The organism is Sphingomonas alpina (assembly GCF_014490665.1).
Classification (GTDB): Bacteria; Pseudomonadota; Alphaproteobacteria; order Sphingomonadales; family Sphingomonadaceae; genus Sphingomonas; species Sphingomonas alpina.
Genome location: NZ_CP061038.1, coordinates 2,812,238 through 3,042,923, shown reverse-complemented (window position 1 = coordinate 3,042,923; position 230,686 = coordinate 2,812,238). Strand labels below are relative to the sequence as shown.

At 63.7% G+C, this 230,686-nt stretch carries 204 protein-coding genes, 1 tRNA gene, 7 pseudogenes and 1 riboswitch; of the genes and pseudogenes, 114 read left to right on the top strand and 98 right to left on the bottom strand.

Going from position 1 to position 230,686, the window contains the following annotated elements; translation table 11 throughout:
* Positions 1-71 precede the first annotated feature (71 nt).
* The 4 genes from H3Z74_RS14045 to H3Z74_RS14030 are packed head-to-tail and all read left to right on the top strand — an operon-like array spanning position 72 to position 4,868.
* The gene (locus tag H3Z74_RS14045) at positions 72-1,535 is read left to right on the top strand and encodes an efflux transporter outer membrane subunit (protein ID WP_187760259.1); all 1,464 of its coding nucleotides are present in this window, start codon (positions 72-74) and stop codon (positions 1,533-1,535) included.
* Between the two features lie 3 nt (positions 1,536-1,538).
* Positions 1,539-2,945, top strand: coding sequence for an efflux RND transporter periplasmic adaptor subunit (locus H3Z74_RS14040; protein WP_187760258.1), 1,407 nt, complete (start codon positions 1,539-1,541; stop codon positions 2,943-2,945).
* Positions 2,935-3,660 carry an ABC transporter ATP-binding protein gene (locus H3Z74_RS14035; RefSeq protein ID WP_187764327.1) on the top strand — a complete coding sequence of 242 codons (726 nt, stop codon included), beginning with the start codon at positions 2,935-2,937 and terminating at the stop codon, positions 3,658-3,660. Before H3Z74_RS14040 ends, H3Z74_RS14035 begins: the two co-directional genes overlap by 11 nt.
* On the top strand, positions 3,660-4,868 hold the full coding sequence (locus H3Z74_RS14030; RefSeq protein ID WP_187760257.1) for an ABC transporter permease: 1,209 nt from the start codon (positions 3,660-3,662) through the stop codon (positions 4,866-4,868). Before H3Z74_RS14035 ends, H3Z74_RS14030 begins: the two co-directional genes overlap by 1 nt.
* Here the strand turns inward: H3Z74_RS14030 and H3Z74_RS14025 are convergent.
* Genes H3Z74_RS14025 through H3Z74_RS14005 form a run of 5 tightly spaced genes read right to left on the bottom strand, consistent with a single transcriptional unit; the run spans position 4,837 to position 10,147 of the window.
* Complete coding sequence (locus H3Z74_RS14025; protein ID WP_187760256.1) at positions 4,837-5,445, bottom strand: nucleotidyltransferase family protein; 609 nt, start codon at positions 5,443-5,445, stop codon at positions 4,837-4,839. The genes H3Z74_RS14030 and H3Z74_RS14025 overlap by 32 nt on opposite strands.
* A 19-nt stretch (positions 5,446-5,464) precedes the next feature.
* Positions 5,465-6,388, bottom strand: a complete 924-nt coding sequence (locus H3Z74_RS14020; RefSeq protein WP_187760255.1) for an XdhC family protein — start codon at positions 6,386-6,388, stop codon at positions 5,465-5,467.
* Positions 6,389-6,444: 56 nt separating this feature from the next.
* Positions 6,445-8,652 carry a xanthine dehydrogenase family protein molybdopterin-binding subunit gene (locus H3Z74_RS14015; RefSeq protein ID WP_187760254.1) on the bottom strand — a complete coding sequence of 736 codons (2,208 nt, stop codon included), beginning with the start codon at positions 8,650-8,652 and terminating at the stop codon, positions 6,445-6,447.
* Positions 8,649-9,641: an FAD binding domain-containing protein gene (locus tag H3Z74_RS14010; RefSeq protein WP_187760253.1), complete on the bottom strand. Its 993-nt coding sequence runs from the start codon at positions 9,639-9,641 to the stop codon at positions 8,649-8,651. Before H3Z74_RS14010 ends, H3Z74_RS14015 begins: the two co-directional genes overlap by 4 nt.
* Positions 9,638-10,147 carry a 2Fe-2S iron-sulfur cluster-binding protein gene (locus tag H3Z74_RS14005; RefSeq protein WP_187760252.1) on the bottom strand — a complete coding sequence of 170 codons (510 nt, stop codon included), beginning with the start codon at positions 10,145-10,147 and terminating at the stop codon, positions 9,638-9,640. The genes H3Z74_RS14010 and H3Z74_RS14005 overlap by 4 nt, the downstream gene beginning before the upstream one ends.
* A gap of 129 nt (positions 10,148-10,276) precedes the next feature.
* Between H3Z74_RS14005 and H3Z74_RS14000 the strand changes: the two genes are divergently transcribed.
* From H3Z74_RS14000 to H3Z74_RS13985, 4 genes are all read left to right on the top strand, one after another.
* Complete coding sequence (locus tag H3Z74_RS14000; RefSeq protein WP_390901760.1) at positions 10,277-11,323, top strand: glycerophosphodiester phosphodiesterase; 1,047 nt, start codon at positions 10,277-10,279, stop codon at positions 11,321-11,323.
* Positions 11,324-11,331: 8 nt separating this feature from the next.
* Positions 11,332-11,631, top strand: coding sequence for a hypothetical protein (locus tag H3Z74_RS13995; protein ID WP_187760251.1), 300 nt, complete (start codon positions 11,332-11,334; stop codon positions 11,629-11,631).
* Positions 11,632-11,654: 23 nt separating this feature from the next.
* On the top strand, positions 11,655-12,272 hold the full coding sequence (locus H3Z74_RS13990) for a DUF1287 domain-containing protein (protein WP_187760250.1): 618 nt from the start codon (positions 11,655-11,657) through the stop codon (positions 12,270-12,272).
* Between the two features lie 98 nt (positions 12,273-12,370).
* A complete protein-coding gene (locus H3Z74_RS13985; protein ID WP_187760249.1) occupies positions 12,371-12,706 on the top strand; it encodes a hypothetical protein in 336 nt (111 codons plus the stop codon).
* A 6-nt stretch (positions 12,707-12,712) separates the two neighbouring features.
* Here H3Z74_RS13985 and H3Z74_RS13980 read toward each other — a convergent pair whose 3' ends face one another.
* Positions 12,713-13,432 carry an esterase/lipase family protein gene (locus H3Z74_RS13980; protein ID WP_187760248.1) on the bottom strand — a complete coding sequence of 240 codons (720 nt, stop codon included), beginning with the start codon at positions 13,430-13,432 and terminating at the stop codon, positions 12,713-12,715.
* A gap of 89 nt (positions 13,433-13,521) precedes the next feature.
* Between H3Z74_RS13980 and phhA the strand changes: the two genes are divergently transcribed.
* Positions 13,522-14,394, top strand: coding sequence for a phenylalanine 4-monooxygenase (gene phhA, locus H3Z74_RS13975; RefSeq protein WP_187760247.1), 873 nt, complete (start codon positions 13,522-13,524; stop codon positions 14,392-14,394).
* Positions 14,391-14,837: a RidA family protein gene (locus H3Z74_RS13970; RefSeq protein ID WP_187760246.1), complete on the top strand. Its 447-nt coding sequence runs from the start codon at positions 14,391-14,393 to the stop codon at positions 14,835-14,837. The genes phhA and H3Z74_RS13970 overlap by 4 nt, the downstream gene beginning before the upstream one ends.
* 369 nt (positions 14,838-15,206) lie before the next feature.
* Here the strand turns inward: H3Z74_RS13970 and H3Z74_RS13965 are convergent, their stop codons facing one another.
* The 4 genes from H3Z74_RS13965 to H3Z74_RS13950 all read right to left on the bottom strand — a co-directional run bounded on the left by H3Z74_RS13965 (position 15,207) and on the right by H3Z74_RS13950 (position 19,728).
* Positions 15,207-16,181, bottom strand: coding sequence for a 50S ribosomal protein L11 methyltransferase (locus tag H3Z74_RS13965; RefSeq protein WP_187760245.1), 975 nt, complete (start codon positions 16,179-16,181; stop codon positions 15,207-15,209).
* Entirely contained in the window at positions 16,171-16,872 is a 702-nt protein-coding gene (locus tag H3Z74_RS13960) for an SDR family NAD(P)-dependent oxidoreductase (RefSeq protein WP_187760244.1), read from the bottom strand. The genes H3Z74_RS13965 and H3Z74_RS13960 overlap by 11 nt, the downstream gene beginning before the upstream one ends.
* 122 nt (positions 16,873-16,994) lie before the next feature.
* Entirely contained in the window at positions 16,995-18,368 is a 1,374-nt protein-coding gene (locus H3Z74_RS13955) for a methyl-accepting chemotaxis protein (RefSeq protein WP_187760243.1), read from the bottom strand.
* A gap of 16 nt (positions 18,369-18,384) precedes the next feature.
* Positions 18,385-19,728, bottom strand: a complete 1,344-nt coding sequence (locus tag H3Z74_RS13950) for a methyl-accepting chemotaxis protein (RefSeq protein WP_187764325.1) — start codon at positions 19,726-19,728, stop codon at positions 18,385-18,387.
* Positions 19,729-19,912: 184 nt separating this feature from the next.
* Between H3Z74_RS13950 and sdhC the strand changes: the two genes are divergently transcribed.
* From sdhC to H3Z74_RS13840, 22 genes are all read left to right on the top strand, one after another.
* A complete protein-coding gene (sdhC, locus tag H3Z74_RS13945; protein WP_187760242.1) occupies positions 19,913-20,323 on the top strand; it encodes a succinate dehydrogenase, cytochrome b556 subunit in 411 nt (136 codons plus the stop codon).
* A gap of 1 nt (position 20,324) precedes the next feature.
* A complete protein-coding gene (gene sdhD, locus H3Z74_RS13940; RefSeq protein ID WP_187760241.1) occupies positions 20,325-20,711 on the top strand; it encodes a succinate dehydrogenase, hydrophobic membrane anchor protein in 387 nt (128 codons plus the stop codon).
* Complete coding sequence (gene sdhA / locus H3Z74_RS13935; RefSeq protein WP_187760240.1) at positions 20,711-22,516, top strand: succinate dehydrogenase flavoprotein subunit; 1,806 nt, start codon at positions 20,711-20,713, stop codon at positions 22,514-22,516. Before sdhD ends, sdhA begins: the two co-directional genes overlap by 1 nt.
* 40 nt (positions 22,517-22,556) lie before the next feature.
* Complete coding sequence (locus tag H3Z74_RS13930) at positions 22,557-23,117, top strand: hypothetical protein (RefSeq protein ID WP_229726578.1); 561 nt, start codon at positions 22,557-22,559, stop codon at positions 23,115-23,117.
* A 26-nt stretch (positions 23,118-23,143) separates the two neighbouring features.
* Positions 23,144-23,560: a hypothetical protein gene (locus H3Z74_RS13925; protein ID WP_187760238.1), complete on the top strand. Its 417-nt coding sequence runs from the start codon at positions 23,144-23,146 to the stop codon at positions 23,558-23,560.
* A 35-nt stretch (positions 23,561-23,595) separates the two neighbouring features.
* Positions 23,596-24,024 carry a hypothetical protein gene (locus H3Z74_RS13920; RefSeq protein ID WP_187760237.1) on the top strand — a complete coding sequence of 143 codons (429 nt, stop codon included), beginning with the start codon at positions 23,596-23,598 and terminating at the stop codon, positions 24,022-24,024.
* 44 nt (positions 24,025-24,068) lie between these two features.
* Positions 24,069-24,566 (top strand): hypothetical protein, encoded by a 498-nt coding sequence (locus H3Z74_RS13915; protein WP_187760236.1) that lies wholly within the window; start codon positions 24,069-24,071, stop codon positions 24,564-24,566.
* A gap of 116 nt (positions 24,567-24,682) precedes the next feature.
* The gene (locus tag H3Z74_RS13910; protein ID WP_187760235.1) at positions 24,683-25,483 is read left to right on the top strand and encodes a glycoside hydrolase; all 801 of its coding nucleotides are present in this window, start codon (positions 24,683-24,685) and stop codon (positions 25,481-25,483) included.
* Positions 25,484-25,593: 110 nt separating this feature from the next.
* Entirely contained in the window at positions 25,594-26,589 is a 996-nt protein-coding gene (locus H3Z74_RS13905) for a C13 family peptidase (protein WP_187760234.1), read from the top strand.
* Positions 26,590-26,689: 100 nt separating this feature from the next.
* Complete coding sequence (locus H3Z74_RS13900) at positions 26,690-28,516, top strand: DUF885 domain-containing protein (protein ID WP_187760233.1); 1,827 nt, start codon at positions 26,690-26,692, stop codon at positions 28,514-28,516.
* Positions 28,517-28,635: 119 nt separating this feature from the next.
* Positions 28,636-30,033: a cell envelope integrity protein CreD gene (gene creD / locus H3Z74_RS13895; protein ID WP_187760232.1), complete on the top strand. Its 1,398-nt coding sequence runs from the start codon at positions 28,636-28,638 to the stop codon at positions 30,031-30,033.
* A gap of 343 nt (positions 30,034-30,376) precedes the next feature.
* Positions 30,377-31,162, top strand: coding sequence for a succinate dehydrogenase iron-sulfur subunit (locus H3Z74_RS13890; protein WP_187760231.1), 786 nt, complete (start codon positions 30,377-30,379; stop codon positions 31,160-31,162).
* 9 nt (positions 31,163-31,171) lie between these two features.
* Positions 31,172-31,642, top strand: coding sequence for a PaaI family thioesterase (locus H3Z74_RS13885; RefSeq protein WP_187760230.1), 471 nt, complete (start codon positions 31,172-31,174; stop codon positions 31,640-31,642).
* A complete protein-coding gene (gene zapE / locus H3Z74_RS13880; protein WP_187760229.1) occupies positions 31,639-32,757 on the top strand; it encodes a cell division protein ZapE in 1,119 nt (372 codons plus the stop codon). Before H3Z74_RS13885 ends, zapE begins: the two co-directional genes overlap by 4 nt.
* 572 nt (positions 32,758-33,329) lie before the next feature.
* Positions 33,330-34,292 carry a malate dehydrogenase gene (gene mdh, locus H3Z74_RS13875; protein ID WP_187760228.1) on the top strand — a complete coding sequence of 321 codons (963 nt, stop codon included), beginning with the start codon at positions 33,330-33,332 and terminating at the stop codon, positions 34,290-34,292.
* Between the two features lie 60 nt (positions 34,293-34,352).
* On the top strand, positions 34,353-34,649 hold the full coding sequence (locus H3Z74_RS13870) for a GIY-YIG nuclease family protein (protein ID WP_187760227.1): 297 nt from the start codon (positions 34,353-34,355) through the stop codon (positions 34,647-34,649).
* Positions 34,650-34,705: 56 nt separating this feature from the next.
* Entirely contained in the window at positions 34,706-35,590 is an 885-nt protein-coding gene (sucD, locus tag H3Z74_RS13865; protein WP_187760226.1) for a succinate--CoA ligase subunit alpha, read from the top strand.
* Between the two features lie 68 nt (positions 35,591-35,658).
* Entirely contained in the window at positions 35,659-38,592 is a 2,934-nt protein-coding gene (locus tag H3Z74_RS13860; protein WP_187760225.1) for a 2-oxoglutarate dehydrogenase E1 component, read from the top strand.
* Between the two features lie 76 nt (positions 38,593-38,668).
* Positions 38,669-39,889 carry a 2-oxoglutarate dehydrogenase complex dihydrolipoyllysine-residue succinyltransferase gene (odhB, locus tag H3Z74_RS13855; RefSeq protein ID WP_187760224.1) on the top strand — a complete coding sequence of 407 codons (1,221 nt, stop codon included), beginning with the start codon at positions 38,669-38,671 and terminating at the stop codon, positions 39,887-39,889.
* Between the two features lie 136 nt (positions 39,890-40,025).
* Complete coding sequence (lpdA, locus tag H3Z74_RS13850) at positions 40,026-41,417, top strand: dihydrolipoyl dehydrogenase (protein WP_187760223.1); 1,392 nt, start codon at positions 40,026-40,028, stop codon at positions 41,415-41,417.
* 566 nt (positions 41,418-41,983) lie between these two features.
* Positions 41,984-43,669: a type I secretion system permease/ATPase gene (locus H3Z74_RS13845; protein ID WP_187760222.1), complete on the top strand. Its 1,686-nt coding sequence runs from the start codon at positions 41,984-41,986 to the stop codon at positions 43,667-43,669.
* Positions 43,666-45,000, top strand: a complete 1,335-nt coding sequence (locus H3Z74_RS13840; protein WP_187760221.1) for an HlyD family type I secretion periplasmic adaptor subunit — start codon at positions 43,666-43,668, stop codon at positions 44,998-45,000. The genes H3Z74_RS13845 and H3Z74_RS13840 overlap by 4 nt, the downstream gene beginning before the upstream one ends.
* A 36-nt stretch (positions 45,001-45,036) precedes the next feature.
* Here H3Z74_RS13840 and H3Z74_RS13835 read toward each other — a convergent pair whose 3' ends face one another.
* Complete coding sequence (locus H3Z74_RS13835) at positions 45,037-45,942, bottom strand: LysR family transcriptional regulator (RefSeq protein ID WP_187760220.1); 906 nt, start codon at positions 45,940-45,942, stop codon at positions 45,037-45,039.
* A gap of 120 nt (positions 45,943-46,062) precedes the next feature.
* Between H3Z74_RS13835 and H3Z74_RS13830 the strand changes: the two genes are divergently transcribed.
* Complete coding sequence (locus H3Z74_RS13830) at positions 46,063-46,392, top strand: UrcA family protein (RefSeq protein WP_187760219.1); 330 nt, start codon at positions 46,063-46,065, stop codon at positions 46,390-46,392.
* Positions 46,393-46,652: 260 nt separating this feature from the next.
* On the opposite strand, the gene H3Z74_RS13825 is transcribed toward H3Z74_RS13830, so the two are convergent.
* The gene (locus tag H3Z74_RS13825) at positions 46,653-47,501 is read right to left on the bottom strand and encodes an N-formylglutamate amidohydrolase (protein WP_187760218.1); all 849 of its coding nucleotides are present in this window, start codon (positions 47,499-47,501) and stop codon (positions 46,653-46,655) included.
* 120 nt (positions 47,502-47,621) lie between these two features.
* Between H3Z74_RS13825 and cpdR the strand changes: the two genes are divergently transcribed.
* From cpdR to H3Z74_RS13810, 3 genes are all read left to right on the top strand, one after another.
* Complete coding sequence (gene cpdR, locus H3Z74_RS13820; RefSeq protein WP_034161550.1) at positions 47,622-47,999, top strand: cell cycle two-component system response regulator CpdR; 378 nt, start codon at positions 47,622-47,624, stop codon at positions 47,997-47,999.
* A gap of 46 nt (positions 48,000-48,045) precedes the next feature.
* Positions 48,046-48,120: transfer RNA gene (locus tag H3Z74_RS13815), tRNA-Val, on the top strand.
* Positions 48,121-48,381: 261 nt separating this feature from the next.
* Entirely contained in the window at positions 48,382-48,990 is a 609-nt protein-coding gene (locus H3Z74_RS13810) for a TetR/AcrR family transcriptional regulator (protein ID WP_229726577.1), read from the top strand.
* Positions 48,991-49,063: 73 nt separating this feature from the next.
* Here the strand turns inward: H3Z74_RS13810 and H3Z74_RS13805 are convergent, their stop codons facing one another.
* Complete coding sequence (locus H3Z74_RS13805) at positions 49,064-49,234, bottom strand: hypothetical protein (RefSeq protein WP_187760217.1); 171 nt, start codon at positions 49,232-49,234, stop codon at positions 49,064-49,066.
* A gap of 160 nt (positions 49,235-49,394) precedes the next feature.
* Between H3Z74_RS13805 and H3Z74_RS13800 the strand changes: the two genes are divergently transcribed.
* On the top strand, positions 49,395-51,998 hold the full coding sequence (locus tag H3Z74_RS13800) for a TonB-dependent receptor (RefSeq protein ID WP_187760216.1): 2,604 nt from the start codon (positions 49,395-49,397) through the stop codon (positions 51,996-51,998).
* Positions 51,998-52,774: a hypothetical protein gene (locus tag H3Z74_RS13795; RefSeq protein WP_229726576.1), complete on the top strand. Its 777-nt coding sequence runs from the start codon at positions 51,998-52,000 to the stop codon at positions 52,772-52,774. The genes H3Z74_RS13800 and H3Z74_RS13795 overlap by 1 nt, the downstream gene beginning before the upstream one ends.
* 5 nt (positions 52,775-52,779) lie before the next feature.
* On the opposite strand, the gene H3Z74_RS13790 is transcribed toward H3Z74_RS13795, so the two are convergent.
* Positions 52,780-53,181 carry an Lrp/AsnC ligand binding domain-containing protein gene (locus H3Z74_RS13790; RefSeq protein ID WP_229726575.1) on the bottom strand — a complete coding sequence of 134 codons (402 nt, stop codon included), beginning with the start codon at positions 53,179-53,181 and terminating at the stop codon, positions 52,780-52,782.
* Between the two features lie 213 nt (positions 53,182-53,394).
* On the opposite strand from H3Z74_RS13790, the gene putA reads away from it, so the two are divergent.
* Positions 53,395-56,511, top strand: coding sequence for a bifunctional proline dehydrogenase/L-glutamate gamma-semialdehyde dehydrogenase PutA (putA, locus tag H3Z74_RS13785; protein WP_187760215.1), 3,117 nt, complete (start codon positions 53,395-53,397; stop codon positions 56,509-56,511).
* Between the two features lie 162 nt (positions 56,512-56,673).
* Here putA and H3Z74_RS13780 read toward each other — a convergent pair whose 3' ends face one another.
* Complete coding sequence (locus tag H3Z74_RS13780) at positions 56,674-56,820, bottom strand: hypothetical protein (RefSeq protein WP_187760214.1); 147 nt, start codon at positions 56,818-56,820, stop codon at positions 56,674-56,676.
* Between the two features lie 112 nt (positions 56,821-56,932).
* Positions 56,933-57,141, top strand: a riboswitch (cobalamin riboswitch).
* 135 nt (positions 57,142-57,276) lie between these two features.
* Here H3Z74_RS13780 and H3Z74_RS13775 point away from each other — a divergent pair.
* Genes H3Z74_RS13775 through H3Z74_RS13760 form a run of 4 tightly spaced genes read left to right on the top strand, consistent with a single transcriptional unit; the run spans position 57,277 to position 61,839 of the window.
* Positions 57,277-59,196, top strand: a complete 1,920-nt coding sequence (locus tag H3Z74_RS13775; RefSeq protein ID WP_229726574.1) for a TonB-dependent receptor plug domain-containing protein — start codon at positions 57,277-57,279, stop codon at positions 59,194-59,196.
* Positions 59,196-60,116 carry an ABC transporter substrate-binding protein gene (locus tag H3Z74_RS13770; RefSeq protein WP_187760213.1) on the top strand — a complete coding sequence of 307 codons (921 nt, stop codon included), beginning with the start codon at positions 59,196-59,198 and terminating at the stop codon, positions 60,114-60,116. Before H3Z74_RS13775 ends, H3Z74_RS13770 begins: the two co-directional genes overlap by 1 nt.
* Positions 60,113-61,078, top strand: a complete 966-nt coding sequence (locus tag H3Z74_RS13765; protein ID WP_187760212.1) for a FecCD family ABC transporter permease — start codon at positions 60,113-60,115, stop codon at positions 61,076-61,078. Before H3Z74_RS13770 ends, H3Z74_RS13765 begins: the two co-directional genes overlap by 4 nt.
* Positions 61,069-61,839, top strand: coding sequence for an ABC transporter ATP-binding protein (locus H3Z74_RS13760; protein WP_187760211.1), 771 nt, complete (start codon positions 61,069-61,071; stop codon positions 61,837-61,839). Before H3Z74_RS13765 ends, H3Z74_RS13760 begins: the two co-directional genes overlap by 10 nt.
* Positions 61,840-62,097: 258 nt before the next feature.
* Here the strand turns inward: H3Z74_RS13760 and H3Z74_RS13755 are convergent, their stop codons facing one another.
* The gene (locus tag H3Z74_RS13755) at positions 62,098-62,964 is read right to left on the bottom strand and encodes a LysR family transcriptional regulator (protein WP_187760210.1); all 867 of its coding nucleotides are present in this window, start codon (positions 62,962-62,964) and stop codon (positions 62,098-62,100) included.
* A 126-nt stretch (positions 62,965-63,090) separates the two neighbouring features.
* On the opposite strand from H3Z74_RS13755, the gene H3Z74_RS13750 reads away from it, so the two are divergent.
* Positions 63,091-64,587, top strand: coding sequence for a CoA-acylating methylmalonate-semialdehyde dehydrogenase (locus H3Z74_RS13750; protein ID WP_187760209.1), 1,497 nt, complete (start codon positions 63,091-63,093; stop codon positions 64,585-64,587).
* Positions 64,588-64,730: 143 nt separating this feature from the next.
* On the opposite strand, the pseudogene H3Z74_RS13745 reads toward H3Z74_RS13750, so the two are convergent.
* From H3Z74_RS13745 to H3Z74_RS13730, 4 genes and pseudogenes are all read right to left on the bottom strand, one after another.
* Positions 64,731-64,901: pseudogene (locus H3Z74_RS13745) on the bottom strand (transposase); the annotation flags it as partial.
* Between the two features lie 49 nt (positions 64,902-64,950).
* Positions 64,951-65,763 (bottom strand): sterol desaturase family protein, encoded by an 813-nt coding sequence (locus H3Z74_RS13740; protein WP_187760208.1) that lies wholly within the window; start codon positions 65,761-65,763, stop codon positions 64,951-64,953.
* A gap of 110 nt (positions 65,764-65,873) precedes the next feature.
* Positions 65,874-66,929: an AraC family transcriptional regulator gene (locus H3Z74_RS13735; RefSeq protein ID WP_187760207.1), complete on the bottom strand. Its 1,056-nt coding sequence runs from the start codon at positions 66,927-66,929 to the stop codon at positions 65,874-65,876.
* A 138-nt stretch (positions 66,930-67,067) separates the two neighbouring features.
* Positions 67,068-67,868 (bottom strand): sterol desaturase family protein, encoded by an 801-nt coding sequence (locus H3Z74_RS13730; RefSeq protein WP_187760206.1) that lies wholly within the window; start codon positions 67,866-67,868, stop codon positions 67,068-67,070.
* A gap of 482 nt (positions 67,869-68,350) precedes the next feature.
* Between H3Z74_RS13730 and H3Z74_RS13725 the strand changes: the two genes are divergently transcribed.
* The 11 genes from H3Z74_RS13725 to alr all read left to right on the top strand — a co-directional run bounded on the left by H3Z74_RS13725 (position 68,351) and on the right by alr (position 79,686).
* The gene (locus H3Z74_RS13725; protein WP_187760205.1) at positions 68,351-68,854 is read left to right on the top strand and encodes a hypothetical protein; all 504 of its coding nucleotides are present in this window, start codon (positions 68,351-68,353) and stop codon (positions 68,852-68,854) included.
* Positions 68,854-69,336 carry a hypothetical protein gene (locus H3Z74_RS13720; RefSeq protein ID WP_187760204.1) on the top strand — a complete coding sequence of 161 codons (483 nt, stop codon included), beginning with the start codon at positions 68,854-68,856 and terminating at the stop codon, positions 69,334-69,336. The genes H3Z74_RS13725 and H3Z74_RS13720 overlap by 1 nt, the downstream gene beginning before the upstream one ends.
* 94 nt (positions 69,337-69,430) lie before the next feature.
* Positions 69,431-70,435: a polysaccharide deacetylase family protein gene (locus H3Z74_RS13715; protein ID WP_187760203.1), complete on the top strand. Its 1,005-nt coding sequence runs from the start codon at positions 69,431-69,433 to the stop codon at positions 70,433-70,435.
* Between the two features lie 7 nt (positions 70,436-70,442).
* The gene (locus tag H3Z74_RS13710) at positions 70,443-71,588 is read left to right on the top strand and encodes an acyl-CoA dehydrogenase family protein (RefSeq protein ID WP_187760202.1); all 1,146 of its coding nucleotides are present in this window, start codon (positions 70,443-70,445) and stop codon (positions 71,586-71,588) included.
* A complete protein-coding gene (locus H3Z74_RS13705; protein ID WP_187760201.1) occupies positions 71,585-73,342 on the top strand; it encodes an alpha/beta fold hydrolase in 1,758 nt (585 codons plus the stop codon). Before H3Z74_RS13710 ends, H3Z74_RS13705 begins: the two co-directional genes overlap by 4 nt.
* A gap of 23 nt (positions 73,343-73,365) precedes the next feature.
* On the top strand, positions 73,366-74,448 hold the full coding sequence (locus tag H3Z74_RS13700) for an enoyl-CoA hydratase/isomerase family protein (RefSeq protein ID WP_187764321.1): 1,083 nt from the start codon (positions 73,366-73,368) through the stop codon (positions 74,446-74,448).
* A gap of 4 nt (positions 74,449-74,452) precedes the next feature.
* The gene (locus H3Z74_RS13695) at positions 74,453-75,229 is read left to right on the top strand and encodes an enoyl-CoA hydratase (protein WP_187760200.1); all 777 of its coding nucleotides are present in this window, start codon (positions 74,453-74,455) and stop codon (positions 75,227-75,229) included.
* A gap of 131 nt (positions 75,230-75,360) precedes the next feature.
* On the top strand, positions 75,361-76,242 hold the full coding sequence (gene mmsB / locus H3Z74_RS13690) for a 3-hydroxyisobutyrate dehydrogenase (RefSeq protein WP_187760199.1): 882 nt from the start codon (positions 75,361-75,363) through the stop codon (positions 76,240-76,242).
* A gap of 88 nt (positions 76,243-76,330) precedes the next feature.
* Entirely contained in the window at positions 76,331-76,885 is a 555-nt protein-coding gene (locus H3Z74_RS13685; protein WP_229726573.1) for a DUF1579 domain-containing protein, read from the top strand.
* Between the two features lie 108 nt (positions 76,886-76,993).
* The gene (locus tag H3Z74_RS13680; RefSeq protein ID WP_390901758.1) at positions 76,994-78,616 is read left to right on the top strand and encodes an MFS transporter; all 1,623 of its coding nucleotides are present in this window, start codon (positions 76,994-76,996) and stop codon (positions 78,614-78,616) included.
* A 32-nt stretch (positions 78,617-78,648) separates the two neighbouring features.
* A complete protein-coding gene (gene alr / locus H3Z74_RS13675; RefSeq protein WP_187760198.1) occupies positions 78,649-79,686 on the top strand; it encodes an alanine racemase in 1,038 nt (345 codons plus the stop codon).
* On the opposite strand, the gene H3Z74_RS13670 is transcribed toward alr, so the two are convergent.
* The 4 genes from H3Z74_RS13670 to H3Z74_RS13655 form a co-directional block, all read right to left on the bottom strand.
* Positions 79,679-80,650 (bottom strand): 2OG-Fe(II) oxygenase, encoded by a 972-nt coding sequence (locus H3Z74_RS13670; protein WP_187760197.1) that lies wholly within the window; start codon positions 80,648-80,650, stop codon positions 79,679-79,681. The two genes, alr and H3Z74_RS13670, sit on opposite strands and share 8 nt — an antisense overlap.
* Positions 80,651-80,744: 94 nt before the next feature.
* Complete coding sequence (locus tag H3Z74_RS13665) at positions 80,745-83,963, bottom strand: TonB-dependent receptor domain-containing protein (RefSeq protein WP_187760196.1); 3,219 nt, start codon at positions 83,961-83,963, stop codon at positions 80,745-80,747.
* Between the two features lie 174 nt (positions 83,964-84,137).
* On the bottom strand, positions 84,138-85,310 hold the full coding sequence (locus H3Z74_RS13660) for an acetyl-CoA C-acetyltransferase (protein WP_187760195.1): 1,173 nt from the start codon (positions 85,308-85,310) through the stop codon (positions 84,138-84,140).
* 50 nt (positions 85,311-85,360) lie between these two features.
* A complete protein-coding gene (locus H3Z74_RS13655) occupies positions 85,361-86,389 on the bottom strand; it encodes an alpha/beta fold hydrolase (RefSeq protein WP_229726572.1) in 1,029 nt (342 codons plus the stop codon).
* An 82-nt stretch (positions 86,390-86,471) separates the two neighbouring features.
* Here H3Z74_RS13655 and phaR point away from each other — a divergent pair, with 82 nt between their 5' ends.
* Positions 86,472-87,053 (top strand): polyhydroxyalkanoate synthesis repressor PhaR, encoded by a 582-nt coding sequence (gene phaR / locus H3Z74_RS13650; protein WP_187760194.1) that lies wholly within the window; start codon positions 86,472-86,474, stop codon positions 87,051-87,053.
* Positions 87,054-87,060: 7 nt separating this feature from the next.
* Positions 87,061-87,264: a hypothetical protein gene (locus H3Z74_RS13645; RefSeq protein WP_187760193.1), complete on the top strand. Its 204-nt coding sequence runs from the start codon at positions 87,061-87,063 to the stop codon at positions 87,262-87,264.
* On the opposite strand, the gene H3Z74_RS13640 is transcribed toward H3Z74_RS13645, so the two are convergent.
* The 5 genes from H3Z74_RS13640 to H3Z74_RS13620 all read right to left on the bottom strand — a co-directional run bounded on the left by H3Z74_RS13640 (position 87,242) and on the right by H3Z74_RS13620 (position 93,615).
* Complete coding sequence (locus H3Z74_RS13640; RefSeq protein ID WP_187760192.1) at positions 87,242-88,738, bottom strand: hypothetical protein; 1,497 nt, start codon at positions 88,736-88,738, stop codon at positions 87,242-87,244. The two genes, H3Z74_RS13645 and H3Z74_RS13640, sit on opposite strands and share 23 nt — an antisense overlap.
* 2 nt (positions 88,739-88,740) lie before the next feature.
* Positions 88,741-89,898 (bottom strand): aspartyl protease family protein, encoded by a 1,158-nt coding sequence (locus H3Z74_RS13635; protein ID WP_187760191.1) that lies wholly within the window; start codon positions 89,896-89,898, stop codon positions 88,741-88,743.
* A 65-nt stretch (positions 89,899-89,963) separates the two neighbouring features.
* Positions 89,964-91,490: a CpaF family protein gene (locus H3Z74_RS13630; protein WP_187760190.1), complete on the bottom strand. Its 1,527-nt coding sequence runs from the start codon at positions 91,488-91,490 to the stop codon at positions 89,964-89,966.
* Positions 91,491-91,549: 59 nt separating this feature from the next.
* Complete coding sequence (locus tag H3Z74_RS13625) at positions 91,550-92,554, bottom strand: phosphatase PAP2 family protein (RefSeq protein WP_187760189.1); 1,005 nt, start codon at positions 92,552-92,554, stop codon at positions 91,550-91,552.
* A 299-nt stretch (positions 92,555-92,853) separates the two neighbouring features.
* Positions 92,854-93,615: a helix-turn-helix transcriptional regulator gene (locus H3Z74_RS13620; protein ID WP_187760188.1), complete on the bottom strand. Its 762-nt coding sequence runs from the start codon at positions 93,613-93,615 to the stop codon at positions 92,854-92,856.
* 55 nt (positions 93,616-93,670) lie between these two features.
* On the opposite strand from H3Z74_RS13620, the gene H3Z74_RS13615 reads away from it, so the two are divergent.
* On the top strand, positions 93,671-94,126 hold the full coding sequence (locus H3Z74_RS13615) for a DUF6265 family protein (RefSeq protein ID WP_187760187.1): 456 nt from the start codon (positions 93,671-93,673) through the stop codon (positions 94,124-94,126).
* A 108-nt stretch (positions 94,127-94,234) separates the two neighbouring features.
* Here the strand turns inward: H3Z74_RS13615 and H3Z74_RS13610 are convergent, their stop codons facing one another.
* The 5 genes from H3Z74_RS13610 to H3Z74_RS13590 all read right to left on the bottom strand — a co-directional run bounded on the left by H3Z74_RS13610 (position 94,235) and on the right by H3Z74_RS13590 (position 99,211).
* Complete coding sequence (locus tag H3Z74_RS13610; RefSeq protein WP_187760186.1) at positions 94,235-94,486, bottom strand: ATP synthase F1 subunit epsilon; 252 nt, start codon at positions 94,484-94,486, stop codon at positions 94,235-94,237.
* A 131-nt stretch (positions 94,487-94,617) separates the two neighbouring features.
* Positions 94,618-96,147, bottom strand: coding sequence for a F0F1 ATP synthase subunit beta (gene atpD, locus H3Z74_RS13605; RefSeq protein ID WP_229726571.1), 1,530 nt, complete (start codon positions 96,145-96,147; stop codon positions 94,618-94,620).
* A 21-nt stretch (positions 96,148-96,168) separates the two neighbouring features.
* A complete protein-coding gene (locus H3Z74_RS13600) occupies positions 96,169-97,050 on the bottom strand; it encodes a F0F1 ATP synthase subunit gamma (RefSeq protein WP_187760185.1) in 882 nt (293 codons plus the stop codon).
* A 73-nt stretch (positions 97,051-97,123) separates the two neighbouring features.
* The gene (atpA, locus tag H3Z74_RS13595; protein WP_187760184.1) at positions 97,124-98,653 is read right to left on the bottom strand and encodes a F0F1 ATP synthase subunit alpha; all 1,530 of its coding nucleotides are present in this window, start codon (positions 98,651-98,653) and stop codon (positions 97,124-97,126) included.
* Positions 98,654-98,656: 3 nt separating this feature from the next.
* Positions 98,657-99,211, bottom strand: a complete 555-nt coding sequence (locus H3Z74_RS13590; RefSeq protein ID WP_187760183.1) for a F0F1 ATP synthase subunit delta — start codon at positions 99,209-99,211, stop codon at positions 98,657-98,659.
* 367 nt (positions 99,212-99,578) lie between these two features.
* On the opposite strand from H3Z74_RS13590, the gene H3Z74_RS13585 reads away from it, so the two are divergent.
* From H3Z74_RS13585 to H3Z74_RS13535, 11 genes are all read left to right on the top strand, one after another.
* Positions 99,579-101,258: a methyl-accepting chemotaxis protein gene (locus H3Z74_RS13585; protein WP_229726570.1), complete on the top strand. Its 1,680-nt coding sequence runs from the start codon at positions 99,579-99,581 to the stop codon at positions 101,256-101,258.
* 163 nt (positions 101,259-101,421) lie between these two features.
* On the top strand, positions 101,422-102,099 hold the full coding sequence (locus H3Z74_RS13580) for a dienelactone hydrolase family protein (RefSeq protein WP_187760181.1): 678 nt from the start codon (positions 101,422-101,424) through the stop codon (positions 102,097-102,099).
* Positions 102,099-103,004: an alpha/beta hydrolase gene (locus H3Z74_RS13575; RefSeq protein WP_187760180.1), complete on the top strand. Its 906-nt coding sequence runs from the start codon at positions 102,099-102,101 to the stop codon at positions 103,002-103,004. Before H3Z74_RS13580 ends, H3Z74_RS13575 begins: the two co-directional genes overlap by 1 nt.
* Before the next feature lie 18 nt (positions 103,005-103,022).
* Positions 103,023-103,886: a hypothetical protein gene (locus tag H3Z74_RS13570; protein ID WP_187760179.1), complete on the top strand. Its 864-nt coding sequence runs from the start codon at positions 103,023-103,025 to the stop codon at positions 103,884-103,886.
* A 29-nt stretch (positions 103,887-103,915) separates the two neighbouring features.
* A complete protein-coding gene (locus H3Z74_RS13565; protein ID WP_187760178.1) occupies positions 103,916-105,073 on the top strand; it encodes a serine hydrolase domain-containing protein in 1,158 nt (385 codons plus the stop codon).
* A 118-nt stretch (positions 105,074-105,191) separates the two neighbouring features.
* Positions 105,192-105,479, top strand: a complete 288-nt coding sequence (locus H3Z74_RS13560; protein ID WP_187760177.1) for a hypothetical protein — start codon at positions 105,192-105,194, stop codon at positions 105,477-105,479.
* Positions 105,479-105,760 (top strand): hypothetical protein, encoded by a 282-nt coding sequence (locus H3Z74_RS13555; RefSeq protein WP_187760176.1) that lies wholly within the window; start codon positions 105,479-105,481, stop codon positions 105,758-105,760. Before H3Z74_RS13560 ends, H3Z74_RS13555 begins: the two co-directional genes overlap by 1 nt.
* Positions 105,761-105,875: 115 nt before the next feature.
* Complete coding sequence (locus H3Z74_RS13550; protein WP_187760175.1) at positions 105,876-107,138, top strand: alkaline phosphatase family protein; 1,263 nt, start codon at positions 105,876-105,878, stop codon at positions 107,136-107,138.
* A gap of 393 nt (positions 107,139-107,531) precedes the next feature.
* Complete coding sequence (gene ada / locus H3Z74_RS13545) at positions 107,532-108,566, top strand: bifunctional DNA-binding transcriptional regulator/O6-methylguanine-DNA methyltransferase Ada (RefSeq protein ID WP_187760174.1); 1,035 nt, start codon at positions 107,532-107,534, stop codon at positions 108,564-108,566.
* Positions 108,566-109,033, top strand: a complete 468-nt coding sequence (locus tag H3Z74_RS13540) for a DUF1203 domain-containing protein (protein ID WP_187760173.1) — start codon at positions 108,566-108,568, stop codon at positions 109,031-109,033. The genes ada and H3Z74_RS13540 overlap by 1 nt, the downstream gene beginning before the upstream one ends.
* 60 nt (positions 109,034-109,093) lie before the next feature.
* A complete protein-coding gene (locus H3Z74_RS13535) occupies positions 109,094-110,002 on the top strand; it encodes a CPBP family intramembrane glutamic endopeptidase (protein WP_187760172.1) in 909 nt (302 codons plus the stop codon).
* Here H3Z74_RS13535 and H3Z74_RS13530 read toward each other — a convergent pair.
* From H3Z74_RS13530 to H3Z74_RS13520, 3 genes are all read right to left on the bottom strand, one after another.
* Positions 109,978-111,489, bottom strand: a complete 1,512-nt coding sequence (locus H3Z74_RS13530; protein ID WP_187760171.1) for a S1C family serine protease — start codon at positions 111,487-111,489, stop codon at positions 109,978-109,980. The genes H3Z74_RS13535 and H3Z74_RS13530 overlap by 25 nt on opposite strands.
* Before the next feature lie 80 nt (positions 111,490-111,569).
* Positions 111,570-113,117: a hypothetical protein gene (locus tag H3Z74_RS13525; protein WP_187760170.1), complete on the bottom strand. Its 1,548-nt coding sequence runs from the start codon at positions 113,115-113,117 to the stop codon at positions 111,570-111,572.
* Between the two features lie 82 nt (positions 113,118-113,199).
* Positions 113,200-115,371, bottom strand: coding sequence for a primosomal protein N' (locus tag H3Z74_RS13520; RefSeq protein ID WP_187760169.1), 2,172 nt, complete (start codon positions 115,369-115,371; stop codon positions 113,200-113,202).
* A gap of 77 nt (positions 115,372-115,448) precedes the next feature.
* On the opposite strand from H3Z74_RS13520, the gene H3Z74_RS13515 reads away from it, so the two are divergent.
* From H3Z74_RS13515 to H3Z74_RS13505, 3 genes are read left to right on the top strand one after another with little or no spacing between them, the layout of a single operon-like run.
* Complete coding sequence (locus tag H3Z74_RS13515) at positions 115,449-115,931, top strand: homogentisate 1,2-dioxygenase (protein ID WP_187760168.1); 483 nt, start codon at positions 115,449-115,451, stop codon at positions 115,929-115,931.
* Complete coding sequence (locus H3Z74_RS13510) at positions 115,932-116,822, top strand: tyrosine recombinase XerC (protein ID WP_229726569.1); 891 nt, start codon at positions 115,932-115,934, stop codon at positions 116,820-116,822.
* Between the two features lie 45 nt (positions 116,823-116,867).
* Positions 116,868-117,392, top strand: coding sequence for a GAF domain-containing protein (locus H3Z74_RS13505; protein ID WP_187760167.1), 525 nt, complete (start codon positions 116,868-116,870; stop codon positions 117,390-117,392).
* A gap of 6 nt (positions 117,393-117,398) precedes the next feature.
* On the opposite strand, the gene H3Z74_RS13500 is transcribed toward H3Z74_RS13505, so the two are convergent.
* The 4 genes and pseudogenes from H3Z74_RS13500 to rsmI all read right to left on the bottom strand — a co-directional run bounded on the left by H3Z74_RS13500 (position 117,399) and on the right by rsmI (position 120,303).
* On the bottom strand, positions 117,399-117,998 hold the full coding sequence (locus tag H3Z74_RS13500) for a DedA family protein (protein ID WP_187760166.1): 600 nt from the start codon (positions 117,996-117,998) through the stop codon (positions 117,399-117,401).
* Between the two features lie 112 nt (positions 117,999-118,110).
* Positions 118,111-119,068: pseudogene (gshB, locus tag H3Z74_RS13495) on the bottom strand (glutathione synthase).
* A 51-nt stretch (positions 119,069-119,119) separates the two neighbouring features.
* The gene (locus H3Z74_RS13490; protein ID WP_187760165.1) at positions 119,120-119,473 is read right to left on the bottom strand and encodes a YraN family protein; all 354 of its coding nucleotides are present in this window, start codon (positions 119,471-119,473) and stop codon (positions 119,120-119,122) included.
* A complete protein-coding gene (rsmI, locus tag H3Z74_RS13485; RefSeq protein ID WP_187760164.1) occupies positions 119,470-120,303 on the bottom strand; it encodes a 16S rRNA (cytidine(1402)-2'-O)-methyltransferase in 834 nt (277 codons plus the stop codon). The genes H3Z74_RS13490 and rsmI overlap by 4 nt, the downstream gene beginning before the upstream one ends.
* Before the next feature lie 11 nt (positions 120,304-120,314).
* On the opposite strand from rsmI, the gene H3Z74_RS13480 reads away from it, so the two are divergent.
* Positions 120,315-121,511: a penicillin-binding protein activator gene (locus tag H3Z74_RS13480; protein WP_187760163.1), complete on the top strand. Its 1,197-nt coding sequence runs from the start codon at positions 120,315-120,317 to the stop codon at positions 121,509-121,511.
* A 46-nt stretch (positions 121,512-121,557) separates the two neighbouring features.
* On the opposite strand, the gene hemW is transcribed toward H3Z74_RS13480, so the two are convergent.
* Positions 121,558-122,718: a radical SAM family heme chaperone HemW gene (hemW, locus tag H3Z74_RS13475; protein ID WP_187760162.1), complete on the bottom strand. Its 1,161-nt coding sequence runs from the start codon at positions 122,716-122,718 to the stop codon at positions 121,558-121,560.
* Between the two features lie 39 nt (positions 122,719-122,757).
* Between hemW and H3Z74_RS13470 the strand changes: the two genes are divergently transcribed.
* Complete coding sequence (locus H3Z74_RS13470) at positions 122,758-123,300, top strand: CAP domain-containing protein (protein WP_187760161.1); 543 nt, start codon at positions 122,758-122,760, stop codon at positions 123,298-123,300.
* A 268-nt stretch (positions 123,301-123,568) separates the two neighbouring features.
* Here H3Z74_RS13470 and H3Z74_RS13465 read toward each other — a convergent pair whose 3' ends face one another.
* The 4 genes from H3Z74_RS13465 to H3Z74_RS13450 all read right to left on the bottom strand — a co-directional run bounded on the left by H3Z74_RS13465 (position 123,569) and on the right by H3Z74_RS13450 (position 125,760).
* A complete protein-coding gene (locus H3Z74_RS13465; protein WP_187760160.1) occupies positions 123,569-123,964 on the bottom strand; it encodes a VOC family protein in 396 nt (131 codons plus the stop codon).
* A 42-nt stretch (positions 123,965-124,006) separates the two neighbouring features.
* A complete protein-coding gene (locus H3Z74_RS13460; protein WP_187760159.1) occupies positions 124,007-124,444 on the bottom strand; it encodes a DUF3617 domain-containing protein in 438 nt (145 codons plus the stop codon).
* A gap of 69 nt (positions 124,445-124,513) precedes the next feature.
* The gene (locus H3Z74_RS13455) at positions 124,514-125,323 is read right to left on the bottom strand and encodes a ferredoxin--NADP reductase (RefSeq protein WP_187764315.1); all 810 of its coding nucleotides are present in this window, start codon (positions 125,321-125,323) and stop codon (positions 124,514-124,516) included.
* A 2-nt stretch (positions 125,324-125,325) separates the two neighbouring features.
* Positions 125,326-125,760, bottom strand: a complete 435-nt coding sequence (locus H3Z74_RS13450; protein WP_187760158.1) for a hypothetical protein — start codon at positions 125,758-125,760, stop codon at positions 125,326-125,328.
* 161 nt (positions 125,761-125,921) lie between these two features.
* Here H3Z74_RS13450 and uvrB point away from each other — a divergent pair, with 161 nt between their 5' ends.
* Positions 125,922-128,120, top strand: a complete 2,199-nt coding sequence (gene uvrB, locus H3Z74_RS13445) for an excinuclease ABC subunit UvrB (protein WP_187760157.1) — start codon at positions 125,922-125,924, stop codon at positions 128,118-128,120.
* 34 nt (positions 128,121-128,154) lie between these two features.
* Here the strand turns inward: uvrB and H3Z74_RS13440 are convergent, their stop codons facing one another.
* Together H3Z74_RS13440 and H3Z74_RS13435 are read right to left on the bottom strand one after the other, a co-directional pair.
* Positions 128,155-128,541 (bottom strand): PRC-barrel domain-containing protein, encoded by a 387-nt coding sequence (locus H3Z74_RS13440; RefSeq protein ID WP_187760156.1) that lies wholly within the window; start codon positions 128,539-128,541, stop codon positions 128,155-128,157.
* Positions 128,542-128,592: 51 nt separating this feature from the next.
* Positions 128,593-129,867 carry an MFS transporter gene (locus H3Z74_RS13435; RefSeq protein WP_187760155.1) on the bottom strand — a complete coding sequence of 425 codons (1,275 nt, stop codon included), beginning with the start codon at positions 129,865-129,867 and terminating at the stop codon, positions 128,593-128,595.
* Positions 129,868-129,972: 105 nt separating this feature from the next.
* Between H3Z74_RS13435 and H3Z74_RS13430 the strand changes: the two genes are divergently transcribed.
* The 5 genes from H3Z74_RS13430 to H3Z74_RS13410 all read left to right on the top strand — a co-directional run bounded on the left by H3Z74_RS13430 (position 129,973) and on the right by H3Z74_RS13410 (position 133,605).
* Positions 129,973-130,497, top strand: coding sequence for a hypothetical protein (locus H3Z74_RS13430; RefSeq protein WP_187760154.1), 525 nt, complete (start codon positions 129,973-129,975; stop codon positions 130,495-130,497).
* A 49-nt stretch (positions 130,498-130,546) separates the two neighbouring features.
* Complete coding sequence (locus H3Z74_RS13425; protein ID WP_187760153.1) at positions 130,547-130,696, top strand: hypothetical protein; 150 nt, start codon at positions 130,547-130,549, stop codon at positions 130,694-130,696.
* A gap of 435 nt (positions 130,697-131,131) precedes the next feature.
* Positions 131,132-131,542, top strand: coding sequence for a hypothetical protein (locus H3Z74_RS13420; RefSeq protein ID WP_187760152.1), 411 nt, complete (start codon positions 131,132-131,134; stop codon positions 131,540-131,542).
* A gap of 93 nt (positions 131,543-131,635) precedes the next feature.
* A complete protein-coding gene (locus tag H3Z74_RS13415) occupies positions 131,636-133,219 on the top strand; it encodes an amidase (protein WP_187764314.1) in 1,584 nt (527 codons plus the stop codon).
* A gap of 89 nt (positions 133,220-133,308) precedes the next feature.
* Positions 133,309-133,605 (top strand): hypothetical protein, encoded by a 297-nt coding sequence (locus H3Z74_RS13410; protein ID WP_187760151.1) that lies wholly within the window; start codon positions 133,309-133,311, stop codon positions 133,603-133,605.
* A gap of 7 nt (positions 133,606-133,612) precedes the next feature.
* Here H3Z74_RS13410 and H3Z74_RS13405 read toward each other — a convergent pair whose 3' ends face one another.
* Positions 133,613-134,068: a DUF2721 domain-containing protein gene (locus tag H3Z74_RS13405; RefSeq protein ID WP_187760150.1), complete on the bottom strand. Its 456-nt coding sequence runs from the start codon at positions 134,066-134,068 to the stop codon at positions 133,613-133,615.
* Between the two features lie 79 nt (positions 134,069-134,147).
* Between H3Z74_RS13405 and H3Z74_RS13400 the strand changes: the two genes are divergently transcribed.
* Complete coding sequence (locus tag H3Z74_RS13400; protein ID WP_187760149.1) at positions 134,148-135,272, top strand: GNAT family N-acetyltransferase; 1,125 nt, start codon at positions 134,148-134,150, stop codon at positions 135,270-135,272.
* Positions 135,273-135,275: 3 nt separating this feature from the next.
* Here H3Z74_RS13400 and H3Z74_RS13395 read toward each other — a convergent pair whose 3' ends face one another.
* Both H3Z74_RS13395 and H3Z74_RS13390 read right to left on the bottom strand, forming a co-directional pair.
* The gene (locus H3Z74_RS13395) at positions 135,276-138,866 is read right to left on the bottom strand and encodes an ABC transporter permease/M1 family aminopeptidase (protein ID WP_187760148.1); all 3,591 of its coding nucleotides are present in this window, start codon (positions 138,864-138,866) and stop codon (positions 135,276-135,278) included.
* A 13-nt stretch (positions 138,867-138,879) separates the two neighbouring features.
* Complete coding sequence (locus H3Z74_RS13390; RefSeq protein WP_187760147.1) at positions 138,880-139,773, bottom strand: ABC transporter ATP-binding protein; 894 nt, start codon at positions 139,771-139,773, stop codon at positions 138,880-138,882.
* A gap of 172 nt (positions 139,774-139,945) precedes the next feature.
* Here H3Z74_RS13390 and H3Z74_RS13385 point away from each other — a divergent pair, with 172 nt between their 5' ends.
* Both H3Z74_RS13385 and H3Z74_RS13380 read left to right on the top strand, forming a co-directional pair.
* The gene (locus H3Z74_RS13385) at positions 139,946-141,301 is read left to right on the top strand and encodes a methyl-accepting chemotaxis protein (RefSeq protein WP_187760146.1); all 1,356 of its coding nucleotides are present in this window, start codon (positions 139,946-139,948) and stop codon (positions 141,299-141,301) included.
* 473 nt (positions 141,302-141,774) lie between these two features.
* Complete coding sequence (locus H3Z74_RS13380) at positions 141,775-143,241, top strand: tetratricopeptide repeat protein (protein ID WP_187760145.1); 1,467 nt, start codon at positions 141,775-141,777, stop codon at positions 143,239-143,241.
* Positions 143,242-143,385: 144 nt separating this feature from the next.
* Here H3Z74_RS13380 and H3Z74_RS13375 read toward each other — a convergent pair whose 3' ends face one another.
* Both H3Z74_RS13375 and H3Z74_RS13370 read right to left on the bottom strand, forming a co-directional pair.
* Positions 143,386-145,344: a DUF2207 domain-containing protein gene (locus H3Z74_RS13375; RefSeq protein ID WP_229726567.1), complete on the bottom strand. Its 1,959-nt coding sequence runs from the start codon at positions 145,342-145,344 to the stop codon at positions 143,386-143,388.
* 5 nt (positions 145,345-145,349) lie between these two features.
* Positions 145,350-145,919, bottom strand: a complete 570-nt coding sequence (locus tag H3Z74_RS13370) for a LemA family protein (protein ID WP_229726566.1) — start codon at positions 145,917-145,919, stop codon at positions 145,350-145,352.
* A gap of 284 nt (positions 145,920-146,203) precedes the next feature.
* Between H3Z74_RS13370 and H3Z74_RS13365 the strand changes: the two genes are divergently transcribed.
* Both H3Z74_RS13365 and H3Z74_RS13360 read left to right on the top strand, forming a co-directional pair.
* Entirely contained in the window at positions 146,204-146,833 is a 630-nt protein-coding gene (locus H3Z74_RS13365) for a hypothetical protein (protein WP_187760143.1), read from the top strand.
* Positions 146,834-146,924: 91 nt separating this feature from the next.
* Positions 146,925-147,571: pseudogene (locus H3Z74_RS13360) on the top strand (DsbA family oxidoreductase).
* A 1,788-nt stretch (positions 147,572-149,359) separates the two neighbouring features.
* Here H3Z74_RS13360 and H3Z74_RS13345 read toward each other — a convergent pair.
* The 4 genes from H3Z74_RS13345 to trmB form a co-directional block, all read right to left on the bottom strand.
* The gene (locus H3Z74_RS13345) at positions 149,360-150,886 is read right to left on the bottom strand and encodes a hypothetical protein (RefSeq protein WP_187760139.1); all 1,527 of its coding nucleotides are present in this window, start codon (positions 150,884-150,886) and stop codon (positions 149,360-149,362) included.
* 102 nt (positions 150,887-150,988) lie between these two features.
* Positions 150,989-152,281, bottom strand: a complete 1,293-nt coding sequence (locus H3Z74_RS24640; protein ID WP_187760138.1) for a hypothetical protein — start codon at positions 152,279-152,281, stop codon at positions 150,989-150,991.
* A gap of 132 nt (positions 152,282-152,413) precedes the next feature.
* A complete protein-coding gene (locus H3Z74_RS24635; RefSeq protein ID WP_187760137.1) occupies positions 152,414-153,595 on the bottom strand; it encodes a hypothetical protein in 1,182 nt (393 codons plus the stop codon).
* A gap of 680 nt (positions 153,596-154,275) precedes the next feature.
* Entirely contained in the window at positions 154,276-154,956 is a 681-nt protein-coding gene (gene trmB / locus H3Z74_RS13330) for a tRNA (guanine(46)-N(7))-methyltransferase TrmB (RefSeq protein WP_187760136.1), read from the bottom strand.
* Positions 154,957-155,166: 210 nt separating this feature from the next.
* Here trmB and H3Z74_RS13325 point away from each other — a divergent pair, with 210 nt between their 5' ends.
* Positions 155,167-155,352, top strand: a complete 186-nt coding sequence (locus H3Z74_RS13325; RefSeq protein WP_187760135.1) for a hypothetical protein — start codon at positions 155,167-155,169, stop codon at positions 155,350-155,352.
* A 46-nt stretch (positions 155,353-155,398) separates the two neighbouring features.
* Here the strand turns inward: H3Z74_RS13325 and metK are convergent, their stop codons facing one another.
* Positions 155,399-156,616, bottom strand: a complete 1,218-nt coding sequence (gene metK / locus H3Z74_RS13320; RefSeq protein ID WP_187760134.1) for a methionine adenosyltransferase — start codon at positions 156,614-156,616, stop codon at positions 155,399-155,401.
* 69 nt (positions 156,617-156,685) lie between these two features.
* Entirely contained in the window at positions 156,686-158,302 is a 1,617-nt protein-coding gene (gene lnt, locus H3Z74_RS13315) for an apolipoprotein N-acyltransferase (protein ID WP_187760133.1), read from the bottom strand.
* 123 nt (positions 158,303-158,425) lie between these two features.
* Between lnt and H3Z74_RS13310 the strand changes: the two genes are divergently transcribed.
* Positions 158,426-158,845 (top strand): VOC family protein, encoded by a 420-nt coding sequence (locus tag H3Z74_RS13310; protein ID WP_187760132.1) that lies wholly within the window; start codon positions 158,426-158,428, stop codon positions 158,843-158,845.
* Positions 158,846-158,855: 10 nt separating this feature from the next.
* A complete protein-coding gene (locus H3Z74_RS13305) occupies positions 158,856-159,158 on the top strand; it encodes a polyhydroxyalkanoic acid system family protein (protein WP_187760131.1) in 303 nt (100 codons plus the stop codon).
* Positions 159,159-159,166: 8 nt separating this feature from the next.
* Here the strand turns inward: H3Z74_RS13305 and H3Z74_RS13300 are convergent, their stop codons facing one another.
* The 11 genes and pseudogenes from H3Z74_RS13300 to H3Z74_RS13250 form a co-directional block, all read right to left on the bottom strand.
* Entirely contained in the window at positions 159,167-159,529 is a 363-nt protein-coding gene (locus H3Z74_RS13300; RefSeq protein ID WP_187760130.1) for a VOC family protein, read from the bottom strand.
* A gap of 28 nt (positions 159,530-159,557) precedes the next feature.
* On the bottom strand, positions 159,558-159,971 hold the full coding sequence (locus H3Z74_RS13295) for a hypothetical protein (RefSeq protein ID WP_187760129.1): 414 nt from the start codon (positions 159,969-159,971) through the stop codon (positions 159,558-159,560).
* The gene (locus tag H3Z74_RS13290) at positions 159,968-160,462 is read right to left on the bottom strand and encodes an SRPBCC family protein (RefSeq protein WP_187760128.1); all 495 of its coding nucleotides are present in this window, start codon (positions 160,460-160,462) and stop codon (positions 159,968-159,970) included. Before H3Z74_RS13290 ends, H3Z74_RS13295 begins: the two co-directional genes overlap by 4 nt.
* Positions 160,459-160,818, bottom strand: coding sequence for an ArsR/SmtB family transcription factor (locus H3Z74_RS13285; protein WP_187760127.1), 360 nt, complete (start codon positions 160,816-160,818; stop codon positions 160,459-160,461). Before H3Z74_RS13285 ends, H3Z74_RS13290 begins: the two co-directional genes overlap by 4 nt.
* A gap of 100 nt (positions 160,819-160,918) precedes the next feature.
* On the bottom strand, positions 160,919-161,410 hold the full coding sequence (locus tag H3Z74_RS13280) for a helix-turn-helix domain-containing protein (protein WP_187760126.1): 492 nt from the start codon (positions 161,408-161,410) through the stop codon (positions 160,919-160,921).
* A gap of 270 nt (positions 161,411-161,680) precedes the next feature.
* Positions 161,681-163,009 (bottom strand): PQQ-dependent sugar dehydrogenase, encoded by a 1,329-nt coding sequence (locus H3Z74_RS13275; RefSeq protein WP_187760125.1) that lies wholly within the window; start codon positions 163,007-163,009, stop codon positions 161,681-161,683.
* Positions 163,010-163,564: 555 nt separating this feature from the next.
* The gene (locus H3Z74_RS13270) at positions 163,565-166,387 is read right to left on the bottom strand and encodes a TonB-dependent receptor (RefSeq protein WP_187764312.1); all 2,823 of its coding nucleotides are present in this window, start codon (positions 166,385-166,387) and stop codon (positions 163,565-163,567) included.
* A 173-nt stretch (positions 166,388-166,560) separates the two neighbouring features.
* Positions 166,561-167,916: a glycoside hydrolase family 27 protein gene (locus tag H3Z74_RS13265; protein WP_390901757.1), complete on the bottom strand. Its 1,356-nt coding sequence runs from the start codon at positions 167,914-167,916 to the stop codon at positions 166,561-166,563.
* Between the two features lie 11 nt (positions 167,917-167,927).
* A pseudogene (locus H3Z74_RS13260) lies at positions 167,928-168,953 on the bottom strand (glycoside hydrolase family 43 protein); the annotation flags it as partial.
* Between the two features lie 4 nt (positions 168,954-168,957).
* Positions 168,958-169,975 (bottom strand): annotated as a pseudogene (locus tag H3Z74_RS13255) (arabinan endo-1,5-alpha-L-arabinosidase).
* Positions 169,972-171,546 (bottom strand): alpha-N-arabinofuranosidase, encoded by a 1,575-nt coding sequence (locus H3Z74_RS13250; protein WP_187760122.1) that lies wholly within the window; start codon positions 171,544-171,546, stop codon positions 169,972-169,974. The pseudogene H3Z74_RS13255 and the gene H3Z74_RS13250 overlap by 4 nt, the downstream one beginning before the upstream one ends.
* Positions 171,547-171,939: 393 nt before the next feature.
* Between H3Z74_RS13250 and H3Z74_RS13245 the strand changes: the two genes are divergently transcribed.
* Positions 171,940-172,704 (top strand): FadR/GntR family transcriptional regulator, encoded by a 765-nt coding sequence (locus tag H3Z74_RS13245; protein ID WP_187760121.1) that lies wholly within the window; start codon positions 171,940-171,942, stop codon positions 172,702-172,704.
* Positions 172,705-172,984: 280 nt separating this feature from the next.
* Here the strand turns inward: H3Z74_RS13245 and katG are convergent, their stop codons facing one another.
* The 13 genes from katG to H3Z74_RS13180 all read right to left on the bottom strand — a co-directional run bounded on the left by katG (position 172,985) and on the right by H3Z74_RS13180 (position 184,673).
* On the bottom strand, positions 172,985-175,213 hold the full coding sequence (gene katG / locus H3Z74_RS13240) for a catalase/peroxidase HPI (protein WP_187760120.1): 2,229 nt from the start codon (positions 175,211-175,213) through the stop codon (positions 172,985-172,987).
* A gap of 134 nt (positions 175,214-175,347) precedes the next feature.
* The gene (locus tag H3Z74_RS13235; RefSeq protein WP_187760119.1) at positions 175,348-176,265 is read right to left on the bottom strand and encodes a hemolysin family protein; all 918 of its coding nucleotides are present in this window, start codon (positions 176,263-176,265) and stop codon (positions 175,348-175,350) included.
* Positions 176,266-176,274: 9 nt separating this feature from the next.
* Positions 176,275-176,787 (bottom strand): rRNA maturation RNase YbeY, encoded by a 513-nt coding sequence (gene ybeY / locus H3Z74_RS13230; RefSeq protein ID WP_187760118.1) that lies wholly within the window; start codon positions 176,785-176,787, stop codon positions 176,275-176,277.
* Positions 176,780-177,778: a PhoH family protein gene (locus tag H3Z74_RS13225; protein WP_187760117.1), complete on the bottom strand. Its 999-nt coding sequence runs from the start codon at positions 177,776-177,778 to the stop codon at positions 176,780-176,782. The genes ybeY and H3Z74_RS13225 overlap by 8 nt, the downstream gene beginning before the upstream one ends.
* 234 nt (positions 177,779-178,012) lie before the next feature.
* Positions 178,013-179,299, bottom strand: a complete 1,287-nt coding sequence (gene miaB / locus H3Z74_RS13220; protein WP_229727080.1) for a tRNA (N6-isopentenyl adenosine(37)-C2)-methylthiotransferase MiaB — start codon at positions 179,297-179,299, stop codon at positions 178,013-178,015.
* Positions 179,300-179,425: 126 nt separating this feature from the next.
* Positions 179,426-180,313, bottom strand: a complete 888-nt coding sequence (locus tag H3Z74_RS13215; RefSeq protein WP_229726563.1) for a lysophospholipid acyltransferase family protein — start codon at positions 180,311-180,313, stop codon at positions 179,426-179,428.
* A gap of 3 nt (positions 180,314-180,316) precedes the next feature.
* Entirely contained in the window at positions 180,317-180,739 is a 423-nt protein-coding gene (locus H3Z74_RS13210; RefSeq protein ID WP_187760115.1) for a Fur family transcriptional regulator, read from the bottom strand.
* 97 nt (positions 180,740-180,836) lie between these two features.
* Positions 180,837-181,253, bottom strand: coding sequence for a Ros/MucR family transcriptional regulator (locus H3Z74_RS13205; RefSeq protein ID WP_187760114.1), 417 nt, complete (start codon positions 181,251-181,253; stop codon positions 180,837-180,839).
* Positions 181,254-181,362: 109 nt separating this feature from the next.
* Positions 181,363-181,839 (bottom strand): GNAT family N-acetyltransferase, encoded by a 477-nt coding sequence (locus H3Z74_RS13200; protein ID WP_187760113.1) that lies wholly within the window; start codon positions 181,837-181,839, stop codon positions 181,363-181,365.
* Complete coding sequence (gene tsaB / locus H3Z74_RS13195) at positions 181,836-182,465, bottom strand: tRNA (adenosine(37)-N6)-threonylcarbamoyltransferase complex dimerization subunit type 1 TsaB (RefSeq protein ID WP_187760112.1); 630 nt, start codon at positions 182,463-182,465, stop codon at positions 181,836-181,838. Before tsaB ends, H3Z74_RS13200 begins: the two co-directional genes overlap by 4 nt.
* Before the next feature lie 36 nt (positions 182,466-182,501).
* Positions 182,502-183,092, bottom strand: a complete 591-nt coding sequence (locus H3Z74_RS13190; protein WP_187760111.1) for a malonic semialdehyde reductase — start codon at positions 183,090-183,092, stop codon at positions 182,502-182,504.
* 50 nt (positions 183,093-183,142) lie between these two features.
* Complete coding sequence (locus H3Z74_RS13185; protein WP_187760110.1) at positions 183,143-183,718, bottom strand: NifU family protein; 576 nt, start codon at positions 183,716-183,718, stop codon at positions 183,143-183,145.
* A 91-nt stretch (positions 183,719-183,809) separates the two neighbouring features.
* Positions 183,810-184,673: an aspartyl/asparaginyl beta-hydroxylase domain-containing protein gene (locus H3Z74_RS13180; protein WP_229726562.1), complete on the bottom strand. Its 864-nt coding sequence runs from the start codon at positions 184,671-184,673 to the stop codon at positions 183,810-183,812.
* Positions 184,674-184,876: 203 nt separating this feature from the next.
* Between H3Z74_RS13180 and H3Z74_RS13175 the strand changes: the two genes are divergently transcribed.
* Complete coding sequence (locus tag H3Z74_RS13175; protein ID WP_187760109.1) at positions 184,877-187,852, top strand: M16 family metallopeptidase; 2,976 nt, start codon at positions 184,877-184,879, stop codon at positions 187,850-187,852.
* A 39-nt stretch (positions 187,853-187,891) separates the two neighbouring features.
* Here the strand turns inward: H3Z74_RS13175 and H3Z74_RS13170 are convergent, their stop codons facing one another.
* The 3 genes and pseudogenes from H3Z74_RS13170 to H3Z74_RS13160 all read right to left on the bottom strand — a co-directional run bounded on the left by H3Z74_RS13170 (position 187,892) and on the right by H3Z74_RS13160 (position 192,488).
* Positions 187,892-189,682: an AMP-dependent synthetase/ligase gene (locus H3Z74_RS13170; protein ID WP_187760108.1), complete on the bottom strand. Its 1,791-nt coding sequence runs from the start codon at positions 189,680-189,682 to the stop codon at positions 187,892-187,894.
* A 53-nt stretch (positions 189,683-189,735) separates the two neighbouring features.
* Positions 189,736-191,404: pseudogene (ggt, locus tag H3Z74_RS13165) on the bottom strand (gamma-glutamyltransferase).
* A gap of 46 nt (positions 191,405-191,450) precedes the next feature.
* Positions 191,451-192,488, bottom strand: a complete 1,038-nt coding sequence (locus H3Z74_RS13160) for a quinone-dependent dihydroorotate dehydrogenase (protein ID WP_187760107.1) — start codon at positions 192,486-192,488, stop codon at positions 191,451-191,453.
* 241 nt (positions 192,489-192,729) lie between these two features.
* Here H3Z74_RS13160 and H3Z74_RS13155 point away from each other — a divergent pair, with 241 nt between their 5' ends.
* From H3Z74_RS13155 to H3Z74_RS13115, 9 genes and pseudogenes are all read left to right on the top strand, one after another.
* Positions 192,730-193,587, top strand: coding sequence for a helix-turn-helix domain-containing protein (locus H3Z74_RS13155; RefSeq protein ID WP_187760106.1), 858 nt, complete (start codon positions 192,730-192,732; stop codon positions 193,585-193,587).
* Between the two features lie 102 nt (positions 193,588-193,689).
* Entirely contained in the window at positions 193,690-194,160 is a 471-nt protein-coding gene (locus H3Z74_RS13150) for an SUF system Fe-S cluster assembly regulator (RefSeq protein WP_187760105.1), read from the top strand.
* A 1-nt stretch (position 194,161) separates the two neighbouring features.
* Positions 194,162-195,652, top strand: a complete 1,491-nt coding sequence (gene sufB / locus H3Z74_RS13145) for a Fe-S cluster assembly protein SufB (RefSeq protein ID WP_390901755.1) — start codon at positions 194,162-194,164, stop codon at positions 195,650-195,652.
* Positions 195,653-195,768: 116 nt separating this feature from the next.
* A complete protein-coding gene (locus H3Z74_RS13140; RefSeq protein WP_229726561.1) occupies positions 195,769-196,158 on the top strand; it encodes an endonuclease domain-containing protein in 390 nt (129 codons plus the stop codon).
* A gap of 7 nt (positions 196,159-196,165) precedes the next feature.
* Positions 196,166-196,909, top strand: coding sequence for a Fe-S cluster assembly ATPase SufC (sufC, locus tag H3Z74_RS13135; protein WP_187760104.1), 744 nt, complete (start codon positions 196,166-196,168; stop codon positions 196,907-196,909).
* Between the two features lie 151 nt (positions 196,910-197,060).
* On the top strand, positions 197,061-197,810 hold the full coding sequence (locus H3Z74_RS13130; RefSeq protein ID WP_187760103.1) for a SufD family Fe-S cluster assembly protein: 750 nt from the start codon (positions 197,061-197,063) through the stop codon (positions 197,808-197,810).
* Positions 197,811-197,944: 134 nt separating this feature from the next.
* A pseudogene (locus tag H3Z74_RS13125) lies at positions 197,945-199,158 on the top strand (cysteine desulfurase).
* Complete coding sequence (locus H3Z74_RS13120) at positions 199,155-199,619, top strand: SUF system Fe-S cluster assembly protein (protein WP_187760102.1); 465 nt, start codon at positions 199,155-199,157, stop codon at positions 199,617-199,619. Before H3Z74_RS13125 ends, H3Z74_RS13120 begins: the two are co-directional and overlap by 4 nt.
* Positions 199,620-199,696: 77 nt before the next feature.
* The gene (locus H3Z74_RS13115) at positions 199,697-200,053 is read left to right on the top strand and encodes a HesB/IscA family protein (RefSeq protein ID WP_187760101.1); all 357 of its coding nucleotides are present in this window, start codon (positions 199,697-199,699) and stop codon (positions 200,051-200,053) included.
* Positions 200,054-200,505: 452 nt separating this feature from the next.
* Here the strand turns inward: H3Z74_RS13115 and H3Z74_RS13110 are convergent, their stop codons facing one another.
* The 7 genes from H3Z74_RS13110 to H3Z74_RS13080 all read right to left on the bottom strand — a co-directional run bounded on the left by H3Z74_RS13110 (position 200,506) and on the right by H3Z74_RS13080 (position 207,228).
* Positions 200,506-201,279 (bottom strand): SDR family oxidoreductase, encoded by a 774-nt coding sequence (locus H3Z74_RS13110; RefSeq protein WP_187760100.1) that lies wholly within the window; start codon positions 201,277-201,279, stop codon positions 200,506-200,508.
* A gap of 33 nt (positions 201,280-201,312) precedes the next feature.
* Positions 201,313-201,774: a GNAT family N-acetyltransferase gene (locus H3Z74_RS13105; RefSeq protein ID WP_187760099.1), complete on the bottom strand. Its 462-nt coding sequence runs from the start codon at positions 201,772-201,774 to the stop codon at positions 201,313-201,315.
* Between the two features lie 118 nt (positions 201,775-201,892).
* Positions 201,893-203,821 (bottom strand): acetyl/propionyl/methylcrotonyl-CoA carboxylase subunit alpha, encoded by a 1,929-nt coding sequence (locus H3Z74_RS13100; protein ID WP_187760098.1) that lies wholly within the window; start codon positions 203,819-203,821, stop codon positions 201,893-201,895.
* An 8-nt stretch (positions 203,822-203,829) separates the two neighbouring features.
* Entirely contained in the window at positions 203,830-204,549 is a 720-nt protein-coding gene (locus tag H3Z74_RS13095; RefSeq protein WP_229726560.1) for a CPBP family intramembrane glutamic endopeptidase, BDIM_20840 family, read from the bottom strand.
* Positions 204,550-204,577: 28 nt separating this feature from the next.
* A complete protein-coding gene (locus H3Z74_RS13090; RefSeq protein ID WP_187760097.1) occupies positions 204,578-205,063 on the bottom strand; it encodes a nuclear transport factor 2 family protein in 486 nt (161 codons plus the stop codon).
* A gap of 32 nt (positions 205,064-205,095) precedes the next feature.
* On the bottom strand, positions 205,096-205,578 hold the full coding sequence (locus H3Z74_RS13085) for a nuclear transport factor 2 family protein (protein WP_187760096.1): 483 nt from the start codon (positions 205,576-205,578) through the stop codon (positions 205,096-205,098).
* Positions 205,579-205,626: 48 nt separating this feature from the next.
* Positions 205,627-207,228, bottom strand: a complete 1,602-nt coding sequence (locus H3Z74_RS13080) for a carboxyl transferase domain-containing protein (RefSeq protein WP_187760095.1) — start codon at positions 207,226-207,228, stop codon at positions 205,627-205,629.
* A 167-nt stretch (positions 207,229-207,395) separates the two neighbouring features.
* Between H3Z74_RS13080 and H3Z74_RS13075 the strand changes: the two genes are divergently transcribed.
* The gene (locus H3Z74_RS13075; RefSeq protein WP_187760094.1) at positions 207,396-209,462 is read left to right on the top strand and encodes a M13 family metallopeptidase; all 2,067 of its coding nucleotides are present in this window, start codon (positions 207,396-207,398) and stop codon (positions 209,460-209,462) included.
* A gap of 48 nt (positions 209,463-209,510) precedes the next feature.
* Here the strand turns inward: H3Z74_RS13075 and H3Z74_RS24630 are convergent, their stop codons facing one another.
* Both H3Z74_RS24630 and H3Z74_RS13065 read right to left on the bottom strand, forming a co-directional pair.
* Positions 209,511-210,137, bottom strand: coding sequence for a TonB-dependent receptor domain-containing protein (locus tag H3Z74_RS24630; protein ID WP_268234787.1), 627 nt, complete (start codon positions 210,135-210,137; stop codon positions 209,511-209,513).
* 62 nt (positions 210,138-210,199) lie between these two features.
* Positions 210,200-211,888, bottom strand: a complete 1,689-nt coding sequence (locus tag H3Z74_RS13065) for a TonB-dependent receptor plug domain-containing protein (protein WP_187760092.1) — start codon at positions 211,886-211,888, stop codon at positions 210,200-210,202.
* A gap of 222 nt (positions 211,889-212,110) precedes the next feature.
* On the opposite strand from H3Z74_RS13065, the gene H3Z74_RS13060 reads away from it, so the two are divergent.
* Complete coding sequence (locus tag H3Z74_RS13060) at positions 212,111-213,013, top strand: MurR/RpiR family transcriptional regulator (protein ID WP_229726559.1); 903 nt, start codon at positions 212,111-212,113, stop codon at positions 213,011-213,013.
* A 161-nt stretch (positions 213,014-213,174) separates the two neighbouring features.
* Here H3Z74_RS13060 and H3Z74_RS13055 read toward each other — a convergent pair whose 3' ends face one another.
* Positions 213,175-214,617: an amino acid permease gene (locus H3Z74_RS13055; RefSeq protein ID WP_187760091.1), complete on the bottom strand. Its 1,443-nt coding sequence runs from the start codon at positions 214,615-214,617 to the stop codon at positions 213,175-213,177.
* Positions 214,618-214,822: 205 nt separating this feature from the next.
* Here H3Z74_RS13055 and dgcN point away from each other — a divergent pair, with 205 nt between their 5' ends.
* The 5 genes from dgcN to H3Z74_RS13030 all read left to right on the top strand — a co-directional run bounded on the left by dgcN (position 214,823) and on the right by H3Z74_RS13030 (position 221,019).
* On the top strand, positions 214,823-215,833 hold the full coding sequence (gene dgcN, locus H3Z74_RS13050) for an N-acetyltransferase DgcN (RefSeq protein ID WP_187760090.1): 1,011 nt from the start codon (positions 214,823-214,825) through the stop codon (positions 215,831-215,833).
* 50 nt (positions 215,834-215,883) lie between these two features.
* Positions 215,884-216,897 carry a dipeptide epimerase gene (locus H3Z74_RS13045; protein WP_187760089.1) on the top strand — a complete coding sequence of 338 codons (1,014 nt, stop codon included), beginning with the start codon at positions 215,884-215,886 and terminating at the stop codon, positions 216,895-216,897.
* A gap of 41 nt (positions 216,898-216,938) precedes the next feature.
* Positions 216,939-218,333 carry a serine hydrolase domain-containing protein gene (locus tag H3Z74_RS13040; RefSeq protein WP_187760088.1) on the top strand — a complete coding sequence of 465 codons (1,395 nt, stop codon included), beginning with the start codon at positions 216,939-216,941 and terminating at the stop codon, positions 218,331-218,333.
* 93 nt (positions 218,334-218,426) lie between these two features.
* Positions 218,427-219,920 carry an N-acyl-D-amino-acid deacylase family protein gene (locus H3Z74_RS13035; RefSeq protein WP_229726558.1) on the top strand — a complete coding sequence of 498 codons (1,494 nt, stop codon included), beginning with the start codon at positions 218,427-218,429 and terminating at the stop codon, positions 219,918-219,920.
* 427 nt (positions 219,921-220,347) lie between these two features.
* The gene (locus tag H3Z74_RS13030) at positions 220,348-221,019 is read left to right on the top strand and encodes an HAD-IA family hydrolase (protein WP_229726557.1); all 672 of its coding nucleotides are present in this window, start codon (positions 220,348-220,350) and stop codon (positions 221,017-221,019) included.
* Positions 221,020-221,025: 6 nt separating this feature from the next.
* Here H3Z74_RS13030 and H3Z74_RS13025 read toward each other — a convergent pair whose 3' ends face one another.
* Positions 221,026-222,363 (bottom strand): MFS transporter, encoded by a 1,338-nt coding sequence (locus H3Z74_RS13025; protein ID WP_187760086.1) that lies wholly within the window; start codon positions 222,361-222,363, stop codon positions 221,026-221,028.
* 130 nt (positions 222,364-222,493) lie between these two features.
* Here H3Z74_RS13025 and cyoA point away from each other — a divergent pair, with 130 nt between their 5' ends.
* Genes cyoA through H3Z74_RS12990 form a run of 7 tightly spaced genes read left to right on the top strand, consistent with a single transcriptional unit; the run spans position 222,494 to position 229,126 of the window.
* Positions 222,494-223,564, top strand: a complete 1,071-nt coding sequence (gene cyoA / locus H3Z74_RS13020; protein WP_187760085.1) for a ubiquinol oxidase subunit II — start codon at positions 222,494-222,496, stop codon at positions 223,562-223,564.
* A 12-nt stretch (positions 223,565-223,576) separates the two neighbouring features.
* Positions 223,577-225,586 carry a cytochrome o ubiquinol oxidase subunit I gene (cyoB, locus tag H3Z74_RS13015; RefSeq protein WP_187760084.1) on the top strand — a complete coding sequence of 670 codons (2,010 nt, stop codon included), beginning with the start codon at positions 223,577-223,579 and terminating at the stop codon, positions 225,584-225,586.
* Positions 225,583-226,209, top strand: coding sequence for a cytochrome o ubiquinol oxidase subunit III (gene cyoC / locus H3Z74_RS13010; RefSeq protein ID WP_187760083.1), 627 nt, complete (start codon positions 225,583-225,585; stop codon positions 226,207-226,209). Before cyoB ends, cyoC begins: the two co-directional genes overlap by 4 nt.
* On the top strand, positions 226,206-226,583 hold the full coding sequence (gene cyoD, locus H3Z74_RS13005) for a cytochrome o ubiquinol oxidase subunit IV (RefSeq protein ID WP_187760082.1): 378 nt from the start codon (positions 226,206-226,208) through the stop codon (positions 226,581-226,583). Before cyoC ends, cyoD begins: the two co-directional genes overlap by 4 nt.
* A complete protein-coding gene (locus H3Z74_RS13000) occupies positions 226,583-227,296 on the top strand; it encodes an SURF1 family protein (RefSeq protein ID WP_187760081.1) in 714 nt (237 codons plus the stop codon). Before cyoD ends, H3Z74_RS13000 begins: the two co-directional genes overlap by 1 nt.
* Positions 227,293-228,588, top strand: coding sequence for an ATP-binding protein (locus tag H3Z74_RS12995; protein ID WP_187760080.1), 1,296 nt, complete (start codon positions 227,293-227,295; stop codon positions 228,586-228,588). Before H3Z74_RS13000 ends, H3Z74_RS12995 begins: the two co-directional genes overlap by 4 nt.
* Before the next feature lie 4 nt (positions 228,589-228,592).
* On the top strand, positions 228,593-229,126 hold the full coding sequence (locus H3Z74_RS12990; protein WP_187760079.1) for a response regulator transcription factor: 534 nt from the start codon (positions 228,593-228,595) through the stop codon (positions 229,124-229,126).
* Here the strand turns inward: H3Z74_RS12990 and H3Z74_RS12985 are convergent, their stop codons facing one another.
* Entirely contained in the window at positions 229,127-229,927 is an 801-nt protein-coding gene (locus tag H3Z74_RS12985) for an NRDE family protein (RefSeq protein WP_187760078.1), read from the bottom strand.
* Between the two features lie 113 nt (positions 229,928-230,040).
* Here H3Z74_RS12985 and H3Z74_RS12980 point away from each other — a divergent pair, with 113 nt between their 5' ends.
* On the top strand, positions 230,041-230,625 hold the full coding sequence (locus H3Z74_RS12980; protein WP_187760077.1) for a TetR/AcrR family transcriptional regulator: 585 nt from the start codon (positions 230,041-230,043) through the stop codon (positions 230,623-230,625).
* The last annotated feature ends 61 nt before the right edge of the window (positions 230,626-230,686 follow it).

Genomic DNA, 230,686 nt, shown 5'->3' with positions numbered 1-230,686 from the left:
CACTCGCGCAAGCGACAAATTGCGACAATAAATCGATGGACCAAAGGCAACACGGCGACCATTTGAACATCATGCTTGGTTCGCGCATCTCTTTGCTGCTCGTCATCGCCCTGCCGCTTCAGGCGTGCGCGGTCGGCCCGAACTATACGCCGCCGGCCAGTGCCTCGCTTGGCGTGCCGGATGCCTATTCGACCCCGGCCCCGGCGGGTACTCCGCCCGATATCGCGACCTGGTGGACCAACCTCAACGATCCGCTGCTCAACTCGATCGTCGAACGGGCGCGGCGCGACAATCTCGACATTGCCCAGGCCGTGGCGCGGTTGCGCCAGGCGCGGGAATCGCTGGTTCAGTCACGCGCCAGCTTGCTGCCCAGCGTCGACGCATCGGCGGGTTATTCGCGCAACTTCAATCTGAAGGGGCAGAGTTTCGGCAATGTGACCAATGCCGGGATCGTCAACCAGAACTATTCCATCTCCGGCGACGTGTCGTATCAGGCCGATATCTTCGGCGGGGTACGGCGCTCGGTCGAAGCATCGCGTGGCGCCTATGAGGCGAGCGGTTTCGATCTCGCCTCGGTGCAAACCTCGATCGCCTCCGAGGTGGCGCGCAATTATGTCCTGGCGCGCGCCGCTCAGGCCAGCCTCGCCATCGCGCGCGGCTCGCTGACCATCCAGGACGACAATCTCGAAATTGCCGGTTTCCGCGTTCAGGCCGGGCTGGTTTCCTCGCTCGACAGCGAACAGGCGCGTGCGCAGCGCGCGCAGACCGCCGCGCAGATCCCGTCGCTCGAACAGAATTTCCAGCAGGCCGCCAACCGGCTCGGTGTCCTGACCGGCCAGGCGCCGGGCGCGCTTAAGGCTGAGCTTGCCGCCGTCGCGCCGATCCCTGCCGGCCCGTCCGCCGTGCCGGTCGGGGTGCCCGCCGACATCATCCGCCAGCGCCCCGATGTCCGCTCGGCGGAGCGCAATCTCGCCGCCGCGACCGCTCGGATCGGCGTGGCCGAGGCGCAGCTCTATCCCGCGCTCAGCATCGGCGGCAGCATCAGCACCAATGCCGGCCTGCTCGGCTCGCTTGCCGATGTCATCACCGGCCGGTTGTTCGCCAACGTCGCCCAGACGATCTTCGACGGCGGGCGCAATCGCTCAGTGGTGCGTGCCAACAAGGCTGCTGCCGATGGCGCTTTCGCGGCCTATAAATCGACCGTTCTGACCGCGCTGGAGGATGTCGAGAACGCGCTGACCGCGCTCGACACCGCGAAGGCGCGCCAGCGCGAATTCGCGATCCAGCTCGACGCGTCGAACAACGCCGCGATCCTCGCGCGCAGCCAATATCGTGCCGGCCTGACGGACATCACCACGCTCAACACGTCGGAAAGCTCGCTGCTCTCTGCGCAGAACGGCCTGGCGGGCGCAAAGGCCGACCAGGCCCAGGCGCTGGTGCAGCTCTATCTCGCGCTGGGTGGCGGCTGGAATAGCGCCGAAACCCCGCAAGCCCCGCCGGCCACGGCCCGGCAAGCCGACAAGACGCAGGAATAAGCCATGGCCGACACCAATCTCGATGATTTTCTCGGCGTGAAGCAGCAGCCGGCGTGGCGCCGCTACCTGAAATGGGTGCTGATCGCGGTCGGCGTGGTGCTGCTCGGCTTGCTGCTCAAGAGCTGGCTGGCTGGGACGGCGCCGGTCGAATACACGACCGAGAAGGCCGCGCAGGGCTCGTTCCAGGTCACCGTCTCGGCGACCGGCAAACTTGCCCCGACCAATCAGGTCCAGGTCGGCTCGGAACTGTCGGGACTGGTCACCAAGGTGGTGGTCGACGTCAATGATCGGGTCGTGATCGGGCAGCCGCTGGCGCTGGTCGATCCCTCGCGCTTCCAGGATACGGTCAACCAGAGCAAGGCGGCGCTTGCCGCCAATGTCGCCGCCGTCGCGCAGGCCCAGGCGACGCTTGCCCAGTCGGGCGCGCAGCTCCAGCGGCTGCAGGAAGTCAGCCGGTTGTCGGGTGGCCGCGTTCCGGCCAAGACCGAGATGGAACAGGCGATCGCCGATCGCTCGCGCGCCGTGGCGAACCTCCGCGCAGCCCAGGCCAATGTGCAATCGGCCCAGGCGACCCTGTCGTCCAACGCGACTCAGCTGGTGAAGACCGTGATCCGCTCGCCGGTCAATGGCGTGGTGCTCGCGCGCCAGATCGAGCCGGGCCAGACCGTCGCCGCATCATTCAGCACGCCGACCCTGTTCGTCATTGCCGAAGATCTGTCGCAGATGAAGCTCGAGGTCGCGATCGACGAGGCTGATGTCGGATCGGTCAAGCAGGGCCAGAAGGCCAGCTTCACCGTCGATGCCTTTCCCGGGCAGACCTTTCCCGCCGACATCACGCGCGTCGATCTCGGCTCCAATCTGAGCGCGCAGACCACCACCACGACCGCCAGCACGACCACCGCACAGGTCGTCTCCTATGGCGCGACGCTCACCGTGGCGAACCCCAAGCTCGAACTCCGCCCGGGCATGACGGCGACCGCCGATATCGTGACGACGGCCAAGAGCAATGTCCTGCTCGTTCCCAATGCCGCGCTGCGCTTCAAGCCGGATACCGCCGGACCGACCGCTGCCGCCAGCGGTGGTATCGCTGGCGCGCTTGTCCCGACCCGGCCGCGCCGCGGCGGCCGTGGCGGCGGCGGGGGTGGTGAACGTACCGCGACGATCGGTCGCGGCGGGCACCAGACAGTCTATATCAAGGACACGGACGGCACACCTAAGGCGGTCGACATCACCACTGGTGAGACCAACGGCTCGGTCACCGAAGTGACTGGCGGCGACCTGAAGCCGGGCATGGAAGTGATCACCGGCCAGCTCGCATCGGGCGACAAGGCATCCTCGGGTGGCGGTCAGCGCCGACGCTCGGGCGGTGGGGGTGGCGCTGGCGGCGGCGGGCAGCGCAGTGGCCAGTAACACCGAACCGCTGATCCGGCTGCGCGGCGTCACCAAGACCTATGGCGAGGGCGCGACCGCGTTCCAGGCGCTGAAGGGCATCGACCTCGACATCCAGGCAGGCGATTTCGTCGCAGTGATGGGCGCGTCGGGATCGGGCAAGTCGACGACGATGAATATCCTTGGCTGCCTCGACGTGCCGACCGGCGGGACGTTCGAGTTTCGCGGCCATCATGTCGAAACGCTCGGTCGCGACCAGCGTGCATTGCTGCGCCGCAAATATCTCGGCTTCGTGTTCCAGGGCTTCAACCTGCTCGCGCGCACCACCGCGCTCGAGAATGTCGAGCTTCCCTTGCTCTATCGCGGTGACCCCAAGAAGCAGCGTCACGATGCGGCGATGGCCGCGCTCGACAAAGTCGGGCTGGCGCAATGGTGGGACCATACGCCGGCGGAACTGTCCGGCGGTCAGCAGCAACGTGTTGCCATCGCGCGTGCGATCGTCACTTCGCCTGATGTACTGCTCGCCGACGAGCCGACCGGCAACCTTGATTCCGAACGCTCGGTCGAGATCATGGAACTGCTCAGCGACCTCAACCGAGAGAACGGCATCACCGTGCTGATGGTCACCCACGAACCCGACATGGCCGCCTTTGCCCGCACCGTGGTGCATTTCAAGGATGGCCTGGTCGAACGCATCGAGGCGCAGCACCATCAGGGCGAGAAAGTGACGATCTGATGCTCGGCACCACCTTCCTCCTCGCGATCCGCTCGATCCTGCGCCACAAGCTGCGCTCGATCCTGACTGCACTCGGCATCATCATCGGTGTTGCGGCGGTCGTGACCATGGTCACGCTCGGCCAGGCGACGACTGCAGCGGTGCAGAAACAGATCTCCGCACTTGGCACCAACATCCTGCAAATCCGCCCCGGCCAGGGTTTTGGGCGCGGCGGCGGCGGGCCGCGGCCGCCCGATTTCAAGCAGGAGGATGTCGACGCGATCTCCCGTCAGATTGCCGGCGTCAGTGCGGTCGCGCCGCAGGCTCAGTCGACTGCCACCGCGATCTATGAAGGCGCCAACTGGTCGACCACGATCAACGGCACCACCGAAGCCTATTTCCAGGTCCAGCCCTGGCCGCTGACCGCCGGGCGCAGCTTCACCCGGGCTGAGGAGCAGGCGGGCAAGGCAGTGTGCATCATCGGCAATACCGTGCGCACCAACCTGTTCCGCGGTGGCGCCGCGGTCGGCGAGCGGATCCGTCTCGGCGGCATCTCGTGCGACGTGATCGGCATCCTTTCGACGCGCGGCCAGGCCGGCTTCGGCGGTGACCAGGACGATGTCGTGATCATGCCGATCAAGGCAGTGCAGCGCCGCTTCACCGGGAACCGCGATATCCGGCTGATGCTGGTCGGGGTCGATCAGGCCTATTCGAGTGCAGTGGTGCAGTCCTCGATCACGGATCTGCTGCGCGAACGGCGCAACATCACCGGCAGCAAGGATGACGACTTCAACATCTTCGACACCAAGCAGATTTCCGACACGCTGACCGGCACCACGACCTTGCTGACCAGCATCGTGACCGCAGTCGCGGCGATCAGCCTGATCGTCGGCGGTATCGGCATCATGAACATCATGCTGGTGTCGGTGACCGAGCGGACGCGCGAGATCGGCATCCGTCTCGCCATCGGTGCGGTGGCGAACGAGGTGCTGCTGCAATTCCTGGTCGAGGCGGTCGCGCTATCGATGCTCGGCGGCGTGATCGGGCTGGTCATCGCGCAGATCGCGGTGGTCTCGCTCGCGCCGGTGATGAAGGTCGACTATATCTTCGTGCCGCAGATCAACCTGATCGCTTTCGGCATTTCGGCGGTGATCGGCGTGGTGTTCGGCTATTTCCCGGCGCGGCGTGCGGCGAGCCTCAATCCGATTGATGCGCTCCGTCACGAATAGGGCGGACGAGCGCTCGCAGCCGTTCCAGGTCTTCGGGCGTGTCGATATCGATCAGCTCGTTGACCGGCGCGACGACATGCTTGCCGGCGCGGACCATCTCGCGCGCGCCGTAATCGCCCTGCAGCGCCAGCAGTGCCTCGCACTGGTCGATGCCGAACACCGCCGGCGGGCGCGGATGCCGACCGTCGCTCGATGCGACCACCGAGTCGGGACCATCGGCCGTATCGAGCAGGCTATGGATCAGGGAGGCTGTGACGCGCGGCATGTCGGCCAGCGCGAACAGCACGGCATCGGGATCAAGCTCGCGCGCCGCAGCGACGCCGAGGCGGATCGAACTCGACAAATTGCCCTTCGGCGTATCGTTGGGGACGACGCGATAGCCCCGCGCGGCGAAGTCGAGCCGGGTGTTGCTGGTAACCGCAATGCGGCCAAGAAACGGCACGCCCTCCAGTGCGGTCACGACATGAAAGGCCAGCGGCTTATGCAGGAACTCCTGCTCCAGCTTGTCCGTGTCGCCGAACCGTATCGACCGGCCGGCAGCGAGCAGGATCAGGACAGTGCGGTCGACGCGGATCATCAAGCTCTCCTATCGGGGGTCAACGCCGCGGTGCGTTGAAGGCTCCGACCATCGCGGCGGCGATCGACAGCGCGATCTCGGCCGGTCCGATCGCGCCGATATCCAGCCCGACCGGCGCATCGATGCGGTCGAGGTCCGCATCGCTCAACCCAGCAATCGCCAGCCGTTCGCGCCGTGCCGCATGGCTGCGTCGCGACCCGAGCGCGCCGACATAGGCGGCCCTGGTCGCCAGCGCCGCGGTCAGCGCCGGGTCGTCGATCTTGGTGTCATGGCTGAGCGTCACCACCGCGGTCGATGGTCCAGGCGCATAGGCGGCCACCGCCTCGTCCGGCCAGCGATCGTCGAGTATGACGCCCGGGAAACGCTCCGCGGTCAGGAAGCGGGCGCGCGGGTCGATCACCACCGTTTCGATGCCGAGTTCGCGCGCAAGACCGGCCAGCGCCTGGGCGATCTGCACCGCCCCGACAATCAGCAGGCGGCGCGGCGGATCGTAACGATTGACGAACGCCGCGCCCTCGATCTCACGCAACGAACTCGTTCCACTGTCGAGATCGGTGGCGACGTTGAGTGCCTGGCCCGCGTCGCGCGCTTCGGCGATGCGGTCGAACAGCTCCGGGTCGAACCCCGCGGCCGACACCGGCTGCACCATCACCGCGATCTGGCCGCCGCACGGCAGGCCGACTTCCCATGCGGCCGCATCCTCGACGCCGTATTGCTTCACCACGAACGGCGCGCCCGCGATCACATCGGCGGCGGTGGCGAGGATATCGCTCTCGACACAGCCACCCGACACCGAACCCTCGAACCGACCATCGGCATGGACGAGCATATGGCTGCCTTTGGGGCGCGGTGCCGAGCCCCAGGTCGAGACCACCGTGGCAAGCGCCATCGGCGCGCCTTTCCAGGCGGTAGCGGCGGCAAGGACGGTATCGTTATCGGCCATCAATCACTCGTTTCTGTTGCGCGCATGCCGTTGTTTGTGGGTGAGCGAGCAATGATTCAAACCGGCGGCAATCCGGCTAATATCTTGTCCAATGTCATCGGAAACTCACGCACGCGAACACCACAGGCATTGTAGATCGCATTGGTCACCGCCGCGCCTGCGCCGGAGATGGTCAGCTCGCCCAGTCCCTTCACGCCGATCGGATTGGCATGATGGTCGATGTCTTCGATGAAATGCACATCGAGATGGGGTACGTCGGCATGTACCGGCACATGATATTCGCCAAGGTCGTGGTTGACGAACTGGCCATGCCGCTTGTCGAGCACGGCATGCTCCATCAGCGCATAGCCGATGCCCCAGATCATCCCGCCGATCGCCTGGCTGCGCGCGGTCTTGGCGTTGAGGATACGGCCGGCCTCGAACACGCCGAGCATGCGCCGCACGCGGACTTCGCCGGTCACCGCATTGACCCCGACCTCGGCGAACTGCGCCCCATGCGCGGCCTGGCTGAATGTGCGCGCATTGCTGCCCTGGCTGATCTTGCCGATGGCAATGATCGGGGCGTCGCCGACCAGTTCTTCCAGTGGTACGCGGCGATTGCCGGCGATGGCATGGCCATCCTTCAGCGTCATGTCCTCAGGCCTGGCCTTCATGCGGCTGGCGAGTTCGGCAACAATGTCCTCGCACGCCAGCGCGACCGACGATCCGGCACTTGCCGCACCGAACGATCCGCCCGACCCGGAGCCCGGCGGCAAGTCCGTGTCGCCGAGCCGGACATCGACACAATGCATCGGCAGGCCCAGTGATTCACCGGCAATCTGCGACAGGATCGTGTAGGTGCCCGTGCCGATATCGGTCATGTCGGTCTCGACCGTCGCGCGGCCATTGGTGCCGAGCGTGACGCGGGCTTCGGAATCGACCAGCAGGTTGATGCGCACAGCCGCCGCCACGCCCATGCCGACCAGCCATTCGCCGTCGCGCACCGACCCCGGTATCGCTTCGCGCCGCGCCCAGCCGAAGCGCCTCGCGCCCTCGTCGAGACACTCGACCAGCCGCCGTGTCGAATAGGGCGCGCCGGTGGTCGGATCGACCTCGGGCTCGTTGAGTTTGCGGAAGTCGATTGGATCGCGGCCGAGCTGCTCCGCCATCTCGTCGATCGCGGTTTCCAGCGCGAGCATGCCGACGGCTTCGCCTGGCGCGCGCACCGCGCCGGCCTGGACCATGTCGAGCGTCACGATCTTGTGACTGAAGTGCCGTACCGCCGCCGCGTAAAGCGCGATCGTGCCGAGTGCGACCGGCTCCATGAAGCCGCCATCCGGTCCCTGGCTGACCACGCTGTCGTGGCCGATCGCGGTGAGGCGGCCATCGGCATTGGCGGCAAGACGGATGCGCTGATGCGTGTCCGTGCGCCGATAGACGTTGTGGAACAGTTGCGCGCGCGCCATCGCGATCTTGACCGGCCGGTCGAGCCGCTGCGACGCGATCGCCGCCATCACAGCCTCCGGACCCAGCAGCTTGCCGCCGAATCCGCCGCCGATATAGGGCGAGACGATCCGCACCGCCGTCGCATCGATGCCCAGCGACCGGGCAAGAACCGCTTTTGCGACATTGAGGATCTGCAGGCTCGAATAGAGCGTCAGCTTGCCGTCGTCCCAGGTTGCGATCGATGCATGCGGCTCCATCGCGGCATGGACCTGGTTGGGCGTGGTGTAGACCTGATCCACTGTGACGTCGGCGGTGGTCATGGCGGCATCGATGTCACCCTTGGCCACATCCTGCAGGCGCGAGCTCTTTGGCGGACCGCTTGCGTTGGCGATATCGGCCATCATGTCGAACCGGCCTTGCTCGGCCACGATGTCGACGCGCACCGCACGGGCGGCGGCGCGAGCGGCTTCGAAACTCGTCGCGATCGCTGCGCCGAGCACCTGGTCGAAATGATCGATTGCGGCATTGCCGTTCGCTGCCGGTCCGAAGCTGGCGGCCTGGCGTGGGATGCGGGGGTCATCGACGATGATGTCGAGGACGCCGGGCATGGCGCGCGCTGCATCGGTGTCGAAGCCGATGACCTTGCCCTTGGCGACCGGCGTGGTGATCAGATAGCCATAAGCGACTTCGGTGCCCAGTTGATGCTCATAGCCATAGGTCGCGGCGCCCATCACCTTGAGCACGCCCTCGACGCGGTTAAGACCCTTGCCGAGCACGCCCTGAACCCCGCGGTCCATCGCCAGGCCGGCATGATCGGCATCCATCCTGAATTCGGTCATCGCGCTGCTCCGGGGCCATCCGTGAGATCGCGCAGGCAGGCGATCAGCAGGCGACGAGTGAGGGGAATCTTGAAATCATTCGATCCGAAACCTCTCGCATCGGTGAGCAACGCAGCTGCAGCCGCCTCGAATGCCGCCGTGGAAGGAGGCTCGCCGACCAGCGCGGCTTCAACCGCAGCGTCGCGCCACGGCATCGGCCCAAGCCCGCCAAAGGCGAGCGCGGCCGAGGCGATCCTGCCGTTCTCGACCGATACCACGCCAGCCACCGACACCAGCGCAAAAGCATAGGATGCCCGGTCGCGCACTTTGCGATAAAGCTGCGCGCCCTTGGGTGGCGGCGGCAGCTCGACATGAGTGATCAGCTCGCCCGGCTCGAGCAGCGTCTCGATCTGCGGCGTGTCGCCCGGCAGCCGATACAGGTCGCCGATCGCGATGCGGCGGCGGTCCCCATCCGGTTTCAATGTGACGATCATCGCGTCGAGCGCGCGCATCGCCACCGCCATGTCGCTTGGATGAGTCGCGATGCACTGGTCGCTCGTGCCGAGGATCGCGAGAATCCGGTTGAAGCCGCCGATCGCCGAACAGCCCGAACCCGGCGCGCGCTTGTTGCACGCCATTGCCGTATCGTAGAAATAGGAACAGCGCGTCCGCTGCAGCAGATTGCCGCCGGTCGTCGCCTTGTTGCGCAACTGTCCCGACGCTCCGGCGAGCAAGGCGCGGCTCAGCACCGGATAGCCCTGGATGATGCGCCGGTCCGCGGCGAGATCGCTGTTCGGCACCAGCGCGCCGATCGACAGGCCGCCATCGGCCGTCTCCGCGATGCCGGCCAGGTCGAGCCGCGAGATGTCGACCAGCCGCTCGGGCGTCTCGATCTGAAGCTTCATCAGGTCGAGCAAATTGGTCCCGCCCGCGATGAACCGAGCGCCGGTGGCGAAGGCGGCGACTGCCGCTTCGGGGCTATCTGCGCGTGAATAATCGAACGTCTTCATGCGCCGGCCTTCGCAACGTCGCGGATCGCATCGACGATATTGGGATAGGCGGAACAGCGGCACAGATTGCCGCTCATCCGTTCCGATATCTCGGCATCGGTCAGCGCGATATCGGTCAGGTCGCCGCTGACATGGCCGGTGACATGGCTGGGCCAGCCCATTTTGACCTCGTCGAGCATCGCCACCGCGGAACAGATCTGCCCCGGCGTGCAATAGCCGCACTGGAAACCGTCATGCTGCACAAAAGCGGCCTGCATCGGATGCAGGTCATCCGCGCTGCCCAGCCCTTCTATCGTCAATATGTCATCATCCTGATGCATGACCGCCAGCGTGAGACAGGAATTGATCCGCCGGCCGTTGACGATCACCGTGCACGCCCCGCACTGGCCATGGTCGCAGCCCTTTTTGGTGCCGGTCAGGCCGAGATGTTCGCGCAACAGGTCGAGCAGCGAGGCCCGGATATCGGGCTCGGCTTCACGCGCCTTGCCATTGATGGTGAAGTGCATGGGAATCGCGCCCTGTTGGAAGCTGGGTTGGAAATTTGGGTAACGCCGTTGATGAAATCGGTATCCGATATGGGAAGCGCAATGACATTATTTACCACCGCCGCAGTTACTCGTTTCGTCGCGTCCGCGATGGTCGTGCTGGCCATGGGCGTCACGACGATGCAGGATAAGGCCATGGCCAAGGATCGCAGCGCGCCCATCGTCATCGCACATCGCGGCGCGAGCGGGTTGCGTCCCGAGCACACGATCGCTTCCTACACGCTGGCGATCGCGCAGGGCGCGGATTTCATTGAGCCCGACCTGGTGCTGACCAGGGACAATGTCTTTGTCGCCCGGCATGAGAATGACATTACCGGCACGACCGATGTCGCGGCGCATCCCGAATTCGTCGATCGCAAGAGGACCAAGGTGATCGACGGCGAAAGCCATAGCGGGTGGTTCACCGAAGATTTCACGCTCGCCGAGCTGAAGACATTGCGGGCAAAGGAGCGGCTGCCGCAGCTGCGCCCGGATAATGCCAAATTTGATGGTCAGTTCGAGGTTCCGACTCTGGCCGAGATCATCGCGCTGGCCAAGGCGCAGTCAAAGACCAGCGGCCGGACGATCGGCATTTATCCCGAAACCAAGCATCCAAGCTATTTCGCATCGATCGGCCTGCCGATGGAGGAAAAGCTCGCCGCCGAGCTGAAGGCGGCCGGCTGGAGCAGCGCCGATGCGCCGGTGTTCATTCAGTCGTTCGAAGTCGACAATCTCAAGCGGCTGCACAAACTGACCGGCATCCGGCTGATCCAACTGATGGAGGCCGCCGGCGGCCCGGTCGACAAGGCGGTGGCGAGCTATGCGGAAATGGCGACGCCGGCCGGGCTGAAAGCGGTTGCTGCCTATGCCTATGGCATCGGTCCGTCCAAGGCGATGATCCGCAACGGCGACGCCGCGCCCAGCAGTTTGATCGCGGATGCGCATCGGGCGGGGCTGCGTGTCCATCCCTGGACCTTCCGTGCGGAGAATTTCTTCCTGCCACCGAGCCTGAAGGACGGTGTCAATCCTGTAACACATGGCCGTCTTTCGGACGAAATCGCGGTATATATCAAGGATGGTGTCGACGGGTTCTTCACGGATTTCCCGCAAATCGGCGCCGAAACGCGCGATGCGAGCAAGCATCCGCGTCAACCATGAGGCAGACAATGCGCAAGCTGATGATCGCATCCATCGCCCTGCTTCCGCTCCTTTCGGGCGGGTGCGTCCGCACTGTGGCGAGCGTCGTCACCGCGCCGGTCAAGGTCGCGGGCAAAGCGGTCGACTGGTCGACCACCAGCCAGAGCGAAGCCGACCGCAATTATGGTCGCAAGATGCGCAAGCAGGAAGAACGCGAAGGCCGCGAGCGGCAAAAGGCGGAGAAGGCGTGCCGCAAGGATCCGAATGCGTGCCAGCCTTATGATGGCTATCGTGCCGGAGAGTCGCCGCGTGACGACGAACCGCGCTGACTCGACCGACCTTTCCCCGCGCGATGATTGAGCTCGATCGCCGCGTCGTGCTGCTGGGCCTGTCGGCCTGTGCTGCATGGCCGCTTCAGGCGCAGGCACAGGCGCAGGCGGCGCGCAGGGCTGCAGCGACGCTGATCGGCGCGGCGCGGCGTCAGGTCGGCGTCACGCTGGCCTATGACCCCGCCTATACCGCGTTGGCGTTTCCCAATGGCGACGTGTCGCGCGCGAAGGGCGTCTGCACCGACGTGCTGATCCGCGCCTATCGCGACGCTTTCGGTATCGACCTGCAGGCGCTGGTCAATGCCGATATGCGCGCGCATTTCAGCGCTTATCCGAAACGCTGGGGCCTGCGCGGGCCGGATCGCAACATCGACCATCGCCGGGTGCCCAATCTGCAGATCTTCATGGCGCGCAAGGGCGCACAGCTGCCGCTGGCCGCCACCTCGGCCGGCTGGCGTCCGGGCGACATCTTCACCAGTCTCATCGGCGACCGGCTGCCGCATATCGGCATCGTCTCCGACCGGCGCGGACCGAGCGGCAATTGGGCAGTGATTCACAATATCGGCGGCGGTGCGCGCGAGGAAGATGGGTTGCTCGCGCACAAGCTGACCGGGCGCTACCGGCTGATGCTCGACGGCTGAGCATTGTCGCGCGGTAGGCGACGCCGTCATTCAGGTGCTGGATTCAACCATTTTGTTCTGCTATTGTTCTGGTCATCGGATCAGGTGGAGCAGGGATTATGGCGCATGATGCTGCGGCATTTGAAGGCGATTGGCGGCTTGTGGAAGAAGACGAGCCAGTGGATCAGGCGGACGATCAGCATTGGACGCTACGCGCGGGCAAGGTCTTCCGACGCGCCTTGCCGGCCGGTACTTATGAAGTGGTTTGCGGGGAGCTCGTACTGACCATGGCGGCCGCAGCACCGCATGTGGCACGCTTCCGTATTCCGGACGGGCTGCCTGCCCGAAACGACAACTCGACCAATCCGCTGGCGCGGCCGAGCCAGTTGTCGGGATATATCAGCTACCCGGCAATCGACTTCACCGTGAAATGCGTGCTGATGCGCGCGGCCTAGACAGTCTCATTTTGCGCCGCCCAGCACATCGGCGATCAGGCGCAGGACTTCGGGGCGCAGTTGCACCCCCAGATGGCTCGCGCGGATCTCGATGTTGCGACACTGCGGGTCGTTGTCGATATGGCAGATCATGCCGTTGACCAGTCCGTCGCTGCGGCTCCAGATCGCGGTCGAAGGGACGGGCAGGGGCTGTACCACCTCGGCGGCCTGTTTTGCGACCCGCTCGCTGTCGATGCGGTCGCCGGTCAGCAGCTCGAAGGCGAGCCAGACATTGGTGGCGCGGGGCGAGCCGGCAAAGGGCGCGCTGATCGTGATCACTTCGCGCACCAGGCCGGGTAGCCGGTGCGCCGCGAATCGCGACATGACGCCGCCCAGGCTGATCCCGATCAGCGTGACCGGTTCGCCGGTTTCGGCGTGGAGCGCGCGGATGCGCTCAAGCAGCTTCTCGCCATCTGCCCCGACCGCTCGCGCGCCGATATTGCGGCCCAGACCCCAGCGTTCGGCGCGGTAGCCGAGGCGATTGAGATAGCGTCGCATGACGAAATTGGAGCGATCGGAATTGAACAGCCCGGGCAGTAGCAGCACTGGCCGGCCGTCCCCCCTCGGTGCCTCATCGAGCATCCGCCCGGATCGGAGCAGCGAGATGACGGCCCAGGCTGCGCGCGGCACTTCTGCCGCCCAGAGCAATTTCGACGGCGGGCCGGGAGTGACCCCGCGATCGCTCATCGCACCATCCACCGGGTAAAAATCTTCGTCCAGCGTATTGGCATGCGCACCCATTTCCTGCGGCGTTCGGGCTGTGATAAGCGATTTGCATGACAGAGGATACGCATGTGCTGGACGCGCCGCCCGAAGGCGCGGCAGGCGACTGGACGATACCACAGGACTGGGCGCACTACTCTGCGGAGGAACATGCGACCTGGGATATCTTGTTCGAACGGCAGGCGAAATTGCTGCCGGGACGGGCGTCCAACGCCTATCTGCGCGGGCTGGATGTGCTCAAATTGTCCAAGCCCGGCATTCCCGATTTCGAGGAATTGTCCGAACGGCTGATGAAGCTGACCGGGTGGCAGGTGATTGCCGTGCCCGGACTGGTGCCCGATGATGTGTTCTTCGATCACATGGCGAACCGCCGGTTCGTTGCAGGCAATTTCATCCGCCGGCCCGACCAGCTCGATTATCTGCAGGAGCCCGATGTCTTCCACGACGTGTTCGGTCATGTGCCGATGCTCGCCGACCCGGTGTTTGCCGATTATCTTGAGGCCTATGGCCAGGGCGGGCAGCGCGCGCTGGGGCTCGATGCACTCAAATATCTCGGGCGGCTTTATTGGTACACGGTCGAATTCGGCCTGATCGCCGAGCCCGAGGGCCTGCGCATCTATGGGTCGGGCATCGTGTCGAGCTTTGCCGAAAGCCGCTTCGCGCTCGATGATCCGAGCCCCAACCGGATCGCCTTCGATCTCGCCCGAGTGATGCGGACCGAATATCGGATCGACGATTTCCAGCAGAATTACTTCGTCATCCCCAGCTTCGATGAACTGCTTCGGCTAACCGTGGAAACGGACTTCGCGCCGCTCTATGAAACGCTCAAGGCGCTGCCGGATATTCCGGTCGCGGCGATCGATCCCGCGGATGTGGTGATCACGCACGGCACGCAGGACTATGCCAACGCAAAGGCAGCCGCATGAAGCGAGCTATCCTCCTGGCCTGTGCACTGGCCATCCCGGCCGCTGCATCCGCACAGGAAATGTCCAACCCCTCGACCGTAGCACCGCCAATCGGGCGCTATTCGCATCTGGCGGTGGTGCCGTCCGGGCCGGACATGCTCTATGTCGCCGGACAGGTCGGCAACGCTCCCGATGGCAGCATCCCCGCCGATGCCGAGGCGCAATATGAACGCGCGCTGCGCAATGTCGTCGCGATCCTGGCGAGCCAGGGGGCGACCCCGCACAATCTGGTCAAGCTCAATGTCTATCTGGTCAAGCCGATCGCCTATGAACGCTCGGCAGCGATTCGCGCCGCGGTGCTCGGCGATGCGGTACCGCCATCGACGCTGGTTTATGTCGTCCGGCTCGCCCGACCGGACTTGCTCGTCGAGGTCGACGCGATCGCAGTGAGGCCTGAGCGCTAGATTTGAGCTGATCCGCCGAGTGGCGATTCAACAAAGCTGCGGGATGCGGCAATGTGACGGTCGGACGAGAGTCGTTCAGGTGCCCTTGTCCCGCTCTTTCTCATGGCCGCCCGTTCTTTCACATGGATGCGAAGCGTCTGACGCAAGCTCCTGTTTCGATCAAAACGGCTCCTGTTATGGCTCCTGTTCCGTCCTGTTTTTCAATAACAGGAGCGGCCCCATCAAGCTGTTGAAAACAATCCGATAATCGGGCTTTCGACTCAGCAGTAACAGGAGCAAAAAAATAGTGCCGAAAAACAGGAGATAACAGGACGTAACAGGGGCCGGACACCGACGGCTTTGGTCGAAAACACGCTAAGGTTCGTCAGGCTACCAATTGCCGAACCCGGGCGTTTCGCCCGCGCCGCCGGGGCCGAGCCGCGTGACGCGATCATGGCCGTGGCGTACCCGCTTGCGTAGGCGCAGCGCCGGCCAGTCGCCGGTGTCGATCCGGCCCGCAAGCCTTAATCCTTGTCGGCGATAGGCGCGCAGCACGGCATCGGCCTGGTTCTTGAGCAAGCCCGCCAGAACCAGCGTGCCACCCTCCGCCAGCGCCATGCCGATGCTCGGAGCGAGCGCGATCAGCGGGCCGGCCAGGATATTGGCGACGATCAGGTCATAGGGCGCCCGGCCGATCAGCAATGGATGTTCGAGCCCCGGCGCGACGGCGAGCGCGAGCTCGCGAGGACCGTTTCCGAGCGCTATTCCATTGAGCCCGGCATTCTCCGCCGTCACATCGATCGACGCAGCGTCGATATCCGACGCGGTGGCATAAGCGCCGGGCCACAGATGCATCGCGGCGAAGGCCAGCAATCCGGTGCCGGTGCCGATATCGACCAGGTTGCGCGCGCGTTCGCCCCGCACGCGCATCGCATCGAGCGTCAACAGGCAGCCAGTGGTCGTCTCGTGCTGGCCGGTACCGAAGGCGCGACTCGCTTCGATGCGGAAGGGGCGCGCGCCGGCCGGAATAGCGCCCTTGTTGGCGTCGGTGTGGACGTAGAAGCGGCCGGCATGAACCGGTTCGATACCCGACTGGCTGAGCGTGATCCAATCGGCATCGGGCACGCGCTCGGCGGTCGTCTTGGTCTTGGCCGAACTTGGCGCTAGCGCACGCACCGCGGCGATCGCGGCCTTGTCCGGCCTGCCCTCGAAATAGGCGTCCAGCCGCCAGCGCAGCGGGTCGTCGGCGACTTCCTCACTGGTCATCAGCACCGGTGCCGGATCGATGCCGAAATCGTCGGCCGCGTCGATCGCCTCGGCCTCCGCGCGGGTACAGGGCAGGGTGAGTTTCCAGCTATCGGACATAGCTTGCCCCGTTCACGTCGAGGACCGATCCTGTCATCGACGCGGGCGCTTCAAGCGCGAGGAATTTCGCTGCCGCTGCGACCTCGTCGGGCTCCGCGACACGGCCGAGCGGGATGTCGGCGAGCAGCTTCTCCCCGCCCCGGCTCGACAGATAGTCGCCGGCCATGCCGGTCATGGTGAAGCCCGGGCACACCGCAAAGGCGAGAATACCCTGCGCTGCATAGCCGCGCGCGATCGATTTGGTCATCGCCACCATGCCTGCCTTGGATGCGGCATAGTGCCAATGCTCGGGCGAATCCCCGCGATAGGCGGCGCGGCTGGCGATGTTGACGATTCGCCCGTCGGACCTGCGCTCCTGCCAGTGAAGGATGGCGAGGCGGCACAGCTCGGCCGAGGCGGTGAGGTTGACGCGCATCGTCCGCTCCCAGTCTGCGGTCCATTCCTCATCCGGGCGATCGATCGGATTGGCTTCGAAGATGCCGGCATTGTTGATCAGGACGTCGATGCGACCGTCGAGCCGGTCGAGCGCAGCCGCCCAGAGCTGGTGCGGTGCTGCGGGATCGGCGAAATCCGCCGGAATGCCGCTGGCGGTGCCATGGCCGATCAGGTTGATATCCGGGCCGGTCAGCGCAGTCGCGATGGCCGCACCGATTCCCCGGCTGCTGCCGGTGAGGAGGATGTTGGTGGTCATCCGGGCGACATAGCCGTGCAGGCCATGGACGTCACCCCGGGACGCGATTCCTGCTCGTCACCGCTTTCCCCGGCAAAGGCCGGGGAAGCGCTCATTTCGAGTCGGTGCGTCGATCGCCTATCCTAGGCCGCGACGCTGGCGGAAAAGCTGTCCGCCGCGCCGCGCAGGGTCTCGAGGCGTTCATTGACCTCACTGAAGTCGCGTTCGAGCGTGTCGATCTCGCTGGCGACATTTTCGGTGTCTTCGCGGATCATGGCGATGGTGTTGGACATGGAATCCGCGGCGAGCGCGGTTTCATCGACCGCCGCAGTGATCGCGGTGACGGTCTGCGCCTGTGCTTCCATCGCGAAGCGGATGCGGTTGGCGCTTTCCTGCACTTCGGCGACAGTCGCCTTGATCGAGGCGTTGGTGTCGACCGTTGTGCGGGTGGCCGACTGGATCGCGGCGATCTTGGCGGCGATATCGTCGGTGGCGCGGGCGGTCTGGCTCGCCAGCGATTTCACTTCCTGCGCAACGACTGCGAAACCGCGACCGGCATCGCCGGCACGCGCCGCCTCGATCGTCGCGTTCAGGGCGAGCAAATTGGTCTGGCCGGCAATGTCGCGGATCAGGCCGAGGATCGATTCAATCGACTTGGCGTGATCGGACAGGGTTTCCGACATGCCGACCGCATCGCTGGCCTGGGTCGACGCGCGGGCCGCGATATCGGTGGCGGCCTCGACTTCGCGGCGCGCGTCTTCGATCGCCCGGATCAGGCCGGCGGCGGTCTGTGCCGCTTCTCTCATCGCGACTGCCGACTGTTCGGCAGCGGAAGCGACCTCGGAAGTCTTGCCGAGCATGCCACGCGCAGAGGAGGATGCGCCCTTGGCCTGAACGCGGATGCGTGTGCCGAGCGTCGCGGTGCCGGCGATCGACTGGCCGATGCTTTCGCTGAACTGGGCAGATCGTTCGCGGCGTTCGTCGCGTGCGCGTTCCGCGTCGCGCGAGCCGAGATGCGTCGTCATCACATCGGCTTCCACCAGCGCGAGGCGCTGGATGATGTCGGCGAGATGTTGTGCGCGTGCCGTGTCGCCGTTCAGTCGTTCGGCGATGATGCCCAGCGTCTGGCTGTGCGCAAAGCTGAGCGATGACAGCAGGGCGGGCAAGGGTACATTGGATTCATAGGATTCGCTGGCATGGCCGAAGGCGAGCGTCATCCATTGTTCGCCGAACGGGTCGGCATATTTGATCTTGGTATAGCGCGTGCTTCGCGCAATGCGCTTGGCCAGCAGATCGCCCGACAGATATGGCCTGATATGCGCTGTCGAAGGCAGCGACATGTAGTGGCTCCAAAAGGCGCGCGCGATCTTCTCTTCCGACCCCGCGATCAGGGTCGAGATTTCCGCGCTGGCGGCGGCGATCGCCTTGTCCCAGTCATAATCGCCGACGCGCTCGGCCGCACTGCGCGCGCCGCCGCTCCAGCCGCCTAAAGTCGCGCCGTTTGCTTGTACCACCACGTCGTCCTCCCAATGCTCATGCAGCGACTTTGGCGATGAACTCGCCTGCGCTGTTCTTGAGTGTCCCCAGTCTTGCTTCGAGCGAATCGAAGCCCTTGCCGACACGGTCGATCTCCGATGCGACGGTTTCGGTATCTTCGCGGATCGCGGCGATGGTATTCGACATCGAATCCGCGGCGAGCGCGGTTTCATCGACCGCCGCGGTGATCGCGGTCACGGTCTGCGCCTGCGCCTCCATCGCGGAGCGGATGCGGTTGGCGCTTTCCTGCACCTCGGCGACAGTTGCCTTGATCGATGCATTTGTATCGACGGTCGAACGCGTGGCCGACTGTATCGCGGCGATCTTGGCGGCGATATCGTCGGTCGCGCGGGCGGTCTGGTTGGCGAGGCTCTTCACTTCCTGCGCAACGACCGCGAAGCCGCGGCCGGCATCGCCGGCGCGAGCCGCCTCGATCGTCGCGTTCAGCGCGAGCAAGTTGGTCTGCCCGGCAATGTCACGGATCAGGCCGAGGATGGATTCGATCGACTTGGCGTGATCGGACAGGGTTTCCGACATGCCGACCGCCGTGCTCGCCTGGGTCGAGGCGCGGGTGGCAATCTCGCGCGCTGCCTCGACTTCGGTGCGGGCGTCTTCGATTGCCCGGATCAGTCCAGCGGCGGTATGGGCGGCTTCGCGCATCGCGACCGCAGATTGCTCGGCAGCGGCGGCGACTTCAGAGGTTTTGCCGAGCATGCCGCGTGCGGAGTTGGAGGTGCTGACCGACTGGCCGCGCAGCACGCCCGATTCCTGCGTTGCGCTCTCGACCATCCGGGCGATGCCGTCGCGGAATTCGGTTGCGAGGCGATCGCGCGCGGTCTGGGCACTATGTTCGCGATAGCCATTGTAGATCGCGACCGTGATTTCGCCCTCGAGCGCGGAAAGGCGCATCAGCGTGTCGATCAGTACCGGCAACTTCACATCGGCATGATCGACTCGCTTGGTAAGGATGTTGAGCGCGGCGCGGTCGCTGGCGTTGATCATCGACAGCAAGGCCAGCGGCGACACATCATTGGTATAGGCGGCGGCGACCGAGCGCTCGACCGATTCGACCCAGGCACGACCCTTGGTGTCCATGAAGCGGTTGCGCAGGAAGACGCAGCCGACCTCGATCATCTTGTCGGTTTCGTGTGGCGCCCAGATGCGTTCGTCGGCGAAGCAACGAAGCCATTGTTGCCAATAAGCCTCGGATACAGCCCGGATATCGGGTTCGAGCACAGCCCAGGCGTCGCGGCTCGCGCTGGCGAGCGATCCGTCGAAATCGAACACGCGCAGGCGCGCGGTCAGATCGATTTTCGCGGCGATCGTGCCGGGGGCAGGCAGGTCGTTGGCGTCCAAGTGCGAAACTCCGTCTGGGCGACCCGGATATGGTCCCGTGGTTCTGTGTCTTTGGGCTAACCCGATTTGGTTAAGAGGCAGTTAGGACACGGATGTGAGAGGCGTTCCGTCTTGCATCGCGGCATAGGCGGACTAATAGGTCCAGCATTGCCTGACGAAGGACTTGCTCTTGGCCACCAAACCGCCCGTCGCCCGCCCGCTCAGCCCACATGTGTGGCATGTGCGCTGGCCGATCACGATGACCGTGTCGATCGTGCACCGTGCCACCGGCGATGGCATGGCAACCGTCGGCACCGGGGCGTTCGTGTGGTGGCTCGCGGCACTCGCCGGCGGCAAGGACAGCTATGCGACCTTTCTGCATGTCTTCACCCAGTTCTGGGGCGGGGCGATCGGCTATGTCGTGGGAATCGGCCTGACGCTGTCGTTCTTCCAGCACATGGCAACCGGCATCCGCCATTTCCTGCTCGATACCGGCGCCGGATATGAATTGAAGAGCAACAGGATCGGCGCCTGGCTGACGGTGATCGGATCGGTCACGCTGACCGCCGCCTTCTGGCTCTATCTGCTGGGGGGCAAATAAGATGGGCAACGGCACCAATCTCGGCCGCGTCCGCGGTCTCGGCAGCGCAAAGCATGGTGCGCATCACTGGTGGCATCAGCGGCTGACGGCGGCGGCGAATCTGGTGCTGATGCTGTGGTTCATGATCGCGATCGCGCAACTGCCGGCTTATGATTATGCGACGGTGCGCAACTGGGTTTCATCGGCCTGGGTGGCGATCCCGCTGATCCTGCTGGTTGCTTCGGTCTTCTATCACTTCCGGCTCGGGCTGCAGGTTCTGATCGAGGATTATATCCATGACGAACTGCAGGTCGTGCTGATGATCGTGCTCAACTTCTTCACCGTCGGCACCGCCGCGGTGGCCATCTTCTCGATCCTCCGGATCGCCTTTACCGGGACGCCTGCATAATGGCCGAAGCAGCCTATAAGATCATCGACCACACCTATGATGCCGTGGTCGTGGGCGCGGGCGGTTCGGGCCTGCGTGCGACAATGGGCATCGCCGAGGCGGGCCTGAAGACCGCATGCATCACCAAGGTGTTTCCGACGCGCAGTCACACCGTTGCGGCGCAGGGCGGTATCGCCGCGTCGCTCGGCAATATGGGGCCGGATCACTGGACCTGGCACATGTTCGACACCGTCAAGGGGTCGGACTGGCTCGGCGACCAGGATGCGATCGAATATATGGTGCGTGAGGCGCCAGCCGCGGTCTACGAACTCGAACATGCCGGCGTGCCGTTCAGCCGCACCGATGAAGGCAAGATCTATCAGCGCCCGTTCGGGGGCATGATGCAGAATATGGGCGAAGGTCCTCCCGCGCAGCGCACCTGCGCTGCCGCCGACCGCACCGGCCATGCCATGCTCCACGCGCTCTATCAGCAGAGCCTGAAGTATGACGCCGATTTCTACATCGAATATTTCGCGCTCGACCTGATCATGGAAAATGGCGTGTGCCGTGGTGTGATCGCCTTGTGCATGGACGATGGGTCGATCCACCGCTTCCGCTCGCACTCGGTCGTGCTGGCGACGGGCGGCTATGGTCGCACCTATTTCTCCGCGACGTCGGCGCATACCTGCACCGGCGACGGCGGTGGCATGGTGCTGCGTGCGGGGCTCCCGCTGCAGGACATGGAGTTCGTTCAGTTCCACCCGACCGGCATCTACGGCGCCGGCGTGCTGATCACCGAGGGCGCGCGCGGCGAGGGCGGGTATCTGACCAATAGCGAAGGCGAGCGTTTCATGGAGCGCTATGCTCCCTCGGCCAAGGATCTCGCGTCGCGCGACGTGGTGTCACGCTCGATGGCGATGGAAATCCGCGAAGGCCGCGGTGTCGGCAAGGAGAAGGATCATATCTATCTCCATCTCGACCATATCGATCCCAAGGTGCTGCACGAACGACTGCCCGGCATCACCGAAACCGGCAAGATCTTCGCCGGCGTCGACCTGACGCGCCAGCCCCTGCCGGTCACACCGACCGTGCATTACAATATGGGCGGTATCCCGACCAATTATCACGGCGAGGTCGTCCAGCTGAAGGATGGCAATCCGGACACCGTCGTCCCGGGCCTGTTCGCAGTCGGTGAGGCCGCGTGCGTCTCGGTGCACGGCGCGAACCGACTGGGCTCCAACTCGCTGATCGATCTGGTGGTGTTCGGCCGCGCGACAGGCCTGCGCCTCAAGGAAACTCTCAAGCCCGGCACGTCGCACAATCCGCTGCCCAAGGGATCGGAGGAGCTGGCGCTCGGCCGGCTCGACCATTTCCGGAACGCCAAGGGCGGGTCGCCGACCGCCGAGGTGCGGCTCGAAATGCAGCGGACGATGCAGAAGCATTGCGCGGTGTTCCGCTCCGATGAGTTGCTCAACGAAGGCAAGACGCAGATCGCCAAGACCTATCAACGGATGGCGGATGTCGATGTGAAGGACCGCTCGCTGATCTGGAATACCGATCTGGTCGAGACGCTCGAGCTCGACAATCTGATTGCCCAGGCAGTGGTGACGATGGACTCCGCGGCCAATCGCAAGGAAAGCCGTGGTGCACACGTCAACGAGGACTTCCCGGACCGCGACGACGCGAACTGGATGAAGCACACCACTGCGACATTCGACGGCTGGGGCGGCAAAGGCGGTGCGACGACGCTCGGCTTCCGCCCGGTGCATGATTACACGCTCACCGACGACATCGACTATATCAAGCCGAAGAAGCGGGTTTACTGAGGGCTCCGAACGGCCCTTACGGGGCCGTGGAGAATCGTAGATGGAGTATCCTATGCGTCTCGGTGGGAACATGGTGCTGGCGGTGGTGATGCTGGCTGGGCTGTGTGGGGCCGCATCGCTGCACGCCATGGCGCATGCTTCCGGGGTGGACGATACCGTTTCCGATGCCGAGATGCTGAGCAGTGCGATCGCCGCCTGCAAGTCCGATAATTTTGACGGCTTCTTCGAATTGTTCACGCAGAATGATGCGGTACGCAAGGCGCATCTGGCACCGCAGATCGAGGTCCGAGCCCTGCAGCAACCGGGCAAGCTGATGCGCAGCATCATTGGGCGCGACTATCGTGATTACCGGATCGCGATGCAGGATTATCAGTATGTCGATGCGGCGGCGCCCGCCGGACAGGACAGCCGTCAACAGATGCAGATCAAACCGCGCTTGCTGAGCGGCAAGACCTGGCAGGTCGATTATATAAAGGTCGAATATGACGGCAAGGGCGAGGGCGACGATCCGGGCGCACTTGTTCGGACCATCGGCAAGCCGGGTGCCTATATCTTCGAATTCAGCAATGGATGCTGGCAGCTCACCCGCGACCTGCGTTGAGTCCGGTTCTGCGCGTGACATGTCCGATGCGTAAAATCCGCTTCGCCATGACCGCGATCCTCATTGCACTGGCCGGTGCCGTTCCCGCAGCGTCTGCCGCGGTCTGTCCGTCACAGAATTTTCCGGCCTTTCTCGATACCTTCATGAACGATGTCGCTACGCAACGGGCCTTCACCGCGCGTCCGCTGCGGAGCATCGTGATCGATGCCATGGCCGAGCCCGAGCCGAAACCGGTGACGCGCATGATCGCCGTGCCGGTATTTCCGGTCATGCCCAATGCGCGAAAACAGGCCGATGCCGGTTTGCGGCGGAGCGTGTCGAACCAAGCTGAGGGCGAAGTCGAGGTGACGCTGGCCGGCAGGGATAGCGATTATCAGATGCGCTACACCTTTCGAAAGGCTGATTGCTGGCAGCTCTATCGCATCGAGGACGACTCGCTTTAAAGTGCCGCATTACTCAGTGGCAGGGGTTTTGAGTTATGCGTCAATGGATCATCGTCGGATCGGCCGCAGCGATCATGCTGGTTGCGGGTAATCCTGCGGCTGCACGCAAGGCGGCAGCGGCACAAACCGTCAGCAGTTTGCTGAAGGGCGCGTCCGAGCAAGGTGGGCCGTCCTATGCCACTTTCCGCAAGGTTGCGATCGGCGAGGGCTGGGTTCCGGCGCCGCAACCCGATTGTACCAAGGAGGTCTATGGCCTGGACGGTCCGTTGCCCGGCAAGGCGAACATTTGCGACGCGCTGCCCGAGATTGAGAGCTGCAGCAGCAACGGGCTGTGCCTGATGATCTTCAAGCACAAGGTCGACAAGCGATCGCTGTCCGTCACCACCTATGGCGATTATAACTCATGGGATACGCCCGGCGAGGAGGGCGCGCTGTATGTGCAGGGCGGCGACATCGGGCGGTAACGTCCGGTGTCTGGATTTGGACGGATGGATGGAGTGGGCGTAAGATGAGCACGAAACTGGGCGCTGCCATCGCGGTGGCCACAATGATGGTCGGCGGACCGATTTTCGCCAGGGGCGGGACAGCGCCCGATCTGGCCGGCTATGCCGGCAAATATCCCTATGACAAGGTGAAGGGCGTCAGCTTCCTCGGCCATCCCCAGGTGCGTGCGGCGATCGAGGCCGCCGTTCCCGCGGGCGATATTCGCGATGATGTGCTGGCCGGCAAAGGAGTCACCGTCCCGATCCTGAAAACGCAGGGCAGGCTTTTCTCCCGCACCTTCGATCCGGCCAGCGGCGGCGATGTGAACTGGGCGATTCTGATGATCGCCGACGGGAGCAAGGCGGCGGTCTGCTATTCGACCGGCATCGAGAAGGATGTACGCGGCGCGGATTGGTATCTCGACGGCAAGATCGCATTCACTTTGTATGAGATGTGCCCTTCGACGGCCGCCGAGGTCGAAAGTGCCGTGGGCAACTGGCCGATCGGGCCGATCCCGGGGTGAGCCGGTCGATGATGCGGGCCAGATGGGCACTGGCATGGACCCTCGGGCTCTTCCTAATGGCCCTTGCGGCGCCGGGATGCGCTGTCTCGCCATCAGCCGAGCCGCCCGTTATCACCGTGCCGCCGGCGGTGCTTGCGCTCGATCCGTTCTATGTCCGCTATCTCGATGCCGGCGGCATCCCGATCATCTCCTCGGCAAAGGTGCCCGATGACGCACTATTGAAGGCGCACGACATCGTCGTTGCGATGCTCGCGGCGCGGCCCGATCTCAACCGTGCTTTGATCGTGCGCGGGCAGCGGGTCGCCGTGATGGCGGCGGACGAGGGGACGGTCGATATTCCCGAGCAGCGCGGCTGGAAAAAGCCGCCGCGCGACGATCCGCGGCTGACCTTTTGCGAAGCGAAACATTATGACGAACGCATCGGTCGACTAAGCGATCGCGATTACTGGAATGGCCGCGCGCGGGGCATGGCCGGCATCCTGACCACCGGCACGGTCGAGAATCTGCTGGGGTGGAAAAGCTCGCGCTATTACGGCGAGAACATCTTCGTCCATGAATTCTCGCACAACATCCTCGATGCGATCCGCGCCGCCGATCCTATTCTCTACGCAAGAGTCGAGGCTGCCTATGCCGCGGCGCTGAAACAGGGGCTGTGGAAGGGCGAATATACTGCGGTCAATGTTGACGAATATTGGGCCGAAGGGACGCAGTTCTGGTTCAATTCGAACATGGTGGCGACATTCGACGGGCGGGTCGTGCTGTCCGATGCCGACCTTGCCGCCTATGATCCGGCCCTGAACAAGGTGTTGGCTGCGGCTTACGGCACCAACCATCATCTGACGGCGGACAGCTTCTATCTCTCGGCAGCACGGGTGCCGCCCGGGCCACTTCCCAAATTCACCGCAGAGATTTGTTGAGCGGCATATGCCGGGATTTTTTCTTCTGTACCGCATGGAATAAAAATCAGCGCAGTCCGTTGACATGGGGCTGGCGCACACTGACATTCCTGCTTCAAGCGGAGGTGTGCATGGGGCGTGTTGCCGGTATTGCGAAATGGCTTCTCGGTGCGAGCATCGCCCTTGCTGCCGCATCCGTTCCGGCGCAGCAGTCCTACCGCCCGCCCGAACATACTCAGCCGCCGCCCTTCTATTCCGCCATCACTGCCGAACAGGCGGCCTACCTCGCCGATCTCGGCCTGTCGTCCGAGCGCGATCGCACGGCGAAATGGCAGCTTGCCGAACATCGCCGCATCGACCGCGCGCTTGCCGGCCTGCAGCCGCAACGCAAGGGTGTGGTGGACGCCTATATCGTCAGCGTAGCGCTCGACAGCGACCCGGTATTCGGACGCGAGGCGCGCGAAGCCGGCAAGGTTCTGTCGCGACGCTACGACGCGGCGGGGCGTACGATCGTGCTGGCCGGTAGCGACGGCAGTGCGGAGAGCAATTTGCCGCGCGGTGCGCCCGACACGCTCGCTCTGGTCCTGGCGCGGGTCGCCGAACTGATCGACACCAAGGAAGACGTGCTTATTCTCTACACGACGAGCCATGGCGGGCCGATGGGCATTGTCTATAACGACGCCGATTCGGGTTACGGCATGGTGTCGCCGCAAAGGCTGTGGAGCCTGCTCGGCGCGCTCGGGATCGAACGGCGGATGATCCTGGTCAGCGCCTGTTATTCGGGGATTTTCATCCCCCTGTTGTCGACCGACGACAGTGTGGTGATGACCGCTGCGTCGGCGGATCGCACCTCGTTCGGATGCCAGGCGGACAGCGACTGGACCTTTTACGGCGATGCGTTGATCAATCACGCCCTGCGCAAGGCGCAACCGATCGCTATCGCTGCAGAGGAAGCAGCGCGCCTGGTCGGTGAGTGGGAGGCGAGGGGCAAGGTAACCCCCTCCTTGCCGCAGGTGTCGATCGGCGCCAGGGCGGGGGTGTGGCTCGCTGCACTCGACCGCCGCACACCGGCGATGGCCACCACCCCGATAGGCAAACCCGCCGTCTCGCTGCTTGATCAGCCGTAAGATACCGATCGCGGCGCGACCGGTCCGGCTTGATCTGATGCTTGTCGCAGGCGGTTTAGCGACATAAGACAGTGCATCATCTTATCCAGAGGAAACCGCCTTGCGTTTCAAACTGCTGACTGCCGCTCTGCTCTGCGCTTCTGCCGCCACGCCGGCTCTGTCTCAGGCGTTGCCGCCGCCCGCTTCGGTCGCCGGCGACAGTGCGGAAGACGCAAAGCTCAAGCAGCTATTCTACGATAGTGACGAGGCATCGTTGAAGCGCAATCCGATCTCGGCCATTTTCCGCGGCGACCTGCGCTATGCCGACCGGCTCGGCGACTATCTGTCCGACGCCTATCTCGATGGCGAGCGCAAGGCGGGCGAGGCCGATCTTCGCTCGCTTGGTGCAATCGATCGCAGCAAGCTCACTCATGTCGATCAGATCGCCTATGACGTGTTCCGCAATTCGACCGAGATCAGCCTGCGCGGTTATAGCCCCGAGATCGTCGCGCTGACGATCGTCCGGCCGATCGATCATTTCAGCGGATTCCAGACCTTCTATCCCGATTTCGCATCGGGCCAGGGCGCGGCGCCGTTCAAGACGGTTGCGGACTATGACAACAGCCTGAAGCGCAGCACGCAATATGCCGCCTTGCTCGACCAAGCGATCGAGCGGTTTCGCCAGGGCATGAAGACCGGGGTCGTCCAGCCCAAGCTGACCGTGCGCAACATGATCGAGCAGTTCGACAACATCATCACGCAAGGGGTCGAGACATCGGCATTCTACGGTCCGGTCAAGAGCTTCCCGGCGGGCATTTCGGTCGCCGACCAGACGCGGCTGCGTGCCGCCTATGCGGCGCAGATCCGCGACGTCCTGCTGCCCGCACACAAGCGGATGCGCGATTTCCTCGCCAATACCTATCTCGCCGCGGCGCGAGACAGTGTGGGCCTGTCGGGTATGCCCGGCGGCGACAAGCTTTATGCCTATCTGATCGAATCCAGTACCACGCTGCCGCTCAAGGCCGAAGAGGTGCACCAGCTTGGCCTGTCGGAAGTCGCGCGCATCCTGAAGGCGATGGAGGTGCAGAAGGCGGCGGTCGGCTTCAAGGGCACACTGCCTGAATTCTTCACCTTCCTGCGCACCGATGCGCAGTTCGCGCCCAAATCGGCTGAGCAGCTGCGCGACGGCTATCGCGCAATCGGCAAGCGCATCGAGGCGCGGATCCAGGAGCAGTTCTCGCTCCTGCCCAAGACCCCGCTCGAGATTCGTCCGGTCCCGGCGTACAAGGAAAAGACCGAGGCAGGCGGCTCCTACCAGAGCGGCACGCCGGATGGCACGCGGCCGGGCGTGTTCTATTACAACACCTATGATCTGCCCTCGCGCTATATGTGGGAGATGGAGACGCTCTATCTGCATGAGGCGGAGCCGGGGCATCATTTCCAGATCAGTCTCGCTCAGGAAAACGCCGCACTGCCGGCGTTCATGCGCTTCGGCGGCAACACCGCCTATGCCGAAGGCTGGGGCCTGTATGCCGAGACGCTTTGGCCTGAACTCGGGATGGAAACCGATCCCTATCAGCGCATGGGCGGTCTGAACGATGAGATGCTCCGGGCAATGCGCCTGGTCGTCGATACCGGCATCCACGCCAAGGGATGGACCCGTGAGCAGGCGATCGATTATATGCTCGCCAACTCACCGATGGCGCGAACCGATGCGACTGCCGAGGTCGAGCGCTACATCGCCATTCCGGGGCAGGCGCTGGCCTACAAGATCGGCCAGCTGACCATCAGCCGGACCAAGGCGAAGGCCAAGGCGGCGCTTGGCGACAAATTCGATCCACGCGCTTTCCATGCGCAGGTGCTGGACACCGGCGCGCTGCCGATGCCGGTGCTGGAAAAGAAGATCGACGCCTGGATCGCGGCAACGGGTGGCAAGACGGCGCGGTAACACGGGCGCTGTAATCGGGCCGGTCTGCACATATTCTGCACAAAGGTTTCACTTGATCAACTTTGGCCGCCGGCCATGCCGCATCCTATCGCGGACCTCTCTAACAGAGGGAGTTGATCATGTCGGATGATGTCGTCGCTGAACGCCCGCCCGGGCGTAAATTGCTGTTCGCGATTCTGGTCGGGGCGCTGCTCGCGATCCCGCTCTTCGCGATTTACCTGCTCGTCTATGATCGCCAGTCGCAGTCCGAGACCGCGCGGTCATCGATCGCCGAGGGGTGGGGCGGACCGCAGACAATCGCCGGGCCGGTGCTGATCATTCCCTATAGCGAGCAGGTCAGCGAGACCGTCACCGAGGGCGGCAAACAGGTCGTGAAGACCAACACGGTGTGGCGCGAACTGACCGTCTCGCCGAGCGCCGTGGACATCAAGTCGGACCTGAAGCCCGAACGTCGCCATCGTTCGATCTATGATGCTGTCGTCTATGAAGCGCGCAACACCGGCACTGCGAAGTTCGCATTGCCCGCCGACCTGCAGCGTTTCGGCGTCACGATCGATCAACTTGCGCTTGACCGTGCCGAGTTGCGCTTCGGCCTGCGCGATGCGCGCGGCCTGTTCGGTCCGCCGCCCTCGGTGGTGGTGGACGGCCGCCGCCTGCCGCTTCAGCCGGGCAACGGCCCATCCGAAACCAGCGGTTCCGGCTTCTTCACCTGGCTCGACGCGGCGGCGCTGCGCGAACGGACGATCGCGGTCAGCTTCGACTATGCCTTTCGCGGCAATGGCTGGCTCGCTTTGCTGCCGCAGGCCGGCGACACGCGCTGGACGGTCAGTTCGAAATGGCCGCACCCAAGTTTCACTGGCGGATTCCTGCCGATCGCGCCCAGCGTCAAGGACGATGGTTTCACGGCGACCTGGCGCGTCGGCAATCTCGCTTTGGGCAGTGCGCTCGTTTCTACCGAACGCGCCAAGCCGGATGCGGTCAAGGAGCCCTATGAGCGCGGCACTGCCTCGCTGCGCCAGGCGGCGGGGGACTATGAAGCTCGCGTCGATCTGGTCACGCCGGTCGATCTCTACAGCCAGGTCAATCGCAGCGTGAAATACGGGTTCCTGTTCATCGGCTTTACCTTCATCGCCTTTCTGATGTTCGACGTGATCGGTGGCGTGCGTGTCTCTACGGTCGAATATCTGCTGGTCGGCGTCGGGCTGGTGCTGTTCTTCGTCATGCTGCTGGCCTTTGCCGAAGTGGTCGGCTTCTCGCCCGCTTATGTCCTGGCGGCAGGGGCGATCATCGGCCTGCTCACCGCCTATTCCTCGGCGGTGCTCGGCAGCTGGCGGCGCGGCGTGTATATCGCCGGCCTGCTCACCGCACTCTATGGAGTGCTCTATATCCTGCTCAGCCTGGAGGCCTATTCGCTGGTCATCGGATCGCTCTTGCTCTTCGCAGCGCTGGCGGCAGTGATGTACCTCACCCGTGGGCTCGATTGGGGCGGGGTCCGCATCGCACAGATGAAGATCTAGCCCGGACTCAAGCCGGGAGTAGCGCCGGCCCGTTCCTCCGCCCGGTACCCGATAATCTCGGGAGCCGGACGGGAGAGCGGGCCGCTGCGCCAGATCGAGAAGCCGCCCGTGCTGATCAACGGCACGGCGCGGTCATGAGTTTCACGCGCGCTCCGTCGTGGATTTCCCGGGTTTGGCGTCGATCCGCAATTCTTCTATCTCTTCACAAACAAAAGCGCATGGCTGCACAGGCCGCATGCCGCACGGCCGTCTAAGCATTTGCGGCACCCCCCGCCTTGTGTATCGGCTTGGCGACATCGCGCGGCGGGACCGCGCAGCAAGACTGTACGGGGACGTTGTACCGATGGCTGAGTTTTCCCTGCCGAAGAACAGCAAGATCAAGAAGAACGGCAAGGTCCACAAGGCGCCTGCCGAGGCGAAGAAGATCAAGAATTTCAAGGTCTATCGCTACGATCCGGACGCCGGCGAGAATCCGCGCTACGATACGTTCGAGATCGACCTCGACAGCTGCGGTCCGATGGTGCTCGACGCGCTGATCAAGATGAAGTCCGAGCAGGACAGTTCGCTGACCTTCCGCCGCTCGTGCCGTGAAGGCATTTGCGGATCCTGCTCGATGAACATCGACGGCAAGAACGGCCTCGCCTGCACCACCGCGATCGAGGATGTGAAGGGCGATGTAACGATCACGCCGCTGCCGCACATGGAAGTGATCAAGGACCTGGTCCCTGACTTCACGCATTTCTACGCGCAATATGCCTCGATCAAGCCATGGCTGCAGACCGTCACCCCGCCGCCCTCGGGCAAGGAGCGGCTGCAGTCGCCGGCGGACCGCGAGAAGCTCGACGGGCTGTACGAATGCATCCTGTGCGCCTGCTGCTCGACCTCGTGCCCGAGCTATTGGTGGAACAGCGACAAGTTCCTGGGCCCGGCGATCCTGTTGCAGGCCTATCGCTGGCTCGCCGACAGCCGCGACGAAATGACCGGCGAGCGACTCGATGAGCTCGAGGATCCGTTCCGCCTGTATCGCTGCCACACGATCATGAACTGCGCGAATGTCTGCCCCAAGGGTCTGAACCCGGCCAAGGCGATCGCCGAGATCAAGAAGATGGAAGTCGAGCGGGTTCTTTAAGGCATCCGCGTGACCGAACCGGCCAACCCATTCTTCAGCTACGAGGACGATCCCGACGCACCCGGCTGGAAACGCTGGCAGTTTCGCGATCCGACCCGGTTCAATGCGTTTATCGAGCCGTTGCTCGTGCGGGTCGATGACGGGCTGGCGCGAGTGCGCATGATGCCGCGCCACGACCATTCGAACATGCGCGACCAGGTGCATGGCGGCGCGCTGCTCGGGTTCATGGATGTTGCGCTGTTCGCGGCGAGTCGCGGGTTCGGGGTGCTGAGCGCGGGCGGCGCGGTGACGCTCGACCTGTCGGCGCAGTTCATCGGCGGCGGACGCATCGGCGTCCCGCTCGAGGCGCATATCGAGCTGTTGCGGGAAACCGGCCGGATGCTGTTCCTGCGTGGCCTGGTGGTGCAGGAGGGTGAACCGACCATTGCGAGCTTCAGCGGCACGCTGCGTAAATCGACTCCGCCAGCCAGCCTCAAATGAGCAAGGTCATTGCCGCGTATCAGGCGCTGGTGGCGGCCGGCGAATTGAAGGCCGATCCGGAACAGGCCGAGGCCGCGCGCCGGCTCGATCGTCTCGCAGCCGAGCTTGAGGCGACCCCGAAACGCGGCAGCATCTTGTGGCGCACCCTCGGCAAGAAGCCGGAGGCGCCGCGTGGCATCTATCTCTGGGGTGGAGTCGGGCGCGGCAAATCGATGCTGATGGACCTGTTCTTCCATACGCTCGACATTCGCCGCAAGCGCCGGGTGCATTTCCAGGAATTCATGCTCGAAGTGCATCAGCGTCTCGGCGTCGAACGGGCGAAGGAGAAGGGCGACCCGGTCCTTCCCGTCGCAGCGGCGATTGCGGAGGAGACCCGGCTGCTCGCGTTCGACGAAATGATCGTCAACAACAGCCCCGATGCGATGATCCTGTCGCGGCTGTTCACTGAATTGCTCGCGCGCGGCGTGACGGTGGTGACGACGTCGAACCGCGTACCGACCGACCTCTACAAGGACGGGCTCAACCGCGAGCATTTTCTGCCTTTCATCGAGCTGATCCAGACCAGGCTCGATGTGCTCGCGCTCAACGGGCCGGTGGATTATCGCCGCGACCGGCTCGGGGTGCAGGAAACCTGGCTGGTGCCCAATGGGCCCGAGGCAACGGCGCAGCTTTCCGCGGCCTTTTTCCGCCTGACCGATTATCCGCCCGAGGATCGCGCGCATGTGCCGGCGGAGGAGCTGGCGGTGCAGGGCGGGCGTACGCTGCATGTGCCGAAAAGCCTGAAGGGCGTTGCCGTCTTCGCCTTCAAGAAATTGTGCGGTGAGGCGCGGGGGGCGGCGGACTATCTCGCGGTGGCGCGGAAATTCCACACCGTGATCCTGGTCGGCATTCCCAAGCTCGGCCCCGAGAACCGCAATGAGGCGGCGCGCTTCGTTGCGCTGATCGACGCGCTGTATGAGCATAAGGTCAAGTTGCTCGCCGCGGCCGATGCCGAGCCGGATCAGCTATATGAAAAGGGCGATGGCCGTTTCGAGTTCGACCGCACGGTCAGCCGGCTCGAAGAAATGCGCTCCGAGGAGTATCTGGCGGAAGGGCATGGCACGTCCGGGCGCTAGGCCCGGAAAAGCTTGCCTGATGCTCGATTGCCGCCCGATGCCGGTCTGTGCTGGCTGTTCTGCCGGAAAACTCTTTTTGCTGGCTGTTAAGTTGGATCCAGGGCCCTCATTTCGGTATTGTTTTCAAATGCTTTTGCCGTGCTGGCTGTTATCGAATAACAGCCAGCATAACAGCCAGGTATCAGCCAGCAGAACAGCCAGGAACAGCCAGTGATGCTGGCTGTTTTTGCCTGAACAGCCAGCGCGCAATTTGCCGGGCGTCCTCAATCAAAACCAACGATGTCAAAGAGCGGGGCAGCGCGCGAATGCCGGTCGAGCAGTGCCCTGTCCGGCAGCATTGCCATAAGTGTGCCCGGACATTGAATCGGCGCATGATGTGGTATTGCCCGGGCACACATTCGAGGTTGTGGTGCTTCGGTTAGAGGCAGGCCGAAGAGTTATTGCAATTGCGAATGATTTGCATCAAGCTGGTGTAATCCTGTACCTTTAGCGGTTGCCCCAGCGTAAAAACGGGCCTAAGGCCCGTCGCGTTCGCCGCCCGCGCGGCTTAATTTATCCGAAAAGGACGAAGGATGGCCCGCAAGAAGATAGCGCTGATCGGCGCCGGCAACATCGGCGGCACGCTCGCCCATCTCGCGGCCCTGAAGGGCCTTGGCGATATCGTCCTGTTCGACGTGGTCGAGGGCGTCCCTCAGGGCAAGGCGCTCGACCTGTCGCAGTGCGGCCCGGTCGAAGGCTTTGACGCGACGATTACCGGTTCGAATAATTATGCCGATATCGCCGGCGCGGACGTGATCATCGTCACCGCCGGTGTCGCGCGCAAGCCGGGCATGAGCCGTGACGACCTGCTCGGCATCAACCTGAAGGTGATGAAGGCCGTTGGCGAGGGCATCGCCAAGAACGCGCCGAACGCGTTCGTCATCTGCATCACCAATCCGCTCGACGCGATGGTGTGGGCGCTGCGCGAATTCTCCGGGCTGCCGCATCACATGGTCGTCGGCATGGCCGGCGTGCTCGACAGCTCGCGCTTCAGCCATTTCCTCGCCGATGAATTCAAGGTCTCGGTCAAGGACGTCACCTCGTTCGTGCTCGGCGGGCATGGCGACACGATGGTCCCGGTCATTTCCTATTCGACCGTCTCCGGCATCCCGGTTCCCGACCTGATCAAGATGGGCCTGTCGACTCAGGAAAAGATCGACGCGATCGTGCAGCGCACCCGTTCGGGCGGCGGCGAGATCGTCGCGCTGCTCAAGACCGGCTCGGCCTATTACGCCCCCGCGACCAGCGGCATCGCGATGGCCGAAGCCTATCTCAACGACCAGAAGCGCCTTCTGCCGGCAGCGGTCTATGTGCAGGGCGAATATGGCGTGAACGATCTTTACGTCGGCGTGCCGGTGGTGATCGGTGCGGGCGGCGTCGAGAAGATTGTCGAGATCGCGCTGGATGACGAAGCGAAGAAGAACCTCGCCGTGTCGGTCGATGCGGTCAAGGAATTGCTGGTCGCGTGCAAGGCGATCGATGGGTCGCTGAACTGAGTTGAATAAACCACGCTGTTCCCCGGCGAAGGCCGGGGCCCAGTTGGGAGAACCCCTGCGATGGATAAGCTGGGCTTCGTCTATATCATGGCAAGCCAACGCAACGGCACAATCTATCTGGGCGTAACCAGTGATCTTCCACGACGGGTGTGGGAACATCGCAACGGCATCGTCGAAGGGTTCACGAAGCAATACGAGTGTCATCTGCTGGTCTGGTTCGAGGCCTATGACACGATCGAAGAGGCACGGCAGCGCGAGCTGCGCATGAAAGAGTGGAAGCGGGCTTGGAAGGTGCGGGAAATCGAAGGGCTCAATCCCGACTGGGATGATCTGTTCGAGACGCTGTCGCCGATCTGAGAGGCTTTCCCAACTGGGCCCCGGCCTTCGCCGGGGAACAAGAGGAAGAAAAACGGATGAGCATCCTCGTCGACAAGAACACCAAGGTCATCACTCAGGGGATGACCGGCAAGACCGGCAGCTTCCACACCGAAGCGGCGCTGGCGTACGGCACGCAGATGGTCGGCGGCGTCACGCCGGGCAAGGGCGGCACGACGCATCTCGGCCTGCCGAATTTCAACACCGTGCATGAGGCCGTCGCCGCGACCGGCGCGACCGCCAGCGTGATCTATGTTCCACCCCCCTTCGCCGCGGATTCGATCCTTGAGGCGATCGACGCCGAAGTGCCGCTGATCGTGTGCATCACCGAGGGTGTTCCGGTGCTCGACATGGTCAAGGTCAAGCGTTCGCTCTCCGGCTCGAAATCGCGGCTGATCGGCCCGAACTGCCCCGGCGTGCTGACCCCGAACCAGTGCAAGATCGGCATCATGCCCGGCAGCATCTTCAAGCAGGGCTCGGTCGGCGTTGTAAGCCGCTCCGGCACGCTTACCTATGAGGCTGTGTTCCAGACCACCAATGCAGGCCTTGGCCAGACCACCGCTGTCGGTATCGGCGGCGATCCGGTCAACGGCACGAACTTCATCGACGTGCTCGAGCTGTTCCTGGCCGACGAGGCGACCAAGTCGATCATCATGATCGGCGAAATCGGCGGCGCGGCGGAAGAAGAAGCAGCGCAGTTCCTGCGCGACGAAGCGAAGCGCGGCCGCAAGAAGCCGATGGCCGGCTTCATCGCGGGCCGCACGGCGCCTCCGGGCCGCCGCATGGGTCATGCCGGGGCGATCGTCTCGGGCGGTCAGGGCGGCGCGGAAGACAAGATTGCGGCGATGGAAGCCGCCGGCATCCGGGTGGCGGACAGCCCCTCGGAGCTCGGCACGACCTTGCTTGCGGTACTGAACGGTTAACCTACCCCCGCCGGATGGCGGGCCAATGAGCATTCTCACCTCCCCGGGGATGCGCCGAGGAACAGCCAATGGGCTATGAAGGCCAGGATTTCAGCGAGATCGCGGGCGGCGTGAGCCCCGCGTTCATCGAAACGCTGTACGCGCGCTACAAGACGTCACCCGACAGCGTCGAGCCGTCATGGCGTGCCTGGTTCGAAGGGCTCGAAGGGTCGGCACAGGGGCCTAGCTGGGAACAGGCCAACTGGCCGCTGAGCACGACCGACGATCTGACCGCGGCGCTCGATCCGACTCAGATGGAGCCGGCGCCCAAGCCTGTAAAGGGCGCCGCGCCCAAGCCCGTCGCTGCCCCGGAAGCCACCCCGCAGGTCGATGTCACGCGCGCCGCCGCCGATGCGATCCGCGCGATGATGCTGGTGCGCACCTATCGCGTACGCGGCCATCTTGCCGCCAATCTCGACCCGCTCGGCCTGTCCAAGCGCGAGTTGCCGGCCGATCTGACGCCGGAATATCATGGCTTTTCCGGCGCCGATCTCGACAAGCCGGTCTATATGGGCGGCACGCTCGGCCTGGAATGGGCGACGGTGCGTGAACTCGTCAGTACCTTGCGTGCCAATTATTGCGGCAATGTCGGCCTCGAATATATGCACATCTCCGATGTGGATGAGCGCCGCTTCCTGCAGGACCGCATGGAAGGCAAGGACAAGGCGATCGAGTTCAGCCCGCTCGGCAAGAAGGCGATCCTCAACAAGGTGATCGAGGCCGAGCAGTGGGAGAAATTCCTCGGCCGCAAATATGTCGGGACCAAGCGTTTCGGCCTCGACGGCGGCGAGAGCATGATCCCTGCGCTCGAATCGATCATCAAATATGGCGGTCAGCTCGGTGTGCGCGAGATCGTCTATGGCATGGCGCATCGCGGCCGGCTGAATGTGCTGACCAACGTGATGGCCAAGCCGTTCCGCGTGATCTTCCATGAATTCGGCGGCGGCTCGGACAATCCCGATGACGTGGCCGGATCGGGCGACGTCAAATACCATCTCGGTACCAGCACCGATCGTGAGTTCGACGGGATCAGCGTGCATATGTCGCTGGTTGCCAATCCCTCGCACCTTGAGGCGGCGGACCCGGTCGTGCTCGGCAAGACGCGTGCGATCCAGACCATCGCCGACGATCTGAAAGAGCATACCGGCTCGCTGCCCGTGCTGATCCATGGCGACGCGGCATTCGCGGGGCAGGGGATCGTATGGGAATGCCTCGGCTTCTCCGGCATCCGCGGCTATAATACCGGCGGCTGCATCCACTTCGTCATCAACAACCAGATCGGCTTCACGACGAGCCCGCAGTTCGCGCGCTCCTCGCCCTATCCGTCGGATGTCGCGAAGGGCGTCCAGGCGCCGATCTTCCACGTCAATGGCGACGATCCCGAGGCGGTGACCTTCGCCTGCAAGATGGCGATCGAGTTCCGCCAGAAGTTCCGCCGCGACATCGTCATCGACATGTGGTGCTATCGCCGCTTCGGCCACAATGAAGGTGACGAGCCGAGCTTCACCCAGCCGCTGATGTACGACCAGATCCGCCAGCATCCGCCGGTCAGCGAGATCTACGGCGCCAAGCTGATCGAGCAGAAGGTGATCGATCGCGCCTGGATCGACGACAATATCAAGCAGTTCACGACTCTGCTCGAAGGCGAGTTCGAGGCAGGCGCGAGCTACAAGCCGAACAAGGCCGACTGGTTCGCCGGGCGCTGGTCCGGGCTGCACGCGCCGGCCGATGCGGAGAGCGCACGGCGCAATCTCGAAACCGGGATCGAACCCAAATTGTTCGACTCTCTCGGTCGTACGCTGACCACGGTTCCGGAAGGGCTGACGATCCACAAGACGCTGGGCCGCGTGATCGACGCCAAGCGCGAGATGTTCAAATCGGGCGCCAATTTCGACTGGGCGACAGGCGAGGCTTTGGCATACGGCTCGCTGCTGTCGGAGGGGTATGGCGTCCGCCTGTCGGGCCAGGATTCGGGCCGCGGCACGTTCAGCCAGCGCCATGCCGTCTGGGTCGACCAGAAGGACGAGCATAAATATCTGCCGCTCGCGCAGATCGAGCATGGCCGGGTCGAGATCCTCGATTCGCCCTTGAGCGAATATGGCGTGCTTGGTTTCGAATATGGCTATGCGCTGGCCGATCCGAAGACGCTGGTTCTGTGGGAGGCGCAGTTCGGCGACTTCATGAACGGCGCGCAGATCATGATCGATCAGTTCATCGCCGCCGGCGAAGCCAAATGGCTGCGCGCCAATGGCCTGGTGATGCTGTTGCCGCATGGTTATGAAGGACAGGGCCCCGAGCATAGCTCGGCACGGCCCGAGCGGTTCCTGCAGCTGTGCGCACAGGACAATATGCAAGTCGCGAACTGCACCACGCCGGCCAATTATTTCCACCTGCTACGCCGGCAGATGCACCGCTCGTTCCGCAAACCGCTGATCGTCTTCACGCCGAAATCGCTGCTGCGCCACAAGATGGCAGTGTCCAAGGCATCGGACTTCCAGGGCGAGACTCACTTCAAGCGCATCCTGTCCGACCCGTCGGCCCCGGCCGATGCGGACGTGAAGCGGCTTGTGCTGTGCACCGGCAAGGTCGCTTACGACCTGATCGAGGCGCGCGATGCGGCGGGCGACAAGAACACCGCGATCGTGCGGCTGGAACAGCTTTATCCCTTCCCCGGCGAGCCGCTGGTCAAGCGTTTCAAGGCGCTGGCCAATCTCGAGGAGGTGGTGTGGGCGCAGGAAGAGCCGAAGAATAACGGCGCCTGGTTCTTCGTCGAGCCGTTCATCGAGGAATGCCTCGGCCGGGCCGGTGGCAAGCTGCAGCGCGCGCGCTATGCCGGTCGCGCCGCTGCCGCGTCGCCTGCAACGGGCCTGATGAAGCGCCACCAGATGGAACAGGCCGCGCTCGTCGCCGATGCGCTCGGTCACAATGTCCGCGAAGAGATTCGGCGGACACGAAAGAACTAACCTTGTGTTCCCGCGAAGGCGGGAACCCAGACTGGGCTCCCGCCTTCGCGGGAGCACAAAAAGGCGGAAGTAGAATATGGCAACCGAAGTCACAGTCCCGGTCCTGGGCGAATCGATCACTGAAGCCACGCTCGGCGAATGGCTCAAGCAGCCCGGCGACGCGGTCGCGGTGGATGAGCCGATCGCGAGCCTCGAAACCGACAAGGTATCGGTCGAAGTGCCGTCGCCGGTCGCCGGCGTGATGGGCGCGCATGCGGTCCAGGTCGGCGATACGGTACAGGTCGGCGCGATGATCGCGACGATCGAGAGTGGTGCGGGCGCGCCCGCTCAGGCGGCTGCGCCGCAGCCTGCCGTCACTGAATCACCCAAGGCGGCCGAGCCGGCCCCGGCATCGGACGATGGCCCCGCTGCCCTCTCGCCGTCGGTGCGCCGCGCGGTGCTCGAACACGGCGTCGATCCGGCGACCGTCAAGGGCACCGGCAAGGATGGCCGCATCACCAAGGACGATGTGATTGCCGCCGCCGCGACGCCGGCTGCGGCACCCGTCGTGGCACCGACCGCACCGGTCGCGTCGCCCTCCGTCGCGCAATCGACTGGCCGCAAGGAAGAGCGCGTGCGCATGACGCGCCTGCGCCAGACGATCGCCAAGCGGCTGAAGGAAGCGCAGAATACCGCCGCGATGCTGACGACGTTCAACGACGTCGACATGACCGCGGTGATCGAAGCGCGGACCAAGTACAAGGATCTGTTCGAGAAGAAGCACGGCGTGCGGCTCGGCTTCATGGGCTTCTTCGTGAAGGCCGCGTGCATGGCGCTGAAGGACATTCCATCGGTCAACGCGTCGATCGACGGCGAGGATATCGTCTATCACGATTATGCCGATATCTCGGTCGCGGTGTCGTCGCCGGGCGGCCTGGTCGTGCCGGTGATCCGCGATGCCGATCAGCTGAGCGTCGCTGCGGTGGAAAAGACGATCGGCGATTTCGGCAAGCGCGCCAAGGACGGCACGCTCAAGATGGACGAGATGAAGGGCGGCACCTTCACCATCTCCAATGGCGGTGTGTTCGGCTCGCTGATGTCGACCCCGATCATCAACCCGCCGCAAAGCGCCGTGCTCGGCTTGCACCGCATCGAGGACCGTGCCGTGGTGGTCGATGGCCAGATCGTCATCCGCCCGATGATGTATCTCGCGCTGAGCTACGACCACCGCCTGATCGACGGCCGCGAGGCGGTGACCTTCCTCGTCGCGCTGAAGAACGCGATCGAAGATCCGACGCGCATACTGATCGACCTTTAAATTACGTCTCCCCCGGCGCTAAAATCTTATTGGGGCCGGGGCCCAGTCGGGAAGGCGGACGTGACGAAGCACATCGCTCTCCCCATATGTCTCCCGACTGGGCCCCGGCCTGCGCCGGGGAAGCGAGAGAAGAACAATGGCTGACTATGATTTCGACGTCCTGGTAATCGGCTCCGGCCCCGGCGGTTACGTCGCGGCGATCCGTGCGGCACAGCTTGGCCTGCGCACGGCGTGCGTGGAGAGCCGCGAGACGCTGGGCGGCACCTGCCTCAATGTCGGCTGTATTCCGTCCAAGGCGATGCTCCACGCGTCGGAATATTTCGATGCGGCGTCGAACGGCACCTTCGCCAAGCTCGGCATCAAGGTCACGCCCGAGCTCGATCTTGAGGCGATGCACGGCCAGCGCCTCGATGCGGTCAAGCAGCTGACCGGCGGCATCGCTTTCCTGTTCAAGAAGAACAAGGTCGAATGGCTCAAGGGCCGGGGCAGCTTCGTCGATGCGCATACGGTCCAGGTTGGTGACAAGACTTTCACCGCCAAGGACATCATCATCGCCACCGGTTCCAGCGTTACCCCGTTGCCCGGCGTGGAGATCGACCAGAAGGTCGTGGTCGACAGCACCGGCGCGCTCGAACTGGCCAAGGTGCCCGAGCATCTGGTCGTGATCGGCGGCGGCGTGATCGGCCTCGAACTGGGCAGCGTTTGGCGCCGTCTCGGCGCGAAGGTAACCTGCGTCGAATTCCTCGACCAGATCCTGCCCGGTTTCGATGGCGAGATCCGCAAGGAATCGAACAAGATCTTCAAGAAGCAAGGGATCGAATTCAAGCTGTCGACCAAGGTCACCGGCGTCACCGTCAAGGGCGACAAGGCGACACTGACGCTTGAACCCGCCGCTGGCGGTGAGGCGACGACGCTGGAGGCGGATTGCGTGCTCGTCTCGATCGGCCGCCGCCCCAATACCGATGGCCTGGCGCTCGACAAGGCCGGGCTCGCCACCAATCAGCGCGGCCAGATCGAGATCGGCCATCGCTTCGAAACCAGCGTGCCCGGCATCTGGGCGATCGGCGATGTCGTTCCCGGTCCGATGCTTGCGCACAAGGCGGAGGATGAGGGCATCGCGGTCGCGGAGAATATCGCCGGGCTCACCGGTATCGTGAACCATGATGTGATCCCCAGCGTCGTCTACACCTGGCCCGAAATCGCCGGCGTCGGTCTCACCGAAGAGGCGGCGAAGGAAAAGGGCGAGGTCAAGGTCGGCAAGTTCCCGATGGCCGGCAACAGCCGCGCCAAGACCAATCACGAGCCCGACGGCTTTGTGAAGATCATCGCCGACGCCAAGAGCGACCGTGTGCTCGGCGTATGGTGCATCGCGGTTCCTGCCGGCACGATGATCGCCCAGGCCGCGCAGGCAATGGAATTCGGCGCGACCAGCGAGGACATCGCCTATACCTGCCATGCCCATCCGACGCACAGCGAGGCGATCAAGGAAGCGGCGATGGCGGTAAGGGGCAAGGCGATCCATATCTGACGCCTGCCAGGGATCGTCCTTGGCGTACCGAAACTGATCGGATCCGGTACGCTGCGGCAAATCCCGCACCCGAGCGGTTTCGAGTTGAACGGATCCGGCCGGTTGCGATTCAATAGAGCTGCGTGATGCGGCATGATGACGGTTGGACGAGGCGCCGTCAGGCACTCTGGTCCCGCTCTTTCACATGGCCGCGAAGCGTTGGACGATTCCCGTCCCCTGTTTTGATCAAAACGGCCCCTGTTATTGCCCCTGTTCCGCACCGTTTTCATAACCGGGCCGGGCCAGTCATGCTGCTGAAAATAAACGCGTAATCCGATGGTCGAATCCAACATAACAGGGGCGGAAAAATACAATGCCGAAAACAGGGGTTAACAGGGGATAACAGGGGCGAAAGGCCCACGGCCTGGTCGATCACTTCGGATCGAAAACGCTCTTCGACGGCCGATCGATACTTGAGCTGATCTGTAGAGAACGGCGTTTGCGCAAGCACGGTCTTGTCGTTATGCGGTCGTTTCGACGTCCAAGCCACAGAGCTGGGGCGTTTTTGTGTGTGCGGCGGGCCATTCATGCAACGCATTTTCAGTCTGCCCTATGTTCGTCGCCCGATCGGTATTGCGCTGGGGTCGAGCCTTGCGATCAACCTGCTGACGCTGATCACCCCGCTTTACCTGACACAATTGTACGACCGGGTGATTCCGTCTCGCAGCGGCACGACGCTTATCGCCATCACGCTCATCACATTGGTCGCGATCGTGCTGACGTCGCTGCTGGAGATGCTGCGCGGCCTGGTGTTCGCCCGGGCGGGTATGGGGCTCTATGCGGAAATGGAAGCGGACGTGCTTGCCGTGTCGCGCAAGACGGCATTGGCGGGCGCGCCGGGCCGGCGTGCCCGGGCGTTCGAGGACCTGGAGCAGGTGCGCGGGTTCGTCACCGGCCCGGTCCCGGGGGCATTATTTGATCTGTTGTTCGTGCCCCTGTTCGTCATTGTGCTGTTCGCGGTGCATTTCTGGATCGGTGTCGCAAGTCTCGGGTGCGCGATCGCCCTGGCGATCACGGCCTGGGCGAGCCGGCGCACCATGGCGCGAACTGCCGATGAAATCGTCATGCGGCAACGCCAAGCCGGAGATGCGCTCGAGGCGCATCTGGCGTCGGCGGAAAGTGCGACGGCGATGGGCTATGCCGGCCGTGCCGAAAGCCGTGCCGCACAACTCAACCGGCTGTCGCTGACGGCGCAGATCTCGAGCACGGTATCGACCAGCGGAGTCGCATCGGTGTCGCGCGGCATCCGTTCGGCGAGCCAGATCCTGATCCTCGCCATCGCCGCCTGGCTGGCAGTCAATGGCGAGATCAGCGGCGGCTCGATCGTCGCTTGCTCGATCGTCTTTTCGAAAGCCCTGGCGCCGATCGATCAGATCCTCGGTGCATGGCGCCAGGTTTTCACCGCGCGCAGCGCGTGGAGCCGGTTGGCCAAGATCGAAGGTGAGGGCGATGTCCGCGATACGCTGCGCCTGCCGCCGCCACGCGGCGCAGTGGCGTTCGAAAACGTGATCGCGACCTCGCCGGGTGGAACGGTGCCGATTCTGAAAGGGGTGTCGTTCGGGATCAATGCCGGACAGTCGGTCGGGATCGTCGGTCCGTCCGGCTCGGGAAAATCGACGCTGGCCAGGGTAATGGTCGGCGCCTGGATGGCAGCGCGTGGGACGGTGCGGATCGACGGCGCGGACATCGCGCAATATGATGCCGAGGAGCTGGGAAAACATATCGGCTATCTGTCGCAGAATGTGACGTTGCTCCCCGGCACGATCGCCGACAATATCGGGCGGTTGAACGAGCGGGACGATGCCGCGATCATCGCGGCCGCTCGCGCAGCCAATGCCCACGATCTGATCCTGGGCCTGCCGCAAGGCTATGATACGCCGGTATCAGGACCCGGCTTCGGCCTTTCGGGCGGTCAGCGTCAGCGCATCGGCCTGGCGCGCGCGCTGTATGGTGATCCGATGCTGGTTGTACTCGATGAGCCTGAAACCGGTCTCGACGGCGAAGGCCAGATGGCGTTGTCGCAGGCGGTCGCCGCCGTGCGTCGCCGCGGTGCGACCCTGGCGGTGATCGCGCACCGGCCGTCACTGGTCCATACGCTCGATCTGTTGCTGGTGATGAATGCGGGCACGATCGCCAAGTTCGGCGCGATGGCTGAGGTGTTGCCGCAATTGTTGCCGCAGAATCAGAAACCCGGTCAGATCGTGCGGACATGACGGACCTCCCGGTTCCCCGCAGCGCCGATCACCGGCAGGCACTCGCTGAAACGCTGTCGCAGCCGATTGCGCGCGTGACGAAGTTGCTGACGATCGGCCTGGGCATCACGATCACGCTGATCTTCGCCTGGTCGGCGCTGGTGCCGATCGCCAGCGGCGTTGTTGCCGAAGGGCGGATCGGGATCGAGAACAAGCGCAAGACCGTGCAGCATCTCGATGGCGGAATCGTCAAGGAGATCGACGTCAAGGAGGGCGCGCAGGTCAAGGCCGGGCAATTGCTGTTCCGGCTCGACGATGGCGACGCCCGGCTCGCGGTACAGGTGTTGCAGGCACAGTTCGATTCGCTGCTCGCCGAGCGCGCGGCGCGGGAAGCCGAACTGACAGGAGCCAGCGTGATTGCCTTTCCGCCGGAATTGCTGGCGCGCATGTCCGAGCCATCGGTCAGGTCGGCGATCGCGACGCAGCGGGCGGCCTTTACCGCGCGGCGGGCAGGGCGGGGCGGACAACAAACCGGGATCGATCAGCGGGTCGTGCAACTCGGCCAGGATGCGCGGGGCTCGTCGGCGCAATCGACTGCCAATGCCGAGCAGCTCGAACTGCTCGACCGCGAGATCCGCGATACCCAGGCGCTTGTCGACAAGGGCTATGCCACGCGACCCCGGCTGCTGGCGCTGCAGCGTGCCGCGGCGCAGTTGCGTGGCCAGCTGGAAGCGGCGAATTCGCAAACCGCGCGGTCGCGGGCACAGATCAGCGAAGCGCGGATCGCGCGCAGCCAGGTCGAACGCGAGGGCGGCGTGACGGCGGCCGATGCGCTGCGCTCGGTGCAATCGGAACTCGTCCAGTTGACCGAGAAGCTGTCGGCGGCGCGCGAGGTCCTGGCACGCAAACGAATCCTCGCGCCGGTCGACGGTCTGGTCGTCGGGCTTGCCGTAACCACGGTCGGCGGCGTCATCCGACCGGGCGAAGCGCTGCTCGATATTGTGCCGGTGTCGCAGCGGTTGATCGTCGAGGCGCAGATCACGCCCAACCACGCCGATGATGTGCGGAGCGGCCAGCGTGCGTTCGTCCGGCTTGAGGCGGGCGGATTTCAGGCCGCGCCAGTGCTCGAGGGTGTGGTGCGTACGATCTCGGCCGACGCGCTGGTCGATCAGCGGACCGGGGCGCGCTATTTCAGCGCTACCGTCGAGATTCTCTCGGCGAAAAATGTGCCGGAGCGGCTGCTCAAACCCGGATTGCCCGCCGCGGTGCTCGTTCGTACCGGTCAGCGCACCCTGATCGGCTATTTCATGGAGCCGATCTCCGTCGCGTCTTTCGGGGCGATGCGCGAATAGCGCCTGCAGCGCCGCTTCCTGAAAGTGTGCGGCTCGCTAGGGGCGGCTCGCCGCCAGGCGTTCCCGATCGAGCTGCGTCAGCCGTTCGGCGAGAAAATCGAGCACCACGCGGACGCGCGGTGTGTGCCGCAGCCGCTCATGTGTCAGCAGCCACAGGCCATGCGTGTCGTCGCGCAGTGGTGGCAGGCACTGGAGCAAGTCCGGGTCATGGTCCGCCACCAGGCAGGGCAGGACGGCCAGGCCGAAGCCCGATCGTACCGCGGCGAGCAATCCCGCCGCCGAGCTATGGTGCATCGCGACCGCCGCTTCCAGGTCGTTGGCCTGCAGCCATTCGCGGTACAGGCGCCACAGACCCGCTTCTCCGCCCCCGATCAGCGGATGGCCGATCAGCTGGCTGCGCCGCGTCGGGCGTCCATGCTCGGCTGCATAGGCGCGGCTGCAATAGAGCGTCCATACATCGTCGCACAGGCGTCGTCCGACCAGCCCGGCGCCACTCGGGCGGATCGCGGTGCGAAGCGCCACATCTGCCGCTCCTGCGGCCAGGTCGCGCGCTTCTTCGCTGGTATCGAGGTCGATGCGGATCGCCGGATACGCCTGATGCAGGTCTCGCAGGATCGGTGCGAGAATGGTTACCGCGAAGATTTCCTGCGTGGTTACGCGCACCGTGCCGCTGATTTCGCGCTGCTGCGATGCAGCAGTGTCGGTCATCGACTGGACCGCGCGTTCGACCTTGCGGGCATGTGCGACGAGGTCCGCGCCGGCCTCCGTCAGGCGATATCCGGCCGGGCTGCGCTCGAACAAGGTAACGGCTAGTGCGCCCTCCAGCGCAGATATGCGTCGTGCCACCGTCGTCTGGCTGACTCGCAATGCCCGGCCGGCAGACAGCGTGCTGCCCGAATCGGCCACTGCCAGGAAATGCCGTACGTCATTCCAGTCGATCATGAGCCTGTTCTGCACTTTTGCATAACGGCAGTGCAACATCGTTGTTCGTCAAACGTGATGTGGCGGGCGTATAAAGATCTTGCACCGGTGCCGAAGACCTCATCGTTTCGGAGAATGGACATGAAGATTCTTATCACGCTGGCGGCCATGGCCGCCGGGACTTTCGTCGCGCCCGCTTTCGCTCAGGATGCCGAGCTTGGCGCCAGCCCGCAGGTCGTGAGCTATGCCGATCTCGACCTGGGCACCGCCCGCGGTGTCAGGGCGCTGGATCGCCGGATCGACCGGGCGGTTCGCCAGGCTTGTGGCTGGGCATCGGACTTCGACCTTGCGGGCCAGAACGATCTGCGCCGTTGCCGCAAGGAAACGATTGCCCAGATCGCTGCGCGACGGTCGCTGGCAATCGATGGCGCGCGCCAGCCGCAACTCGCGCTCAACGATGGTCGTCACTGAACCGGATATCCCGTGTCGTCCTACGGATGACGCGGGATATTCAGGCCGACGCGACCGCAAATACTCCTCCCATCGCGTTATGTTTTATTGCCGTCAAAAACCCCTTGAACCCCCAAAACCCCTTACCTATATCTGCTTCACGAGGCTCGTGTCCCCCCTTTCGCGTAGCCTCGCGATACACCCTCGGGTGTATCTCCTCCCTGAACCTTGGCCACCTCGGGCGTATGCCCGGGGTGGTTTTTTTATGTCGCTGGAACGGGTTATTCCGCGGCGAGCGTTGCCGGTATGGCGAGCGCCTCGTCGGCGAGCGCGTCGATCATCCGGCGCAACAGTTGCGCGGTTTGCGATAATCCGCTTCCAGGCCCGTCGAGTGCCTCATCGAGATAGAGTGCGCGGTCGAACTCGATCTGCACGGCGTGAATGCCCTTTCCGGGGGCCGCGTGACGATCGAGAATATGTCCTCCGGCATAGGGCGTGTTGACTGCCCCGGTCATGCCCGCCGCCATTGCTTCGGCCTCAAGCCGATGGACGAAACGCGCTGCCGCCGATCGCCCGAACCGGTCGCCGAACACGATTCCGGTGCCCGACTCGAGCGGCGGCATCGAGTGTATGTCGAGGAGCACCGCCACTCCGAAACGCGCCCGGGCCGTCACCAGCAGCCGGGCGAGCAGGTCATGGTAGGGCCGGTGATCGCCCGCGATCCGGCCCATCACTTCTTCGCTGTCCAGCTTGCGCTGCCAGATTTCGCCCGTGCTGGCCAGACGACGGGGGATCAGCCCGAGGCCGCCGCGCAGTTTGGCCGATTGCATGCCCATGGCGCGTCGGTCGGCGCCGCCATCGATATGCGGATCGCGCTCGTCTTCACCGCGATTGAGGTCGATCCAGGCCCGCGCGTGGCGCTGTACCAGCATCGTTTCGTCGCCGCGTGCCGCAAGCGCCACTGCATCGATATGCCGGTCCTCAAGTGGCCGCAGCCCGGCCAGCGGAACGCGGATCGCAGCGCGCAACGCCAGCGGATAGTCGCGCCCGGCATGCGGTACGGACAGGATTATGGGACTGGCCGGCTCAAGCGAACCGTAGAGATCGAAAGACGGGGCGGCGATGGCCATCGCCGTTACCGTAGAGGCGGGGCTTTCGGACCGCAATCCACGTCGCGGGCTGGAAATTCTTAAGGGCTTTGCGCTAAGAAGGATCTTCCGAAATCGGGTGGGTAATCGAGTGGGACCGAAATGATCAGGATTCTGCTGGCCGAGGACGACCGGGTGATGCGCGAGTATCTGACGCGTGCGCTCGAACGGTCGGGCTATGCCGTCAGCGCGGTGGATCGCGGCACCGCGGCAATTCCTTTGCTTGAGAATGAGCATTTCGACCTGTTGCTGACCGACATCGTCATGCCGGAGATGGACGGCATCGAACTCGCGCAGCGTGCGGGTGAGATGGTCCCCGATCTGCGCGTTATGTTCATCACTGGCTTTGCCGCTGTCACGCTCAAGGCGGGCAAGCAGATGCCGCAGGCGCGCGTCTTGTCCAAACCGTTCCATCTGCGCGACCTCGTCCTGGAGGTCGACCGGATGTTCGAGAAAGAAAGCGCCACCGGCGGCCTTTGAACGCTTGCGCGGGGCGAAAAGCCTCGCTAGAGCGCGCAACTCGCGTGGGCGTGTAGCTCAGTGGTAGAGCACTGTGTTGACATCGCAGGGGTCGCAAGTTCAATCCTTGCCACGCCCACCATTTCCTCCTGAACGACCGCGCGATACCCCCGCGCACCGATGGTCGTCAGGCCGACCGCCGGATAAATCGTTGGTCCCCCCGCTTCCCGTCAGCCAGGTTCCCAATCGGCCGTGTCCCCAATCGGCCGGGTCCCCAATCGGGATGTTGCGCTATTGTGGCTCTCATATGAACATTTGTGAAAGTCGGGGCGATCCCTTAACCTGATCGTAAGACTTGGGCAGGGGTGCTGCCCGTGAGACGGATTTTGGGGAGGATGCGAGTTTGGGTAGGGGTGACACGCCGGTACGCGAGAAGCGGCGGAAACGTCATTCGGACGAGGCGCGCAACGAAGGGCTGACTGCCGCCCGCGAACTGCTGCTCAGCGAGGGACCCGCAGCGGTCACGCTGGCCGGGGTCGGCAAGAAGATCGGCATGTCGCATACCAATGTGATCCATCATTTCGGATCGGCAGCCGGGTTGCAGACTGCGTTGATGGGATCGATGATCCGAGATCTGGCCGGGGCGCTCGACGATGCGGTGAGCCATTTGCGGACCGACGCGGCGGCGCCGAGCATCCTGATCGACCAGGTCTGGACCGCATTCGACGAAGGCGGTGCAGGTCAGCTTGCGGCGTGGCTCGTGCTGACGCGCGAGGTCGATCATCTCGAACCGATCCGTCAGGCGGTGCTCGATCTGGTTGCAGCGGTGAAGGAGAAATATGCCAGCGATCCGGAAGCCGATGAACGTATCCGGTCGATCGTGCTGCTGATCGCGATCGCCGCCTTCGGCGATGCAGTGATCGGACCGCATCTGCGCGGCATGCTTGATCAGGATTCGGATGCCGGTCGCAAGCTGATGTCGCGCCTGCTCCCCGTTCTGGTCATGGGCTAGGGGGCGGACTGGCTTCCCGGATTTGGGGCTCGACCAGCATCGCTGACGCTTCCCATGCGACAGGTCGGGCCGTTCACACTCCCCGCGTGGCGACTATGTCATGCCGGCCCTCGGCACCGTCGGTATCGCGTATCTCGAAGAGAATCTCGCCACCACAGGACCGCACGTCGATGTCGCGGCCCAGACCCGGGTTGACGCTACCTTCAGCCTGATGCGGCTTTGGGCGATCGATATTCTGCTCCATACAGGCGTAGATCGGCACGGAATTGCTGCCGGAGGAAGTCGCCGCCGGAGGGGCGTCCGCATCCAGTCGGATGCCGAATTGTCCTTATTATGTAACCTTTCTTTCCTCATAGTGTCGCCGAGCGACGCTAGCGCCCCCTCAACTCGATGGGGATACGCAGATGAATCGCAGGATTTTCGCCACCGCAATCGCTTTTGCGATTTCCGGAACCTCCGCCGGTCAGGCCGATGCGCAGGATGCGCCGATGGTTGATCAGGCCGATGAAGATATCGTCGTCACCGGACAGCGCGCGCAACAGGAGCGCGCGATTGATCTGAAGCGCCATGCGATCGGCATATTGGATGTCGCCGCCGCCGACGAGATCGGTCGCCTGCCCGACCGCAACGTCGCCGAGGTGGTCGAGCATTTGCCTGGTGTTGGGGTGACCTATGATCAGGGCGAGGGTCGTTATGTGGCGATCCGCGGCGTTCCGTCAGCGCTCAACAACTACACGCTGAACGGTATCGAGATCGGCAATCCCGACGGCACCACCCGCTCGCTACCGCTCGACATCGTGTCCGGCCAGCTACTCAACCGGGTCGAGGTGGCCAAGGTCAAGACCGCCGATATGGACGGGCAGGGAGTTGGTGGCGCGATCAATCTCGTTACCCAGACGGCGTTCGACTTCAAGGACCGCTTCTCGATCGCGGGCAGCGCCAAGGCGGGCTATCAGGAGATCAACAAGAAGGTGCCGGTGCAGGGCGATCTCAGCATCGCGACACGCTTCGGCGCTGATGAGCAGTTCGGCCTGGTGCTCGGCGCGAGCTATTCCAACCGTGATTTTGTCAGCGAAGGCTTTTATCCCGACAATTGGAAGCCGGTGGCAGGCGCTGCGCGCGGCGCCGTGCCGGACAACATCAAATATACCGAATATCAGCTTGATCGCCGCCGCCTTGGGGCGAGTGGTTCGTTCGACTGGCATCCCAGCGATACGCAAACTTTCTTCATTCGCGGCGTTTACAGCAAGTTCATCGAGGATGAGGTGCGCGGCCGCTATCGGCTCGATTTCACGCTGACGCCCTACAGCTTCAACGCCGATGGCCTGACCGGCACGACTCCGGGCGTGGCCAGCGCCGCGACCGGCGCCGCCGGCTCCGGCCCGGAGCGGCGCGAGGATCTGCGGCTCGATTACAAGGCGAAGACCGTGCTGACCGGCATGATCGGTGGATCGACCGAACTCGGTGCGCTCAAGCTCGATTATGTCGGCGCGCGCAGCCGCAACGAGGTGCTTGACCAGTTTCCGATCTGGCAGTTCCGCTGCAACACCGGCCCGGTCAATTTCAACTTTACCAATGAAATCTATTCGGCCACGCCGGTCACCGAATGCACCCCGGCACAGATGCAGTTTCGGCAATATACCTATTCGCACCAAAAGGGTGTCGAGACGATCTGGCAGGGCAAGTTCGACGCTACCTATGATCTGGGCGGAGAGGATTTCGTCAAGGCGGGCGTGAAATATCGCGGCACCAATCGCGAATTCGATGCCAATAACGATGTCTATGATCGCGGCAGCAATCTCGCGACGCGCTTCACGCTTGGCCAGTTCAATCTCGGCGGCGGCAACGTCTATGTCTATCCCGACGGATCGAACCTCGATCACGGCTATCTCAACAGCCCGACGATCGATCCGGTGGCGATGCAGGCGTTCACCAACGCCAATCTGGCGAGCCCCTATTTCGTTTATAACAGCGCGACATCGCTGGCCAATGCGACGCTCAGCGACTTCTCATTGTCGGAGGATGTCAGCGCCGCCTATGCGATGGCCAACTGGACGCGCGGCGCGGTGACTGTGACGCCGGGGTTGCGCTTCGAACATACCAGGCTGGACATTACCGGCTTCCAGTTGCGGACCGGGACGACGATCGTCACGCCGATCAGCCAGACGCGCAGCTATGATGATTTCCTGCCATCGCTGGTGGTGCGTATCCGCCCGTCGGATACGACGGTGTTCCGCCTCGCTTATTCGCGGAGCCTCGGCCGGCCCGAATATGCCAATCTGTCGCCTGGCGGTTCGCTGGATACGACCGTGGCGGCTAACCCGACGCTGTCACTGGGCAACCCCAACCTGAAGCCCTATCGCGCCGATAATTTCGATGCGACCGGTGAATGGTATTTCGCCAAGGGCGGCTTGCTGAGCATCGGGGTGTTCGCCAAGCGGATCAAAAATCCGATCTTCGGCCAGACGCTGACCCTGACCAACACGACTTATAACGGCGCGCTTTATCCGATCCTTAAAGTCTCCCAGCCGCTCAACGCCGACAAGGGCGACATCATCGGCATCGAGGCGCAATTCCAGCAGCAATTCACCTTTCTGCCGGGCCTGTTGTCGGGGTTCGGCATTCAACTGAACGCCACGCTGACCGATTCAACCCTGCGCTTGCCGAGCGGCCGGACCTCGACCTTCCCGAGCCAGTCGAAATATCTCTACGGCGCGGAACTCTTCTATCAGCGCGGTCCGGTCGAGGCGTCGATCGCCTATCACAATACCGGCTACGCCTTGCTCTCCACTGGCGACCAGTCCTTCCAGGATCAGTATAATGACGATCTGCGCCGCCTCGATGCCAAGGCGAGCTTTGCGGTGTTCGACGGTATCCGCCTGTTCGCGGAAGCGCAAAACCTGACCGACGAACCGACACGCCAGTATCAGGGCGGGCATAAGGACTGGATCATCCAGAACGAGCGTTATGGTCGAACCTTCTACGCCGGCATATCGGCCAAGTTCTGATGCTGGGCGCCCTTCTCCTTGTGCTTCAGGCGGCGACCTTGCCTGCCGCAACCGAAGTCCGACGCATGCCGGCGCCCGAGGCGCATCAGGGCGTCGTGGCCGATCGTACATATGTCTATGCGATCTCCAATGCCGAGATCGGCAAATATGACCGTCGGACCGGCAAGCGGATTGCTCGCTGGCAAGGCGATCCGACATTGTTCGTCCATATGAACAGCTGTGTGCTGAACCGGGCCGAGATCGTCTGCGCCGCGTCCAACTATCCCGATGTGCCGCAGGCGAGTTCGGTTGAATGGTTCGACACCCGCAGCATGCGTCATATGCGCAGCCATAGCTTCGGTCCCGGCCGTGGTTCACTGACCTGGCTCGACTGGCACAAGGGAAGCTGGTGGGCGTGCTTCGCCAATTACGATGCGAAGGGCGGCGAACCGGGGCGCGACCACCGCTACACGACATTGGTGCGTTTCGATGCGACTTTTCACGAAACCGGCGCCTGGCTGTTCCCGCAGGATGTGCTCGACCGGTTCGCGCCGTACAGCTCATCGGGCGGGGCGTGGGGGACGGACGACCTGCTCTATGTCACCGGCCATGATCGGCCCGAACTCTATGTCCTGACCCTGCCCGAGGCCGGCAGCCGGTTGATCCACAAGGCGACCATCGCCATCCCGACGCCGGGCCAGGCGATCGCCTGGGATGCGGCCGAGCCGCGCCTGCTCTGGTCGATCGATCGCCGCGGTGGACAGATGGTCGCGAGTCGTATTCCGGCGGTGCGCTGAAGGGCTCAGACCGGCAGCGCGGTCTCTGCCTTGATCTCTTCCATTACCGCATAGGTGTGGGTCTGGGCGATACCGTCGATCGAGCCCAGCTCATCGCCCAGGATGCGGCGATAGTCTGCCATGTCGCGACAGCGAATCTTGAGCAGATAGTCGAAACCGCCGGCAACCATATGGCATTCGGTGACCGCAGCGAAGGATCGGATCGCTGCGGCGAAGTGCCCGAATACGTCAGTCGTGGTGCGATCGAGCGTCACCTGCACGAACACCAGCAGCCCGAGATCGAGCCGCACCGGGTCGAGGCGTGCGGTATAGCCGGTGATATAACCGTCGCGTTCGAGTCGTTTGACCCGTTCCTGACACGGTGTCGGGGTCAGGCCGACGCGGCGGGCGAGCGCGAGGTTCGACATCCGACCGTCATCCTGCAACGCTGCCAGGATACGTCGGTCGATGGCGTCGGGTTTGGCGACTGGGTTGATGGTGAATCATCCTACTTGAGATCAATTTTACAGATAATATAGCTATAAATAGACGAATATACAGACTTTATCCTCTGGCTTGTGCCGCGATAGAGGCGGCGATCACCAGCTTTAAATCGCCAGTTCCAAACGGAGGGTCCGCCCATGTCCTCGATCACGCTTCCCGGCCTGAGCCGCGCCGCCGTCCATGCCGCCTATCGGATGGCGGAGGAATCCTGCGTCGCTCAGCGGCTGATCGAGGCAGAAATCCCGCCCGCGGAACTCGCCGCGACCGATGCGCTCGCGCGCCGACTGGTCGAGGGCGTGCGCGCCAAGGGGCAGGGCAACGCGGTCGACAGCCTGTTGCACAGCTTTGCGCTGTCGACTGATGAAGGCATCGCCCTGATGTGCCTGGCCGAAGCGCTGCTGCGCATCCCCGATGCGGCGACGCGCGATCGACTGATCGCCGACAAGATCGGCGGCAAGGAATGGAGCGCTAATCTCGGCCGTTCGCAGTCCCTGTTCGTCAACGCCTCGACCTTCGGCCTGATGCTGACCGGGAGCGTGGTCGCCCCGAGCGAAGGCGAGGATTGGGCGGCAGTGGCCAAGCGCGCGGTGGCACGGCTCGGCAAGCCGGTGATCCGCCGCGCGATCTTCGAAGGGATGCGCATCCTTGGCCATCATTTCGTGTTCGGTCGCACCATCGGCGAAGCGCTCAAGCGCGGCGCGTCGGGCGTGGAGACGCACAGCTTCGACATGCTGGGCGAGGCGGCGCGGACTCAGGGCGATGCTGACTTTTATTTCAATGCCTACAAGAACGCGATCGCAGCGGTGGGAAAGGCGCGGGGCGGCGCAGGCGGTAAAGGGGGCGAAGTCGAGAGCGTCAACGGTGTGTCAGTCAAATTGTCCGCGCTCCACCCGCGCTATGAATGGGCGCAGGTCGATCGCATCAAGGCGGAGATGCTGCCGCGGTTGCGCGAACTGGTTGCGGACGCCGGCGCGGCCGATATCTGCCTCGCGATCGATGCCGAGGAAGCCGACCGGCTCGATCTGTCGATGGACCTGATCGAGACGATCGTTGCCGATGACACGCTGTTCGCAAACGGCTGGCGCGGCTTCGGGATCGTCATCCAGGCCTATCAAAAGCGCGCCGTGCCGATGGTCGACTGGACCATCGCACTGGCCCGCCGATATCAACGCAAGATCATGGTCCGCCTGGTCAAGGGCGCCTATTGGGACAGCGAAGTGAAGGCGACACAGGTCGGCGGGTTTGCCGATTACCCGGTCTTCACGCGCAAGGCCTCGACCGATGTGTCCTATCTTGCCTGCGCGCGCCGCCTGCTCGCCGCCGATGATGCGATCTATTCGGGGTTCGCCACGCACAACGCGGCGACCGTCGCGGCGGTCAAGGCGATGGCCGATGGCCGGATCTTCGAATTCCAGCGCCTCCACGGCATGGGCGAGGAACTGTACGACGTGCTGCGCGAAGGGGAGGGCGATACGCCCACCGCAGTGCGTATTTATGCACCGGTTGGCGGGCACAAGGAACTGCTCGCCTACCTGGTGCGCCGCCTGCTCGAAAACGGCGCCAACGCCTCGTTCGTCAACCGCCTTGCCGATGCCGACCAACCGGTCGAGGCGATCATCGCCGACCCGGTCGCGGCGACCGCGGCGCTCGATGTCCGGCGCAACCCGCGTATTCCGCTGCCGAGCGAATTGTTCGCGCCTGAGCGGCTGAACTCGGCTGGCATCGACCTGTCCGATCCTTTGGTGCGCGCGCCGCTGATGGTACGTCTCACCGCACTGGAGGCAAAGCACCCCATCGCCGCACCGATCATTGGCGGCAAGACGCTGAAGGGCAGCAAGGTCCCCGTAACCGCGCCGTTCGACCGCAGCATCACCGTCGGTCATGTGGTCGAGGCGACGCCGGAGGCCGTCGCACAGGCCGTGACGCTGGCTCATGACGCTCAGCCCGATTGGGACGCAGCCGGCGTCGATGTCCGCGCCGACGCCCTGGAAGCGGCGGCCAATCTCTATGAAAAACATACGGACGAACTGCTTTCGCTATGCGTGCGCGAGGCGGGCAAGACCGTGCCGGATGCGATCCTCGAACTGCGCGAGGCGGTCGATTTCCTGCGTTATTATGCAGTCGAAGCGCGGCGCCAGTTCGGCCCGGCCGATCCGCTGCCCGGCCCGACCGGTGAATCCAACACGCTGACCCTGCACGGTCGTGGTGTCATCGCTGCGATCAGCCCGTGGAACTTCCCGCTCGCCATCTTCACCGGCCAGATCGCCGCCGCGCTCGCCGCCGGCAACAGCGTCGTCGCCAAGCCCGCGGGTCAAACCCCGCTGATCGCGGCGCGCGCGGTCGAACTGCTGCATCAGGCGGGTATTCCGGGGGACGTGCTCAATCTCCTGCCCGGTGACGGCAAGGTCGGCGCAGCATTGGTCGCGCATCCCGGCATCGGCGGCGTGGTGTTCACCGGATCGACCAATACCGCGCGCTCGATCAACCTGACGCTGGCGCAGCGCACCGGTCCGATCGTGCCGCTGATTGCGGAGACCGGCGGGCAGAATGCGATGATCGTCGACAGCTCGGCTTTGTCCGAGCAGGTCACGCGCGACGTGGTGCAGTCCGCCTTCCAAAGCGCCGGCCAGCGCTGCTCGGCGCTGCGCGTGCTGTATCTGCAGGATGATATCGCCGACGGCGTGCTGGAGATGATCTCGGGTGCGATGCGCGCGCTGACTATTGGCGACCCGCGCAAATTGTCGACCGATGTCGGCCCGGTGATCGATGCGGCGGCGCGCGCATCGTTGCAGAAGCATAGCAACGAATTGAGTGGCGCAGTTGTTTGCCGGCTGGATCTGCCGGTCGGGCAGGGCAATTTCGTCGCTCCTGCCGCGTTCAGCATCCCCGCGATCTCGGCCCTGTCACAGGAGCATTTCGGCCCGCTGCTCCATGTCGTGCGCTTCGCTGCCGAAAATCTGGATGCGGTGATCGATGCGATCAACGCGACTGGTTTCGGCCTTACGCTTGGCGTGCACAGCCGCATCGATACGACGATCGAGCGCATCGTCGCCCGTGCCCGGGTCGGCAATATCTACGTTAATCGCAATCAGATCGGCGCGGTGGTTGGCAGCCAGCCGTTCGGCGGCGAAGGCCTGTCGGGAACGGGGCCCAAGGCCGGCGGGCCACATTATCTCGCGCGGTTCGCGACCGAGCGGACGCTGTGCGTCGATACGACGGCGGCCGGGGGAAATGCGACCTTGCTGGCGAGCTAAAGCGTGATGGGCTGAAGGGGCGCCTCATCCCGCCGTTCGTTTCGAACGGAGGGCAGGTTCGTTCTGCCGCAATCCGATCTGGCCCTCATCATCGACGATACCATATTCCTCAGCCCCTTTCTTGAAGGGGAGGGCTATCAATCATGGCTCATGAACCTGGTATCAGAGCGCGGCAATAATTCCGCCGATCGCCGCCCATAGCAGGATCGAAATGATGGCGGCGACCACGAGGCCGGCGCCGGGGGCCATGGTCCGTCCCACATCCTGGGGCGGCTGAGGTGGCAAATGCTTCAATTCAAACGTTCTCACGACCAGTTCCTTCAAGGAAATGAGCTGCGAATGGCTCCTTATCCCCTTCCTTTCCTGCAAATTTACTAACGTGGATCGCGGCACTTGGTTGCACATCGGTGACGAGCCGCGTAGGGGCCGCGTCGTGACGGGTTCCCGGAGACGGGAAGCAAAAGGGAAGTTCGGTGCGCGGGCGAGAGGCCGCCAATCCGACGCTGTTCCCGCAACTGTAACCGGCGAGCTGGTGCTCCACATACGCCACTGGGCCGATCGGGCCTGGGAAGGCGGAGCATCACGCGAAGACCCGGAAGTCAGGAGACCTGCCCGACACGGTCGATCCACTGCGCGGGCGGGAGTTCCGGTGCGGACGAGGGCAAACCCCGATGGGGCACCTTTGAGCGAACGACATGGAATCGGGCCGTTGGCCGGATGTCGTTCCTGACACCCGGTACCCGGCCCCATGCAAAGGGGCATACCATGTTCGAATACCGTAAGATTTTGCTGACCGGCGCAGTGCTGTTCACTGCGACACCGGTCATGGCGCAAGACACCACGCCGAGCGATGATGGGATCGCGATCGCCGATGCGAAGAGCGAAGAGATCGTCGTCACCGCGACCGGCGTGGCGCAGCCGATCGATCAGGTCGGCCAGGCCGTCACGGTCATCACGCGCGCCGACATCGAGCGTCGTCAGACCGTCAGCGTCTCCGACCTGCTGGCCACCACACCGGGCGTCACTGTGTCGCGCAATGGCGGCATTGGAACCGTCACCGCGGTGCGGATCCGCGGCGCCGAGGACGCGCAGACGCTGACCATCATTGACGGCGTTCGCGTCAACGATCCTTCATCGCCCGCCGGCGCGTTCGATTTCGGCAATCTCTTTGCCGGATCGATCGACCGGATTGAGGTCCTGCGCGGGCCGAACTCCGTGCCTTGGGGTAGCCAGGCGATCGGCGGGGTCGTCAACATCATCACCGCAAGGCCGACCGAGGGGCTGCAGGCACGCGCCAATGCCGAGTATGGCTATGCCGACAGTGTCAGCGCCAATGCCGCGATTTCGGGCAAGAGCGGTATTTTCTCGGGCTCGCTGACCGGCGGTTACGTCCGCACCGACGGCATTTCGGTCGCGGCCAATGGCAACGAGCGTGACGGCTATCGCCAATATGGCGCGACAGCACGAGTCGGTGTCGAATTCACCCCCGGCATCGGCCTCGACCTGCGCGGCTATTATGCGAACAGCCGTACCGATCTCGACGGCTTCCCTGCGCCGAACTACACCTTGGCCGACACCAATGAATATTCCACCGCGCGGGAGCTCTATGGCTATGCCGGCGTGCATGTGAACCTGCTCGACGATCGGTTGAAGAACCGCATCGCCTTCACCATCGCCGATGTCGATCGTGACAATTACGATCCGGCGTTCGGCACCAAGCCGTCCTTTATCGGACGCGGCCGCACGGAGCGCTACGAATATCAGGGCGATTTCCGCGTCATCGACCAAGTACGCGTCGTCGCCGGGGCAGAGCATGAGAATAGCCGCTACGCCGATGCCTCCACGCGCTACAGCACCGGGGTCACAAGCTTTTACGGCGAATTGATCGTCACTCCCGTACGGCAGCTGACAATCACTGGCGGCGTGCGCAACGACGACCACAAGGCCTATGGCAACCGGACCACGTTCGGCGCGAGCGCTGCGCTGGCGCTCGATACCGGCACGACGCTGCGCGCGAGCTATGGCGAGGGCTTCAAGGCGCCGACGCTGTACCAGCTCTACGGCCCTTATGGTACGCCTGGCCCGGCCACTCCCGGCGTTCCGGCGCGCGATGCGCTGCGGCCTGAAACGGCCCGCAACTATGATGTGGGCGTGGAGCAATCCTTCCTGTCGGGCGCGGCGCGCGTCGGCGTGACCTATTTCAACCGCGATACGAAGAACCAGATCGATTTCGATCTCGGCACCTTCACCTACCAGAATATTGCTCGCACGCGGGCCGAAGGCGTCGAGTTCGAACTCGCGCTGCGGCCGGTCGACGCGCTGACCTTCACGGCAAACTACAGCTATATCGACAGCGAGAACCGCTCGCCGGGCAGCAATTTCGGCAAGGACCTTGCCCGCCGCCCGCATCAGACGGTCAGCGCTTCGATCGACTATCGCTTCCCGTTCGGCCTGTCGGCGGGCGCGACGGTCAGCCATGTCGGCGACAGCTATGACGATGCCGGGAACTTCAGCCGGCTCGACGGCTATGTTCTGGCCGGCCTTCGCGCCTCGATCGCGGTCGCCGACCGCTTCGAAATCTATGGCCGCGTCGATAATCTGTTCGACGAAAAATATGAGGTCGTGCGTGGCTACGGCACCTATGGTCGCGCGGCCTATGGCGGCGTGCGGGTGAAGTTCGACTGATGAAGGCGCTCCTGCCGCTCGCGCTGTTGCTCGCCGGGTGCTCTGCGCCGTTGCGCGACGGTGCGGGCGGCGGGTCACAAGGGGGGATCGTTTCGACCAATCCATGTGCCGATGCGATCCTGATCGAGCTGGTCGATCCGGCGCGGATTACCGCGATCAGCCAATATTCGCACAATCCGGCGGCAAGTTCGATCGCCGCCGATGTGGCGCGCCGTTACCCGTCTACGGCAGGGACGGCGGAAGAAGTCATCGCGCTGCACCCCGCGCTGGTGCTGACCAGCAGCTTCACGCCGCTCGCCACGCGCGCGGCGTATGAGCGGGCCGGGCTGAAGACGCTGGTGATGGACTCGCCAATCACCATCGCGGCGAGCAAGGCGCAGATCGAACAGGTCGCAGCGGCCGTGGGGGCGGTGGACAAGGGCAAAGCACTCAACGCGCGTATCGATGCCGCGTTGGCGTCGTCCGCCATCCCTTCCGTTCGCGCTGAGCCCGTCGGAGCGCCGCCCTCCTCTTCGGGCGTAGAAAGCAGGACGGGGCTTCGACGGGTTCAGCACGAACGGGGAAGGGGTAACGCAGGGCACCCTTCGGCCCTGCTGTTCATCGCCGGAGACCTGGTCAATGGATCGGGGACATTGCTCGACGAATTGCTGACCCATGCCGGTTTTCGTGACGCCGCCGCCGATTATGGCCTCGCCTCGACCGGGAGCCTGCCGATCGAAACCATCGTCACCAAACCGCCGCGCGTGATCATGACTCCCGACACGACCGCCCGCACCGCCGCGCTGCGTCGCCGCGTTCTGGCGAGAATCGGAGCGAACACCACCGAAGTCGCCTTCCCGCGCAACCTGGTCAATTGCGGCGGCCCGACGATCATCCCGGCGCTCGCCGAGCTGGCGAAAATCCGGCGCTCGCTGTCATGAAGCTCAAGCTGTTCCTGCTCGCCCTGCTGGTCGTCCTTGCGTTCGGCCTGTCACTGGTCGCCGGAAAGGCCTGGGTGCCCTTGTCCGCCTGGTTCTCCGCCGATCCGCGCTGGGCGATCATTCTCGAGCTGCGTTTGCCGCGCGCGGTGCTTGGCCTCGCGATCGGTGCGGTGCTCGGCCTGTCGGGCGCGGTGCTGCAAGGCTATCTCAGGAACCCGCTCGCCGATCCCGGGGTGGTCGGCGTGTCGTCGAGCGCGGCGCTCGGTGCGGTTGCTGCGATCGTGTCCGGCGTCGCCATCAGCCCATTGATCGTGTTCGCCTGCGCGATGCTCGGCGCGGGCGGATCGATGCTGCTGCTTGCCGCGCTGACCTGGCGCCAGGCGAATGCGGTGACCTTCATTCTCGCCGGCACCGTGCTGGCAAGCCTTGCCGGGGCACTCACAGCTTTCCTGATCTCGATCACGCCCAATCCCTATGCGGTCGCCGAGGTGATCGAATGGCTGATGGGAGCGCTGACCGATCGCAGCCTCGACGATGTCCGGCTGGCGGTCCCGTTCATGGTGGCGGGCGCGGTGCTGCTGCTGCTCACCGGCCGTTCGCTCGATGCGCTGACCCTAGGGGAATCCGCCGCTCGCTCGCTCGGTGTGCGGCTCGGCCGGCTCCAGGCATTGGTGGTGCTCGGCACTGGGCTGACCATCGGCGCCAGTGTCGCGGTGACCGGCGTGGTCGGCTTTGTCGGCCTGGTCGTGCCGCACCTGCTGCGTCCGTTGTTCGGGCACAGGCCAAGCGCGCTGCTGCTGCCGAGCATGCTTGGCGGGGCGGCGCTGGTGCTGATCGCCGACAGCCTGTGCCGCCTGATCCCTGGCGCGGGTGAGCTCCGTCTCGGCGTTGCCATGGCGCTGATCGGCGGGCCGTTCTTCCTCGCTTTGCTGTTCAGGGGACGGAGGCTGGCATGGAGCTGAGCGTCGAAGCGCTTGCCGTCAGCCTGTCCGGTCGCTTGGTACTGGACGATATTACCGCGACGCTTCGGCCCGGGCGCATTACCGCGATCCTCGGCCCCAACGGTGCTGGCAAGAGCAGCCTGGTCAAGGCGGCCGCAGCGTTGATCCCGCTCGCGCGGGGCGCCGTCCGGCTCGACGGCCGGGATGTCGCCGTGTTCGATCCGCGCGAGCGCGCCCGATGGATCGGTTACTTGCCGCAGGACGCCGTGGTGCACTGGAACGTCACAGCCGCCGATGTCGTCGCACTCGGCCGCCTGCCGCACCGCACGCCCTATGCTGCGCCGTCGCCGCAGGATTTCGACGCGATCATGCGTGCGATGGCGGCGACCGAGACGCTCCATTTCGCCGAGCGCCCGATCCAGCAATTGTCCGGGGGCGAGCGTGCCCGGGTACTGCTTGCCCGGGTGCTGGCGGGCGAGCCGCGCTGGCTGCTCGCCGATGAGCCGCTGGCCAGCCTCGACCCGGCGCATCAGATCGACATTCTCGACCGGTTGCGTGACGCCGCGAACGCCGGGGCGGGGGTGGCGATCGTGCTCCACGACCTTGGCCTCGCGGCGCGTGCGGCGGATGACGTGCTGCTGCTGAAGGACGGGCTGATGGCCGGTTTCGGGCCAGTCGCGGAAGCGCTGACCCCCGATGCGATCCGCATGGTGTTCGGCGTCGAGGCGCGCTGGGTCGACACGCCCGATGGGCTGCCCTTGCTGGTGACGGTCGGCCGCTAGAACATCCGGCTTAATGACAGGGCTTGGGGAGATATGGGACACCGGAATGTGTCAGACCCCGTCCCGGCCGGAGAGCCGGGAGATATGGGACACCGGACTGTGTCAGGCAGCCGCCTTCGCGAGGGGGCTGAGAGATATGGGACACCGGTAGTCAAGAGATATGGGACATCAATAATATTGTTATATATAAGTTAGTTAATAAGATATTGTTGGTCTCGGGCGAGCGCGGGATGTGGATCAGGTGAGCTCGCAGCGGCTTTAGCTCACCGCTGCCGCAACGCCGCGGAGCCATTCGATCACCGCCTGGATGCGCGGCGTCGCATGGGTGTCCTCATGCGTCACCAGCCAGAAGCTTCGCCCTAGCGTCACCCCGGGCAAGACCGGCACCAGCGAGTGATCGCGCGTGGCGATGAAATTGGGCAGGATGCCGATCCCGGCACCCGAGCGGATCATCGCATGCTGCACATTGATGCTGGTGCTGCGCACTTGCGCGACCAGTCCGTCATGGATTTCGGAAAGATAATCCAATTCCACCGCGTGAATATGTTCGGGCACATAGCTGATCAGCGTATGGCCCTCGAGCGCCGCTGCATTGTCGGGCATGCTCCGCGCGTCGAGATAGGCCTGGGTCGCGTAAAGCCCGAGTTGATAATCGGCCAGCTTGACTGCACGCAAATGCCGGTTGCGCGGCCGCGCCAGCATCACTGCGATGTCCGCTTCGCGCTTCGAGGGATTGAGGAAACCCGAGGCGGTGATCAGGTCGAGCCGGATATTGGGATGGCCGGCGCTGAACGCCGCGATGCCCGGCGCGACGACATGAGTTGCGAGCCCTTCGGCAAGGCTGAGGCGAACATGTCCGGCCAATGCGCTGTTCGGATCGCCCGCGGTCACCGCGATCACCGCCGCCTCGATCGTCTCGGCATGGGCAAGCAGCGCCTGGCCCGCTTCGCTCAGCCGGCGCTCGCCGCCGAGCATCTCGAACAAGGGTGCGCCCACATCGCCTTCGAGCCGCGCAAGGCGACGTGACACGGTGGTCACATCGACACCCAGTGTCCGCGCCGCTGGCGCGATACGCTGTGCCCGTGCCACCGCGACGAAAATCCTCAGATCATCCCAGTTTCGCATCGACCCCTGCAAAAATGCACATCAAGGCGGCGAATATAGGCTCTTGTCGGCAGAAATGCCTAGTGGGATAGGCGCTGCAACGAATTGCGGCAGCCGCTGTCGGTCGCCGCCCCCGGAGAAATCGACATGCGGCAGATCGACCATTTCATCGTCGGCCATTCAGGCGGCGGCGCAGCGCGCAGCGGCGACGTGTTCGACCCAAATACCGGCCAGATCCAGGCGCAGGTTGCGCTCGGTACCCAGGCCGATCTCGACCGCGCGATTGCCGCGGCGCAGGCAGCGCAGCCGGGCTGGGCCGCGACCAACCCGCAGCGCCGCGCGCGCGTGATGTTCAATTTCAAGGCGCTGGTCGAACAGAATATGGAGGAGCTGGCGCATCTGCTCAGTTCCGAACATGGCAAGGTCATTGCCGACGCCAAGGGCGATATCCAGCGCGGGCTGGAAGTGATCGAATTCTGCTGCGGCATCCCGCATGTGCTGAAGGGTGAATATACCCAGGGCGCCGGCCCCGGCATCGACGTCTATTCGATGCGCCAGCCGCTTGGCATCGGCGCGGGCATCACACCGTTCAACTTCCCCGGCATGATCCCGCTATGGATGAGCGGCGTCGCCATCGCGACCGGCAACGCCTTCATCCTCAAGCCGTCGGAGCGCGACCCGTCGGTGCCGGTGCGGCTTGCCGAGTTGTTCCTCGAGGCCGGGCTGCCTGAGGGCATCCTGCAGGTCGTTCAGGGCGACAAGGAAATGGTCGATGCGATCCTTGACCATCCCGCGATCAGCGCGGTCAGTTTTGTCGGGTCGTCGGACATCGCGCATTATGTCTACAAGCGCGGCGTCGCGGCGGGCAAGCGCGTGCAGGCGATGGGCGGGGCCAAGAACCATGGCATCGTCATGCCCGACGCCGATCTCGACCAGGTCGTCGCCGACCTGTCGGGCGCGGCATTCGGCAGCGCTGGCGAGCGCTGCATGGCGCTGCCGGTGGTGGTGCCGGTCGGCGAGAAGACCGCGATTGCGTTGCGCGAAAAGCTGATCCCGGCGATCGCCGCACTGCGCGTCGGCGTGTCTACCGACAGTGACGCGCATTACGGTCCGGTGGTCAACGCGGCGCACAAGCAGCGGGTCGAGAACTGGATCCAGACCGGCGTCGACGAAGGCGCCGAACTGGTCGTCGACGGGCGCGGCTTCGAGCTTCAGGGGCATGAGAAGGGCTTCTTCATCGGCCCGAGCCTGTTCGATCACGTCACGCCGCAGATGGAATCGTACAAGGAGGAGATTTTCGGGCCGGTGCTGCAGATCGTCCGTGCCGATGATTTCGAGCATGCCGTGCGCCTGCCGAGCGAGCATCAGTACGGCAATGGCGTCGCGATCTTCACCCGCAACGGCCATGCCGCGCGCGAATTCGCCTCGCGCGTCAATGTCGGCATGGTCGGCATCAACGTGCCGATCCCGGTGCCGGTCGCCTATCACACCTTTGGCGGGTGGAAGCGTTCCGCATTCGGCGACACCAACCAGCATGGCATGGAGGGTGTGAAGTTCTGGACCAAGGTCAAGACCATCACCCAGCGCTGGCCCGACGGCTCGCCCGACGGCGGGAACGCCTTCGTCATCCCGACCATGGGGTAGGGCGCGGCGTGCATTCCCAGAGGACGATCTATCGCTGCGGTACGCCCGGCAGGCCTGGCCTGCCGGGCGGAGCGGGCAAGACGTCGGTCTTCTGCGTCAGCTTCATCGACTCAGGACCTGTCCCGCTCGGGCGGGCCGCCTGCGAAAACCCCGGCTGCTCCGCCCAGCAACTGCTCTTTCCAGCTGGTGATCTGGTTGACGTGCACATCGTACAGCTGCGCCAGTTCGGCCCGCGTCTTCTCTCCTTTCAGCGCCGCCAGGGCCACCATCGCCTTGAACCCAGGAGCGTGAGTCCGTCGCGCCCGTTTCGTCATTTCTACTCCTGATCTTCCCCTTGCTATGGGCCCCCACCCGTATTTCCGCTTACGCCGTGACCGGATCAGTCGACGTCTTGCCCCGGCTCACCACGGCTTCGAATTTCTCATGATAGCGCGGATGCTCGGTGCCCATCATCCGGTCCCACCAGGTGAAGTAGATCCCGAAATTATACCGCCCCTCGCTGTGATGCAGGTCATGGTGCGTGGTGGTGGTGAGCCAACCGGTCCAGCGGCTGCGCGTGAATCCGCTCCACGCCAGTTCATGGCCCGAATGGCCGAGCACGTTGCGCAGCATCTGGTGGGCGGCGAAGAACAGGCCGGCGATCGGATAGATCGGCACGATCCACGACATGGCGATCAGGATGATCGGCCCGAACAGCGCCTCGGTGACGGATTCGATCGGTGCGAAGGAATAGGCCGCCCAACTGGTCGGGGTGCGCGAATTGTGATGTGCGGCATGCGCGCGGCGGAACATCGCGCGCAAATGCAGCATGCGGTGCATCCAGTAGAAATAGGTGTCGTGCGCCAGAATGATCACGACCACCTGGATGATCAGGATCAGCGGATCGGGCGGGCCGAAATCGACCTGGCCCAGCCCGAGGCCGACGGCCGCGACGGTAAGCAGTCCGACGAACGGAAAGATCGCGACCGTGCGGATCGACTGGAAGATTTCCCGCCGTCGGTCCGCCATCGTCGCCACGCGCTGCTGAATGCGGCGCGCCGCGATATAGCGCCGGGCAAGCCAGAAGATCGCGGTCACGCCGGCTGCGGCGACCAGATAGCGGATCAGTTCCTCCTGGAAGCCGAAAAACCAGTGAGCGGCGAACGTGCGTACTATCTCGATCAGGGTTTCGATCATCACAGGGCTCCGTCGGGAAAGATCCTCCCGGCCGGGGCTATGCGATCCTGTCAGGCGCGGCTGCGCGCGCTCGAAAATCCTCGATTGATTTCGAAATCAATCGGCATTTTTCAATTATCCATAATCGCACCGCGGCGAAACTTGCTCGGCGCCTCGCCGGTTTCCTGGCGGAAAGCGCGGTTGAACGGCGCGAGCGAGCCATATCCCAGGTCCATCGCGATGGTCAGGATCGGCAAGTCAACATGGGCCGGGTCGGCAAGCAACGCCTTTGCTTCGGCGATACGGTGATGGTTCAGAAAGGCCGAGAAGTTGCGATAGCCGAGCCGCTGGTTGATCAGGCTGCGCAGCCGGTGCTCGGGCGTACCCAGCCGTTCCGCCAGGCCGCCGATCGACAGGCCCGGTTCGCGGTGGACCGCCCCGGCGATCGCGGCGTCGAGCTTGCGCTTCAGCACATGTTCGGACGGGCTGAGCTTGGGTTCGGGCGCGGGTTCGGCCGGATCGAACAGCAATTCGGGATCGCTTTGGAGGAATGCCACCGCGACGGCAGTGGTCGCGATGAGAATGGCGATCGACTGGCCAAGGGCGATGCCAAGACCGGAGTAACGGAAGCCGGACAACATCTCGAGCACCAGCACGATGAACGCGATACTGCCGACCAGCACGACAAAGCCGAAACGCAGGCGGCGGCGCTTCTCGATCAGGTCGTCGCCGCGCTCGAGAAACGCGATCATGATTGCCTGGAGGATCAGGACCAGCGAAATGCCGTGCTGGATCAGCGCGATCCAGAATTGCGTGCCCCAGAATTCGGCGCCCGGCGCCCAGCGTGCCGCGATGAGATAGGAGATCGCACATCCGACCAGCGCCGCGGCGCTGCAGAACGCTGCGCGCCGGTCGATCGGGCGCTCGAACAGCAGATGGGCAAAGGTCCACAACAGCCAGGGCGTCATCTGCGCAGAGAAGCGGACGATCAGCCACAGCGGAGCATCGAGCGGACGGAACAGTGGGGTGGCGGCCGCGAGATAGGAAGCAATACCGGTCAGCAGCAGCGCGATCGCCACCCGGATCGCATGTGGGGCGCGGCCAAGGCCGATCACGATCATGATCAGCAACAACTGGCCGATCGCCAGCATGCGGATCGCCATGTCGAGCAGGATAAGCCTAGTCATCGCTATAATATGACCTGCCCGCGCGGCGGCGTCCATCGTGCAACATGGCCGGTCGACGTTTTTGAAGGGATGCGCTCGTCATTGCGATCCCGACCATGGATTGGTGGACATGGCGCACCACCGCCGCTGCCGTTCGGCCTAGACCAGGACCGGATCCGACGCGATCTTGCTGCGTCCCGCTACGGCTTCGAACTTCTCATGATAGCGCGGATGCTCAGTGCCCATCATCCGATCCCACCAGGTGAAATAGAGCCCGAAATTATACCGTCCCTCGCTATGATGGAGGTCATGGTGCGTGGTGGTGGTCAGCCATCCGGTCCAGCGGCTGCGGGTGAACCCGCTCCACGCCAGCTCATGACCCGAATGGCCGATCGCGTTGCGCAGGATCTGATGGCCGAGGAAGATGAACACGGCGAGCGAATAGACCGGCATGATCGCCGACATGGCGATCAGCAGGACCGGGATGTACAGCGATTCAGTCACCGATTCGATCGGCGCGAAAGCATAGGACGCCCAACTGGTCGGCGTGCGCGAGACATGATGTGCGGCGTGCGCGCGGCGGAACAGGGCGCGCAGATGCAGCCCGCGATGCATCCAGTAGAAATAGGCGTCGTGCATGATGATCAGCACGATCAACTGCGCCGTGAAAACGGTCGGGTCGATCGGCCCTTTTTCGATCCTGATGAGTCCCGCGCGGATGGCGGCAAAGGCGATCAGCCCGACCAGCCCGAAAATGGCGACCGTTTGTACCGACAGGAACAGTTCGCGCCGCCGGTCAGCCATGGTTGCCTGGCGCTGCTGGATACGCCGGGGTGCAGTCCAGCGTCGCGCCAGCCAATAGGTCAGCGCCACTCCAGCCGCGCCGAACAGGTAACGGATCATCTCGACCTGGAAACTATGCACCCAACGCAGGGCGAATGTCGTCAGCGTTTCGATCATCATGCGGCCCCATTACCAGCTGCCTCTTCGGGCGACTCTAGCTCATCTCGAACGGGCCGGCTGTGCAAGTCTGAAAATCCCCGATCAATTCTGAAATTGCGAGACGTTTTTCAGCTGGATTTTCAGTTGGGGTTGATCACGCAGTGGCGCGGACGCGCGGGGTTGAAGCATCAGCCGGATCATACAGAGCGCGTTATGGCTTGCGCGGCGGATGACGCCCATCACATTTCCGCAGGGCTCGGGCGGCCAGGGAGAGGTTTCGCGCGGAATGCGTTACCAGAGGATGTGATCGCTGCTTATTCCCTTTGGTTAGGTAAGCTTGTGTCCCCGCGAAGGCGGGGACCCAGTCTGGGCTCCCGCCTTCGCGGGAGCACAAGGAAGGGGAGGTCACTCTCGATTTATGTCATCCCTTGGCCGAAGGGGATAAGCATTGATGCGATCGGGGACTTGCCGCCCCGGCAAATGGAGGCACCGGCTTTTTCATGACCAAGAAACTGATCATTCCCGCGATTCTGGCCTGTGCGCTCGCCGCCTGTAATGGTCCGGCTGCACCGTCGAACGAGTCGGCAGACGCCCGTGATGGCATTACCGTCAAGCCTGCCAAGCCGGTGAAGGAAACAACCGTCGCCACCGACAAAACCGTCGATGTGCGCAAGCCCGCGCCGAAATCGCCAACGACATTCCCGGCCGCCTTTCAGGGGCGCTGGGGCATGACCGCCAATGATTGTGATCCGGCACGTGATGACAACAAGGGCTTGCTGACGGTCTCCGCCGGCGGCCTCAAATTCTATGAATCGCGCGCCAAGGTCGTGACGATCGCGCCCATTTCGGACAATGGGCTGGCGGCCGATCTTACCTTCAACGGTGAGGGTCAGACCTGGAGCAGCAAGACCGTGTTCCAGCTTGTCGATGGCGGCAAGACCCTGCTCCGTACCGAGGAAGAGCCGGCATCCTCTTATCGCTACGCCAAATGTCCGGCGGCGTGATGCACGTACTGCCTGTTGCCGGCCTTGTGGCCCTGGCACTGACCCTGGCGGCCTGCTCGTCCGAGCCTTCCGACAATCAGGCCGCGGCCAGCATCGAGGCGACCATCGCGGCGAACGAGTCCTCCGACGCCGCACGCGGCTTGCCGAAAAGCGATGCGCCAAGCGCTGCCAAGGCAGCGAAAACCTTGCCGCCGGCCTTTCTCGGCCGCTGGGGCATCACACCTGCCGATTGCGATTTCAGCCGCACCGATACCAAGGGGCTGGTGACGGTCTTTGCCGACAAGTTGAGCTTCTACGCATCCACTGCGAAGATCGATGCGCTGTCGCGCCAATCGCAGTACAAGATGACCGCCGACCTGAATTTCACGGGTGAGGGGCGGAGCTGGCAGAAGCGCACCACGCTCGAACTGGTCACGGCGGGCACAGCATTGGTGCGGACCGAACAATCGCCCGCCGCGACCTATCGCTACGAGCGCTGCTAGGGGATATCGCATGACCACCCGGCTCACCCTTTTCGGCGCGAGGTGCGAGATCGATGATCTCGCGGCCATCCGCGTGCCGTTCGGGTAATCCGGTATGCGCATCGTTCTTATCCTCGCTGCATTGTTCATCGGCGTGCGCTCCTCGTCGGTGGCGATCAGTTCCATGCCGCCGGCGATGCCCGCCAAGATGATTGCGCTCAGCTTCGACGATGCGCCGCGCGGGCCGGGCGCCTTTCTGACGGTGAATCAGCGCAATGCCCTGCTGATCGCGGGCCTGAAGCAAGCGCGGGTCGATCAGGTGGCCTTTTTCGTCAATCCGGGCAGGATCGACCGCGGTGACGGTGATGCAGAACGGATCGATCGCTATGTCATGGCGGGCCATGTCGTTGCCGATCACAGCTATTCGCATCTGCGCCTGTCGAAGACATCGGCACAGACTTATCTCGCCGATATCGACAAGGCCGAAGCATGGTTGAAGGGCCGGCCAGGCTATCGCCCCTGGTTCCGCTTTCCGGCACTCGACGAAGGCGGCCCCGACAAGGTGAAGCGCGACGCAGTGCGGGCCGGCTTGCGCGCGCGGCATCTGCGCAACGGCTTTGTCACTGTGGACGGATCCGACTGGTATCTCGAGGAGCAGTCGATCGCCGCGAAAAAGGCGGGCAAGCCGGTCGATATGGCAGCGCTGCGCACGCTCTATGTCGAGACGATGGTGCAGTCGGCCAATTTCTCCGACGCGCTGATGCGGCGTACGCTCGGCCGTTCACCGGTGCATATGCTGTTGCTGCACGAAACCGATCTTGCCGCCCTGTTCATGCCCGATTTGATCGAGGCGCTGCGCAAGGATGGCTGGGGGATCGTCACTGCCGACCGCGCCTATGCCGATCCGATCTATGATGCCGTGCCCGAGATCGCTTGGGCCAACGGCACGCTTGCGGAGCAACTCGCTTGGCAGAACCACATTACCGGCCCGCGCTGGTATCCGCGCAATGATATAAGGGTTGCCAAAGCCCTGTTCACCGAGCGCGTGATCCACGCCACACCCGCTCCCGTTCCGGCATCGCCCGCCACAGCGGTGCCCATCGTAACCCCAGCGACATGAGACCAGCATGACCAACCAGTTCGACCTCACCGACGACCAGCGCGAGATCCAGGATCTGGCGCGGAAGTTCACCGCCGACCGCATCACGCCGCATGCCGCGGAATGGGACGAGAAGCATATTTTCCCCAAGGACACGATCAAGGCGGCGGCCGAACTCGGCTTTGCCGCGATCTATGTTTCGGAGGAAAGCGGCGGGATCAATCTCGGCAGGCTCGAATCCGCGATCATCATGGAAGCCATGGCGTATGGCTGCCCCGCGACCAGCGCGTTCATCAGCATTCACAACATGGCGTCGTGGATGATCGACCGCTTCGGGTCGCAGACGGTGAAGGAGAAGTATCTCCCCGATCTCGTCACGATGGAGCGCATGGCGAGCTATTGCCTGACCGAGCCTTCATCGGGTTCGGATGCCGCGGCGCTGAAGACCAAGGCGGTGCGGGATGGCGATCATTATGTCGTGACCGGCACCAAGCAGTTCATCTCCGGCGCAGGCGAGAATGAGGTCTATGTCACCATGGTGCGCACTGGTGAGGAGGGGCCGAAGGGAATCTCCTGCATGGTGATCGAAAAGGACATGCCGGGCGTGAGCTTCGGCGCGAACGAGCGCAAGCTGGGTTGGCATGCGCAGCCGACGCGGCAGGTGATTTTCGATAGTGTGCGTGTGCCCGTGGAGAATCTCGTGGGCGGTGAAGGCGAAGGGTTCCGCATCGCGATGATGGGGCTCGACGGCGGGCGGCTCAATATCGGCGCCTGCTCGCTCGGCGGTGCGCAGCGCTGCCTCGACGAGGCTATTCAATACACCAAGGACCGGAAACAGTTCGGCACCGCGATCGCCGATTTCCAGAACACGCAATTCACCCTGGCCGATATGGCGACCGAGCTCGAGGCGGCGCGCGCTCTGCTCTACATGGCGGCCGCCAAGGTCACTGCCAATGCGCCCGACAAGACGCGCTTTGCGGCAATGGCCAAGCGGCTCGCAACCGATACCGGATCGTCAGTGGTTGACCGCGCGCTGCAGCTGCATGGCGGCTATGGCTATCTGCAGGATTATCCGATCGAGCGCTTCTGGCGCGATCTGCGCGTGCATTCGATCCTCGAGGGCACCAACCAGGTGATGCGCATGATCGTCGGCCGCGAGCTGACCCGGCAATGAGCGAGACTCCGGGGACCGATCAGCCTAATCCGCCAAGCGTCACGCAATTATGGCAGGACGCGCTCGCCAATGTGTCGAGCGCGCTGGGCAAGGCCGCGCGCGCGCCGATCCCGACCGGGCCCAGCCAGCCCTATGATCCGCTCGCGCTGTTTCGCTCGATGTCGGGCTTCGCCATGGGGCTTGGCGCCAACCCGAAGCAATTGTTCGACGTGCAACTGCAGGCGGCGCGCGAATGGGGCGAGTTCTGGACTCAGGCCTGGCTGCCCAAGGCGGATGCGGAAAAGCCGCGCGACCGGCGTTTCTCCGCGCCGGAATGGGAAGAGCAGCCCTATTTCCGTGGTCTCCGCGACGCCTATCTGCTGGCGTCGAAACAGCTGCGCGCGGTAGCGGATGTCGCTGACGGGCCGCATAGCCCGGACAAGGCCATGACGGCCTTTGTCCTCGATCAATATCTTAATGCGATCGCGCCGACCAATTTCGCGATGACCAATCCGGAGGTGATCCGGCGCACGGTCGAAACCGGCGGCGCCAATCTTGCGGCGGGCTTTGCGCATCTGCTTGAGGACATGGCGTCGGGCAAAGGTATCGTGCGTCGGCGCAGCGACGAAAATGCCTTTACCAAGGGCGGCAATATCGCCGCGACGCCGGGCAGCGTGGTATTCCAGAATCACCTGTTCCAGCTGATCCAGTATGACCCGGTCACCCCCGACGTGCATGCCGAGCCGATGCTCTACGTGCCGCCGCTGGTGAACAAATTCTACATGATCGACCTGCAGCCGCGATCGAGCATGGTGCGCTGGCTGGTCGAGCAAGGCCGCACCGTGTTCGTCGTCTCGTGGATCAATCCGGACGAGAGCCACCGCGATTGCGGCGTCGAGCAATATGTCCTGGACGGTATCGTCACTGCGCTCGGCGAAGTTCGCAAAAAGGCCGGCAAGGCGAAAGTCGATCTCTTCGCTTTTTGCCTCGGTGGCACATTGGTCGCGATCACGCTGGCGTATCTGGCTGCCAAGGGGCGTGCCGACGAAGTGGGTAGCGCGACCTTGATTGGATCGATGGTCGATTTCGCCGATATGCGTGACTGGTCGGCCTTCGTGCACGAAGCGCATCTCGACGCGCTCGAGACGCATCTCGAAAAGCGCGGCTTCATCGATTCGACCGAGCTGCAGCAGCTCTTCGCGGCGGTGCGCTCGAACGACCTGATCTGGTCGTCGGTGATCAACCATTATCTGCTCGATCGCGCCGCGCCGCCGTCCGACCTGCTCTACTGGTTCGAGGATGGCGCGCGCATTCCGCAGGCGTTTCTCAAATCCTATAATCGCGGGCTGCTCTTCTCCAATGCGCTCAAGGAAGGGACCGGGTTCGAGGTCGGCGGAGTCGCGATCGACCTGGCGACGGTGAAGACGCCGGTGCTGCTCGTTGCGCTGAAGGACGACCATGTCTCGGCCTGGAGCGCGGTCTATGATGGCGGCAAGCTGTTCGGTGGGCCGGTCACCTTCATCCTGGGCGGTTCCGGCCACAATGCCGGGGTGATCAATCCGCCGGCCGCCAACAAGCATGGCTATTGGATCAGCGGCGCGATGCCCGACCGCGCCGAGGATTGGCTTACCGGTGCCGAGAAACAGCCCGGATCCTGGTGGCCGGTGTGGGATGGCTGGCTGAGTGCGGCCGGTTCCGGCAAGCGCGTCGCGTCGCGCAAGCCCGCCAATCCCATCGAGCCTGCGCCGGGCTCTTACGTTTCCATCACTCACTGAGTTTGCCTTTAACGATGAACGATATGTCCACCCCGACCGAAACACTTGCCTATCGTGAGGGCGGCGCCGGGCGTTTGCGCCTCAACCGGCCCAAGGCGCTGAATGCGCTCAACCTGCCGATGGTGCAGCAAATGACCCGTGCGCTGCTCGACTGGCGCGAAGATCGCGGCGTGCGGCTGATCCTGATCGATCATGCCGAGGGGCGCGGTTTCTGTGCCGGGGGCGATGTGGTGACGATCGCGCGCAGCGCGCAGGGGCATGGCGCGGCTGGGCAAGCCTTCTTCTTTCAGGAATATCGCCTCAACCATCTGATGTACACCTATCCGAAGCCCGGCGTGGTGTTCATGGACGGGGTGACGATGGGCGGCGGCGTCGGGATTGCCTGCCCGTGCCGCTACCGTGTGGTCACCGAACGCACGATGTTCGCTATGCCGGAAACCGCGATCGGCCTGTTCCCCGATGTCGGCGGCGGGCGCTATCTGTCGCGGCTGCGCGGGCGGGCGGCGCAATATCTCGCGCTGACCGGTGCGCGGCTTGACGGGGCGGATTGTATCGCGCTTGGCCTCGCCAATTATTTCATCCCGTCCGAGAGGCTCGACGCGCTCAAGGCCGAGCTTTGCGCGACGCCGGAAAAGGTCGAATCGATACTTGCGGGCGCCGCGGTGGCGCCCCCGCTGGCGAAGATCGTCGACCAACTGCCGTTGATCGACCGGCTGTTCGCCTCGGACGATTATGAGGAAATCCTTGCTGCGCTTGAGACGGATGGCTCTGACTGGGCGCTCAAGCAGCTCGACACCCTGCGCCCCAAATCGCCGACCGCGTGCAAGGTGTCGCTGCGCATGCTGGTCGAAAGCCCGCGCCAGCCGCATTTCGTCGATGAGATGCGGATGGAATTCGGCATTGCCGCACGCATGTTCCGCCATCCCGATTTCGGCGAGGGCGTCCGCGCCTTGCTGATCGACAAGGACAATCAGCCGATCTGGAATCCCGCCACACCCGAAGGCGTGACCGCGGCGATGGTCGATGGTTTCTTCCAGCCACTGCCCGCCAGCCAGGCCTGGACCCCGCTTCCTGCCCCTACTTTCGACAATGCCGCCGGAGACTGACCCAATGGCCACTTACGAAACCCTGCTCGTCGAGCAGCGCGACGCCGTCACGCTGATCACCCTCAACCGTCCTCAGGCGCTCAATGCGCTCAACAACCAGGTGCTCGGCGAGCTGGTCGCGGCGATGACCGCGTATGACGCTGATGACAGCCAGCATTGCGCGGTGCTGACCGGCAGCGAAAAGGCTTTTGCTGCCGGCGCCGACATCAAGGAAATGGCCGGCCAGTCGTTCGCCGAGATGTTCAGCGGCAATTATTTCGCCGGGTGGGAGCGTTTCACCGCGACGCGCAAGCCGATCATCGCCGCGGTTGCCGGCTTTGCGCTCGGTGGCGGGTGCGAACTGGCGATGATGTGCGACTTCATCCTCGCTGCCGACACCGCGAAGTTCGGCCAGCCCGAGATCAAGCTTGGCGTTGGCCCCGGCATGGGCGGGTCGCAGCGGCTGACCCGCGCGATCGGCAAGGCCAAGGCGATGGAGATGTGCCTGACCGGCCGGATGATGGGCGCCGAGGAAGCGGAGCGTGCGGGGCTGGTCAGCCGGGTCATTCCGGCGGCCGAACTGCTCGACGAGGCGCTGAAGACCGCCGCGACGATCGCCGGCATGGCGCCGCTCGCTGCGCTCGCCAACAAGGAGATGGTCAACGCCGCGTTCGAGACGGGCCTGGCGCAAGGCATCCAGTTCGAACGCCGGCTGTTCCATGCCCTGTTCGGCACCGCCGACCAGAAGGAGGGCATGGCCGCGTTCGTCGAGAAGCGCCCGGGGAACTGGACGGGCAAATAACCTTCTCCCTTGCCCGCTTGCGGGAGAGGGCTGGGAGGTGGGTCCCCGGTCCATAATGACACGCAACATAATCGGCCGGGAGCCCATCCCCGGCCCCTTCCCCAAGCGGGAGGGGAGAGAAGGAATATAGCATGGCACGCGTCGCATTCATCGGTCTCGGCAACATGGGGGGCGGCATGGCCGCCAACCTGGCGAAGAAGGGACATGACGTCCGCGCTTTCGACCTTTCGGCCGATGCGCTCGCCCGCGCGAAAGATGCCGGCTGCCTGCCCGCCGCAACGGTCGAAGATGCGCTCGATGGCGCCGAAGCGATCATCACCATGCTGCCCGCCGGCAAGCATGTGGAGGGCGTCTATACCGACGCCATTTTCGCTGCCGCACCGCAATCCGCGATCCTGATCGATTGCTCGACCATTGATGTCGCCACAGCGAAACGCGTCGCCGAAGCAGCGTCTGCCAAGGGCTATACGTCGGTCGACGCACCTGTTTCGGGCGGCATTGCGGCTGCCAATGCCGGTACGCTCACCTTCATGGTCGGCGGCAGCGCCGAAGCGTTCGATCGTGCGCAGCCTTTCCTGGCCGATATGGGCAAGGCGGTGATCCATGCCGGAGCAAGCGGTACCGGACAGGTCGCCAAGATCGCCAACAACATGCTGCTCGGCATTACGATGATCGGGACGTGCGAGGCTTTCCTGCTTGCGCAAAAACTTGGCCTCGACGCGCAGAAATTCTTCGATATCGCGAGCGTTTCGTCGGGCCAGAGCTGGTCGATGACGAGCTATGCGCCGCTCCCCGGGGTCGGCCCGAAAACACCCGCCGATAATGAGTATCAGGGCGGTTTCGCCACGGCACTGATGCTCAAGGACCTGCGCCTGGCGATGGAAGCGGCCGGCACGGCGCATGCCGACACGCCGATGGGTGCGAAGGCGGCCGAACTGTACGAGAAGTTCTACGCAGAAGGGCAGGGCGGGCTGGATTTCTCGGCGATCATCCGGATGCTTGACCAAGGCTAGGCGGAAATTCCGACCAGGCCGGAATATCCTGACATTGGGTGTCAGGATCGGGAGACTAGACGGAGCGTTCAACAATTGAGGACGCCCGATGATCGACCGCCGCGATATGCTCAGCCTTGCTCTCCTGGCCGGCGCCGCCACGGCTGTACCTGCCGTCGCCAATAGCCTTGCCGGTGACGATCATGCGCATGATTTCGATTTCCTGATCGGGTCGTGGCGCGTGAAGCATCACCGCCTCAAGGAACGGCTGACCGGTAGCGACGCGTGGCAGGATTTCGAAGGCACCTGCGTGATGCAGCCGCTGATGGGTGGCGTCGGCAATGTCGACGACAACTGGCTCGATATCCCGAGCGGCCCCTACAGTGCGGTTGGTCTGCGCTCCTATGATCCGAAGAACGGGCTTTGGGCGATCTGGTGGCTCGACGGGCGCAGTCCGCACACCATCGACGTGCCGGTGAAGGGCAATTTCCAGGACGGCGTCGGAACCTTCCTTGCCGACGATATGCTGCGCGGAAAACCGGTCAAGTTGCGCTTCCAATGGTCGGCGATCACCGCCAACAGTGCGGAATGGCGCCAGGCCCTGTCCGCTGATGGTGGCAAGACCTGGGAAACCAACTGGGTCATGCACTTCACCCGCGCCTGATCCGGCCCGTCGGGCCGTCCGACCTGCAACGATCGATCGCTCCAACACGGACGCTTGCCGCCCTCGACAATCCCGCTAAACCTCGGCGGGGACCAGGGGGAGAAGACAATGGCCATAACCACGGCAGCCGACATCGCTTCAGAGCCCGGCATGACGTCCGAACCCTCGGTGAAGGACATCCGTCTGGTCATCACCGCGTCGTCGCTCGGCACCGTGTTCGAATGGTACGACTTCTTCATCTACGGCACGCTCGCTGCGTCGGGCATCATCGGCCGGACCTTTTTCCCGGCCGGAAACGAGACGATGCAGACCTTGCTCGCCTGGGCGGGCTTTGCGGTCGGCTTTGGTTTCCGGCCTCTGGGGGCAGTGCTGTTCGGCTATCTCGGCGACAAGCTTGGGCGCAAATATACCTTCCTCGTCACGATTACGCTGATGGGTATCGCGACCGCCGGTGTCGGCCTGATTCCGTCTTTCGAGGCGATCGGATTCGCCGCACCGATCATGGTCATCGGCTTGCGCATCCTGCAGGGCCTGGCGCTTGGTGGCGAATATGGCGGCGCGGCAATCTATGTCGCGGAGCATTCGCCCAAGGGAAAATCGGGTTACTATACCAGCTTCATCCAGGCGAGCGTGGTTGGCGGCTTCATCCTCAGCCTTGTCGTCGTGCTCGCGACCAAGTGGGCCCTGCCGGCTGCACTCTGGGAAAGCTGGGGCTGGCGGTTTCCCTTCCTCTTCTCGCTGCTGCTGCTTGCCGTGTCATTGTGGATGCGCCTGAAGCTATCCGAAAGCCCGGTGTTCAAGAAGATGAAGGCCGAAGGTGAGATGGCGAAGAATCCCTTCGTCGAAAGCTTTACCTATCCCGGCAATCTCAAGCGGTTGTTCGTCGCCCTGTTCGGCATTGCTGCCGGGCTGACGGTGATCTGGTACACCGCGATGTTCAGCGTGCTGTCCTTTCTGCAGACGACGATGCGCGTGCAGGAAACCGCTGCGCAGCTGATCATCGGCGTGGGCTGCATCATGGGGCTGTTCTGGTTCATTCTGTTCGGCAAATTGTCCGATCGGGTCGGGCGCAAGAAGCCGATCGTGGTCGGCTATGTTCTGACCCTCATCCTGCTTTTCCCGGTCTTCTGGGCGATCGGCAGCGCGGCCAATCCCGATCTTGCGCTGGCGGCGAAGCGTGCGCCGGTGATCGTCTCCGGCCCGGTTTGCGCCTATAGCCCGTTTGCGACGAAGCAGACCGATCAATGCGGTATCCTGCTCGACTATTTCTCGAAAAAGGGCGTGCAATACACCAAGGCGCACAGCCCGGTGACGGTGGTGATGATCGGCGGCCTGCCGATCGCCGATACCACGCCAGCCGGCCTCGACATGGCGTTGGCCAAGGCAGGGTATAATCTCGACAAGGTCGTCCCCGCGCCGCTCAATATCGCCGTCATCCTGTTCGCGATTCTCGTGCTCGGTGCGCTTTCCGGTGTCACTTATGGTCCGGTGGCGGCATTGTTGTCGGAAATGTTTCCGCCGCGGATCCGCTACAGCTCGATGTCGATCCCCTACCATCTCGGTACGGGCTATTTCGGTGGTTTCTTGCCCTTTATCAGCCAGTATATCGTCGCGAAGACCGGTGATCCCTATGCGGGTCTGTGGTACACCATGGCCGTGGTCGCGATGGCACTGGCGGTAACGGTATGGGGGTTGAGCGAAACCCGGCCAGGTATGGCGAGCGCCGACTAGCGGAGATCCGCAAGCAACGCTAACCGCTGGGCATGACGAACGCGCCCTCACGCTTGAACCTTGATTCCGCTGCTCTGGTCAGCAACTGGCACGCGCTTGCCGCGATGAGCGGCAGCGCCGCATGCGGTGCTGCGATCAAGGCCGACGGCTACGGCTTGGGTGCGATGCAGATCGTGTCACGCCTCGCCGATGCAGGGTGCCGAGATTTTTTCGTCGCTACCTGGGCAGAGGCAGAGCCCCTCGCATCATTCGGCGTGTCCGTCTCGGTCTTGCACGGAGTCCGGGAAGAGGACCTTGCGCAGGCCGGGGCAGGGGGCGCCCGACCGGTGCTCAACACGGTGAACCAGATTGCGCGCTGGAAGCAAGCCGGTGGCGGATCATGTGACGTGATGGTCGACACCGGGATGAACCGGCTGGGCGTATCGGTCGATGATATCGCCGCGGGCCTACTCGACGGGCTGCAGGTTGAAACGCTGATGAGCCACCTCGCTTGCGCCGATCAGGATCATGCGATGAATGAACGTCAGCGCATGGCCTTTGCGGCTCTGGCGGGGCGCACCGGTGCCAGGCGCATGAGCCTCGCCAATTCCGCCGGAATAGCCTTGGGTGAGAGCTATGCCTTCGATCTCACCCGGCCTGGCATTGCCCTATATGGGGGAGTGCCGCGGCCGGAATTCGCAGGTGTGATCCGTCAAGTTGTGACACCCGAGGCGCAGATACTGCAGCGCCGTCATGTGCCGGCTGGCGCATCGGTTGGCTATAACGCGACGTTCACGACCACCCGGGACACGCAGGTCGCAATTCTCAACCTCGGCTATGCCGACGGTTATTTCCGCGGTTTCTCAGGCACTGGGGCGGCTCTGTTCGAGGAGCGACAGTTGCCGGTGCTCGGGCGCGTCTCGATGGACCTCATCGCAATCGATGTTTCGACCGCGCCAGAGCTGGCCGAAGGCGATTGGGTGGCGTTGGATTATGGACTTCCCGTGGCGGCTGCTGCGAGTGGTATGTCGCAATATGAGCTACTGACGGGGCTTGGAGAGCGGTTCCAACGCTGCTGGACGGTCAGCTGATCGTCCAGGGATCGATCGGCTCCGCGCGAATCCATCGCGTGGCCAGCCATTTCGCCCCCTGCCGAACGGGCAGGCCGGCATGGCGCGCCGCGGGATCCGGGGCGCCCGTCGTCAGAACAGTGTCGAACAGGATGGCATCGCCGCCGCGTGGCGTCACCGTCAGGTTGACGCCCGGAAACACAGTCTCGCCGCCGTCAAAACCTTCATTGAGATAGACCAACACCGTCTTGATCCGCTGGTTTTGAGCGCCCTGGATCGTGTCGAGATGGGGCCGGTATTGCTGCCCCGGCCGGTAGCGTAGCACAGTCAGCGGTTCGCCTTGGCCAATGCTGGTCCCGCTGGCTGCGGCGATCCGCTGATTGAGTGCGCGAACCACCAAATTCTCGTTGGTGGGACCGATCGCCGCATCGTCCGACGTGCGGATCGGGTTCGCAACCCATTGGCCGGTCTGCGGGTCGATGATCCGCGCGGGCTCAAGCATCGGAGCCGCGACTCCAGCGATATGTGCGCATTCCTGCTGCGTGAACAATCTTGCGAAGCGGACGATGTGCGGCGCGGTGCTCAGCACTTCCGGGGATGGCAATTGTGTGGGCGCACCATCGGCGTCGATCGCCATCGTATCGAGCAATTGGAGTTGCTCCATCGCGATCGGGTCGTCAACGGCGGCAGTTCGGAGAAGAGACAGGGCTGCAGTCCAGCTTGGGGGCCCGCCACTGCCATTGGCGGTCAGCGCCACTTCCATCAGCGCGGCATCGACATGACCGATTGCAACCGCCCGTCGCAGCAATGCGCGCGCCTCGCTCAGATCGCGTGGCATGGTCTTCCCGACAAGGCGCCAGACGGCCAGCTGCATCAGCGCATCGACGTCGCCGGCGTCCGCCGCTTTGGTCAGCAAGGCGATGGCGTCCGCTGTCGCGCCCGACGCGCTGAGCTGATTGGCACGAGTGATCACTGCATCAGACATCATGCTTCCTTATCAGGGGTCATCGCGTGGCGAAAAAGAATAAAAAAGGGCCGGGGATGATCCCCGGCCCTTCCTTTTCGATCCGATCGGACGATCAGAACTTGGCAGTGACGCCCGTGTAGAAGAAGCGGCCACGGTTGTCGTAGATGCCCGAGCCCGCGCCGACGCCGGTCAGGCCGTACGGAGGCTTGGTGTCGCCGACATTGTTGATACCCAGGTCGATCTTGAACTTGTCGTTCACGTCGAAGCCGACGCGGACGTCATTGTAGGTCGTAACCGGATACCTCTCGAGCGACGCATAATCCGGGTTCTGCGGAGGGCCGCCATTGACCGAATTATAGTCTTCCCAGGTGTTCAGGTACATCTTGTCCAACCAGCGGAAGGTGTGTCCGATGGTGAACTTGCCGAACTTGAGGTCGGTGCTGATGTTGAACGCGTCCGAAGGATCGCCCAACTCGTCCGTGATCACGTTCTTGAAGTTTGGACGCGACGGATCGGTGAACTGGTCGTTCTGGACGACATGGGTCCACACGCCCTTCAGGCTCGCCTTCATGAAGCCGAAGTCACGATTGAACGCAATGTTCGTATCGAAACCGCGGGTTTTCAGTCGCGCGTAGTTCTGCGGGCTATCCTTGTAGGAGCCCTCGATGATCCGGAAGGGGTCTTCCCCGTTGGGTCCACCGCTGGCACCTGCGCGCTGGAACAGAGCGCAGAACTGGTTGCTGAGAGTCGGCGAATCGTAGCATGCGTTCAACGCCGCCTGCACGGTCGGTGAGGTGATCACATTATCGACCGTGATGTCGTAATAGTCGACCGACACCGTCAACCCGCGGAAGAAGCTGGGCTGGAACACGGCGCCCAGAGTCTTCGACTTGGAGGTTTCAGCCTTCAGGTTCGGATTGCCGCCGCTGAGGATTTCGAGCGACGCGGTATAGGCGTAGTCGTAACCCGCCGGACGACCGGCAGCAGCGCAATTGGCCGCACGCGTGGACGAACCGGTGTTGATGTTACGCGCCGAGCAAGGATCGTTCGGTGCCGGCGTGAAGTTCTGCCCCGGAACCGAGTAGAGATCGCCGAGATAGGGCGAACGCACCGACTTCGAGTAGGAACCGCGCAGCAGCAGGTCGCTGACCGGGCGCCAGGTGACGTCGCCGCTATACGCGTAAACGGTACCCACCGAACCCTTATAGTCCGCGACGCGGCCCGAACCATGGAGCGTCAATTCCTTGAAGAAGGGCACGTCCTTGATGATCGGGACCGACAATTCGCCGAATGCTTCCTTCACTTCGAAGGCAGGCGCCCGGAACGAAGGGATGGCATTGTAGAATGCATAGCCAGCCTGAGTCACCGGATCCAGGTCATAGGTCAGGGTCTCGCGACGATACTCGCCGCCGACCGAAACCGCGAGCGGGCCGCCAGGCAATTCGAACAGTTTGCCCGAAACGAAGCCGCTTGCGACGAACTGCTTCGCCTTGCCGGTCGCAACAGTCGGCGTCGTCAGATATGCCTTGGCGGCATCGCTCACATTGCCCTGACCGAACGGATTGAGCGGAACGCAGGCGGCGATATCGCGCGCCAGCACCGCTGCGTTGCCGGCGACATCGCTGCCGCCGTATACCGGATCAACCTGCGAACGGCAGACGATCTGTCCAGCGGCGTTCCGCGTGGTGTCGATCGCCAGCAGGTAACGCTGCGTGTTGACGTTGCCGGTGATGACGTTGCGCTCGCTGTGCTCGCCATAGTTGGCTGAGATTTCGTAGTTCCAGTCGCTTCCGACATCGCCACGAACACCGACCACCGCGCGATACAGTTCACGCCGAATCTGCTCGTCGCGAGTGCCGAGGTCGACCCAGTTACGACGCAGCGAGAAACGGTAGGTGCCTGCGGCGACCTGCGCCAATGCGGCGGCCTGGTTGGCCAATCCCGCTGCAGTGGTGCCGAAAGCTGTGCCGGTATTGGGATTGACGCCCGAGTTGATCGCGGCGGTCATCTGCGCGGCGAGGATATTGCGATTCGCGGCCGACAGAAAGGGGTTGTCGAGACGAATGCCCTCACGGTTCGTCCCCGCAACGCCGCCGTTCGAATAGGAACGATCAGCGAAGCCGGCGTCGATGCCGTCCTGAAGGGTCGTGCCCTGTGCAAAGAACGGCCCGCTCTGCGAACCACGAGCATCGGTGCGGACATATTTCGCTTCGAAGAACGGCACAAATGCCGGCGAAATTTCAAAGTGGCCGATGGCGTTGGCGACATAGCGCTTGATGTCGGGCGAGAGCACTACCAGCTTGCCTTCGCGGCTGGTCGTTCCGTTGCCGCCGACAAAGTTGCCGTTCGGACCCAGGCCAACACGCAGGCCGGTCTGGCTGACGAGGCTGCCATCGGGCTGGAACAGGAAGCCGCAGGTGTAGGCCGAGTTTACCGATCCTGCAGCGTCCTTACCGCAAGGCGCAGCCGCAGCGGAGTAGCGGATGCCGACCTGGCCGCCGAGGGAGATGGTCGAGCTGCGCAGATCACGATAGAAAGCGCGATCCTTTACATCGTCGCCCGGGGTGCTGTCAGTGTCGACCACGACGAAGGCGTCGTTCTGGCGCAGATTGGGCCGGCCCGACGCGTAATAATCGCTCTGGTGAGCGAATTCGACATTGAGTGCGATATTGCCGCGGCCTTCGGCGAAGTTGGTGCCGGCAACGACCGACGCATATTGGTTGCCCGCGTCACCATAACGGCTGACGCCGCTCTGGCCGTGGAACTGCAGGCCTTCGAAATTGTCCTTGAGGACGAAGTTGACGACACCCGCGATGGCGTCGGAACCGTAGATCGACGAGTTACCGCCGGTCACGATGTCGACCCGGTCGATCAGGTCGGTGGGCAGCGTGTTGATGTCGACCGCGTTGCCGTTGTTGATGATGTCTGCCGACACCTGGCGGCGGCCGTTGATCAGCACCAGCGTGCGCGAACGGCCCAGGCCGCGAAGGTCGAGGAAGTTGACGCCGCGAGTACCAAGACCCGAGGTCGAGTTCTGCGAGCCGAGCGAGCTGCGCAGCTGCGGCAGGTCGTTGAGCACGTCACCGACCGAGATACGGCCGCTCTGGAAAATCTCTTCCTTGCTGACGGTCGTGATCGGCACCGGCGAATCGTCGTTCGGGCGGCGGATGCGCGAGCCCGTCACGATGATGGTATCGTCATTGGCATCGGCGGCGTCGGTGGCTGCAGGCTGCTCAGCGGCGGCTGGAGCAGCTTGTGCGAAAGCGCCGGTCGGAACCATGAAAGTGCCGGCGGCGAGCGCACTGGCCGCCAGAAGGCGAGTTTTCAGCATGTGATATAAATCCCCAAGATAGCGCGAGCGTTCGCTCGCGCGGCATGGGGCTTTGTTTTGCTGACGCGCTAGCTTTTCACAACGTTAATCCGCGGTTCAGGTACCGGGAGAGCACATTTTCGGCGGATGTGTAGCGAAAATGCAACATTGCGACTTCAGGAGCGGCTGTTTGTCTTAACGCTCGATACACATGGCGATGCCCATCCCGCCGCCGATGCAGAGCGTCGCCAGGCCCTTCTTCGCATCGCGCTTCTGCATCTCGTAGATCAGGGTTGTCAGCACACGTGCGCCGCTCGCGCCGATCGGATGGCCGATCGCGATCGCGCCGCCATTGACGTTGACCTTGTTCGCATCCCAGCCAAGTTCCTTGCCGACCGACAAAGCCTGTGCCGCGAACGCTTCGTTCGCCTCGATCAGGTCAAGGTCGCCGATGGTCCAGCCGGCCTTTTCAAGCGCGCGGCGCGTCGCCGGGACCGGTCCGATGCCCATGATCGAAGGATCGACGCCAGCCGACGCCCAGCTCCGGATCGTAGCAAGGATCGTCGATCCGCGCTTCTCGGCCTCTTCGCGGCTCATCAACACCAGGGCTGCGGCGCCATCGTTCAGGCCGCTGGCATTGGCTGCGGTGACAGTGCCGTCCTTCTTGAATGCCGGTTTCACGCCCGACACGCTCTCCAGCGTCACGCCGCTGCGGATATATTCGTCATCGGACACGATCGTGTCGCCCTTGCGACCCTTGACCGTGACCGGTGCGATCTCGTCACGGAACCGACCCGACGACCGCGCCGCATCGGCAAGGTTCTGCGAGCGGACCGAGAATTCGTCCTGCTGCCCGCGCGTCACCTGATATTGTTCGGCAAGATTCTCAGCGGTGATGCCCATATGATAGCCGTTGAACACATCGGTCAGCCCGTCCTTGACCATCGTATCGACCAAGGCGAGATCGCCCATCTTCTGCCCCCCGCGCAGATTCTGCGCATGGGCGCTGAGCGACATCGATTCCTGGCCGCCCGCGACGACGATCGTCGCGTCACCGGTGGCGATCGCCTGAGCCGCCAGCGCCACCGCGCGCAGACCCGAACCGCACACCTGATTGACGCCCCAGGCCGGGATCTCCTTCGGTACGCCGGCCGCCATCGATGCCTGCCGCGCCGGATTCTGTCCTTGGGCGGCGGTCAATACCTGACCGAGAATCACTTCCGATACATCCGCACCTTCGACCCCGGCCTGCTCCAGCGCCGCTTCGATCGCGATCCGGCCGAGTTCATGCGCTGGGACTGTCCCGAACGCGCCGAGGAAACTGCCCACAGGGGTGCGCTTGGCGGCGGTGATGACGATATCGGTCATGGGAGCTCCTTGGGCGGTCTTGTGCTGTGCGCGCTATCTAGGGGCCGCATTCAATTGCCGCAACGGTGGTCGGGCAGCGCGCTGATCCAGCCCGCGAGCGGCTCCCACAACTGTGTCCGTGCGCCACGTCCCACGATCATTCCGACATGGCCGGCGCCCAGATCGCGCCGGTCGGTCAGGTCGGCCGCGCTTGCCGCGGGGACGATGCGGTCGCTCAATGAAACGAAATCGATCGCCGGGCAGGTGAGGTTCACGGGATCGACGGTCAGGCCGCCAACGGTCCATTCGCCGCGCCCGGTGATATTGCCGCCGATGAACTGGTCGAACATCTGTTCGCCGGCCGCGAAAGGCAGGGGCGCGCCGGCATTGGCCCAATCCTCCATCGCAACGAATGTCCGCGCGCCGGCGCTGTCCGGATCCATCGCCGCGAATGCTTCGTATTTTGCGATCGTGCGTCCGGGATCCAGCCGCCAGAAACCCGCTTGCAATACCTCCATCGGGACCAGTCCCATCGCATCGCAGGTCGGCCGTGCTGCTTTCCACAACTCGGCGATGTCGGCGCGTGCCTTTCCATTGAAGCCATCGAAGCGCCACGGCGCCGCGACCAGCGCAAGTCCCGCCACCGGCACGGCGCAGGCGGCAGCGAGCGCCATCGTCCCGCCCAGGCAATAGCCGATCAGTACCGGCGGCACGGCGAGCTTCGCGATCAATGGCAGCAGCAATTGTTCGACATGCGCGGTCACGTCCATGTTTCTCGCTGCGGGATCGGGCGATCCCCAATCGAGCAGATAGGGATGAAAGCCCTGCGCAGCGAGCCAGCGCAGCAGCGAGAGGTCGGGCGCCAGATCGAGGATGAAGGGCGGGTTGATCAGCGACGGCACGACGATCACCGGGCGGCCGCCAGTCTGACCCTTCGAGCCATAGTCGCGCAGCCGCGCCCGGCCCTTGCGATAGCGCGCCGGCGCGGGTTTGCGCGGTTTGCCGCGTTCGGCCGCCTGATAGGCACGCAGCCCGGCCAGGGCCAGATCGCGCCGCTCGGATGATGTTGCGGTTTCGCTGCGCAGCATCTCCAGAAACAAGGGTAACGGCCGCGGTCCGTGTTGCGGTGCGGCATTAAAGGGTGTTACAGGTGAACCAACCACTTGGGCGGGGACCTTTCCCATGAAGAAGCAGACACCGGGCGACGGCCCCGTCATCATCAAGAAATATGCGAACCGCCGTCTCTATAACACCGAGACCTCGTCTTACATCACGCTTGAGCACCTTGCCGCGATGACGCGCGAAGGCCGCGATTTCAAGGTCGTCGATGCCAAGACAGACGAAGACATCACGCACAACGTCCTGACCCAGATCATCATGGAAGAGGAATCGCGCGGCCAGACGATGCTGCCGGTCAATTTCCTGCGTCAGTTGATCGCGATGTACGGCGATTCGATGCAGGCGATGGTGCCGGGCTATCTGGAGGCGTCGATGGACAGCTTCCGCCGCAACCATGAACAGTTCAAGACAGCGGTCGAAGGCGCGTTCGCCAATTCTCCCTTTGCCGAGATCGCCAAGCGCAACATGGCGATGTTCGAGGCCGCGACCGCTGCGTTCAAGCCCGGATCGGCCGGCGCCAAAGCGGCTGCCGCTGCCGCCGAAACACCCGCTGCCGCAACGACGACCAGCAAGGATGACGAGATCGCTGCGCTCAAGGCCGAACTGACCCGGCTGAACGAAAAGATCGAAAAGCTCGATCATTGATCTGACCATGGCGTGGTTCGACTCGCCGGCGGCCCCCTTTTGGGGCGCCGCTATTGTCGCCGTGCTGGTGGCACTTTTCGCCGGGCTGGGCGATCGTCGTCGCAAGCGCCGCGCCAATCTCGATCGTGTGAGTCTGCTCGACTGGCCGACGCTTCAGATGTTCGCGCTGATCGCCGCTGCGATCTTCATCATTCTGGCGCTTCACGACTGACTGGCTGGCGCTTGAACGTCAGGTCGCGGCGCAGATAGACCAATGTGCGATAGTCGTCGTGCGGTGTGCTGAAGACGAGGCGGTAATCAGTGCGCAACGCGGATTTGGTCGCGCTGAAGCTTGCCCGGTTCCAGATGTTCAGCGACCGTGACGAGGTGACGATCACTGGCGGGCGTGTGGCGATAATGCGCCGGACCTCCGCCGCTTCGTCGATTCCGATCGCGCCCTGCTCGGTCGCATAAAGCAGCAGATTGGGGAAGACATAAGCGGTCGGCAGGCAGGTGTCGGCCAGGCGGTAGGTGATGGTATCGCCGATCGCGACCCACGGGCATTCGGTGCCGCTATTCGCCTTGACGATCGCGGCGACTGCGCGTGCGCCTTCGGCGTTGCTCGGCTGCATGGCGAGCCTTATCACGAACAGCAGGATCGCCAGGCCCAGCGCCCCGACCATGATCCGCGGGGACCGCCCCAGTGCGGGGGCTGCCACCAGCGCGAGCGGTGCGATCAGCGGCAGGGCATAATGATCGAAATAAGCCCCGATCGCGCAAAAACCGATCAGCGCCGCACCGAGCCAGCCCCAGGCGATGATCGCGCTTTCCCCGGCAAGGCCGATGCGCCGGCGCCAGCGCCAGGAAATCCCGGCCGCCACGATCAGCGGCGACAATTGCGCGACGATACCCAGCAGCCGCATCGCGATCTGATCGATCGGATAGCCGGGACGCAGTGCAATCGAGGTGACATTGGCGAACCAGAAAGCCTGCAGCGCCTCCGGCCCGATCCAGGCATAGCCGCCGATCGCGAGCAATGTCGGCAACAGCCCCATACCGATCCAGGAGAGACCGGCACCGGCAATCACTGGCGGCCGGGCACCGGCGCGGCGCAGGAACCATAGATGGGCCAGGCCAAAATACATGCCCTCGATCGCCGGCGTGTATTTCATCTGGATTGCGAAGCCGCCCAGCAGACAGGCGATCAGTCCATTGCTCAGGATCGCGCGCTGCGCGCCGGCTTCGGCCAGAGCGGGAAGGCGCAGCGTGAGCAACGCGGCGGTGGCGACGAACAGATTGTAGAATACCGGCGACTGTCCGCCGCGTCCGTTGAGCAGGGACAGCCAGATCAGATAGGCGATCGCTGCCGCCAGCGCGCCGACGCGTGCCGCGCCGAGCCGCAATGCACCCCGGTCGACGACCCATGCGGTCGCCGTGGCGAACAGAGTCGCGACGATCTGATAGGCGAGAATACCGTCGCCCGGCAGCATACGGATCGCAGCGAAAAGCAGAAACAGGCCAATCGGCTTGCGGTCCCAGATATCGATATAGGGCAGGTCGCCCCGCAAGATGCGGTCGCCGACCAGCAGGTAGAATTGCTCATCGACATGGATGACGGGATTGCCGAAATCCCACATCCGCAACGCGAACGCGACGAGCAGCAGTAGAGCCGCCGTTTTCCAGCGCGAGGCGATCGGCAGGACCATGGTCAGTAGAAATGCCGCAGCGTCAGGTTGCGGCGTGTGCCGTCGCACAGGTCGAGCGCGACCACGCGCCCCGGGGTGCCGATCGACCAGCTTGCGATGGGGTTGGACGGATAATTGTCCGGCACCGGTGTGCCGTCGATGACGCAGATCGTGTCGCCGACGCGCCATCCGTCGCGTTCCGCCGGTCCGCCGCGCATCACATGCAGAACCTTCAACCGGTCGCTTTCGGCGGTTACGAGCAGCCCGCTGGTCGATCGCACGGTCGGCTCGCGCGACTGAGCGCCCGGCGCCAGCACCATGTGGCCGGCCTTGGGATCGAGCAGCACGCGATATTTCTGCAAAAAGCCCGACCCGATCCGCCCGGCCATGCCCATGGCGTGGGAAAAGCCGCCTTTCTGTTCGATCTGCACGTCGACATAAGGCGCGACCAAGGTGCCGGTGCGCAGTTCTGGCACGATGATCAAGTCGGTGACGATCGGCCCACCCAGGCCGAACGATATTGTCGATGTCCGCGCCGTCGGGACCATCGCGGTGGTCGTCCAGGCCTCGGACGACAAGGTGACGCTGTTGCCGTCTCCGGTATCGACGATCATCGGCCGCAGACGCCGCCCATTGACCGTCGTCTCGCTGACATAGACCAGGCGATCGCGTGACACTGCCAGCGGCGCACTGGCTCCCTTGAATGGCATTCGGCCGGAGGGAAGCAGGCGAAAGCGTCGTGTGTCATAATCGATATCGAGCGCATACTCCGCGGTCAGGTCGCGCCCGACCAGCATCTCGATCGGCCGCGTGCTGCCCGTGGCGGTCGCGGGCAGGGCGGCAACGCTGATGCTGCCGCCGGTCCGGGTCAGCCCGCCCAATGTGATCGACTGCGTGTCGATCCATCCGAGCGGCACCACGCCGCCGATCGCATTGGCGCTGCCGCCGCTCCGCACCTTCAATTTCGCCGCGTCGACATAGGCGCGCGACAGCACCGAGAAGCTGACCCCGGTATCGAGAATCGCGCTGACCGGCTTGCCGTCGACCATCAGCGTGAAGCGGATCTGGTTGCCGGGCGTCAGGTCGAACGGCACCCACCGCACCTCGGCGTCGTGCGCAAGGAGGTCGGCGGGTGGTGTTGCTGCGGTCAGCAGCAGGAACAGGGCAGCGAGACTCCGCATCCGCGCTGCCGTAGCCGCATAAACCACCCAGAGAAAAGGCTTTACGCGCGCAATGTCGGCGTTGATTAGAGACAGGCCTCCAGGAACGCCTGATCGAAGCCGAACTGCCGTGCTTTTTCAAGCGTATAAGGGCGCAAGCCCATCGAGCGATACTCGCCGAGGATCTTGCCGTCGGCGCTTTCGTCGAGATATTCGAACTTGAACAGTTCCTGCGTGACGATCACCGGGCCCTCCATGCCGATCACCTCGGTAACATTGGTCACGCGGCGCGAACCGTCGCGCAAACGTTTCACCTGGATGATCAGTTCGACCGAGTCGGCGATCTGCCGGCTGATCGCTTCCTTCGGCACCTTGATGTCCGACATCATCACCATGTTTTCCATACGCGCGAGCGCTTCGCGCGGGGAGTTGGCGTGGAGCGTACACATCGATCCGTCATGGCCGGTGTTCATGGCCGCGAGCATGTCGAAACATTCGGCGCCACGAATTTCGCCCAGGATGATCCGGTCCGGCCGCATACGCAGCGCGTTCTTGACCAGGTCGCGGATCGAGATTTCGCCCTGACCCTCGAGATTGGCGGGCCGCGTTTCGAGCGGCAGCCAATGCGGCTGCTGCAGGCGAAGTTCAGCCGCATCCTCGATCGTCAGCACGCGCTCGCCCGGGTCGATCATCTTCGACAAGGCGTTGAGCATGGTGGTTTTACCGGAACCGGTACCGCCCGAGATGACCACATTGAAGCGGCTTGCTCCGGCAATCTTCAGTGCGGTGGCCATTTTCGGGCTCATCGATCCAAAGCCGGCCATCATGTCGAGCGTGATCGGCTTGGCGGAGAATTTACGAATCGAGATCGCTGTGCCGCGCAGGGACAGCGGTGGAACGATCACGTTGACGCGCGAACCGTCTTTCAGGCGGGCGTCGGCCAGCGGCGTGGTCTGGTCGACGCGGCGGCCGACCGAGTTGCAGATGCGCTGGGCGATCTGGAACAGATGCTCTTCGTCGCGGAACTGGATGTTGGCGAGAACCAGTTGGCCCTTGCGCTCGACATAGGTCTGCTCCGGGCCATTGACCATGATGTCGGTGATCGACGGATCGGCGAGCAATTCCTCGAGCGGCCCGAGGCCGAGCAACTCGTCGACCAGCACCTTTTCCAGCGCGAATTGTTCGCGGCGGTTGAGTGTCAGCTTCAGCTCGGCGAGCACTTCGCCGATGATCGGGCGAAATTCCTCGGCCAGCTCATTCTTGTCGAGCGTCGCTGCGGCTTCCGGGTCGACTCGTTCGAGCAGGCGCGGCAGCACCTGCTCCTTGATCTTGTGGATCGAGCTTTCGAAGCCCTCGACGCGGCTATTGCCGGCTTCGCCCGATGCGGACTGACGGTCCGCAAGACGCTGCATCGCATCCTGGTTGACGCCCGGCATGTTGCCCGTCTGGCTGTCGGTCTCGCCCGGCATCGGCAGGGGCGGGAATTGCTCGCCGCCGGTTTCGGGTTCGGCGGGACGTGCCGCGCCGCCCTGCATCGGGCGCGCAACGCCGAACGCAGGCCGATTACCGGCCGTGGACCCTCCTACTCCTGGACGACGCCCAAATGCGCTCATGCCTTAACAATCCCTCATGCTTGGAATGAGATGCTTAATCGCCAAGCTTTGACAATTAGCTAACCGGCGGCTCCGGCATTTCCGGTCCGCCGCCCGAACCGCGCGAGGCGAGGCATGTATCGAGGCGGCCAGACGGGTTCGCGTGCATAGACGGCAGTGGCCAGAATGACCGAAAGAGCGGCGACGCCTGCGCCGGCGAACAGATCGACCAGATAGTGCGCGCCGAACAATGGTGACGCGGCGAGCATCAGCATATTGGTTACCAGGGCCGCGATGCGCAATCCGCGCACAGTCCAGGCGGCCCACATGAAGAGGCACGCGACCACGGCATGGAAACTGGGGAAAGTGATCAACCCGGTCAGAGTCTGTGCGCTCACTTGCCGAAAGCTGCCGTCGCGAAGGCCTTCCAGGAACGCGATATGCTGCTGCAGGATCGTAATGTGAACATCGCCTTCCGGCGGATATATCGCGGTCAATTGCCGCGCGGCCTCGCCAAAATGGCCATAAGCGGAAATTGCCGGGAAGAAGATGAAGATGATGCTGGTCGCCGCCAGTGCGATGAACATCGCCAGCAGGAAAATGCGCAGCCTGGCGAACTGATTGGCCAGGATCAGCGCCGCCAGGAGCAGCAGCGGTTGCGCGTTAAAGGAATTATAGGCGAGCTTGAGGATCCAGCAGAGCGTCGGATACTCGTTGATCATCCTCGCATAGCTGAGCCAGTCGAATCCGATCCTGAGATCGGCGGCATGGAGTTCAGCGTCGCTATAGGCAAAAGGGAAACTGGCCGCGCCGGCGGCGTAGGTGATCAACGTGCCCAGCGACAACATGGTCAGCAGGATTGCCGCCGCCTCCGCGCTGATGGCAAGCTTCGGCGCATCGATGCGGTTGCGATAGGCAAACGCGACCCCTGTGCAGACGAAAAGCGGCAACAGGATCAGCGCGATGCTGAGCAGATCGATCGTCAAGCCGGTGATAATATAGGAAAGGACGAGGACGGCGGCCTGAAGCGCCAGTGCGCCATGCAGGATCGGTCGCCCGCTTCGCCATAAGTCGGTCCCGCCCATGCGGTCATTTTGCAAAAATGACATTGAGAATTGGTAAATTCATTTCGTCATCGTTCTGACCGGCAGAACTTGCTGGGATCAGTCCGGGAAAGGATGACATGCCGGATCCTGCATGAGGATAGGATCGCCGCCGGGCGACACGATCGGAGTGAGCGACGGGAGATATGTTACACCGGTATGTTGCATATCTCAGGCTGACGCTTCGATGAGAAGTTGCCTATAATATTGTTGAATATCAATAATATAGCCAATTTTTTGGGCAGTCTTAATCCTGTATGAGCGGGCTGAACCCACGCTGTTTAGAAAGGATCGTCGGGCAGGAACGGGCCGATCGCACGGCTGCGTGCAGTGCGAGGGGCGACCCCGGCGAGCCGGCGGAAGTCGCGAGCCATATGCGCCTGGTCGGCAAAACCGCCTTTCGCCGCCTGATCCGCCAGCGTCGCCGGTGCCGTGACCTCGACCATCGCGCGGCGAAAACGGATCAGACGCAGATAGCCACGCGGCGTGATGCCGATACTGCGTTCGAACCAGCGCTGCACCGTGCGGTGGGAATAGCCACTGGCTCGAACGATGTCCTCGACTCGCGTCGCGCTCAGCACCTGCGATCCGATTGGATGGGGCAAAGCTTCAGCGAACGCCGCGGTTACATCGGTCAGGGCGCGATCCGCGTTCATCACCAGCGCGCCTGCCTTGCTGTCGAGATCGAGCCTGTTCCAGCCATCGGCAAAATCGGGGCAGGGCGTGCCGCCGAGCATTTCCCATGCCCATGGCCAGAGCCTGACGCCGAGAAAATGCGCATCGCCGCTGATCCGGAAGCGCACCGGCGCCAGGCTCAGTCCGGTGACGAACAGCGCCGGCTGTTCCTCGCCCCAGATCGACCGGCCGCGCAGCCGATGGATCACCTCGATACAGCCATCGGGCGTCGCATCATGATCGATCCACTCGCCGGGTTCACCGTCGCCGGCCATGGTCCAGATCGCTGCGACCAGCCCGGTCAACGCGTCAGGCAGGGGCTGTTCGGCATAGCGCATCGTGCCATATCCCATGTCGCGTCGGTTCAAGCCAGCCGGACTGCAGCCGCTATACTTGGCGATGAGAATAACGGGGAGAAGGCCGATGTATCGGATGATCGCGACATATGCTGCTCTCGCGCTGGGCGGAGCCGCCAGCTTCGCCGCCGAGCCGGCTGCCAAGGGGCCGCCAGGCTGGCTGACCGGCTGCTGGATCATGAAAGCGGAGCAGAAATGGGCCGAGGAATGCTGGACGCCGGTGCGCGCCGGCATGATGCTTGGATCGGGTCGCAGCGGGGCGGGGGAGTCGCTTCAGTCCTGGGAGGCCAATCAGATCTTGCCTGATGTCGAGGGGAAGCCGGTCTTCTGGGCTTCACCCGAAGGCGCGGCCCGCGTCGCATTTCCGATGGTGTCGCAAGGGACGAGCGAGATCGTCTTCGCCAACCCGGCGCATGATTATCCGCAGCGCATCCGTTACTGGCGCGAGGGCAAGGTACTCAATGCGGAAATCTCGCTCGCTGACGGCAGCAAGCCGATGCGCTGGAGCTATAACCCGATGTGATGGAGGGTGCGGATCAGTGAAACCCGCTCGCCCTGAGAGCTTGTCAAAAAAAGGGCGGTGTTTCGACAAGCTCAGCACGAACGGAATATCAGGCGCGTTTTGGCGCTCTCAGGCCGCGCGTTCGGCCAGTACGGTCAGGCCATTGGCATTGACCTCGGCGAAACCGCCTTCGATTGCGATCGTCTCCGGCTCGCCCTTTTCGGTGCGATAGATCGCCAGCGCGCCGTCGCGGATCGTCGACATGACCGGCGCATGCCCTTCGAGCACGCCGAAGTCGCCTTCGGTGCCGGGAACGACGACCATGTACACGTCCTCCGAGCGGACGAGCTTTTCAGGGGTGACGAGTTCGAAGTGCAGCATCTTCTTGTCCTTCTCCCCTACCGCTTGCGGGAGGGGCCGGGGGTGGGCTCGCGCTCACCATAATCGTTGCGCCCCGTTCGGGCCGGGCGCCCACCCCTCGATCCCCTCCCGCAAGCGGGAGGGGAGGAAGATCAGGCGTCCTGCGCCATCTTCTCGGCCTTGGCGACCGCTTCTTCGATGCCGCCGACCATGTAGAACGCGCTCTCGGGCAGGTGATCATATTCACCATCGACCACTGCCTTGAACGACTTCACCGTGTCCTCGATCTGCACGAACTTGCCCGGGATGTTGGTGAACACCTCGGCAACGTGGAACGGCTGGCTCAGGAAACGCTGGATCTTCCGTGCGCGGCTGACGGTGCGCTTATCGTCTTCCGACAGTTCGTCCATGCCGAGAATGGCGATGATGTCCTGCAGCGACTTGTAACGCTGCAGCGTCTCCTGGACGCGGCGTGCCGTGTCGTAATGCTCCTGGCCGACGATCGCAGGGGTCAGCACGCGCGACGTGGAGTCGAGCGGATCGACCGCCGGGTAGATGCCCAGCTCGGAGATGGCGCGGTTGAGGTTGGTCGTCGCGTCCAGATGGGCGAACGACGTTGCCGGCGCCGGATCGGTCAAATCGTCGGCCGGCACGTAAATCGCCTGCACCGAGGTGATCGAACCCTTGTTGGTCGAGGTGATGCGCTCCTGCAGCGCGCCCATGTCGGTCGACAGGGTCGGCTGATAGCCCACTGCCGACGGAATACGGCCGAGCAAAGCCGACACTTCCGAACCCGCCTGGGTGAAGCGGAAGATGTTGTCGACGAAGAACAGGACGTCCTGGCCTTCGACGTCGCGGAAATATTCCGCGATGGTCAGGCCCGAGAGTGCGACGCGAGCGCGGGCGCCGGGCGGCTCGTTCATCTGGCCGAACACCAAAGCCACCTTCGAACCCTCAGGGGTCGGGTTGCCGTCGGCGTCCTTGGCGATAACGCCCGCGTCGAGGAATTCGTGATACAGATCGTTACCCTCGCGGGTGCGCTCGCCGACGCCGGCGAACACCGAGGTGCCGCCATGGCCCTTGGCGATGTTGTTGATCAGTTCCTGGATCAGCACGGTCTTGCCCACGCCGGCGCCGCCGAACAGGCCGATCTTGCCGCCCTTGGCGTACGGCGCGAGCAGGTCGATGACCTTGATGCCGGTGACCAGGATCGCGCTCTCGGTCGACTGGTCGACGAACAAAGGCGCCGGGGCGTGGATCGGCATCGTGTCGGTGTGGCCGACCGGGCCACGCTCGTCGATCGGCTCGCCGATGACGTTGAGGATGCGGCCGAGCGTCATCGGACCCACCGGCACGCGGATCTGCGATCCGGTGTCGGTCACGGCCTGGCCGCGGGTCAGACCCTCGGTCGAATCCATCGCGATCGCGCGGACCGTGTTCTCGCCGAGATGCTGGGCGACTTCGAGCACCAGGCGGTTGCCGTTATTATCGGTCTCGAGCGCCGAGAGAATGGCCGGCAGCTTGTCCTGCTCGAAGGTCACGTCGACGACAGCGCCGATGACCTGGCTGATGCGGCCAACGTTGCTGCCCGATGCGACCGAAGCCGCGGAGGCGGTCGGTGCAGCGGCCTTGGTCGCGCGCGGCTTGCGGGCGGGCTTTTCGGCGATAGGGGCGGTTGCCATCTTCTCTTCCTCGTCTTCGGATTACTTGAGCGCTTCAGCGCCGGAAATGATTTCCACCAGTTCGGTCGTGATCGCGGCCTGGCGGGTGCGGTTATACTGGATCGTGAGGCGATTGATCATGTCGCCGGCATTGCGCGTGGCATTGTCCATCGCGGTCATGCGGCTGCCCTGTTCCGACGCGGCATTTTCGAGCAGCGCACCGAACACCTGGATCGCGACGTTGCGCGGCAACAGGTCGGCGAGGATCGATTCCTCGTCGGGCTCATAGGTCACCGCAGCGCCACCATCGTCGATCGGCGCGGCATTCGTATCGATCGCGACCGGGATGATCTGGCGGCCGGCGGCTTCCTGCACCAGCGCGGACTGGAATTTGGCGTAGAACAGATGAGCGATATCGAACTCGCCCGCCTCGAAGCGGGCGATCACGTCGTCGGCGACCGCGCGAGCGTCGGAAAAGGCGACATTCTTGATCTGGCCCTGCTCATGATCGTGCAGGATCATCGTGGGATAGAAGCGGCGCAGCACGCGGCCCTTCTTGCCGGCAAGGTAGAATTTGACCGTCTTGCCCTGCGCGATCAGCTCCTCGGCCTTGCGGCGCGCGGCGCGAACGATGTTCGAGTTGAACGCGCCCGCCAGACCCCGTTCGGAGGTCGCGACGATCAGCAGATGAACCTGGTCCTTGCCGGTGCCGGCGAGCAGCTTGGGCGAAGATTCGCTCACGCTGACCTTCGACGCCAGGCTGGCCATCACGCGCTCCAGCCGCTCGGCATAGGGACGCGCGGCGACCGCCGCTTCCTGCGCACGGCGCAGTTTCGCGGCGGCGACCATCTTCATCGCCTTGGTGATCTTCTGCGTCGACTTCACTGAGCCGATGCGGAGCTTGAGGGCCTTCAACGATGCCATCTTTGTCCTTCTTGTTCCCCCGCGAAGGCGGGGGCCCAGTCTGGGCTCCCGCCTTCGCGGGAGCACAATTTACTTAAGCGAACGTCTTGCCGAACGCCTCGAGCGCGCTCTTCAGTGCCTCGGTCGTTTCCTTCGACAGGTCGCGCTTCTCGCGGATGTCGGTCAGGACCGCCGCATGATTGGCGCGCAGATCGGCGAGCATCGCCTGCTCGTAGCGAACCACGGCGTCGACCGGCACGGTATCGAGATAGCCGTTGGTGCCGGCGAAGATGGACGCGGTCTGCTCCTCGAACGGCATCGGCTGATATTGGGCCTGCTTGAGCAGCTCGGTCAGGCGCGCGCCGCGATTGAGCAGCTTCTGCGTCGACGCGTCCAGATCCGAGCCGAACTGCGCGAACGCAGCCATTTCGCGATACTGGGCGAGCTCGAGCTTGATCGAACCCGACACCTTCTTCATCGCCTTGGTCTGCGCGGCGGAACCCACGCGGCTGACTGAAAGGCCGACGTTGATCGCGGGACGGATGCCGGCGAAGAACAGGTCGGTTTCAAGGAAGATCTGGCCGTCGGTGATCGAGATCACGTTGGTCGGGATGTATGCGGACACGTCGCCCGCCTGGGTTTCGATGATCGGCAGCGCGGTGAGCGAGCCCGAGCCATTGTCGGCATTCATCTTCGCGGCGCGCTCGAGCAGGCGCGAGTGGAGATAGAACACGTCGCCGGGATAGGCTTCGCGGCCCGGCGGGCGGCGCAGCAGCAGCGACATCTGGCGGTACGCGACGGCCTGCTTCGACAGATCGTCATAAACGATCAGGGCGTGCATGCCATTGTCGCGGAAATATTCGCCCATCGCGCAGCCGGTGTACGGCGCGAGGAACTGCAGCGGCGCCGGCTCCGATGCGGTGGCGGCGACGACGATCGAATATTCCATCGCGCCGGCTTCTTCGAGCGCGCGGACGATCTGTGCGACGGTCGAGCGCTTCTGGCCGACCGCGACATAGATGCAGTACAGCTTCTGGCTCTCATCGGTGCCCTGGTGCGCGGCCTTCTGGTTGATGAAGGTGTCGATCGCGACGGCGGTCTTGCCGGTCTGGCGATCGCCGATGATCAGCTCGCGCTGGCCGCGGCCGACGGGAACGAGCGCGTCGATTGCCTTCAGGCCGGTCTGTACCGGCTCGTTGACGCCCTGGCGCGGGATGATGCCCGGCGCCTTGACTTCGACGCGGCTGCGCTGGTCGCTGACGATCGGGCCCTTGCCGTCGATCGGGTTGCCGAGACCATCGACGACGCGGCCGAGCAGGCCCTTGCCGACGGGTACGTCGACGATCGTGCCGGTGCGCTTGACGACGTCACCTTCCTTGATCTCCGAATCGGTGCCGAAGATCACGACGCCGACATTGTCGGCCTCGAGGTTGAGGGCCATGCCCTGCACACCGTTCGAGAACTCGACCATTTCGCCCGCCTGGACGTTGTCGAGCCCGTGAATGCGCGCAATGCCGTCGCCGACCGACAGCACGCGGCCGGTTTCGGAAACTTGTGCCTCGGAGCCGAACGAAGCGATCTGGTCCTTGATGACCTTCGAAATTTCAGCGGCGCGGATATCCATGGGTCAGCCTTTCATCGCGTGCGCGAGAGTATTGAGACGGGTCTTGATCGACGAATCGATCATCTGCGAACCGATCTTCACGACCAGTCCGCCAAGCAGGGAGGGATCGACCGACAGGTCGACCGAAACGTCACGTCCGATACGGGCGCGCAGCTGATCCTTCAGCGCGTCGACCTGGTCGTCGGTCAGCGGATGGGCGGAGACGACTTCGGCGGTCGTTTCGCCGCGGTGATTCGCCGCCAGCGCGCGGAACGAACGGATGATCGCGGGCAATTCGGCGAGGCGGCGATTCTGCGCCAATACGCCGAGGAACTTCTTGGTCGTGTCGTCGACATCGATCACATCGGCAGCAGCGGCAACGCCCTTGCCGGCATTGATCCGCGACAGCAGCGGGTTGGTTGTCAGTGCCGCGAAATCGGCCGATTGGTCGAGTGCGGCGCGTACCCGGCCAAGGCTTGCCTCGACCGCGTCGATTGCCTTGCCGTCACGCGCGAGCTCGAACAATGCGGTCGCATAGCGTCCGCTTAAGCTCGCTTGTATGCCGCCGGATGTCTCCACGGAGTCGAATTCCTCGTTGGAACGGGTTTCAGGCCATATGAAAAGAGGGCCGGAATCGGCCCCCCATATGGGTCGCCGCGCGGTTAGCATCGGCTTCGCCGTGATGCAAGTCGGCGTCGGATAATCCCATGACCCGAAGGACAAGGTGAACGGTCAGACCCCGGGTACGAGACATGCGACGGGACATCGAATTGATGCCGCATTTCATCAAAGTGTAACAAACTCTTAACCATCTGTTGGTGCATCGCGGATCATAGGGCGGCGCATGATCCGATCGCATCTCCCCGCTTCGCTGCTTTTGTTTACCCGCCGATTTGCGCACCTCTCCGCGCGCTGGCGAGGGAGTACCGGCAGCATCCGGACGCAATTGCGACAGATCGTCTGGGCCCTGCTCGCGATTCAGGCGCTGCTCGCCCTGGCGCTGCTCGGCACGACGATCGGCACCAGCGGCGGGGTCCGTGCGCTGATTCTCGACCGGCTCTACCCGATCGGCGAACTGCAGCGCGTCAACAGCTCCTACGCCACGGCGCTGCTGACCGCGCACAAGGTACAGAGCGGCAATCTGTCGGCGGCGGGCGCGATCGGGGCGATCGAGGCGGCGCGCTCGGATATCCGGACGAGCTGGCAATCCTTTCGCGACCGTCCGCTCGATGCCCGCCATGCCGACAAGGTCGCCCGGGTCGAAGGCGCGCGCATCGGGGCGAATCTCGCGATCGACCGGCTGTTGCAGATGCTGCGCGACAATCGCCTTGAGCAGCTCGATTTCTTCGTCAGCGGTGCGCTCTATGCCGCGATCGACCCGATGACGGGCGCCAGCGATTCGCTGATCACTCAGTTGCGCGAGGACGCTCTGCGCGAACGCGCCGCGCTCGAACGCGGCTTCGCTCTCGCTTATGTCATCGTGGCGCTGGTCACGATCCTCGCGGCGCTGGTCGCGTTCTGGGGCATGCGCATGCTCAGGCAGCGGGTCGAGGGGCCACTGGCGCAGATCGCCGCGGCGACGCGCGAGATCACACTCGATCGCGACGATAGCGACATCCCCGGGCTCGAGCGCGCCGACGAGATCGGCGAGATCGCCCGCGCACTCGCTTTCGCCCGCACCCGCTCGGGCGAGGCGCGGCGGCTGAGCGAGGAATCGCGCCGCAGTGCCGAAGCGCTGCACCGTGCACAGGTCGAGGAACATGCCGCGCGAGCCAGGCGGGCCGCGCTGCTCGAAGCATTGTTCACTGCCTTCGAACGACAGGCCGGCGCCGTGGTCAGCCAGCTTGCCTCGGCCGGGCCGGCGCTGCGCGAGACTGCGGGGGTCATGTCGGGCGAGGCCGGCACGACCGAGCATCATGCGCTGGCCACCGCCGCGCTCGCCGAACAAAGCGCAATGAGCGCGCGAACCATCGCGCAGTCGGGCAGCGCCCTGACCGACGCGATCGAACATATCAGCGAGGAAGCGCAGGAATCACGCGCCGGGGTGGGGGCGCTGCGGACGCGGACCATTGCGGGCCGCGACCATGCCGAATCGCTCGGCGCGCTGGTCAATGAGATTGCCGATGTCCTCGGCCTGATCGCCGATGTCGCCGGCCAGACCAATTTGCTGGCGCTGAACGCCACGATCGAAGCAGCGCGTGCAGGTGACGCCGGGCGCGGCTTCGCAGTCGTCGCAGAGGAAGTGAAGGGGCTTGCCCGTCAGACCCAGCATGCTGCCGGCCGGATCGAATCCCGCCTGGCCGCGGTGCGATCGGCCAGCGATACGGTACTGGCGACGATTCAGTCGGTCGATGGCCTCGTCGCCGATCTCGACCGTTCGGCGGCGAATGTCGCGGGCGCGGTCGAACGGCAGCGCGACATGACCCGGCGCATCGCCCTGGCGATCGAGGAGGTCGAGGACGGTACCGCGGACGCGGCCGCCAATATGCAGGTGCTCCGCGAACGCGCCGAACGCTCGCGGCGCAGCGCGGAGAATGTCGCCACAACCGCCGAGCGCGTGGCCGGCGGGGTCGAGACATTGCGGGGCCAGATCAACCGTCTCATCGCGGACGTTCGCGCGGCTTGATCTCCATTTTTGGCGAGGCAATGCTGTCGCGATCGAATAGGACGGGCCTGCCCGGACCGATCCGGGGACTCTTGCCAAATTGCCGCAGCCGGTGAATCGCCTGATAATGCAGGCATGCGGGCGGGCATGTGGAAATGAGTCTGCTTGATAGTAGGAGTGCGCGATGGCGGGCCAGATGGAAAAGATGACGATGTCCGATGGCGCCGAAATCGGCGTCTATCATGCACAGCCGGAGGGTGAGCGGCGCGGCGGGCTGGTACTGGTGCAGGAGATTTTCGGCATCACCGACCATATCCGGGATTTGGTCGAGGAGTATGCCGCCGACGGTTATGAAGTTCTCGCCCCCGCCCTGTTCGACCGCGAGCATCCCGGTTTCGAGGCCGAATATGGCGGCGACGGGCTTGCCCGCAGCATCGAACTGGCACGCCAGCTTCACCCGTTCGACCTGTCGCTCGCCGATGTGCAGACCTGTGTCGATGCGCTTGCGCCAAAAGGGCCGGTGTTCGTGGTCGGCTATTGCTATGGCGGCTCGGTCGCCTGGTTCGCTGCGACGCGCATGAACAATGTCGCCGCCGCGTCGGGCTATTATGGCAGCCTCATTCCCGGCGCCGCGGGCGAAGTGCCCAAGGTTCCGGTGATCCTGCACTTCGGGCGCTTCGATACCGGTATCCCGATGGAGGGGGTCGAGAAGGTCATCGCCGCCGATCACCCCAATGCGACCGTTCATGTCTATGAGGCCGGGCATGGCTTCAATTCGGATCGGCGCAAGGACTATCATGAACCGAGCGCCGACCTGGCCAGGGAACGGACGCTCGAATTGTTCGAGGCAAACGCGCGCTGATGCGGATCGGGGGTATCACGCTGTGGCTGCTGGGGAGCGCGCTGGCGCTCTATCTGGCCGCATTGGGCGCATTCTACATCTTCCAGCGCGTCTTCTATTATCCGGCGCCGGGCGGGGGCTTGACGCTCGCGGAGGATCCCGGACCCGGATTCCAGGACATGTCGCTCACCACCAGCGACGGGCTGGTCCTGCGCGCCTTTTACCATCCGCCGCGGCAGGGCCGGCCGACGCTGGTCTTCTTCCACGGCAATGGTGGCGACCTGAACGGCAGCGAGGTGGCAACACGCGCCTTTGCCGCCCAGGGCTATGGCGTGCTGCTGCCGGAATATCGCGGCTATGGCGGCAATCCCGGTACGCCGAACGAGCAGGACCTGTATCGCGACGGCGCGGCTGGCATCTACTGGCTGGAAAATAGCCGCTTGCCGCTCAAGGACATCGTGCTGATCGGCAATTCGCTCGGCTCGGGCGTCGCCACAGAGCTGGCAAAGCGGAAAAAGGTCGGCGGCCTGATTCTCGTATCCGGTTTTGCCAGCCTGCCGCGCGTGGTCGCTCAGCATTATCCCTATATTCCGGGCTTTCTGGTCCGCGACAAATTCGACAATCGTGCCAAGATCGGCCGGGTGACCGCACCGATCCTGATCTATCATGGTACCGCCGATACCGTGGTGCCGGTCAGCAACGGCCGCGCGCTGGCCAGGGCACAGCCGGCGGCGACCTTCGCGCTCGAACGCGGCGCGGGGCATGACCTGATGTTCTCGCCGGTGGCGACGCGGCGGATATCGGCCTGGCTGCGCGATCGCTTCCCCGTGCCCCCACCGCCGCCCCCGCCATCGCCCCTGCCGCCGCCGGACTCCGGCACGCCGCTTGACCATCGCGATGGATCGGTGTCGAACTCGTCACCGTAACAGCGCGGAGCGGGGGCGATGGACGTCGAACTGGCCGAAGAGCGGGTACTGGTCGTACGCGACCGCTTCTCGATGGACCATGCCGAAGGACGCGCCTGGACCAAGCGGGTCGAGGCATTCGGGACGATGGCCAAGCTGACCGGCTTCCTGACGCGGCCGCGCGACGAGGAATTCGAGGTCGTATATCGCGAACGGCGGCTGCAGCCCTTCTGGCGCATCGCCTGCACGGCGCTCCATGTCTATGAACGCAATCGCGACTATCGCGTGGCGGTGGCGGCCAATGTCCAGGACGTGATGCTCGAAGGGACGCTGCGGCCGGTCAGCGAGGGCGCCTTCGCTGTCTCCGGGGTCGAGCATTGCCGTGATGAGGCAGAGCGGGAATATCTGTTCGATGCGATCCGCGGCACACCCGATGCGGCGCTTTCGGCGCATCTCAAATTCGACGCCGATCTGTCCGACGCGGACGGGCTGGCGGCGGCGGCGCTGGCCGGCACCGTGGTCGTGCCGCCCGAAGCCAAGGCGTCGATGCTGGTGCGCGATGTGCTGGCCGGATCGATCGTCCGGATCGAAGCCGACCGCGTGCTGGAGGAGAAGCTCTCGCTTCATCTGATCGATCTCTATTATCGCCCGGTCTATGCCTTTCGCTATCGCTGGCAGGGCAAGGAAGCCGTGGTCGAATTCGACGGCGTGACGGGGGAGACGCGCATTGGCGGTTCCACCTTCGAACAGCATGTCGGCAAGCTGGTCGATGCCGAATTCCTGCTCAATGCCGGGGTCGAGGCGGCCGGACTGTTCATTCCGGGCGTACGGCTCGCCGAAATCGTCATCACCCGGTCGCTCGCCGCCAAACGCGATGGCGGCAGTCCGCGCGCCAAATCCTAGTTTCGATTCACCAATCCGGAGAATGATGGATGCTGAGGAAGTTGGGCATGGCCATGGCACTGACGATTGCATCCACCTCGCCCGCCATGGCCGATCACGCAGCACTCGACACGCTGGTCAAGGCCGGCATGGCGGAAACCGGCACCAGGGGCATCGCGATCGCCTATATCGACCAGGGCAAGATCGTCTCGGTTGACAGCTGGGGCGTGCGCAACGCCGGGGGTGACCCGCTGACCCCCGATACGGTGATGTACGGCGCGTCGCTGACCAAGGCGGTGTTCGGCTATTTCGTCATGCAGCTCGCCGATGAAGGCCGGATCGACCTCGACCGCTCGATCGCCGACTATCTGCCCCGGCCTTTGCCCGATTATGCCGGCCCCGCGATCGAGAACAAATATGCCAGGTGGAGCGATCTGGCGGGCGACGAACGCTGGCGCAAGCTGACCCCGCGCATCCTGCTCAACCATGCGTCGGGCTTCGCCAATTTCGGCTTCGCCGAGCCCGATGGCAAGCTGCGCTTTCATTTCGATCCCGGCACCCGTTACTCCTATTCCGGCGACGGGCTGATCCTGCTGCAATTCGTGCTCGAGCAGGGGTTCGGCATGGATATCGGCGTGGAGATGCGGAAACGCATCTTCGACAAGGTCGGCGCAACCAGGACCGGCATGATGTGGCGACCCGATTTCGCGACCAATCTCGCCGATGGCTGGACCATTGACGGCAAGGTCGAGCCGCATGACGAACGCAGCAAGCCGCGTGCTGCCGGGTCGCTGGACACGACGATCGCCGACATGGCGAAGATCGTCGCCGCCTATATTCGCGGTGACGGGCTGAAGCCCGCGTCGCGCGCCGACCTTGTCCGTCCGCAATTGCCGATCACCACGCGCAGCCAGTTTCCCAATCTGCAGCCCGACCTGCCCGTTGCCGACCGTCATCCCGGGCTCTCCGCCGGAATTGGCGTCGTCACCTTTCAGGGCGCGCAGGGGCCGGGATCCTTCAAGGGGGGACATAATGACAGCACCGGCAACACCTGGGTGTGCATCGAAAAGGCTCGGCGCTGCGTCGTCATCCTGTCCAACGACGTCCGTGCGGAACCTCTCTTCCCGCGGCTGACCAGGGCATTGCTCGGCGATACCGGTGTGCCCTGGGCCTGGGAATATGGCGACCAGCCCTGGACCAGGCCCTGATCGGGGCGGTGCGTTGTTGCGAGCGGTGACGGCCTTGCCGATCCATATGCAAACTTAACGGCAAACCGCGCAAATCGATCTCGAACGCTAATTCCGATCGCTATATCTGGACCGCCACATGGAACGTGGCGTGACTTGTCGCCGGCATGGCCGGATCGCGGACACCAGTCTTCGCGCTGGTGGTTTTGCCTTGCTCGGCCTGGCAGGCCTGGCAATTCATGCCCTGATGGCGCTCCGCGCCGGACTGTCTCAGGGATCGTCGCCCTGGGTTTTCGGACTCGCCATGGCCGGCTTCATCGCGGCCAGCATGGGCAGCGCCCTTGTCGTGCTTGGCCACCATATCCTCGACGAGGTCGAGGTCAGCGAGCGATGGATCGAGCGCCGGCCTGCCGTGCCGCACCGCTGATGAACAGGCGCAATCTTGTCTGGCGCCTGGCTGGGGCACTGCTGGTCGGCGTTGCCGCATGCACTGGCTTGCGGCAACATCGCATTCCAATCCCGATCGCGGGGCAGCCGCCCGGGCCGGTTGAGCTTGTCCTCGGCCTGACCGGCTTTGCCCTTGCACTCGCCGGCATGTTGCTGATCATCAATGGTCCGCGACTGCGCGATAAATGGCGCGGAAATATGGAAAACAATGCTCTTTCGCATCGCCGGGACCGCGTTGATCGCAACCGCCCTGTTCCATGATATCGTCCGAAAGGCTGGCCTGTCGAAGCATTGACCCCGGGTCCAACTCTCGCTAAATTATAGCTATAGCTACTATATAACACGGCCGTGACGGGCCGGACAAGAGGAGAGAAGGATGTTGGCGCGATTCCTGGCGGCATTGGCGATCCTGTTCGTCCCCTTGATCGCACCGGCCACTGCGAAGCCTGCCGCCAAATCCGCCGGCACCGAAACGCTGATCGTGATCTCCATCGACGGCTTCCGCGCCGACTATCTCGATCGCGGCCTGTCCCCGACATTGGCGAAGCTTGCGCGGGGCGGCGTCCGCTCGGTCGGCATGCGCCCGGCCTTTCCGTCGGTCACCTTACCCAATCACCAGACGTTGATGACCGGAAAGACCCCCGATCATCACGGCGTGATCGACAATCTGATGATGGACCCCGCCATCCCCGGCTGGTTCGGCGGACTCGATCCCAAGGTCGGCGAGGATCCGCGCTGGTGGCAGGGGGCAAAGCCGCTCTGGATCACCGCCGAGGAACAGGGCGTGCGCAGCGCCGACATGTACTGGCCCGGCGCGCAGGTGCCTTTTGGCGGCAAAGTGCCGAGCCTTGGGCTCGCGCCGGGCGATCTTTCGGCCGATGCGGAGGTCGATGCGGTGCTTAAGTGGCTCGACCGGCCGGCGATGTCACGCCCGCGCTTCGTCACGCTCTATTTCCCGATGGTTGACGATGCCGGGCATTCGTTCGGACCGGATTCGAAGGAAGTGAATACCGCCATCGGCCTGGTCGATTCCGCTCTGGCCAGGTTGGTTTCGGGCCTCGAACAGCGCAACCGCCGCGCATCGACCAACCTTGTCGTACTGGCCGATCACGGCATGATGGAAATCCCCGACGGGCAGCAAATCCTGATCGACGATTTCGTCGACACGTCGAAGCTCGTGGTGACCACGGCCGGTGCCTATATCGGCGTCAATCCTCTGCCCGGAAACGAAGCCGAGGTGGACGCCGCGATGCTCAAACCGCACGATCATCTGACCTGCTGGCGGAAGAGCGAGATTCCGGCGCGCTTCGCCTATGGCACGCATCCGCGCGTTCCCCGGATCTTCTGCCTTGCCGCGCCGGGCTGGGTGGTGCTGACCAAGCCGATCGCGGCCTATATGAAGTCGCATTACGCCAGCGGCTTTCGTGGCAATCACGGGTATGATCAGGCGGATCCGAAGATGGCCGCGCTGTTCGTCGCCAACGGCCCGGCGTTCAAGCGCGGCGTGACGATTCCCCCGTTCGACAATATCAATGTCTATCTCATGCTCGCACAGGTGCTGGGTGTGAAGGGAGAGCCGGGCGACGGCACGCTGGCACTTGCGCGCGACATCATGGTGCCGGCGCGGCAGGGTGAATGATTGGAGTATTCGTCGATTCAACATGGCGACGCGCCATGGCAGCGTAAGGGTCGAACGGGACGCCATGTTCCGTTCCGCTCTTTCTCATCGTTGGCCCTATCGGATGTTTCGCCACCCCTGTTCCGGCGAAACTCACCCCTGTTATTCCGCTGTTCCACCGCTGTTGTCATAACAGCGGTGGAAAAGTGCAGGGGATTGGAAACAAAAGGAAATTTCCCACCCAGAATCCAACTTAACAGGGGTGGGTTTTTTTATTCGGGAATAACAGCGGTCATTCGACCATGAACCCCGGCTCGGACGGTCGCTTCCGCCGTCTCGAGTCAAAAAATCCCCCGCCGTTTTGATCGCAAGCGGCGGGATGTCGCATCGTCACGACCCGCCTATATCGGCAGCATGGAAACCGAGACGATCAATCCCGATACGGCATGGACGGCTTTTTCCGCACGTGACCGCAGTTTTGACGGCCGCTTCGTCGTGGCGGTCACCAGCACCGGCATCTATTGCAAGCCGAGTTGCCCGGCGCGGCATCCGAAGCGTGAGAATGTGCGCTTCTATCGCGACCCGGCCGACGCGCGGGCGGGGGGCTTCCGCGCCTGTCTGCGCTGCAAGCCGGACGAGGTGGGGCGCGACCGCATCGCCGTTGCCCGCGCCGTCGCGCTGATCGAAGCGGCCGAGGATATCGTCGCGCTTGACGATCTCGCCGCGCAGGTCGGCTATGCACCGCATCACTTTCACCGCCTGTTCAAGCGCGCGACCGGGGTGACGCCGGCTGCTTATGCTCGTGGTTTGCGCGCCCAGCGCGCCGCCCGCGCGCTGACGGAGGAAGCGACCGTGACCGAGGCGATCTATGAGGCCGGCTATTCCGCCCCGAGCCGTTTCTATGAAGGCGGAGCCAAACGGCTCGGCATGACCCCGAGCGCGTGGAAGCGCGGCGGGGCGGGAGTGACGATCCGCTGGACCATTGCCGATACCAGCCTTGGCGCGATGCTCGTCGCGGCGACCGACAAGGGGCTGTGCCGCGTGTCGTTCGACGAGGGCGAGGAGGCCTTGCGCGAGCGTTTCCCCAACGCGGAGATCGTACCCGGCGGGGCGGCGCTCGCCGATCTTGCCGCGCGCGTCGTCGCCAGCGTCGAATCGCCCGACCGCGACCAGGACCTGCCGCTCGACGTGCAGGGAACCGCGTTCCAGGAGGCTGTGTGGCAGGCGCTGCGCCAAATTCCGATCGGCGAGACGCGCACCTATACCGAACTTGCCACGATCGCCGGCAATCCGCGCGCAGTGCGTGCGGCGGGCACGGCGTGTGGCGCCAACCAGGTCGCGGTGGTCATTCCGTGCCACCGTGCCCAGCGCGCCGACGGCAGCATGGGCGGCTATGCCTATGGCGTGGATCGCAAGATCGTGCTGCGCAATCGTGAAGGAGTGGAATGATGGCCTATCGCATTTCCGGCCTGCCGCTGGACGACTTCGCGCCGCTGTTCGGGCGTCCGGATGCCGAACTGGCCGAGCAAGGCGTGCTCCGCGTTCGCGCCGACCACAAGCCCGGCTATCCGTGCCGCGTCACGCTCGAGGATGCCGAGCCGGGCGAGACCTTGCTGCTGCTCAATTATGCGGACCACAAGGCGACGACGCCGTTTCGCAACAGCTATGCGATCTATGTGCGCGAAGGCGCGCTTGCCCCGGCGGAACTTCACGACAGCCTGCCGGCGGTATTCGCCAACCGTCGCCTCGCCTTTCGCGCTTTCGATACGGCGGGCATGCTTCGTGACGCCAACCTGGCGCTGGACGGCGATGCCGATGCGCGGATCCGCGAGCTCTTCGCCAATCCGGACATCGCCTATCTCCATGCTCACAATGCGGCGCCGGGCTGCTTCGCGGCGCGGATCGACCGGGCCTGACTTCGCCCCTTGCACCACTGGCTGGCGGGGCTAGGCTTGCAGTGAGAAAAGGGGGACGCCATGCAACCGACACCGCCGAATACGCCGCCGAACAGTCTGGTCTGGCGGATCGTGCACTTTCCCCCGGTACTGCTCGCGATCGGCATTGCCTTCATCATCGGCGCCATGACGATCTCCGGGCTGGTCGGCCGGTCGTTTCGCCAGAGCGGCAATGACTGGCTCTCTGTCCTTCTGGCCATCATCGTCGCCGCGATCTTCATCGCCTTTTATTGCGCGTTCGCGCGGCTCGTCGAGCGACGCCAGAACGTGCCGGAGTTCGCCTTGCCGGGCTGGGCGCGCGAGCTTGGTTCGGGCCTGCTTGTCGGGCTCCTCCTCTTCTCACTGGTTGTCGGCACCATTGCCGCGTTTGGCGGCTATCGGGTGATCGGAACCCATGCCGCCACCGTCTTGTTGCCATCGCTTGCGATCGCCATCACCTCCGGCGTGACGGAGGAGATCGCACTGCGCGGGTTCTTCTTTCGCATCATCGAATCCTGGCTCGGCAGCTGGATCGCCCTGGTCCTCTCGGCGGCATTGTTTGGCGCGTTGCACCTCAGCAACCCCAATGCGACATTCCTGGCGGGTTTCGCGATCACGCTCGAAGCCGGGATCATGCTCGCTGCACTCTATATGCTGACGCGCCGGCTTTGGGCCGCGATCGGGTTGCATGCGGCATGGAATTTCGCGCAGGGCGGTATCTACGGCATTGCCGTTTCCGGCTTCAAACAGGATGGCCTGCTCGTGCCGCGCATCACGGGTTCGGACTTGCTCACTGGCGGCAGTTTCGGTGCCGAGGCGTCATTGCCGGCAGTCATTCTCTGCACCGCGTTCGGTATTGCGCTCCTCGTCGTCGCGCATCGGCGCGGGCGCTTCGTCGCGCCCTTCTGGATGCGCCCGAAGCCGGATCAATCCGCCGCCTTGCAGGAATAGACGATCTTCTCATTGGGATAGGGCGGCAGCGCGGCGCGGATCGCCGCCTGCTGCGTCGACAGGTTCGCGCGCGCCGCGATATCAGGGGAACATGCCTTGAGCGTCACCTGCGAGCGGATCTTGCGCGCCGCATCCATCTGCGTGGCGGAAAGCAGATAGCGGCTGTTCGAATAGAGCCGCGTTGCCGGATCGAACTGCAGGATCGACACGGTCTGCTCCTCGGACGGCACCAGGATGCGATCCCATTTGCTGCCATTCTCGGCATATTGGGTACGCATGTTCATGCAGCCTGCCGCGCCCCAGTCGATCGCTACCGGCTCGGTCGACGACACGGTAACCCGGCTGCGTTCCGGCACCGCCGTGCACACCATCTTCCCAAGCGCCGCCTCGCTGTTGACCGCGACCGGCATTGCCGCCGCCGTTGCGAGGTCAGGCAGCGTCACCTCGCCGGTCGGGCGAAGCAGGAAAACGATCACCGCCGCGATGAACAAGGTACCGCCGCCGACCGCGACCCAGATCGCCATACGCCGTTCGTTGCGTAACTCGAGCAACCCCGCGCCGCCAACCGCCAGCGCCCCCAGCACCAGCAGCACGGCGGCGATCGCCATGTAATTCTCGCTGCTGCGCAATGCGTCGGCGCGGGCCTTGACCAGTGCCTGTTCGCGCTCCGCCGATACTTTGCCCGCCGCGTCGAGCTTGGCGTTCTGCGCATCGGCTGCGGCGCGCGCATCGGCGTCGCTGTCCTGGCGCAGCCGGTCGGCAATGCTCGTGCAGGGGACGCCGACCGCTGCATAGGGCTGCTTGGCCGCGCGCAGAAAGGCTGCCAGTTCGGTATCGGCGATCGCGAAGCCGAAGCTCGAATCGCCTTCTTCGCTTTTCGTCAGCGCGGAGTTCACCCCAACCACGCGGCCGCACGGATCGAGCAGCGGCCCGCCCGAATTGCCGCGCGCGATGCTCGCGGTGTGGAGCAGCACTTCGATATCGGTCAGCGTGCGCCGGCCGGAGAATACGCCTTCGGACCGGACCGGCGAGAGCGGGCGGATATAGTCGGCGGCGGAGCGGGCGGTGGCGATGTCGACATTGCCGGGATAGCCGAGCGCGGTCACCGACCCGCCCTCGTCGACCGGCCCGGTATAGAGCGCGAGCGTCGGCAGGTTCACGCCCTTGAACTCGATCAGCGCGAGGTCGCGCGCCGCGTCGAGCGCAATGACCTTGCCCTCATAGGATTTGTCGCCTTCCGAGGGCACGATCCCGACCACCACATTATCGGGATAGCGCGCGGCAAGTTCGACCACGTGCGCGTTGGTGACCACCCGGTTGGGCGCGACTGCGAAGCCGCTGCCATGGCCGAAATCGACCACCTTCTCGTCGACCACGGCGATCGTCACGACCCGCACCACGCCACGCCCCGACGCCGAGATATCGTCGGCCCGGGCCGGGGCAGTGAGCGACATGAGCAGCAGCACAAAAAGGAGCAATCGTGCCATCATGTCGGTTCCGCGGAGGAGCATCGGCCGCTTGTCTCAGCAAAGCCGGAGAGGTTCAACCGGCAATCGCCGCCATGGCGTCAATCCTTCTTTCCTTCACTCGCCTTGCTTTGCTGCGTGATGGCGGCATCGAAGGCGTCCAGCGCCTCCTGGCCTTGCTTTCCGGCCTTGAGGTCGGCCAGCAGCTTGCCGACCGGGCTGTCACCTGATGCGTGCGGGTCATAAGCAAGCGGGGCCAGCAGATCGCGCGCGAGATCGATCTTGTTGTCCTCGATCTCTTGCCGGACCAGCATGAAGCGCAGTCCAGGATCCTGCGGGACGAGTTCGAAAGCGCGTTCCAGCCCGGCAACCGCGCTCGCGCTCGGTTTGATATCCTGCATCAAGAAACTGCCATAGAACAGAGCAAGAGTCGCCGCGACGTTCGGATCGACCCGATTGGCCTTGACGATCCAGCTTCGCGCAGTGGCCCAGGTCTTGGCATCGGCTTTCGCCTTCTCGGCCCGGCGCAGCAGCACGCGGCCCTTGTACGACAGCGCCTGGATCGATTTCGGATCGCTGGCCAATGCACGATCCGCCGCGGCCTCCGCCGCGGCATCATCACCCGCGTCATAGGCCATTTCCGCCAGCCATGCCTGGACGACCGGGTCGTCCGGATAGCGTGCGCCGACTTGCTTGCCTTGAGCGAAGACCTTGGCCGCCCGATCGCTGTCGACCCCACGCGTCGATCGCATGCGGCTGGCCATCATCGCATCGGCCCCTTCGCTCAGCGGCTGGATCGTAATGGCCGGGATCTCACCGGCCTTCAGGGTGATCCTGAACCCCGGCAGGCGATTCGCCATGTAGCGCTGCAAGTCCTTGTCGAGCGCCTTGAGGTCGCCAAAGGCGGTGCGCGCTGCCTCGATGCTTGGTGTGCCGCTGTTCAGCGCCTTGATATAGGTAGAGAATTTCTTGGCGCGTTCGCTGTTGAACATCAAATAATGAGTGATCAGCCAGCCCCGGGCGTAGAGATCCGCGACCTGATCATCGGTCATGCGCTGCTGGGACGAAGCGAGTAGCTGCTCCATCGACAATGTCTTGCCGCGAAACAGCGAATAGGCGCGGTGATTGGCGGCACCGCCAAGCACGACTTCATTCTTCTCCTTGTTGAAGGCCGCAGTCGAAACGACTTCGGCATAGCCTTCGCTGAACCAGGAGGGATAGGCGATGGAGAAATTGCCGAGCAGGAAATGATGGCCATATTCATGGAAGAGAACGACGCTTGGCGAGAACGGATTATCCTCACGGTCAATGCCAGCGCCTTCATCCGTTCTGGCTGGGGTAAACGCCACCGACCCTTCGACACGCGGCACATAAAAGCCCGCAACCTGGCTCCGCTGATCTCCATAGAGCGAGCGCACGGCGTTGATGCTGGGCACGATGAAGATGGTCACCGGGTTCGACTCGATGCCCTCCCGGTCAGGCTTGTTGCTGAGCGAGCGCAGCGAAGCATCGAGTGCTTCGATCCGGGTTGCGAACTCGCGCAGATTCGACTCGCTGCCCTGACTATAGATGATGAAATGCTTCGAGCGCGCCTGCAGCCAGCCGGCGGCGGCTGGTTGTGCCAGCAGCATCGTGGCGGCGAGAGCCATTGCTCCCCGGAACATGCCCCTGAACATGCGCTCAATCTCCCCGCAACTGTCTGACAAAGGCTCGCCTGTCGGGCAAGCGTGATCAGACGAAACTATAGGGATCGATATCGACCGTCACGCGCACCTTTGACGGCCAGTCGAGCTTGCCCAGCCAGTCGCGGATCAGGTCCTGCACATCGAGCGCGCGGCGTGCATGGACCAGCAGCCGTTGCCGATGCCGGCCGCGCAGCATGGCGAGCGGGGCGGGGGCGGGGCCATAGACTTCCATCCCCTCGACGCGCGGCGCGCTGCGGCCGATCAGCAGCGCAATCTCATGCGCGGCTGCCTTGTCCTCGCTCGACACGACGATCCCGGCGAAACGCCCGAACGGCGGAGCGCCGGCCTCACGCCGGGACTCGGTCTCCGCTTCGTAGAAGGCGTCGGCATCGCCAGTGATCAGCGCGCGCATCACCGGCGCCGTGGGGCTGTGCGTCTGGATATAGACATGGCCCGGCTTGGCGCCGCGACCGGCGCGCCCCGACACCTGCATGATCTGCTGAAAGGTTCGCTCCGCTGCGCGCAGGTCGCCGCCATTGAGGCCGAGATCGGCATCGATCACCCCGACAAGGGTCAGGTTGGGGAAGTGATAGCCCTTGGTCACCAGCTGCGTGCCCACCACGATATCGATATCGTGCGCCTCCATGCGGTGAACGAACTCAGCCGCTTTGGCCGGCGACCAGATCGTATCGGAGGTGACGACTGCGGTCTTGGCATCCGGGAAGAGTGCGGCGACCTCATCGGCGATACGTTCCACGCCCGGGCCGACCGGGACAAGGGTATCCTCATTCTGGCATTCGGGGCAGGTGCGCGGCACCTGTTCGATATGGCCGCAATGGTGGCAGGCGAGCCGGCGCACGAGCCGGTGCTCGACCATCCAGGCGGTGCAATTTGGGCATTGGAAGCGATGCCCGCAGGTTCGGCACAGGGTCAGCGGCGCAAAGCCGCGCCGGTTGAGGAATAGCAAGACCTGTTCACGCCGTTCGAGTGTCTCCTGCATCGCACGGACCAGGCGCGGCGCGATCCAGCGGCCGCGCTCGGGCGGTTCGGCGATCAGGTCGATCGCCTCGATCGCCGGCATCTCCGCCGCCCCCCAGCGCCCGGGCAGCTTGAGTTCAGCATAGCGGCCGAGTGCGACTTGCTGGCGCGTCTCGATCGCCGGCGTGGCAGAGGCGAGGATCACCGGGCATGGCTCGAACAGCCCGCGCATCACCGCCACGTCGCGAGCGTGATAATGCACGCCCTCCTCCTGCTTGAAGCTCGTCTCATGCGCCTCGTCGACCACGATCAGGCCGAGATTGGCATAGGGCAGGAAGAGCGCCGATCGCGCCCCGACGGTGACCAGGGCCTGACCGCTGGAGATGGCGCGCCAGGCGCGCCTCCGCTGTGAACTGCGCAGGCCGGAATGCCACGCGACCGGCTCGCAGCCGAAGCGTGCGGTGAAGCGCTGCAGGAATGGTTCGGTCAGCGCGATCTCGGGCAGCAGGACCAAAGTCTGCCGCCCTTCGCGGATCGCAGCGGCGATCGCCTCGAAATAGACTTCGGTCTTGCCGGAGCCAGTGACGCCATCGAGCAAGGTCGGCTGAAAGGCACGCGCGGTGACATTGGCGACCAGCACCTCGGACGCTGCGCGCTGATCGGCCGACAAAGCGGGCTGGCCGAACCCGGGATCAGGCAGGGGGTAGGGACTGTCGATATCCACCTCGACCGCTTCGACCGCGCCGGTCTTGACCAGCCCGCGGATCACCGCGTCCGATACATCGGCGGCGATCGCCAGTTCGCGGATCAGCCCCTGCCGATCGCCGATCCGCTCCAGCGCCTGTTCGCGTTGCGGTGTCATGCGATCGGGCACCAGCCCGGTCGCGCGATATTCGGTGACGGTGCGTGCACCCTCCAGCGCAGAAGACGAAGGCATCGCCATGCGCACCACCGAGGCGGGCGGCGCCAGATAATAGCCGGCGGTCCATTCGATCAGCCGGCGCAGCGGATCGGCAAGCGGCGGCACATCGACCACGCCGATCAGGTTACGCAGCCGGTTGTCGCCGACCTCGGCATCGGATGGCATGCGCTCCGGTTCCCACACCACGCCGAGCAGTTGGCGCGGGCCGAGCGGGGCGATCACGATCGAGCCCGGCTCGACGGTCATGCCGTGCGGCACGCGGTAATCCAGCGGGCCGAGGGCGGAATTGAGTACGAGGACGCGGGCGCGGGACGACATACAGGTGCATATGGCTTTTGCCTGCGCTAGTGCAAAGGGAGACGTTCCCCCGTTGGTTCATTCCGGAGTTCTCGCCCGTGTCGTTGCTCGCTCTTCTCCTGCTCGCCCAGGCCACCGCTGCCCCAGCCCCGATGCCGGGTGAAAAAACCGAGCCGGTATGCGTTCGCCAGGGCGATCTGCCGCCGGCATTCGCCAAATGGAACCAGCCGCCATCGAAGGACGCAAAGGAAATCACGATTGGCGCGCCATTCGTCGCCCATGCGGTCGACCCGTCTGTGATGAAATGGGCGACGGCCACGCCGTCCACCCGGCCGGGCAAATCGGCGATCGCCTATTTCGCCATTCCGCGGACCGGTACCTACAAGGTTGCGTTGGGCAGCGGTGCCTGGGTCGATGTCGTCTCGCAAGGCAGGGCGCTGGCCTCGACCGCGCACGGGCATGGGCCGGCTTGCACCGGGATCCGCAAGATCGTCGACTTCAATCTCGCCAAGGGCCTTTACGCGCTGCAACTCGCCGGGATCGCCGGGGACAGCGTCAAGGTGATGATCGTCCCGGCATAAATGGCGATGCAGGCGGCGATCCTTGCCTGGAGCGATCACCTCGCACAGAATCGCCGACGCTCGGCGCATACCGTGCGCGCCTATGTCGCGACCGCGCATCGGTTGGTGGCATTCCTGACCGGGCATTGGGGCGAAGCGATCTCTGCCGAACGGCTGGCCAAGACCAGCGCGGCTGATCTGCGCGCCTATCTCGCATTCCGCCGCGCCGAGGGACTGGGCAATGCCTCGGCCGCGCGCGAATTGTCGGCGGTGCGCGGGTTTCTCACTTTTTCCGGCGGGGAAGGGGCCACGCCGCGATTGAAGGGGCCTCGCGTGAAAAAGGGCATTCCGCGGCCGATCTCGCCCGATGAGGTGGTATCGCTGGCCGAGGATGTGGCGGAGAACGCGGCCGAACCGTGGATCGGCGCACGTGACTGGGCGGTGTTGCTGCTGCTCTATGGCGCGGGCCTGCGCATCGGCGAGGCGGCTGGGTTGACCGGCGCGATCCTGCCGCTCGGCGCGACGCTCAGCGTCACCGGCAAGCGCGCCAAGACGCGCATCGTGCCGTTGCTGCCGCAAGTGCGCGAGGCGATCGAGGCCTATGCCGCGCTATGTCCCTGGCCGATCGAGCGGAGCGAGGCGCTGTTCCGCGGCGCCAAGGGGGGCGCGCTCGATCCCGCGCTGATCCGCCGCGCGGTGCAGGCGGCACGAACCCGGCTCGGCCTGTCCGACCGCACCACCCCCCATGCCCTGCGCCACAGCTTCGCTACGCATCTGCTTGGGCGCGGCGCGGATCTGCGCGCGCTGCAGGAGTTGCTCGGCCATGCCAGCCTCAGTTCGACCCAGATTTACACCGCCGTCGATGCGGCGCATCTGCTCGATGTCTATCGCAACGCGCATCCTCGGGCATGATGTCAATCAATTGACTTGGCGTCGCTTTGATCCACAAGCGAGTGGATGACGACCGGCTCTCCGCTTTCTCCCGATCTTGCTGCCGATGTCGCCGCGGTGCAGCGCATGGACGTTGTCAGGACGATTCTTGCCGATGTCTGCCGCATCACCGGCATGGGCTTTGCCGCCGTGGCGCGGGTCACCGATGGCCGCTGGATCGCGTGCCAGGTGCAGGACGATATCGGGTTCGGCCTCGATGCCGGCGAAGAGCTGGAGGTTCGCACCACGATCTGCGACGAGATCAGGGACAGTCGTCTCCGCGTCTATATCGACCATGTCCGCGACGAGCCGGCATGGCGCACTCACCCCACGCCGATCATGTACGGCTTCCAAAGCTATATCTCGGTCCCGATCGTCCGCGCCGACGGCAGCTTCTTCGGCACCCTGTGTGCGATCGACCCTGAACCGCGTTCGGTCAGCCTGAAGGCGGTGGTTGCGTCGATCGAAGAATTTGCGGCGCGGATCGGCCGTGAACTCGATGCGATGCTGGGTAGCCGTTCCAGCGCCGATGTATCGGCCCCCGCCGGTTAGGGATTATCAGGCGCGCGGCTTCCAGCATATCACGCGGTACAGATAGAAGCCGACGATTCCCACCATCGTCGCCACAGCGACCGGCCCGACATAGCGGTCGAGCTCATGGAAATTGGCGCCGAGATAATAGCCCGCGCCGGCCAGGATCGTGTTCCAGATCGCGCTGCCCGCCGCCGTCCATACGATGAAGCGCCAATGCGGCATGCACGTCATGCCCGCAGGCAGCGAGATGATCGTGCGGCCCGCCGGCATGAAACGGAACACGAAGATCACCCATTGGCCATGGCGCTGGAAAAAGGCGTGGAGCTTCTCGACATCATGCCATTCGAGCGTCAGCCAGCGGCCCCAGCGATCGACGAACGGCCGCAACCGCTTGTAACCAAGGCGGCGCCCAATCTCGTACCAGAAATAATTGCCGATCACCGTGCCGACCGTGCCCCACAGGATCAGCGGCACCATGGCCATCTGTCCGCGCGCCACCGCCATGCCGCCAAGGCCCATGATCACTTCCGACGGGATCGGGGGAAACACATTCTCCGCCGCCATCAGCAGCAAGATGCCGATATAACCGCCCCATGCGATCATGTTGATGATGATGTCGGTCATGGATCCCGCTTCTCAACCGTTCGTGCTGAGCCTGTCGAAGCACATTGGCATGCGCGACTCCTTGTCTTTCGACAGACTCAGGACGAACGGCGGCGGATAAAGGGTCCGCAGGTCATACGCGTGCCGCCACCTTCGTCTCGATCGCTGCCCAGATCAGCGCAGCCGTATCGGTCCCGTTGAAGCGGTCGATCGCGACGATTCCGGTGGGGGGAGGTGACGTTGATCTCAGTCAGCCATTTGCCGCCGATCACGTCGATGCCGACGAACAGCAGCCCGCGCTTCTTCAATTCCGGTCCGAGTTCGGCGCAGATCGCCAGCTCGGTCTCGGTCAGCTCGGTCTTCACTGCCGATCCGCCGACTGCGAGGTTGGAGCGGATCTCGCCAGCGCCCGGCAAGCGATTGATCGCGCCCGCGACCTCGCCATCGATGAGCACGATGCGCTTGTCGCCCTGCGCAACATCGGGGAGGAAGGCTTGGATCATGTGCGGTTCGCGCCAGGTCATATTGAAGACCTCGATCAGCGCGGACAGGTTGGCGCCATCCGATCCGACCTTGAAGATCGCCTTGCCGCCATTGCCGTGCAGCGGCTTGACGACGATCTCGCCATGTTTGGCAAGGAAGGCGCGCGCTTCGTCGAGCGAACGGGTGACCAATGTCGGCGGCATGAAGTGCGCGTAATCGAGCACAAAGACCTTTTCCGGCGCGTTGCGCACGTTGGCCGGATCGTTGACGATCAAGGTCTTGTGCGCGATCCGCTCAAGCAGGTGCGTCGCGGTAATATAGCCCAGGTCGAACGGCGGATCCTGACGCATCAGCACCACATCCGCATCCTCGCCGAGGTCGAGCGAGACGGGCTCGCCGAACTCGAAATGGCTGCCAGCAACGCGCTGCACCGTCACCGGATGCGCCTTGGCCCAGACCCGGCCATCGGCATAATTCAGATCCTCGGCAGCATAATGGAACAGCCGGTGCCCGCGCGCTTGCCCGGCGAGCATCAGCGCAAAGGTCGAATCCCCGGCGATATTGATACTGTCGAGCGGATCCATCTGGACTGCGACGGCGAGCGACATGAATTTCTCCGAGCTATGGCCTGCGCGATGTAGGATGCGCGCTGCGGAAAGTCACCCGATCCAGGCATTCTCGATATGGCGCGGCCGCGTGCCCGGTGCGAGCAGGATGACATCGACGCGGATATCGTCGCCCGGCCCGGCATAGCGCGACATCAGCACCTCGGCCGCCGCCGCGACGCGGGCGAGGCGGCGTTCGTCGATCGCGAAATCGAGCTCGCCGGCTGTGGCGCGCATCTTTACTTCGACGAAGGCGATCAGATTGCCGCGACGCGCGACCAGATCGACTTCACCGGCCGGGGTGCGCACGCGGCGATCGAGGATGCGCCAGCCCTTGAGGCGGAGCCACCAGGCGGCAAGCCGTTCACCGCGACGGCCCGCAGCTTCGGCGACGCGGCGGTCTCTCACCCCTTCATCTCCAGCGCCCGAGCGTAGAGCGCCTTGCGGTCGACACCGAGCTTCTTCGCCACTTCGCTCACCGCTTTCGCCATCGGCAAGCGCTGCAGTGCCTCGACCAGCGCCGCCTCCGCATCATCCTGTGATGCAGGCGCAGCTTCGCCCGGCGGGGCGACGACTATGACGATCTCGCCGCGCGGCGGTGCGTCGGCGTAGCGCGCCGCGAGCTCGCCGAGCGTGCCGGTCACCGCTTCTTCGAATCGTTTGGTGATCTCGCGCGTGACTGCCGCCTCGCGCTCGCCCAGTCCTTGGGCGAGTGCGGCAAGCGTCGCCGCCAGCCTTGGTCCCGATTCGTACAGCACCAGCGTCGCGCGCACCGCCGCCACTTCGGCGACCGCGGCTGCGCGCGCCTGCGCCTTGGGCGGGAGGAAGCCGAGATAGAGGAATCGGTCGGTCGGCAGACCGGCCAGGGTCAGTGCCGCGATCGCCGCGCACGGTCCCGGCACCGTCACGACATTATGCCCCGCCGCGCGCGCATCGCGGACCAGCTTGTAGCCCGGGTCGGAGATCAGCGGCGTACCCGCGTCGGAGACCAGGGCGACAGCCTCTGTCGCCATGCGCGCGATCAGGCCGGGACGCACCCCTTCGGCATTATGGTCATGATAGGGTGTCATTGGCCGTTTGACCCCGATATGACGCAGCAGCACCGCCGTCACACGGCTGTCCTCGACCGCGATTATCGCGGCGTTGGCCAGCACATGCGCGGCTCGCGGCGAGAGATCGCCGAGATTGCCGATCGGGGTGGCGACGATATAGAGACCAGGTTCGAGTTCCGCGTTCATTGGGAGTAGTCATGGCAGAGGGTGTATCGGTACCGCAACGGGGCGTTTCGTTCCTGCGGGCGGCAATCGTCGCCGGCGCGTTGATTCTCGGCGGCTGCCAGACGGTCGTACCGCGCGGTCCGGCGACCAAGACGCCCCCCGCGACGCGTCCCACGACTGATTCGTCGCTGATCGATCCGGGCATTCCGGTCGACACCGCGCGCCACCGCGTCGCATTGCTGGTGCCGATGACCGGCAGCAATGCCGGCGTCGGCCAGAGCCTCGCCAATGCGACTCAGCTCGCCCTGCTCGACACCAAGAACGAGAAGGTGCGCGTCACCACTTATGACACCGCGCTCGGCGCCGCCAATGCGTTGCAACGCGCTATTGCCGACGGCAACAAGCTGATCCTCGGGCCGTTGCTCGGCGAGGATGTCCGCATCATCGCGCCGATCGCGCGCCGTGCTGGCGTGCCGGTGGTAAGTTTCTCCAACGATGCCAGCGCGGCGGGCAATGGCGCCTATCTGATGGGCTATGCGCCCGCTCAGTCGATCGCGCGGGTGGTCGATTATGCACGCGGCCAGGGAGTGGAGAGCTTTGCCGGGCTGGTTCCGAACGGCCTGTACGGCGAACGCGCCTCGACCTCGTTCCTGCGCGCGGTCGAAAGCGCGGGCGGTCAGGTCGTCACCTTGCAGACCTATGACCGCGCGTCCGGATCGCTTGCCGCAGCAGTGACGCGCATGGCGCGCAACTCGCCATATCAGGCGGTGCTGATCGCCGATGGCGGATCCAGCGCGGCCGCCGCCGTGCCGTTGCTGCGCCGGAACGGTGGCGCGACGGCGCGCGTGCTCGGCACCGAATTGTGGAATTCGGAAGCTTCGATCGCGAGCAAGGCGTCGCTCAATGGCGCCTGGTTCGCCAGCGTGCCGGACAATCTCTATCGCCAATATGCCGCCAAATATCGCGCCCGGTTCGGCGCGGCGCCGTTCCGCCTGTCGAGCCTAGGCTATGATGCGGTGCTGCTGACCGTCCGCATCGCACGCGACTGGCGGGTCGGTGACGGATTCCCCGAGGCGCGGCTGCACGATGCCGGCGGCTTTGCCGGTATCGACGGCGCCTTCCGCTTCGGCCGCGACAATATCGCCGAGCGTGCGCTGGAGGTGCAGGAGATCCGTGGCGGGACGACCGTGGTGGTGTCCGCCGCGCCGACCGGGTTCGCAGGGAAATAGGGGATAAACATTGCTTCCCCGGCCTTCGCCGGGGAAGCGGTTATTCTTAGGCTTCTGATTGGACAATCACCGGCAGGATTGCGTCGAGCAACAACATCCCCGCCTCGCTGATCTGCAGCCGGTCCTGGCTCTGCACGGCCAGCCCCTGGTGGACAAGCAGGCCCAGCGCCTTCTCATCGATCAGCGCTGCCACGCTGCATTCCCCTAGCGCCGCGATCCGCGCGAGATCGACGCCCTCGCGCAACCGTAACCCCATCAGCAGCGCTTCGGTCGCTCGTGTGCGGGGGCCCAGCGCATCCTCAGCCTCGATACCGTGCTGATTGCGGTCGATCGCCGCCATCCAGTTCTCCGGCTTCTTGCGCCGGACCGTCGCAAGTCCACCGCGCCGGCCATGTGCGCCCGGGCCAATCCCGGAATAATCCTGGTAGCGCCAATAGACGAGATTATGACGACTCTCCGCCCCGGCGCGGGCATGGTTGGAAATCTCATAGGCGGGTAAGCCCGCCGTTGCGGTCATCGCCCGGGTCGCCTCGAACAAGTCGGCGGCCGTGTCTCCATCGGGAACGACGATCCGCCCCGCCGCTGCCTCGGTGGCGAAACGCGTGCCGGGCTCGATCGTCAGCTGATAGAGCGACAGATGTTCGGTACCGAACGACAAAGCACGCTTCAGCTCGGCTTCCCAATGGTCGAGCCGCTGATCGGGCCGGGCATAGATCAGGTCGAAACTGACGCGCTCGAACGCGGCTTGCGCCGTCGCCAGCGCGGCCAGCCCTTCGTCCACGTCATGCGCGCGACCAAGAAAGGCGAGCGCGTCATTGTCGAGCGCCTGGAGTCCGAGCGACACCCGGTTCACCCCGACACTGGCGATATCGGCGAAGCGCGCCGCCTCGACCGATGACGGGTTGGCCTCGAGCGTGATCTCCACACCCTCGGTAAAGCCCCAGCTATCCTCCGCCGCGCGCAGGATCGCGGCAACCGTCTCGGGCGGCATCAGCGAGGGCGTGCCGCCGCCGAAAAAGATCGAACTAAGCTTGCGCCCCGGCGTCAGCGCGGCCTCATGTGCCAGGTCGGCGAGCAATGCCGCGCGCCATGCCGCCTGGTCCACACCGTCGCGTACATGGCTGTTGAAGTCGCAATAGGGGCATTTCGACACGCAGAACGGCCAATGGACATAAAGGGCTAGCGGTGCTGTTTCTGCGGGGTTCATGGTCGCGCGCTTATGGTCGCACGAGAGGAGCTAGGGAAGATGCGAGTTCTGGCGCTGGCCTTGATGCTGCTGACCGGCTGTTCGAACGGTCCGGTGCGCGTGACCGAGGAGCGCGTCTTTGCCGGAAACGCGCCGCGCGGTGATGCGTCGCTGCGCAAGGCAATGATCCAGGGACATAACGACGCACGCGCGCGGGCTGGTGTGGCGCCGCTGGCATGGAATGCGACGCTCGCCGCTGATGCGCAGCGCTATGCACAGGAACTCGCGCGATCTGGCCGGTTCGAACATTCGCGCGAGCCGCGCGGAGCGACCGCGCAGGGCGAAAATCTGTGGACCGGTACGCGGGGCGCCTATCGTTATGAGGAAATGGTCGGGCATTGGGTCGACGAGGAACGCTATTACCGACGTGCACCGACTCCGGATTTCTCCACTACCGGCAAGTGGCAGGATGTCGCCCATTATACCCAGATCATCTGGGGCGGAACGACGGCGTTCGGCTGCGCGATGGCGAGTAACGATCGCGATGATTATCTCGTGTGCCGCTACGCGCCGCCGGGCAATGTCGTGGGGAGGCTGCCCTGAAACTGGCTGTATCCGGTCGGGCCCCTGGCTAGTACCGTCCCATCGTCCGTAACCCGCCACCCCGTTAAATCGGCGATGGACTCCGCTAGTAGCTCCTCAATTGCTTCCCCGGCGAAGGCCGGGGCCCAGTCGGAAGGTAGGAGTTAACGAGCGCTGCGCGTCGCCGCAGACGCTCCTCGACTGGGCCCCGGCCTTCGCCGGAGAAGCTTATATGGGATATCTGCCGAGCAAAGTTCGGGAGACGCAGGGTAATGTACGGGCGCGTCACTTATTCCTCGCCGGTGCGATAGGCGCAGAACTTGTTGCCGTCCGGGTCGCGGAAATAAGCGCCGTAAAATGCCTGATCGCCGACGCCGCCGCGCAAGCCCGGCGCGCCCTCGTCGCTGCCGCCCAGCTCGATCGCCTTGTGATAGATCGCATCGACCTGCGCGCGGCTGTCGGCCATGAGCGCGACCATCGTACCGTTGCCGGCCGACGCGGTGCCGCCGTCATAGGGCCGGGTCACGGCCAGCATCGGTTTGTCTCGGCCAGCACCATAAAGGGTGAAGCCGCGCACATCGGGCATGGTCAGCAGCCTTTTGCCGCCCATTGCGGTGGCCAGTCCGTCGTAGAAGACCAGCGCCCGGTCGAGGTCGTTGGTGCCGAGCGTTGCGTAACCGATCATTGTTTCTTCCCCTATCGCGATGTCGAAATCATGTCCGGAGGATTAGCATGGCCCGATCCGGCGGCCGCTGGTCCGTGTCGTTATGGTCATCGGTGCCTTGCCGCTCATCACGCCCCGGCCGACCGCGGTGTAGGAGGTCGGGGTGTAGCTTCCCTCGGATGTCATGGTCACCGTGCCGCGTGGGCGGCTGCAGACCAGCTGGCTCGAAATCCGCCCATTGGTCATCGAATAGCGCGTGAATTTACAACCCGGATCAGCCTTGGTTACCGCGCGCGGGCCCTGCGCCGCCTGTTCCGGCGTGACGCAGGCTGTCACGATCTTAGGCTTACCCTTCATTGCCGCCGCCACGCCGGGCGGTCCGCCGGGCATTTTGACGTCGATGATCTCGATCCTGGTCTCCCATTTGCCAGGCTGCATATGGGATCCGGGGGCCGCGCCGATCAAAAGTGCAAGCGGCAGGCATGCGAGAAGGCGGGTCATCGCGTCACTCCGGCAAAATATCCTGCCGGGCTTATCGGCCGATCGTGCCGCTATCGCAATCGGGACGCATCAATCGACAAAGGCGCGCTCGATCACGAAGCGACCGGGATTGGCGTTCGACCCTTCGTCGAAGCCGATCGATTCGAGCATCGCGCCAAGATCGCGGATCATGCCGGTGCTGCCGCACAGCATCACCCGGTCGGTTGCCGGGTCGAGTGCGCGGGTGCCGCCGATCGGCGGTCCGAACAACCTTGCATCTTCGATCAGGGCACCGATCCGCCCGCTGGTGTGGAATGGCTCGCGCGTGCAGGTGGGAATGTAGTGGAACTGGAGCAACGCCTGGTCGCCGACCAGCGGATCGCCTGCCAGCTGCGCGGTCAGTTCGTCGCGATAGGCCAGGTCGCTGACTCGCCGTACGCAGTGGACCAGGATGATCTGTGCGAAGCGGTCATAAATGTCCGGATCACGCGCCAGGCTCAGAAACGGCGCCAGCCCAGTACCGGTGGAGAACAGGAACAGCCGGCTCCCGGGGAGCAGTGCGTCGCACACCAGGGTACCGGTCGGCTTGCGGCCGAGATAGACCTGATCACCGGCATGGATCGTCTGAAGCCGGCCGGTAAGCGGGCCGTCCGGCACCTTGATCGACAGGAATTCCAGCTCATCGGCATAGGCCGGGCTGGCGATCGAATAAGCGCGCATCAGTGGGCGTGCCTCGCCCGGCAGGCCGATCATCACGAACTCGCCGGAGCGGAAGCGGAAACTGGCGGGGCGGCTGATCGCGAAGCTGAACAGATGCTCGTTCCAGTGCCGCACCCAGCGCACATCGCTGGTCGCGAAGGCGGGATGGTCGGGAATGAGCTGGGGCGTGCGAACGTACATGTTCATGATCGATTATCGTTCCTGCGATGGGCGGCGGTCGGGAGGGGAAGAGCGGCACCGACCCGCTCGACCGCGAGCATCAGGCAGAGCACCGCCTCGTCCGCGACCAGGCTGGCGGCCTGGCGTCGCAACGGGCCGGGATCGGGTGCGCGCGTGGCGGAGAACAAAGCGAGCAGGCGCGCTTCGTCGTCATTGACCAGCACATAGCCGGGTGGCGCGAAGACCAGCCGGCCCAGGCCGTCGATGTTGAGTGCGGCCATTGCCATGCCGAAATCCGGTAATGCCTCCAGCATGTTCCGTTTGGCGAACGATCCGCGCAACGCGGCGCACGAGCAGCGGCCCGCCGAGGACGCCTCTACCCAGGTCCGCATCGCTGCGACCAGAAAGGCCATCTCGTCGTCGAGCTGCGTCAACGGGCGGTCGACGAAACGGTACATGGCGACTCCTTCGTGACGATTGGGAGTGCGACTATCGATAATGAGAGTAAGTCGCAATAGCTTTTGAGGAATAATCTGGTGATTATGAGGCAGTGTGGAACGCGCCGCTCCTGGTCGATGCGTGCGTTGCCGATCGCCGTTTGCGACCCCATATTCAAGCCATGGCCATTCAGATTCGCACCAGTCTCGACGAACCCGAAACCGGGCAGAACTTCATCCCGCACCGCCCGGCTCGCCCGCCCAAGGTGGAAGGCGGCAAGCCATTCAAGCTGGTCAGCGATTACACGCCTTCGGGCGACCAGCCGACTGCCATTGCCGAACTGGTCGAACAGACCCAGGCGGGTGAGCGCGACCAGGTGCTGCTCGGCGTTACCGGTTCGGGCAAGACCTTCACCATGGCCAAGGTGATCGAGGCGGTGCAGCGTCCGGCACTGATCCTGGCGCCGAACAAGATCCTCGCCGCTCAGCTCTATGGCGAGTTCAAGTCTTTCTTTCCGGACAATGCGGTCGAATATTTCGTCAGCTATTACGACTATTATCAGCCCGAAGCCTATGTGCCGCGGTCGGACACGTACATCGAAAAGGAAAGCTCGACCAACGAATCGATAGACCGGATGCGCCATGCCGCGACTCGCTCGCTGCTTGAACGCGACGATGTGATCATCGTCGCCTCGGTATCGTGCCTGTACGGCATCGGCTCGGTCGAGACCTATTCGGCGATGATCTTCGACCTGAAAAAGGGCCAGTCGGTCGATCAGCGCGAGATCGTGCGCAAGCTCGTCGCGCTGCAATACAAGCGCAATGACGCGGCGTTCCAGCGCGGCAATTTCCGCGTGAAGGGCGACAATCTCGAAATCTTCCCGTCGCATTATGAGGACACGGCGTGGCGCGTGTCCTTCTTCGGTGATGATATCGAGGAGATCGTCGAATTCGATCCGTTGACCGGCAAGAAGGTCGCGAGCCTCGACTATGTCCGCATCTATGCGAACTCGCACTATGTGACGCCGGGGCCGACGCTGAAACAGGCGATGGAGGCGATCAAGTTCGAACTCGCCGAGCGGCTCAAGGAACTGGTGCCGGAAGGGAAATTGCTCGAGGCGCAGCGGCTCGAGCAGCGAACCAATTTCGACCTCGAGATGATCGCTGCGACCGGCAGCTGCGCAGGGATCGAGAATTATTCGCGTTTCCTCACCGGTCGTATGCCCGGCGAGCCTCCTCCGACATTGTTTGAATATCTACCCGATAATGCCTTGTTATTCGTCGATGAAAGCCATGTCACGATCGGTCAGATCAACGGCATGTCGCGCGGCGATCACCGCCGCAAGCTGACGCTCGCCGAATATGGCTTTCGCTTGCCCAGCGCGATCGACAACCGCCCGCTTCGCTTCAACGAATGGGAAGCGATGCGCCCACAGACCACCTATGTCTCGGCGACTCCGGGCGGGTGGGAAATGGAGCAGACCGGCGGCGTGTTCGCCGAACAGGTCATCCGTCCAACCGGGCTGATCGACCCGCCGATCGAGATCAAGCCGGTGGAAGAACAGGTTCAGGACCTGATCGTCGAGGCGAAGAAGACCGCCGAGGCCGGCTATCGTACGCTGGTGACAACGCTGACCAAGCGCATGGCGGAGGATCTGACCGAATTCATGCACGAGGCGGGCCTCAAGGTCCGCTACATGCATTCGGACGTCGAGACGCTCGAAAGAATCGAGCTGATCCGTGATCTCAGGCTTGGTGTCTATGATGTGCTGGTCGGGATCAACTTGCTGCGCGAGGGGCTCGATATCCCCGAATGCGGGCTGGTCGCGATCCTCGATGCCGACAAGGAAGGGTTTCTGCGCTCCGAGACGTCGCTGATCCAGACGATCGGCCGCGCCGCGCGCAATGTCGACGGGCGCGTGATCCTCTACGCCGATCGCATCACCGGCTCGATGGAGCGGGCGATGAACGAGACCGGGCGGCGCCGCGAAAAGCAGCTTGCCTATAATGCGGAGCACGGCATCACGCCGCAGACGATCCGCCGTAATATCGGCGACATCATCAAGGACGTGTCGAGCCGCGACCAGGTCACGATCGAGATCGACGAGGATCGCCCGCACATGGTGGGGCACAATTTGCGCGCCTATATCGAGGATCTCGAAAAGCAGATGCGCGCCGCCGCCGCCGATCTGGAATTCGAAACCGCCGGCCGCCTGCGCGACGAGATCCGCCAGCTGGAACAGGAAGAGCTCGGCCTGCCGGTCGATCAGCAGAAAGCGCCGATGATGGGCCGCTCGAACGAGGGCAAGCCGGGCACGCGCAAAACGCGCTACGGCAAAAGCCAGAAGATGCGGATGGGCGGCACCGGGCGTCGATCCTGAGAGACGAGCGAGCCTCTCTCGTGCTCAGCGTCGCTCAGGCGGTCGCCGTCCCCAGCGACAGATCTTCCTTGCCGACACCGTAATAGCTCGCCACTCGGTCGGCATAGGCCTGGTCGAATATCGGCGCGTTCGCCGCCCAGCTCGGACCGCCTTCGAGTACGCGGCGGTCGATCGTCACGATATAGGTGTCGGCGACCGCGTCGAAGGAGAGCAGGCTGAACGGCAGGGGGTAATAGGCCTTGCCCATGCCCAGGAACCCGCCGATCGTCAGCACGGCATAGACCGCCTGGCCGCTACGCTTGTTGATCATGAAGGCGTAGACATAGCCGATCTTGTCGCCGTCGCGACTGCGCACCGGCATCACATCGACCTTGTTCGACTGAATCAGCAACTGGGTCGGTTCGTCTGACGCTTTGGACATGAGATTCCCCCTTGGAGTCGTTGCGTAACATTTACAGCGCTGTGCGGTTCCTTAATCTTCCTCGATCAGGCTGGTGCGCTTGGTTTCGGGCAACATCAGAAAGGCGATGGTCGCCGCACCGATGATCGCCGTGACATACCAGTAGAAGCCGGATTCGATGCCGCCCTGCTTGAACCACAGGGCGACATATTCCGCCGTCCCGCCGAACGCCGCATTGCCGATCGCATAGGGCAGCGCGACGCCCAGCGCGCGGATATGCGCCGGGAACAGCTCCGCCTTCACCAGCGCGCTGATCGAGGTGTAGGCCGACAACAGCATCAGCGGCACCAGGATGATCGCAAAGGCAATCACCGGATCGCGCGTCGCTGCCAGGATGCTGAATACCGGTACCGAGACGATCATGCCGCCAAAGCCGAACAGCAGCAGCATCGGCTTGCGCCCGAGACGGTCGGCGAGCAGCCCGAACAGTGGCTGTGCGAGCATGTAAACCACCAGCGCCGCAGTCATGATGAAGGTGCCGGTTTGCACCGCGAAGCCGCTCGTATTGGTCAGAAACGTCTTCATGTATGTGGTGTAGGCGTAGAAGGCGCAGCTGCCGCCGGCGCTGATCACCGCCACCAGAATAAATTCGCGCGGGTGCGCTTTCCACAGCGCCATCAGGCCGGACTTGGGCCGGTTCGCATCGAGTTTCCCGAATGCCTCGGTCTCGGCGAGGCGACGGCGCAGGACATAGACCACCAGGGCAAGTACCGCGCCGATGATGAAGGCGATGCGCCAGCCCCAATCGGCCATCTGCGTCTTGCTGAGTGTTGCCTGGAGGATCGCCGCCACTGCCAACGCAGTCAGCTGCCCGCCGATCAGCGTGACATATTGGAAGCTCGACCAGAAACCGCGCCGGTCGCGCGTCGCCATCTCCGACAGATAGGTCGCGCTGGCGCCATATTCGCCGCCCACCGACAGACCCTGGATCATGCGTGCGATGAGCAGGATCGCGGGTGCAGCGACCCCGATCGTATCATAGCCGGGCACGAAGGCGATCATCAGCGAGCCCGCGCACATCAGCCCGACCGACAACGCCAGCCCAGCCTTGCGGCCATGCGTGTCGGCATAGCGGCCCATGACATAGGCGCCGATCGGCCGCATCAGGAAACCGACCGCAAACACCGCCGCGGTGCCGAGCAACTGCGCGGTCAGGTCGCCCTTGGGAAAGAAGGTCGCGGCGAACACCAGCGACAGCGAGGAATAGGCGTACCAGTCATACCATTCGACGAGATTACCCGCGGACCCGCCGATAATCGATTTCAGCCGTTTCGCATCAAGCGCCATAGATGATCTCTCCTGATCGGATACGTCGCTCATCCCGGCACGTTCGCCAAGGAAATAGTCATAGGGCGGTTGAGCCTGCTGCAGGCTTCGCCCATAGACGCTGTCATGCGTTCGTTTCCCTTCCTCGCCCTGCTCGTCGTGTTGGGAGGGTGCGTGGCCCCGTCCAAACCGCCGCCGCGCCCTGTACCCCGGCCCGTGCCGATCCAGACGCCGACTCCCGCACCTGTGCCAGCTCCCTTGAGCAGCGACTGGCGCGACTGGCCGTTTACGCCGGGTGACTGGGTCTATCGTCAGGATGGTCGCGGCTCGGTCGCCTTGTTCGGCCGGCCCGGTATGGAGCCGTTGCTCACGCTGCGGTGTGACCGCGACGCGGGCGCAATCTATCTTTCACGGACCGGCGTTGCCCCCGGCGCCGTGCCGATGACGATCCGCACCTCGACCGCGATGCGCACGCTCAACACGACGCCAGTCGGCGGTGCTCTCGCCGTCTCGATCAACGCGCGCGACAGCCTGCTCGAAGCGATCGGATTCAGCCGTGGGCGGTTCGTGGTGCAGCAGCCCGGATTTCCGACATTGGTCGTGCCGGCCTGGGCCGAGATTCTGCGCGTGACCGAGGATTGCCGTCGCTAGACGGATAAGCTTCTCACCCCGTGCGTTATGCGGATGAGGAGGCGAGGCCATGATCCGCAAGCTCAGGTCCGGCGAATACCGGCTCTATTCCAGGAAAGTCGACGAGAAGACCGGCAAGCGCCGCAATCTCGGCACCTTCGACACGCGCGCAGCGGCGGAAAAGCACGAGCGCGAGGTGCAGTACTTCAAGCGACATTGATGGTGAAAAGCGGGTGCATCGCGATCGGGTCAGCGCGGCAGGTGACCCTGATTTCGGCGACGGAAGAGAATCGTCGAAATCGCAGTGAATTACAAGACTTGTATATGCGATTTGGATGATTCACATAGGGTTCGTGCCCAAGCAGGGTGCGCCGTTTCAACAAGCGAAAGGAGGTGATCCGATGTCTCATGGTTCAGCAATGGGGTCGGTTCAGTTCGTTCGGGGGACGCGCCGCTAGCTCTTTGGGATGACGGCGGGGGGTATTTTCCCCCAATCAACGTCGCCGTCTATCGGAGCTTAGCGGTTCGCATGGTCTCCCAAGCTGGAGCTTCCGGCCGCTGACCATGTCAGGAGGTTGCCGGTGCCCTTGACGGGGCATCGGCAGCCTCTTTTCATGTCTGGGCTTTGCGATCAGGGGTGGTCATGGTCGCTCATATGAGGCTGCCGCTGCTCACGATCGTCGCATTCTGTCTCACCGGCTGTGGAGCGAGCGATCTCTGCAGCAACACTCTAGTCGAAAAATTGCTCGACCCTTCCGGCACTCGCGTTGCCTATCACTATATCCGCGATTGCGGTGCGACGACCGATTATGCGACCAGCATCGCCATCGGCGCGCTAGGCGAAGACACGGCGCAGGCAGATGTGGTCTTCACTGCGGATTCCGGCCACGGCGCGGCAAAGGCCGATGGAGAGGGTATCTGGCTGCGGATGACATGGGCGCGGCCTGGCATGTTGCTCGTGTCTCATGCGGAAAAGGCGCGCATCTTCCGGCAAGAAGGCCAGGCGCGAGGCGCCCGGATCAGCTACCGTGCAAGTGATGACCCTGTTGCGCGGCCGGTGCCTTGAACCGTCATGCCTGGGCTTGTTGCCCTGCGCTCCGTGCCGCACAGTCGCCGCATGAATCGAAGCCTGACCGGCTCGCATGATGGGGGCAAAGTGATGCGGCGTTTTCGACTGACATTGTTACTGGCGATCACGGTATCGGGGCCACTCTCCGCTCAGGTCGCTCCGACGGTCGAAGAGCGCTCGATCTCCGAACTCCAGGCTGCGATGGCCAAGGGCAGCGCATCGAGCGAGGCGATCACCAAGGCCTATCTTGCGCGGGTCGCGGCGATGGATCGTACCGGGCCGACGCTCCGCGCAGTGATTGCGATCAACCCCGATGCGCTCGCCCAGGCCAAGGCAAGCGATGCGCGGCGCAAGGCGGGCAAGCCGCTCGGTCCGCTCGACGGGATTCCGATCCTGATCAAGGACAATATCGAAACGCTCGACCCGATTGCGACCACCGCGGGTAGCCTCGCACTGAAGGACAATATCACGCACCGCGACGCGCCGGTGGTGGCCGGGTTGCGCAAGGCCGGCGCGGTGATCCTCGGCAAGACCAACCTCAGCGAATGGGCCAATATCCGTTCGTCCCATTCGATGAGCGGCTGGAGCGCGGTCGGCGGGCTGGTGCGCAATCCTTATGCGCTCGACCGTAGCTCATGCGGGTCGTCGAGCGGCTCCGGCGCGGCTGTCGCGGCAAGCTTTGCCGCGGCGGCGCTGGGTACGGAGACCGACGGGTCGGTGGTTTGCCCGGCGTCGATGAACGGGCTTGCCGGGCTGAAGCCGACGGTCGGGCTGGTCAGCCGCACCCATGTCGTGCCCATCAGCCATAGCCAGGATACGCCCGGGCCGATGGCGCGCAGCGTGCGCGACGTCGCGATTCTGTTCTCCGCGATGGTTGCCGCCGATCCGGCGGATGCGGCGACGCGGGCTGCGGGGAAGTACGTACGCGACTATGCCGCGTCGCTGTCGGCCGATGGTTTGCGCGGCGTGCGCGTCGCCGTGTTGCAGCCCGACATGCCCGAGGCGCTCAGGGCAAAATATGAAGCCGAACTGCGCGTCCTGGAAAAGGCCGGGGCGGTGCTGGTCGAGGCGAAACAGCCCAAGCTCGACGGTTTGGGCCAAGCCGAGGGAGATGTGCTCCACACTGAATTCAAGGCCGATCTCGATGCCTATCTCGCTTCGACTCCCGCAAGCGTGAAGACGCGCAACCTCGATCAGGTCATTGCATTCAACGATGCGAACAAATCGGCCGAAATGCCGTTCTTCGCGCAGGAGACCTTCCTCATCGCGGCCAAGACACGCGGCCTGACGGATGCGGAATATCTCGGCGCGCGCGCCAAGTCGCTGCGGCTGGCGGGGGCGGAGGGGATCGACGCAATCCTCAAGACCGCCAGCGCGACGGTCATCGTCGCGCCGACCTATGGCCTGCCCTGGCTCAGCGATAGTGTGTCAGGCGACAGTTTCGACGGACCGAGCGCAAGCCAGTTGCCCGCCATATCGGGCTATCCGCACCTCACCGTGCCGATGGGGCTGGTCAAGGGCTTGCCGGTCGGCATGTCGTTCATCGCCACCGCCTATGGCGATCAGACGGTGTTGAATGCCGGTTATGCCTATGAGCAGGCGAGCAAGGCGCGTGTCGCGCCAAAATATCTGCCGGTCGCTGATGTCGGGGCGGGACTGGGCGGGGTGCGATAACTGGAGTCTGTCACTGAGTGTTATCTTCCGCCGCTCACTCCCACCTTCATGTCGCTGGCGGCGATTCAACCGGTTCTTGAAAGATACTGATGCGTATTCTCCTGATTCTGGGTGCGTTGATTGCAGGAATGATTGTCGGCACCTGCCTGTTCGCGCTGATCTGGCGTACCACGGCCCCGGACGGGGCGATGGCGATGGCGGTTGGCGGAGCTACGCCGATTGCCTTCGGGGCTTTGGCGTATCTCGGCACGAAGACCGCCAACGGGCATAGACCAAGCCTCGGCAGCGCGCGGACATGGCTGGCCATTTTGTGCATCGCGGCGGCGGCGGCAGGGCTCTTTTTGTTGTTGATCGTGGCTGCCGCCGTGCTGGTCCAGCGCGGCTGACGATATTCTAGCTCCGTTCGAGCAATTCCGGCCGGATATGGATCGCGGTCAGCGACATGCGCACCTCGATCAGGAACGAGATCAGCGCGGCGATCAGCAGCGCCATGGCGAGGATGAACGAGATGGCGACCACCGTGCCGATGTGAAGCTTGGCCAGTTCGGCGACGAACAGGCCGGCGACGACCAGGCAGGTCATCACGGCGCTCGATACCGCGAGTACCAGCGCCCGGTTGATCACCGTCATGCGCCGGTCGAGCAGGCGCAATTCCCACACGTGGCGATCATGTTCCGGGCCGGTCGAGCGCGGGTGAAGCTGTTCGATCGCCCGGGCGCGATCGACCACGCGCGACAAGCGTCCGGCCAGGACGTTGAGCAGCGCACCGATCCCGGCAAGCATGAAGACGGGGCTCAGCGAGAGCTGGATCGTCTGGGCGATGGTGGTGACGGCGGGTGTGGAGAACATCGCGCGACTGTGACGTGCGCGCGCTCATGCGGTCAAGCTTGAACAGGTTGGTAACGCATCGCCCCTTATAGCGTCGCGCATGAACAAGCCGATGCTCCTCGACGACTTTGTCCGCCTGCCCGCCATGACGCGCGCGGTTGCGCTCGACGGATTGTCGGGGCTGCTGGACCTGGTGGCCGAAGCCGCGCCCGCAACGCATCGTTTCCTGCGCTATCAATGGTTTGCGGCGGCGCTGCAGGCCTATGGTGGTGCTGCGCGCACGATCGTGATCGAGCAGGACGGCAACCCGGTCGTCGCGCTGCCGATGGTCCGCTTCGGTCCCGGCCCGGCGCGGCTTGCGGCAGTACCGGGCTGTTACTGGCCATTTCGCAGTTTTCCCGCGAGCAGCGCAGCCGACGCCGCCGCATTCGGCGCGCTGGTTGATCGGCTGGGCGGAGAGGTCAACGCGCTGCGCATCGGTCCCGTTTATGACAACGACCCTTCGCTTCAACCCTTGCTCATAGCAGCGCGGGCGAAGGGCTGGGTAGTGCTCGACCGGTTCGTGGCCGACAGCTATCTGCTCGACATGGCGGCGGCGCAGGCCGAGGGCACCTGGCCGCGCAACTCGACCCTGCGCAAGAACCGCTTTCACGAAAAGCATCTTGGCGATCATGGCGCGCTCGACTGGCGTTTCCTGAGCGGCGAAGACTGGGCGGCCGGCGGCTTCGATGCGCTCGCCTCGGTCGAGGAGAAGAGCTGGATCGCGGCGCGCACCGATGGGAGCGATGCGAAGTTCACCGAGACGGGGCACGGCGCCTTCTGGCGCGCCGCGGCAGCCGATCCGGCGCTGGCCAGGATGATGTGGGCGGCCTTGCTTACCGTCGACGGCGCACCCGCCGCCTTCTCGTTTGACGTCAATGCCGGGGCGCTGAAATACGCCATCGCCAACAGCTATGATCCCGCTTTCGGCAAGCATTCCCCGGGCAAGCTGCTCTATTATCGCAATCTCGTCCGCGCGCTCGAGGACGGCATCACGACAGTCGACTGGGGCGCGGGCGATAGCGGCTACAAGCGAGTCATCGGCGCCGAACAGGGACCGGCGATCCGCGACTGGCTGCTGGTGCGGCCGGGACTGCCCGCGATGCTCGGCCGCGCGCTGAAGAGCGTGTGGGAACGCAGCGGCAATGCGCCAGTCCGGACCGAGGCCGGCGCCTCCGAGAGCTGAAACCTACCCTCCCGTTACCGCCACCACATTATCGTCGCTGTTGCGGTCGATATAGGTGTTGTACGGATCGACCCCGGCAAAGACCGGTTTGCGCTTCGACACCAACCGGATCACCTGCTGCCCCGATTTGACCGGCAGGCGAGTCATCGAGATCACATCCTTCGCCGCAAAGGCGCCAAGCCCCGGACGCTGGTCGAACAAGCCAATCGCGATGCTGTCGACCAGCGGCGCCGGCTTTTCCACGCCGGTGCCGTTGGCGTAGAATTTCGCCGCATTGACCGTGATTGCGGTTTCAAAATTGCCGTCGGGCAGCTTGCGCGTCGTCGCGGTCGTCGCCTTCAGGTCGTAAATGGTGATGCGGTCGAGCAGGTCGAGCACCAGCTCGCGCTCGGCAGGGGTGCGCGCCAGCGACAGGAAGCCGTTCACCAGGTCGAGCGAGCGGGCATAGGGCTGGCTCTTGAAGCGGAACTTGTCGAGCAGACCGGCGAGCATGTGATTGACCCGGTCCTCGCCGAGGCGATCCTGCAGCAGATACATCACCACCGCGCCCTTGCGGTAATGGATATAGGGCTGGTTCTCGACCCGATCGAGCGGCAGTTCCTCGATCCGCTCCGACCCGCGCGCGCGCAGATAGCTGTCGAGCTCGTATTTCAGGAAGCGGCGAATCTTGTCCTCGCCATACATGTGCTTCATCACCATCAGCGCGGAATATTGCGCCATGGTCTCGACCATGATGGTGCCGCCCTGCATGTCTGCACTGATCAGCTGGTGCGCCCAATATTGATGGCCCAGCTCATGCGCGGTGACATAGGTGACATAGTCGATCTTGTCGGGGTCGCGCGTGTCGGCAATGAAGCCGATCCGTTCCGAATAGGGGATCGTGCCGGCAAACGCCTGGGCAAAGGTCTGGTAACCCGGGAACTCTATGATCCGCGCATAATCGAACTGATAAGGCCCGAAATGGGCGCGGTAATAGCCAAGCGACGTTTTCATCGCAGTGAGCATGCGATCGACATTATAGCTATGCTTGGCATCGTAGAAGACTGACAGCTTCACGCCGTCGGCCATTTCCGATTTCTCGGCATAATGCGCCGACTGGATCGAGAAAAAGGCGAGGATCGGCGCGCCCGATACGAAGTGCGCGGTGCGTCGTCCGTTCGCGGTCGTGTCCGCGACCTTGCGGCCTGGCGCGATCGGTACCTGGCCGGCATCGGTCGAAACGGTGATGTCGGCATGCACCCAATCGGCGTCGCCGACATAGTTGCGCCGCTGCGCCGAGACATCCTCGAGCTTGGCCGGGCGCAGTTCGGGCGTGAGGCCATATTTGCGGCGCTTGGCCCGATCGGTCAGCAATCCGTCACGGTTCATGCCGATCTGCGGCGTGAGGTTGAAATTGTTGAGGAATGTGCCGTTGGCGATCAGCGATGTGTCGTCGCCATTGGCACGCAGGCCGAGTTGCCGGCGCTCGGTTCGGAAGGTGAGAGTGCCGGTGGCGCCGGGCGCGAGCGGGTTGGCGAAGCGGTAGATGCGATATTTCATGTCCGCATCGTCAGACGCCAGCGTCGCGCCGGGAATATCGATCGCGACGATGCGGGTATCCTCGTCCGCCAGGCGGACATGGAGCGCCGGCAACGGTGCGCCAGTATCGTTGACGAAGCGGTAGGTACCATTGGTCTCGGCGCGCCGCTCCGCAGGATAGAGTGCTACATTCATCGTGATGTCGGTCAGCGACGGCTGCCGCAGCGTCTCATATTTGAGGTATTTCTTCTCGAACGCGGCCAGCCGCTTTTCGCCGTCTTCCTGCGTGCGATAGGTGTTGAGGATATCCATATTGTAATAGAGGAACCCACCGGTCACCGCCGCGACGACCAGCGCGCCGGCGAGGATCGCACCCGCCGGGCTCACCAGCCGGCGGGGCAATTGCGCGAGGCGCGGCTTCAGGCGAGTCTCGGTGCCGCGCCGCCAGAGCAGGTGCGCAAACACCGCCAGCATCACCGCGAATGCGGCCCAGTAAAGCCGGAGCCACCAGCCGAGCGCGCCGCCGATCTGCGCCCCGTTCATGTCGGAGAATTGCTGCGATCCGACACTGCCGTAATTGTATAGCGGGTGACCGAAGCCGATATTGTTCAGGGTCAGGGTTCCGACGAGATAGACGACCATGACGGCCCAGCCGGTATATTTGTTCGGGCTGAGTGCCTGAACGAACACCGCGAGGATCGCCATGATCGCAAGGTCCACCGCTTGTGGCGCGACATACCAGGCAAGGTAGTGACCCAAGGCGAGGTCATGCTGGCCACGGAACAGCTGGACCAATATCGCCGCGATGACTGAAATGACCACCGTCGAAAGCAGCACTCCGGTGACCGCCAGAGCCTTGGGCAACATATAGGCCCAGTTGGGCAGCGAGGTCGCGTCGATGATCTCATGCATCTTGCGCTCTCGATCGCGCCACACGAGCTCGCCGGAATAATAGATTGCGATAATCAGCGGGATAATCCCGAACGTGCCCAGCAACGTGTCGATGATGGCAAAGGTGAGCGGGCGGGCGGGGGTGCCATAGATCTGGTTGGAAAGAAGCAGGCCTGCTACCGCGTTGAACAGCCCGATCACCACCAGCACAAAATAGGCCGGGCTGCGGAACACCTGCCGCATCTCGAACCGGCATCGTGCCGACAGGCGTGCCCAGGTCGCGGCCGCGGGGCGCACCGGCGGCAATGCCGAAACGATCCGTGGTTCGGTTGCGGCAAGCTTCGCGTCGTTGCGTGCCTGTTTGCGCAGTTTTCGCTTCGACGCCCCACGTTCGGTGAAGCTGAACCGAGTATAAGCGAGCGCTAATGCCGCGAGCCCGACGGCAAACCAGATCAGGCGGTTGGCCATCATTATACCGGTGATTGCGGGGATCGATCCGTTTGCTTCGCTCGCCGTCCAGTAGCGCGTGGCGTTGCGGAATGCGGGGATGCCGAACGGCTCGATATAGCCTGACAGGTCGCGCAGTTCGGGCTTCGACCCCATGACGGTGAGGAGCACGACATAGAGTACGAGGAAAACGACGACGCCGAGATAGCTGTACATCATCGACCGGGTCATGGTCGCGACGGCGAAGAAGATTGCTGACGTCATGAACAGGTTGGGCAGGGCGAAGAGCAGATACGCGTAGAGAAAATCGCTCCAGCGGTTCGGCCCGAGCGTCTCGGAATCGACCCACGGCATCAGCGACCCGAGCCAGATCGCCAGCGGTACCGCGAGGAAAGCGACCGCCGCTGCGACGAACGCACCGAGGAAGCGCGCCATCAGATAATCGAACTTCTTCACCCGGGTCGATCGGACCATCGGCCCGAAACCGCTTTCATCATCGCGCACGATCACGTTGGCGACGAAAGCGGTCGTCACGAACATGAAGAACAGCGACAGAATCAGGTGGGTCATGACGATCGCGACCGGCGCGTTCTTGTGGATGTTGCCGCCGCCGCCGATCTGGATCTGGTCGACCGTCATCGACCCGAAGGTGAGCAGGAAGAACAGGATGGCGACGACCCAGAAAACCGGGTTGCGGAGCTGATAGCGGAGCTCGAACCGCGCGATCTTGCCGAACATGCTCGCGTTCCCCTTAAGCGGCGAGCGATGGGGCGACGCGGCGGGTGCGGGCCAGCGTCGAGAAATAGACATCCTCCAGGCCGCCTTCGGTCGGCGTGAACCCATCCTCCGGATCGCTGTCGGACAGGATGTGGATGATCGTCCGGCCGCCGAAGAGGCGCGTCGAGATGATCTCGTGCCGGCCGCGATACTCGTCCAGTTCCGCGCGATCGATCGTCTTCGCCCAGACATTGCCGCGCGCCTGCGCGATCAGGTCGAGCGGGGCGCCTTCCAGCTGGATCTTGCCTGCCGCCAGGACTGCCATGCGTGGGCAGAGGTCGGCGACATCGTCGACGATATGGGTCGACAGGATCACCACGACATTCTCGCCGATCTCGGCCAGCAGGTTGAGGAAGCGGTTGCGCTCCTCCGGGTCGAGGCCAGCGGTCGGCTCGTCGACGATGATCAGCTCGGGATTGCCGATCAGCGCCTGGGCGATGCCGAAGCGCTGCCGCATGCCGCCGGAAAAGCCCGCGATCGCCTTTTTGCGCACCGCCCAGAGATTGACCTGGTTGAGCAATGTCTCGACCGTTTCCTTGCGCTCGCGCGCCGAAGCGATGCCCTTCAGCACCGCCATGTGATCGAGCATGTCGTATGCGGAGACGCGCGGATAGACGCCGAAATCCTGCGGCAGATAGCCGAGCCGCTCGCGCAGCTTTTCAGGGTTAGCGATGATGTCGATGTCGCCGAAGCGGATCGTGCCGGAGGTCGGTGTCTGTAATGTCGCGACCGAGCGCATCAAGGTCGACTTGCCCGCGCCGTTCGGACCGAGCAGCCCGTACATTCCCTTGGGAATGCTGAGCGTCACATCGTCGAGTGCGCGGGTTCCGTTCGGATAGATATGAGTGACGGCGTTGAGTTCGAGCACGCTTGATCTCCCTTTGCGCTGCATCTTATCGTGTGTGTTAGAAAGCTAAAGCACTTATTTGCCCATTCCGGAGGTTCGCGTGCGCGGCCCGTCTAACCTGTTCTTAACCGCGTTTTCCTAAGGGTCGGATGTCCGCTCGCGGTTGAAGCGGGCGTCTTGCAATGGAAGCGCCATGACCAAGCATCTTCCCGAACCCGGCAGCATCAGCGAAGCGCTGGATATCGCCGAAAAATTGTCGCTGTTCGGCTTCACGCCCGGCGATCTTGAAGTCGGGACGGCGATCTGGGAAATCCTCGAGCCCGATGCGCGCGTGGTGTCCGAAACGCATTGGGAACAATGGCATCGTTTCTTCGGCGATCAGCAGCGTTTCGTATCGCATGACCATGAACGCGCCATCCAGCTCGGCATCGATTATCTGCGCAATCGTTATCGTCACCCCGGCCAGCTCGAATGGGTGCGTTCGGCCGAGCGCACCGTTGCTGCTGCCTTTGCTGCGGGCGTCTCGCTCACTGCCATATTGTCGATGACCTGTGCAGGAGCGTCCAAGGCGCTCGACATATTGTCGAGCCGCCATGATTGCTCGAAGGAAGAGCGGCAGCGCATGAACGAAGTCTTTTCGCGGCTGCGCTCGCTCGAATGCGATATCTACGCCACGCTCTACGGCGCCTACACGATGTTCGATGCACGGCGGCAGCGCGACATGCTGGCCGATAGTTTTCGCGACGGGATCGCGGCGACGGTCGAGTCCGCGACGCAGGAAAGCGGCGATCTGCGCACGCAGGCGGCGCGGAGCTCGACATCGGCGCGCGGCATGCTGATCAAGACATCCGAAGTCGCCGCCGCTGCCGAGCAATCGGCGGTCGCCATGCGCGAAGCGGCACACACGGCCGCGGGCCTGATCCGCGCGATCGAGGACGCCCGCAGCGAAGTCGAAGCGGCGACCGGCATCGCGATGCGCGCGTCGATCCAGGCGGGGCAGGCGGTCGGCATGTCCGAGACCCTGTCCGACCATGCCAAGTCGATCGAATCGATCCTGGCGCTGATCCGTGACATTGCCGGGCAGACCAATCTGCTCGCCCTGAACGCCACGATCGAGGCGGCGCGGGCCGGCGATGCCGGTCGCGGTTTCGCGGTCGTTGCGCAGGAAGTGAAATCGCTGGCGAGCCAGACGGCGCGCGCCACCGACGATATCGCCGCCAAGATCGCCGCGATCCAGTCGGCAACCCGTTCGACCGTCGACACCAATGCCGGGATCAAGGCGACCGTAGCCGAGGTGCAGGAAAGCGCCCACCGCATCCGCGTCGCGATGGAGGCACAGGCGCAGACCGTGACGGCGATCACGGCAGCCGTCGATGAAACCGCACTGGCGGCGGATTCCATGTCCAACACCATCGCGGCGATCCGCGAGGATACCGAAACCGTGGCTGCCGAGATCGACGGTGTGGGGCGCGGCTTCGATGTGCTCGATGGCCGGTTGAGCAACCTGAAGGGAAGCGCCGGAGATTTCGCGGCCAGGGTCGCTGCTTAGCCGCCCGTTTCGGCGTCACGAGCTGGCTGTTCCCGCTGTTATTGCGGAATATAATTTTTCTTGGCTGTTAAGTTGGATTGCCGGGAGAGGATTTTGATGTGTTTTCAGTGTCTTGTGACCGTCCTGGCTGTTATCGAATAACAGCCAGCTAACAGCCAGCTAACAGCCAGCTAACAGCCAGGTAACAGCCAGCTTATCAGCCAGCTTATCAGCCAGGGAACAGCGACGAAGCTGGCTGATCCTGCTGGAACAGTCAGCACCAACAATCACCTATTTCATGATGTGAAAGAGCGCGCCGGCCTCCGAGATGGAGAACCGTCCAGCACGAAGCTGCCTCAAGCGGCGCTCGCGTTGAATCGACGCGTATGCGGACCTTCTGCGCAGGATTGGTGTTTGGATATCGTTGCGGCATGGCATCGACCACGCGCACGGCGGCTCGGCGAGCCGTCCCCAACCGGGCCAAGGGAGAATGAATGTCGCATCACTGGTGTGCCCGCGTTGCGGCCTGTCTCGCGCTGCTTGCGCCGTTTCCCGCCATGGCGTCCGAATGGTGGTATGTGAACAGCGGGCCCGGCCGGGTCCTGTTCGTCGACGCGCAGTCGATCGAGCGCCAAAAGGACATCGTCACCTATTGGACGATGCATGTGATCCGCCCCGGCGAGCCGGAGGTCATGACCAAATCCCGGATGCGTGCCGATTGCGGCAAGCGCAAGCTCGGGCTGCTGTCCATGGTACGGTACGATGAGCAGGGGCGAGAGATCGGGCAATCCTCGACCCGCCCGGAACCGATGCGAGCGGTCCCGCCGGACACGCTGGGCGATGCGGAACTGCGCTTCGCGTGCGGCGACGAGGGGCACCGGGTAGCGAACGACCTGTTCCCGCTCGCCATGGATGAAGTGGCCTTCGCCGAGGCGCTGATCGCGCGCGGCAACAAGCCGGAAGAGGCGCATAGCCTGCATGAAGCGCTGACGGGCCGGGCGGCCCTTGCTGCGGACTCCGTTCCGCCGTCTGCGGAGACGCCTGAACCGGTCCAGGTCGCGACGCCCGGCGCGCCCGCGAGTGAAGAGACTAAGCCGCCCTCCGACGAAGATGTCGCGGAGCTCAAGCAACTCGAGGAGGCGTGTGAAGCCAAAGATGCAGTGGTTTGCCGGCGGCTCGGGACCCGGTTTGCCGAAGGGGATGGCGTCGCGAAGGATCAAGTCCGTGCCGCGGCGCTGTTCGACAAAGCCTGCGCGATGGATGAGGCCAATAGCTGCACCTTGCTCGGCATCGCCTATCACAATGGCGACGGTGTCACGCGCAATGCCGAGCGCGCGGCCGCCCTGTTCGCGCAAGCCTGTGAGAAAGGCGGCCCCGCCGACTGCGGTAATGTCGGTCTCGCTTATGTGAAGGGCGAGGGGGTGGTGAAGGATGCCCAACGCGGGGTCGGCTACTTCAAAATGGCGTGCGACAAAACGAATGCCGCCGCCTGTTCCAGCCTTGGCGCGGCCTATACGCTCGGGGTCGGGGCGAAGATCAATTTGAAGCGCGCGCGACGCCTGTTCGAAAAGGCCTGCGACGGCGATGATGCCGGCGGATGCTATAATCTCGGTGTGGTCTACGATCAGGGTCTCGGCGTGAAGAAGGATCCGGTGCGTGCGGCGTCGCTCTATGTCGGGGCGTGCGACCGGGACGACGCTTCCGCGTGCGGCAATCTCGGATCACTGACCCAGAATGGCAGTGGTGTTGCGAAGGATGTGGCGCAGGCGGGGACATTGTTCGCCAAGGCCTGTGACCTGGGAGACGCGGATGGCTGCCTCAACCTGGGCCGCGCCTATCAGGCCGGCTCGGGCGTGACGCGCGACCTGGCCCGGGCGGCCGACTTCTTCCGTCGTTCGCTCGCGATCGAGCCCGACAAGGCCGAGGCCCGCCGGGCGCTCGCGGCCGTCACCCCGCACTGAACGCCTGCCTTGGCAGGTCGAAGGGGGCCGTTCTTCTCTTTCTGACGCAAGAGGGAAGAGCGGTGCTTCGACAACCCCGGATCAAGTCCGGGGACGAACGGGGGAAGATGATTCCACCCGAGCCGATGACTCTCTAGATCCGCATCACCAGCCCGAACCGCCACCGCCGCCGCCGCCGCCGCCCGAGGATCCGCCACCGGACGATCCACTTGACGAGCTGTCGCTCGAGCTGCTGCTGCTGGACGACGCCGGCGATGTCGCCGCCGACGCGATCGTCGACGAAAGCGATGCGCCGACTGTGGAGACGAATGCGGAGGTACTGCGCCAGGGATCGCTGCTGCCGCTGTACCAGCCGACCGATTGCGTCGTCGTGCCGTCTGCCGCTGCGGCGGCGAGCACCCCGGTAAAGCGCTCCGCCCAGCGATTCTCCACCTCCAGCGCGATCGCATAGGGCAAATAGCGTTCGAACAGGGCAGCGGTCTTTTCCGGCGGATTGAGTGTTTCCAGCCGATCCTCCTCGGTCACCGACAGATAATGGCGAAAGCCCAGTATCCGGTCGCGCATCGGCCATCCTTCGGCGGTCGGCGCGCGCAGCCGGGACTGCGTGAGGGCGATGAACGGAATCGCGATCAGCGGCACGGCCATGGCCAGGGGGTTGTAACTCGTCACTGCGATGCCGAGCAGCACGAAGGCGAGCATCGGTATCGTCATCCAGATCAGGATCGACGCGATCCATGAGAGGATCCGCCAACCGCCTTTACGAGCGCGGGTCGTCTTGCGCGCCTGGCTGAGCAAGCGCAGCGCGACCAGCCCGGCGACGAGCCCGCCGACAATGCCGAAAAGGGTCAGCAGCGGGTTCGTCGTGTCGACCAGCGCCACGAACAGCGCCACGAGCAGGAACAGGCCACCGAACAATTTCCAGCCCAGGAAGCTCTTCTTTGCCGCATCGGAAAAATAGCGATCCTCGCCCAGACTGCGATCCAGGCCGTCACCCAGCGCAGCACGGGCGTCCGACAGTGCTTCGTAATTATCCTGGGTCAGTTCGATCGTCGTCCGGCGGCCCTTGAACAATTGTCCGACCATCTTCTGCTCGGCGGCCGGCAGGGGCGTGGCTCCCGCGGTCTCTTCCAGCGTCCGGGACGGCTTGGCCCAGCTACCCGGCGCCTCGACGATGCGCAGCCAGCCGCGCACGGCGACATCGACGATCGCGGCGGAAAAGGCGCGGTTGTCGAAGTCCATCCGCCAGATCAGGCGCAGTGCCGCGGCCGAAAGATCGTCCGGCGGGGAAAAGAGCGGAACGACCGGGCGAGGATCCGGATTGCGCTTCACCCGCCACAAGGTGCGCGCGAGATAGGTGAGTATCCCAAGCAGTCCGGCAATCGCCAGCAGCATCGCGCCATTTTCGCGCAATGCCCAGCCGAGCCGGGTCGCGGCGCTCGGTTCCGCCACCACCCCCTTGCGCCATGCGACAGCGACGGTGAGGCCTTCATACTGACCGAGCGGCTGTGTCGTGCGGAAGATGATCCACCCCGGCTGTTCATCCGTAACCGCCGCGTCCTGCGCGGTCGCACCCTCTGCGCCGGTATAGACGGCACGTTTGCCGAACGGCACGGCGACGGGCAGCGTGATCCGCGCCTCAACCTGCTCGATCGGGAAGGTCCAGCCGGTGCCGGTGGCATTCCAGTAAAGCTCGTCGAAATCGCGGTAGAAGCCGATCTGGCGCGTGGTGCGATACTGGATGCGATAGACATGCTCGCCCGGCGGCAGCAGCGTATCGGCATCGCCGATCCGCACGCGTTCACCATTTTCCATCCCCATCAGCTTATAGGGCTCGGGATGCCCGTCGCGCGCCACCGAAACGACGTCGAAGCCGACCACGATGTTTCGCCCGATCCCGTTGCGATAGCTGGTGGGGAAGTCGCGCTGGATGCCACGCTTGATCTGGTCGCCCTGGGCGACGATGTGGATCGTCTCGACCACGTCGAGCGTCCCGTCGGCCCCGACCCGGACATCGCTGACGAAGCTGGTGATGCGTTCCTGTGCCCCGGCGGGGACAGCGACGAGCAGCGCCAGTGCGGCGATCAGCCTTGGCAATCCTAGCATGACGATCAGCTTTTCCGGTCGAAATGAACCGTAGGCGCGGTTGCGATCGCGGGGTCATTATCCTCGAAGAACGCTTCCTCGCGAAAGCCGAGCGGGCGCGCCACCAGCAGGTCCGGAAAGGAAGCGATCCGCGTGTTCAGGTCGCGGACGGTGGCATTGTAATAGCGCCGGGCGCCTTGCAACTCGCTCTCGATCTCCGAAAGTTCATCCTGCAACTGGCGGAAATTCGCATCCGCCTTGAGCGCGGGATAGGCCTCCGCCACGACCATCAGCCGGCCGAGCACGCCGCCAAGCGCGCTGTCCGCGCGGGCGGCATCGCCGGGATTGGCCGCTTGAGTTGCTTCGCTGCGCCGGGCAGTGACTTCGTCGAGCAGGCCGCGCTCGTGATCGGCATAGCCGGCAACCGTGTTGACCAGATTGGGCACAAGATCGGCCCGGCGTCGTAGTTGAACGCTGATCCCGCTCCATCCTTCGCGCACCAGCGCGCGGGCACGGACCAGCCGGTTGTAGATCAACACCACGCCGATGAGCGCGAGCGCCACGATACCGATCGGCAACCACAGGGCAATATTCATCGGCTTGTTTCCAACGCAGACCAGGATGGCCGCACCATGCGGGTTGATGCTGGCTTTGAGAAGGCCGGACATGCGCGTCGGGCTGTTTCCGGTGACGTTTTGGCAGAATCCGGATTGAGGACATCATTGCAGTTTTTCGGAACAGCGGGGCAGAGTTCTCTAACCTTGTCATGGCGATATGGTTCTGTGATCAGAGCCTGATGAGCCGCGACCGATCATTTCTGGAACGGCTCGGCCCTTGGATGCGGCGCCGATCAGGGTGGCAGCGGGTTCTCCTGATCCTGATGGCAAGCTGGCTGAGTACGGCCATCATCCTGCCGATCTGGATCGGCCTGGTCATCCTGCTCAATCGCGATCCGGCGCGGCCGGTTTCCGCTGAGGCTGCGCTTAACCTGTTGCTGGTGGCGATCATCGCGATCGCCGGGCTGCCGTTGATGCACGCGGGGCAATATCGCTGGTTCTGGCATATCGATCACAAGCGCGGGGCGGGACGGCTGGGGGTCATGGAAAGCGCACCGCGCTTCGGATCGGAACGGACCGAACCATCGCCGGCCGTGCCATGGCCGGGGTGGATGCGGGTACGTCATGTGCTGATCCATCTGGTCGGCATGGCCATCCTGCTGATCACCTTTGCGCCCTATGGCAATCAACGAGCGATCGTGCACCTCCTCCACCGGTTCAGTGCTGGAACGGCATCATATGGAAGCCTGGCGGGTTTGTTGTTCGGCTATGTACCGCTGGCATTGTTCTGCCTATTGGCGATGCTGCTGACTCAGCGCCAAATGAAGCGACGCGATGCGGGATTGCTCGATGCGGAGCAGTCGCTGGTGCTGAATGCGGAGGTCAACTGGCTGTTCTCGTTCGGCGCCGCTTTCCTCATCGCGGCATTGCTCTGCCGGTTCGCGGGGGGATGATCATCCGCTATCTGGCCTGAACAGCGCGCGGGCTGACATCGCGCGAACGCTTCCTATATCGGCCACAGCTTCTCCTTTTGCGGTGCCCGACATGACCAAGCCAATGAAGATCGATTTCGTTTCGGACGTCTCCTGCCCCTGGTGCATCATCGGCCTGCGTGGGCTGGAACAGGCGTTGGCCAATGCATCGGACGTGGTGACGGCAGACATCAGCTTTCAGCCGTTCGAGCTCAATCCGGCGATGCCGCCCGAGGGGCAGAATATCGTCGAGCATGTCGCGGAGAAATACGGCTCGACCCCGGAACAGTCGGCCGCCAATCGCGAGGCGATCCGCGCGCGTGCCGCCGCTTTGGGTTTCACCATGGCAGGCACCGACCAGAGCCGGATCTACAATACGTTCGATGCGCACCGCCTGCTGCACTGGGCCGAACTGGAAGGGCGTCAGGCGGCGCTGAAGAAGGGGTTGTTCGAGGCGTATTTCACGCATGGCCGCAATCCCGGCGATCCTGATGTGCTGGTCGATGTCGCCGGACAGGCCGGGCTTGATCCGGTCGCGGCGCGGGAGGTGCTTGTCTCGGGCCGCTATGCGCAGGAGGTGCGTGATGCCGAGCGGTTGTGGCAGGGGCGCGGCATTTCCGCTGTGCCAGCGGTGGTGATCAACGAGCGCTATCTGATTTCCGGGGGCAGCCGGCCGAAGCGTTCGAACGGGCGATACGCGAGATCGCGGCAGAGGCTTAAGGCGGCAGCCGCCTATCCTGCCGGGGTCACGGTAATTCGCCATCCCCGACGTAAAGCGGCCCGGATCGGGGGCGGGGAGGTGTTCGCCGATTACAGCGCGAACGCCAAATCGGCCAAATCCGCCCCGCCCGAAGACACGCCATCGACCGACACATTCTCGGAGAGACCGGGGGTGGTGGTCGGCGGAGATGGAAGCGAATTCACGAGCGAGTCGGAATCCCAGGGGGAAGTGGTCGGAACCGACGGGAATGGATAGGTGCTCAGGTCGATCTCTTCCTCTGTTTCCTCCCCCCTCATCGAGGTAATTTTCCTGATCTTCGTTGAGATAATCCTGTTGCCAGGATGACAGCATATCCAGGTCGGAATCGTCGCTGAGATCCTGCTGGTCGAGGTCGGATTGCTGAGTATTGTTCGTGCGGCCCGTGGTATCCGCGACATTCAGGGCCGCCGGATTGTCGGCGACATCGCTGTCTTCCCGGCCGATATCCGCGTCCCAGTCAATGTCCTCCAGGTCATACGAAAAGAGTTCCTCAAGCGGGACACCTTCGGACCCGGGCAGCCAGGCCGCGGGGCCCGTCAAGAATTGATAGGCTGCTTGTGTGACTCCCTGGACAACGTCGTTCAGGGCGGCGAGCGGCGGAAGGAAGGCGGGCACGAAGATGTTGGCGGCGGCCGGGTTCGACAGCGTCGTACTGGTGGAAAACGGGTTTGCGTTGGCGAGAGTCGTTGTGGTGAACGACGGGGCCAGCGGGTCGGCGAGGGGGCTGGTCGACGTGACTGGTACGGTGGCGACCATGCTGACCGGCGTAGCGAAAGGCGCCTGCGGCAAGACGGTCGTCGTGGCGGGCGGGAGTGCCGTGGGCACGCTGGATTGAACCGGATTCGCGCTGCGCCGCGTTCGTCTGGGGCTGGGCGGCGCAATCGGGAAAGGATCATCCGCCGTGATCGGCAGACCCTGCTGCCAGGCGCGGCCCCAGCTTTGTTCCGGGGTTTCCGTTGTCGCGGGCGGAAGTTCTCGCAGCGTGCCGCCGAGTTTGACGTAGATATCCTTGATGCGTTCGCGCGACTCGAGTTGCTCCTGCAAGGACGGGTCGGCGGAATCCACTGCCGCTTTCGTCGAATGGAGTTTCACGTTGCTGGCGGTCACGGGCGCGGTGAAATAGTTCAGTGAGAATTCGAGCGAAGCGCGCATCGCCACGAAGAGCTGTTCTTCGAGGCTTTCCCCCGCCGTCTCGGCGAGCTCAAGCTTGTACGCGATATATTTGACTCGCGTATTGTCGTAATTCGAGTGTTTGCTCGCCGTCTTGGCCGCCGAGAAATATCCCACGCCCGCCGCGGTCGGGTGCTGCATGGGCGCGGCATCCGTTGAAAAGCCGGAGAATTTGGTCGGCACGCGCAGAGTCGAAATCGTATCGACCATTTTCGACCAGCGCGCCCAGACCGCGTCGTCGATCTGATTGCGGGGCAAGCCATCCAGCAACCCTTCGATGAAGTTGCGGGTGCTTGCAGTCGAGAACAGCTCATCCTGCGCGTCCCAGGCGGCACGGTACGGGGCGCCAAACTTGTTGGTCGCGAGCACCTTACCGGTCGCATCCAGGGCCCGGTCCAGAAAATCAACCTTCATCTCCGCAGGGCGGGGAAGCTCCGGCAGCGAGACCGTCAGGCCGGGGTTCTTCGCAAATTTTCTGCCCAGCTGTTTGAACTTGTCATAGGCATCCCCGCGGTTGTCTTCGTGCCAGCGCCTCTTGGCTGGAGGCTGGCCCGTCAGGGGATTCGACGCTGTCCGTTTCACCCGTCCACGCCGATCGCGATCGCATTCAGGCTGTAGGATGCCCCGTTCGAACCATCGGCCGTCATGGTCAGCGTGATCGTGTTGGTCCCGATGATGAGATAATCATGGAAGCTCATCGAGGAGAAATCGGTGTTGCGCAGCGCGACGACACTGGCATTGCCCTGCGCGCCCGCTCCCTCCTGGCTGTCCACATAGATCGTGCCGGAGCCTGCGCCATTGTTGACGCTCCATGCCACTTCCACCGGGTCGCTCCCCGCGCCGATCCAGTGCATCAGCGCCAGCGTATAAGGCACATTATGGTCCGGAACCTTGAAGGTCAGCGTCACACTGGTCGTCGCTGCGGAAAAGTCGGAGGTCATGCCGGCATCGAAGCCGGTGGCCTCGACCTGCAGCGTATCGCCGGGCGAGACGATCTTGCAGGTGCCGAGCGCGGACGTCGGCGGGATCGTCCAGTTGGCCGCGGAGAAGCCGATCGCGGTGCTTTGAGCGACAGTCGGGGCGGTTAGCGGCGACAGTCCGTAAAGGCTGAGCGAGAGCGACGGTGAGGTATAGCTAGACGTATAGGCGTTGCTCGCGGCCTGCAGCGTGGCCGTGATTGGGGGCGTGCCGCTGGAGGCGCTATGGCTCGCGGTGTAGAAGGTCGTGGCGTGGGTGAACTGGATCGTTTCCTCCGCGGTGATCGGGCCGGGATAGACCAGCAGCCAGTTCGCGGTCATCGTGAAGTCGAGCCCGAACTGGGAGAGCTGGCTTGGCGGGAGGACCAGGTTTGCACCTGAGTCATACATTTGCGCGACCACGAAATTGGGCAGGTTGATGGCGGTGCCGGAGCTGCCGAGCTGATTATATTGCAGCACATCCCAGGGATAGGTCTGGCCGAAGAGCCAGCTTGGATTGACCCCGGTGCTGTCGATCAACCCGAAGGAACTCCAGTCCTTGATGCTCATCGACTGGGACGCTCCCAGATTCTGGCTCGATGAACTGCTGTTTCCGCTGGTTTGGGACTGCATCGTGCCGTTGGTGAAGGATTGTCCATGCTGGCTGGTGCGGGAAAAGAGCGGCGTCGTGCCGCTGAGTCCTGCAGAAAGCGACACCCCGTAGGAATTGACCGTGCTCTGGTTCGAGCCGCTGGTGTTCTGAACGCTGCTCGACGTCCCGTCTTGGCCGCTTTGTGATTGCGACGTCGAGACCTGGGCGTTGAGCGTGCGCGGGAAAATATTGCGCAGAATGATGTCGGGATTGTTATTCACCGTGAGGGTGACGGCGTTCTGCAAGATGGCGGGGTAATTATTATAGGCGTTCGACGACGTACTGGGCTGCCCGGGCTGATAGGCGGTCTGGTTGGGAATGATCAGGCGCTGCATCATCGTGACCAGATAGGCGAGTTCGCCGCCAAGATTTGCGACATCCCAGAAGCGCTGCACCTGATAGGTGACGAGCCCGGTGCCGAAGGGAGCGTTGTTGCTCGGGTTCTTCAGCGTGAAATTCTGGCGCGCGGTGAAGAAATTGCTGGAAAAATCGGACATCATATTTCTCCCTTGGAGGTGTTCGTGCAAAGCAGCGGGGCGGGGGTGCAGCAGAATCCGGGGACCGCGACGAGGTTGATGCGCGCCGCGCGGGATGGGCGCTTATGCCGCATGGACCCAGACCGGCGGCGTATTGCCCAGTCGCCCCGCGGATCCTGCTTGTCCGGCCTCTCCCGGTGCACCGTCATGGCCGGCCGCACCATCGGGGTCCTTGCCGACAAAGGGATGGTCGACGCCAATGCCGCCCGGTCCGCCGCGTCCGCCGCCGCCGCCGTGACCCGGCTTGCCCGGAAGGCCGCCCGGCGCGGGGCGGACATTGAGCTCAAGCGTATCATGTGCGCCTTGCGGCAGCGTGAGGAAGATATGCGAGGCAAGCCCTCCCGCGCCACCCTTGCCGCCAGCGCCGCCGTCACCGCCGGCGCCGCCATTGCCGCCCTGTCCGGCCGTCTTCGTGCGACGCGGGTGCGCCCAGCCCGGCGCGCCGCGCCCTCCGGCCCCGCCCGGACCGCCATCACCGCCGGCTCCCCCGGGCTCTCCAGGGCTGGCCTGCACATCGAGGTGGAAGTCATTAGGGTTGAGACCCTCCACCGCGAGGATCTCGATACCGGCGAGCATGGCCATGCCACCGCTGTGTCCCTGAGTTCCGCCGCCGCCAGGCTGGCCCGGCATAGCTGTTCCGCCATCGCCACTGGGCTCTGAAGCGCCGGGTTCCGGGGGCATGGGCTGTGGCCCGAACGGTGTCTGCCGCATGTTGGAGATGACGCCGTCGCGCCCGCCCCGGCCCGGCGCCCCGGGCATCCCCGCCGCGGTCGCCCCGGGGCGTACACCGCTGAAGCAGTAATGCGGCGTCCCCCGGACCTGGATCGTAAACGGCGCGTCCGGCGTCAGGCCCGTCGTCGCAGCAGTCAGGTTGCCGATCAGCACGCTGGCGATATTGCCCGACCAGCGCAGAGTCGCGCCCGGCGCCACCACCAGCCGGTCGATGCACACGCGCAGATAAAGCTCCTCGCGAAAATGCAGCCAAGGCCAGTCCGCCCTGGTGGCGGAAAGATCGGCTATCTCTCCCGCGGCAAGTCGAAGCTCGCGCAGCCGGATCGATTTGAGGTGAATTGGGAAATGGCGCTCATGGCCGGCCTTGTCCCGCTCATGGAGATGGCCATCGGCCATGAGAAATTCTTCCATGCGGTCATGCTGGCCGAGCGGCAGGCGCTCCCGAATTCGATAGGCTTTGGGCTGATAGAAGACGGCGCTGCGGCGTTGTCTTTCTTCCGGATCGGCCGGGGCAAGCAGGGTGCGTGCGTGCAACGGGGTCGCGACGCGCATCAAGGCGATGCCATAGGGCAGGTCGCCCTGCTCGGCCGGGGCTTCAAGTAACCGGGCCGGATGCGTATTCAACGCCTCCAGCCCGGCCAATGTGCATATGGCGTCAGCATCTGGCCCCGATTGAACGGGCCCCGATAGAATAGGGCCAGCCTGACCCGGTTTCGACTGAACCTGTCTTGACTCGAACAGCCCCACTGCGGCGACTCAGTTGCTGTAAACGACCGTGATGGTCCCCGCTGTGCCGGTCTGGGTTCCGCTGTTGCCCTGCGCGCCGGCGGTGCCGGGACCGCCGCTCACGCCTTGCCCGCCACTATGGTTATGCTTGCCGCCGGCTCCGCCGCCACCGCCGCTGCCGCCCTGTCCACCCGCGCCGCCCGCGCCGCCAGCCCCCGGCGCTGCGTTGACTGGTTGTTTTACCAGCATGGTTGAGGCGCTCGACGGCCAGTTGACGGTAAACGGCGTGCCCGGGGCACCATTGCCGCCCGTACCGCCGACGCCACCCGTACCACCCGTGCCACCCGTGCCGCCCGTACCGCCGTCGCTGCCCTCGCAGCCTGAACTGCACCCGGCTCCGCCGGTTCCGCCGTTTTGGCCGTTGCCACCAGCGCCACCGGTGCCACCGGTGCCGCCGGCACCGGAGGAGCTCTGGATCACGAAAGAAACGATATTGGACGGATCATAGGCTGATATGGTGATGGTCGAATAGGAATTGGTCGTGCCGTCGTTTCCGATGTTTCCGACGCTGCCGGTCGAGCCGGTTCCTCCCGTTGACCCTGTCCCGCCCGTGCCGCCGGACGTGCAGGTGCCCTTTATCTTGTAATGGCCGGCCTGGCCGGTCGCTGCCGAGGTGGTATAGTTCGATCCGGCCTCACCCGGCAGTCCGGCATTCCCGGCATTGCCGGTGATTGCGATCATAAAGGGATGATCCGACGTGTAACTGGGGGCGACGACCAGATTGTCGGCGACAATGGTGCTCACGGTAGAATTTATGATCACCGAGCCGCTGGCGAAGGTAAGGGTGCCGGCGTTGAGCCCCAGGGTTGATCCATTCGGCCCATAGGATTGATCACCATTGACCGTTATATTTTGTCCCGAGGTGACGAGGATCGGCAGGGGAAACATGTTCTGCGCCAGTTCGTCGAGCTCCGGCGTCAGTTCCTGCTCTCCGAAGACATGGTCCAGCAGCGATTGCATGTCGGGGTCGAGCCCCGTCTGATCAGTGCGGTTTTCGGTATAGGCCTTGCGATGTGCATCGGTTTGCCATGGCTCGAAGAACGCGCGGTATTCGGCGATCGAGTTCATCATGACTTCGCTTGTGACGATCTCTCCACGCTTGAGCGCTTCGACATCCTGTCCCCATGCTGCAGCTCGCTCCAGATAGTTCATACCCACTCCTAAAGTTAATACCATGAAGAGCTCGAGTGAAAAATTCCCGAGAGGCGCGCCTCTAAGGGTAAGTAAAAGTATCTAATCTATAATCATTGCCTAACGTTTCTGTCAGGAAACTCATTTAGACTCGGATTTGACTCAAAAATATCCACGACGCTTTTTATTGTAAAGAAGATGGAGCCAACAGATGGGACCATATTGGTCAGTTTACCATGTGATGGGATATCTGAAGGTTGGCGGCATCCACATGATGTTGACGTGACTGATATCCGATATCTTTGCGCTGGCTGGATGCGTCTTGCCGACGGTTATCGTCGGAGGATCACCGAGCATGTCATCCAGCGCGGATCCGCCGTCGCGCGATGGCAAGAATGCCGGAGGGTCCAGGCCTCAAGAATATGGGCCATAATTTCAGAGTAACTATATGATATATATAGAATTATTCTGAATCACGCAGAGGCGTCGGCAAAGAGATATGTTACATTTCTGGTGTAACATATCTCCTGTCGCTCCTGTTTCGGGCCTGTCACCGGCGGCGATTCAAGCATGGCGCCGGCGCGGATAGGGACTCAGCTGCCAGCGTTCACCGGCTCGCTCTTTCTGATTGTCGGAAAAAGGGGATCGGCCGGGCCGCTGTGCAGGTGTCTGCATGCGCGCGTCTGATGGGATGTTCGATGCTAAAGGCGGCGGTAGCGGAAATACCAGACCTCGTGCCCTTGCCGGCGTGCCTTGCGCTCATAGCGGGTCTCAGGCCAGTCGGCGGGCCGTTCGAGGAAATCGCGCGGATGCTCCGCCTGCCAGTCGAAGTCGCGGCGCGTGCTCATCACCATCATCGCCCAGCGGCAATAGGTCGGGTCGTCGGTGCCCAGGCGGAACTCGGCGCCGGGCTTGAGCTTGGCGGCGATCAGGTCGAGCGGGCCGTGATTGACCATGCGTCGCTTGGCGTGCCGCGCCTTGCGCCACGGATCGGGATGAAGGAGGAACAGGCGGTCGAGGCTTTCATCGGGGAGCCGTTCGAGCACCTCCAGCGCGTCTCCCATATGCAGCCGGACATTGTCCAGTGCGCGGTCGCGGATATGGCCGAGCGCGCCGACCACGCCGTTGAGGAAAGGCTCGCAGCCGATAAATCCCATCACCGGGTTCGCCTCGGCCTGTGCGGCAAGATGCTCGCCGGCGCCGAAGCCGATCTCGAAGGCGAGAGGACGATCCTTGCCGAACAAGGTGGTCGCATCGATCGGCCCGGTTTCCGGCACGCTCAGTGCGGCAAGCGTGTCTTCGACCAGCGCGGCTTGCCCGAGGCGCAGCTTGTGACCCTGGCGGCGGCCATAAAGACGGCGGATTGAAGCGGGGTCATTCATGCGGATATTCCGAAACCTAACGAAATTGTCATCATACGATCATGGTTATCACGCAAAGAGCATGGTATGGCTTTCCCGCTCGCGCCATTCTTATGATGTGCTGCGGTAAAGTAGCTGAAAATATTCGTCGTTGGCTTCGCGTAAAGAGGGAATGACCCCGCCTGTGCGGATCGCCGCTCCCACCAATTGGTTAATCGGATCGAGCAGCGTATGAAATTCGCACTCATCATCGTCATTCTGGCCGCGATCGTCGCGATACTATATTTCACTATGCGCAGCCGTGCGCCGCGCAAGAAGAAGCGGTCGCAATTCTTCTCCCATACCTTCGACAATAGCAGTGCGGGAAGAGTGCCCGAGGCGCCGCCCGCCCGGGACGACGGTCAGCTCAAATTATAGGAGACCGGCCCGCGCAGAGCGCGGACCGGTCCCGCCTATCTCTTGATTACGCGACTGCTGCCTTGAGCTGATCGACCAGGTCGGTCTTCTCCCAAGTGAAATACTCGCCTTCGGGCGTGCGCCCGAAATGGCCGTACGCGGCGGTCTTCTGATAGATCGGCGCATTGAGCTTCAGGTGTTCGCGGATCCCCTTGGGGGTCAGGCGGACGAGCTGTGGCAGCACCTCTTCGAGCTTCGCTTCCGAAACCTTGCCGGTGCCGTGCGTGTCGACATAGACCGACAATGGCTCGGCAATGCCGATCGCATAGCTCAGCTGGATCGTGCAGCGGCGCGCAAGGCCTGCGGCAACCACATTCTTCGCCAGATAGCGCGCGACATAGGCAGCCGAACGATCGACCTTGGTCGGATCCTTGCCGGAGAAGGCGCCGCCGCCATGCGGTGCCGCGCCGCCGTACGTGTCGACGATGATCTTGCGGCCGGTGACGCCGGCGTCGCCGTCGGGCCCGCCGATTTCGAACCGGCCGGTCGGGTTGACGTAGATCGCGGTCTCGTCGGTGATGAAGCCGTCGGGCAACACATCGTTGAACACGCCGACGACATAGTCGCGCAGTTCCTTGTACTTGGCCGGATCGCCTTCATTGTCGTGGAAGAAATAGCCTGGCGCATGCTGAGTCGAGACGACCAGGGCAGTTGCGCGGACCGGCACTTCATTCTCGTACGCGAGCGTCACCTGGCTCTTTGCGTCGGGCTCGAGGAACGGCACGACCTTGTTGTGCCGGTCATGCGCCAACTGCTCGAGGATGCGGTGCGAATAATAAAGCGTGGCGGGGAGCAGGTCGGGCGTCTCGTCGGTCGCGTAACCGAACATGATGCCCTGGTCGCCGGCGCCTTCGTCCTTGTTGCCGCTCTCATCGACGCCCATCGCGATATGTGCGGACTGGCCGTGGAGGCGGTTGATGAATTCGAACGTGTTCCAGTGGAACTGGTCCTGCTCGTAACCGATGCGCTTCACCGTCGCGCGGACCGTGGCCTCGATCTCGTCGAGCGCGCCGGGTGCCCATTCGCCATTCTCGAACACGCCCTTGCAGCGGATTTCGCCGGCCAGCACGACCAGGTTTGTGGTGGTCAGCGTCTCGCACGCGACGCGGGCATAGGGATCCTTGGACAGGAACAGGTCGACCACCGAATCCGAAATCTGGTCGGCGACCTTGTCGGGATGACCTTCCGAAACCGATTCGGACGTGAAGAGAAACGAAGCGCGCATCAATCTACCCTCGGGCTGCGCGGCTCCGCTGACGGAACCGCATATAAAGCTTTCCTTATATGAGGGCCACTAGCGGGGCCATCGCCTGATGGCAACGGCGAACAGCAGCATCACTGCCGCTGTGACAAAGGCCATGAGATTGCCGACGCGTGCGAACAGGGTCGGTTCATGCGGTGGCGGGATCGGCAGCTCGATTGCGCCGGCGACGTTCGGCGGCACGGTCGCCAGCAGCGTGCCGTTGGCGTCGATGATCGCGGAAATACCGGTCGGCGTCGCGCGGATGATCGGCAGCCCTTCTTCGATTGCTCGCATGCGCGCCTGGGCGAGGTGCTGGACCGGGCCCCAGCTGCCATACCAGCTGTCGTTGGAGGGGTTGAAGATGAAAGCGGGACGGTGGCGGCGGTCGACCGTTTCGCCGGAAAAGATCATTTCGTAGCAGATCTGGAAACCGACATTGCCGAAGGCGGGGAGAGTGAAGCCGCCCGCAGCCTGGCCGGGGTCGAAATCGAAATCGCCGGGCACCAGCCGAGACAGGCCGATCGCCGACATGATTGGACGCATCGGCAGATATTCGCCCCAGGGCACAAGGTGCGCCTTGTCGTACCGGCCGAGGATGCGCGCGCGCGAATCGATCGCGAAGACCGAATTGGTGCCGGCGGTGACATTGCCCTGTGCATCGAACTTCAGCGCATTGCCGCCCGCCAGGACAATATCGTTGGGTCCGAGCCGGGAGGCGATGCGCCGGCGTGTGACCAAAGGATCGCCGCGCCAGTAGGAGATTGCCGGATAACCATCCTCGATGAAGAAGCGCAGCGCGCCCTCGGGCCACACGATCAGCCGCGGTGCCGGGCCGGGCGTGCCGCTGAGCGCTTCGATCGCCAGCAGATTCTGCTCGGCATAATCATCGCGCGGCCGCTCTTCCTGGTCGAGATTCGGCTGGATCACCCGGATGCGGGGTGCAGTGTCGAGCGTGCGGGTAGAGACTGGGACAGGGCCGAGCGAGGCCAGCGCGAGCACGAGCGCGGAGACCGCCGTGCCGGCGGCGAAGCGCCAGCGGCGCTGCACCAACAGGAGCAAGGATCCGGCAACGACGATCGTCAGCCCCGACAACGCATAGGTACCGACCAATCGGCCGATCGCCGCGAGCGGCACGATCGGCAGCCAGATCTCCGACAGCGGATTCCAAGGGTAGCCCGTAAACAACGTGCCGCGCAGCCATTCGGTCGCGATCCATGCGGCAGCGAAGACAAGAACGAAGCCGCTGCCCGCCATAGTCCGATTGTTGCCGACCGGGCGTGCGCGAGCGAAGCGCCAGGCGAGCCCGGTGGCGATCGCCGGATAGAGTGCAAGATAGAGCGAGAGCAGGACTACCGCGAGATAGCCGAGCCAGTGCGGCATTGCGTCCTGATAGGTGAAAGCGCGCTGAATCCAGTTATTGCCGACGGTGAAATGCGCGACGCCGAAAATCCAGCCGCGCAGCAACACCTGTTTCAGGGTCGGCGCGTCGTGGATCAGCAGCATCCACAGGGCAAAACAAGCAAGAGTAACCGGCCACCAGATGAGCGGCGCGAAGCCGGTTGCGGCGAGTGCGCCAAGAACGAGCGACAGGAGAAGAGGGTAGCGCGTTACGGCCTGAATCAGCTTGTCCACAATGACCGTTCCCACCCGCCATGCCGCTTCCGGCATTCACCAAGCCTCGCTGGCTCCGATCGCAGCCTATGCGGAACGGTGGACCGCGGAACAAGCCTGTCTCGGACGTGCCGGGCGATCCGGGGTGACGAATTGAGATCGGAAGTGTATTATGCGACAATGACGCTTCGCCCGTTCCATCTCGCCTTTCCTGTCCACGACCTGCCGGCCGCGCGGCATTTCTACGGCCAGGTAATGGGCTGCCCCGAGGGGCGCAGCAGCGATCGGTGGATCGACTTCGATCTGTTCGGGCATCAGATCGTCACGCATCTCGACCCGGCGGCCAGGCCCGTCGCGGTGACCAATCCGGTTGACGGTCATGAGGTGCCGGTACCGCATTTCGGTGTCGTGTTGGCCATGGCCGACTGGGAAGCGCTGGCCGCTCGCATTGCAACGGCGGGAATTCCCTTCGGCATCGCGCCACATATCCGCTTCAAGGGGCAGCCGGGCGAACAGGCGACGATGTTCTTTCGCGACCCCAGCGGCAACGCGCTCGAATTCAAGGCATTTGCCGATGACGCGATGATCTTCGCGACGTAAGGGACCTGGCATGGCTCAACCGATCACTCTCGACATCCCGCATAAACATGGCCGCGACGAGGTGCGCGAACGGCTCGACAAGGGCATCGGCAAGCTTGCCGGAATGTTCCCCGGCGGGGCGGTGGTCGATCATCGCTGGGAGGGGGAGACGATGCACTTCACCGTCCAGGCAATGGGTCAGAAGGTGGCGAGCCGGCTCGAGTTGTTCGATGCCCATGTCCATGCGACGATCGACTTGCCACCTTTCCTGTCGCTGTTCGCCGACAAGATCAGGGCCAAACTTGCCAAGGAAGCGCCGAAGCTTCTGGAATAGCGGCGCGGCTATCTGGCCTTGAGCTGGTGAAGCATCAGGCGATTGCCCTCGGAATCGAGGCAGATGCGCATCCGGCAGACCGGACTATGAATCAGGTCCGAGACGAAGGTCACGCCGTCGCTTTCCAGCCTTGTGGTCAGCGCGTCGAGATCGTCGACCTCAAATGCGATCATGCCGCCCGAATCGCTGCCGGGACTGGCCTTGGTGAGTGTCGTGAGTGCGAGACAGCCGCCGCCGGGAAGATCATATTCGATCCAGCGGCCGTCGCCCGCATTTGATCCGATCGTAAGCCCGAGCGTCGTTTCGTAGAAAGACCGCGCCCGGTCCACATCGGTAATCGGATACATGGTGAACGCTACTTTGTTGAGCATCGTGCGATCCTTTCCGGGGTAGAGCTTGTCAGCTGCGGCGGCGGGCGAGCACACCACCGATCCAGGCCAGGGGCAGGGCAGTGATCACCAGCGCGGCGGGATACCAGAGCGGCCCCATCTCCATCGTCATCGCGCCGACCAGTCCAAGCGTCGCGAGGGCCATGCCGATCCCGCCAAGGATGATCGCATGTCTCATCGGTGCCGATGGTGCGAGCCGGGCTGTGAGATAGCCGCTGCCGATTGCGATTGCCGCGCGATAGGAGAAGGCCAGTGCAGCATCACCGGTCTCGGTCATCGGCTGATCCCAGGGCGGAAAGACCTGAAGCGCATGGAGGATCATATCGATCACCAGGGCGAGCAGGACGCTGAGAGCGAGGCCAGCGAAGATTGCGAGAAAGCTGCGGCCGAAGCTGCGGGGGGCTGGAGCAGGAATGGCGTTCATTGCGCCTGTTCCTTCTGCTCGTCGTCGAGGACCGTATCGAGCCGGGCATAGCTGGCGGTGATGCCGGCTTCCATGTTCGACTGGATGGCTCCGTCGCGTGATTCGGGCGATGCATAGGCGACGGTGGTAGTCAGCCGGGTGCGATCGCCGAAGGGTTCGAGCGTCGCGGTGCTGATCGCTTCGCCGCCGGTCCAGTTGCCGTCGAACATTTCGGTCTGGCTGATGCGTTCGGGGCGCACGATCTCGCGATAGGTACCGCCCATGCCCATCTCGGTGCCGTCGTCGTTCTTCCATATATAGCGATAGGCGCCGCCGACGCGCAGGTCGATGTCGCAGGTTTCGAGCGACCAGCCATCGGGGCCCTTGAGCCAGCGCTTCAGCAAGGCGGGAACGGTGAGCGCATCGAACACCAGATGTGGCGGTGCGTCGAAGATGCGCGTCATGATGATCCCGCGATCGCCATTGGCGACCAGTTCCAGTCGGTTGCTCATTGCGGTTTTCCTTTCTTGGCTTGGTTTTCCAACGACTTGAGTTCCTCGAGCAGTGAGTCCAGGCGACCGTAGTTCCGCTCCCAGATCTGCCGATATTGTTCGAGCCAGCCGACCGCCTCGGCCATCGGCGCGCCGACGATCTGCCGCGGCCGGCGCTGGGCATCGATCGCTCCGGCGACCAGGCCGGCGCGTTCCAGCATCTTGAGATGCTTGGAGATGGCCGGCTGGCTCATCGCGAAGGGCGCTGCGAGTTCGGCCACCGTGGCCTCACCCCGGGCCAGCCGGGCGAGGATTGCCCGCCGGGTCGGATCGGCAAGCGCGGTGAAAGTGGCGTCAAGGCGTTCGTCGGGCGTCATTCATATAACTCTCTAGTTCAATAACTAAATAGTTATATTAAGGGCGAGCGCCTGTCAACAGGGCAATCGGCTCGATTAATTGGCGATGAAAATCAGCGTGCTAGTGCTGGTCGGGCCGCACTTCGATCACACCGATACGCAGCAGCGCTTCGGTCGTGCGTGCGAATTCGGTCATCAGTGATTCGAGTAACGGTTCCAGCCCGAGATTCTGGATCACGCCGGGCGGTTGAGTCACGCCACCACGTTCGTCCTCGATCAGCAGCCCGCTCTCGACCATGCGACCGACATGGCGGCGTACGGTTTCACGGGGCAAGCCACTAGCCGAGGCAATGGCGTTGCGTGAGATTGGCACCACCCATTCGCGCGGTAGTATCGCGGTGGCGGCATATTCCCCCGGGATGCTGCGTTCGCGCATCAATTTCTGCACATTGGCAACCGAGATCGTCAGATAGATGATCAACTCGGTCGGATTCAGGTCTTTCGGCTGAGTGAAGATGCGGTGCGCAGTGAGGAACTGATTGCAGATCGACATCATCGCGATGCGCCAGTTCTCGGCCATTTTTACAGGATTGGTGACGACCCGGTCGCTCAAGGCTGATATCCCCGAATAGGGCCGAAATGGCCGTGATACCCAATATGGGTAGCTGATGCTTTACCGTAAACTATCGTTAGAGCCCAACAAGATATAGGCCCTTCGGGGATCGATGGAACGGCGCGCTTCAGACCGCTGGATCAACGAGTTACGGGGGAGGGTGTCGCGCGGATAACCGCCGCGACCAAGGCGGGCTGCGAGCTTCGGGGGAGCACGCAGCCCGTTTTCGTTTTTACCGCTAGTGTTGTCGCGACAGCGCGCGCCGCAAGGTCACTTGCCCGCGGCGACGCGCCAGATCGTGTTGCCGACATCGTCGGCGACCAGCAGCGCGCCGGTCTTGTCGGTAATGACGCCGACTGGGCGACCTTGCGCCTCTCCTTTGGCGTTGAGGAAGCCGCCGAGTACGTCGACCGGCTTGGCGCCCTTCACCGGATAGCCATTGTCGGCGAACGGCACATAGATGACCTTGTAGCCCGATACCGGCTTGCGGTTCCATGATCCGTGCTGACCGACAAACGCGCCGTTGGCGAAATTCGCACCGAGCTTTGCATCACTCGCAAAGGCGAGGCCGAGCGAGGCGGTATGCGGCCCGAGCGCATAATCGGGGCGCTTGGAATATTGTTGCAGCGCCGGGTTGGGCGGATCGACGCGCTTGTCGGGGTAACCACCCCAATAATACCAGGGCCAGCCGAAATGATCGCCGAATTCGACCTGGCTCATATAATCGGGTGCGAGGTCGGAGCCGAGCATGTCGCGTTCGTTGACCGTCGTCCATAGCCGCTTCGAATGCGGCTCCAGCGCCAGGCCATTGGGATTGCGCAGGCCGGCCGCGTAAATGCGGAAGGTCTTCGCCTCGGGAAAGACCTGCAGAATGTTGGCGCGGTATTTCTCAGCATCGATACCGTTTTCGGCGATATTGCTCGACGATCCGACCGTCACGTACAGCGTCTTGCCGTCCTCGGCCGCAAGGACGTTGCGCGCCCAGTGATTGCCGCCACCGGGCAGCTTGACGACGATTTCGGGCTTGGCGGTGATCTTCGTTTCGCCGACCTTGAACGGGAAGCGGACCAGTGCATCGGTATTGCCGATATACAGCCAGTCACCCATCACGGCCATGCCGAAGGGGGAGTTGAGCCCGGTCAGAAATGCCGAACGGCTTTCCGCCACGCCGTCGCCGTCACTGTCGCGGAGGAGGGTGATACGATTGGCCGAGGGCACGCCGGCACCGGCCTTGCCCATCAGCCAGCCCATCACCGTGCCGGTGATGCCGCCGCCCTTGCGCGGGGGCGAGTTGGTTTCGGCCACCAGCACATCGCCATTGGGCAGGCGATAGAGCCAGCGCGGATGATCGAGGCCACTGGCGAATGCCGCGACGTTCAGTCCGGCGGCGGGCGTCGGCTTTGCGCCGTTGGCCCAGCCGACCGCGTCGGCAACCGCGATGGTCGGGACCATTTGCGTGCGCGGCGCGGTGATCTGAGGCTTTTCGCCGCTGACCGCGGCGACCGACAGCCGAGCCTGATCCGGCCTGCTGATGACGTACCAGAAAGCCAGCGCCGCAAGGACGATCAGGCCGATGACGATGAGGACATGTTTGCGCATGAGATAAGGTTACACCGGCGAAAGGATCAAAGGAAGCCCCGGGCTTTGAGCATTGAGCATTGAGCATTACATCAGGCACATGCGCCGGGGCTCGGGTCAAGCGTGGAGCCTTTGCGCGCGTGGCAATCTTGTTCTGACAATAAGAAAAAGCGTGCCGGTATAAATCCGGCAAAGGATGATCTGCCCGATTCCGTGTGAGGGTTGAATCTCCGCCGGCGACAGGGCGATGCGCTGAGCTGCGGGAGATATGTTACACCGGTTGTAACGTATCTTTGCTCGGCGAGCTCAGTAAGGTATTTTGATAATATTGTTATATATCAGATACTAGTAGAGTATTCTGAATGGCAGAAGCGATATAGCGGATAGCTCCACACCGACGCCATATTGCTTGCCGGCATCGAGCTGCGGCGGCGTCTGGGCGAGGGCGAGGGCGAGGGCGCGCACACAAAAAGGACGCCGCACAAAGCCAGGCTCTGCGCAGCGCCCTGAGGATGGATCCGGTCCGGCGCCCGCCTTGCGAGGCGGTGCGACGAGAACTGGGTCCGGGGGAGGACGTCAATGGAAGGTGTAGCGCGCGCCGATCGCGAAGGTACGTGAAAGGAGGGTGGTGCCAAGATTGAACTGATCCGGCCCGCCGACATCGTCGAATTTGTAATAGGTCTGCTGCACCGACTTGGTCAGGTTGACCGCGTCGAAGGTCAGGCCGAACCGGTCGCTGACTTTGTAGGTCAGCTGCAGATCGAGGCTCTTTTCCGGATTGCGCCACACGCCGATCGGATTGGCGAAGAGCCGCGCTTCGTTGTTGGCGAGGAATTCCTTGCGCCAGACATAGGAGAGACGCGCGCTCACCGGACCGCGCTCATAGGCCAGGGTCGCGTTATACGACAGATCTGACACGCCGAAGAAGGCGGATGAGGATTGTCCAACGATATTGCCGGCGGCATCCGACAGTGGGATGTTCTGCTTCGAATCGAGCACCGTCACGCTGCCGACGAATCCCAGGCCGTCGAGTGGGCCCGGCAGGTAGTGTGGGAAATAGGTCAGGCCAAGTTCGATACCCTTGAGCACGCCGTCCGACGCGTTGACCGGCCTGGTGATCGCGAAATAATCCGTCGCGCCGGCAACGATACCATTGTTGGGGATATATTCGCGCACGGTCAGCGGCACGACCAGGCCGTTCACCTCACGGCGGAACGCGGTGGCGGTGATCGCGCTGTCGCGGTCGAAATACCACTCCAGCGCCAGATCGAAATTCCTCGAATGCGTCGGGTTCAGCGTTGCCGTACCCGCCGTGCCGCTGCCATAGCCGACATTGGTGAGATCGCCGGTCAGTGAATAATTGGGGTTGATGTCGGTGAAGTTCGGGCGACGGAGCGTCTCGCCATAATTGAACCGCGCACGCAGCTTGTTGGTGAATTCGTACCGTGCGGTGAAGCTTGGCAGAAAACGATCGGAACCGCGCGACACGCTTGTCTTGGCGCCGCCGTTATAGCGATCGAAGAAATTATAGTCGGTGTCGACGTTGACATAACGTACCCCGGCCTGGAGCTTCAAGGGCCGGCCAAAGATCGAAATCTCACCGTCCACCAAGGCATAGGCCGACATAGTGATCTCGTCGATGTCGAACACGCGCTGCAGCGACAATTGATCGGACGTCTTCAGGCCATACAGGCGACGCACCATATCGGCATTGTCGTTGAGCCAATAGCCATTCGCCAACACCCAGCTGGACGGTGAATCGGAGCGTCCGTCGAAGAATCCGGAATTGGTGAACTGCGCGCCTGCGGGCAAGCCAGCAAGGTTCGTCGCGACCAGCGGCGCGCCAGCATCTTGTGTGCGCACAGCCGTAGATGCCTTGCGATCGTCATAGCGCAGGCCCGCTTTGACTTGGCGAATGAATCCTTGGTCCCAAGTGTAATAGCCTTCCAAGGTTCCGGTCAGCGCGCTGCCTTTGTCGCGGTTGGCATTGTCGTAGAGCTGCGCGACGTTCCATACGCTGGGATCGGCCAGCAATGCGTCATTGTCGAAATGATAGGATGGAATACCGCCGCCGGCATTAAAATCGGCGGTGATCTGGTTGGCCACGCGATCGGTGCGCATCGCGATGAATGAGGTGTCCACTTTGCTCGTCTGATAGGCAACATCACCCACGATCTTGCCCTGCGCGCCGAGATCCCATTTTCCGTTTAGCGCATACACGAAATTGTCGGTCTTGGTGCGGTTGTAGTCTCCGCTATTGAAACCGTAGACGCTGTTGGCGACACGCGATTTGACGATGTTGGTGCCGTTGTACAGCGTCGGGGCCTGCGCGTTCGCCCAGAAATCGACGAAGCTGAACTGTAGGCTGTTGAAGGTTTGGCCGCGAAACCCCGAATAGAATATTTCGGCGGTGTAGACCGAGCTGCTATTGGGTGCCCACTGCATCGCGATATTGGCCGAGGGCCGTTCGCGCTTGCCGTAGAGATCGGAACTGAAGATCGCGTCGCGCGACAGATAATAAGGTGTGGTGACGCCGTTGACTGTCAGCGTCGAACCGGGCGCGGTAGACAAACCGCGATCGAGGCCGGGCGTCCAGTTGATGTTGTCAGGGCCCGGGAAGATGCGCTCGAACGGCGCGAGACCGGATCCGGCCGGCGGCGTCAGCGTGGCGAACGGCACGAACGCGCCGGCCGTCACCGTCATGTCGCGGAACTTGGTGCGCGAATAGCTGCCGTTCACCAACAAGCCGATATCGCCGATGCCGGTTTCCCAGCGATTGCTGATCAGCAACGCGGCGTTGGGATTATAAGTGTCGGCCTGTTCGTTGTAGATGCCGCGCACGAGGCCGGAGATCGCGAAGCCGTCGAAATCGAACGGGCGGCGCGTGGCAACATCGACCTGGCCGGCGAGGCCGGTCTCGATCTGGTCGGCGGAGCGTGTCTTGTAGACGTCGATCTGCTTGACGAGGTTGGCCGAGATATCCTGCAGTGCGAAGGCCTGGCCGGCAGCGGTGAAGATGTTGCGGCCGTTGAGCGTGGTGAGCGCATCGGGCAGGCCGCGGATCGAGATACCGGCCGCTTCGCCGCCGGTTCGATTGGTCACCTGCACGCCGGTAACACGCTGCAGCGCCTCGATTACGTTGTTGTCGGGCAGCTTGCCGACATCTTCCGACACGATCGAATCCACGATCTGCGTGGATTCGCGGCGCACTTTGAGCGCGCCGACGATGCTGGCGCGCACACCGGTAACGACGATGTCGTCATTCGCAGTGGCATCCGCAGCTTCGGGGGATTCCTGGGCGCTCGGGCTGTTTTCCGGAGTCGACTGGGCAGCTGCCTGTCCAGCGGCAAGCAGCGGCAACAGGGAGGCGGAGCACAGGATTACGAGCTTCAAGGTCATTTTCATCTCCCTTCGACCTGGCCGTTCGCGCGCGGCCATTAGTCCGACAATTAAGGCGGCCATTTGGCAGCGTGGTAAAGAGTCGTCAAGTGACATCACTTGCGTTTTAGGCGATGGCGTGGCCGTAATGCCACGCCATTGGGCCATCCAAGGCTGTCAATGGTCGGAGTAGGTTAGGCGGCGCGGACGCGCAGGAGGCTTGTTCCATGCGACGGTACGTCGCGTACGACGGCGCCAGTCATCGTGCCGATCGGTTGTCGTGCCCACAGGTCGCGTACCGCGACCGCACCGTTCAAGCCCAATTGCCTTAGGTCGAATAGGATTCGTCGCGGCTTGGCACCGGTGTTGAACAAGGCGATGTAGCGATCGCCACCTGGTGCCCGCGCGGACCAGATGCGTACGCCGTCTTCCATCAAATGCGGCCGGTTCGCGCTGCTCGTCTGGTTGACTGCGATGACTTCCGGATTGGTCAGCAGCCCCAGCGTCGCCGCGTCGAGATGACGCAGGTCGCCGCCCATGATCAGCGGCGAGCGCGCGATCGACCACAGGGTCATCAAGGTGCGCTGTTCATCGGATGTGAAGCGCGTATCGCGCGCGCCCATTGCGAGGCGGCCAAGCGGCAACATGTCGGCATCAGGCCAACGCCCATCGCCGATATATGGGCTCCAATTCTCCAGCCGCGTAAACTGAGCCTCAAGCAATGCCCATTCGTCCCAGAAATCGTCCGAGATGCGCCACATCTCGGCATGGCGACGGACATGGTCGGCGCGGATCACCGGCGTCTCGCCGGGCGAAAGGCTGAGGATCATCGGTCGGCCGCATCGGCGGATCGCCGCGGCGATCGCTTCGATCTCGGGCGCATGCGCGTCATAGGGGCGGCTCATGTCGTCGACCTTGACGAAATCGACGCCCCAACTGGCATATTCGGCGAACACGCCATCATAATATGCCTGCGCACCGGGTTTGTGCATGTCCACACCGTACATGTCGACATTCCACGAACAGATGCTTGTCGTGTCGGCGATGTCGCGAGCGCGGACGGTCGTGCCGGCGATCGGGAGGTTCGCTTCGACCGCGGCGCGCGGGATGCCGCGCATGCGGTGAATGCCGAACTTCAGGCCCATCGCATGCACATCGGCCGCGAGAGCGGCAAAGCCCTTGCCGCCGGAGCTTGATGGGAAGCGCACCGGATCAGGTTGGAAGCGGCCGAAACCGTCCATCACCGGCTTTATGTCAGCGTTGTATTCATAGCCTTTGGCGCGCGGATCGTACCATTGATGGTCGATCGTGAAGACCGAATAGCCGGCCGGCAGTAACGCGCGCATCATGATCCGCGCGGTCTCTCGCGCCTGCGCCTCGGTAATCGTGACCGCGAAGCTGTTCCAACTGTTCCAGCCCATCGGTGGCGCAGGCGCGAGAGATGGTTCGGTGCGCGCGCGCCGCGCGTCCGCGGCGACCGCCGGTAGTGCTGCGACCGCGGGGATTGCGGCGCCGGCGGCGAGGAAAGAGCGCCGATCGATTCCGCTCACCATCTCACTACACCGTTCGCCACCGGCTCGCCGAAATCGGGCGTGCCATCGAACCGGTATTGGATCGGCTGGACGCGTGTGTGGCGGTTGGGATCGAATAGCGGATCACCCTCGATCTTCTCGTAGTCGCGCGCATGATAGACCAGCATGTCGCGGCCATGCTCATCGACCGTGAAGCTGTTATGGCCTGGCCCGAACACTTTGTGCGCCGGCGACGACTGGAACACGGGCAGCGGGGATTTCGACCACACGGCCGGGTCCATGATATCCGCATCGTCCTTCGCCGTCAGCATGCCCATGCAATAGCGAGCGTCCGTCGCGCTTGCGGAATAGGTCATGAACAAGCGACCGTGGCGGGCGAGCAGGGCGGGGGCCTCGGCGACCTTAAAACCCTGAATTTCCCAATCGAGCGTCGGCACCGTGAGCCTTGCAGGCTTTGCGGCCAGCGTAAGCGGGGTCTTGAGCGGCGCGAGATAGAGGTTCGAATTGGTGTCGATTCCGGGTTCGCGCTGCGCCCAGGCGAGATAGCGCGTGCCGCGATGGACGAAGCTTGTGGAATCGAGCGTGAACGTGTCCCACGCCGTTTCGAGTTGACCCAGCAATGTCCATTTTCCGGTCATCGGATCGAGGCCGTCACACACCGCTGCATAAGTGCGAATGCGGAACACATCCTCGCCACCACCACTGGGCCCTGCGGCGAAATACATGATCCAGCGGTGGTCGATAAGGTGCAGTTCGGGTGCCCAGATGAAGCCCGACAATGGACCGCTGGCAAGATGGCGCCACAGCACAATTTCTTCCGCGGTGGCGAGCCCGGCGATCGTGCGTGACCTGCGCAGCACCAGGCGGTCGTATTCCGGCACCGATCCGGTCATGTAGTAATTGCCGTCGGTGTGGCGGAAGACTTGCGCGTCGGCACGCTGGCGGACCAGCGGGTTCTGGATCGGCGGCGCGGCGTCCCTGGTGCGGGCAAAGGCCGGGATAGCAGCCAGGGCGGCTGCCGCGCCGACAAAGCTGCGGCGGGAAAGGTCGATCATCGGGTCAATACTCCGCTACGGGCCAGCCGTCCGCCGCCCATTTAACGCGGGCGATGCGAAGGGTCGGGACACCTTCGTTGTCTCGGTCGTATGCGTGGTAAGCGACATAGTCCGCGCCATCCTTGTCATGCAGGAAGCCGGGATGGCCGGGACCGCGGAAGCGTTGCTTCTCCGGCAGATCCGCACGCAGGAAAAGCGTGCCGCCACCCTGCATCATCGAACTGCCGTCCTTGCCAAGATACGGGCCAGTGATTTTTGGCGCGGCCAACAACGGTATAATAGGTGCTGTTCACGCCCTTGCAGCAATAGTCGTATGACGCGAACAGCCAGTAATAACCGCCACGATCGAGGATGAACGGCGCCTCGACCGGAGCCGGCGCGCCGACCGGAGCGGGGCGCCGGGCGATCGAATGGGGCCTGGCCGCGGGATCGGCTGGCTTGCCGGTTTTCGGGTCGAGCGCGAACAATTTCAGTCCGGTCCAGAAGCTGCCCAATGCGAGCCAATGGCGGCCTTGCCGATCGACGACGAAATTGGGGTCGATCGCGTTGAAATCATCTGCCTTGGTCGACATCAACACCAACCCTTCGTCGCGCCAGGCATAGTTCGGCGCAGCAGGGTTCAGTGTCGGGCTGGTGAACAGGCCGATCGCCGAGCGGTTCGATCCGAAGGTAGAGGCGGCGTAATAGAGCCGCCAGCGGCCGTTCACGAACGAAATATCGGGCGCCCACATGCCCTTTGCGCCAGGCACGGCCGCAGTCGCCCAGTCAGGCAATTGGTTGTCGAGCAGCGCTTTTCCAAGGGTCCAGTGCACCAGGTCCGTCGAGGTGCGCGACGACAGACCGGTGCCGAACACGTAATAGGTGTCGCCTTCGCGTGCGATCACCGGATCGTGCGTGGGCACGAGGTCACCGGTCAGACGATCGTTGAGCAATTGCCCGGCTGGCTGCGCGCTCGCCGCGCCGCCTGAGCAGGCGAGCGCGAGGATGGCGGCAAGACGCAAGATTCGGCTCACGTGGCTCATTGCAGGTCGAGCATCACGACCGACTTGGCCGGCAGCGTGAGGCTAAGGGTCTTGCCGATGATCCGCGCGCCATCGAATGCGACCGGGACGACACCGTCCGGTGCCTCGAAACTGTTGAGCGTATTCATCGCCGGCGCGGTGAGCAGTTGGCCCGATACCGCGCTGCCCGCAATCCCGTCGATCTGCACGCTGACGGTCATCGGGCGGTTGGGATCGAGATTCGCCAGGCCGACATGTACCTTGCCCGCCTTGTCGCGCACCGCCGAGGCACTGACCGCGGGCATCGCCCACTTGTCCTTGTTGTACCATGGCGATTTGAGCTCGATCGGCAGGACGGTGGCGTCCATGTACGGCTTGTACATCATGAACACATGATAGGTCGGCGTCTTCACCATCTTCGCGCCGTCGGTCAGGACCATCGCCTGCAGCACGTTCACCATCTGCGCGATCGCGCTCATCTTCACGCGATCGGCATGTTTGGCGAAGATGTTGAGGTGGATCGCCGCCACCAGTGCGTCGCGAAGCGTGTTCTGCTGGCGCAGAAAGCCGGGGTTGGTGCCGGGGTCGCCCTTGAACCATGTGCCCCATTCGTCGACCGCCAGGAAGACGCGCTTCTTGGGGTCGTATTTGTCCATGATCGCGGCGTGCCTGGTGATCAGGTCATCCATGCGCAGCGCTTCGGACAAGGTCTCGGCCCAGCCGGCTTCATCGAATTGCGTCGCCGACTGCCGCGGGGGCCAACTGCCCGGAATGGTGTAATAATGCAGCGACAGGGCATCGACCTGATCGCCGGCGTCCCGGATCATCGTCTCGGTCCATTTGTAATCATCGACATTGGCGCCAGAAGCGATCTTGAGGATCCTGGTCCCCGCCGGCACTTTCAGGAACGTGGCGTATCGGCGGGTCTCATCGGCGGCGAATTCCGCGCGCATATTGCCGCCGCAACCCCATAGCTCGTTGCCGACGCCGAAATACGGTACTTTCCAAGGCGTCTTGTGACCATTTTTCGCGCGTTCGTCGGCCAGGCTGCCAGCGGGGGAGGTCATATATTCGACCCATTCGGCCATCTCGCGAACGGTGCCATTACCGACATTGCCGGCGATATAGGGTTCGGCGCCGAGTTGCTCGGTCAGGTCCATGAATTCATGCGTGCCCACTTCGTTCGGCTCGGTGACGCCGCCCCAGGTGGTGTTGATCTTGACCGGGCGTTTGGCGCCGATCCCTTCCCGCCAGTGATATTCGTCGGCAAAGCACCCCCCGGGCCAGCGCACGACGGGCACGCCGAGTTGCTTCAACGCGGCGACGACATCGTTGCGGAAGCCGCGCGTGTTGGGGATCCTTGAGTTCTTGCCAACCCAAAGTCCGCCATAGATGCCGTTGCCGAGATGCTCGGCAAACTGAGTGAAGATGCGGCGATCATAGACCGGACCTGAGGCATCGGCGTGGAGCGTTGCCGTCACGTCAGACGTCGCAGCCGGCGCCGTCCCGGCTACCGGCGAGGTTTGCGCGACGCTGATCGTAGCCGTCGACAGCAACAATGTTGCCGCGATCGTCCGCCACATTTTCGTCATCACCTTGTCTCCCCTTTTTCTTGTTCGTTGAATGGCTCGACGATTTCCCGCTGCGCGCGCGGAAAGGCGTCGGCGACGATTTGAACGAGCCGGCACCCAGGTCGCTGCTGCCGGCGCGGATCAAAGTCGCTGAGCGTGCGTAATGGTCGGGCTATTCTCCGTACTCGCTATGCTCCGTTGGGATCGGTGCTGCCGAGTGCATCTCGATTGACGAAGCAGTGATTCTACCTGTCTGTGCGTCGATCGACGGCAGCTTTACCCGGATTTCAGGAGGAATTGCGGGATCAACAGGCATGGACATCTCCTTATTACTCCGACTTAATGTGCGCTTGTTGGAAAGGCAATCGCTCGTTCCACTAGGAAATGCCGGTAACGGCTGGCATGGAGGACGAGATGGACAAAGCCGATACGCCTCGCAGCGACAAAGCGACTGAGACGACGAAAAAGCGCCCGCCACGCGGTACCGGGCGACGCTTGCATGGGGCGATTGCTCACAAGATCGGCACTGCGATCGTTTCTGGCGTTTATGCGCCGGGTGATATCCTGTCGAGCGAGGTCGATTTCTCCGAAATACTGGACGTCTCGCGCGGGGCTTACCGCGAGGCGATCCAAGTGCTCGCTGCCAAAGGCCTGGTGGAAAGTCGCCCCAAGGCGGGCACGCGCATATTGCCGCGCAGTCGCTGGCATCTGCTCGATCCCGATGTGCTTGCCTGGGCCTTTGCCGGTGAGCCCGACACGGAGTTCGTGCGCGACCTGTTCGAATTGCGCGCGGTGGTCGAGCCTGCCGCGGCGCGCTTCGCCGCCGAACGGCGCGATCGCGGCGACCTGAAAGCGATGAAGGATGCGCTAGCCGCTATGCGCCGCCATACGCTGGCGACCGATGCCGGCCGCGCTGCCGACCGTGATTTCCACGATGCGATACTGCGCGCCACGCGCAACGATGTGCTGATGAGCCTCAGTGCGAGCATCGGCGCGGCGGTCAGCTGGACGACGCAGTACAAACAGCGCGCCCGCGCCCTGCCGCGCAATCCTATCCCAGATCACGCGAAGGTGTATGACGCGATAACCGCTGGTAATGGTGATGCGGCAGACGCCGCAATGCGTGCGCTTGTCAATCTCGCGTTCGACGATACGCAGAGCGCGATGCCTAAGGCGTAACGAGGGCGGGGGCGTTGATATGCCATCGACCGTATCGCTCGAAGATACGGTAAATACCAGATTGCATCGACCCTGATCTCCTCTAGCTGCTTCTCCCGGAAGCCATTCGGAAATACGTTCTGATCAACGGGCCTTGGTATAAATCATCTGGCTCTGAATGCGCGGTACTCCAGCTCGCACGGCCGAAACCGGTAGACACAAAAAGGCCGCCGGCGAGGGGGGCGCCGGCGGCCGGCCGAGCGCAATGCTCGGGGAACCTCTTAGGACTTCGGTATAACCTTCAGGCGAGGTCGTACCGGTCGGCGTTCATCACCTTGGTCCAGGCCGAAGCGAAGTCCTTGACGAACTTCTCGCCCGCATCGGCCGAGGCATAGACCTCAGACAGTGCGCGCAGCTGCGAATTGGAGCCGAATGCCAGATCGGTGCGCGTCGCGGTCCATTTCTGCTGCTCGGTCTTGCGGCTCGTGCCCGCAAACTCCTCGTCGCCTGCTTCGTCGATTTCCTTCCACGCAATGCCCATGTCGAGCAGATTGACGAAGAAATCGTTGGTGAGCTGACCCGGGCGGGCGGTAAGCACGCCATGTTTCGAGCCGCCATGGTTGGCGCCAAGCACGCGCAAGCCGCCCAGCAGCACGGCCATTTCCGGTGCGCTCAGCCCGAGCAATTGCGACCGATCGACCAGCAGTTCCTCGGTCGGCACGCTGAAGCGGACCGAGAGATAATTGCGGAAGCCGTCCGCCTTGGGTTCGAGCACATCGAAGTTTTCGATATCGGTCTGCTCCTGCGACGCGTCGGTGCGGCCGGGCGTGAACGGCACCTCGATCCTGTGCCCCGCATCGGTTGCGGCCTTCTCGACCGCAGCGGTGCCGCCGAGTACGATGAGGTCGGCGATGCTGACCTTCTTGCCGTTCGCGCCAGCATCGAAGTCGCTCTTGATGCCCTCATAGACCTTGAGCACCTTGGCGAGCTTTTCGGGCTCGTTGACCGTCCAGTCCTTTTGTGGCGCCAGCCGGATACGGCCGCCATTCGCCCCGCCACGATGGTCCGAGCCGCGATAGGTCGAGGCCGAGGCCCAGGCAGTCGTCACCAGTTCGGCGACCGACAGGCCTGAAGCGAGGATCTTCGCTTTGAGCGCAGCCACGTCGCCGGCATCGATCGCCGCATAATCAGCCTTGGGAATCGGATCCTGCCAGATCAGCTCTTCCGCCGGCACATCGGGGCCGAGATAGCGTGCCTTAGGGCCCATATCGCGGTGGCACAGTTTGAACCATGCGCGAGCAAAGGCGTCGGCGAAATAAGCGGGATCGGCGCGGAACCGCTCGGATATCGCGCGGTATGCCGGGTCCATCTTCATCGCCATGTCAGCCGTGGTCATCATCGTCGGCACACGGCGGTCCGGGCTGTGCGCGCCGGGCGCCAGGGTTTCTGCGGGATTGCCGACCGGCTGCCACTGGTTCGCGCCTGCCGGGCTCTTCACCAGCTCATACTCATGGTCGAGCAGCATGTCGAAATAGCTCATGTCCCATGTGATGGGCGTGGGCGTCCAAGCGCCTTCAATGCCGCTGGTGATCGTATGGTCGCCCATGCCGCTCTCGTGGGTGGAGATCCAGCCCAGCCCCTGGGTGGCAATGTCGGCGCCTTCCGGCTCGACGCCGACCAGCGATGCATCGCCCGCGCCATGCGCCTTGCCGAAAGTATGGCCGCCGGCGGTGAGCGCGGCCGTTTCCTCGTCGTTCATACCCATGCGCTTGAAGGTTTCGCGAATGTCGCGGCCCGATTGCACCGGATCGGGGTTGCCGCCCGGTCCTTCGGGATTGACGTAGATCAGGCCCATCTGGATCGCAGCCAGTGGCTCCTCAAGCGCCATGCCGGCCTGTTCGTCGATGCGGGTCTGGCCGACCCACTCTTCTTCAGTGCCCCAATAAATGTCCTTCTCGGGCTCGAACACGTCCGCGCGGCCGCCGCCAAAGCCGAACACCGGGCCGCCCATCGATTCGATCGCAACATTGCCCGTCAGGATCATCAGATCGGCCCAGCTGAGCTTGCGGCCATATTTCTGCTTGATCGGCCAGAGCAGGCGACGTGCCTTGTCGAGATTGCCGTTATCCGGCCACGAGTTGAGCGGCGCGAAGCGCTGCGAGCCGGATGATGCGCCGCCGCGGCCATCGCCGGTGCGATAGGTCCCGGCGCTGTGCCATGCCATGCGGATGAAGAAGGGGCCGTAATGCCCGTAATCCGCCGGCCACCAGGACTGGCTGTCGGTCATCAATGCCGTCAGGTCGCGCTTGACCGCTGCATAATCGAGCGACTTGAATTCCGTGGCATAGTCGAAATCGTCGCCCATCGGATCGCCCGACAAGCCGTTCTGCTGGAGGATATCCAGCGAGAGCTGGTTCGGCCACCAATCGCGGCTGGTCCGACCCAGCAGCGTCCTGAGCGCGCGGGACTCCTTGGCCTGATCGCTTAGGGGGCTTCCGGTTACCGGGCAGCCGCTGGTCTTGCTATCCATCGTCGTCTCCTAAGTCTTCAGGTTTATCGTCATCCCGCACTGGGGGTAGCCGAGCGCCAGTGATCGGAGAAACATTAAATCGCGAAGTCAGTGATCGGGCAGGGCGATCACAGCGGCGGCCGCGGCGCCCGGCATCAGGCGTCGCTCTCCTCCGACCGGGGCTGTGGCGGATGCAGGCGAAGCTTGGTCACACGGCGCGTATCGGCTTCGATCACTTCAAGCTTCCAGCCGCTGTCATGCGACAGGCACGCGCCCGCCTGCGGGACATGGCCGGCGATCAGCGCAGCCAGACCGGCAAGCGTGTCGATATCCTCGTCGACCTCGGCCAGTCTCTTGTCGATCGTTTCGCCGATATCCTCGAGCTCGGCACGACCGTCGACATCCCAGGCGCCGCCGTCGAGCGGCACGATCAGCGCCTCGGGCGCGTCGTCATGTTCGTCCTCGATATCGCCGACGATCTCCTCGATCAGGTCCTCGATCGTGACCAGCCCCTCGGTGCCAAAATATTCGTCAAGCACGACGGCGAGATGCACGCGGCTGGCGCGCATGTCGGCAAGCAGGTCGAGTACGCCGCGCGACATCGGCACGAACAAGGGTTGGCGGATCAGCCCGTCCAGGCTTTCCGGATGCGGCGCGCCGGTCGCGAGGATCGCGAACACGTCCTTGATATGGACCATGCCGATGATCGTATCGAGCTTCTCGCGATAGACCGGGAGGCGGCTATGCCCGGCCTCGGCGAAGATCTTGACCAGATCATCGAACCTTGTCTGTTCCTCGACTGCGATGATGTCTGCGCGCGGCACGCCGACATCGCCTGCATCGCGTTCGCCGAAATGAAGCAGGTTGCGCACCATGGTACGCTCGAGCGGCGAGAGGTCGCCTTTGGCGTCGGGTGCGGGATCGTCCTCGTGCGCGTCGATCGCTTCTTCAAGCTGGTGGCGCAGCGAATCATCACCCGATTCACCGAAGATCATGGCGCGCAGCGAGCGCCATATACTGCCTTCATTGGTACCGGCGTCTCCGGCGTGGGTGGTACTTTGGCCCTCGGGCATGGTGGTCGTTCAGTCCTCGCGTATCAGATAAGGATCGGGCAAGCCGAGCGCTGCAAGCGTATCGATCTCGATACTCTCCATCGCGTCGGCCTCATGATCCTCGATATGATCATAGCCCAACAAATGCAGTGTGCCATGCACGATCAGGTGCGTGGCGTGATTCTCGGTCGAAATGCCTTTCTCGGCCGCTTCTGCCGCGCACACGCCATAAGCGAGCACGATATCGCCAAGCAGCACTTCTCCATCGTCCGAATTCTGGCTGATCGTATCGAGCAGATCCGCCTGTACCATCGGAAAGCTCAGCACATTGGTCGGCTTGTCCTTGTCGCGATATTGCGCGTTGAGCGTGCGGACCGCATCGTCGGTGGTCAGGCGAACTGAAATCTCGATCAGCGCGGACGACGTCAGCAGGTCGCCATGCGTCGTTCGCTCGATCGCGGCAGTCGCCGCGCGCTGGGCGAGCGCCTCCCAGTCGGTAGAGTCCGGCCAGGGCCCCTCCTGCGAGAGCGCGGTCTCAAGCATCGACGCCCTCATAGGCTTCGACGATGCGCCCGACGATCGGATGGCGCACGACATCGCCCGCGCCGAAGCGGCAGATCGACAGGCCTTCGACGCCCTCGAGCCGGCCGACCGCGTCGTTGAGCCCCGATGCGTTCATCCCGCCGGGCAGATCGGTCTGCTTGGGATCGCCGCACACCACCATGCGGCTATTCTCGCCGAAGCGGGTGAGGAACATCTTCATCTGCGCCGGCGTGGTGTTCTGCGCCTCGTCGAGAATGATGAAGGCGTCGGCGAGCGTGCGGCCGCGCATGAAGGCGATTGGCGCGATTTCGATTTCGCCGGACGCGATGCGCCGCTCGACCTGCTCGGCGGGCAGGCAATCGTTGAGCGCGTCGTACAGCGGGCGGAGATAGGGATCGACCTTCTCCTTCATGTCGCCGGGCAGGAAACCGAGCTTCTCGCCTGCCTCGACCGCGGGACGCGACAGGATCAGCCGCTGCACGCTGCCGGTGATCAGCTGCGCGACGGCCTGCGCGACCGCGATATAGGTCTTGCCCGTGCCTGCCGGCCCAAGCGCAAAGATGATGTCGTGGTTGAGCAGCTCGCGCATATAATGCTGCTGCGCGATGGTGCGGGGCACGATCGTCTTCTTGCGCGTGCGGATCATCACCTGCGGCGCGCCGCCGGCATCGGCTGCGATGATCCCGGCCAGCGTCGGTTCGGCCGACATGGCGATCACCGCGTCGATCAGGCCGGGGTCGACCCGCTCGCCGCGCACGATGCGATTATAGAGCCCCTGCAGGACATCGCGCGCCTCGGCCACTGCCTCGGCACGGCCTTCAAGACCGACGCGATTGCCGCGCGCGGTGATGTACACGCCAAGCCGGCTCTCCAGCAGCAACAAATTCTGGTCGAACTCCCCGAAAAGCTGAGCCATGAGTTGCGGCTTGTCGAACACGACCTCTGTGCGGCTGCGATCACCGGACTGGGCGGGGACAGGCTTGCGGCTCATGCGGTTCCTTCAGGTCGGAGGATGGAGATTGGACGCGGGGGTGCGTCCTGGAGCTGGCTGGATCGCGGGTCGAACGGGAGGCCGGGGCGGTTGTTTCCGCCGGGGAGCTCGAAGGGGCGAGTCTGCTGCATCCGTGAACGAGTTTGGCAGAGCCAGGGCCGCGAGGACAGGGGGAATATTGGCCACCCGCTTTCAATTCGCCGTGTGTGCGAAACGAGCAACAGGCGGTCGGTCCTAGGCGGCGACCGGCACCCGCTCCACGCCGGCGACCGAGTTCGCGCCGGCCGACACGATCTCCACCTCGACCAGGTCGCCGACCACCGCGTCGCTTACCAGATGCACCGATTGCAGCCATGGGCTCTTGCCGATCAGCTGACCGGGCAGCTTGCCCTTGCGTTCGAGCAGCAGGGCGCAGGTCCGCCCGACGGTCGCGGCGTTGAATGCTTCCTGATCGCGGTTGAGTGCAGCCTGCAGGCGCTGCAGACGTTCGTCCATCACCTCAGCGGGGATCTGGCCGGCCATATCGGCCGCCGGCGTGCCCGGGCGCGGACTATATTTGAAGCTGAAGGCCTGGGCGTAGGCGACTGAATCGACAAGGCTCAGCGTCTCGGCGAAATCGGCTTCGGTTTCGCCGGGGAAACCGACGATGAAATCGCCGGACAGCGCGATATCCGGCCGCGCCGCACGCACGCGGTCGAGCAGGCGCAGATAGGAATCTCGCGTATGGCTGCGGTTCATCGCCTTGAGGATGCGATCGCTACCCGCCTGAACCGGCAGATGCAGGAAGGGCATCAGCTTTTCGACCTCGGCATGGGCGCGGATCAGGCCCTCGCGCATGTCGTTGGGGTGACTGGTGGTGTAGCGGATCCGCTTCAGTCCCTCGATCCGGTCGAGTGCGCGGATCAGTCCGTCCAGGCCACCGCTGGCGCCGCTGCCATCCTCACCTTCCCAGGCGTTGACGTTCTGGCCGAGCAAAGTGATTTCCTTGGCGCCGGCGTCGACCAGCGCCTTGGCTTCGTCGACGATATGCGCCCAGGGGCGGCTGACTTCGGCGCCGCGCGTATAAGGCACGACGCAATAGGTGCAGAATTTGTCGCAGCCTTCCTGCACCGTCAGGAACGCCGAAGGCGGCACGCGGCGGCGTGCGGGCAGGTGGCCGAACTTCATCTCCACCGGCATGCCGGTGTCGAGCGCGCTTTCGCCGCGTGCGGCTTTGGCGATCAGTTCGGGCAGGTTGTGATAGGCTTGCGGTCCCACCACGACATCGACCTTCGCCCGGCGGACAATTTCTTCGCCTTCGGCCTGCGCCACGCAACCAGCGATTGCGATCATCGGGTTCTTGCCATGCCTGGCCATGGCGTGTTTGCGGATCCGGCCAATGTCCGAATAGACCTTCTCGGTCGCACGCTCGCGAATGTGGCAGGTGTTGAGGACGATCAGATCGGCCTGGTCGGGATCGGTCGCAGTCAGTCCTTGCGCCGACATGAGTTCGCTCATGCGGTCGCCGTCATAGACGTTCATCTGGCAGCCAAAGGATTTGACGGCAAAGGTCCTGGGGGCGGTCTTGGAAGCGGGTTTCATGATGGCGGGCCTATAGACCGCATTTCGCTCGCGCAGAACCCTTTGTCCGACTCTAGGGTCTGGACCCTAGTCTATCGTATTGGTTTCGGGCGCGACTATCGCGTCGGACGGAACAAATTTCACCGCGTCCACGGCATAAGCGAAAGGCCGGAGCGGTTTGCCCAGCACCTCGACCAAGGCCGCCTCGATCCGGAGGCGGCTCTCCGCCGCGATTGCCTTGCGGCCGGGGAAGTCGCGTGGATGAAACGGCTCCAGGAAATGCACCTTCATGCGGAAACTGCCCGGGCGGGACAGGATGCGCTTGGCGTTGTTCACGCCGCTTTCCTCTCCGATCCAGCCGATCTCCTCGGCGACCGCGCCATAATCGAGCAGCACGGGCTGAACGAGGACCGCGGGCGGAGGCGGCTCGAGGACGCGCAGCATTGGCGTCTTGAAGGGAAGAAGCGACTGGCCATCGGTGGTCGTCCCTTCCGGGAAGACAGTGACGGACCAGTTATCGGTCAGCGCGTCGCGCAGCTGATTGATCTGTTCGGCCACGCCGAGCCGGTTCTCGCGTTTGACGAACACGGTGCGGTTGAGGGTCGACAGCCAGCCGACCACCGGCGCGGCGCGGATTTCCTGTTTGGCGACAAAGGCGGTGCCACTTTGCCCGGCGATGGCAAGAATATCGATCCAGCTGAGATGATTGGAAATATAGAAGACGTCGCGCTTGAGCGGCACGCCGACGCGCTCGACGCGGGCACCTGCAAGACGCGCGGCCCAACCCAGGAAAATCTTCGGCCAGGGTGAGCCGATGCGCAGCAGCCGCCAGAGATAGTGAAGCGGAACGGTCAGCAGCAGCGCAAGGGCAAGTCCGGTCGCGCGCAGCGTGATGCGGATATAACCGGCCGCATCGATCGGTGGTGGATTGCCGGCCGCAGCTTCGGCACGTGCCGCGGGGCTGAGGCCGCCCAAAACCTAGACCTTGCGGTCGAGCGAGACGCCGTAGAGTTCCATGCGATGATCGACCAGCCGGAAGCCGAGCCGTTCCGCGATCGCCTTTTGCAGCTGCTCGAGCTCGGGATCGACGAACTCGATCACCTTGCCGCTTTCGACATCGATCAGATGATCGTGATGCGCCTCGGGCGCCGGCTCGTAGCGCGCACGGCCATCGCCGAAATCATGGCGATCGAGAATGCCGGCCTCTTCGAACAGGCGCACGGTGCGATAAACCGTGGCGATCGAAATGCCGGGGTCGATCTGCGAGGCGCGCTCATAGACTTTTTCCACATCGGGATGGTCTTCGGCCTCCGACAGAACGCGTGCGATGACGCGGCGTTGTTCGGTTATGCGCAGGCCTTTTTCATTGCACAGCGCTTCGAGATCGATCTTGCGAGCCATATGGGCAATGTAGGCGCTTCAACCTTATTGATAAAGGGCGATCGACTCGCAACAAGCCAACCGCCCTTAATTTCTTCCTACCGGGGAAACCGGCAGCTTACCTGGTCTTGCGACGCTTGGTGCCGAGGCCGATTTTTTTGGCCAGCGTGCGACGCTGTTCGGCATAGCTCGGGGCAACCATCGGATAGTCGGCGGGGAGGTTCCACTTGGCGCGATACTGTTCCGGGGTCATCTGATAATGCGTCATCAGATGGCGCTTGAGCATCTTCAGCTTCTTACCGTCCTCGAGGCAGACGATATAGTCCGGCTTGATCGACGAACGGATTGAAACTGCTGGCTCCTGCTTCACTTCGGGAACCGCGACCGGCGTGCCAAGCCCGGCGAGCGCGCCATGCACATTGGCGATGAGGACCGGCAGATCCGAAACCGCAACGCTGTTGTTGCTGACATGTGCTGCGACAATATCCGCCGTCAGCGTGATCAGGGTTTCCTGCAGATCGTTATTGATATCCATTGTCGTCCTTCCGACCCATATTATAGCTGCATTACGACGCAACCAAATTGGGCCTATCGTCTTTTGGAAGGTTCAGCGCAAGCAGTAAACGCGAGCTGAATAAGTAAAATCAGGGCAATTCGCGACGAAACGTAAAAGCATCAAAGGTCTGGCCGGCATTGCCGCGATAGTAAGCACGACGTTCGCCGACCTTGGTGAAGCCCGAGGCACGGTAAAGCTTGATGGCGTCATTGCCTTCGCGCACCTCAAGGTGCAGTTTTAACGCATTTTTTTCCCGCGCTTCAGTAATCACCGAGCGTAGCAGCGCCGCTGCGACGCCTTTGCGGCGGCTGGCGGGCGCGGTCGCGAGCAACAACAGTTCCGCTTCATCGAGAATTTGCCGCGACAGTGCGAAGCCGACCGGTTTGCCGTCGATCGAGGCGATGGTCAGCCAGACGCCGGGCAAAGCCATGATGCCGAGGCACTGGCCGCGGGTCCATGCTTCGCCGAATCTGGGGTCGAATGCCTCAGTCATCAGCGACTCGACCATGGCGAGATCGGCGGTGCCGCCGCTGCGCAATTCAATCATCGTCAGCACGCTGCTCATGCAGCAAGCGGCTTGGCGTCGGGCGCGCGGCCATAGATCGGACGCGGCGGAAGTGCGGTGAGGGTAGCGGGCAAGAGGATCGCGTCGGCGGCATTGGGAAGTGTTTCGGTGGCATCGATTTCGGGGGCGAGTGCGGTGAGCCAGCGGACGCCGTTGCCGATCGCGTGGCGGCCATCGAGTGCGGCGAGCGCTGCTGCCGGTTTCAGCGAACTGAAGGCCCCGACGGGTGTGAGCGAAGCATGGAAGAGCTGCATGAAGACTTCGCCATGCCCGCCTTCGAGAACCACCGCAAGCGAGTCGAGATCGGGTTTCGCGGCGAAGCCGGCGGCCGCGATCAGGGGGAGCGAGGAGAAGCCATATGCCTCTGCCTGCCAGCCAAAGGCGAGGCCGCGGGCAGCGGCAATGCCGACTCGCACACCGGTGAAGCTGCCTGGCCCGCAATCGACGAGGATGCGCCCTGCGCGCCCGCCGTCCGGCAGTTCGGCAATCATCGGCACCAGTCGTTCGGCATGACCGCGGCCGACAACCTCATGGCGCGATGCGACAACCGCGCCTGCGTCGATCCCCGTCTCGATCAGGGCGACCGAACAGGCGGCAGTGGCAGTTTCGATTATGAGAGTTCGCATCAACGCCCTCTCCCTGCCGGGGAGTGGGAAATCAAGTCAGGCAATCGTGTTGAACTTCTCGAACGCCGGGCGCGGCAGGCGTTCGAAGATGGTCGCCGGGTCGCCGTGCCCGAGCGTGGTGATGAAATTCGACCGCACATTCGGCGTATCGGCGAAGAACGCGGCATCGACCTTGGCATTGTCGAAGCCCGACATCGGGCCGGTGTCCAGACCCAGCGCGCGGGCAGCGATGATGAAATAGGCGCCCTGCAGGGTGGAGTTGCGCATCGCTGAGACGGTCCGCGCCTGGGGATCGGCGAACCATGGGCGCGCATCGACGTGCGGGAAGAATTCCGGCAGATGGTCGTGGAAATCCTGGTCCATGCCGATCACGACGCTGACCGGCGCCTTGAGAATCTTGGGTGCGTTCTGCGCCGAGCTGCACGCGGCAAGCTTTTCCTTGGCCTCGTCGCTGACGCACCAGACCAGGCGTGCGGGAAGCTGATTGGCCGATGTCGGGCCCCATTTCATCAGGTCCCAGATCGCATGAAGTTCGGCCTCGGAGACCGGCTGGTCGGTGTAACCATTATAAGTGCGTGCGGTACGGAAGATCGTATCGAGTGCCGCGTCGGACAGTTTCTCGGCCATGGCAGAACCTCGTCGTAAAAAGTGGAGCGCGGTCAGGAAAGAAAGGCGGATCAGACCGCGCGGACTTCGGTGACCTCGGGGACATAATATTTGAGCAATTGCTCGATCCCGTTCTTCAAGGTCGCGGTCGATGACGGGCAGCCGGCGCAGGCGCCCTGCATCTTGAGGAAGACTTTCCCCTGATCGAAGCCGCGATAGATGATGTCGCCACCGTCATTCGCGACGGCGGGGCGGACGCGGGTATCGATCAATTCCTTGATCTGCGCGACGATATCGGCGTCCTCGGGATTCTCCGCGAAGCTTTCCTCGGCGGAGGGGACGCTGATCCCTCCAGCACTGCCGGCACGGAACAGCGGCATCGCAGCGGAGAAATGGTCGAGCAGCAGGCCAAGCACATCAGGCTTGAGCTGCGACCATTCGACACCGGGCGCGGCGGTGACGGAAATGAAGTCGCTGCCGAAAAAGACGCCGGTCACATCGCCAAGGTCGAAGAGCTGCTCGGCAAGCGGCGACGCCTCCGCCTCTTCGGGGGTGGCGAAGTCGCGGGTGCCCGCTTCCATCACGGCGCGGCCGGGAAGGAATTTGAGCGTCGCGGGGTTGGGCGTCGTTTCGGTTTCGATCAGCATGACACGCATGTGGCGTGGCGACGGGGGCGGATCAAGGCAGGAGTTGGAAACAGACCAATTCCCCTCCCGCATGCGGGAGGGGAGGAAAGCCTCAAACGTCCATTTTCTTCATCGCGTCGTTCCAGCTCGCGATATTGTCGCGTGCTTCCTGGACGAAGGCGGATTTGCGCACGACCTTGAGGAAAGTGTCGGCGATCCAGCGTCCGGGCTGACGCAGGGGGCGCTCGAACTGGACCAGCAGAACGACACGCGTGGCGTTGGTATCGTTCCACACTTCGTGCTGATACGTGTCGTCGAATACCAGGGTTTCCCCTTCCGACCAGCGTACGATACGATCGTCGACGCGCATCCGGACATCGCCATCGGTCGGCACGATCAGGCCGAGATGGCAGGTGATCAGGCCCTTGGTCACGCCGCGATGGTCGGGAATATGCGTGCCGGGGGCAAGGATCGAGAAGAAGGCGCTGTTCAGGCCCGGAATCTGCTCGACGATCGCCTGGGTCTTCGGGCAGCGCGCAAGATTGTCCTCGATCGGAAAACCATAGCCCCACAGGAAAAAGGACCGCCACATGTTCACTTGCGCGATTGCGCGGTGGTCGGGCGAGATGGTCGCGAGACTTGGCGACGCTTGTCCCCGCAGCGCGACTTCGATCGCCTCGTCGCGGATCGTTTCCCAATTGTCGCGCAGGATCGCGGTCCAGGCAAAATCCCGCACGTCGAGCACCGGATCGTTGGACACCAGCGACGACGATGCGATCAGCCGATCGAAAATGCCGCGCAGATGCTTGCCGAAACGGATGATGAAAGGCCGGTTCGGGTCCGCTTCGAGCTTCGCTCCCGGGGCGGGTGCTCCCGAAATCACGTTCAGATCGGGCACGCGAATGGTGCGATGATCGTCGGGGTCGCCCGATTTAGGCCATAATGCGGTGGCGGCCATATTGGTTTTTGCAGTCACTGACATATTCGCTTTCGTGCGGGCGGGTGCTCAACCGGCCCAGATTTCCTCATGTTGCGCCGCGACGACGTATGCCCCCAACCGTTTCGACCCAGCGGGACGTAACGGTCGTGTTGGTCGAAATAATGGCGCTTTGTGTCCTTTTGCGCGCCGTGGGAGCGGGCATCTGGCGGTTCCCTGAGAACGCGGCTAGGGTCGTCGCCATGCTTGCTCTTCTGCGCGTTACGCGTTTCCCGCTGATTTCCGCCCTCCTGCTCGGTCTGACGCTGCCCGCCAGCGGTCAGAACGTCGCTCCCACCGCAGACGTTCCGGCACCGACACAAAATGTGGATCGTTCGGCTTGGCTCTACAAGGGCAGCGACATTCCGCCCGACCCGGAATGGCGATTCGGTACGCTCCCCAACGGATTGCGCTATGCCGTGCGTCGCAACGGCGTGCCGCCGGGCCAGGTTGCGATCCGGGTGCGGATCGATGCCGGGTCGCTGATGGAAACCGATAGCGAGCGTGGTTTTGCGCATCTGATCGAACATCTGTCATTCCGCGGTTCGGTCTATGTACCGGATGGCGAAGCGAAGCGGATCTGGCAGCGCTTTGGCGCCACCTTCGGGTCGGACACCAATGCGCAGACCACACCGACCCAGACGGTATTCAAGCTCGACCTTCCCAGCGCGACCGAGGCGGGTCTGGACGAGAGCCTGAAAGTGCTGGCTGGCATGGTCGACAAGCCCAACATCACCACCGCGGCGCTCAATGCCGAACGGCCCGCCGTACTCGCCGAGCAACGTGAAGCGCCGGGGCCTCAGGTCCGCTTCAGCGATGCGCGCCTGGCGACCTTCTTTGCCGGACAGCCGCTGGCGGATCGCTCGCCGATCGGTACGATCAAGACGCTGGAAGCGGCGACTGCCGATGGCGTTAAACTATTCCATGATCGGTGGTATCGCCCCGAACGCGCGGTCGTGGTGATTTCGGGCGATCTCGATCCGGCCCTGTTCGAACGGCTGGTCGTGAAGAATTTCTCCGGCTGGCAGGGCAATGGCCCCAAACCCGCCGATCCCGATTTCGGCAAGCCGGAGGCGAACCAGCCGGGAACCGCAGTGGTGGTCGAGCCGAGCCTGCCGCCGATCGTCGCGATGGCGGTTCTGCGCCCGTGGAAATATCAGGACGACACGATTCTGATGAACCAGAACCGGCTGGTCGATTCGATCGCGGCACGCGTCATCAGTCGTCGCCTCGAAACGCGCGCACGCGCCGGGGGCAGTTTCATCCAGGCCGATGTCAGTACCGACGACGTCTCCCGGTCCGCCAGCGGGACCTTCGTCAATATCCTGCCGATCGGCGATGATTGGGAAGCGGCGTTGAAGGATGTGCGCGCGGTGATCGCCGACGCTCAGGCCACGCCGCCGAGTGCGGCAGAGGTATCGCGCGAACTGGCCGATTTCGATACGGTGATGCGGACGCGGGTCGAGACGCAGCGCGCCGAGGCGGGAGCGTCGCAGGCCGACGACATGGTCAGCGCGGTCGATATCCGCGAAACCGTGGCCGCGCCCGCGACGATCTATGCCGTGCTCAAGGAAGCCGAGAAGAAGAAGATGTTCACGCCGGCGACCGTGCTGGCATCGACCAAGCGCATCTTTACCGGCGACGCGACGCGTGCGCTGATCAATATCCGTACCCCCGACGAAGGGGCGGCAACCAAGCTGGCGGCGGCGTTGAAGGCCGATGTCGGCGGGCTTGCCGGCAAGCGCAATGCCCAGGCCAAGGTCGATTTCTCAAAGCTGCCCAGGCTCGGCAAGCCGGGCACGGTCGTGAGCCGCGAGAAAATTTCCGATATGGATATCGAGAAAGTGGTGTTCTCGAACGGCGTGCGGCTGATGCTGCGGACCAGTCCCTCCGAATCGACCCGTGTCTATGTCCGGGTGCGGTTCGGTGGCGGCTATAACGCCCTGCCTGCCGACCGCGAGTCGCCGGCCTGGGCCGGTGAACTGGCGCTCGTCGCCGGGGGCATCGGAACGCTCAAGCAAGGCGATATCGAGCAGCTCACCGCGGGGCGCCGCATCGGGCTCGATTTCGATATCGACGACGATGCGTTCAGCTACGATTCGATGACCTCACCGACGGATCTGGCCGATCAGTTGCGGCTGATGGCGGCGCGGATGGCGGCGCCGGGTTGGGATCCCAACCCGGTCGCACGAGCCAAGTCCCTGGTCCTTGCCGGCTATAACGGCTTCGACGCATCACCCGACGGCGTGCTGTCACGCGACCTGGAAGGGTTGCTCCATGACGGCGATCCGCGCTGGGGCACCCCGACGCGCGAGGAAGTCACGTCGACCACCGCAGCGGACGTGCGCAAATTATGGGAGCCCTTGCTCGCGACCGGCCCGATCGAGGTTCAGGTATTCGGCGACATCAATGCGGACGCGGCGATCAAGGCGGTCGCCCAGAGCATTGGCGCCTTGCCGCCACGTACCGCCTCGACGATCCCGGCGCCGGCAGTGCGCTTCCCGGCGCATAATGTGACGCCATTGATCAAGACTCATGGCGGGCCCGAGAATCAGGCGGCGGCGGTGATCGTCTGGCCGACCGGCGGCGGGATCGAGCAGGTCACCGAGAGCCGCTATCTCGACGTGCTCGCTGCAATCATGAGCGATCGGCTGTTCGACCGGCTGCGCTCCGAAGCCGGGGCAAGCTATTCGCCGTCGGTGCAGAGCCAGTGGCCGGTGGGCATGAGCAGCGGCGGCCGCCTGTTCGCGATCGGTCAGGTCGCGCCGGACAATGTCGCCCTGTTCTTCAAGATGTCGCGCGAGATCGCTGCTGATCTGGTCGCCAATCCGATCAGCGACGACGAACTGCAGCGCATCCTGACGCCGATGAAGCAGTCGATCTTGCGCTCGTCGACCGGCAACCAGTTCTGGATGAACTATCTTGCCGGCTCGATGTATGATGAGCGTCGCATCGCGGCGCTGCGCGGGCTGTTCAGCGACCTGGCGCGGGTGACCTCGGCCGATGTGCAGGCAACCGCGCAGAAATATCTGCAGCCCGGCAAGGACTGGACGATGGCAGTCGTGCCAAAGGCGCTGGCCGGCCAGCCGCTGGTGCTGAAACCGACTGTGACGGCCGTGACCGCGCCGGAGGTCAAGCCGGCCATGGTCAAGAAGAAACCGGTGGTGGTGGGACGATAATTCAACACCCTCTCCCGGCTCGGCCGGGAGATGGGTGGGTCATCCCTTGTACAAAGCATCCAGCCTCGGCCCGTACACTTCCTTCAGCACGTGCCGTCGGATCTTCAGCGACGGCGTGAGCTGCTCATTCTCGATCGTGAACGGCCCGTCGGCGATCACATAGCGACGCACCCGCTCGATCACCGACAGGTCCTTGTTGACGCGCTCGACCGCGGCGCTGAGCGCGGTGCGATAGCTGCTATTTTCGACCAGCTTTTCGAACTGGCAGCTGTCGCCGTTCCTGGCGCACCATTCCTGCGTCCATTCGGGGTCGGGCACCAGGACCGCGACCATATAGGGCTTGCGGTCGCCGAAGATCATCGCCTGGACGATCTCCGGTTGAAGCGTGAGCATCCCTTCGACCTTTTGCGGCGCGACATTGTCGCCCTTGTCGTTGACGATGATGTCCTTCTTGCGGTCGGTGATCTTGATCCGGCCCTTCTCGTCGATCAGGCCGATATCGCCGGTATGCAGCCAGCCATCCTTCAGCACCCGTGCCGTCTCGACCTCATTGCGCCAGTAACCGTGCATGACGAGCTCGCCACGCACCAGGATTTCGCCGTCCTCGGCGATCCGTACCTCGGTGTCGGGCAAGGGCGGGCCGACCGTATCCATCTTCAGTCCCGCACTCGGGCGGTTGCAGGAGATGACCGGGGCGGCCTCGGTCTGGCCATAGCCTTGCAGGAAGGTCAGCCCCAATGACTGGAAGAAGATGCCGACCTCCGGCGTCAAGGGCGCGCCGCCCGATACCATCGCCTTCATCCGACCGCCGAAGCGCTTGCCGATCTTGGGCTTGATCGTCGCCTTGACCACCAGATCCATTGCCCGGTCCTTCAGGCTCATCCGTCCTTCATAGGATTTGGTGCCGACATCGAGCGCGCGGTCGAGCAGATAGTTGGAGAATTTGCCCTGTTTCTCGATTGCCTTGGAGATGCGCGTGCGCAGCACCTCGAACAGGCGCGGCACGACGACCATGATCGTTGGGCGCGTCTCCTCGATATTGGAGGCGAGCTTGTCGAGCCCTTCGGAATAATAGATCTGCGCGCCCAGCCCGATCGGGAAATGCTGGCCGCCGGTATGCTCATAGGCATGGCTGAGCGGAAGGAAGGATAGGAACACTTCCTCGTCCCAGCCGAAATCTTCCGAGATGATCGTGGTGCAGCCCTGCACATTGTGCAGGATCGCGCCGTGATGCTGCATCACGCCGCGCGGCGCGCCGCCGGTGCCGCTGGTGTAGATGATGCAGGCGAGATCCTCGCGCTTGAAATTCGCTTCGGCCGCGACCTGTTTCGGATCGGCGGCATGATCGGCGATCAGCCTGGACCAGCTATGGAATTCGAGCGCGCCGGACTGGGCGACGCGGATATCCTCGATGCCGATGACGATCTTGGCGGCCGTCGCGCGAACTGCGGCGGGGAGCAGCGTTCTGGCGAGCTTGGCGGTGGAGACGATTACCGCCTTGGCGCCGCTATTCTCGATGATATGCGTGTGGTCGCGCTCGGTATTGGTGACGTAGGTCGGCACGGTGACGCATCCCGCCGCCATGATCGCCAGGTCGCTCAGGCACCATTCGGGGCGGTTTTCCGATACCAGCATTACCCGGTCGCCACGCTCCAGCCCGATCGCCTTCAGCGCGCGCGCCAGGCTTGCGACCTGGACCGCAGCTTCGCGCCAGCTGAGCGAGGCCCAGCCACCATCCTCCTTGTGCCACAGGAAAGGCTTGTCGCCCTGTTCCGTCGCACGCGTGAAGAACATGGTGACGAGGTTGGGGAAATGCTCGAGGGTCCGCATCTGTCTCTCCTGAGCGCGCGCCGTGTTCGGCTGCGCGAAATTGGCTGCGCGAATTATTCGCCGAGTGCCACACCGACGCTGCGCGGGTCGGCAGCACCGACCCAGCCCGACGTCGTCAGTTCGGCGGCATTGGCTTTCAGCCCGAGCTTGGCGATATTGACCTTGTGGCCGAGCTTTTCGAGCGCTGGCTTGATCGCTTCACGTCCGGTGCCCTCTTCGAGCACCAATGCATCACCGTTGAAATAGATCAGGCCCTCACCGATCGCATCACGCGCCGATTCTGTTCCAGTCGAGATGCGCGATCAGCGCCTTGGCCACCTGCATGATGATCGTCTTGCCGCCGGCCGCACCGACCGTGAAGATCGCTTTGCCCTTTGCGTCATAGACGATCGTCGGCGCCATCGACGAGAGCGGACGCTTGCCCGGCTCGACCCGGTTGGCGACCGGCATGCCGTCCTTTTCCGGCGCCATGGTGAAGTCGGTAAGTTCGTTGTTGAGGACATAGCCATTGGCGAGCAGCTGGCTGCCGAACGGCCCTTCGACGGTCGACGTCATGCTGACGACGTCGCCATTGCGGTCGACCGCGACGAAATGCGTCGTGCTCGGCACCTCGTTCTGGACCGCGGCGGTGCGCGGCTTGGCGCCGGGCGGCGTGCCCGCTTCATAGCTGCCGAGCGACTTGCTCGCCGAAATCAACCTGGAGCGCGCCTTGATATAGGCCGGGTCGATCAGCCCGGCGACCGGGACGTCGACAAAGTCGGGATCGCCGAGATATTTCTCGCGATCGGCATAGGCGAGCAACATCGCCTCGCCGATCAGATGCCAGGCGACCGGCGACTCCTTGCCGAGCTTCTTCAGGTCGAACCGCTCGAGCATGCCGAGGATCTGCAGTACCGTGGTTGCGCCCGACGAGGGCGGGCCCATGCCGCAGATGCGATAGCTGCGGTATTTGCCGCACACCGGCGGCCGTTCCTGCGCCTGATAGCCGGCCAGATCGGCCAGCGTCATGTCGCTCGGGTTCATCGATGCGCCAGTCGTAACCCGGACGATCTCTTCGGCATTGGCACCGGTGTAGAAGGCGTCCGGTCCCTCATCCGCCAGCTTGCGCAAGATCGCGGCGAGCTTCGGGTTTCTGACCGTCGTGCCGATCGTCAGCGGCTTGCCGTCGGCGTCGAGATATTGTTTCGCGGTGTCGGGGAACTTGCCCCAATATTGGCTGACGAAACCAATGCCATTGGCCATCGGCTTGGTGACCTGATAGCCCTCCTCGGCGAGCTTGATCGCCGGCGCGAACAGCGTCTTCCACGGCAATTTGCCCCATTTCGCATGAGTCATCGCCAGCAGCCGGACATTGCCGGGTACGCCGACCGACAGCCCGCCGGGAACGGCCCTGAAATAGGGCAGGGGTTTGCCGTCTTCATCGAGAAAGCGCCCGGGCGTGGCGGCCATCGGCGCCTTTTCGCGTCCGTTGATCGTCTCCAGCTTCCCGGTCTTGCCATCATGATGGAGCAGGAAGCCGCCGCCGCCGATACCGCTTGATTGCGGTTCGACCACGGTCAGCGCGAGCATCATCGCCATCGCCGCGTCCGCGGCACTGCCGCCCTCGCGCAAGATCTGTTGCCCTGCGGCCGAGGCGCGCGGATCAGCGGAGGAAACGATGCCCTGGGCTGTGACGGAGGTTGGCCCAACGAGCAGGGCGAGCGCGAGGATGAGTCTTTTCATTGCGTAAAAAGCGTAGCGGGGTTTTCGGGCCGAACAAGACGCTACGTCACTCGATACCGACAGCATCCGTAATATTGGCAAAGCCGTCGCGGCGCAGCAGCCGGGCCAGCCCCTGATTGATGCGGTGCGGCAAGCCGGGGCCTTCATAAACCAGAGCGGTATAGAGCTGCACCAGGCTCGCGCCGGCACGGATGCGGGCATAGGCTTCTTCCGCGCTGCCGATGCCGCCGACCGAGATCAACGGTAATGCAGCGCCGGTCGCCTTGCGGAAATCGCCGAGTCGCTGGCGCGCCAGGGTTGCGAGTGGCGCGCCCGACAGGCCGCCGGTCTCGATCGCGCCTGCCGATTTGAGGCCGGGGCGCGACAAGGTCGTGTTGCTGACGATCAGGGCATCGATATTATGGCCGATCGCGGCGCGGGCGATGCCGTCGATCTCGCGCGCGTTGAGATCCGGCGCGACTTTCAGGAACAAGGACGGTCGCTGGATCGGGATGCGCCGCGCTTCGTCGGCGGCGGCGAGCAATTCGGTCAGCGCCGATCCGTGCTGCAGGTCGCGCAGGCCCGGCGTGTTAGGGGAACTGATGTTGATCGTGACATAATCGGCAACCTGCGCCGCGCGCTCGACGCCGATGCGGTAATCGGCGATCCGGTCCGCAGTATCCTTGTTCGCGCCGACATTGATGCCGAGCACGCCCTTGCGCCGGGCGGTGCTTGCGCGGGGCAGGGCGGCATCAATGCCGCCATTGTTGAACCCCAGCCGGTTGATCACCGCGCGGTCCTCACGCAGCCGGAAGATGCGCGGGCGCGGGTTGCCGGCTTGCGGGAGCGGGGTGAGCGTACCGATCTCCACGCTGCCCAGGCCAAGCCCGAAAAAGCCGTCGATCGCGCGGCCATCCTTGTCGACACCGGCGGCCAGGCCGACCGGGCTGGCGAAATCGAGCCCGGCAATAGTTGTGCGCAGGATCGGGTCGGCGCGATGCGAGGCTCCACGCCCGCCCCAGGCGGCGAGCAGGGCGATGGTCAGGCCATGCGCACGTTCGGCATCAAGGGCGAACACAATCGGGCGGATCAGGGAAAAGAGCATCGGCGCGACATGGCATCGGCGGGCCGCGCGGTCAAAAATCTCGTTACGCTTTCTCACCGATATGGCGGTTTCGTCCAATACAAGCGGCGGGGGATTTGCTCAAAGGCTTGTGCGACCCAAGGAACCCTTTCGCAACAGGGGGTTCTTTCACTTACGGCCCGGGCGGTTCTCCGCCCGGGCCGCTTTTCTTTGTGTCCCGAAGCGATAGGCTGTCGGTTATAAAAGAACAGGGGCGCAATCATTGTCGGATTTTCAGCTGGACTATGCGGTCCCGGCCGCAGACCTGTCCGAATATATCACGCTTTTCTATTATTTCCGGGCCGATGTTCCCGTGTTCGAGGATAGCGAGCGCGCTGATCATGCGCAGCTCCGTTTCCGCCTGTCGCCGGGCGGCGCAGAATATCGATTTCCGGATGACTCGGTCCAGACGCCGGCCGATTTCCATGTCATTGGCCCGACCAGTGGCCCGATGCAGGTTCGCGTGATGGGCCCGGTCGAGGTGTTCGGCATGGGTGTGACCGCGGCGGGGTGGGCGGCGATGATCGGCAGCGAGGCGTCGTCGGTGCTGAACCGCACGATCGACGCGAACGGCCTGTTCGGGGCGGCACGGTTGAAGGCGACTGCGACGGCGCTGCGCGAGGCGTCCGACAATGCCGCGCGGTTCGCGATCGGCGAAGAACTGGTACGCGAACTGGTGCGCGAGGGCGACGAGCAGGCTTGCCACTTCGTGCGCCAGGTCGATGGCTGGCTCGCCGCGAGCCTTTCGCCCGAAATGGACGATCTGGTCGCGGTGACGGGCCTGTCGCGGCGCCAGGTCGAACGCAAATGCAACGCGATGTATGGCTCCCCGCCGAAACTGCTCGCGCGCAAATATCGTGCGCTGCGGGCCGCGGTCGCGCTGGTCGCCGATGGCGAGGATGTAGACGACGTCATCGGCCGCGGTTTTTACGACCAGTCGCACCTGATCCGCGAAGTGAAGCAATTCACCGGCCTGACCCCGCGCCAGATCAAGGCGGAACCGGGCGTGCTGCAGCGCATGACCATCCGTCAGCGGACCGCGCTGGACGGGCAGGTCAGCCCGTTGATCAGCGGAACCTGAATCCTCCCCCATACCGGGGAGGATCTTGGCTATTTGAGGTTGACCCGCCGCGCCCGCGCCCCCACATGCCCAATCGGAACGAATCAATCCGATTAGGAATTCATGCGCCTTTCGAGCCTTGCCGATTATGCCGTCGTGATGATGAGCGCGACCGCGCGCCATTGCGGCGGCGCGGCGCGGCTCAATGCGACGCTGCTGGCCGAGGAGACCGGCGTGCCGCTCCCCACCGTGCAGAAACTGGTCAGCCGGCTGTCGGCGGCGGGTCTGATCGAGAGCGCGCGCGGCACCGGTGGCGGCTTCCGTCTCGCACGGCCGGCCGCGGCAATCAGCCTTGCCGACATCATCGAGGCGGTCGAAGGGCCGATCGCGATGACCTCCTGCGTCGAGACCGGGCGCCATGATTGCGGGCATGAGAATGTGTGCCGGGTGAAGCCGCACTGGAATGCCGTCAACGGTGCGGTGCGCGGAGCATTGGCGGGCGTCAGCCTCGCCACTTTGTCCAACCTGCCGCTCCCGAACAATCCGGCCGATACCAGGGTCGATATGGCGCTCGGCGCCGAGGTGATGAACTGACATGGACATCAAGGACCTGGACACCAAGGACATGCCCAAGAACGCCGAAGCGCATGCCGCCGCCAACAAGACGTACGAATGGGGCTTCCATTCGGACATCGAACAGGAATTCGCGCCCAAGGGTCTGAGCGAGGATACGGTCCGCTTCATCTCGGCCAAGAAGAATGAGCCGCAATGGATGCTCGACTGGCGGCTCAAGGCATACCGCCTGTGGCTGACCATGACGCCGCCCGACTGGGCCAAGCTCAACGTGCCGCCGATCGATTATCAGGACGCCTATTATTATGCCGAGCCCAAGGCCAAGCCGAAGCTCGGCAGCCTGGACGAGGTCGATCCCGAAATCCTGCGTGTCTATGAAAAGCTCGGCATTCCGATCGAGGAGCAGAAGATGCTCGCCGGCGTCGAGGGCGCGCGCAAGGTTGCAGTCGACGCGGTGTTCGACAGCGTCTCGGTCGCGACGACTTTCCGTGCGGAGCTGGAAAGCGCCGGCGTCATCTTCCGCTCGATCAGCGAAGCGATCCGCGAATACCCGGATCTGGTGCGCAAATGGCTCGGCAAGGTCGTGCCGCAGCACGACAATTACTTCGCCGCGCTCAACTGCGCGGTCTTCAGCGACGGGACGTTCGTCTATATCCCGGAGGGCGTGCGCTGCCCGATGGAGCTGAGCACCTATTTCCGCATCAACGCCGAGAATACCGGCCAGTTCGAGCGCACGCTGATCATCGCCGACAAGGGCTCGTACGTTTCCTATCTCGAAGGCTGCACCGCGCCGATGCGCGACGAGAACCAGCTTCACGCGGCGGTGGTCGAACTGATCGCGCTCGACGATGCCGAGATCAAATATTCGACCGTGCAGAACTGGTATCCGGGCGACGAGAACGGCAAGGGCGGGATCTATAATTTCGTCACCAAGCGCGCGCTCTGCCAGGGGAAGAATTCCAAGGTCAGCTGGACTCAGGTCGAGACCGGCAGCGCGATCACCTGGAAATACCCCAGCTGCGTGCTGGCTGGCGAGAACAGCGTCGGCGAATTCTATTCGGTCGCGGTGACCAACAACCGGCAACAGGCCGATACCGGCACCAAGATGATCCATCTCGGCAAGAACACCCGCTCGACCATCGTATCGAAGGGCATTTCCGCCGGCCGTTCCGACAATACCTATCGCGGCCTGGTCCGCGTCGCGCCGACCGCGGAAGGGGTGCGCAACTTCACCCAGTGCGATTCCCTGCTGCTCGGCGACCAGTGCGGTGCTCACACCGTGCCCTATATCGAGGTGCGCAATCCCTCGGCGCAGATCGAGCATGAAGCGACCACCTCGAAGATCAGCGACGATCAGATGTTCTACGCGATGCAGCGCGGGCTCGACAGCGAGGCGGCGGTCGCGCTGATCGTCAACGGCTTCGCGCGCGAAGTGCTGCAGCAGCTGCCGATGGAATTCGCGGTCGAGGCGCAAAAGCTGCTGGGGATCTCGCTCGAGGGGAGCGTGGGGTGATTTTGACTCCGCAAGATGATGCGAAGCGCTCTAATTCCCCTCCCCTTCAGGGGAGGGGTAAGGGGTGGGGCCTCTCCGCAAATCGCCTCGCCGAATTGCACGCACGCGCCGCCGACATGCGCCGCAACCCAACCGAACCGGAAAAGCGGCTTTGGCGCATCCTGTCGAACAGTCAGCTCGAAGGCCACAAGTTCCGCCGCCAGTCAGTCATCGGCTATTACATCGCCGACTTCCTTTGCCCGCAGCGTGCGCTCATCGTCGAGGTGGATGGCGACACGCACGATACAGTCAAAGACCGGCTGCGTGACGATACACTTGCGGAGCAAGGTTTCGATGTCCTGCGGGTGACCAATGCGGACGTGATGACCAATCTCGATGGCGTCACGGCGCTGATCCGTAGCGCACTTGAACGGTCCGCACCGCGCTGGGATAGGCCCCACCCCAACCCCTCCCCTGAAGGGGAGGGGCTCGAGAATTTTCTTCCGCCAGCTTTCAATGCGAAGTGATGACGTAATGCTCAAAATCGAAAACCTCCACGCCGAAATCGACGGCAAGGAAATCCTCAAGGGCCTCTCGCTCACCGTCAATGCCGGCGAGGTCCATGCGATCATGGGCCCGAACGGCGCGGGCAAGTCGACGCTCGGCTATGTGCTGGGCGGGCGCCCGGGCTATGAAGTGACCGACGGCTCGGTGACCTTTGGCGGCGAGGATTTGCTGGAGATGGCGCCGCATGAGCGTGCCGCCGCGGGCCTGTTCCTCGGTTTCCAATACCCGGTCGAGATCCCCGGCGTCTCCAATGTCCAGTTCCTGCGCGAAGCCCTGAACGCACAGCGCAAGGTGCGTGGCGAGGCCCCGCTGTCGGGCGGTGAGTTCCTCAAGCTGGCGCGCGCCCAGGCCGATCTGCTGTCGATGGACCAGGAAATGCTCAAGCGCCCGGTCAATGTCGGCTTTTCCGGCGGCGAGAAGAAGCGCAACGAGATGGTCCAGATGGGCATTATCGGCCCGAAGCTGGCGATCCTCGATGAAACCGATTCCGGCCTCGACATCGACGCGCTGCGCGTGGTCGGTGACGGCATCAACCGCATCATGCGTGCACCCGACAAGGCGGTGGTGCTGATCACCCATTATCAGCGGCTGCTCGATTATGTGAAACCGGATTTCGTGCATGTCCTGAGCGGCGGCCGCATCATCCGCTCGGGCGGCGCCGAACTCGCGCATGAGCTCGAAGCCGAAGGCTATGCCGCGGTGGCGGCATGATGACGGTGCTGTCCAACTTTCCTTCTCCCCTTGTGGGAGAAGGTGGCGCGCAGCGCCGGATGAGGAGAAGTGATGTGCGCAGCAGTCGCGTGTCCCCCTCACCCTTCCGCCGCTTCGCGGCTCCCTCCTTCTCACACAAGGGGAGAGGGGAATGAGTATTGCTCTCCCCACCCGGCGTGACGAGGCCTGGCGCTACAGCGACCTCGAGGCCGTCGCCTCGGTCTGGCCGGTCCCCGCGCCCGAACTGGTCGAAGTCGCCGCCGGAGAATCAATCTCGCGCGTCATCGTGCAGGACGCGTCGCTCGATGCGGTCGCGATCCGCGATTTCCGTGTCGTGTTGCACAAGGGGGCGACCGCGACCTTCCATATCCTCAACACCGGCGGCAGGCTCGGCCGCGTCGCGATCGATGTGACCTGCCATGAGGGATCGCATTTCGAGCTTGGCGGCGCGATGCTAGGCGGCGGCGATCAGACGCTCGAGATCGTCACCACGCTCAATCATATCGAGCCCAATGCGACGTCCAATCAACTGGTCCGCTCGGTGCTCGGCGGCAAGGCGACCGGCAGCTATCTCGGCAAGGTCGCGGTCGCGCGCAATGCACAGAAGACCGACGCCAGCCAGTCGGTCAAGGCGATGCTGCTGACCCGCACCGCGACCGCCAACGCCAAGCCCGAGCTCGAAATCTTCGCCGATGACGTGAAATGCGCGCACGGCGCGACGGTCGGCGAGCTCGATGCGATGGCGCTCTTCTATCTGATGAGCCGCGGCATTGCGCCGGCCGAAGCAAAGATCCTGCTGCTGCAGGCATTCGTGGCCAGCGCCTTTGCCGGCATCGAGGATGCGGCCGAGCGGGAGCGCGTTGAAGCAGCCGCGCAGGCTGCGCTGGAGCGGATGCTGTGAGGGTCGCGATACATCTTGCTCCCCCTCGCGCTTGCGGGAGGGGCTGGGGGTGGGCTCGCGCTCCCCCTCAGGCAGTTCCGTTGGTGGCGCACGCGAGCCCACCCCGACCCCTCCCGCAAGCGGGAGGGGAGAAGATGACCATTCTCGCCGACACCCGCCCACTTGACCGGCTTGCCGATTTTCCCGCGATTCCGACCGGCTGGGCCTATCTCGACACCGCTGCGACCGCGCAGAAGCCGCAGGTGGTGATCGACGCGATCACGCGCGGTTACGACACGACCTACGCAACGGTGCATCGCGGCGTGTATCAGCGCTCGGCCGATATGACGCTCGCCTATGAAGCGGCGCGCAAGCGCGTCGCCGGCTTTATCGGCGCGACGTCGCCGGACGAGATCGTCTTCGTGCGCGGTGCGACGGAGGGGATCAATCTCGTCGCACAATGCTGGGCCGGGACTCAGCTTAAGGCCGGCGATCGCATCCTGCTCTCCACGCTCGAACATCACTCCAACATCGTGCCTTGGCAATTCGTCGCCGAGCGTGTCGGCGTATCGATCGATGTCGTGCCGCTGACCGCCGATCACCGTATCGATCTCGATGCGATGGCGACGATGATCACGCCGGATCACAAGTTGGTCGCGCTGGCGCATGTTTCGAACGTGCTCGGCTCGGTCCTCGATGCGAAGCGCGCGGCGGAGATCGCGCATTCGGTCGGTGCGAAAATCCTGCTCGACGGCTGTCAGGCGGTGCCGCGCATGACCGTCGATGTCGCGGCGCTCGATTGCGACTTCTATGTCTTCTCCGGTCACAAGCTCTACGGCCCGACCGGCATCGGCATCCTGTGGGGCAAAGCAGAGTTGCTCGACGCAATGCCGCCCTATCAGGGCGGCGGCGCGATGATCGACAAGGTCACCTTCGCCCGCACCACCTATGCCCCGCCGCCGGCGCGGTTCGAGGCGGGGACGCCGCACATCGTCGGTGCGCTCGGCCTCCATGCAGCAATCGACTATGTCGAGAGCATCGGGCTCGATGCGATCCATGCGCATGAGACGGCGCTGGTCGCGAAAACCCGCGAGGCCCTGTCGCAGATCAATTCGGTCACGCTCTATGGCCCGGAGAACTCGGCGGGGATCGTCAGTTTTTCGATCCAGGGGTGCATCCGCACGACATCGGCACCATCTTGGACGAAGCGAAGGTCGCGATCCGCGCCGGGCATCACTGCGCTCAACCCCTGATGGAAGCATTGGGCGTTCCGGCAACTGCGCGGGCGAGCTTCGGGGTGTATAATGGTGCCGCGGATGTGGACGCACTGGTCAAAGGTATCGAACGAGTGACGAGGATCTTCGGATGAACGAAGAACGCAAGATTGCGGTCGAAGAGGTCGAGACGGTCGAGGCGCCACCGCGCGCGCGCGTCGAGGCACCCGCCGAGACGCTTGAGCGCAAGCGCGACTATCTCGAAGGCTTTCTCGCGCAAAAGCCGCAGGGTCTCGCGGCCGGCGAGCCGGGCGGAGCGCTGTATGAAGCAGTGGTCGATGCGCTGAAGGAAATCTTCGATCCGGAAATCCCGGTCAATATCTACGATCTTGGCCTGATCTATGGTGTCGACGTGACCGATGATGGCCATGCGGTGGTGACGATGACGCTGACCACGCCGCATTGCCCGGTCGCTGAATCGATGCCGATGGAAGTCGAATTGCGCGTCGGTGCGGTGCCCGGGGTCGGCAGTGCCGAGGTCAATCTCGTCTGGGATCCACCCTGGGATCCGCAGAAGATGAGCGACGATGCGAAGCTCGAACTGGGCATGTTGTGAGGCGATTTGAGAAGCCGGGACGGGTCAAGGGGGACTCGGTCCGCCCCGGCTTCTCTTTCGGGGGCATGGAGTAGACGATGTCAGATGTGAAAACCCGTAATCGCCCGACAGCACTTTTTTTGACGCCGTCGGCGGAGGCGCGAATTGCCGAATTGATGGCCAAGGCGCCCGAGGATGCGATCGGCGTGAAGCTGTCGACGCCGCGTCGCGGCTGCTCCGGCCTTGCCTATTCGGTCGACTATGTGACGGAGGCCAAGCCGTTCGACGAACGCATCGACACGCCCGGCGGCACGCTGTTCGTCGATGGCGGGTCGATCCTGTATCTGATCGGCTCGACCATGAACTGGGTCGAGGATGATTTCGCCGCCGGTTTCGTGTTCCAGAACCCCAACGCCAAGGGCGAATGCGGGTGCGGGGAGAGCTTCACGGTTTAGGGTGGGCGGATCCCCTTTCCTTGTGCTCCCGCGAAGGCGGGAGCCCAGACTGGGCCCCCGCCTTCGCGGGGACACAAGCTTTCTTGTCTTAAGGGGATAGGCCTCAAACAAGTCCGGGGTGACGTCCGGGTAAAAACCGATTCAACCCCAGCCCCACTCATGAAAGCGTAGCGCCCGGCGGAATGCTCTTGCACCCGCCACGCTCTTTCTCATGACCGGAAAAAATACCGCACCGCGCGTCCCTGGCTGTTCCGGGCGATAACAGCCAGCAGGCTGGCTGTTCTTTGGCTGTTAGCTGGCTGTTCCATGGCTGTTATTCCGATAACAGCCAGCCTGGGTTAAACATCTGAGAAAACATGTAAATTCAGGCCTGAAATCCAACATAACAGCCAGCAAAAAACATAATCGGAAAATAACAGCCAGGAACAGCCAGCAGCAGCCCGCCAGGTCGGTCAGCCCAGCCCGCCAAACCCGCGCCCGGCGGTCCAGCCGCCATCCGCCGGAATGACCACGCCGCTGACATAGCGCGCATAGTCCGACGCCAGGAACAGGCACACATCCGCCACGTCATCGACCGTGCCGAGCCGCCCCAGCGGCACCGCGCGCGCCGACGCGGCCTTGGCTTCCGGCGTGGGGGCGAGCCGTTCCATTCCTTCGGTGCCGTCGATCGGGCCCGGCGAAACCGAATTCACCCGCACGCCCTCGCGGCCCCATTCGATCGCCAGCGTCTTTGTGATCATGTCGACACCGGCCTTTGCCGCGCAGACATGGATCTGCATCGCCATCGGGATCCAGGCCTGCGGCGCGGACACGTTGATCACGCTCGCGCCCGGCTTGGTCAGATGTTCGTACGCCGCGCGCATCACATGGAAGGTGCCGAGCGTGTCGATATCGGTGACGGTCTTGAAGCCCTTGGGGCTGAGCATCGCTGCCGGAATCGGGAAATTGCCCGCTGCGCCGGAGACCAGCACATCGATCGTGCCACGCTTGTCGCGGAAATCGACGATCGCCGCCTGCACCGCATCGAAATCGCGCACATCGAGCGCATAGCCCAGCGCCGGCGTGTCGTGCGACAGCGCTTCGACGGCGGCATCGACCTTGTCCTGGCTACGGCTCGCCACCGCCAGCTTCGCGCCCGCGCGGGCAAAGGATTTCGCAATGCCCAGATTGATGCCGCTGGTGCCGCCAAAGACCATCACTGTCTTGCCGCTGAAATCGAATGCCATCGCGTCTCTCTCCCTGGGCCAGATCTGAACCGCTCAGTCGGTGAGCTTGTACTTGAACCCGTAATGGCTCTTATCCCAGCCGAGCCGCTCATAGAAGCGGTGCGCATCGGTCCGGCTGCGGTGCGAGGTAAGCTGCGCCATGCGGCATCCGCGCGCGGCGAAGCGGGCATTGGCCCAGGCGATCATCTGCGCACCGATTCCCTGGCCGCGTAGCTCGCTCGATACCCGGACGGCTTCGATCAGGCCGCGCCATGCTCCGCGAAAGGCGATGCCGGGAAGATAGCTGAGCTGCATGGTGCCGACGATCCGACCGTCAAGCTCGGCGACGATGCTTTCCTGGTTCGGATCGGCGGTGATCGTCTCGAACGCGGCGATATAAAGCGGGTCGAGCGGCAAGCTCGGGTCTTCGCGACCCCTGCCGAGATCGTCATCGGCGAGCAACGCGACGATCGCGGGAAGGTCGGCGAGCGTGGCGGGACGGAGGATTAGAGCCATGGTCCACAACGCTCCCCAATTCCCGTTCGGGCTGAGCCCGTCGAAGCCCATAGCACCAGAGACAACGCTCGCGGCAAGCAGCTCTTCGACAGGCTCAGGGCGAACGGAAGTGGAAAGATCACTCCGCCTTCTCGATCCGCGCCAGCACCGCACCCTCGCTGACTTGCCCGCCAGTCTCGGCGTTCAGTTCGGCGACCGTCCCGTCGAACGGCGCGACCAGGCTATGCTCCATCTTCATCGCCTCGAGCGTGAGCAGCTTCTGCCCCTTGGTCACGGTATCGCCCGCAGCGACTTCGACCGCAATGATCCGCCCCGGCATCGGCGACAGGATCGCACCGTCGCCGGCGATGCCGGCAGCGATGCCCGATGCGCGGGCGGGCGATATTGCGAAGACCCGGCCGTCGTTGACGCCGCTGAGAATGGTGTCGCCCGCCGTCTCGATCCATGCCGGAAGGGGCTGCCAGGGGCTTTCGATTTCCGCGGAATCCGGTTTGCCGTCGATGGTGAAATGGATGGTGCGCTGATCCGCGGCATTGAGGCGGAAGCCGAACATTGCCTGCCATGGCGTGGGAGCGTCCCGCAGGTCGTCAAGGCTATGTCCGAACTGATATGGGGGCGATCCCGAAGACGCTGCTGCTACGGCCATGGCGCCGGCCTGGCGGACTGCGTCTGGCGCGGCCGCTTGTGGGATCAGGCTGTCGGCGCGTGACGCGAGCAGCCCGGTGTCCATGGTCCCGGCGATAAACAGGTCGTCGGCGAGGCAGCGGGCAAGGAAGGCGGCGTTGGTCTTCACCGGCCATACCGCGGTCGTCTCGCAAGCGGACTTCAGCTTGACGATGACTTCAGTCCGGCTCGGAGCCGACGCGACGAGTTTAGCAATCATCGGATCATAGAAAGGGGTGACGCTGCCGCCCTCATAAACACCGGTTTCGACGCGGACCTGATGTTCGGGCAGCATGAGATGCGTGAGTGGCCCGGTGCTGGGCAGGAACCCAGTCACGGGATCCTCAGCATAGAGCCGCGCCTCCATCGCCCAGCCGTTGATCGCCAGCTCATCCTGCCGCTTCGGTAGCGTCTCGCCGGAAGCCACCCGCAATTGCCATTCGACCAGATCCTGCCCGGTAATCTCCTCGGTCACCGGATGTTCGACCTGCAGCCGGGTGTTCATCTCCATAAACCAGATGCGGTCGGCGCGCAGGCCTTCGCTCGCATCGGCGATGAACTCGATCGTGCCCGCGCCGACATAATCGACGGCCTTGGCCGCCTTGACCGCGGCGGCGCAGATCGCCTCGCGCGTGACCTCGTCCATGCCGGGGGCGGGGGCCTCCTCGATCACTTTCTGGTGGCGGCGCTGGAGCGAGCAGTCGCGCTCGAACAGATGGACGACATTGCCATGACTGTCGCCGAACACCTGCACTTCGATGTGCCGCGGGCTCAGTATATACTTCTCGATCAGCACCTGCGTGTTGCCGAAGCTCGACGCCGCCTCGCGCTGACACGACAGCAGCGCATCGGCGAAGTCGGCAGGGTCGTCGACCCGGCGCATGCCCTTGCCGCCGCCACCGGCGACCGCCTTGATCAGCACCGGATAGCCGACCTTGGCCGCTTCCGCTGCGAGCCGCTCGGGCGACTGGTCCTCGCCGAGATAGCCGGGTGTCACCGGCACGCCGGCGGCAATCATCCGTTCCTTGGCGGCATCCTTCAGGCCCATCGCGCGGATGCTGTCGGGGTTCGGGCCGACCCAAATGATGCCGGCATCGATCACGCTTTGCGCGAAGTCGGCATTCTCGGACAGGAAGCCATAACCCGGATGGATCGCCTCCGCGCCGGTTGCCTTGGCGGCGGCGATGATCTTCTCGCCCACGAGATAGCTCTCTCGCGCCGGTGACGGCCCAATATGCACCGCCTCGTCGGCCTGGCGCACATGCAGTGCTTTGGCATCGGCGTCGGAATAGACCGCGACGGTGCGCACGCCCATCTCGCGCGCGGTGCGGATGATGCGGCAGGCGATCTCGCCGCGATTGGCGATGAGGAGAGACTTGATCATCGATACACCTAAAGGACCAGGAAAATGGAATTGCCGAAATTATGCAGCAGCACGGGCAGCACCAGGCTGCCGGTTCGTTCGCGCAGCCACACCAGGATGAATGCAGGCAGTGCGGTCAGCGCCATGGTCATCGGATCGAACGACCAGGCGCCGTGCGAATAGTCAAAGGCGTGGCCGAGCCCGAATGCCACGCAGGAAAGCAGCGCACCCCATCCCAGTTCGATGCCCAGCATCCGGATCCGTCCGCGCAAGGCTTCGTTGAACGCAAGCAGCAGGATACCGCGATAGAAGGGCTCTTCCTCCAGCCCCGGCATGGTCAGCTGAAAGGCCAGCGTCTGATGATCGAGCGGCTCGTTGGGCATCGAGATCGCAAAGCCGATGAACACCAGGCAGACGATGGCGGCGACTGCGTAGGTGACTTTCCATCCCGCCATGTTCTGCACCAGGGTCAGTCCGGAACGGCGCCATCCGAACGCGGGATGCGATGCGACCGCCAGGGTCAAAGCGAGCGCCAGCAGCTTGCCCTGCCAATTCCAGCCGCTGCCGCGAAACATATCCGGCAGCACGCCATAGCCATTGGTCAGCGCACAGTCGTTCAGAAAGGCAAGGCCGGCGCCAACCAGCAGCCAGCGGATCGAGAACTGCTCCCGGCGCAGCAAGCCAAAGCCGATCCCCAGCACGATGAGGATCGCTGCGGCGGCGAACATCCTGATCAGCGAGTCCGGCACTCGAGCCCCCCTTGTTGCGGCCCCTGGTTCAACGCCCCGGGCATCCCGTCCTGCGCTGAGTCCAGGTGACGTTCTGGACCTTCCATACGCCCTGCACGCGGATCAGGTCGAAATGGTTGATCCCGCAATGCGAGAATGCGCCGTCCAGGGTGAATTCATACGGTGTCCACACCATCGCGATATCGCCATCGACATGGACATGCGGGTCGATGTTGCGCTCGACCGGCTTGCCGGGGACTTTGGCGAGGCGCGCGGCGAAGCCGGCCCAGTCGCTCGACGTCAACCGGTGCTCGCCCGTATCGGTCACTGACGTCCCGGTCGCGCGGCCCTCGGGGACGGTGACGGCGATGATCCCGGCCGGGTCCTTTGCCGCAAGTGCCTTGAACATGGTGTCGATCGTTGCGAGCACCGCAACGGCGTCTTCCTTCGATCCATGGTCAGCCGCGGGCGCCTGTTGCGCGGTTGCCGGTACGGCGAAGAGAAGGGCGATTGCAAGAAGACGTGCGTGCTTCATGTCATGCTCCCGGGGGCTGGTTGGGCGGCCACTCAGCCGGTGCAGCCGGTGGTCCGTACCGACCAGGTGACGTTCTGGATCTTCCAGCTTTCGCCTTCGCGCACGAGATCGAAATGCTGGAAGCCGCAATGCCTCACCGTGCCGTCGATCGAGAAGCTGTAAGGCCCCCAGACCATCGCCATCGCCCCGTCGATCTCGATTGCCGGATCGATCATCCGTTCTTCATAGCGCTCGGGGCCGGGCGAAGCCTCGGCATAGGCGGCCAGTTCGTTATTGCGCACGGTGCGGGTGCCGTCGGGCTTCTCCATGATCACCGTCGCGTTGCCACTCGGGCGCAACTGCGCGCGGATCGCCGCACTGTCGCGCGCCGCAATCCCGGCAAAGGCCGCCAGGATCGGCGCCATGACCGCGCCCTCGTCCGTTCCGGGAGGGGGTAGGCCAGTGCCCTTGGGCAAGGGCTGCACCGGCGTGGTCTGGGCGGCGAGCGCGAGAACCAGGGCGAAAGTCATCGGCATTGCGGTGTCTCCGGTGGCGAAGCCAAACTGGGCGAAACTGGTTTGTCGTTACATCCGGAACACGCCGAACGCCGGGCGTTCGGGGATCGGGGCGTTGAGCGTCGCGGCAAAGGCAAGGCCGAGCACGTCGCGGGTTTGCGCCGGGTCGATGATCCCGTCGTCCCATAGTCGCGCGGTGGCGTGCCAGGGATTGCCCTCGTCCTCGTAACGCTGGCGGATCGGCGCCTTGAACGCTTCGGCCTGTTCCTCCGTCCAGCTTTCGGCATCGCGGTGAACCGTGGCCAGCACGCTCGCCGCCTGCTCGCCGCCCATCACCGAGATGCGGCTGTTGGGCCAGCTGAACAGGAAGCGTGGGCTATAGGCCCGGCCGCACATGCCGTAATTGCCCGCGCCGAAGCTGCCGCCGATCAGCACCGTGATCTTGGGCACGGTCGCGGTGGCGACGGCGGTGACCAGCTTGGCGCCATGCTTGGCGATACCCTCGGCTTCGTACTTGCCGCCGACCATGAAGCCGGAGATATTCTGCAGGAACAGCAAGGGTATGCGTCGCTGGCAGGCGAGCTCAATGAAATGCGCGCCTTTCTGCGCGCTCTCACTGAACAGCACGCCGTTATTGGCGAGGATCGCAACCGGAATGCCCCAGATATGCGCGAAGCCGCACACCAGTGAGGTGCCGTAGAGCGACTTGAATTCGTGAAACTCGCTGCCATCGACGAGACGGGCGATGATCTCATGCACGTCATAAGGTGCGCGGACGTCGCTCGGCACGATGCCGTACAGTTCCTCGGCATCGAATTTGGGCGGGCGCGGGTCCTTCAGGTTTACATCGCCCGTTGCCTGCGGCTGCAGCGTGGAGACGATGTCGCGCACGATGGTCAGCGCATGTTCGTCATTCTCGGCGACATGGTCGACCACGCCCGAGCGGCGGCCATGCGTGTCGGCGCCGCCCAGTTCCTCGGCCGAGATCACTTCCCCGGTGGCGGCCTTCACCAGCGGTGGTCCGGCGAGGAAGATCGTGCCCTGGTTGCGCACGATCACCGTCTCATCCGACATCGCCGGGACATAGGCGCCGCCCGCAGTACAACTGCCCATCACGCACGCGATCTGCGGGATGCCGAGCGCCGACATGTTCGCCTGGTTGAAGAAGATGCGCCCGAAATGGTCGCGGTCGGGAAACACCTCGGCCTGGTGTGGCAGGTTCGCGCCACCACTGTCGACCAGATAGATGCAGGGCAGGCGATTGGCTTCGGCGATCTCCTGCGCGCGGAGATGCTTCTTCACGGTCATCGGGAAATAGGTCCCGCCCTTCACCGTCGCATCGTTGCACACGATCATGCACTGACGGCCCGACACGCGGCCAATGCCCGCGATCATGCCTGCACCCGGGACTTCGCCGTCATACAGGTCGTTGGCGGCGAGCTGGCCGATCTCGAGGAACGGCGAACCCGGATCGAGCAGCCGTTCGACGCGGTCGCGGGGGAGCAGTTTGTTGCGCGAAACATGCCGTTCGCGACTTTTCTCGGATCCACCCAGTGCGGCCGTCGCGACATCGGCGCGCAGCTTGTCGGCGAGCGCGCGATTATGCGCGGCGTTGGCACGGAAGGTTTCGCTCTCTGCGGCGAGTTTCGTGTCAAGCACCGGAGCACTCATGGGGCGGTTTTCCTCTATCGTTTCGATCGTGCCTAGCGGCGGGTGGGGGCGATGGGAAGTGGATCGACCGGATCGATCGCTGTGCCGACAGGCTGGCTCATGGGTTGGCATGCCGGGGCGACTGAGTGTAGTCCTGTCATCATACAGCAATACCGGAGAGAGTGCCCATGAAGCGTTCCATTGTCCTTGCGCTGCTGCTCGCCAGCGCCGCCTGCTCGCCCTCATCGACGACGACCGGCACGGCCCAATCCGTCAGCGGCACGCTTGCCGGCGTCGATCAGGCGCTGATCGACAAGGCGGTGAAGCCGGGCGACGACTTCAACGCCTATGCCAGCGGCGCGTGGGCGAAGAAGACCGAGATTCCCGCCGACCGTTCATCCGTCGGCGTTGGCTATGACGTGTTCAAGGTCGCCGAGGCGCGCAATGCCGAGCTGATTCAGGCGGCGGTCAAGGCGAATGCCGCGATGGGTACCGACGAACGCCGCATCGCCGACTATTATACCGCCTATGCCGACACTGCGGGCATAGAGAAGCGCGGTATGGCGCCGCTCAAGAGCCAGCTCGATGCGATCGCCGCGCTGAAAGACAAGGGCGCCTTGTCGGCAATGCTCGGCGCGACGATGCGCGCCGACACCGACCCCCTCAACGCGAGCAATTTCCAGACGGAGAATCTGTTCGGCCTGTTCGTGACCCAGGATCTGAATCGGCCGGACACGACCATTCCCTATCTGATGCAGGGCGGGCTCGGCCTGCCCGATCGCGATTATTATGTGTCGGCCAAGCCCGAAATGGCCGAGCTGCGCACTGGTTACAAAGCCTATGTCACCAAGCTGCTGACCTTGGCGGGGATCAGCGATGCCGCTGCGCGCGCCGACCGCATCATTGCACTCGAGACCAAGATCGCGAACGCGCATTACGACATCGTCACCAGCCAGGACGCGCACGGCGCCGCATCATGGAAGCGCGCGGATTTCGCGACGAAGGCGCCGGGGATCGACTGGAACGCCTATTGGAACGCGGCATCCCTGCCGTCGCAGCAGGACTTCATGCTGTGGCAACCGGGCGCGATCGTCAAATTGTCGGCACTGGTCGGCAGCGAACCGATCGCCGCGTGGCAGGACTGGCTGACCTTCCACACCATCAATCAGGTGACGTCGGTGCTGCCACAGGCGATCGACGCCGCCTCGTTCGATTTCAACAGCAAGACGCTGAACGGCACACCGCAGCAACAGCCACGTGACAAGCGCGCCATTGCATCGGTCAATGCGCAACTCGGCGATGCGGTCGGGCAAATCTATGTCGGCAAATATTTCTCCGCCGCATCCCGGACCGAGATCCAGGGCATGGTCAAGAATATCGTCGCCGCGTTCGACAACCGCCTGGCCAAGCTCGACTGGCTCGCGCCGGCAACCAAGGAGGAAGGGCGCAAGAAGCTGAAGGTGCTGATCGTCGGGGTCGGGTATCCGGACAAATGGCGCGATTATTCGGCGCTGGAGATCAAGGCGGACGATCCGGTCGGCAATTTGCAGCGCGCACGGCTGGCCGAATATCGCCATCAGATCGGCAAGATCAGCAAGCCGGTCGACCGCAACGAATGGTGGATGACGCCGCAGACGGTCAACGCGGTCAACCTGCCGGTGCAGAACGCGCTCAACTTCCCTGCCGCGATCCTCGAGACGCCCTATTTCAACGCCAAGTTCGACGCGGCGGCCAATTACGGCGCGATCGGTGCGGTGATCGGACATGAGATCAGCCACAGCTTCGACAATCTCGGGGCCGATTTCGATTCGACCGGGCGGCTGCACAATTGGTGGACCCCGGCCGATCTCAAGCATTTCGAGGAAGCGGGCGCAGCGTTGGTCGCGCAATATAATGCCTATGAAGCGCTGCCCGGGCTGCACCTCAACGGCAAGCAGGAGCTCGGCGAGAATATCGCGGACGTTGCGGGCCTCACCGCTTCTTACGAAGCGTATCGCGCTTCGCTCGGTGGCAAGGAAGCGCCGGTGATCGACGGGCTGACCGGCGACCAGCGCTTCTTCCTCGCCTTTGGCCAGAGCTGGCGCACCAAGATGCGCGAAAAGGCACTGCGCGCGCGGATCGCGACCGACGTCCATGCCCCGGCACCGTGGCGGGTACAGACGGTACGTAACCTGGATGCCTGGTACACCGCGTTCAATGTAAAAGCGGGCGAGAAGCTCTACCTCGCGCCGGACAAGCGCGTGAAGGTCTGGTGATCGACTGAGCCTCGTGCGGCGTCGACCCGACCGGGTCGACGCCGTCGTTCAGAAACGTTTGGTCAGCCCGAGGCCAATGGTGCGCGGCCGGTTGGCGTTATAGCTCACATCGGGCGCGTTATAGGGGCTGTTCGCATTCTGGAATGTGCGCGAGGTCTTGAAGCGGGCATCGAACAGATTGTCGACGAACAACCGCGCGCTCCAGCTCTTGCCTTCGAGTCGCACCGACACATTGGTCAGCCAATAGGCATCGAGCGGCAGATATTGCCGATTGAAGGCGGCCGCCGCGACCGGATTCCCGGAGACCGGATCCCTGACCGGCTTATAGCGCCCGAAATCGGCATAGCTGCCGCTTGTATAAGAGGTGAGCCAGGCGAAGCCGGCCTGGAGGTCGCCGGACAGCTCGGTGCTATAGTCGGCCATCCCCGAAACGGCATGACGCGGGACCAGTGGCATCCGCTCGTCCTTGAAGCCGATCCCGGTGATCGTCTGGGTCAGCTTGGCATCGGTATAACCATAGCCGAGATTGAGCGAGAGCCCGCGGATCGCGACATCGCGTGCGTTGAGTTCTATTTCGAGGCCCTGTGACACCGCCTTGCCGGCATTGCCGAGATAGGCGAACCCCAGCGGCGTGCGCACCGTGGTCTGGATATCCGACCAGTCGATGCGGAACAGCGCCGAGCTGACATAGAGCCGATTCTGCAGCAGCGAAAATTTGCCGCCGAGCTCATAGCTGATCAGGTCGTCCGAGGCATATTGGCGTCCTTCGGGGGAATGCCGGTATTGGGCGTGGTCAGGTTGAAGCCACCCGGCCGAAACCCTTGCGCGACCGTGACATAGACCAGGCCGTCCTTGCCGAACTTGTACGAACTGTTGAACCGCCAGACGCTGCCCTTTTCGTGGTAACGGCCGCCGGAGAATTCACCGGGCAGCGGCGTGGTGCGCCCCAAGCCATTGGCGTCCCGTGCATTCGGGCCGAACCACTGGTCGATCGAGTAGAAATCGCCCGTGCTCCGGACGTCGAAATAGCGGCCGCCGACCGATACCTGCCAGGAGTTGGTGAATTGATATTTCAGCTCGCCGAACACCGCGAACTGGCGGGTCTTCGTGTCGCTCTGATAGGTATATTCCTTGTCGTCGTTCAACTCGGCGCCGATGATGTTCTGCTCGAACGCGGCCTGGCCGGGGAAGGGGACCGGCACCAGTTCCTCTTGGTCCTCATGTACGCGCTTGTTGTTGTAATAACCGCCCAGGATCCAGTTGAACGGGCCGTCCGAACTCGACACCAGCCGCACCTCCTGGGCGAAGCTGTGCGATTTGGCGCGGCGGTTGGTGATCACGTTGAATGCGGGAATATCGGCCGGATCGAGGAAGCTGCCGAAGATGATGTCGCGAATGCCCAGTGTCGAATCGCTGCTCGAGCGCTGGCGTTCGTCGACATAGGATGAACTCGACGTCAGATTGGCCCAGCCGAAATCATAGCCGATCGTCAGGTTCGCCAGTTGAGCGGTGTAGCGCGTATCGCCGGGGAAATAATAATCGGCGGTGTATCTCGGCTGGGATTCTCGCTGGCCGTATGAATCGCCATAGCGCGCCTGCTGGCGATAATAAGAGAGGCTGATGTCGAGTTTCTCGACCGGCTTCATCAGGATCGCGAGATGGGCAGAGGTCGTCCGGTCGTCATTGATGTTGTCGGTGCCCAGCCGGACGTTGTCGATGAAGCCCTGATTGTCGAAACGCCCCGCATCGGCGCGCACCGCGACCCAGTCGGCCAGGGGTATGTTGATCATCCCGGTGACATTGTAGTTGATGCCGCCATGGCGGGTCGTCGACAGCTCTGCGCCGACTCTGCCCTCGATCGCCGTCATGTCCGGTTTTTTCGAGATGTAGCGCAACGTGCCGCCGATCGCGCCGCCGCCGAACAAAGTTCCCTGCGGGCCGCGCAACACCTCGACGCGCTCGATATCGACCAACTTCAGGTCGAGCGGCGTGCCGCGATAGGGCATGTCCATCGGGACTTCGTCGACATAGACCGTGGTGGTCGGCTCGAGCCCCGCCTCGCTGCCGGTACGCAGGCCGCGCAGCACCAGCTTGACGCCTTCGCGCGGTCCGTTGTCGGTGAAGGAAAGTCCCGGGACAGTACGGGCGAAATCGGTGATGTCGGTCGCGCCGGTCTTTTCCAGCGTATCCGCGGAGATTGCCTGGATGTTGAACGGCACGTCGCGGACCGTCTCGGATCGCCGCGTCGCGGTAACGACGATGTCATCGACGGCCTGCGAAGCCTCCGTCGCCTGTGTCTCCGCCGGGCCGGCGGCTTGCTGCGCGATCGCCGGGCCGGCCAGCGCCAGCGTCGATACCAACGAACTCAATCCGGCACCCAATATCCGATACCGTTTCGTACGCTTCATGCGGTCCTGTGTGATCATGGCTTTCCCTTTGTCCCCGTCGCCTGGACACGCCCTGATCTTGGTGAGGGTCGCGTCGCCTCGAATGGCGATGCTAGATTTATGTCATTGAGTCGATAAATGTCAAATTAGTAACATAAAGGCGACCGGTTGGGCGATCTGCCGCAGGAATTGCCATGCTGGCGGCAGCGCGCGCGCTGTTCTAGGAGGGGCATGTGATTGGAAATGGGGGAGAGATGGTCAGTGCCAGGTGATGCCGACACGTCGCACGATCTGCTGAAGCGGCTCGAGGATCGCCTCGACAGCTTCACGCCCGCGGAGCGGTCGATCGCCAATTTCATCCTCACCAATCGCGGCGGGATTGCGTTCGAGTCGGCCAATTCGATCGCCGAGAAGCTGCAGGTCAGCGCGACCACGGTCGGCCGCTTCTCGCGCATGATGGGGTATCGCCACTTCAAGGAGCTCAAGGCCGGGCTGCGCATGACCATGTCGGGCGTGCCCTGGCTGGTCGGTGATCAAGTGACCGAATTCGTTGGCGCGCGCGACGGGAGTGGCCGCGATAAGCGCAGCCTCGAGCTCGAACTGGCCGGGATCATCGAAGTCTATGCAATGGCCGAGAGCGAGACGTGGAAACGGGTGGTCGCATTGCTGGCGAACAGCCGCCATGTGCATGTCGCGGGATTCCAGACCGAGCGCGGTGTCGCGGCGACCTTGGCCCATCTGCTGCAATATGCGCGCGAGGGCGTCAGCATCGTCGACACCACGGCCGGCAATTATCACGAGATTTTCGCCGCCGATCCCGCTGATCAATGCCTCGTGCTGGTCGATATGCGGCGCTATTCGGAACAGGCCTATGAACTGGCGACACGGGCCAGCCGTGAAGGCATTCCGGTGGTGATGCTGACCGACAAATTCTGCGACTGGATCCGCAAATTCACCAATGACGTCATCGCCGTGCCGACGGAGGTGGAGCTGTTCTGGAGCTCACAGGTTGCACTCGGCTGTGCGGTCAATCTGCTGGTCAATGACGTGATCGGCATGCTCGGCACCAAGGTGGAAAAACGCCTCGAACGTCTGTCGGAGCTCTATCAGGCGCATACAGGGCATGTCGGCAGCTCGGCCAAGCGCAAGCCTGGCCGGTCATAGCCGACCATACTCTCCTTCAGATCTGTAATTTCCCTGCTTCCCCGGCGAAGGCCGGGGTCCAGTTGGAAGACAGGAGTAAACTGGCGTCTCACGTCACCGCAGGTGCTCCTCGCCTGGACCCCGGCCTTCGCCGGGGAAGGGCCTGAAGAGGCACCTCCGACCTAGCCCATTCTCCGCCGTCGCCGCAGGCCGTAGAGAATATAGACCGCACCGCCGATCACCAGCCAGAACAGTAGCCGGACCCAGGTGTCCCCCGGCAGGGTCCACATCAGATACAGGCAGGCAGCGATGCTGAGGACCGGTGTCCAGGGATAGAGCGGCACGCGGAACGGACGCGCCGCCTGCGGTTCACGCCGGCGCAGGATGATCACGCTCACCGCGACTGTCACGAAGACGAACAATGTCCCGATCGAAATCAACTCGCCCAACAGGCTGAGCGGCAGCAGACCGGCGGCCAGTGCGGCGATGGCGCCGGTTACCAGCGTGCCGATCTGCGGTGTGTGCGATGCCGCGCGGACCCGCGTGAACGCCGCCGGCAGCAGGCCATCGCGCCCCATGGCGTAGAAGATGCGCACTTGTCCGAGCAACGTGACGAGCAGCACCGAGATCAGCCCTGCGATCGCAACGAAGCCGACGATCACCTTGGTCCAGACAAGCCCCGCGCCCACGCTGTTGAGCGCGACATAGACCGGGTCGGCGACATCGAGCAGGCGGTAGCTGACCAGTCCGGTGATCACCAGGCCGACCAGCATGTACAGCAAGGTCGTTACGCCCACCGAGGCGAGCAGCGCGCGGGGAACGGTGCGCTGTGGATTGCGGACTTCCTGCGCCAGCGTCGAGACGGCATCGAAGCCGACATAGGCGAAGAACAGCACGCCCGCACCCTGCATCACGCCCGACCAGCCGAAGCGCCCGAACACGCCCGTATTGTCGGGGATGAAGGGCGTCCAGTTGGCACGGTCGACAAAGGCGAAGCCCGTCACCACGACCAGCAGCATCGCGCCGATCTTGGCGACGACGATGATATTGTTGACCCGTGCCGAGAATTCGGTGCCACGCAGCAGGAGTGTCGTGCAAAAGAGCGTGAGCAGCACGGCGGGCAGATCGACGATCGCCCCTGTCGCGACCAGATTGCGATGCGGTGAGAGCGCAAAGGGCGCCTGGGTGAAGAGGGCAGGAAGGCCGACACCCAGATCATGCAGCGCCGACTGGAAATAGGCCGACCAGCCGATCGCGACGAGCGTCCCGGAAAAGAGATATTCGAGCAGCAGGCACCAGCCGACCATCCAGGCCGCTGCCTCTCCCATTGATGCATGGCTGTACGAGTAGGCGCTGCCCGTGACGGGCATCATCGCGGCGAGTTCGGCGTAGCAGAGCCCGGCAAGCAGGCAGACGACGCTGGCGATCAGGAAGGAAAGCGCCACCGCTGGTCCGGAATGCTGCGCAGCGACGGTTCCGGTGAGCACGAAGATGCCGGCGCCCACCGTGCTGCCCACGCCGAAACAGGTCAGCGCGAACAACCCGATATTGCGCGATAGCCCCTCGCCATGTCCTGCCCGATCACCCTGCAGCGCCGCGATCGCCTTGCGCTCGAACGGTTTCATGCTTGCCCTCGTTGATGCACGTGTGGTGGCGCCGGCGGAAATTCGGATGGAGATTGGATCGGTGTGGTCATCACGCATGCCTCCCGGTTTGTCATTGGCTGAATGTTATTTTTATGTCAGTTGACACTTCTAGCAATAATTATAACTATAAAGCCAGAGCCGGATAGCCGGCCGTGCCCAATTGCCGCAGGAAAGACCGAACCGGATGATCATCCCTGGAAAATATCTCCTCTTCCTGGGGGCGGCGCGCGATCCGCTGGATGCCAAGACCGCATACGGACTGGTCGACTGGGCGCCTGAGCGATGCGCCGGGCAATGGCGCTTGCCTGATTGCGGCATCGATCTGGGGCTCCCGGACCTGGCGTTCGGACAGGCACATGCCGCCGGCGCTGAGACATTGGTGATCGGCATCACGCCCTTTGGCGGCGCGATTGCGCCTGAATGGGTTGCGCCGATCGTCGCCGCGCTGGAGGCGGGGTTGAATGTCGCCAGCGGAATGCACGCGCGACTGGAAAGCGTGCCTGAAATCGCCGAAGCAGCCCGCGCCTCGGGCGCGGCGCTGTTCAATGTCCGCACGCCCGGCACGCGCTATGCCGTCGGATCGGGGCGCAAGCGGACCGGCCGGCGTATGCTGATGGTCGGCACCGATTGCGCGGTCGGCAAGAAATACACTGCGCTGGCGATCGCGCGCGATATGTCGGCGGCAGGGCTCAAGGCGACTTTCCGCGCGACCGGCCAGACCGGTATCCTGATCGCGGGGCAGGGCGTGCCAATCGATGCGGTGGTCTCCGACTTCGTTGCGGGAGCGGCAGAAACGCTCTCGCCCGACAATGAGACGGATCACTGGGACGTCATCGAAGGGCAGGGGTCGCTGTTCCATCCCGCCTATGCGGGGGTCGCGCTCGGTCTGATGCACGGCTCGCAGCCGGATGCGATCATCCTGTGCCACGCAGCCGGTCGGACTCATGTCGACGGTTATCCCGATTTCGCGCTGCCGGATTTCGCCGAGTGCATCGAGACCAATCTCGGTATGGCGCGCCTGACCAACCCGATGGTGCGCTGCGCCGGCATCAGCATCAACACGCGGGTCCTGCCGGCGGAAGCGCGCGTGGCGCATCTGCAAGCCATTTCAGACCGCTTCGGGCTGCCCTGCTTCGATCCGGTTGCAACCGGTGCGGGCGCGCTTGTCGCGCACATCGCCAAAACCTTCGACTGAGTTTTTCTGCCCGGCGCTGGCCGGTGTGTCGTCCAATCCGGAGTGCAACGATGGATATCGAAGTCCGTGTCGAGACATGGCCATTGGCCAATCCGTTCCGCATCACCGGGCGTACCTATACCGAGATCGACCTGGTCGTCGCGGTGGTTCGCGATGGCGAACATGAAGGCTATGGGGAAGCCGCCGGCGTCGATTATCTTGGCGAAACGCCGACCAGCATCGCCGCCGAAATCGAAACAGTTCGATCCGCCTTTGCCGGCGGCATGGATCGTACGCGTCTGCAGTCGCTGTTGCCGATCGGCGGCGCCCGCAATGCGCTCGACTGCGCGCTGTGGGATCTGGAAGGGGCCCGGTCACGGCGCCCGGCCTGGCAGGATGCGGGCGTGACCCGGCCCAAGCCGTGCCTTACCACCTGGACGATCGGTGCGGATGCGCCCGACCTGGTTGGCGAGCGCGCCCTGGCCTTTGCCGATGCCCGCGCGATCAAGCTCAAGCTCACTGGCGACGGCCTCGACGCCGAACGGGTGCGCGCGGTGCGCGCGGCGCGGCCCGATGTCTGGCTTGGTGTCGACGGCAACCGCGGCTTCACCCTGGCCGGGCTCGAAAAGCTGATGCCGGTGCTGGTCGACGCCCGCGTGTCGCTGGTGGAGCAGCCGCTGTCGGTGGATCTCGATGCCGATCTCACTTCCTTCGCTTCGCCGATACCGCTTGCCGCGGACGAGAGCGTGCAGGGGCTGGCCTCGCTCGAGGCGCTGTCGGACGCGTTTTCGGTGATCAATATCAAGCTCGATAAATGCGGTGGCCTGACCGAGGCGCTGGCCATGGTCCACACCGCGCGCGCTCGAGGCATGGGGGTGATGGTCGGCAATATGCTCGGCACGTCGCTTGCCATGGCGCCTGCCTTCATCGTCGGTCAGTTCTGCGATGTCGTCGATCTCGATGGCCCGGTGCTGCTGCGGCGCGATCGCGTGCCGGGCGCTCAATATGGCGACGGCATGATCTGGTGCCCCGACGACCTATGGGGCGGTCCGCACAGCGGCGCGTCGGCCGGCCTTCACGCTTGAGCCAATCGAACAGCAATAAAAACCGCAAAGGGGATAGGGCAATGTTGAAGCAGGTTACGATTCTAAGCGCGCTGGCAACGGTCCTAGTCGCGGCGCCGGCGATGGCCGCGCCTGACCCGGAAACATTTCGCAAGCAACTCGATGCCTTTGTCGAATCCGAGATGCGGGCTGAAAAAGTGCCCGGCGTCGCGGTGGCGGTATTGCGCAAGGGTGAGATCATCGTCGCCAAGGGCTTCGGCAAAGCGACGGTCGAGCATGATGTGCCGGTAACCACCGACACGATCTTCCAGTCCGGCTCGGTCGGCAAGATGTTCACCGCCGTGGCGGTCATGACATTGGTTCAGCAGGGCAAGATCGGACTCGACGATCCGATCAGCAAATATCTGCCCGATGAGCCCACAAGCTGGCGCCCTATCACCATCCGGCACCTGCTCACTCACACCTCGGGCGTGGCCAATTACAAACCCGATTTCGACTATCGCCGCGACTATAGCGATGACGAACTGGTGAAGCAGGCTTATGCGCTGCCGCTCGATTTCGTGCCCGGCGCGCGCTGGAACTACAGCAATACCGGTTATGCGCTGCTCGGCATCCTGGTGAAGAAGGCGTCGGGGCAATCCTATCTCGATATCCTCGATCAGCGCGTGTTCAAGCCGGTGGGGATGAAGACCGCGCGCGGGATCAGCGACGCCGATATCGTGCCCCATCGCGCGTCCGGCTATCAGCTGGTCGAAGGCGCACTGAAGAACCAGGACTTTGTCTCGCCGTCGCTCAATGCCACGGCGGATGGATCGCTCTATTTCTCGCTCAACGACATGATCGCCTGGGCGCGCGGCGTCGAACAGGGCGCTGTGATCGGCAGCGCCGGCTGGCAGCAGGTCTACACCCCGGTAAAGCTCAACAGCGGCAAGACCTATCCCTATGGCTTCGCCTGGCGGATTGACCAGGCAGGCGGGCATCCGCGCTATCATCATGGCGGGGCCTGGCAGGGATTCCGCACCTATTATTCGCGTTATCTCGGCGACGATCTCTCGATCATCCTGCTGACCAATTCGGCGAATACGAAGCTCGACACCTTTGTCGATGGCATTGCCAAACTGTGGGACGGCAAGCTTGTCGCAACCGGTCCACGCCCGGCGCCGGAACCAGCGGCAGAGCGTCGCCTCACCACATTGATCGAGGCGGTCCGTGGCGGCACGCTGCGCCAGCAGGACGTGCCGCTCGCCGGCGAAGGCTTTGCGGACCTGGCGAACAAGTTTTTCGGACCAAGGCTCAAGGAACTGGGCCCGTTGACCAAGGTGGAGCTCACCGAACGGCACGAGCTCGGCGACGACATCAACTACAGCTACGCTGTGTCCTTCGGCGGTCGCACCATGAAAGCGCATCTCGCGATCGCGCCTGGGGACAAGGTGTCCCAGTTCATGATCATCGAATAGGCCAGGGGGAACAGGAACATGAAAACGGGCAGGATTGGCGCCGGGCGCCGTTGCGTCGAAATACTATACCGGTCATGTGGCCGCGTCTTGGTGATGGCTGCGATCCTCGCGGCGCCGGCCGGTACCGCTGGCGCGCAGACATCGAAATCGACGCTGATCACTGGCGCCAGCGTGGTCGATGGCACCGGCGCGCCGGCGCGCCCTGCATCGGTACGGATTCAGGGCGACCGGATCGTCGCGATTGGCGAGTTGAAGCCGCTCGCGGGGGAACAGGTGGTCGATGCCAGCGGGCAGGTCCTGTCGCCGGGCTTTATCGACACGCACAGCCATCACGACCATGGGCTGTTCAAACAGCCCGACGCGCTGCCGGTAACGAGCCAGGGCATCACCACGATCATTGTCGGGCAGGATGGCGGATCGGAACTGCCCTTGCCGCGCCTGTTTGCGCGGATGGCGAAGACGCCGGTCGCGGTGAACATCGCCTCCTATGTCGGGCATAATTCGATCCGCGCCCAGGTACTGGGCAAGAATTACAAGCGCGTTGCCACCGCTGCCGAGATCGATCGGATGCGCGCGATCGTGCGCGCCGGGATGCAGGCCGGCGCACTCGGCCTGTCGACCGGGCTCGAATATGATCCCGGCATCTACGCCACCAAGGACGAGGTGCTGACGCTTGCGAAAGAGGCAGCGAGGAGTGGCGGGCGCTATATCAGCCATATCCGCAGCGAGGATCAGTATATCTGGGCGGCGCTCGACGAGATCGTCGAGATCGGGCGCGCGACCGGCATGCCGGTGCAGGTCTCGCATATGAAACTCGCCATGACCGACTGGTGGGGGCAGGCGGATCGCTATCTCGGCGTGATGGACCGCGCGCGCGCCGCGGGCGTGAACATCACCGGCGACGTCTATCCGTATGAATATTGGCAATCGACGCTGACGGTCATGTTTCCCAAGCGCGATTTCGCCAATCGCGAGAGCGCACAGTTCGCGCTCGACCATCTGGCGCCGGCCGACGGCCTGTTGCTCTCGGAGTTCAGCCCCGACCGCAAGCTGGTCGGCAAGACCGTGGCCCAGGTCGCGGTGCAGCGCGGTATTGATCCGGCCGTCGCGCTGATGCAATTGATTGCTGAATCGCAGGTGCCCGGTGCGGAGGAAATGGTGATCGGCACGAGCATGCGCGCCGACGATGTCGGCAAGCTCATCGCCTGGCCGTCCTCGAACATCAGCAGCGACGGTCAGCTCAACGACCGCCACCCGCGCGGCACAGGCTCCTTTACGCGCGTGCTGCGCCAATATGTCCGTGAACAGCATCTGCTGACGCTCGAACAGGCGATCAACAAGATGACCGGCGCGGCCGCGGCACATATGGGGCTCGCCGATCGCGGCGTCATTCGCCCCGGTGCGCGCGCCGACCTGATATTGTTCGATCCCGCCACCGTTGCGGATCGCGCGACGAGCGAAAACCCCTCGGCCCAGTCGGTCGGTATCTCACGGGTCTGGGTCAATGGTGGACTGGTGCTGAAGGATGGCAAGCCGACCGGCACCCGGACCGGCCAGCCAGTGCGGCGCGCCGTGGCGGAAAAGTGAAGCGGGCAATCGGTGCCGGGTGAGCCGGCACCGATTCAACCCTGACACAGATCCTGACAGCGTGACGGCGCAAGGAGTGCCGGTCGGTATTCCGGCCCGCTCTTTGACATGAAAAGAAAATATCGAGTGCCTCACCCCGCTGTTTTGGCAGGAACAGCGGTGACCTGACCCCTGTTATCTCTTGGCGCCACCCCTGTTATCGGGAACAGGGGTGGGCGATCCAAGTTACTGTAAATTATCGAGGAATCTGCGTTCCATGTCCAACATAACAGGGGTGCGCTTTTTTTCGGAAAGAACAGGGGGCTAACCGGGCCTGCGACTCGCATCGTGGCCGCCATTGAATGTTGATCGGTACTGGTTCTTGTCGACCGGCGAACCTATCTCCGGCGCGGAGGCGCATTCCTTGCGCCCGGAAAGGTCATCATTCGTGCCAGGTACCGAACCGCTTCAGCGGCGCTATGCCGCATTCCTGTTCGATATGGACGGGACGATCCTGACATCGATCGCGTCGGCGGAGCGGGTCTGGACGGCCTGGGCGCTGCGTCACGGCCTTGATGTTGCGACCTTCATTCCGACCATTCACGGTGTGCAGTCGGTCGAAACGATCCGGCGACTTGGGCTACCGGGCGTCGATCCGGTTGCCGAAGCGGCGGAAATCACCCGGCTGGAAATGGACGATGTCGATGATATCGCGCCGATCCCCGGGGCGGCCGCTTTCCTTGCGTCATTGCCGCTGGACCGGTGGGCGGTGGTCACATCGGCGCCGCGCGGACTTGCTCTGCGGCGCCTTGCCGCCGCCGGTTTGCCCACGCCGCCGCTGCTGATCGCGGCCGAGGATGCGGCACGCGGCAAGCCGGCGCCGGATTGCTTCCTGCTTGCCGCTGACCGGCTTGGCGTTGCGATCGACGAATGCCTCGTGTTCGAGGATGCGCCGGCCGGGATTGCCGCGGCGGAGGCGGCGGGGGCGGATGTCATGGTGCTGACCGCGACCCATCGTCATCCGGTCGAGACGGTTCACCCGCGAATCGCCGGTTATGAGCTGATGGCTTTGGATCCGGCCGATTCCGACCGTCTCGGTTTCCTGCCCGTCGCGGCCTGACCCGGCTTAGCGCCCGGCCAGTTCCTTGTTGATACCCAGCGCCACCAGCGTGCCGATCGCGCCCGACAACAGATAACCACCCGCCGCGAGCAATCCGAAATTGGCCGCGAGCAGCAACGCGACCAAAGGCGCGAAGCCGGCACCGACCAGCCAGGCAAGGTCGGAGGTCAGCGCCGCGCCGGTATAGCGGTGCGCGGAGGAGAAATTACCCGACACCGAGCCCGAGGACTGGCCGAAGGCGAGGCCGAGCAGCACAAAGCCGATGATCATGAAGGCCAGCTCGCCCGCGTCGCCGCCATTGAGCAGCTGCGGTGCGAAGCCGCTGAACGCCGCGATCCCGGCAGCGGATGCGCCAAGCACGGTGCGGCGTCCGAACCGGTCGGCAATCACGCCCGAGGCGATCACTGCGACCACCCCGAAGGCGGCGGCGATGATCTCGATCACCATGAAGCGTGCCGGGTCCTGATGCGTGAACAGGAACACCCAGGACAGCGGGAACACCGTGACCATGTGGAACAGCGCGAAGCTGGCGAGCGGTGCGAACGCGCCGATCACGATGTTGCGCCAGTCGCTGCGCACCGTGTCGATCACGCGTGATGGCTGCAACTCGCGGCTCTCGAACAGATTGGCGTAATGCGGCGTGGAAACGATGCGCAGCCGCGCGAACAGCGCCACGACGTTGATCGCGAAGGCGACGAAGAAGGGATAGCGCCAGCCCCAGTCAAGGAAGTCGGCACTGGACAGGGTGGTCACGAAAAAGGCGAACAGCGCGCTCGCCACCATCAGGCCGAGTGGTGCGCCGAGTTGCGGGATCATCGCGTACCAGCCGCGGCGATTGGCCGGTGCGTTCAGTGCGAGCAGCGAGGCAAGCCCGTCCCATGCGCCGCCCAGTGCGACACCCTGGCCGAGGCGGAACAGAGCGAGCAGCACCGCCGACCAGATGCCGATCGTCTCATAGCCAGGCAGGAATGCCATCGCTGCGGTCGACCCGCCGAGCAGGAACAGCGCGACGGTCAGCTTGGTGCCGCGCCCCATCGCCGCGTCGATCCACAGAAATGCCAGCGATCCGACCGGCCGCGCGACGAAGGCGAGCGCGAAGATCGCGAAGGAATAGACCGTGCCGGTCAGGCGGTCGACATAGGGGAAGACCAGGCTGGGGAAGACCAGCACCGAGGCGATCGCATAGACGAAGAAGTCGAAGAATTCGGATGTCCGCCCGATGATCACGCCGATGGCGATCTCGCCCGGCGCGACGTCGCCGTGACGCGCATTGATCGCGCGGGCGTCGCGTTCGGCCGTACCGGATGTCGGGGCCCTGGATGTCGGGGCGATATGCGCGGTCATGAACGATATATCCTGATGGGCGGCGGGTGGAGAATGCCGATCACGCACCCTTATGCGCTTATCCGATCGTTTTGGGGATTGGACAAAATGTCCAATGTTGCGCTGCAGCGCGAAGGCGTAGCGGGCGAGCATGCCAAAGCTTTCCCGCATCGTCCGCTTGTCTGCCGCGACCGCCGTGCTCCTGCTGCTTGGCGGGTGCAACTGGGTCGTGATGAACCCGATGGGCGATGTCGCGGTGCAGCAGCGCAACCTGGTGGTCATCGCCACGGTGTTGATGCTGCTCATCGTCGTGCCGGTGCTTGCCTTGGTCGGGCTGTTCGCCTGGCGTTACCGCGCGTCGAACCAGGAGGCGCGCTACGAGCCCGACTGGGATCATTCGACTGAGCTCGAACTGGTCATCTGGGCAGCGCCGCTGCTGATCATCATCTGCCTTGGCGCAGTGACCTGGACCGGCACGCATCTGCTCGATCCCTATCGCCCGATCGAGCGCATCGCGCCGGGTCGAAAGGTTGCGCCGAACGTCAAGCCGCTCGAGGTGCAGGTCGTCTCGCTCGACTGGAAATGGCTCTTCATCTACCCCGAATATGGCATCGCGACAGTCAATGAACTCGCCGCGCCGGTCGACCGGCCGATCATGTTCCGGCTCACCTCATCCTCGGTGATGAACGCCTTCTACGTGCCGACGCTCGCCGGCATGATCTACACCATGCCGTCGATGGAGACGAAGCTCCACGCCGTGATCAACAAGGCCGGCGACTATGAGGGCTTCTCATCGAACTATAGCGGCGCGGGCTTTTCCGGCATGCGCTTCCGCTTTCATGGGCTGAGCGACGCGGACTTCGCGGCATGGGTCGCGCGCAACAAGGCGGCCGGCGGCGAACTTAGCCGCGCTCGCTACCTGCAGCTCGAAAAGCCGACCGAGAAAGTACCGGTAATGCGCTTCGCCACAGTCGCGCCCGGCCTGTTCGATGCAGCGGTCGGGCAGTGCGTCAAGCCCGACACGCCGTGCATGGCCGACATCATGATGAAGGACGCGGGCATGGCGGGGATGAGCCATATGTCCCCGCCGGCGAAGGAGCCCGAATCCCCGCTGACCACTGCCGCGCCAGGCAGCCCGCCGCCGGCCGACCCTGCGCATGTCGATCACCGCTCGCATGGGACGCCGTCGCACGCCGCGCCGCCCAAGCAGCCCGCCCTCTAATTGGCCATTCCAATGCAGATCTCACCCTCTTCCGTCAGCCCGATCTTCGGTCGCTTCACGCTGGAATCGCTGCCGCTGCACGAACCGATCGTCGTCGCGACCTTTGCCGGCGTTGCGCTGGGCGGCATCGCGCTGCTTGGCGCGCTGACCTGGTTCAAACTCTGGGGCTATTTGTGGCGCGAATGGTTCACCACGGTCGATCACAAGCGCATCGGCATCATGTACATGATCCTCGGGCTGGTCATGCTGCTGCGCGGCTTTGCCGATGCCGTGATGATGCGGCTGCAACAGGTGATGGCGTTCAACGGGTCGGAGGGATATCTCAACGCGCATCATTATGATCAGATCTTCACCGCGCATGGCGTGATCATGATCTTCTTCGTGGCGATGCCGCTGGTCACGGGCCTGATGAACTATGTCGTGCCGCTGCAGATCGGCGCGCGCGACGTGTCCTTCCCGTTCCTCAACAATTTCAGCTTCTGGATGACCGCGGCCGGCGCGATCACCGTGATGATGAGCCTGTTCGTCGGCGAATTTGCGCAGACTGGCTGGCTCGCCATGCCGCCTTTATCGGGGATCAGCTACAGTCCCGGGGTCGGGGTCGATTATTATATCTGGTCGCTGCAGATCGCCGGCGTCGGCACGCTGCTATCGGGCGTCAACCTGGTCGCCACGATCGTGAAGATGCGCGCGCCGGGCATGACCATGATGCGCATGCCGATCTTCTGCTGGACCGCGTTGTGCACCAACATCCTGATCGTCGCGGCCTTTCCGGTGCTGACCGCAGTGCTCGGGCTGCTCTCGCTCGACCGTTATGCCGACACCGCGTTCTTCACCAATACGCTCGGCGGCAACCCGATGATGTATGTGAACCTGATCTGGATCTGGGGCCATCCGGAGGTCTACATCCTGATCCTGCCCGCATTCGGCATCTTCAGCGAGGTGACCTCGACCTTCTCGGGCAAGCGGCTCTTCGGCTATACCTCGATGGTCTATGCGACCGCGGTGATCACGTTGCTCGCCTATGTCGTGTGGTTGCACCATTTCTTCACCATGGGGTCGGGCGCCAGCGTCAATTCCTTCTTCGGCATTACCACCATGGTGATCTCGATCCCGACCGGCGCGAAGATCTTCAACTGGCTGTTCACCATGTACCGCGGGCGGATCCGCTTCGAGCTGCCGATGATGTGGACCATCGCGTTCATGATCACCTTCGTGATCGGCGGCATGACCGGCGTGCTGCTCGCCGTGCCGCCGGCCGATTTCGTGCTGCACAACTCGCTGTTCCTCGTCGCGCATTTCCACAATGTGATCATCGGCGGCGTGTTGTTCGGCCTGTTCGCGGGGATCAATTACTGGTTCCCCAAGGCGTTCGGTTTCCGGCTCAATGAATTCTGGGGGAAGGTCTCCTTCTGGTTCTGGGTGCTCGGCTTCTATTTCGCCTTCATGCCGCTCTATATCCTCGGCCTGATGGGCGTGACGCGGCGCCTGCGCACCTTCGAAGATCCGAGCCTGCAGATCTGGTTCGGCATCGCCGCGTTCGGCGCGGTGCTGGTCGCGATCGGCATCGGCGCGATGCTGATGCAATTCTATGTCAGCATCCGCGACCGCGAGAAGCTGCGCGATGAGACCGGCGATCCGTGGAACGGCCGCACGCTCGAATGGGCGACCTCCTCGCCGCCGCCGGATTACAACTTCGCCTTCTCGCCCGTTATCCATAATGGCGATGCCTGGGCGGACATGAAGCAGCGCGGTTATGTGCGTCCGACCCAGGGGTTCAAGGCGATCCATATGCCGAGCAACACCGGCACCGGCGTGATCATCGCTGCGCTCAGCGTCGCCTTCTCGGTCGGCATGATCTGGTATGTCTGGTGGCTGGCGGCGCTCAGCTTCGTCGCGATCCTTGCCGTCTCGATCGGCCACACCTTCAACTATCGCCGCGACTTCCACATCCCGGTGGAGGAGGTCATCGCGACCGAGGACAAGCGCACGCGACTGCTCGCGGCGGGAGCGGCAGCATGAGCGCGACGATGACCGAGACGCACGCTAGCGACGTCTTCTATCTGGTCGACGAACATGACCATCCTGAGGGCTCGAGCACCATGCTCGGCTTCTGGATCTATCTGATGAGCGACTGCCTGATCTTCGCGATGCTGTTCGCGACGTACGGCGTGCTCGGCGCGAGCTATGCCGGCGGGCCCGGGCCACGCGAACTGTTCGACCTGCCGCTGGTCGCGCTCAACACCACGATGCTGCTTTTCTCTTCGATCACCTATGGCTTCGCGATGCTGGCGATGACCGAGGGCAAGGTGCGGGGGACGCAAGCCTGGCTGGCGGTCACCGGCCTGTTCGGTCTCGCCTTTCTGGGAATCGAGATGTACGAGTTCGCGCATCTCATCCACGAAGGGGCGGGGCCGCAGCGCAGCGCGTTCCTGTCATCCTTCTTCACCTTGGTCGGCACGCACGGCCTGCACGTCACCTTCGGCCTGATCTGGCTGGTGACACTGATGGTCCAGGTGAGGATGAAGGGGCTGATCCCGGCCAATCGCCGTCGGCTGATGTGCCTCAGCCTGTTCTGGCACTTTCTCGACGTCATCTGGATCGGCGTCTTCACCTTTGTCTATCTGATGGGAATGCTGCGATGAGCGCCTCCGCCGACGGCCACGCCGACACGCACGGCCATCATGACGATGAGGAAAGCCATGGCACCCGCAAGGGCTATATCATCGGCTTCGTGCTCGCCGCGGTCCTGACCGCGATCCCGTTCTGGCTGGTGATGACGACGCCATTCTCGAAACCGGTGATCGCGCTGATCATCATGGGTTTTGCCGCGGTGCAGATGGTCGTGCACATGATCTTCTTCTTGCACATGAACCGGCGGGCGGAGGGTGGCTGGTCGATGATGGCGCTGCTGTTCACCGTAGTGATCGTCGGTATCGCGCTGAGCGGATCGCTCTGGGTCATGTATCATATGAATGCCAATATGATGCCGATGCCGCAGGCCATGGACTCGATGTAATGACGCGGCGCGCCACCGGCGCGCGCGTCGCCGCAGGGGTGGTGGCGCTGCTGCTGCTCATCGTTCTGCTGGTCGCGCTCGGCACTTGGCAGGTGAAGCGGCTGGCCTGGAAACGCGACCTGATCGCGCAGATCGACGCTCGCGTGCACGCCGCCCCTGTCGCTGTACCCGGGCCCGCCGCCTGGCTGGAGATCGATGGCCCGCGCGCGCAATATCGCCGCGTCCGGCTCACCGGTCGGTTCCTGCCGGTACCGCCGGCGCTGGTGCAGGCCGCCACCGTCCATGGCGCGGGCTGGTGGGTGATGGCGCCAATGCGGACAGAGCAGGGGTTTGTCGTGCTGGCCAACCGCGGCTTTGTGCCGACGCGCGCTGTCGCGCCGCCGTCCCTGGGGCCGGTCACCCTGACCGGGCTGCTGCGTATCACAGAGCTGGGCGGCGGCTTCCTGCGCTCGAACGACCCGGCGCGCGACGCCTGGTATTCGCGCGACGTCGCCGCCATTGCCGCAGCACGCAAGCTCGGTGTCGTTGCGCCCTATTTCGTTGACCTGGATGCGGCTTCCGCGCCCGCGGGTGGACCGATCGGCGGCCTGACGATCGTCGCTTTTCCGAACAACCATCTGGTTTACGCGATCACATGGTATGTGTTGGCGATGATGGTTGCCGGTGCCCTTGTCGTCTTCCTGCGCGCGGATCGCCGCACGGCACCGCGATGACTGCGCTCGTCACTCCCCGGGCGCTCGCCCCGGCCGACGCCACCGCATCGCAGAACATGCTGCAGCTGGTGCAGTTGCGCTGGCTGGCGATCGCGGGGCAATGCGTGACGATCCTGCTCACCCATTATGCCTTTGGCATCGTGCTGCCGATCGTGCCGATGCTCGCCGTGCTTGCCGGACTCGCCCTGCTCAATGCGGTCAGCATGCTGTGGCTTCGCTCCGGGCGGCCGATCGACAACCGTGCCTTGCTCGTCGCGCTGTTGCTCGACGTGCTGTGCCTGTCGGTGCAGCTCTATTTCAGCGGCGGCGCGACCAACCCGTTCGTCTCGTTGTTCCTGCTTCAGGTCGTGCTGGGTTCGGTGTTGCTCAAACAGGGATCCACCTGGGTGGTGGTGGTCGTGACCAGTATCGCCTTTGCGCTTTTGACGATCGTCTACCGGCCGATCGTGCTGCCGGACGATTATCGCACCTCGCTCTTCCAGCTCCATGTGCAGGGCATGTGGGTCTGCTTCGCGCTGGTCGCGGTGCTGCTGGTGATGTTCGTCACGCGCATTAACCGCAATTTGCGCGCGCGGGATGCACATCTGGCCGCGATGCAGCGCCAGGCGGCGGAGGAGGATCATATCGTCCGCATCGGCCTGCTTGCGTCAGGTGCCGCGCATGAGCTGGGCACGCCGCTCTCATCTCTCTCGGTGATCCTTGGCGACTGGCGCAGGGCGCCCGGCATCGCCGGCGATCCCGATCTGGCCCATGATCTCAGCGAGATGCAGGCTGAGGTACAACGCTGCAAGGCGATCGTGACCGGCATCCTGCTGGCGGCGGGCGAAGCGCGGGGCGAAGCATCGACCGTGACCAGCGTGCGCGCCTTTTTCGGCCGGGTCGTCGCCGACTGGCAGGCCGCACGTGGCTTTGCCGGGCTGCGCTATGACGACGCCTTTGGGGCCGATGTGCCGATCGTTTCCGACACCGTGCTGCAGCAAATGGTCTTCAACCTGCTCGACAATGCCGCCGAGGCTTCATCCGAGGAGATCCGCATCGGCCTGGCCCGCGATGGCGATATGCTTCTGGTCACGGTCGCCGATCGCGGATCCGGCTTTGCCACAGCGACGATCGAGGCCATCGGGAGGCCGTATAACTCCACCAAGCGCACGGCAGGCGCGGGATTGGGACTGTTCCTCGTCGCCAATGTGATGCGCAAGCTTGGCGGCACGATGGAGGCGCGCAACCGGCTCGGGGGCGGTGCCGAAGTGGTGCTGCACCTGCCGCTCTCGGCACTGGCGTTGACGGAGTAGGATCATGGCGACTGAGCCCTTGCTCTTCCTGGTCGAGGACGATGCGGCCTTTGCCCGCACGCTGCAGCGTTCGTTCGAGCGGCGCGGCTACCGTGTTGCGCTGGCCGCCGACCCGGCGGAGCTTGACCGGTTGCTGGCCGCGGAGACGCCGGATTATGCCGTGGTCGACCTGAAGCTCGGCCAGGCATCAGGCCTCGCCTGCGTACAGACATTGCATGGCCATGATCCCGAGACGGTGATCGTCGTCCTGACCGGCTATGCCAGCATCGCGACGGCGGTGCAGGCGGTCAAGCTGGGTGCGACATCCTATCTCGCCAAGCCGGCCGATACCGACGACCTGGAAGCTGCGTTCGGCAAGATCGGCGGCGATGTCGATACGCCGATTGGCGTACGACAGACCTCGATCAAGACGCTGGAATGGGAGCGGATCCACAAGACGCTGGCGGAAAGCGACTTCAACGTCTCGGAAACCGCGCGTCGGCTGGGCATGCATCGCCGAACGCTGGCGCGAAAGCTGGAGAAGCGGCCGCTGCGGTGACTATCCTTCGGCGAGGCTCTTGAAGGCTTTATTGAGGGTAGGCGGCGGCCAGGAAAAGGCGATCGCGGTCTCACCCGAGACATCGCCAGTTGATGTATAGCGCCGTTCGATGATCTGGCCCTGGCCGCGATTGTCGATCGCGACAACCGTGCTGCAGCGCGTTCCATAGACCGGATTGCGGATGAAGATCGGCGAGAGTTGCGGCTCCTGCGGCACGTCGGACGGGGTCGCCGGATTCAGGCCGGCTGCGGGGAGCGCGTCCTCACCCAGGCCATCGAGCAATCCGGCCGGCTCGGTCGCATCCTGGACGATCCAGTCGAGCAGGATCTGTTTGAGACGGAGCGTCTTGGGCCAGGGTTCATCGAGTGTGCCGTTGGACAGACCATAGAGTCCGGGAGCGAGGAGGCTGCGGACCGACTCGGGCCGGTTCGACAGGAACATCGCCCGGTGCTGGTCGGCGAGGATCAGGTTGAACGGATTGAAGTCGGAGAGCAGCGCCCGGTCGGGATCTGCATATTCCCCCGCAGCAGCAAGGAGGTCAGTGACCAGTGCGCCACGCGACGACCGGTCAGCCCGGGGCATGCCGTGCCCACGGAGGTTGGTAACGACGGCGAAGCGGCCTTGCTCGGAAACCCCCAGCCACGTCCCGCCCGATTGCAAATCACGCCCTGCGATCAGCGGCAGAGGGGCACCCCAATTTGCTAACGGCGCTGCCGGGCGCGCGTGCAGCTCATCGCGGTTGCCCGCCATCACGAGATGCCAGCGAGGATGCGCTTTCCAAGCAAGGGCAAGGACACACATGCTGTGGTTAATAGCGAGGGAATGCGCGACCGCGAGCGATATCTGCTTTCATGCGCTGCGCAAATCGGCGTGATGGTCTATAGATCGCTCTATACAGGAGCAACGCGACGGCCATGGCGACACACGAGACCAAGATCCGTTTCCTGCGGGCGGCTGGAGAACTTTTTCGCGCCCAGGGCTATGCCGGCACCGGGCTCAAGCAGATCGTTGCCGAGGCCGGCGCGCCGTGGGGATCGATGTATCACTTCTTTCCCGGGGGCAAAGAGCAGCTGGCGGTCGAGGCGATCCTGTATGCAGGCGAGCATTATGGTGAGCGGATGAAGGCCGCGTTCGAGCGAGCCGGCGATCCGCGCAGGGCGATCCAGGGCATCTTCGCCAATGAAGTTCAGGTCCTGAAAATGTCCGATTATCGTGACGGGTGTCCGATCGCCTCGACCGCCATCGACGTGGCGAGCACCGTCGAGGCAGTGCGATCGGCCTGCGCGACAGTGTTTTCCGACTGGCTGGAACTCATCGCCGAACCGCTTGGCCGGGCCGGCCTGCCACCGGCAAAGGCCGCGGTCTGCGCGCACTTTGTCCTGTCGAGCCTGGAGGGTGCGATCATCCTGAGCCGTACGCTTGCGTCGGGCGAGCCGCTGGTATCGGCGGGAGGGATGGTTGATCTCGCGTTGGAGCGCGCTCTGGCAGGCGAACGCTAGGGACCAAACCTCTGCATGGCGGCTGAGGTTATGTGACAATGCTGGTTTCGACAATCAGAAA

Bases quoted from the DNA above. Each gene is read 5' to 3' on its own strand.
- H3Z74_RS14045 (WP_187760259.1), top strand. From the start codon at position 72: ATGCTTGGTTCGCGCATCTCTTTGCTGCTCGTCATCGCCCTGCCGCTT.
- H3Z74_RS14040 (WP_187760258.1), top strand. From the start codon at position 1,539: ATGGCCGACACCAATCTCGATGATTTTCTCGGCGTGAAGCAGCAGCCG.
- H3Z74_RS14030 (WP_187760257.1), top strand. From the start codon at position 3,660: ATGCTCGGCACCACCTTCCTCCTCGCGATCCGCTCGATCCTGCGCCAC.
- H3Z74_RS14025 (WP_187760256.1), bottom strand. From the start codon at position 5,445: ATGATCCGCGTCGACCGCACTGTCCTGATCCTGCTCGCTGCCGGCCGG.
- H3Z74_RS14020 (WP_187760255.1), bottom strand. From the start codon at position 6,388: ATGGCCGATAACGATACCGTCCTTGCCGCCGCTACCGCCTGGAAAGGC.
- H3Z74_RS14015 (WP_187760254.1), bottom strand. From the start codon at position 8,652: ATGACCGAATTCAGGATGGATGCCGATCATGCCGGCCTGGCGATGGAC.
- H3Z74_RS14010 (WP_187760253.1), bottom strand. From the start codon at position 9,641: ATGAAGACGTTCGATTATTCACGCGCAGATAGCCCCGAAGCGGCAGTC.
- H3Z74_RS14005 (WP_187760252.1), bottom strand. From the start codon at position 10,147: ATGCACTTCACCATCAATGGCAAGGCGCGTGAAGCCGAGCCCGATATC.
- H3Z74_RS14000 (WP_390901760.1), top strand. From the start codon at position 10,277: ATGGTCGTGCTGGCCATGGGCGTCACGACGATGCAGGATAAGGCCATG.
- H3Z74_RS13995 (WP_187760251.1), top strand. From the start codon at position 11,332: ATGCGCAAGCTGATGATCGCATCCATCGCCCTGCTTCCGCTCCTTTCG.
- H3Z74_RS13990 (WP_187760250.1), top strand. From the start codon at position 11,655: ATGATTGAGCTCGATCGCCGCGTCGTGCTGCTGGGCCTGTCGGCCTGT.
- H3Z74_RS13985 (WP_187760249.1), top strand. From the start codon at position 12,371: ATGGCGCATGATGCTGCGGCATTTGAAGGCGATTGGCGGCTTGTGGAA.
- H3Z74_RS13980 (WP_187760248.1), bottom strand. From the start codon at position 13,432: ATGAGCGATCGCGGGGTCACTCCCGGCCCGCCGTCGAAATTGCTCTGG.
- phhA (WP_187760247.1), top strand. From the start codon at position 13,522: ATGACAGAGGATACGCATGTGCTGGACGCGCCGCCCGAAGGCGCGGCA.
- H3Z74_RS13970 (WP_187760246.1), top strand. From the start codon at position 14,391: ATGAAGCGAGCTATCCTCCTGGCCTGTGCACTGGCCATCCCGGCCGCT.
- H3Z74_RS13965 (WP_187760245.1), bottom strand. From the start codon at position 16,181: ATGTCCGATAGCTGGAAACTCACCCTGCCCTGTACCCGCGCGGAGGCC.
- H3Z74_RS13960 (WP_187760244.1), bottom strand. From the start codon at position 16,872: ATGACCACCAACATCCTCCTCACCGGCAGCAGCCGGGGAATCGGTGCG.
- sdhD (WP_187760241.1), top strand. From the start codon at position 20,325: ATGGGCAACGGCACCAATCTCGGCCGCGTCCGCGGTCTCGGCAGCGCA.
- sdhA (WP_187760240.1), top strand. From the start codon at position 20,711: ATGGCCGAAGCAGCCTATAAGATCATCGACCACACCTATGATGCCGTG.
- H3Z74_RS13930 (WP_229726578.1), top strand. From the start codon at position 22,557: ATGGAGTATCCTATGCGTCTCGGTGGGAACATGGTGCTGGCGGTGGTG.
- H3Z74_RS13925 (WP_187760238.1), top strand. From the start codon at position 23,144: ATGCGTAAAATCCGCTTCGCCATGACCGCGATCCTCATTGCACTGGCC.
- H3Z74_RS13920 (WP_187760237.1), top strand. From the start codon at position 23,596: ATGCGTCAATGGATCATCGTCGGATCGGCCGCAGCGATCATGCTGGTT.
- H3Z74_RS13915 (WP_187760236.1), top strand. From the start codon at position 24,069: ATGAGCACGAAACTGGGCGCTGCCATCGCGGTGGCCACAATGATGGTC.
- H3Z74_RS13905 (WP_187760234.1), top strand. From the start codon at position 25,594: ATGGGGCGTGTTGCCGGTATTGCGAAATGGCTTCTCGGTGCGAGCATC.
- creD (WP_187760232.1), top strand. From the start codon at position 28,636: ATGTCGGATGATGTCGTCGCTGAACGCCCGCCCGGGCGTAAATTGCTG.
- H3Z74_RS13890 (WP_187760231.1), top strand. From the start codon at position 30,377: ATGGCTGAGTTTTCCCTGCCGAAGAACAGCAAGATCAAGAAGAACGGC.
- zapE (WP_187760229.1), top strand. From the start codon at position 31,639: ATGAGCAAGGTCATTGCCGCGTATCAGGCGCTGGTGGCGGCCGGCGAA.
- mdh (WP_187760228.1), top strand. From the start codon at position 33,330: ATGGCCCGCAAGAAGATAGCGCTGATCGGCGCCGGCAACATCGGCGGC.
- H3Z74_RS13870 (WP_187760227.1), top strand. From the start codon at position 34,353: ATGGATAAGCTGGGCTTCGTCTATATCATGGCAAGCCAACGCAACGGC.
- sucD (WP_187760226.1), top strand. From the start codon at position 34,706: ATGAGCATCCTCGTCGACAAGAACACCAAGGTCATCACTCAGGGGATG.
- H3Z74_RS13860 (WP_187760225.1), top strand. From the start codon at position 35,659: ATGGGCTATGAAGGCCAGGATTTCAGCGAGATCGCGGGCGGCGTGAGC.
- odhB (WP_187760224.1), top strand. From the start codon at position 38,669: ATGGCAACCGAAGTCACAGTCCCGGTCCTGGGCGAATCGATCACTGAA.
- lpdA (WP_187760223.1), top strand. From the start codon at position 40,026: ATGGCTGACTATGATTTCGACGTCCTGGTAATCGGCTCCGGCCCCGGC.
- H3Z74_RS13845 (WP_187760222.1), top strand. From the start codon at position 41,984: ATGCAACGCATTTTCAGTCTGCCCTATGTTCGTCGCCCGATCGGTATT.
- H3Z74_RS13840 (WP_187760221.1), top strand. From the start codon at position 43,666: ATGACGGACCTCCCGGTTCCCCGCAGCGCCGATCACCGGCAGGCACTC.
- H3Z74_RS13835 (WP_187760220.1), bottom strand. From the start codon at position 45,942: ATGATCGACTGGAATGACGTACGGCATTTCCTGGCAGTGGCCGATTCG.
- H3Z74_RS13830 (WP_187760219.1), top strand. From the start codon at position 46,063: ATGAAGATTCTTATCACGCTGGCGGCCATGGCCGCCGGGACTTTCGTC.
- H3Z74_RS13825 (WP_187760218.1), bottom strand. From the start codon at position 47,501: ATGGCCATCGCCGCCCCGTCTTTCGATCTCTACGGTTCGCTTGAGCCG.
- cpdR (WP_034161550.1), top strand. From the start codon at position 47,622: ATGATCAGGATTCTGCTGGCCGAGGACGACCGGGTGATGCGCGAGTAT.
- H3Z74_RS13805 (WP_187760217.1), bottom strand. From the start codon at position 49,234: ATGGAGCAGAATATCGATCGCCCAAAGCCGCATCAGGCTGAAGGTAGC.
- H3Z74_RS13800 (WP_187760216.1), top strand. From the start codon at position 49,395: ATGAATCGCAGGATTTTCGCCACCGCAATCGCTTTTGCGATTTCCGGA.
- H3Z74_RS13795 (WP_229726576.1), top strand. From the start codon at position 51,998: ATGCTGGGCGCCCTTCTCCTTGTGCTTCAGGCGGCGACCTTGCCTGCC.
- H3Z74_RS13790 (WP_229726575.1), bottom strand. From the start codon at position 53,181: ATGTCGAACCTCGCGCTCGCCCGCCGCGTCGGCCTGACCCCGACACCG.
- putA (WP_187760215.1), top strand. From the start codon at position 53,395: ATGTCCTCGATCACGCTTCCCGGCCTGAGCCGCGCCGCCGTCCATGCC.
- H3Z74_RS13775 (WP_229726574.1), top strand. From the start codon at position 57,277: ATGTTCGAATACCGTAAGATTTTGCTGACCGGCGCAGTGCTGTTCACT.
- H3Z74_RS13770 (WP_187760213.1), top strand. From the start codon at position 59,196: ATGAAGGCGCTCCTGCCGCTCGCGCTGTTGCTCGCCGGGTGCTCTGCG.
- H3Z74_RS13765 (WP_187760212.1), top strand. From the start codon at position 60,113: ATGAAGCTCAAGCTGTTCCTGCTCGCCCTGCTGGTCGTCCTTGCGTTC.
- H3Z74_RS13760 (WP_187760211.1), top strand. From the start codon at position 61,069: ATGGAGCTGAGCGTCGAAGCGCTTGCCGTCAGCCTGTCCGGTCGCTTG.
- H3Z74_RS13755 (WP_187760210.1), bottom strand. From the start codon at position 62,964: ATGCGAAACTGGGATGATCTGAGGATTTTCGTCGCGGTGGCACGGGCA.
- H3Z74_RS13750 (WP_187760209.1), top strand. From the start codon at position 63,091: ATGCGGCAGATCGACCATTTCATCGTCGGCCATTCAGGCGGCGGCGCA.
- H3Z74_RS13740 (WP_187760208.1), bottom strand. From the start codon at position 65,763: ATGATCGAAACCCTGATCGAGATAGTACGCACGTTCGCCGCTCACTGG.
- H3Z74_RS13735 (WP_187760207.1), bottom strand. From the start codon at position 66,929: ATGACTAGGCTTATCCTGCTCGACATGGCGATCCGCATGCTGGCGATC.
- H3Z74_RS13730 (WP_187760206.1), bottom strand. From the start codon at position 67,868: ATGATCGAAACGCTGACGACATTCGCCCTGCGTTGGGTGCATAGTTTC.
- H3Z74_RS13725 (WP_187760205.1), top strand. From the start codon at position 68,351: ATGACCAAGAAACTGATCATTCCCGCGATTCTGGCCTGTGCGCTCGCC.
- H3Z74_RS13720 (WP_187760204.1), top strand. From the start codon at position 68,854: ATGCACGTACTGCCTGTTGCCGGCCTTGTGGCCCTGGCACTGACCCTG.
- H3Z74_RS13715 (WP_187760203.1), top strand. From the start codon at position 69,431: ATGCGCATCGTTCTTATCCTCGCTGCATTGTTCATCGGCGTGCGCTCC.
- H3Z74_RS13710 (WP_187760202.1), top strand. From the start codon at position 70,443: ATGACCAACCAGTTCGACCTCACCGACGACCAGCGCGAGATCCAGGAT.
- H3Z74_RS13705 (WP_187760201.1), top strand. From the start codon at position 71,585: ATGAGCGAGACTCCGGGGACCGATCAGCCTAATCCGCCAAGCGTCACG.
- H3Z74_RS13700 (WP_187764321.1), top strand. From the start codon at position 73,366: ATGTCCACCCCGACCGAAACACTTGCCTATCGTGAGGGCGGCGCCGGG.
- H3Z74_RS13695 (WP_187760200.1), top strand. From the start codon at position 74,453: ATGGCCACTTACGAAACCCTGCTCGTCGAGCAGCGCGACGCCGTCACG.
- mmsB (WP_187760199.1), top strand. From the start codon at position 75,361: ATGGCACGCGTCGCATTCATCGGTCTCGGCAACATGGGGGGCGGCATG.
- H3Z74_RS13685 (WP_229726573.1), top strand. From the start codon at position 76,331: ATGATCGACCGCCGCGATATGCTCAGCCTTGCTCTCCTGGCCGGCGCC.
- H3Z74_RS13680 (WP_390901758.1), top strand. From the start codon at position 76,994: ATGGCCATAACCACGGCAGCCGACATCGCTTCAGAGCCCGGCATGACG.
- alr (WP_187760198.1), top strand. From the start codon at position 78,649: ATGACGAACGCGCCCTCACGCTTGAACCTTGATTCCGCTGCTCTGGTC.
- H3Z74_RS13670 (WP_187760197.1), bottom strand. From the start codon at position 80,650: ATGTCTGATGCAGTGATCACTCGTGCCAATCAGCTCAGCGCGTCGGGC.
- H3Z74_RS13665 (WP_187760196.1), bottom strand. From the start codon at position 83,963: ATGCTGAAAACTCGCCTTCTGGCGGCCAGTGCGCTCGCCGCCGGCACT.
- H3Z74_RS13660 (WP_187760195.1), bottom strand. From the start codon at position 85,310: ATGACCGATATCGTCATCACCGCCGCCAAGCGCACCCCTGTGGGCAGT.
- phaR (WP_187760194.1), top strand. From the start codon at position 86,472: ATGAAGAAGCAGACACCGGGCGACGGCCCCGTCATCATCAAGAAATAT.
- H3Z74_RS13645 (WP_187760193.1), top strand. From the start codon at position 87,061: ATGGCGTGGTTCGACTCGCCGGCGGCCCCCTTTTGGGGCGCCGCTATT.
- H3Z74_RS13640 (WP_187760192.1), bottom strand. From the start codon at position 88,738: ATGGTCCTGCCGATCGCCTCGCGCTGGAAAACGGCGGCTCTACTGCTG.
- H3Z74_RS13635 (WP_187760191.1), bottom strand. From the start codon at position 89,898: ATGCGGAGTCTCGCTGCCCTGTTCCTGCTGCTGACCGCAGCAACACCA.
- H3Z74_RS13630 (WP_187760190.1), bottom strand. From the start codon at position 91,490: ATGAGCGCATTTGGGCGTCGTCCAGGAGTAGGAGGGTCCACGGCCGGT.
- H3Z74_RS13625 (WP_187760189.1), bottom strand. From the start codon at position 92,554: ATGGGCGGGACCGACTTATGGCGAAGCGGGCGACCGATCCTGCATGGC.
- H3Z74_RS13615 (WP_187760187.1), top strand. From the start codon at position 93,671: ATGTATCGGATGATCGCGACATATGCTGCTCTCGCGCTGGGCGGAGCC.
- H3Z74_RS13610 (WP_187760186.1), bottom strand. From the start codon at position 94,486: ATGCTGCACTTCGAACTCGTCACCCCTGAAAAGCTCGTCCGCTCGGAG.
- atpD (WP_229726571.1), bottom strand. From the start codon at position 96,147: ATGGCAACCGCCCCTATCGCCGAAAAGCCCGCCCGCAAGCCGCGCGCG.
- H3Z74_RS13600 (WP_187760185.1), bottom strand. From the start codon at position 97,050: ATGGCATCGTTGAAGGCCCTCAAGCTCCGCATCGGCTCAGTGAAGTCG.
- atpA (WP_187760184.1), bottom strand. From the start codon at position 98,653: ATGGATATCCGCGCCGCTGAAATTTCGAAGGTCATCAAGGACCAGATC.
- H3Z74_RS13580 (WP_187760181.1), top strand. From the start codon at position 101,422: ATGGCGGGCCAGATGGAAAAGATGACGATGTCCGATGGCGCCGAAATC.
- H3Z74_RS13575 (WP_187760180.1), top strand. From the start codon at position 102,099: ATGCGGATCGGGGGTATCACGCTGTGGCTGCTGGGGAGCGCGCTGGCG.
- H3Z74_RS13570 (WP_187760179.1), top strand. From the start codon at position 103,023: ATGGACGTCGAACTGGCCGAAGAGCGGGTACTGGTCGTACGCGACCGC.
- H3Z74_RS13565 (WP_187760178.1), top strand. From the start codon at position 103,916: ATGCTGAGGAAGTTGGGCATGGCCATGGCACTGACGATTGCATCCACC.
- H3Z74_RS13560 (WP_187760177.1), top strand. From the start codon at position 105,192: ATGGAACGTGGCGTGACTTGTCGCCGGCATGGCCGGATCGCGGACACC.
- H3Z74_RS13555 (WP_187760176.1), top strand. From the start codon at position 105,479: ATGAACAGGCGCAATCTTGTCTGGCGCCTGGCTGGGGCACTGCTGGTC.
- H3Z74_RS13550 (WP_187760175.1), top strand. From the start codon at position 105,876: ATGTTGGCGCGATTCCTGGCGGCATTGGCGATCCTGTTCGTCCCCTTG.
- ada (WP_187760174.1), top strand. From the start codon at position 107,532: ATGGAAACCGAGACGATCAATCCCGATACGGCATGGACGGCTTTTTCC.
- H3Z74_RS13540 (WP_187760173.1), top strand. From the start codon at position 108,566: ATGGCCTATCGCATTTCCGGCCTGCCGCTGGACGACTTCGCGCCGCTG.
- H3Z74_RS13535 (WP_187760172.1), top strand. From the start codon at position 109,094: ATGCAACCGACACCGCCGAATACGCCGCCGAACAGTCTGGTCTGGCGG.
- H3Z74_RS13530 (WP_187760171.1), bottom strand. From the start codon at position 111,489: ATGGCACGATTGCTCCTTTTTGTGCTGCTGCTCATGTCGCTCACTGCC.
- H3Z74_RS13525 (WP_187760170.1), bottom strand. From the start codon at position 113,117: ATGGCTCTCGCCGCCACGATGCTGCTGGCACAACCAGCCGCCGCCGGC.
- H3Z74_RS13520 (WP_187760169.1), bottom strand. From the start codon at position 115,371: ATGTCGTCCCGCGCCCGCGTCCTCGTACTCAATTCCGCCCTCGGCCCG.
- H3Z74_RS13510 (WP_229726569.1), top strand. From the start codon at position 115,932: ATGGCGATGCAGGCGGCGATCCTTGCCTGGAGCGATCACCTCGCACAG.
- H3Z74_RS13505 (WP_187760167.1), top strand. From the start codon at position 116,868: ATGACGACCGGCTCTCCGCTTTCTCCCGATCTTGCTGCCGATGTCGCC.
- H3Z74_RS13500 (WP_187760166.1), bottom strand. From the start codon at position 117,998: ATGACCGACATCATCATCAACATGATCGCATGGGGCGGTTATATCGGC.
- rsmI (WP_187760164.1), bottom strand. From the start codon at position 120,303: ATGAACGCGGAACTCGAACCTGGTCTCTATATCGTCGCCACCCCGATC.
- H3Z74_RS13480 (WP_187760163.1), top strand. From the start codon at position 120,315: ATGGCAGAGGGTGTATCGGTACCGCAACGGGGCGTTTCGTTCCTGCGG.
- hemW (WP_187760162.1), bottom strand. From the start codon at position 122,718: ATGAACCCCGCAGAAACAGCACCGCTAGCCCTTTATGTCCATTGGCCG.
- H3Z74_RS13470 (WP_187760161.1), top strand. From the start codon at position 122,758: ATGCGAGTTCTGGCGCTGGCCTTGATGCTGCTGACCGGCTGTTCGAAC.
- H3Z74_RS13465 (WP_187760160.1), bottom strand. From the start codon at position 123,964: ATGATCGGTTACGCAACGCTCGGCACCAACGACCTCGACCGGGCGCTG.
- H3Z74_RS13460 (WP_187760159.1), bottom strand. From the start codon at position 124,444: ATGACCCGCCTTCTCGCATGCCTGCCGCTTGCACTTTTGATCGGCGCG.
- H3Z74_RS13455 (WP_187764315.1), bottom strand. From the start codon at position 125,323: ATGTACGTTCGCACGCCCCAGCTCATTCCCGACCATCCCGCCTTCGCG.
- H3Z74_RS13450 (WP_187760158.1), bottom strand. From the start codon at position 125,760: ATGTACCGTTTCGTCGACCGCCCGTTGACGCAGCTCGACGACGAGATG.
- uvrB (WP_187760157.1), top strand. From the start codon at position 125,922: ATGGCCATTCAGATTCGCACCAGTCTCGACGAACCCGAAACCGGGCAG.
- H3Z74_RS13440 (WP_187760156.1), bottom strand. From the start codon at position 128,541: ATGTCCAAAGCGTCAGACGAACCGACCCAGTTGCTGATTCAGTCGAAC.
- H3Z74_RS13435 (WP_187760155.1), bottom strand. From the start codon at position 129,867: ATGGCGCTTGATGCGAAACGGCTGAAATCGATTATCGGCGGGTCCGCG.
- H3Z74_RS13430 (WP_187760154.1), top strand. From the start codon at position 129,973: ATGCGTTCGTTTCCCTTCCTCGCCCTGCTCGTCGTGTTGGGAGGGTGC.
- H3Z74_RS13425 (WP_187760153.1), top strand. From the start codon at position 130,547: ATGATCCGCAAGCTCAGGTCCGGCGAATACCGGCTCTATTCCAGGAAA.
- H3Z74_RS13420 (WP_187760152.1), top strand. From the start codon at position 131,132: ATGAGGCTGCCGCTGCTCACGATCGTCGCATTCTGTCTCACCGGCTGT.
- H3Z74_RS13415 (WP_187764314.1), top strand. From the start codon at position 131,636: ATGCGGCGTTTTCGACTGACATTGTTACTGGCGATCACGGTATCGGGG.
- H3Z74_RS13410 (WP_187760151.1), top strand. From the start codon at position 133,309: ATGCGTATTCTCCTGATTCTGGGTGCGTTGATTGCAGGAATGATTGTC.
- H3Z74_RS13405 (WP_187760150.1), bottom strand. From the start codon at position 134,068: ATGTTCTCCACACCCGCCGTCACCACCATCGCCCAGACGATCCAGCTC.
- H3Z74_RS13400 (WP_187760149.1), top strand. From the start codon at position 134,148: ATGAACAAGCCGATGCTCCTCGACGACTTTGTCCGCCTGCCCGCCATG.
- H3Z74_RS13395 (WP_187760148.1), bottom strand. From the start codon at position 138,866: ATGTTCGGCAAGATCGCGCGGTTCGAGCTCCGCTATCAGCTCCGCAAC.
- H3Z74_RS13385 (WP_187760146.1), top strand. From the start codon at position 139,946: ATGACCAAGCATCTTCCCGAACCCGGCAGCATCAGCGAAGCGCTGGAT.
- H3Z74_RS13380 (WP_187760145.1), top strand. From the start codon at position 141,775: ATGTCGCATCACTGGTGTGCCCGCGTTGCGGCCTGTCTCGCGCTGCTT.
- H3Z74_RS13375 (WP_229726567.1), bottom strand. From the start codon at position 145,344: ATGCTAGGATTGCCAAGGCTGATCGCCGCACTGGCGCTGCTCGTCGCT.
- H3Z74_RS13370 (WP_229726566.1), bottom strand. From the start codon at position 145,919: ATGAATATTGCCCTGTGGTTGCCGATCGGTATCGTGGCGCTCGCGCTC.
- H3Z74_RS13365 (WP_187760143.1), top strand. From the start codon at position 146,204: ATGGCAAGCTGGCTGAGTACGGCCATCATCCTGCCGATCTGGATCGGC.
- H3Z74_RS13345 (WP_187760139.1), bottom strand. From the start codon at position 150,886: ATGTCCGATTTTTCCAGCAATTTCTTCACCGCGCGCCAGAATTTCACG.
- H3Z74_RS24635 (WP_187760137.1), bottom strand. From the start codon at position 153,595: ATGAACTATCTGGAGCGAGCTGCAGCATGGGGACAGGATGTCGAAGCG.
- trmB (WP_187760136.1), bottom strand. From the start codon at position 154,956: ATGAATGACCCCGCTTCAATCCGCCGTCTTTATGGCCGCCGCCAGGGT.
- H3Z74_RS13325 (WP_187760135.1), top strand. From the start codon at position 155,167: ATGAAATTCGCACTCATCATCGTCATTCTGGCCGCGATCGTCGCGATA.
- metK (WP_187760134.1), bottom strand. From the start codon at position 156,616: ATGCGCGCTTCGTTTCTCTTCACGTCCGAATCGGTTTCGGAAGGTCAT.
- lnt (WP_187760133.1), bottom strand. From the start codon at position 158,302: ATGCCGGAAGCGGCATGGCGGGTGGGAACGGTCATTGTGGACAAGCTG.
- H3Z74_RS13310 (WP_187760132.1), top strand. From the start codon at position 158,426: ATGACGCTTCGCCCGTTCCATCTCGCCTTTCCTGTCCACGACCTGCCG.
- H3Z74_RS13305 (WP_187760131.1), top strand. From the start codon at position 158,856: ATGGCTCAACCGATCACTCTCGACATCCCGCATAAACATGGCCGCGAC.
- H3Z74_RS13300 (WP_187760130.1), bottom strand. From the start codon at position 159,529: ATGCTCAACAAAGTAGCGTTCACCATGTATCCGATTACCGATGTGGAC.
- H3Z74_RS13295 (WP_187760129.1), bottom strand. From the start codon at position 159,971: ATGAACGCCATTCCTGCTCCAGCCCCCCGCAGCTTCGGCCGCAGCTTT.
- H3Z74_RS13290 (WP_187760128.1), bottom strand. From the start codon at position 160,462: ATGAGCAACCGACTGGAACTGGTCGCCAATGGCGATCGCGGGATCATC.
- H3Z74_RS13285 (WP_187760127.1), bottom strand. From the start codon at position 160,818: ATGACGCCCGACGAACGCCTTGACGCCACTTTCACCGCGCTTGCCGAT.
- H3Z74_RS13275 (WP_187760125.1), bottom strand. From the start codon at position 163,009: ATGCGCAAACATGTCCTCATCGTCATCGGCCTGATCGTCCTTGCGGCG.
- H3Z74_RS13270 (WP_187764312.1), bottom strand. From the start codon at position 166,387: ATGACCTTGAAGCTCGTAATCCTGTGCTCCGCCTCCCTGTTGCCGCTG.
- H3Z74_RS13250 (WP_187760122.1), bottom strand. From the start codon at position 171,546: ATGACGAAAATGTGGCGGACGATCGCGGCAACATTGTTGCTGTCGACG.
- H3Z74_RS13245 (WP_187760121.1), top strand. From the start codon at position 171,940: ATGGACAAAGCCGATACGCCTCGCAGCGACAAAGCGACTGAGACGACG.
- katG (WP_187760120.1), bottom strand. From the start codon at position 175,213: ATGGATAGCAAGACCAGCGGCTGCCCGGTAACCGGAAGCCCCCTAAGC.
- H3Z74_RS13235 (WP_187760119.1), bottom strand. From the start codon at position 176,265: ATGCCCGAGGGCCAAAGTACCACCCACGCCGGAGACGCCGGTACCAAT.
- ybeY (WP_187760118.1), bottom strand. From the start codon at position 176,787: ATGCTTGAGACCGCGCTCTCGCAGGAGGGGCCCTGGCCGGACTCTACC.
- H3Z74_RS13225 (WP_187760117.1), bottom strand. From the start codon at position 177,778: ATGAGCCGCAAGCCTGTCCCCGCCCAGTCCGGTGATCGCAGCCGCACA.
- miaB (WP_229727080.1), bottom strand. From the start codon at position 179,299: ATGAACGTCTATGACGGCGACCGCATGAGCGAACTCATGTCGGCGCAA.
- H3Z74_RS13210 (WP_187760115.1), bottom strand. From the start codon at position 180,739: ATGGCTCGCAAGATCGATCTCGAAGCGCTGTGCAATGAAAAAGGCCTG.
- H3Z74_RS13205 (WP_187760114.1), bottom strand. From the start codon at position 181,253: ATGGATATCAATAACGATCTGCAGGAAACCCTGATCACGCTGACGGCG.
- H3Z74_RS13200 (WP_187760113.1), bottom strand. From the start codon at position 181,839: ATGAGCAGCGTGCTGACGATGATTGAATTGCGCAGCGGCGGCACCGCC.
- tsaB (WP_187760112.1), bottom strand. From the start codon at position 182,465: ATGCGAACTCTCATAATCGAAACTGCCACTGCCGCCTGTTCGGTCGCC.
- H3Z74_RS13190 (WP_187760111.1), bottom strand. From the start codon at position 183,092: ATGGCCGAGAAACTGTCCGACGCGGCACTCGATACGATCTTCCGTACC.
- H3Z74_RS13185 (WP_187760110.1), bottom strand. From the start codon at position 183,718: ATGCTGATCGAAACCGAAACGACGCCCAACCCCGCGACGCTCAAATTC.
- H3Z74_RS13175 (WP_187760109.1), top strand. From the start codon at position 184,877: ATGCTTGCTCTTCTGCGCGTTACGCGTTTCCCGCTGATTTCCGCCCTC.
- H3Z74_RS13170 (WP_187760108.1), bottom strand. From the start codon at position 189,682: ATGCGGACCCTCGAGCATTTCCCCAACCTCGTCACCATGTTCTTCACG.
- H3Z74_RS13160 (WP_187760107.1), bottom strand. From the start codon at position 192,488: ATGCTCTTTTCCCTGATCCGCCCGATTGTGTTCGCCCTTGATGCCGAA.
- H3Z74_RS13150 (WP_187760105.1), top strand. From the start codon at position 193,690: ATGCGCCTTTCGAGCCTTGCCGATTATGCCGTCGTGATGATGAGCGCG.
- sufB (WP_390901755.1), top strand. From the start codon at position 194,162: ATGGACATCAAGGACCTGGACACCAAGGACATGCCCAAGAACGCCGAA.
- H3Z74_RS13140 (WP_229726561.1), top strand. From the start codon at position 195,769: ATGCGCCGCAACCCAACCGAACCGGAAAAGCGGCTTTGGCGCATCCTG.
- sufC (WP_187760104.1), top strand. From the start codon at position 196,166: ATGCTCAAAATCGAAAACCTCCACGCCGAAATCGACGGCAAGGAAATC.
- H3Z74_RS13130 (WP_187760103.1), top strand. From the start codon at position 197,061: ATGAGTATTGCTCTCCCCACCCGGCGTGACGAGGCCTGGCGCTACAGC.
- H3Z74_RS13120 (WP_187760102.1), top strand. From the start codon at position 199,155: ATGAACGAAGAACGCAAGATTGCGGTCGAAGAGGTCGAGACGGTCGAG.
- H3Z74_RS13115 (WP_187760101.1), top strand. From the start codon at position 199,697: ATGTCAGATGTGAAAACCCGTAATCGCCCGACAGCACTTTTTTTGACG.
- H3Z74_RS13110 (WP_187760100.1), bottom strand. From the start codon at position 201,279: ATGGCATTCGATTTCAGCGGCAAGACAGTGATGGTCTTTGGCGGCACC.
- H3Z74_RS13105 (WP_187760099.1), bottom strand. From the start codon at position 201,774: ATGGCTCTAATCCTCCGTCCCGCCACGCTCGCCGACCTTCCCGCGATC.
- H3Z74_RS13100 (WP_187760098.1), bottom strand. From the start codon at position 203,821: ATGATCAAGTCTCTCCTCATCGCCAATCGCGGCGAGATCGCCTGCCGC.
- H3Z74_RS13090 (WP_187760097.1), bottom strand. From the start codon at position 205,063: ATGAAGCACGCACGTCTTCTTGCAATCGCCCTTCTCTTCGCCGTACCG.
- H3Z74_RS13085 (WP_187760096.1), bottom strand. From the start codon at position 205,578: ATGCCGATGACTTTCGCCCTGGTTCTCGCGCTCGCCGCCCAGACCACG.
- H3Z74_RS13080 (WP_187760095.1), bottom strand. From the start codon at position 207,228: ATGAGTGCTCCGGTGCTTGACACGAAACTCGCCGCAGAGAGCGAAACC.
- H3Z74_RS13075 (WP_187760094.1), top strand. From the start codon at position 207,396: ATGAAGCGTTCCATTGTCCTTGCGCTGCTGCTCGCCAGCGCCGCCTGC.
- H3Z74_RS13065 (WP_187760092.1), bottom strand. From the start codon at position 211,888: ATGATCACACAGGACCGCATGAAGCGTACGAAACGGTATCGGATATTG.
- H3Z74_RS13055 (WP_187760091.1), bottom strand. From the start codon at position 214,617: ATGAAACCGTTCGAGCGCAAGGCGATCGCGGCGCTGCAGGGTGATCGG.
- dgcN (WP_187760090.1), top strand. From the start codon at position 214,823: ATGATCATCCCTGGAAAATATCTCCTCTTCCTGGGGGCGGCGCGCGAT.
- H3Z74_RS13045 (WP_187760089.1), top strand. From the start codon at position 215,884: ATGGATATCGAAGTCCGTGTCGAGACATGGCCATTGGCCAATCCGTTC.
- H3Z74_RS13040 (WP_187760088.1), top strand. From the start codon at position 216,939: ATGTTGAAGCAGGTTACGATTCTAAGCGCGCTGGCAACGGTCCTAGTC.
- H3Z74_RS13035 (WP_229726558.1), top strand. From the start codon at position 218,427: ATGGCTGCGATCCTCGCGGCGCCGGCCGGTACCGCTGGCGCGCAGACA.
- H3Z74_RS13025 (WP_187760086.1), bottom strand. From the start codon at position 222,363: ATGACCGCGCATATCGCCCCGACATCCAGGGCCCCGACATCCGGTACG.
- cyoA (WP_187760085.1), top strand. From the start codon at position 222,494: ATGCCAAAGCTTTCCCGCATCGTCCGCTTGTCTGCCGCGACCGCCGTG.
- cyoB (WP_187760084.1), top strand. From the start codon at position 223,577: ATGCAGATCTCACCCTCTTCCGTCAGCCCGATCTTCGGTCGCTTCACG.
- cyoC (WP_187760083.1), top strand. From the start codon at position 225,583: ATGAGCGCGACGATGACCGAGACGCACGCTAGCGACGTCTTCTATCTG.
- cyoD (WP_187760082.1), top strand. From the start codon at position 226,206: ATGAGCGCCTCCGCCGACGGCCACGCCGACACGCACGGCCATCATGAC.
- H3Z74_RS13000 (WP_187760081.1), top strand. From the start codon at position 226,583: ATGACGCGGCGCGCCACCGGCGCGCGCGTCGCCGCAGGGGTGGTGGCG.
- H3Z74_RS12995 (WP_187760080.1), top strand. From the start codon at position 227,293: ATGACTGCGCTCGTCACTCCCCGGGCGCTCGCCCCGGCCGACGCCACC.
- H3Z74_RS12990 (WP_187760079.1), top strand. From the start codon at position 228,593: ATGGCGACTGAGCCCTTGCTCTTCCTGGTCGAGGACGATGCGGCCTTT.
- H3Z74_RS12985 (WP_187760078.1), bottom strand. From the start codon at position 229,927: ATGTGTGTCCTTGCCCTTGCTTGGAAAGCGCATCCTCGCTGGCATCTC.
- H3Z74_RS12980 (WP_187760077.1), top strand. From the start codon at position 230,041: ATGGCGACACACGAGACCAAGATCCGTTTCCTGCGGGCGGCTGGAGAA.